We start from the raw sequence: 230,686 nt of genomic DNA, 5'->3' as shown, positions 1-230,686 counted from the left end.
CCGATGGTGCATTCGAACTGATCGGTGAGCGGACGGTGAAGAAACGCAGAGTTTATTGCGGTCTTCTGTCTGGCGCTGAATGGCTGGAAGAACCTAAGCGTATTCCGGGCGAACATATTCCTCTCATCCCGGTATATGGGCGTCGTTCATTTGTTGATAATCAGGAGCGAATCGAAGGCCACGCAGCAAAAGCGATGGATGCACAGCGTCTTGAGAACCTGATGGTTTCCATGATTGCAGATAACGCTACTCAGGCTGGCGGTGATGGCATTCCTATCGTGGATGTTGATTTCATTCCCGGTCCATTAATGAATCACTGGGCAGAGAGGAATAAGAAAAGACCTGCAGTTCTTCCCATGACCAGCAAGAAGGACAAAAACGGAACGGTCATTTCAGAGGCTCAGGTTGCTGGCTGGACACCTCCGACACAAATGCCTCCTGCTCTTGCCGGGCTATTGCAGTACACCGGAACGGCTATTCAGCAAATTACAGGTGCGTCGCAGCTTGAGAACATGCCGAGCAACGTCGCCACCGATACCGTTGATAGCATCTTTAACCGGATGGATACGCAGTCCTATATCTACATGGACAACATGGCTAAATCCATGCGTCGCGCTGGCGTTGTGTGGCTTTCTATGGCGCGTGAGGTCTATGGCAGTGATACGCCGATGCGTATCGTTAATGAGGACGGCAGCGATGACGTGGCGCTGATGACTGGTGAAGTGGTTGACCGTCAGACAGGGCAGGTTATCGCGCTTAATGACCTTTCGCAGGGTAACTATGAAGTGACTGTCGATGTTGGTCAGTCGTTCGCTACTCGCCGTGATGCAACGGTTAAGTCGTTACTTTCCATGCTGGCACTTATCCCACCAGGAACGCCGAAGCACGACCTTGTATCGTCGATGATTCTCGACAATATGGACGGCGAAGGGATGGACGACCTTAAAGAATACAACCGCAATCAGTTGCTTCTGTCTGGCGTTATCAAGCCGAGAACGCCAGAAGAACAGCAAATGGTTGAGCAGGCGAAACAACAACAGGCCAGTCAGCCAGATCCGGCTATGGTTGCTGCGCAAGGTCAGCTTCTTGCTGGTCAGGCTGAATTGCAGAAAGCGCAGAACGAACAGGCAGCCATTCAGGTTAAAGCATTCCAGGCACAGACTGATGCTCAGGTTGCAGCGGCAAATGTTGTGAAAATCCTCGCATCTGCCGATAGCCAGCAGAGATCTGATATCCGCGAGGCTCTGAAACTGCTCGGACAGTTCCAGCAACAGCAAGGAGACAATGCCCGTGCTGATGCAGAGCTTGTCCTGAAAAGTCAGGCACAGGGCCATGCGCAGCGCATGGATATCAGCAGCATCCTGCCAAAATCAACTCAGCAACAACCACAGCAGTAATTAACCCATAACGTGCAATGGCTGTCTTTATGAGGCCTGGCACCCTATTGCCTTCCGATGGGCTGAACATCGAGTAAACAGGGGTAACAAATGGACCAGATGGCAGAAAACACACCAGAAGTTGAAATCGAAACCGACGCGTCAGAGCAGGTTCCTGATGATGTCGAACTGGCTGAAGAAGTCGAAACGGAAGATGGCAGTGAGTCCTCCGGAAATGATGCAGAGGAAGCTACTGACACTGATGACGACGAATCAGAACAGGAATTCTACTTTGGTGACGAAAAGCTGGATTCGCCAACCAGCGAAGATGGCGCAGAGCATGGACTGGTAAAACACCTGCGCAAGACGATTAAAGAGAAAGACCGTGAGCTGAAAGAGCTGATGCGTCAGTCTCAGAAACCCGTCGAGCAGCAGCCGGTAATCACTCAACCACCGCGAATGCCAAAACTGGATGATGAGGACATCGGTTTCGATGAAGAAATCTATCAGCAACGTATGGCTAAGTGGGCAGAGGATAACGGCAAGTACCAGCAACAGGAGATGGCTCGCAAGCAGAAGGAGCAGGAGCTTCAGGCTGCCTATCAAGAGCGATTATCCAAATATCAGCAACGTGTTAAGGCTCTCAAGGTTCCTGGCTATCAGGAAGCAGAACAGGCCGTACTCGAGGAAATCCCCATCGAGACACAAAACGCGATCCTGTTTGAGTCAGAGAAGCCGGAAATCGTTGTTCTGGCACTCGGTCGCAACGCTGAACTGCGCAAGCAACTGGCAGAAGCTACCAACCCCGTAGCAATTGGTCGTCTGCTGGAACGTATCGAATCGAAGGCCAGAATCATGCCAAAAGCAAAAACCACGGCAGCCACAACCCCGACAGTTAAGGGGAGCAACGGCGCAGTAATCAACAACCTCGACAAACTGAAAGCCAAGGCGCTGGAAACTGGTGACTGGACGCCGTATTTCGCCGCTAAAAAGGCAAAAAAATAACCTATCGGAGCATTAAGCATGGCTAACCAATTAGCAAAAGACCTTGAAATCATGTTCGAAAACTACGTTGAAGGCTTTGAGGCCGCCTGCGTAGTTTCCCGTAACGCTAAAAAATTCCGTCCCGGTGATACAGCAATGCAGCGAGCAGGTGATGTTCTGTATCGTCCGCAGCATTACCACATGAACATTGAGGAAGGCCTCGACCTCAGCAGCAAAACGCCAACAGCACTGGTTCAGCGTCTTGTTCCTTCAGTGTTCAAGGAGCCGAAAAACATTCTGTACACTCTGGATGCGCGTGAAATGCGTGACCCTGAGCATAAAACTGAAGCTGGTCGCGCCGCAGGTATGCGCCTTGCTGCACAGATTGACTCTGACCTGATTTCCATGGTCACGCAGCGTGCTACTAACGTGATCACTATGGCTGACTCAACCACAGGTACACAGGGCCGTGATTTGTGGAACTGTGCGGCAGGTATTGATGCCACCATGACGGCGATTGGTGTACCTCAGGGTATCAACCGTCGCTCTTTCTGGAACCCCTTCAACTACAAAGACCTTGCTGGCGAGCTTGGTCACCGTGCCTATGCTCAGGGCGCAACCCTGACGGCATACGAAAAAGCGCAGATCCCTCCGGTTGCGTCCTTCGATAGCTACAAGACCGATATTTCTGGTCGTGTTCCGAAGGGTACAGCAACTTCCCTGACGCTGGCGGCTGAACCTGCGCACAAGGTTGAAGCGAAAGATGCCAACGATATGCCAGTGGATAACCGACAGGGGACCATTACGGTATCTGCATCTGGTTTGCAGGTTGGCGATGCGTTCACCATTGCTGGCGTGAATTCCGTACACCAGATCACCAAAGATACCACCGGGCAGCCGCAGGTATTCCGCGTTCTGGCAGTAAGCGGAACGACAGTAACTATCTCCCCGAAAATTCTGCCGCCTGACAACGCGGATGTCGCCAGCCGACCATATGCAAACGTTGATGCTAACGCGGCAAATGGTGCAGCAATTACCATTCTCAACAAAAATGCCGCACCGGCTAACCTGTTCTGGGCTGATGGTTCTGTTGAGCTGATGTACGGCAAACTGGCATTCCCGACTGGTCAGGGGCCACAGGTAATGACAGCAACCACCGAGCAGGGCGCTACGCTGATCATGTCTTACGCCTTCGACCACATCAAAGGCGTAACCACTGCACGTTTCACCACTCTGTACGGTTGCTCTGTACTGGTTCCTGAATATACGGGCATCGTTATTGCCGGGCAGTAATTTAGGTGGGGCTTCGGCCCCATTTTTATTGGGAGAAGACAATGGCACGAACAATGCTCTATAAGCCGGGCAACATGATCACCTGTGGTCAGTTTGCTGTCGATTACATCATTGTTGATGACGAAGAAGTTAAATCTCACCTGAAAAAAGGCTGGGTAAAAACTCCTGAAGAAACCGCAACGAAGCAAAAAGTGGCTAAGGCGGAAGAAGATGGCGAAAACGAAGGGTGATCTCGTTCTAAAGGCTTTACGAAAAGCCGGGCTGTATTCCAATGCCACGTTGACAGATGCTGACCCTCAGGCAATTGAAGATGCCATTAATGACCTCGAAGACATGATGGCAGCATGGCAGGCTAAAGGTATCGAGCTTGGGTATCAGTTTGCTGATACAGAAAACGGCATCATGCCGTTACCTGACGATGATTCAGGTATCCCTGCATGGGCAAATGATGGCGTCGCTTTGAAACTCGCTGTGCAGGTGTGCATGGATAACGTCATTCAGCCGTCAGACGCTCTCCTTACCGCTGCTGACAGTGCATATCAGACAATCTGTATCGCTTTAACCAAAATACCACCACTTGAGCGGCGAAATGACATGCCTCGCGGTAGTGGTAACAAAAGCGCGTTTACGTGGAATCGGTTTTACATCGAGAAAGATGATCCGAGTACGTGAGGTGAATAAATGCCGATTCAGCAACTTCCGCTTATGAAAGGTGTCGGCAAAGACTTTAGAAACGCCGACTATATCGACTATCTGCCAGTGAATATGCTGGCTACACCCAAAGAAATCCTCAACAGCAGCGGATATCTTCGCTCATTCCCGGGCATTGCCAAACGCTCTGATGTGAACGGCGTATCTCGCGGCGTCGAGTACAACATGGCGCAGAGTGCTGTTTATCGCGTGTGCGGGGGCAAGCTGTATAAGGGCGAAAGCGAAGTCGGTGATGTTGCCGGAAGTGGTCGTGTATCAATGGCGCATGGTCGGACATCACAGGCGGTAGGCGTTAATGGTCAACTGGTCGAGTATCGCTATGATGGCACGGTTAAAACCGTCTCAAACTGGCCTACAGACAGCGGATTCACGCAGTATGAGTTGGGATCAGTCCGCGATATTACGCGCTTACGTGGGCGTTATGCGTGGTCAAAAGACGGCACTGATTCATGGTTTATCACTGACCTTGAAGACGAATCGCATCCTGACCGTTACAGCGCACAATATCGCGCCGAGTCTCAGCCGGACGGCATCATCGGCATAGGTACATGGCGAGATTTCATCGTCTGTTTTGGTTCATCGACGATTGAATATTTCTCCCTGACTGGCGCAACCACTGTTGGTGCCGCTTTGTATGTCGCACAGCCATCGCTGATGGTGCAAAAAGGAATAGCCGGAACCTACTGCAAAACGCCGTTTGCTGATTCTTATGCGTTCATCAGCAATCCTGCAACAGGTGCGCCGTCTGTGTACATCATCGGATCCGGTCAGGTGTCACCAATCGCCAGCGCGAGCATTGAGAAAATTCTCCGCTCCTACACTGCTGATGAACTGGCTGATGGCGTGATGGAGTCTCTGCGATTTGATGCTCATGAGTTGCTGATTATCCACCTTCCGCGTCACGTCCTCGTGTACGACGCATCTTCAAGCGCCAATGGCCCACAATGGTGTGTACTGAAAACAGGCCTGTATGGCGATGTGTACCGCGCCATTGACTTCATTTACGAAGGCAATCAGATAACGTGCGGCGATAAGCTGGAATCTGTTACCGGGAAACTGCAATTCGATATCAGCAGCCAGTACGACAAGCAACAGGAACACCTGCTGTTTACTCCGTTGTTCAAAGCGGATAACGCCAGAGTTTTCGACCTTGAAGTTGAATCGTCAACTGGCGTTGCGCAGTACGCTGACCGCCTGTTCCTCTCTGCTACCACTGACGGCATAAATTACGGGCGTGAGCAGATGATTGAGCAGAATGAACCGTTCGTTTACGACAAGCGCGTTTTGTGGAAGCGAGTTGGGCGCATCAGGAAAAATGTCGGCTTCAAATTGCGCGTTATCACTAAGTCACCTGTCACTCTGTCAGGCTGCCAGATAAGGATTGAGTAATGGCTGATTCAAATCTCAACACACCTGTTATTGTACAGGCCACACGACTCGACACGTCAATTCTTCCGCGCGACATCTTCTCTCAGTCATACCTGCTGTATGTTATCGCACAGGGTACAGACGTTGGTAACGTAGCAAACAAAGCTAACGAAGCAGGTCAGGGAGCTTATGAAGCGCAGGTCAGGAACGAACAGCAGGACGATGAACTTGCAGACCATGAACTACGAATTAAACAACTGCGCATTGAAGTTGATGGTCATGAAGTAAGAATTACCGGAAATACAGCGGCAATTGCTGATTTAGGTGTGAGAATAACCACAGTTGAAGGTGAAGTTCTCAACATTCAATCTGAAATATCATCTCTTGATGGAAGAGTGACATCTGTTGAAAACGATGTTGGTAATCTCAGTTTGGACTACGTTTCCAAGGCTGAAGTAAGTCAACAATCACTATCATCGCCTCTCAATGTGACAACATCATACTCAGTTGGAGGGGTAAAGGTGGTCGGTGCAAGACAAAACGGTTGGACTGCCGGCACAGGAACCCCGCTAACAAGCGCGTTTACTGCAAATCAACCGTATCCTCTTTCAACAACCTACGTTCGGGCAGAAGTAGATGATATAGCCACTGGTTTGATTCAGGCTAGACAACGAATACTTGCCCTTGAAAACGCACTGCGAACACATGGTTTAATAAACTAATGGAAATAAAGCTCATCGATAATCCGGTGAAGCTTGCAGAATTCCTCAACAATCCAGAAAACACGGGAAATATCGTAGACAGTGGAGATAAATACTACATCAAGCCTGATGCGGTATATCTCGGTATCTACGAAGGATTAGTGCTGGCTGGCGTTCATGAAGTGCGTAACTTCTGGCATAGCGTTGTGGAATGCCATGCGGTGTACGACCCCGGATTCCGTGGAGAATATGCACTGCAAGGGCACCGATTATTCTGCAAATGGCTTCTCGAAAACTCACCATTCCTCAACAGCATCACCATGGTTCCTGATACCACAAAATACGGACGGGCAATTATCCGTTTGCTTGGCGCTACCCGTGTTGGTCACCTTGATGATGCTTATACCAGCAATGGAAAGCCTGTAGGCATCACTATTTATCAGTTACCGCGCTCAAAATACGAGGAGCTAACGAATGTTAATTTTCCAGATTGCTAATAAGCACCTCAATAAAGCTGTTTACTGCAAAGGTGGCAGTGATAGCGGAGCAAAAGCGAGTGCACGCGCAACGGAAAAAGGTATCGATCTACAGCGCGAAATGTGGCAAACGAACATGCAAAACCTTGCACCGTTCACGCCACTCGCTCAGCAGTATGTATCACAATTGCAGAATCTTTCCTCACTTCAGGGGCAAGGGCAGGCACTTAACCAGTATTACAACTCACAGCAGTACAAAGACCTGGCAGGTCAGGCGCGTTACCAGAGCCTGGCAGCAGCAGAGGCAACGGGTGGATTAGGCTCTACGGCAACCGGAAACCAGTTGGCAGCAATCGCACCTACACTCGGTCAAAACTGGCTGTCAGGTCAGATGAACAACTACAACAATCTGGCAAACATTGGCCTTGGTGCTCTTACAGGTCAGGCAAACGCCGGACAGAACTACGCCAACAACGTTAGTCAATTGTATCAACAGCAGGCGGCAGCATCTGCGGCTAATGCGAATAAACCATCAGGATTTCAGAGCGCCCTTGGTGGAGCGGCGGCAGGTGCAGCTGCAGGTACTGCAATCATGCCTGGTTGGGGGACAGCAATTGGTGCTGGCGTAGGTCTTCTTGGTTCACTGTTTTAATGGAGGTATCTCTTGGCTACATGGCAACAGGCTGGTAATTCAGGCGCGCTTCTTGCCGGGTTGGGCGGCATGAACTCCAACTCTCCAAGAGCAAGTGATGCAGACGCCACGCTTGCATACATTCGACAGAATAATGAGATGGAGCGTACAGGACGTAATAACGTTGGCTTGCAGGCTTTGCAGGGTATTTCATCTGTCATGGATATGTATAAGCAGATGGATCTGCAGAAGCGACAGCAAGAGTTTCAGCAGGCTTATGCTGATGCATATACATCTGGTGACCGCGATGCCATGCGAAAACTGGCATCACAGTATCCTGAGCAGTTCGACGCTGTAAGAAACGGCATGAAATTTGTCGATGAAGACCAGCGTTCTACTGTCGGTACACTGGCAGCAAGTGCCAGACTCGCAGGTTCATCTCCAGAAGCCATGATGTCATGGCTGCAGAACAACGCATCTGAGCTTTCTCGCGCCGGAGTAGACCCTCTGGATGTGGCGAAAATGTATCAGCAAAATCCACAAGGTTTCACAGAGTTTGTTGATCACCTTGGAATGGCTGCACTTGGTCCAGAACAATATTTTCAGGCACAAGACAGAATCGTTGGTCGTGAGATTGACCGTGGAAAACTTGCAGAGACAATCCGTAGCAATCAGGCTGGCGAAGCACTAACTGCTCGTGGTCAGAACATCACGATGCGCGGTCAGGATTTATCTGCTTCTACTGCGCGACGCGGTCAGGATTTGGCAATGCAGCGAGCGTCAACAAGAGGGGCCGCTGGTAATGATGAGCGTACAGTTCAGTTAGCAGATGGCAGAACTGTAACTGTGGACGGGAAGCTTCACGGCGCTGGGGCTAATGCGTTCTATGAAGGCATCGACAATGAGGGGAATATGGTTCGAGTTCCTGCCAGTTCAATCGCTGCGCCTGCAACATCGTCTGCATCAGCACAAAACTATGCCATGAAGAAGGATATCGACGCGATCGCAAATGCAGACGCTTCTGCTCTCGATTTCATGACAGGAATGACTGGCGGTGCAGGTAATCCAGCAATTGGTGCTGATGTTCGCAGCCGATTAACAGGAAAAGAGCAGCGCCAGTTATATAACTCAGCACAACGTATTCAGGGCAGAATGCAGAATCAGGGCGTGGCGGCAGCAAGGGACATGGGTGCCAGTGGTATTAACACCGTTGCAGAAGCGAAGATGTATTTTCAGGGGATGCCGCAGGTTGACTATTCAAGCCCGGAGGCAATGCAGCAGTCGATTCGTGAGATTCAGGAATACACCAACAATTACAACCAACAATATAACGTTAATGTTGGTAAATCTCAGCGGCAGCAATCTCAACCTGCACAGGTATCACAGCCTGCAGCCAGCAGTAACTTTTCTTCACTATGGGGTGATTAATGGCTAAAGCATGGAAAGATGTTATCGCCTCTCCACAGTATCAGGCGTTAGCACCAGAACAAAAAGCGCAGGCTCAGGAGCAATACTTCAATGAAGTCGTGGCCCCGCAAGCCGGAGAAAATGCAGAGCAGGCTAAGCAAGCTTTCTATGCTGCCTATCCATTGCCATCTGTGCAGCCAGTGGAGACACAGCAACCAGTAGCACAGCAACAACCACAGCAAAGTGGATTTATGTCTGATCTTGGAGAAGCAGTAAAAGAGACTGGTCGCGGATTGGTGCAGGCTGGCGTGAACGTGGCAAACATACCTGCATCAGTTGCCGATGCTGTAACAAGCGCGGCGGCATGGGCTGGCGGTAAACTCGGCATTGGCGATGGGACATATCAACCAGCGTCACGAGTAACAACTCAGGGGTTAGAGCAGGACTTTGGCCTTCAGCAAGGCTCGCTGACTCCACAAACGACAGAGGGTAGGGTATTTGCGGAGGCATTGCCTTACCTAACTCCTGCTGGCGTTGAGAGGGCTGCGGCACAGGCACCAACACTTGCTGGTCGAATTGCTCAGGGGGCAACACGACTTCTCGCAGAAAACGCAGTCGGATCACTTGCTGCAAATAGCGCGAAAGATGATGCGGAAGCACTCGCCACCGATTTAGGCGTTGGTGTTCTGGCTGGCGGCACTATTAACGCTGCCGGACGTGGTTTAGGTGCTGCTTATCGTGGCGTTCGTGGTGCTATTGCACCAGAAGCGCAGCAGGCTATCAGATTTGCAGAGCGTGAAGGAGTTCCTCTGCACACCACCGACCTGTTACAACCTACTTCACGCGTCGGAAAAATGGCGCAGACGACAGCAGAAAATATCCCCCTGGCTGGCACAAGCGGAATGAGAGCAACGCAACAGGAAGCGAGAAGCCAGTTGGTGCAGAGATTTGCTGATAAATTTGGTGAGTATGATCCAGCAGTTGTTATTGACAGCCTTAAAGCGAAAACATCGGGAATTCGTCGTGCCGCAGGAAACCGACTGGAGCAGGTTCAAAATGCAATGGCTGGGGTCAACATTCAACCTGCGCGAGCAATTCAACAGATTGATACTGAGATATCTAACCTGCAAAAGCTAGGTAAAGTCGCTGATAACGAGACGATTTCAAAACTTCAGTCATATCGTGATGAGCTTGTTCGCAATTCTGGTCCTGATGGTCCGGTTAATCTTGATTTGAAGCAATTAAGCGATCTTCGCAGCCAGTTCAGAATGGACGTGAAGGGGGAGCGACCAGTGTTACCAAACCGTTCCGATGCAGCCATTCAGCGCGTTTACAAGGCGATGACCGACGATATCAATGGTGCCATTGGTCAGAATCTTGGCAACGATACTCTACGTAAATATCAGCAGGCCAATGCCGTCTACGCTGACGAAGCGGCGAAACTAAAGAATACCAGGCTGAAGAATATTCTCATGAAAGGCGATCTGACGCCGGAAGTTGTGAACAACATGCTATTCAGCAAGAACAAATCGGAAATTAAGATGCTGTATAACTCAGTTGGTCGTGTTGGTAGGGCGCAAATGCGCAATGGTATCATTGGAAAAGCGATGGAGAAATCAGGCGGATCCCCTGACCAGTTCCTTCGGCAGCTTAACATCCTGCAAAACCAGACTGGCATCACATTTAAAGGTCAGGAAGCCGCTTATCTGAAAGGATTGAAAAACTACCTTCAGTCCACTCAGCAGGCAGCAAAAGCAGCAGTAACAACTCCTACAGGTCAGCAAACCATTCCGTTCATTATCGGATATGGGACAGCAATGAACCCTGCGACAACTGGCGCTGCAGTAAGCTACGGCCTTCTTGCTCGCGCCTATGAGAGTGAGCCATTCAGAAATGCAATGCTCCGAATGGCAAATACTCCACGCGGCTCAACAGCGTTTGAGAAAACCATGCAGCAAGCGCAAAAAGCGATTAACACACTGACGCAGGGCGCGAAGTCTAATGCGCTGTCAGAATAGATTAACAATAGCCAGGAATGCGTAAAAACCGAATATGTAGAATGCAATGTTCATCATATCTCTTTGCATAAATCCTCCATAACGGATGGTTAGTTGCAGTCTTTTTTATATAAATCTCTGAGCGTATCAAAGACAATTTTCTTGACCATATCGGATTGTTGGTCTGCCATACGCTCAGCATCGTCATTGTAAAAAGATGCAGTGCTTTGTTTAGCCAGAGATTCTTCAATCGCTGCAATTATCTCTGAGTTCAGTGACCTGTTATTCATTTTCGCACGCTGCTTAATTTTGGTGTGGAGTTCATGCGTAAGTCTCAAGTGAAACTGCGCTTCGTCGTATTTGCTGTACATCTATGATGCCTCACCAGTTGGGTGGAACGGCATCGTAACCTACTGGATAAATACTCAATAGTACCATTTAGGTATTCAATAATATCAAAATTGAATCATATCCTTCCTCTGGAGTTACAAAATGTCAGATATCGCCGCAAATGTTGTGGTAAGCATGCCTAGCCAATTGTTCACTATGGCTCGTTCTTTTAAAACTGTATCAAATGGCAAAATCTTTATTGGTAAAATAGATGAAGACCCAGTAAATCCTGAAAACCAGATTCAGGTTTATATTGAGAATGAAGACGGATCTTACGTTCCTGTTGCGCAGCCTATCGTGATAAATACCGCTGGATATCCGGTATACAACGGACAAATTGCGAAGTTCGTAACTGTGCAAGGCCATTCTATGGCTGTGTACGATGCGTATGGGGTACAACAGTTTTATTTTCCGAATGTACTTAAATACGACCCGGACCAATTTAAAGGTCAATTGCTCAGCGATAATCACTCTCTTGGTGATTCATTAGTTATGCACAATCCACAATTCACCGGGTCAACATCACTCCCTTTAGCCAATAAATTGACTGTTGATGTGCGAACATTATCGGATTATGGATTTAAGGCTGATAACAGCGGAGCACAAAACAAGGCTGCATTCCAGAAAGCCATTGATGATGCTACGTTGCCAACGGAGATTGTTATCCCTGAGGGGACGTTCATTATTGACCCTGGTATAACGATTAAAAATATTGTCACAATGATACGAGGTGCTGGCGCATATCAGTCCAGAATCTTCTCTACTGGAACAAACGAACCAATCATAACCCAGCAAAGCGACCCAATTACTTTCTGTGAGCTTAGAGACTTTGGCTTAGATGGTAATAATTACTCAGCTAATGGGATAAATTTTCCTAACGCCAACCATATCAAAATTGAAAATGTAGATGTAACCGGCACTACAAGTAACGCTATCTTAATTAATGGTTACTCAATAGATATAATTGGCTGCCGTTTGCTAACAAACACAGGAAATGCGCTTAACATTGGTGGGGTATGTAATAATCTTAATATCATCAATAACCGTATTTATGGTAATGGTGCTGGAGGCATCTTGCTTACTCCGGCGTATGCTGAGGGCGGTATGAGCGTCCGTGTAAACGGAAATGATATTGAGCAAAATAAGTTATACGGGGTTATGTCATTCGGGGTTAAGGGACTTAATCTGGATGATAACTATTGGGAGCGTAACGGCGAAAGTGGATATCCATATGGTACTCCGGAGTTTATAAACATTAAAGCCGATATCCATCTCATTGCTAATGAGTTTACATTAATACCTGACGTAACAAAGATTAATGATACAGTTTCGATTCGCGGAAACCAGCAAACTGCAATCGGTTACGCCAACTCCCTCCCTAATCAGGATGGTTTTATATTCACAAACTATGCTAAAAACCTGACAATCGAAAATAACCAATTATTGGATGCATCTAAAGTAAACAATTTATTGGTTATGTACCGTAATAATCTTTCGTCTAAAGTTACAGATAGGTTGTATCTGGCTAACAATACGGTCAATTCGATAGGGTATGTTGGAAGTTATGATCCAGCGACACAAAACCCTGATACCGCTCATTTAATAGATATTGCGAACAGAGAGTTAACTGCTAACTACCTTGATCGAAATATGTTGCTCTGGAACGCGGCATCTGGAACGACAGGAACATTGATAAAAACTCAAAACATCTATGCTGGTAATTATTCATTCTTAGTTACGTCAGGAGATAGAGTTTGGGGACGAACGATAGACCTCAACAAATCACCAGAACTAAAAGGAAAATTTGTATGGTTTGGTGCGTGGGTAAATGACCAGGGAGCAGCGTCAAAACTTATGTTTATAGTTAATGGTGCAGGACAAACAGACTCTACAGCACCTTTAGCTGGTAATGGGAAATGGCGCTATGTTAGTTGTGGTGTGTATATAGACGCAACGGCTACAGCTATAAATGTTGGCATAAGAAATTATGGTTCAGGAAATGTACTCATAAACTCACCTTCTCTGTGTGTATATGGAATGCCATCAAATGCGTTGCAAGTTGAAAAAACAACATTTTATCTTTCGTCAGTACCTACATCCGGTTTCTGGGATATAGGCGAACGTGTTATCAATAGCGCACCTGCTTCAGGACAACCAAAGGCATGGACATGTAATATTGCAGGTGGTCCCGGGGTTTACAGCTTCCTTTCTGAGGGAAATTATTAATAAAAAAGAGAGGGAAATATCCCTCTCTTACATTAAATTACTTTATATCTGTTTCAATTGGTTTGTTGTACACCAAGAATGTTGTGTTCTTATATGATAGGATTTCATCGGCTTTTCCTAATTGCTTCTGAGCACCATCAATACATATTTGAACGTTTGGACATGTATCACCACCTGTTTGCCCCTGAGTTATGGCAATAAACTGTCTGTTTGGTTTGCCGCTTATGAATTCCTTTGTATGCCATGAAGACAGTGTTTGTATTCTTGCAGGTTGAAAATACACAACACCAGTTTCAGGGTTAAAGAAAACAGGAGTTATATGTATTTGGTCTTTTGATAACCAATTCACTGTCATATTCATAGAATACCAAAAACTACCATAACCATAACTTAGATTATTGTTGGAAAGGAAAGTCATGTATTCATAAACTGGGTTTTTATTTTCTTCGTATTTTAATGGTGAGTTACAATACCCATAAACAGAAACACAAATAGTTATGAAAAGTGGTATTAAGAAAGCTTTATAAAATCTTATGGCTACAGAGGTTAACAAGAAAACAACGGGAGCAACATTTACATAAAAACGTTGATGCGGAAATTGATCTCCAATTATAGATGAAGAGTAAATTCCAAGAACTGAAAGGACGCAGCAAATAGAAAAGATACGTAATTCTTTACCTCTATTAAAACAAACTAAAGCAGCAGCTATGAACACGGCTACCCATATGAAAACAATAAAATATGACATAGATGCTGATGGGTTTACCCACAATGGCATCATTTTTGCTGTTAATACTATTGCATACTGTGCATTAGATATCATCTGTTCAAATGTTGTTATTTTGAACTCGCCAGTCGGTAGATCAAAAAGGTGTTGAACTAGATTCAAATAAGATGTTAAAAATGCAAGCAATAGAAAGATAAAGTATTTGTAACTTTTTCTATTGATGAATGAATTGTAAGCCTCAGATATCAATATAGGTAGTGTAAAAGATGGTAATATCCAAGGGTCAGAAGCTCCAGAAAGTACTAAGAGTATAAAAATGGAAGCGGCAGGAATGATTTTCTTGCTTGAGAGAGTTATTATGTATATTGCTAATACAACAAATCCGAATGCATTTGTTGAATTATGAGAAAAAGGATGCGAATAATAATTGCTATATAGATCTGGAGATATTAGTGTTATTGATATTAATGCTGCAAAAGCAGCAGTTTTACCAGATAAGATATCTGCGATCTTTGATGAACATAGGCAAATTGCAATTATGAAAATCGCACTGGAAAGCATTAAAGGCACAAAGCCATTTTCATTAAAAATGAAAAATAAAAGAAAATTTATAGGGTATACGGTAAAATACCAGTTATCAAATGTTGGCTTCCAGTTATTGAAAGCATTAAACCCATGTGCCAAAAACTCTTTCCACATTATAGGGCTATTTGCTGAATCAGGATCTGTGATCCATGTATAGCTAAATCTAGATGTAAGGAATATGGTTACCAAGCATGAAATTATGCATGTAAAATAAAATAATTTATTTATCGTTTCTTTTGAAAACATTAGTTATTACCTTTTTTTATAATGTAACGAGGTCTTTTTTTGGACTCTAAATAAATCCTTCCTATATATTCCCCTAGCACTCCGATTCCAATAAGTTGAACCCCCCCAAGGAAGAGTATTGATACAAGTAGAGAAGGATAACCTGGAACATTGTTTCCGTAGATTAGTTTGTCAAGAATCATTAATGCCCCATAAATAAAAGCAACTCCTGCAACTAATAGGCCAATGTATGTCCATACTCGCAAAGGGAATGTAGAAAAACTTGTAATCCCCTCGAGTGCAAGATTCCATAGTTTCCATCCATTAAACTTTGAGTTACCCGCTATACGTTCAGCGCGAGTGTATTCGACGACATCGGTTCTTCCACCAACCCAACTAAGTACCCCCTTCATAAAAAGATTTCTTTCTTGAAGCAACTTGATGTTATCTACTACTTCACGGGACATCAGGCGAAAGTCACCAACATTTTCTTCTATCTTAGGGGTGCTGATTTTGTTGTGCAGTTTATAAAACCACTCGGCAGTCTTACGTTTTAATCGACCATCTGTTGACCGATCTGTACGCTTCGCTAGCACCATATCTGCACCGGCCTGCCATTTCTCAATAAGATGAGGGATAACCTCAATAGGGTCCTGCAGGTCTACATCAATAGGGATAACGGCTTCACCTGTTGCATGGTCCAATCCTGCAAACAGAGCAGGCTCTTTACCAAAGTTTCGAGTGAATGATAGTGCCATTACCAACGGATCAGATGTGGCCAATGCATTGATAATAGATTCCGTAGCATCTTTGCTTCCATCATTGATGAATACGATTTCGATGTCATATTTCTTCAATGCGTCGAATTCACGAACTGTTTTATAGAAAATAGGTATTGCGTCTTCTTCATTGAAAACAGGAACGACCAGAGATATCTTCATTTCGCAACTCTAAAGACAATGAACTTGGAATAGATGAATCCGCTTACCAGACTGATAGCGGAGAAGGTAATAAGAGTGACGAGAGGAGGAAGGGCACATTTGTCAGCAGCCCAGCCAACAATTGCACTCAATGCTCCCATGAATGCAACATAAAGCACGTAGCGTGTCGTTGTCGTAGAGGCTTTGAACGTGAATCTGGCGTTTGCAAAGAAACTGAAACTCACGGCCAAAACGAACCCTGCGAAGTTTGCCAGTGCCTGACTTGTCTCGGCACCGTAGATACACGCCGCAAACACAACCCAGTGTATGATGGTGTTAAGTACACCTATCGATGTGTATTTCGCGAAAAGCTTAAACATCTTTATATTCAGTGAATTGAGAAAAGTCCAAAGTGTACCATCCAATTCCTAAAGGATCGATAAATAATCCTATTCCTAGATTGAGTTGAGAGATACAGAGTGTCTGCATCACTTTGCAAGGTTGTACATGTTGCGAAATCAGTAAAGGCGGATCACTCCACCTTTTCATCAAGCCAATCCGCCCACCACTGCATCATTTCTCTGCGCTTATCGAGATACTGAGCATGGTTATAAATTCCACGCACAGATCCGCCGTTGGCATGTGCCAGTTGCACTTCAATAGCGTCAGCAGGCCATTCGTGCTCGTTCATAATAGTGCTGAATTCATGCCTGAATCCGTGACCGCTTTCCAGACCTTCATAGCCGATTTGCTTGATCACAAGCAGTACCGCGTTCTCGCAGATTGGCTTCTTCTTATCGTTGCGCCCGGCAAAAACAAACTCTGATACTGGTTTGGTGATTGAGCTTAGAGTAGTGAGAAGTTCAACCACCTGGTCTGACATCGGTACCACATGAATTTTGCGTCCCTTCATCACACTGGCGTCGATGGTGATAATCCTGTTTTCAAAATCGACGTTCTTCCATAGCATGGAACGAAGCTCTTTTGTTCTTAGGGCTGTGTAGCGTAAAACTTTGGTCGCAATGAGCGATACGATACTTCCTGAAAATGTTGCAAGTGCTTTGTTGAATGCCGGGATCTGGTCGGCAGGTAAAAACGGGAAGTTCTTCTTGCGGTATCCCTTCATTGCGTCAGCAAGGTCAGGTGCCGGGTTATATTTAGCCCTACCAGTGACAATAGCGTAACGGAAAACCTCGCCGCATCTTCTGCGGGCTTTGTTGGCTCGCTCCATTGCACCGCGATCTTCAAATCTGCGGATTACTTCCAGCAGTTGCATCGGCTCAATATCCTGAATTTCAAGGCCGCCGATGATAGGTAAAATGTCGTCATCAAACATTTTTGCAAGTTCAGTCGCATACCCTACTGACCAGACTTGCTTCTTGTGCTCGTACCATTCCTTGTAAATCGCACTAAAGGAATTGTTGTTAGACGAAGCCTTTTTCGCTTTTACCGGATCGATGCCAACCGAGATGTCTTTCCTCGCAGTCCATGCTTTATCCCTTGCTTCCTGCAAAGTCATAAGCGGATATTTTCCGACAGTCAGGATTTTCTCCTTACCGTCAATTTTGTAGCGAAGCTGCCATACCTTTTTCCCGGATACAGGGACATAAAGGTACAGGCCATTACCATCGAGAAGGCGGTATGGTTTTTCTTTCGGCTTTGCTGCTTCAATCTGCTTAACGGTGAGCATGGGTAAAAATCCGGTGGGTAAAATTATTTTATCCACTTTTTACCCGTCATGGAGTGCGGCTGTCAACGATCTGACGCGAACCATTACGAACTGTGAATCTACGGAAGGCTTGATATTCAGGGGATTTTGCGGACTGGTACGGATGGGAGCGAACTGATAAATGGTGTCCCCTGCAGGAATCGAACCTGCAATTAGCCCTTAGGAGGGGCTCGTTATATCCATTTAACTAAGAGGACAGTGCGGCATGAGTATACCCGCTAATGGGCAGCGGGGTAAGTACACTGCCGTTCGATTGCTTAAAGGCTCGCCACTTATGCCGGATTTTTATCATTTTTCTTAATGTTTTCCGCACGTTCTGCTTTCTGACGCGCTTCTTCTTTTCGCTTATTGCTCATGTCGTTGCGAATTTGCGCGTGACTCATCAACGCGAAGATAAAGGTGCCGCCACAGATGTTTCCTGCCAGTGTGGGAAGCGCAAATGGCCAGATAAAATCGCTCCAGTGTAGTGTGCCGTTAAACACCAGATAGAGGATCTCCACGGAACCGACAACGATATGAGTGGTGTCTCCCAGGGCGATAAGCCAGGTCATCAAAATAATCACTACTATTTTTGCCGCACCCGCCGCCGGAAACATCCAGACCATCGTAGCTATTAGCCAGCCGGAAATGATCGCATTGGCAAACATCTCGCTGGGCGAGTTCTTCATCACATCCATGCCGATTTTGACAAACGCATCGCGGGTTTCTTCATCAAAAATAGGCATATACTCAAAAGCCCACGCCGCAATACCCGTTCCCAGAATATTACCTAACAGAACAACGCCCCAAAGTCGTAGCAATAAACCGACATTGCCCATTGTCGGTTTTTGCATTACGGGCAGTACCGCAGTAACTGTATTCTCGGTGAATAATTGCTGGCGCGCCATAATAACGATAATAAAACCAAAGGTATAACCGAGATTCTCCAGCAAGAAACTCCCCGGCACGCCCTCCAGTTCGACATGAAATATCCCTTTTGCCAGTAGCGACGCTCCCATCGACAGACCTGCTGCAATAGCTGACCACAGCAGCGCCATTGCGTCGCGTTCCAGCTCTTTTTCGCCGTCCTGACGAATATGTTCGTGGATAGCCATTGCCCGGGAAGGGAGCCTGTCTTCATCTATTTCAATTTTTTTTCCGCGCTCTTTTTCTTCACTCTCGACTTCAATTTCGTCGCTGTGTTTATCAATTTTATCGTTATCCATGGTGAGTTCTCTTGATTAGCACGTATAGCTAAAGCGTAGCGGCTTTTTTGCTCGCAACCGGCGGGAGTTACTCTGAAAATGCATAAAAGGCAACGTTTGCCTTTTTCTGTTTCTATAGAATCAAGTAGCCTACAGGGCGGTGATTACCAGGCTATGATCAAATCAGTAAAACAGGGCGTATGGACATCATTTGACGTGCTGTTACAATCGCCCACACCTAAACAGGCGGATACGGTATCGTTCCGTCATGGATGGCAAACTGCATAAGCCATAAAAAAAACAGGGAGACATTTATGAAGCTTCGCCTGTCGGCGCTTGCTCTGGGAACTACGCTTCTGGTGGGGTGTGCGAGTTCCGGAACAGATCAGCAAGGGCGTTCTGACCCGTTAGAAGGGTTCAACCGCACCATGTACAATTTTAACTTCAATGTGTTAGACCCGTATGTGGTTCGACCGGTGGCTGTCGTGTGGCGTGATTATGTTCCGCAACCGGCACGTAATGGGTTAAGCAACTTTACTGGCAACCTTGAAGAACCTGCAGTGATGGTTAACTACTTCCTGCAGGGCGACCCTTATCAGGGGATGGTCCACTTTACCCGCTTTTTCCTGAACACTATTTTGGGGATGGGCGGTTTTATTGATGTTGCTGGGATGGCGAATCCGAAACTGCAACGAACGGAACCTCACCGTTTTGGTAGCACGCTCGGTCACTATGGCGTGGGGTATGGGCCTTATGTCCAGTTACCGTTCTACGGTAGCTTCACGCTGCGTGATGACGGCGGTGATATGGCTGATGGCCTCTATCCCGTGCTTTCGTGGCTGACCTGGCCGATGTCGGTAGGTAAATGGACGCTTGAAGGTATCGAAACGCGTGCGCAACTGCTGGATTCTGATGGCCTGCTTCGTCAGTCGTCCGATCCTTACATCATGGTGCGTGAGGCGTACTTCCAGCGTCATGATTTCATCGCCAATGGCGGGGAACTCAAACCGCAGGAAAACCCGAACGCGCAAGCGATTCAGGATGATTTAAAAGATATCGATTCTGAATAAGAAACCAATAAAAAAGGTGAGTTGAAAAACTCACCTTTTTTGTTACTAAACCAACGTGTTATTAGAACGCGTAGTTAAAGTTAGTGCCGAACAGCCAGGCTTTACCTTCAGACTCGAAAGAGTAAGCCGCCGCTCCTTCACCTTCGGTGAATTTCACTTTCTGACCATGCATATAAGATGCGCCAACGTCAATGGATGCATCTTCATTAAATGCGTAGGTTAACCCAGCACTTAACCACAAGCGATCCTGGTCAGGAATGGAAATAGAACGTTTATCTGCCGGAACCGGGCTATCGTCATAGGCGATACCGGTACGGAAGGTCCAGTTTTTATCGTAATAGTAGGTTGTGCCCAACGCGATACGATATGCGTCACGGAATCCTTCATCTTTATAGAACAGAGTCTGGCCACTATCGCCTTTCGCTTTCAACTCCTGGAACTGGCTCCAACTGGTATAGGCCATGCTGTAGTGAATTGCCCACTGCGGCGCAACACGATTATAACCAGAAACCTCCCACATCTCAGGCAGGTTGAGCGTCAGGGAGCCATTTTGTGTTGCACCCATCGTGCCATACGGTAAGCCCATGTTACCCAAAATGTTGTTCAGATTTGGGTTAATGGAACTTTTGTAATCCCCTTCGAAGTCGATTTTAACTTCTGAACGATATGTCAGGCCCCAACGGTTATCTTTATCCAGTTCATAAAGAATACCCGCGTTCCAGCCGAAGCCCCATTCGTCACCTTTCAGATGTGCAATTTGAGAGTCCGGAGTATTAATACCATTGGTTAATGAAGCGGGTACACCCCGGGCAATCAACTGCTGAGACAACATAGGCCCCAGCGAACCGGCGTAACGCTCAATTTTTGCTTTGGCGTAAACCGCATCAAAACCAAGACCAAAACTCCAGCTATTGTTAAGGCGATAAGCCCCGCTAAGGTTAAGGTTGATTGTCTGCAGATCGGTTTTACCGCCATAGATACCAGCAGCGTAGTTGTCGGTAAATTCCGTAGCCAGGCCGTAGTTGGAGGTTATTGACGCTCCCCAACCAAACTGATCGTTAATAGGCGCGACAAAGTGCAGGTTAGGTACCCACGCTGTCGGTGCGATATTTTTAGCATTTGCACTCTGACCGGTTAAATCAGAATGTCCGGTAATATCTACATCCGGATCAATATAAACCGCGCCCGCTGAAAAAGTTGGGCGGTCAAACATGGTAATCAACGCGGGGTTACGGCTGACGTTACCAGCATCATCGGCAATTGCGCCTTCCCCTGAATAAGCCCGGCCCAGGCCTGAGGAAGAAAATTCGTTTAACTGAAAGCCTGCCGACCAGGCCTGGGTGGAGATAAGTGCCACTGCGACTGCGAGAGCAGACTTTGTAAACAGGGTTTTCTGGCTCATGACCATAACCTCAATAATTTATTTTTATACAAACTATGTTACGTGCTGTAACAGGAGCGCGAAGTGTAGGGTCTGATGTACATCTTAGAAATCAGACCAGTGGCGAGAGTATAGGTCGGACCAGATGGAATGTTGCAAGTATGTTTCCATATTTTTTCAAATATGATCTAAGAAACGCGATCCAGCTGGCAAAATTTGGAGGTGGCGCACTCATGGATTCGGGTGAATTTTGTTTTAGATCATTTTTAAGTGTGATTTCGGTCACTTATCCGATTTTGCAGAATTAACAACTGGAGCGGCACTTTTCAGAAGCGTAAAATATCCGCAACGTTTATCTGGCACCTTAGGTGCACATACAGAGGAAATCAACGATGAGTAAATGTAGTGCTGATGAAACCCCGGTTTGCTGCTGTATGGATGTTGGCACCATTATGGACAACTCCGACTGCACCGCGTCTTACAGCCGCGTGTTTGCAAACCGCGCAGAAGCAGAACAAACGCTGGCGGCGCTGACTGAAAAAGCCCGTAGCGTGGAATCCGAACCGTGCAAAATCACCCCGACCTTCACTGAAGAGTCTGACGGCGTGCGCCTGGATATCGATTTCACTTTTGCCTGCGAAGCTGAAATGCTGATCTTTCAGCTGGGTCTGCGTTAATTCCTCTCGGGTAAGTACGCTCCTGCCAGCAACAGGTAGGGGCGTTTTCTTTTCTTTCTCCTGTCTTCACTGTGTCATAGCTCCCAATTTCCCTTTTCTCCGCTTGGCTAAATGTAAAAAAATGGTTAAGACTATGATCAGGTCAGACCACTTTATATCTTTTTTTACAGGGGAGTGTTATGGGTCAGGTTTTACCGCTGATTACCCGTCAGGGCGATCGTATCGCCATCGTTAGCGGGTTACGTACGCCTTTTGCCCGCCAGGCGACGGCTTTTCATGGCATTCCTGCTGTTGATTTGGGGAAGATGGTCGTAGGTGAATTACTGGCACGCAGCGAAATTCCCGCAGAAGTGATTGAGCAGCTGGTCTTCGGCCAGGTTGTGCAAATGCCGGAAGCGCCCAATATTGCGCGTGAAATTGTTCTCGGTACTGGGATGAATGTGCATACCGATGCTTACAGCGTCAGCCGCGCTTGCGCTACCAGTTTCCAGGCCGTTGCAAACGTCGCAGAAAGCCTGATGGCAGGAACTATCCGAGCAGGGATTGCCGGTGGGGCAGATTCCTCTTCCGTATTGCCAATTGGCGTTAGTAAAAAACTGGCGCGCGTGTTGGTTGATGTCAACAAAGCTCGAACCATGAACCAGCGCCTGAAACTCTTTTCTCGCTTACGTTTGCGTGACTTAATGCCGGTGCCTCCGGCTGTGGCGGAATACTCCACTGGATTACGGATGGGCGACACCGCCGAACAAATGGCAAAAACCTACGGCATCACTCGTGAACAGCAAGATGCGTTAGCCCACCGTTCGCATCAGCGTGCCGCCCAGGCGTGGTCAGAAGGGAAACTCAAAGAAGAGGTGATGACTGCCTTTATCCCTCCTTATAAACAACCGCTTGCCGAAGATAATAATATTCGCGGTAATTCCTCGCTTGCTGATTACGCAAAGTTGCGTCCGGCGTTTGATCGTAAACACGGAACGGTAACGGCGGCAAACAGTACGCCGCTGACCGATGGCGCAGCGGCGGTGATCCTGATGACTGAATCCCGGGCGAAAGAATTAGGGTTAGTGCCGCTGGGATATCTGCGCAGCTACGCATTTACCGCTATTGATGTCTGGCAGGACATGCTGCTCGGCCCGGCCTGGTCAACGCCGCTGGCTCTGGAACGTGCTGGTTTGACAATGGCAGATCTGACATTGATTGATATGCACGAAGCCTTTGCCGCCCAGACGTTGGCCAATATTCAGCTACTGGGGAGCGAACGTTTTGCTCGCGACGTACTGGGGCGTGCGCATGCCACCGGTGAAGTGGACGATAGCAAATTTAACGTGCTTGGTGGCTCGATTGCATACGGGCATCCCTTTGCGGCGACCGGCGCGCGGATGATAACCCAGACATTGCATGAACTTCGCCGCCGCGGCGGTGGATTTGGTTTAGTGACCGCCTGTGCTGCCGGTGGGCTTGGCGCGGCAATGGTTGTGGAGGCGGAATAATGGAAATGGCATCAGCGTTTAACCTCAATGTCCGTCTGGACAACATTGCCATTATCACCATTGATGTTCCCGGCGAGAAAATGAATACCCTGAAGGCGGAATTTGCCTCGCAGGTGCGCGCCATTATTAAGCAACTCCGCGAAAACAGAGAGTTGCGCGGCGTGGTATTTATTTCCGCGAAACCAGACAACTTTATCGCCGGAGCTGACATCAACATGATCGGCAACTGCAAAACAGCGCAAGAAGCGGAAGCACTGGCGCGGCAGGGGCAAAAGTTAATGGCAGAGATTCATGCTTTGCCCGTTCCGGTTATCGCGGCTATTCATGGCGCTTGCCTGGGCGGCGGGCTGGAGTTGGCGCTGGCGTGCCACGGTCGCGTTTGTACTGACGATCCTAAAACGGTGCTCGGTTTGCCTGAAGTACAACTTGGATTGTTACCCGGTTCAGGCGGCACCCAGCGTTTACCGCGTCTGATAGGCGTCAGCACAGCGCTGGAAATGATCCTTACCGGAAAACAACTTCGGGCGAAACAAGCATTAAAGCTGGGGCTGGTAGATGACGTCGTTCCGCACTCCATTTTGCTGGAAGCCGCTGTTGAGCTGGCAAAGCAGGATCATCCATCTTCCCGCCCTCTACCTGTACGCGAGCGTATTCTGGCGGGGCCGTTAGGTCGTGCACTGCTGTTTAAAATGGTCGGCAAGAAAACAGAACACAAAACGCAGGGTAACTACCCGGCGACAGAACGTATTCTTGACGTTATTGAAACCGGATTAGCGCAGGGGACCAGCAGTGGCTATGACGCCGAAGCTCGTGCCTTTGGTGAACTGGCGATGACGCCGCAATCGCAGGCTTTGCGTAGTATCTTTTTTGCCAGTACTGAAGTGAAGAAAGATCCCGGCAGTGATGCGCCTCCTGCGTCATTAAACAGCGTAGGGATTTTAGGCGGTGGCTTGATGGGCGGTGGAATTGCCTACGTTACTGCCTGTAAAGCGGCTCTACCGGTAAGAATTAAAGATATCAACGCTCAGGGCATAAATCATGCGCTGAAGTACAGTTGGGATCAGCTGGATGGCAAAGTGCGCCGTCGCCATCTCAAAGCCAGCGAACGCGACAAGCAACTGGCTTTAATTTCGGGGACGACAGATTATCGCGGCTTTGCCCATCGCGATCTGATTATTGAAGCGGTGTTTGAAAATCTCGAATTAAAACAACAGATGGTGGCGGAAGTGGAGCAAAACTGCGCCGCTCATACCATCTTTGCTTCGAACACTTCATCTTTACCGATTGGCGATATTGCCGCTCACGCTACGCGACCTGAGCTGGTTATTGGCCTGCATTACTTCAGCCCGGTGGAAAAAATGCCGCTGGTGGAAATCATTCCTCATGCGGGGACATCGGCGAAAACCATTGCCACCACGGTAAAACTGGCGAAAAAACAGGGCAAAACGCCGATAGTAGTAAAGGATAAAGCCGGGTTTTATGTCAATCGCATCCTGGCGCCTTATATTAATGAAGCTATCCGCATGTTGACCGAAGGTGAACGTGTTGAGCATATTGATGCTGCGCTGGTGAAGTTTGGTTTTCCGGTAGGTCCAATCCAACTTTTGGATGAGGTAGGAATCGACACCGGGACTAAAATTATTCCTGTACTGGAAGCAACTTATGGAGAACGTTTTAGCGCGCCTGCAAATGTTGTTTCTTCAATTTTGAATGACGATCGCAAAGGCAGAAAAAATGGCCGAGGTTTCTATCTTTATAGCCAAAAAGGGCGTAAAAGCAAAAAACAGGTCGATCCCGCCATTTACCCGCTAATCGGCGCACAAGGTCAGGGGCGGCTCTCCGCACCGCAGGTTGCTGAACGGTGTGTGATGTTGATGCTGAATGAAGCAGTACGTTGTCTGGACGAGCAGGTTATCCGAAGTGTGCGTGACGGGGATATTGGCGCGGTATTTGGAATAGGTTTTCCGCCGTTTCTTGGTGGCCCATTCCGCTATATCGATGCTCTCGGCGCGGGGGAAGTGGTTGCAATAATGCAACGACTGGCCACGCAGTATGGTTCTCGTTTTACCCCTTGCGAGCGTTTATTAGAGATGAGCGAGCGCGGGGAAAGTTTTTGGAAAACAAGTGCAACTGACCCTCATTAAAAGGGTCAAAGCTATATGAATCCGCGCTGAATGGCGGAGTATTGGTCAAAACGTAAACACTGATTGACTATACTTACGCCATTGAGGTAAAAAACAGCGTTTCATTCGGTGAATGGATAAGGCACAATGCCGGCCACCGTCTTGTTTCTCTGGTTTCAGATGAAACAAGGCGGGCGAATCTGGTTAACAAAAGCGGTGCAATATGCAAGTTTTTATCATGCGTCACGGCGACGCAGCCCTCGATGCCGCCAGTGATTCGGTTCGTCCTCTGACCACTAATGGTTGTGACGAATCTCGCCTGATGGCGAACTGGCTGAAAGGTCAAAAAGTGGAAATCGAACGCGTTCTGGTGAGCCCGTTCCTGCGAGCCGAGCAAACACTGGAAGAAGTAGGGGATTGTCTGAACCTGCCTTCCAGTGCAGAAGTTCTGCCGGAGTTAACGCCCTGCGGCGATGTTGGTCTGGTCAGTGCCTATTTGCAGGCGTTGACCAATGAAGGTGTTGCTTCGGTGTTGGTTATCTCCCACTTACCGTTAGTTGGGTATCTGGTCGCCGAGTTATGTCCGGGCGAAACGCCGCCTATGTTTACCACCTCGGCCATTGCCAGCGTAACGCTTGATGAAAGCGGAAAAGGCGAGTTCAACTGGCAGATGAGCCCATGTAATTTGAAGATGGCGAAAGCTATCTGATTCGTTTGAAAAAATGCCCGATGTAAGCTGTACATCGGGCATTTGTCTTTTTGCAATAGTAGAAATTCACTCAAAACCCTTCACGGAGTTGATACGCTTCGATACAGAATTCATCGCACTCTTTCCTCTGCTTCCCTATTAATTTCTGACGAAATGAGACCAAGTTGTAATGTATTTTTACAAAACATCAAACTAATGGAACAGTTAATAATAAAAAATAAATGATATTTTTGTGTCTTGAATTAATATTATTTGTGATGTGTTAATAGTATAACTTCAAAAAAGTACAATCTCAAACTTAATCAAAGATTGTCTTTTTTGCGCAGGTTATTCATAAATTGAAATTATGTGTAAGATATTTTTTTAAGCATTTCATTTCTTTTTTATAAGAAAATCCTCAAAATATTTCTATTCTGGCTATACATTAAGCGGTCCTTAATTCGCTGTTAAGTAAATATAATTTGAAACAATAAAGACAAAATATCACCATCCGCCCACACCAAAGAATATCTTCTTATGCGACCTATTTTCTTGTTAGTTAGATCGGATAGCTTATTCAATGGCTGGGTATAAATAATTGCTATTGACTGAATCAATGTATTGCAATGTTTATATTTTTAATTATTTATGGTTTAAGGACAAATAATGAGTAAGTTTGTAAAAACAGCTATTGCTGCAACAATGGTAATGGGTGCGTTCGCTTCTACTTCAACAATCGCCGCTGGCAACAATGGTACAGCACGTTTCTACGGCACCATTGAAGATTCCCCGTGCTCCATCGTTCCTGATGATCACAAACTGGAAGTTGATATGGGTGACATTGGTTCAGGGATCCTGAAAAACAACGGGACTTCTACACCGAAAGCTTTCCAGATCCATCTGCAAGACTGTGTGTTTGACACCCAGACCACCATGACCACTACCTTCACCGGTAACGCGTCTTCTACCAACAGCGGCAATTACTACACCATTTACAATACCGATACTGGTGCGGCATTTAACAATGTCAGCCTGGCCATTGGTGACGCTCAGGGAACCTCTTATAAAAGCGGCGCGGGTATCGAACAGAAAATCGTAAACGATACGGCGACCAACAAAGGCAAAGCGAAGCAGACGCTGGACTTTAAAGCCTGGCTGGTGGGCGCTGCTGATGCGCCAGATTTAGGTAATTTTGAAGCCAACACGACCTTCCAGATTACTTATCTCTAAGTGATACCCCCATAGCTTTCGGGCTATGGGGTTTTTAAATGGAATTCGCGCAAATTATAATAATTACGGATGGATACGTGTATGCCTGACCATTCTCTTTTCCGACTGCGGGTACTTCCCTGCTGCGTTGCATTGGCAATGTCCGGGAGTTATGTCAATGCCTGGGCTGAAGATGAAATTCAGTTTGATTCCCGTTTTCTGGAGTTAAAAGGCGACACAAAAATCGATCTGAAGCGATTTTCCAGCCAGGGTTATGTCGAGCCTGGGAAATACAATTTACAGGTTCAACTAAATAAACAGCCGCTGACGGAAGAATACGATATTTACTGGTACGCCTCTGAGAACGATGCCAGTAAAACCTATGCCTGCCTGACGCCTGAACTGGTCGCGCAGTTTGGCTTAAAAGAGGATGTGGCAAAAAACCTGCAATGGATCCACGACGGCAAATGCCTGAAACCCGGTCAACTGGAAGGCATTGATATTAAAGCTGACCTGACTCAGTCAGCGTTAGTCATTTCATTACCCCAGGCTTACCTTGAATATACCGACATCAACTGGGATCCACCTTCACGCTGGGATGACGGTATATCTGGTTTAATTGCTGACTACAGTATTACCGCCCAGACACGACATGAAGAAAATGGCGGGGATGACAGCAATGAAATTAGCGGTAACGGGACGGTTGGGGTGAACCTCGGCGCATGGCGTCTTCGTGCCGACTGGCAGACTGATTATTTGCATAGTAAAAACAATGATGACGATGTTATCAACGGTGATGACACGCAAAAAAACTGGGAGTGGAGCCGCTACTACGCCTGGCGAGCCTTACCGTCGCTAAAAGCCAAACTTGGCCTTGGCGAAGACTACCTGAATTCTGATATTTTCGACGGCTTTAACTACGTGGGTGGCAGTATCAGTACCGACGATCAAATGTTGCCGCCGAATCTGCGCGGCTATGCGCCGGATATCTCCGGCGTGGCGCACACCACCGCGAAAGTGACCGTCAGCCAGATGGGCCGCGTGATTTACGAAACGCAGGTCCCGGCGGGGCCGTTCCGCATCCAGGATCTGGGCGATTCGGTCTCCGGTACGCTGCATATCCGCATTGAAGAGCAGAACGGTCAGGTGCAGGAATATGACATCAACACCGCCTCGATGCCGTTCCTGACCCGCCCCGGCCAGGTGCGCTACAAACTGATGATGGGCCGCCCGCAGGAGTGGGGGCATCATGTTGAAGGCGGTTTCTTCTCCAGCGGCGAAGCTTCATGGGGGATAGCCAACGGCTGGTCGCTGTACGGCGGAGCGCTGGCAGATGAACACTATCAGTCGGCGGCGCTTGGCGTCGGCCGCGATCTGTCTGTGTTTGGTGCGGTGGCCTTTGATGTCACCCACTCGCATACCCGCCTGGATAAAGAAACTGCCTACGGTAAAGGTTCACTGGACGGCAACTCGTTTCGCGTGAGCTATTCCAAAGACTTCGATGAACTGAACAGCCGCGTCACTTTTGCCGGATACCGCTTCTCGGAAGAGAACTTCATGACCATGAGCGAGTATCTCGATGCCAGCGACAGCGAAATGGTGCGCACCGGCAACGACAAAGAGATGTACACCGCCACCTATAACCAGAACTTCAGGGATGCTGGCGTGTCTGTTTATCTCAACTATACCCGCCATACCTACTGGGATCGCGACGAGCAGACCAACTACAACGTCATGCTCTCGCACTACTTCAACCTGGGCAGTATCCGCAATATGAGCATTTCCATGACCGGATACCGCTACGAGTATGACAACCAGGCCGATAAAGGTGTGTATATATCGCTCAGCATGCCGTGGGGTGACAGCAGCACCATCAGCTATAACGGCAACTACGGCAGCGGTTCGGACAGCAGTCAGGTGGGGTATTTCAGCCGTGTCGATGACGCAACCCACTACCAGTTGAACGTAGGCACCAGCGACAATCACTCCAGCGTTGACGGTTATTACAGCCACGATGGTTCGCTGGCGCAGGTAGACCTCAGCGCCAACTACCATGAAGGGCAGTACACCTCGGCGGGGATTTCACTCCAGGGCGGGGCGACGCTCACCGCACAGGGTGGCGCGCTCCACCGTACCCAGAATATGGGCGGCACACGTCTGCTGATTGATGCCGATGGCGTGGCCGGTGTTCCGGTGGAAGGAAACGGTGCAGCGGTTTACACCAATATGTTCGGTAAGGCCGTGGTCGCAGACGTCAACAACTACTACCGCAATCAGGCGTATATCGACCTTAACAACCTGCCGGAAAACGCCGAAGCCACTCAGTCTGTGGTGCAGGCCACGCTTACCGAAGGGGCCATTGGCTACCGTAAGTTCTCGGTGATCAGCGGGCAAAAAGCGATGGCGGTACTGCGTCTGCAAGATGGCAGCTATCCGCCGTTTGGCGCGGAAGTGAAAAACGACAGCGCGCAGAACGTCGGTCTGGTTGACGATGACGGCAACGTCTACCTCGCGGGCGTCAAACCTGGCGAGCATATGATCGTTTCATGGGGCGGTGTGGCCCACTGCGATATTCATCTGCCTGACCCGCTGCCAGCCGATCTGTTCAATGGCCTGTTATTACCATGCCAGCAAACAGGGGCGATATCTCCTTCGATGCCTCATGAAATTAAGCCGATGATCCAGGAGCAGACCCAGCAGGTGATGCCAACGGAAGCGCCAGTATCGGTATCAGCCAATTAATAACGTGATTAAGGAATGATCCATGACGAATCTATTTTGCTCTGCCAAAAAATCCACAATGTTGCTGGCATTGCTACTAACCACTGCCAGCCTGTCAGCACAGGCCTCTGTCACCCCGGACCGTACACGCCTGATTTTTAACGAAAGTGATAAATCAATCAGCGTCACGCTGCGCAATAACGACCCGAAAATGCCGTATCTGGCACAAAGCTGGATGGAAGACGAACAGGGTAACAAGATTAGCTCGCCGCTGACGGTCCTGCCGCCGGTGCAGCGCATCGATTCCATGATGAACGGTCAGGTGAAGGTACAGGGCATGCCGGATATCAACAAGCTGCCTGCCGACCGCGAGAGCGTGTTCTATTTCAACGTGCGTGAGATCCCGCCGAAATCGAACAAACCTAACACGCTACAGATAGCGCTGCAGACGCGCATTAAGTTGTTCTGGCGACCAAAGGCGCTGGAAAACGTCAGCATGAAAAACCCGTGGCAGCATAAGGTGACCTTAACCCGCAGCGGTCAGGCGTTTACCGTCAATAACCCGACGCCGTACTTCGTGGTTATCAGTAACGCCAGTGCGCAGAAAAATGGCAACCCGGCAGCGGGATTTTCCCCCATGGTGATATCGCCAAAAACCTCTGTGCCGTTAAAGGTCAAAATGGATAGCGTCCCGGTGCTGACCTACGTCAACGACTATGGCGCGCGGATGCCGCTGTATTTTAAATGTGGCGGCGATACCTGCCAGGTGGATGCAGAGCAGAGCCGCAAAGGCTGATGCCGGGAGAGCGACATGAGACAAATTTTTGTTGTGGGGGTTGGTATATTACTGCTGGGCGTTAGCGGGATATATAACATTATCCTTGCAAATTCAAAACCTGTTGATCTCATTTTACAGGTACATGTAGATCCTCCTCCGCCATGCAGCGTAACGGGGAGTGCAGTAGATTTTCAGACTGTGAATATCAACGATATCAATGGTAGTAATTATCGTAAAGATGCAGGATATACGTTGTCATGCCCTGACCGAAAAGCTGATGATTTACGTATGCAGTTGAGAGGAAACACCACCACAATTAATGGAGAAAAAGTCGTTGATGTAGGGGTTCCAGAATTTGGTATTCGAATCGAGAATGCAGATAACAACTCACTATTCTCCATTGGAGAAAACAACTGGACCCCTTTCAATATCACATCACAGCCGAAACTTAATGCAGTCCCGGTAAAACAAAGTGGTGCACAACTTTCAGGGGCCGATTTTAGTGGGAGTTTAACAATGGTGGTGGATTATCAATGAAAATACTCTTGTATTTATTGCTCTGTATGAGCAGCGGTATTGTGAATGCATCACCGGATATCACCTTCAAAGGAACTCTTGTATTGCCTCCGGCATGTACTATTAGTGATGGAAACACTATCGAGGTGGAGTTCAGGGATGTAATTATCGATAGCATTGATGGAAATAATGGGCGAGAGGTCGTGCCCTACGATATTAAATGTGATGCTGTTACACCCGGTAGTTCCTGGGATATGACATTGACATGGATAGGCACACAAACAAGTTATGATGATGCTGCAATCGAAACTGATGTAACAGGATTAGGGATTAAACTTCGGCAAAATGGTCAGCCATTTAGAGTAAATACACCGATACAAATTAACGCCGATACGAAACCACAATTAGAGGCTGTCCCCGTGAAGGCGGTAGATGCTGTATTAACAGACGGAACGTTTTCAGCTTCGGCCACATTACGGGTGGAATATCAATGAAGATGAAAACCTGGTTCGCACTCATAGTAATGCTGTTACTGGCAGGAAATAGCACAGCGCGTGCAGACAATAATTTGCACTTCTACGGAAATTTATTAAGTAAATCTTGTACCCTGGTAGTACAAGGACAAGTGCTGGCTGAAGTCCATTTCCCAAGTATCAGCAGCAGAGATTTAATGTCACGGGAACAATCTGATCGTGTGCCGGTCGTTTTTCAATTGAAAGATTGCAAAGGGCCTGTTGGTTACAAAGTTAGAGTTACGTTAACCGGTACCGAAGATAGCGATTTGCCAGGGTTTCTGGCTTTGGATGCATCATCGGGTGCGCAAGGTGTGAGCATTGGCATGGAAACAGTTGATGGGATACAGGTCCCCATCAACAATTCGGCAGGGGCAATATTTAACCTGAGTAATGGTGCTAATAATCTTAACTTTAAGGCTTGGTTGCAGGCGAAATCTGGGCGAGAAGTCTTTTCTGGTGAATTTACTGCCAGCCTGACGGCAATTTTTGAGTATATCTAAATGAAAATAAAAGTAATTTTATTTGGTATGTTATTGTTCGGGCTTAATTCTTCTGTACAAGCAGACGTTACATTTAATAATGTCCAGACTTATGGCGCATCTTATGGCAGTGGGCTAACAACATCTATCGTTTATAAAATAGATGTGTTAACCCCTGAAGGGGCATATTATGGGACATATTCACAAGGGGGGATTATGGTACAGGCAGGTGTTGTGCCTAACTTAACCTGGACTGGACCGGGTGTCCCCCCAGACATAACAATTCCGCCAGGGCGGGCACCGATAGTAGATGATTCTTATTGTCCCGGTATGACCTCTGGTTGGGTTTGTCATAGACTTCCTGTAAATGTACATGTTACGGGTACAACCCATGGTTGCCCCTGGGTGGTGACAACATCAATTTATAGCACAGCAAGGCCTCCGCAGGCGGGGCCATATTATTATCAGGGGCCGAATGCGCACCAATCAAATTGTCCAACAGAGCCAGTAGCAAGCTATGATATTTCCTGGGATGAAAACACCGTTGTTCATAATAAATCATTAAGCCTGCAATCTACGGGGGGGGTTATTGAGAAATCGTTGCCGACATTCTTAATGAAAGATGGGCGATTATGCGATGGCAGTGACTTCAGTGATGACCGTGGAGCCTATTGTCGCCTAGTATCACAATTAATGACGTTTAGTGTCCAGGGTTGTGATAACAATAAAGTGAACGTAACGGCAAACCGACATCCTGTAACTGATAAACAACTCCATGACATGCAGGTGCGTGTTGATACTAGTGAACGGCAAAGTTTTGATGCTACATGTCGCTTTCAATATATTCTTAATGAACTTTAATTAATATTATTAGCCTCGACAGTGTTCGTAGCCGGATAAGGCGTTTACGCCGCATCCGGCATTCGATACCAGCATTCAGGGCGAAATGGCAAAACGCATCCGCCCCCTAATATTCACGGCAACTCCGGCGGTAGCCACTCTTCCACTTCAATCAACACTAACAACGCTGCATCTCCGCCGTACTCTTTCGGCGCCTGGTGAAATGCCATTACATGCGGATGTTGTGCCAGCCACAGCGGCGTTTGCTGTTTCAAAATATGCTTCCCGTGCCCGTGCATTACGCAAGCGCAAAACACATGTTCACGGCGGCAGGCGGCAATTAACGCGCCCAGCTCCTGCTTGGCCTGCATTTGCGTCAAACCATGTAAATCGAGGAAAAGCTCCGGTGAATAATCGCCGCGGCGCAGCTTTTTCGCCTCAAAATGGTCTACACCAGGGCGTACATATTTCACCGGGCCATCAGCATTTAATAACGGTTGAAATTCGTCAGAGAAATAGTGACTGGCGTCAACCTGCTCCTGAATCAACCGTTTGACGGGCACTTCGCTGACTTTTTTACGCTGTGGCCGATGGACAATGGTGTCCTGCTTAATCTTGCGAGTCCCCGCCATCAATTGGCGAAACAGAGCCTGGTCCTCCTCGCTAAGTGTTGTTTTCTTTTTCATTTATGCGTCTCTATTCTTAATTTTCCTACAGTTTACCCGACTCGTAGCGCAATCGATCGTTTTAAACGTATTTTTCCTCACTCACCGCGCGTGAATGCTGATTTATCGTCATCTTCGTGGCAAACTAGCCGCCGAAATTATTGCGATCATGCCCTGGAGGAATACGTGGATAAAATTTTCGTTGATGAAGCAGTTAATGAGCTGCAAACCATTCAGGACATGTTGCGCTGGTCGGTTAGTCGCTTCAGCGCGGCAAATATCTGGTACGGTCACGGCACCGATAACCCGTGGGATGAAGCGGTACAATTGGTGTTGCCGTCGCTCTACCTGCCGCTGGATATTCCGGAAGATATGCGCACCGCGCGTCTGACCTCCAGCGAAAAACACCGTATTGTTGAGCGCGTGATCCGCCGCGTCAACGAACGCATTCCGGTGGCTTACCTGACCAATAAAGCCTGGTTCTGCGGTCATGAATTTTACGTCGATGAACGTGTGCTGGTGCCGCGCTCGCCGATTGGTGAACTGATCAACAATAAATTTGCCGGGCTAATCAGCAAGCAACCGCAGCATATTTTAGATATGTGTACCGGTAGCGGCTGCATTGCCATTGCCTGTGCTTATGCCTTCCCGGAAGCAGAAGTCGATGCGGTAGATATCTCTCCCGACGCGCTGGCGGTTGCCGAACAGAACATCGAAGAACACGGTCTGATCCACAATGTCATCCCGATTCGTTCCGATCTGTTCCGTGATTTGCCGAAAGTGCAGTACGACCTGATCGTCACTAACCCGCCGTATGTCGATGCGGAAGATATGTCCGACCTGCCAAACGAATACCGTCACGAACCGGAACTGGGCCTGGCATCTGGCACCGACGGCCTGAAACTGACGCGTCGCATTCTCGGTAACGCGGCAGATTACCTTGCTGATGATGGCGTGCTGATTTGTGAAGTCGGCAACAGCATGGTACATCTTATGGAACAATATCCCGATGTTCCGTTCACCTGGCTGGAGTTTGATAACGGCGGCGATGGTGTGTTTATGCTCACCAAAGAGCAGCTGCTGGCGGCCCGTGAACATTTCGCGATTTATAAAGATTAAGTAAACACGCAAACACAACAATAACGGAGCCGTGATGGCTGGAAACACAATTGGACAACTCTTTCGCGTAACCACCTTCGGCGAATCGCACGGGCTGGCGCTCGGCTGCATCGTCGATGGTGTTCCGCCAGGAATTCCGCTGACGGAAGCGGACCTGCAACATGACCTCGACCGTCGTCGCCCTGGGACATCGCGCTATACCACCCAGCGTCGTGAGCCGGATCAGGTCAAAATTCTCTCCGGTGTTTTTGAAGGTGTTACTACCGGCACCAGCATTGGTTTGTTGATCGAAAATACCGATCAGCGTTCTCAGGATTACAGCGCAATTAAAGACGTTTTCCGCCCAGGCCATGCTGATTACACCTACGAACAAAAATACGGTCTGCGTGATTATCGCGGCGGCGGACGCTCTTCCGCCCGTGAAACCGCCATGCGCGTTGCAGCAGGGGCGATTGCCAAAAAATATCTCGCTGAGAAATTTGGCATCGAAATTCGCGGCTGCCTGACCCAGATGGGCGACATTCCGCTGGAAATCAAAGACTGGTCGCAGGTCGAGCAAAATCCATTCTTCTGCCCGGACCCGGACAAAATCGACGCGTTAGATGAACTGATGCGCGCGCTGAAAAAAGAGGGCGACTCTATTGGCGCGAAAGTCACCGTTGTTGCCAGTGGCGTTCCTGCCGGGCTTGGTGAGCCGGTCTTTGACCGCCTGGATGCCGACATCGCCCATGCGCTAATGAGCATTAACGCGGTGAAAGGCGTGGAAATTGGTGATGGTTTTGACGTGGTGGCGCTGCGTGGCAGCCAGAACCGCGACGAAATCACCAAAGACGGTTTCCAGAGCAACCATGCGGGCGGCATTCTCGGCGGAATTAGCAGCGGGCAGCAAATCATTGCTCATATGGCGCTGAAACCGACCTCCAGTATCACCGTTCCGGGGCGTACCATTAACCGCTTTGGCGAAGAAGTTGAGATGATCACCAAAGGCCGTCACGATCCCTGTGTCGGGATCCGCGCGGTGCCGATAGCAGAAGCGATGCTGGCGATCGTATTAATGGATCACCTGTTACGGCAGCGGGCGCAAAATGCCGATGTGAAGACTGATATTCCACGCTGGTAAAAAATGAACAAAACCGCGATTGCGCTACTGGCCCTGCTTGCCAGTAGCGTCAGCCTGGCAGCGACGCCGTGGCAAAAAATAACCCAACCTGTGCCGGGAAGCGCACAATCGATAGGCAGTTTTTCCAATGGTTGTATCGTCGGCGCTGACACGCTGCCGATACAGTCCGAACATTATCAGGTCATGCGTACCGATCAGCGTCGCTATTTCGGTCACCCAGACCTGGTGATGTTTATTCAGCGTCTGAGTAGCCAGGTGAGCAATCTGGGCATGGGGACGGTGCTGATTGGCGATATGGGAATGCCTGCTGGTGGGCGCTTCAACGGCGGTCACGCCAGCCACCAGACCGGACTGGATGTTGATATTTTCCTGCAATTACCGAAAACACGCTGGACCTCTGCGCAACTCTTGCGCCCGCAAGCGTTAGATTTGGTTTCCCGGGACGGTAAACGCGTTGTCCCCACGCTGTGGAAGCCGGAAATTTTCAGCTTGATCAAACTCGCCGCACAAGACAAAGATGTGACGCGAATTTTTGTTAATCCGGCTATTAAACAACAACTTTGCCTCGATGCGGGCACCGATCGCGACTGGTTGCGCAAAGTGCGACCCTGGTTCCAGCATCGCGCACATATGCATGTACGATTACGTTGTCCTGCCGATAGTCTGGAGTGTGAAGATCAACCTTTACCGCCACCAGGCGATGGTTGCGGGGCAGAACTACAAAGCTGGTTTGAACCTCCAAAACCGGGAACAACAAAGCCTGAGAAGAAGACACCGCCTCCGTTGCCGCCTTCCTGCCAGGCGCTACTGGATGAGCACGTGATCTAATGGAAACGTTTAATAACCTGTTTATGGTTTCCCCGCTGTTGCTGGGAGTTCTCTTTTTTGTCGCCATGCTGGCGGGATTTATCGACTCGATTGCCGGTGGCGGTGGGTTACTCACCATTCCGGCGTTGATGGCGGCGGGGATGTCTCCCGCTAATGCGCTGGCAACCAATAAACTGCAAGCCTGCGGCGGCTCTATTTCCGCCACTATCTACTTTATTCGCCGCAAAGTGGTTAGTTTAAGCGATCAGAAACTCAATATCGCTATGACCTTTGTCGGCTCAATGAGTGGCGCATTGCTGGTGCAATACGTTCAGGCTGATGTCTTGAAGCAGATTTTGCCTATTCTGGTGATTTGTATCGGCCTCTATTTCTTGCTGATGCCAAAGCTGGGTGAAGAAGATCGCCAGCGCCGGATGTACGGTTTACCCTTCGCGTTAATTGCCGGTGGCTGCGTCGGTTTTTATGATGGATTCTTTGGCCCGGCTGCCGGGTCGTTTTACGCGCTGGCCTTCGTTACGCTGTGCGGATTTAATCTCGCCAAAGCCACGGCTCACGCCAAATTACTCAACGCAACGTCAAATATCGGCGGTTTGCTGCTGTTTATTCTCGGCGGCAAAGTGATTTGGGCGACAGGCTTTGTGATGCTGGTGGGGCAGTTCCTCGGCGCGCGCATGGGTTCAAGACTGGTGTTGAGCAAAGGACAAAAGCTGATCCGCCCGATGATCGTTATCGTCTCGGCGGTGATGAGTGCCAAATTACTTTATGATAGCCACGGACAGGAGATCCTCCACTGGTTGGGGATGAACTAATGAACAGTACACACCACTATGAGCAGTTGATTGAAATTTTTAATAGCTGCTTTGCCGATGAATTTAATACCCGTCTGATTAAAGGCGACGACGAACCGATCTATCTTCCCGCTGATGCGGAAGTACCGTATAACCGAATCGTCTTTGCTCATGGCTTTTATGCCAGCGCAATTCATGAGATTTCGCACTGGTGTATTGCCGGAAAAGCGCGCCGTGAGCTGGTTGATTTCGGCTACTGGTATTGCCCGGACGGTCGCGATGCCCAAACGCAAAGCCAGTTTGAAGATGTTGAAGTGAAGCCGCAGGCGCTCGACTGGTTGTTCTGCGTGGCGGCGGGATATCCGTTTAATGTCAGTTGCGACAATCTGGAAGGGGATTTCGAACCGGATCGCGTGGTGTTTCAACGGCGGGTACATGCGCAGGTGATGGATTATCTGGCAAACGGCATTCCGGAACGTCCGGCACACTTCATTAAAGCACTACAAAATTATTATCACACGCCGGAACTTACGGCGGAACAGTTCCCGTGGCCGGAAGGGCTCAACTGAAGCCAGCGCCACGTTTTACAATGAGGAAAGAAGATGATCGCGGAGTTTGAATCACGCATTCTGGCATTAATCGACGGTATGGTTGACCATGCCAGTGATGACGAGTTGTTTGCCAGTGGGTATTTGCGTGGCCACCTGACATTAGCCATCGCTGAACTGGAAAGTGGTGATGACCACTCTGCTCAGGCGGTACATACGACGGTTAGCCAGAGTCTGGAAAAAGCCATTGGCGCAGGGGAATTGTCGCCGCGTGACCAGGCGCTGGTAACCGATATGTGGGAAAACCTGTTTCAGCAGGCGTCACAGCAGTAAGTTGCGGCGTCTGGAGCACCATGCCTGATGCGACGCTTATCGCGTCTTATCAGGCCTACACGTCACACGTCGGATAAGGCGCTCACGCCGCATCCGACATTGGGAGCACCATGCCTGATGCGACGTTTATCGCGTCTTATCAGGCCTACAGGTCACACGAGGTCGGATAAGGTGTTCACGCCGCATCTGACCTTGGGAGCACCATGCCTGATGCGACGCTTATCGCGTCTTATCAGGCCTACACGTCACACGTAGGTCGGATAAGGCGTTTACGCCGCATCCGACAAACAATGCCAAAGCAGATTACCCCGCCTTAACCGCTTTACCTTTCAACAATTTCCGCACCCATAACCGATTCGGATTTAACGCCGCCAGCGTACTGGCATCCATCGGAATCGGTTCTTCACTCATCTGTGCCGCCAGAATCTCGGCGCACAGTGGGGCAGAGCACAAACCACGTGAACCCAAAGCAGCAAGCATAAAGAGATCGGCATAAATCGGCGCGCTGACTGCGTCTTCTTTCTGTTCTGCCAGCGAGGCATATTCCGCGAGTGTTGCGCCATAATCAGGCACGTTGCCCACCATTGGCAGATGATCGCGGGTGGCACAACGCACACCGCAACGCGCCTCTTTTTTACTGACATCAACCGTCTTCGCCCATTGCGCGTGTGGGAAACAATCAATCAACCGCTGGCGATTCTGCTGCTGATCGTCCTCACTGTACGCCGTCTCTTCGCTGCCGCGATGATAACTGGCACCAATACAATGGTGCTGATTCGCCGGATTCTGCGGCGTGAGATAACCGTCATAGCACAGCACCTGCTTCAGTTTTGCCAGTTCCGGTGTCGTCGGAATATGGCTGACCTGACCGGCAACCGAATATACTGGCAGAGATGATGTTTGGCTGAAACGGCTGATTTGATGCCCGTTCGCCAGTACCACCACGCTATGCGTCGCGTGCTGATCACCTGCAAAATTCAACAACCAACCGTCATCCTTACGGGATAAATCCTGTAACTGATGTTGATAACGAATCTGTAAACCTTGCTGTTGCGCCAGTTCCAGCACATTACGGGTCAGTTCTGCTGGGCACAACCAGCCACCTTGCGGATAAGTAATACCGCCGCAATTGGTTACTACACCAGTAACGCCTTCAACCTCTTTCGGCCCGACTGCAATCGCCAACTCTGCGGGTAAATCCATCGACAGCATCTGTGCGATTTTATGCTGGCTTTTCTCATCCCAGCCTAACTGCGTGACGCCGCACCAGTCATGATCAAATTTAACGGGTAATGAATCATAAAGTCGACGAGCAAAAGTAAACCCATTAGAGAAAAAGCGGTTTAGCGCCTCATCATGTTTGCTTAATAACGGATACAACGCCCCCTGACGATTGCCGGAAGCACCCAGTGCGGGGGCTTCATCCGCGCAATAAAGCGTTACCTGCCAGCCGCGACGCAATAGCGCCAGCGACAACAATGCGCTGGCAATACCGCCGCCGATAATCGCAACTTCCCGTTTGCTGCTGCCCGTACGGTTAAACCACGGCGTGGAGCAGGGGAGTGATAATGTCTGTTCCATCACCCCACAAAGCATTTCCCGTTTGCGCCCAAAGCCCTTACGTTTTTGCATGGTGAATCCGGCTTCCTGCAAACCGCGGCGGACAAAACCGGCAGAAGTAAATGTCGCCAGCGTGCCACCAGGGCGCGCTAGTCGCGCCATGGCGTTAAACAGATTTTGCGTCCACATGTCCGGGTTTTTCGCGGGCGCAAAGCCGTCCAGAAACCAGGCATCCACTTTTTGATTCAGCGAATCGTCCAGTTGACCGGTCAGTTCGTTAATATCGCCAAACCATAAATCCAGCGTTACGCGGCCTTCATCGAGCAATAAACGATGGCAACCGGGTAAGGGCAAAGGCCACTGCGCCTGAAGTTGTTCCGCCCACGGCGCAAGTTCCGGCCAGTGTTGGTGCGCTAATGCTAAATCATCACGAGTGAGGGGAAATTTCTCAAAACTAATGAAATGTAAGCGTTGTAATTGTGCCTGCGGATGCGCTTCGCGAAACTGATCAAATGCCTGCCATAGCGTCAGGAAGTTTAATCCGGTGCCGAAGCCGCTCTCTGCTACCACAAACAGAGGATGTGGATGACAGGGGAAGCGTGCCTCTAATTGGTTACCCCCAAGAAAAACATAACGCGTCTCTTCCAGTCCGTTATCGTTGGAAAAATAGACATCGTCAAAATCTCGGGAAACAGGTGTACCCTCAGCATTAAATTCAAGGTTGGCAGGTTGTATGGAGTAGTGTTTCACGTAAGTTACTCGTCTTACAGGCGGTGGCTCGATCTTAGCGATGTGTGCCAGGCTGCGCAAATTTCTCTATTAATTGGCTGATCGGACTTGTTCGGCGTACAAGTGTACGCTATTGTGCATTCGAAACTTACTCTATGTGCGACTTACAGAGGTATTGAATGAAACGTGCAGTGATTACTGGCCTGGGCATTGTTTCCAGCATCGGTAATAACCAGCAGGAAGTCCTGGCATCTCTGCGTGAAGGACGCTCAGGGATCACTTTCTCTCAGGAGCTGAAGGATTCCGGCATGCGTAGCCACGTTTGGGGCAACGTAAAACTGGATACCACTGGCCTCATTGACCGCAAAGTTGTGCGCTTTATGAGCGACGCATCCATCTATGCATTCCTTTCTATGGAGCAGGCAATTGCAGATGCTGGCCTCTCCCCGGAAGCTTACCAGAATAACCCGCGCGTTGGCCTGATTGCAGGTTCCGGCGGCGGCTCCCCGCGTTTCCAGGTGTTCGGCGCTGACGCAATGCGCGGCCCGCGCGGCCTGAAAGCGGTAGGCCCGTATGTGGTCACCAAAGCGATGGCATCTGGCGTTTCTGCCTGCCTCGCCACGCCGTTCAAAATTCACGGCGTTAACTACTCCATCAGCTCCGCGTGTGCGACTTCCGCACACTGTATCGGTAACGCAGTAGAGCAGATCCAACTGGGCAAACAAGACATCGTGTTTGCTGGCGGCGGCGAAGAGCTGTGCTGGGAAATGGCCTGCGAATTCGACGCAATGGGCGCGCTGTCTACCAAATACAACGACACCCCGGAAAAAGCCTCCCGTACTTATGACGCTAACCGTGACGGTTTCGTTATCGCTGGCGGCGGCGGTATGGTTGTGGTCGAAGAACTGGAACACGCGTTGGCACGTGGTGCTCATATCTACGCTGAAATCGTTGGCTACGGCGCAACGTCTGATGGCGCAGACATGGTTGCTCCGTCTGGCGAAGGCGCAGTGCGCTGCATGAAGATGGCGATGCACGGTGTTGATACTCCAATCGACTACCTGAACTCCCACGGTACTTCGACTCCGGTTGGTGACGTGAAAGAGCTGGCTGCTATCCGTGAAGTGTTCGGCGATAAGAGCCCGGCGATTTCTGCAACCAAAGCGATGACCGGTCACTCTCTGGGCGCTGCTGGCGTACAGGAAGCTATCTACTCTCTGCTGATGCTGGAACACGGCTTTATTGCCCCGAGCATTAACATTGAAGAGCTGGACGAGCAGGCTGCGGGTCTGAACATCGTGACCGAAACGACCGATCGCGAACTGACCACCGTTATGTCTAACAGCTTCGGTTTCGGCGGCACCAACGCCACGCTGGTAATGCGTAAGCTGAAAGATTAATTCGCAGTAGGTCGGAGTAGGTCGGAGTAGGTCGGATAAGACGCGTCAGCGTCGCATCCGACGTTACGCGCTTATCCGACACTAACGCAAAAGGGAACCTGATGGTTCCCTTTTTCACATCATTGACAATCGCCGCCTGTTCCAGGCAAACTTCCCGCTTTGTCGATATCCTGCTAAAAAGACGTACGCGTTAAATCCTGCCAACGCACCGTAACCTTGAAACCAGAGAGATAAGACGGGGGAGAATCCTCGCCTTGCGCTGCATTCTGGAGTAATGCATGACTGCTGTAAGCCAAACAAAAACACGATCTTCTGCCAATTTTTCGCTCTTCCGCATCGCTTTTGCGGTTTTTCTCACCTACATGACCGTAGGGTTGCCGTTGCCGGTTATCCCGTTGTTTGTTCATCATGAATTGGGCTATGGCAATACCATGGTCGGCATTGCCGTCGGCATTCAGTTTCTGGCTACGGTGCTGACGCGTGGTTACGCCGGGCGACTGGCCGATCAATATGGCGCAAAACGTTCGGCGCTTCAGGGGATGTTAGCTTGTGGTCTGGCGGGGGGCGCGTTGCTGCTGGCGGCGATTTTGCCCGTCTCCGCACCGTTCAAATTTGCCCTGTTGGTCGTCGGGCGTTTGATTCTTGGCTTTGGTGAAAGCCAGTTACTGACAGGCGCTCTGACCTGGGGATTAGGCATCGTAGGGCCAAAACACTCTGGCAAAGTAATGTCATGGAACGGAATGGCGATTTACGGTGCCCTCGCTGTTGGTGCACCGCTTGGCCTGTTGATTCATAGCCATTACGGTTTTGCCGCACTGGCGCTTACGACAATGGCATTGCCCCTGCTGGCGTGGGCTTGTAACGGCACTGTACGCAAAGTACCGGCAATGGCGGGAGAACGTCCATCGCTGTGGAGTGTTGTCGGGCTTATCTGGAAACCGGGGCTTGGTCTGGCGCTTCAGGGCGTTGGCTTTGCGGTTATCGGGACCTTTGTTTCGCTCTACTTTGCCAGCAAAGGATGGGCGATGGCAGGCTTTACACTCACCGCATTTGGCGGCGCATTTGTCGTGATGCGCGTGATGTTTGGCTGGATGCCAGACCGTTTTGGCGGCGTGAAAGTGGCGATTGTCTCTTTGCTTGTAGAAACGGTAGGTTTGTTGCTGCTCTGGCAAGCGCCTGGCGCGTGGGTGGCATTAGCTGGTGCGGCGTTAACCGGGGCGGGGTGTTCACTTATCTTCCCGGCGCTCGGTGTGGAAGTCGTTAAGCGCGTTCCGTCTCAGGTTCGCGGTACTGCGCTCGGCGGTTATGCGGCGTTTCAGGATATCGCCCTCGGTGTTTCAGGGCCACTGGCAGGCGTGCTGGCGACCACATTTGGCTATTCGTCGGTATTCCTTGCCGGGGCGATATCGGCGGTGCTGGGGATTATCGTGACGATACTGTCATTTCGTCGTGGTTAACTCAATAACCAGACCAACATCACGATGATGGCGGTCAACAATATCCACAGGCTGGGGCGCATGGCCATTTCTTGCATCGTGTTAATAAATGGCGTAAAGGGATTGAGCAACGGTTGAATATCTCGCGGTTCAGTCCCATTCACTCGCCGCTGATAAAGCTGGTTGAGGATATCCTCGGCCTGTGCGTATGTCAGGGCTGATTGCGTAGAAAGACCATATTTCTGCTCAACATAGGTCGATAATACTGTCAGCTCGCTGGCATCCAGTGGCTGTTTTAGCGCCATCTGAAGCGACTCCAGCGTCGGTGTATTTTGCTGACTTAACACCTGGCGTGCCTGCAACCAGGTAACCAGGTGGGTAAACATTTTTGCCGGGATCAACTCACCATTTTTTACCCCAGAAAGTTCCAGCATAGATTGCCAAATCTGTTTGCTGGGTTCTCCTGTTGCCGCCGCGAGTTTAGTGACCAGTTGCTTAAGCGTATTGTGTTCTGCCGGTAACAAAGGGCGATCGGTCGCCTGGCGCTGTTGCGGCTGTGGGATAACCATCTTCCCTTCCTGTAACAGCGTCAGGACGGTTTTTAATTGCTCTGGTGAGAGTTGATTCAGCGGCATCTGACCAAAGTTATGACGGATGTAATCTGTGACCGCCTGACGATTATTCCCCAGCCGTAAATACTCGCTCAATTGAGCCAAAAGCTGGCGGACAGAATGGCTTTCTTGCGCGGCCAGTAAACGTTGTGCAAGGTTTTGTTCTGCGGCGGGAAAGTTGCGTGAAAGTAACGGTGAATCACCCGGCAGACCGATGTCGTGCTTAATACCGGCCCACAATTCCGCACTCTGCTGTTGCGTCAGCGAAGTCACTTTGGTTATCAAACTTTCCAGCACTGTACGTTGCAAGCTGGATAAAGGCTGATTGCCTGCGCCAGACGACAGTTTATCCCCCTGGCCCGGTGGTTGCCCAGGAGGGGCGGAAATAGGTTGTATCATTACGTATCCTTATACCTGAAATCATCGCAAGTATGCCTGGCCGCGAGATTATGGCACACTTGTCCGGTTAACTCTCGTTCTCATACAGGTACCACAAACGTGAAAATCCTTGTTGATGAAAATATGCCTTATGCCCGCGAATTATTTAGTCGTCTGGGTGAGGTGAAAGCGGTTCCGGGGCGTCCAATTTCAGTTGCTGAACTGGATGATGCAGATGCTTTGATGGTGCGTTCGGTCACAAAAGTGAATGAATCTTTGCTGGCAGGAAAACCAGTAAAATTTGTTGGCACCGCGACTGCGGGGACGGACCATGTCGATGAAGCGTGGTTAAAGCAGGCGGGAATTGGTTTTTCCGCTGCACCTGGCTGCAATGCGATCGCGGTAGTGGAATATGTTTTCTCGTCACTGCTGATGCTTGCCGAACGCGATGGATTTTCACTGGACGAGCGAACCGTGGGGATCGTGGGCGTCGGCAACGTTGGGCGACGTTTACAGGCACGGCTGGAAGCGTGGGGGATCAAAACCTTACTTTGCGATCCGCCACGCGCCGATCGTGGGGATGAAGGGGATTTCCGTCCTCTTGATGAACTGGTCGCGCAGGCAGACATTCTGACTTTCCATACGCCACTCTTTAAAGATGGTCCGTACAAAACGCGGCATCTGGCGGATGAAAAACTGATTCGCAGCCTGAAGCCGGGGGCGATTCTGATTAACGCCTGCCGTGGCGCCGTTGTCGATAACACTGCGCTGTTGACCTGTCTGAATGAAGGCCAGAAGTTAAGCGTGGTGCTGGATGTCTGGGAAGGCGAGCCAGAACTCAACGTTGAGCTGCTGCAAAAAGTGGATATCGGCACGCCACATATCGCGGGCTATACCCTCGAAGGTAAAGCGCGTGGCACGACGCAAGTGTTTGAAGCCTACAGCAAGTTTATTGGTCATGAACAGCACGTGGCGTTGGATACTTTACTGCCCACGCCTGAGTTTGGCCGCATCACGCTGCATGGCCCGCTCGATCAGCCGACGCTAAAAAGGCTGGTGCATTTGGTGTATGATGTGCGCCGCGATGACGCACCGCTGCGTAAAGTCGCCGGAATACCGGGTGAGTTCGATAAACTGCGCAAAAATTACCTTGAGCGCCGCGAATGGTCGTCTCTGTATGTGATTTGTGATGATGCCAGTGCGGCATCATTACTGTGTAAACTGGGTTTTAACGCCGTTCATCATCCGGCTCGTTAATCTCTTCTTCATGCTCTCTGCTGTAACATAGGCAGGGAGCTTTGCATTTTCTGGAGTAAACCACCATGTCTGAAGGCTGGAACATTGCCGTCCTGGGCGCAACTGGCGCTGTGGGCGAAGCCCTGCTTGAAACGCTGGCTGAACGTCAGTTCCCGGTTGGGGAAATTTATGCACTGGCACGTAACGAAAGCGCAGGCGAACATCTGCGCTTTGGTGGTAAGACAATCACCGTGCAGGATGTCGCCGAATTTGACTGGACGCAGGCACAACTGGCGTTTTTTGTCGCAGGCAAAGAAGCGACCGCAACCTGGGTTGAAGAAGCAACCAACTCCGGCTGCCTGGTTATCGACAGCAGCGGATTGTTCGCTCTCGAACCAGACGTACCGTTGGTGGTGCCGGAAGTAAACCCGTTTGTACTTGCTGATTACCGTAACCGTAATGTTATCGCCGTACCGGACAGCCTGACCAGCCAACTGCTGGCTTCTTTGAAACCGTTAATCGATCAGGGCGGATTATCGCGTATTAGCGTTACCAGCCTGATTTCAGCCTCCGCTCAGGGCAAAAAAGCGGTCGATGCGTTAGCGGGGCAGAGCGCGAAATTGCTCAACGGCATTCCGATTGATGAAGAGGATTTTTTCGGGCGTCAGCTCGCGTTCAACATGCTGCCGTTACTGCCGGACAGAGAGGGTTCTGTACGTGAAGAACGCCGTATCGTCGATGAAGTGCGCAAAATCATGCAGGACGAAGGGCTGATGATTTCGGCAAGCGTCGTCCAGGCACCGGTATTTTACGGCCACGCCCAGATGGTCAACTTTGAAGCTCTGCGTCCGCTGGCGGCAGAAGAAGCGCGTGATGCCTTTACCCAGGGCGAAGATATTGTGCTCTCTGAAGAGAACGAGTTTCCGACTCAGGTGGGTGACGCTTCCGGTACGCCGCATCTTTCTGTGGGCTGCGTGCGCAATGATTACGGTATTCCGGAGCAAATCCAGTTCTGGTCGGTGGCCGATAACGTCCGTTTTGGCGGCGCACTGATGGCAGTGAAAATCGCCGAAAAACTGGTGCAGGAGTATCTGTACTAATGTCCGACCAGCAACAACCGCCAGTTTATAAAATTGCGCTGGGCATTGAGTACGACGGCAGTAAGTATTACGGCTGGCAACGGCAGAACGAAGTACGCAGTGTGCAGGAGAAGCTGGAAAAGGCGCTCTCCCAGGTGGCGAACGAACCCATCACCGTCTTCTGCGCAGGGCGTACTGACGCAGGTGTACACGGCACCGGGCAGGTAGTACATTTCGAAACCACCGCGCAGCGCAAAGACGCCGCGTGGACATTAGGCGTAAATGCGAATTTACCTGGTGACATCGCCGTGCGTTGGGTTAAAGCTGTACCTGATGATTTTCATGCCCGATTTAGCGCCACGGCTCGCCGTTATCGCTACATCATCTACAATCATCGGCTGCGCCCGGCGGTGCTGAGTAAAGGTGTGACCCACTTTTACGAACCGCTGGATGCCGAACGGATGCATCGGGCTGCGCAATGCTTGTTGGGCGAGAATGATTTCACCTCATTTCGCGCGGTGCAGTGCCAGTCCCGAACGCCGTGGCGCAACGTTATGCATATTAACGTCACGCGACATGGCCCCTATGTGGTGGTAGATATCAAAGCGAATGCCTTTGTACATCATATGGTGAGGAATATCGTCGGTAGTCTGATGGAAGTAGGCGCCCACAACCAGCCAGAGAGTTGGATAGCAGAGCTGTTAGCGGCAAAGGACAGAACGCTGGCGGCAGCAACGGCGAAAGCGGAAGGGCTGTATCTGGTTGCGGTAGATTACCCTGACCGATTTGATCTTCCAAAACCGCCAATGGGCCCGCTATTTCTGGCGGACTAATGAGAATAATGCTCTAAAAATTTCAGGCTGTAGCCAACGCAGTTGCAGCCTGAGAAATGAAGAGTACAAGGCATAGGCAATTATGGACCTGATTTATTTCCTCATCGATTTTATTTTGCACATTGATGTGCATCTGGCTGAGCTGGTCGCGGAGTACGGCGTCTGGGTTTATGCCATTCTGTTTTTGATTCTGTTCTGTGAAACCGGGCTTGTGGTAACACCGTTTTTACCAGGTGATTCCCTGCTGTTCGTCGCTGGTGCGTTGGCATCTCTGGAGACTAACGATCTCAACGTCCATATGATGGTGGTACTGATGTTGATTGCTGCAATTGTGGGTGATGCGGTCAACTACACCATTGGGCGACTGTTCGGTGAGAAGTTATTCAGTAACCCCAATTCGAAAATTTTCCGTCGCAGTTACCTCGATAAAACGCACCAGTTTTATGAGAAACATGGCGGCAAAACCATTATTCTCGCTCGTTTTGTGCCTATCGTCAGAACGTTCGCTCCGTTCGTTGCGGGTATGGGCCACATGTCGTACCGTCATTTCGCCGCTTATAACGTGATCGGCGCACTGTTATGGGTACTGCTTTTTACCTATGCAGGTTATTTCTTCGGTACAATCCCGATGGTTCAGGATAACCTTAAGCTGCTGATCGTCGGTATTATTGTGGTTTCCATTTTGCCGGGCGTCATCGAAATTATCCGTCACAAACGCGCTGCGGCACGCGCCGCAAAATAAAAAGTAACTCCGCGGTTCGACCACTTTTTTATCCAAAGTTTCGGGCTGTTATGTTTTAATGTGCAACATTCATGGTCTGTTGGGGGCAAAAATGGCATTATGCGTCCCCAAAGATAAAACTGGCATCGAACCAGGTTCAGACAGAAAGGTCCCTAATGAGCTGGATTGAACGAATTAAAAGCAACATTACTCCCACCCGCAAGGCAAGCATTCCTGAAGGTGTGTGGACTAAGTGTGATAGCTGCGGTCAGGTTTTATACCGCGCTGAACTGGAACGTAATCTTGAGGTCTGTCCGAAGTGTGACCATCACATGCGTATGTCGGCGCGTAACCGCCTGCATAGCTTGTTAGATGAAGGCAGCCTTGTGGAGCTGGGTAGCGAGCTTGAGCCGAAAGATGTGCTGAAGTTTCGTGACTCCAAGAAGTATAAAGACCGTCTGGCCTCTGCGCAGAAAGAAACCGGCGAAAAAGACGCGCTGGTGGTGATGAAAGGTACTCTGTACGGTATGCCGGTTGTCGCTGCGGCATTTGAATTCGCTTTTATGGGCGGTTCAATGGGCTCAGTGGTTGGCGCTCGTTTCGTGCGTGCTGTTGAGCAGGCGCTGGAAGATAACTGCCCGCTGATCTGCTTCTCCGCCTCTGGTGGCGCACGTATGCAGGAAGCGCTGATGTCGCTGATGCAGATGGCGAAAACATCAGCGGCACTGGCGAAAATGCAGGAGCGCGGGTTACCGTACATTTCCGTGCTGACCGACCCGACGATGGGTGGTGTTTCTGCAAGCTTCGCGATGCTGGGCGATCTCAACATTGCTGAACCGAAAGCGTTAATCGGCTTTGCCGGTCCGCGCGTTATCGAACAGACCGTTCGCGAAAAACTGCCGCCAGGATTCCAGCGCAGTGAATTCCTGATCGAGAAAGGCGCCATCGATATGATCGTCCGTCGCCCGGAAATGCGCCTGAAACTGGCTAGCATTCTGGCGAAGCTGATGAATCTGCCAGCGCCTAATCCTGATGCGCCGCGTGAAGGCGAAGTGGTGCCACCGGTGCCGGATCAGGAACCAGAGGCCTGATAACTGATAAGGGCAGGGCCACTGGCTCTGCCCTTTTGCTATTTATTCTCCCCGTAACGAATCAGCGGATACCATGATTATCAAACGCACTCCTCAAGCCGCGTCGCCTCTGGCTTCGTGGCTTTCTTATCTGGAAAACCTGCACAGTAAAACTATCGATCTCGGCCTTGAGCGCGTCAGCCAGGTTGCCGCGCGTCTTGGCGTCCTTAAACCTGCACCGTTTGTATTTACCGTTGCGGGAACTAATGGCAAAGGCACGACCTGCCGTACACTGGAGTCGATTCTGATGGCGGCAGGGTACAGGGTGGGGGTCTACAGTTCGCCGCATCTGGTGCGTTATACCGAGCGCGTTCGTATACAGGGCAAAGAACTGGCGGAGTCGGCCCATACGGCTTCTTTTGCCGAGATTGAGGCCGAGCGCGGCGATATTTCTCTGACTTATTTTGAATACGGTACGCTGTCGGCATTGTGGTTGTTCAAAGAAGCGCAACTCGATGTGGTGATTCTGGAAGTAGGTCTGGGCGGTCGTCTGGATGCGACTAACATTGTCGATGCTGATGTTGCCGTGGTAACCAGTATCGCGCTGGATCATACCGACTGGCTGGGGCCAGATCGTGAAAGCATTGGTCGTGAGAAAGCGGGGATCTTCCGCAGCGAAAAACCGGCAATCGTCGGTGAACCGGAAATGCCTTACACCATTGCCGATGTAGCACAGGAGAAAGGCGCACTGTTGCAACGTTGTGGCGTTGAGTGGAATTATTCCGTCACCGACCATGACTGGTCATTTACTGATGCTCACGGCACGTTGGCGGGGTTACCGTTGCCACTTGTCCCGCAACCGAATGCCGCAACAGCGCTGGCGGCACTGCGTGCCAGCGGCCTGGAAGTCAGTGAAAAGGCAATTCGCGACGGTATTGCCAGCGCAATTTTGCCTGGACGCTTCCAGATTGTGAGCGAGTCCCCACGCGTTATTTTTGATGTTGCCCATAATCCTCATGCGGCGGAATATCTTACCGGACGCATGAAAGCGTTACCGAAAAACGGGCGCGTGCTGGCAGTTATCGGTATGCTACATGATAAAGATATTGCCGGAACACTGGCCTGGTTGAAAAGCGTGGTTGATGACTGGTATTGTGCGCCACTAGAAGGGCCGCGCGGTGCCACGGCAGCACAACTGCTTGAGCATCTGGGGAACGGCAAACCATTCGATAGCGTTGCGCAGGCATGGGATGCCGCAATGGCGGACGCTAAACCGGAAGATACCGTGCTGGTGTGTGGTTCGTTCCATACGGTCGCACATGTCATGGAAGTGATTGACGCGAGGAGAAGCGGTGGCGAGTAAGTTTCAGAATCGGTTAGTTGGCACTATTGTGCTGGTAGCTCTGGGAGTTATTGTGCTTCCAGGATTGCTTGATGGGCAGAAAAAACATTATCAGGATGAGTTCGCAGCGATCCCGCTGGTGCCGAAAGCGGGCGATCGTGACGAGCCTGATATGATGCCAGCCGCCACTCAGGCGTTGCCGACACAGCCGCCAGAAGGCGCGGCAGAAGAGGTGCGGGCAGGTGATGCCGCAGCGCCTTCGCTCGACCCGACAACCATTGCGGCCAATAACACCGTATTTGAACCGGAGCCTGCACCGGTCGCTCCACCGAAACCGAAACCGGTGGAACCGCCTAAGCCTAAGGTTGAAGTGCCGCCTCCGCCGAAGCCAGAACCGAAGCCGGTTGTTGAAGAAAAAGCAGCGCCGACGGGTAAAGCCTATGTTGTGCAACTGGGCGCGCTGAAAAATGCCGATAAAGTGAATGAGATTGTCGGTAAGCTGCGCGGTGCCGGTTATCGGGTTTATACGTCGCCGTCGACGCCAGTACAGGGTAAAATCACCCGTATTCTGGTGGGGCCAGATGCTTCGAAAGATAAGCTGAAAGGTTCGCTTGGCGAACTGAAGCAGATCTCTGGTTTGAGCGGCGTGGTGATGGGCTACACGCCGAATTAATACGGTTTTGCCTGATACGACGCTGGCGCGTCTTATCAGGCCTGTGCTGGAGCAGACCCGTAGGTCGGATAAGGCGTTCACGCCGCATCCGACAGCCGTTGCCTGATGCGACGCTTGCGCGTCTTATCGGGCCTACGCAGGAGCAGAACCGTAGGTTGGATAAGGCATTCACGCCGCATCCGACAGCCGTTGCCTGATGCGACGCTGGCGCGTCTTATCAGGCCTACGCAGGAGCAGAACCGTAGGTCGGATAAGGCATTCACGCCGCATCCGACAGCCGTTGCCTGATGCGACGCTGACGCGTCTTATCAGGCCTACGCAGGGGTAGAACCGTAGGTCGGATAAGGCGTTCACGCGGCATCCGACAGCCGTTGCCTGATGCGACGCTGGCGCGTCTTATCGGGCCTACGCAGGAGCAGAACCGTAGGTTGGATAAGGCATTCACGCCGCATCCGACAGCCGTTGCCTGATGCGACGCTGGCGCGTCTTATCAGGCCTACGCAGGGGTAGAACCGTAGGTTGGATAAGGCGTTCACGCCGCATCCGACAGCCGTTGCCTGATGCGACGCTGGCGCGTCTTATCAGGCCTACGCAGGAGTAGAACCGTAGGTCGGATAAGGCATTCACGCGGCATCCGACAATGATTGCCCGATGCCGCGAAGGCATAAAAAGTCGATGGCGTTGAATCTTTTTTCAGCGCCATTTTTATTGATGCGGGGGAAGGAAATCCCTACGCAAACGTTTTCTTTTTCTGTTAGAATGCGCCCCGAACAGGATGACAGGGCGTAAAATCGTGGGACACATATGGTCTGGATTGATTACGCCATAATCGCGGTGATTGCTTTTTCCTCTCTGGTTAGCCTGATCCGCGGCTTTGTTCGTGAAGCGTTATCGCTGGTGACATGGGGTTGTGCTTTCTTTGTTGCCAGTCATTACTACACTTACCTGTCAGTCTGGTTTACGGGCTTTGAAGACGAACTGGTTCGAAATGGGATTGCCATCGCGGTACTGTTTATCGCTACCCTGATCGTTGGTGCTATCGTCAACTTCGTGATAGGCCAACTGGTGGAAAAAACGGGATTGTCGGGCACCGATCGGGTGCTGGGCGTCTGTTTCGGTGCATTGCGCGGTGTGTTGATTGTCGCCGCTATTCTTTTCTTTCTCGACTCCTTTACAGGTGTGTCGAAAAGCGAAGACTGGAGCAAGTCACAATTGATCCCGCAGTTCAGTTTCATCATCAGATGGTTTTTTGATTATCTGCAAAGCTCGTCAAGTTTCTTGCCCAGAGCGTAAGTGCTCTGAGATGTGGCTTAACGAGGAAAAAGACGTATGTGCGGTATTGTCGGTATCGCCGGTGTTATGCCGGTTAACCAGTCGATTTATGATGCCTTAACGGTGCTTCAGCATCGCGGTCAGGATGCCGCCGGCATCATCACCATAGATGCCAATAACTGCTTCCGTTTGCGTAAAGCGAACGGGCTGGTGAGCGATGTATTTGACGCTCGCCATATGCAGCGTTTGCAGGGCAATATGGGCATTGGTCATGTGCGTTACCCTACGGCTGGCAGCTCAAGTGCCTCTGAAGCGCAGCCGTTTTACGTTAACTCTCCGTATGGCATTACGCTTGCCCACAACGGCAATCTGACCAACGCTCATGAGTTGCGTAAAAAACTGTTTGAAGAAAAACGCCGCCACATCAATACCACTTCCGACTCGGAAATTCTGCTTAATATCTTCGCCAGCGAGCTGGACAATTTCCGCCACTACCCGCTGGAAGCCGACAACATTTTCGCCGCCATTGCTGCCACTAACCGCTTAATCCGCGGCGCGTATGCTTGTGTGGCGATGATCATCGGCCACGGTATGGTCGCCTTCCGCGATCCTAACGGGATTCGTCCGCTGGTGTTGGGGAAACGTGATATCGACGAGAATCGCACAGAATATATGGTCGCTTCCGAAAGCGTTGCGCTCGATACGCTGGGCTTTGAGTTCCTGCGTGACGTTGCCCCAGGCGAAGCGATTTACATCACTGAAGAAGGGCAGTTGTTTACCCGTCAGTGTGCTGACAATCCGGTCAGCAATCCGTGCCTTTTTGAGTATGTTTACTTTGCCCGTCCTGACTCGTTCATCGACAAAATTTCCGTTTACAGCGCGCGTGTGAATATGGGCACGAAACTGGGCGAGAAAATTGCCCGTGAATGGGAAGATCTTGATATCGACGTGGTGATCCCGATTCCGGAAACTTCCTGCGATATCGCGTTGGAAATTGCCCGAATTCTGGGCAAACCGTACCGCCAGGGCTTCGTTAAAAACCGCTATGTTGGTCGTACCTTCATCATGCCGGGTCAGCAACTGCGTCGTAAATCTGTGCGCCGTAAATTGAACGCCAACCGCGCTGAGTTCCGCGATAAAAACGTCCTGCTGGTTGATGACTCCATCGTGCGCGGCACCACCTCTGAACAAATTATCGAGATGGCACGCGAAGCCGGAGCGAAGAAAGTGTACCTCGCCTCTGCGGCACCAGAGATTCGCTTCCCGAACGTTTATGGTATTGATATGCCGAGTGCCACGGAACTGATCGCTCACGGTCGTGAAGTTGATGAAATTCGCCAGATCATCGGTGCCGACGGTTTGATTTTCCAGGACCTCAACGATCTGATCGAAGCCGTTCGCGCTGAAAATCCGGATATCCAGCAGTTTGAATGCTCGGTGTTCAACGGCGTCTATGTCACTAAAGATGTTGATCAGGGCTATCTCGATTTTCTCGATACTTTACGTAATGACGACGCCAAAGCATTGCAACGTCAGAACGAAGTGGAAAACCTGGAAATGCATAACGAAGGATGATGCCTTCACTCAGGGTGCCAGTCTGGCACCCTGACTTGCAACTCCCGCCGAAATCCTGCAAAGTCTGCCTGCAAGTCTGACAGGGCAACTCTCTATGAAACGACTCATTGTAGGCATCAGTGGTGCCAGCGGCGCGATTTATGGCGTGCGCTTATTACAGGTTCTGCGCGATGTTACAGACATCGAAACGCATCTGGTTATGAGCCAGGCGGCGCGCCAGACCTTATCCCTCGAAACGGATTTTTCCCTGCGCGAAGTGCAGGCGTTAGCCGATGTAACTCATGATGCGCGCGATATTGCTGCCAGCATCTCTTCTGGTTCTTTCCAGACGCTGGGCATGGTGATTTTACCCTGTTCAATCAAGACCCTTTCCGGCATTGTCCATAGCTATACCGATGGCCTGTTGACCCGCGCGGCAGATGTGGTGCTGAAAGAGCGTCGTCCGTTGGTGCTCTGCGTGCGTGAAACACCGTTGCACTTAGGCCATCTGCGTTTAATGACTCAGGCGGCAGAAATCGGTGCGGTGATTATGCCTCCCGTTCCGGCGTTTTATCATCGCCCGCAATCCCTTGATGATGTGATAAATCAGACGGTTAACCGTGTTCTTGACCAGTTTGCGATAAACCTTCCCGAAGATCTCTTTGCCCGCTGGCAGGGCGCATAACTTCGCTGTTGCCCTGTTTCAGGGCAATTTTGCAACCGCGATCAAATCCTCGACATTTTGTTCCTTCCATTGAATCGAAACGCTGCGATTCAACCGCCATACCTGCTATCTTCAATCTCAGGACAATAATGCAACGTCTTATTAACATATTTTACATTGAATGTTGCTGCTGTCGGCAAGATGGCATAAGACCTGCATGAACAAGCCTGCAAACACACAACACAATACACAACATAAAAAAGCCATTTCACTTGAGGGTTATGTATGAAGAAGTCGATTCTCGCTCTGTCTTTGTTAGTCGGTATTTCCGCAGCGGCTTCCAGCTATGCGGCACTGCCGGAGACGGTACGTATCGGAACGGATACCACCTATGCACCGTTCTCGTCGAAAGATGCCAAAGGTGACTTTGTCGGCTTTGATATCGATCTCGGTAACGAGATGTGCAAACGGATGCAGGTGAAATGTACCTGGGTTGCCAGTGACTTTGACGCGCTTATCCCCTCACTGAAAGCGAAAAAAATCGACGCTATTATTTCGTCGCTCTCCATTACCGATAAACGTCAGCAGGAGATTGCTTTCTCCGACAAGCTGTACGCCGCGGACTCCCGTCTGATTGCCGCCAAAGGTTCGCCGATTCAGCCAACGCTGGATTCACTGAAAGGTAAGCATGTTGGTGTGCTGCAAGGCTCCACCCAGGAAGCTTATGCTAACGAGACCTGGCGTAGCAAAGGCGTGGATGTGGTGGCCTATGCCAACCAGGATTTAGTCTATTCCGATCTTGCTGCGGGGCGTCTGGATGCTGCGTTACAAGATGAAGTCGCTGCCAGTGAAGGATTCCTTAAACAACCTGCCGGTAAAGATTTCGCCTTTGCTGGCCCTTCAGTGAAAGACAAAAAATACTTTGGTGACGGCACCGGTGTTGGGCTGCGTAAAGATGATGCCGAATTGACAGCCGCCTTTGACAAAGCGCTTGGCGAACTGCGTCAGGATGGTACTTACGACAAGATGGCGAAAAAGTACTTCGATTTTAATGTATACGGTGACTGATACGTCGCAGGGAGGCCGCACCTGATACCGTCATTATCATGGTGCATTATAGGTTTGTTGCACTATCGTGGTGCATTAAAATGCATACTTAAGCAATTTTAATGAAAAATAATACGATTAACGGGCCAGGATATTTTGCCTTGTTGGTCAATTTTATGGCACGATAAGTGTAACAAACCTGTAAATATTCCCTATTAAAAGACTGTCAGTTGAGGACATTATGAAAAAACTGGTGCTATCGCTCTCTCTGGTTCTGGCCTTCTCCAGCGCGACTGCTGCTTTTGCTGCTATACCGCAAAATATTCGCATCGGTACTGACCCGACTTATGCACCGTTTGAATCAAAAAATTCACAAGGTGAATTGGTTGGCTTTGATATCGATCTGGCGAAGGAACTGTGCAAACGCATCAATACGCAATGTACATTTGTCGAAAACCCGCTGGATGCGTTAATTCCGTCATTAAAAGCGAAGAAGATTGACGCCATCATGTCATCGCTTTCCATCACCGAAAAACGTCAGCAAGAAATAGCCTTCACCGACAAATTGTACGCCGCTGATTCTCGTCTGGTGGTGGCGAAAAACGCCGACATTCAACCGACAGTCGAGTCGCTGAAAGGCAAGCGGGTAGGCGTATTGCAGGGGACTACCCAGGAGACGTTCGGTAACGAGCACTGGGCGCCAAAAGGCATTGAAATCGTTTCTTATCAGGGACAGGACAACATTTATTCTGACCTGACCGCCGGACGTATTGATGCCGCGTTCCAGGACGAAGTTGCCGCCAGCGAAGGTTTCCTCAAACAGCCAGTCGGTAAAGATTACAAATTCGGTGGCCCGTCTGTTAAAGATGAAAAACTGTTTGGCGTAGGTACCGGCATGGGCCTGCGTAAAGAAGATAACGAACTGCGCGAAGCACTGAACAAAGCCTTTGCCGAAATGCGCGCTGACGGTACTTACGAGAAATTAGCGAAAAAGTACTTCGATTTTGATGTTTATGGTGGCTAATCGCCATCGGTGAAAGAAAGCCCGCTCCCTTCGGGTAACCGGAGGGAGACAAGAGGCGGTAATTCACCACACACGACAGGACAGGCAGCATGTTGTATGGGTTTTCAGGTGTTATTTTACAGGGGGCGCTCGTCACGCTGGAGCTGGCTATCAGTTCTGTAGTGCTCGCTGTAATCATCGGTTTAATTGGCGCTGGCGGTAAGCTCTCGCAAAATCGGCTTTCGGGGCTGATTTTCGAAGGGTACACCACGCTGATTCGAGGCGTGCCGGACTTAGTGTTAATGCTGCTGATTTTCTATGGTTTGCAGATTGCGCTAAACACGGTGACGGAGGCGATGGGCGTCGGGCAGATTGATATCGATCCGATGGTCGCTGGTATTATCACTCTTGGTTTTATCTACGGTGCTTATTTTACCGAAACGTTCCGTGGCGCGTTTATGGCAGTGCCGAAAGGGCAAATAGAGGCGGCGACGGCGTTCGGTTTTACTCGTGGGCAAGTGTTTCGGCGGATTATGTTTCCGGCGATGATGCGTTACGCTCTGCCAGGCATTGGCAACAACTGGCAGGTGATCCTCAAATCTACCGCCCTGGTTTCGTTACTCGGCCTGGAAGATGTGGTCAAAGCCACCCAACTGGCAGGCAAAAGTACCTGGGAACCGTTCTATTTCGCCATCGTCTGTGGCGTGATTTATCTGGTTTTTACCACCGTTTCCAATGGTGTGCTGCTGTTCCTTGAGCGCCGCTACTCCGTGGGTGTGAAGAGGGCTGACCTGTGATCGAAATCTTACATGAATACTGGAAACCACTGCTGTGGACTGACGGTTATCGCTTTACCGGCGTGGCAATCACCCTCTGGCTGCTGATTTTGTCGGTAGTGATAGGTGGAGTTCTGGCGCTGTTTCTGGCGATTGGTCGCGTCTCCAGTAATAAATACATCCAGTTTCCAATCTGGTTATTTACCTATATTTTTCGCGGTACGCCGCTGTATGTTCAGTTGCTGGTGTTCTATTCCGGCATGTACACGCTTGAGATTGTTAAGGGAACCGAGTTCCTTAACGCCTTTTTCCGCAGTGGCCTGAACTGTACCGTGCTGGCGCTGACGCTCAACACCTGCGCTTACACTACCGAGATTTTTGCCGGGGCAATTCGTTCAGTGCCGCATGGGGAAATTGAAGCCGCCAGAGCCTATGGCTTCTCGACCTTTAAAATGTATCGCTGCATTATTTTGCCTTCTGCGCTGCGTATTGCGTTACCGGCATACAGCAACGAAGTGATCCTGATGCTGCACTCTACTGCGCTGGCGTTTACGGCCACGGTGCCGGATCTGCTGAAAATAGCTCGCGATATCAACGCCGCCACGTATCAACCTTTTACCGCCTTCGGCATTGCCGCGGTGCTCTATTTAATCATCTCTTATGTCCTGATCAGCCTCTTTCGCAGAGCGGAAAAACGCTGGTTGCAGCATGTGAAACCTTCTTCAACGCACTGAGAATACGATGTCCGAGAATAAATTAAACGTTATCGATTTGCACAAACGCTACGGCGAACACGAAGTGCTGAAAGGGGTCTCACTGCAAGCGAATGCCGGAGATGTCATAAGCATCATCGGATCGTCGGGATCGGGGAAAAGTACCTTTCTGCGCTGCATTAACTTCCTCGAAAAACCGAGCGAAGGATCGATCGTCGTTAACGGCCAGACGATCAATCTGGTGCGCGACAAAGACGGTCAACTCAAAGTCGCCGATAAAAACCAGCTACGCTTACTGCGCACACGCCTGACGATGGTGTTTCAGCACTTCAATCTCTGGAGCCATATGACGGTGCTGGAAAACGTCATGGAAGCGCCGATTCAGGTGTTGGGCCTGAGCAAGCAGGAAGCGCGCGAGCGGGCGGTGAAGTATCTGGCGAAAGTCGGCATAGACGAACGTGCGCAGGGGAAATATCCGGTACATCTTTCCGGCGGCCAGCAACAGCGTGTTTCTATCGCGCGTGCGCTGGCAATGGAACCGGAAGTTCTGTTGTTTGATGAACCGACATCGGCCCTTGACCCAGAGCTGGTGGGCGAAGTGCTGCGCATTATGCAGCAGCTGGCGGAAGAGGGAAAAACGATGGTGGTGGTGACCCACGAAATGGAGTTTGCTCGCCATGTCTCCACACATGTTATTTTCCTCCATCAGGGGAAAATCGAAGAAGAGGGGGCGCCAGAACAATTATTTGGCAACCCGCAAAGCAGTCGTCTGCAACAGTTCCTTAAGGGATCGCTGAAATAATTGCCTCTCCGGTGGCTAATGCTGCCGGAGTATTTTCAAGGCTAATTTGCGAGTTAGCTTCCGTTGAAATGTATATATTGCAGTCCACTTAAAATAGTTCTGAATTCGCTGTCCAAATATAAAAACTGCCTGCTGCATTGCTTATAAAGGGTGTTTATTGTCTCGTCATCTTAAATTTGAGGGGTGACGGAACGCCATGACTATATCGACAACTTCCACACCGCATGATGCGGTATTTAAATCCTTTTTACGCCATCCGGACACCGCGCGGGATTTTATTGATATTCACCTTCCCGCGCCGCTACGTAAACTTTGTGATTTATCGACGTTAAAACTGGAACCCAACAGTTTTATTGATGAAAACCTGCGACAATATTACTCCGACATCTTGTGGTCAGTGAAAACTGAGGAGGGAATGGGATATATTTATGTCGTCATTGAACACCAAAGTAAGGCGGAAGAATTAATGGCTTTTCGCATGATGCGCTATTCTATCGCGGCAATGCAAAACCATCTTGATGCAGGCTATAAAGAGCTGCCTTTGGTGATCCCGATGCTGTTTTATCATGGTTGTAGGAGTCCTTATCCTTATTCTCTCTGCTGGCTTGATGAATTTGCCGAGCCTGCGATTGCCAGCAAAATTTATTCATCGGCTTTTCCGCTAGTGGATATTACCGTGGTGCCGGATGACGAGATTATGCAACACCGCAAAATGGCGTTACTGGAGTTAATGCAGAAACATATTCGCCAACGCGATCTGTTGGGATTAGTCGATCAAATTGTTTCCCTGCTTATTACAGGCAACACTAATGACAGACAGCTAAAAGCCCTGTTTAATTACGTATTACAAACAGGGGATGCCCAGCGTTTCCATGCATTTATTGGTGAGATAACAGAACGTGCACCACAAGAAAAGGAGAAACTGATGACCATTGCTGACAGATTACGTGAAGAAGGTGCAATGCAGGGCAAACACGAAGAAGCCCTGCGTATTGCTCAGGAGATGCTGGAGAGAGGTTTAGACAGAGAGTTAGTTCTGATGGTGACCCGACTTTCACCAGACGATCTTATCGCGCAAAGCCACTAATCCTGTAACACCGGGCATTAACTGGCGGATGTTTGCAGTAAACCACATCAGCGAACGACATCCGCCAGCGCCTCTTCTAAATCGTACCAGCGAAACGCAAAACCCGCTTCTTCCAGCCTTTTGGGCAAGGCCCGTTGTCCACCTAACACCAGTACTGAAGATTCGCCCATTAACAGCCGAATGGCGGTCGCGGGGACGCGCATAATCGCCGGGCGATGCAGCGCATGACCGAGCGCGTGGGCAAATTGTTCGTTGTGTACTGGGTAGGGCGAAACCATATTAAACGGCCCGCGCAGCTCGTTATCCAGCAGCCAGAGAATACCGTTGACCATATCATCGATATGAATCCAGGCCAGATACTGCCGACCAGAGCCAATCGGCCCGCCCAGGCCAAGACGAAACGGCGGCAGCATTTTACCGAGAATACCGCCATCCGGTGCCAGCACTACGCCGGTACGCAGCAGGCACACTCGCGTTTTGTCACTTTGCGCCCGACAGGCAATCTCTTCCCAGCGGGCGCAGAGTTTATGGGTAAATTCGTTATGCGGTGGTTCTTCTTCGGTAACCACTACTTCACCTAAATCACCGTAATATCCCGTCGCCGAACCGGAAATAAGGACCGACGGCGGCGTGTCGCTGGCGTTAATTAACTCCACCAGTTTTTGCGTAATATTCCAGCGACTTTGGCACAGTCGGTCTTTTTGCTCGCGAGTCCAGCGTTTGTCAGCAATCGGTTCGCCAGCCAGGTTGATTACCGCATCAATGCCGTTGAGGTTGCTTTGATCGGCAAGTCCTTGCCATAGTGTCACCTGGGGGCCGAGAACGGAACTGGCTTTCTGCGGGTTACGCGTCACTACCGTGATTTTATGGCCCAGATCCAGCAAACGCGGGATTAAATGGCGACCAATTAATCCTGTCCCTCCGGTGATCACTATATTCATGCAGCCTCCCGATATGGCGGTTAACGCTGCCAGCTCAAGGTCATTGATACCGAATCGGCGTAGCGCAGCGCGTGCAGTTTATCGATCTCCACTTCAGCATAGGTTACCCAGTGATGTTCACGTGCGATATCGAGCACATCCTGAGTTAATTTTTCCAACAAAGAGAAACGGTTATTCTCTACATGTTGAATGATGTTTTTGGTGACTGTGCGATAGTTCAGCGCGTCATTAATATCTTCACTGGTACGCGCTTTATCGGCGGGGTAGTGGATCGTGACATTGATAACAATATCCTGACGGTTGTTAATCTCTTCGTCCTTAATTCCGATAAATGTACGTAAACGAAGGTTCTTTATACGAATAATAGCGGCAGGTTGTGACATTGCAGGTTCCCTGTTGTTTTACTTAGACTGGAATAATACACGAGAACCTTTCTCAGTTAACTATCTGAGATCTCATCATTCAATTGGGCCTTTAATAGTGATTGCCCGGTGGCAGGGCGCGAACGGATCCGCTCATACCAGTTCTTCGCTGCCGGGTACATAGCAAGGTCATTCCGCTGGCGAGCATATGCATTTATCCACGGCCAACAGGCAATATCCGCAATGCTGTAATCTTCGCCGCCAAGCCAGGGGGCGTTTTCCAGGCGCTTATTGAGTACCTGATACAGACGCTGAGTTTCAACCTGATAACGTTCAATAGCGTAAGGAATAGTCTGTGGCGCAGCATGATTAAAATGATGATTCTGTCCGAGCATTGGCCCCAGGCCGCCAACCTGCCAGAATAGCCATTGTAAGGTGGTGGCGCGCTCACGCGGATCGCGACTTAAAAATAGTCCCGTTTTCTCTGCCAGATACAACAATATTGCACCTGACTCAAAGAGGCTTAACGGTTCGCCGCCATCAGTCGGTAAATGATCAACAATTGCTGGAATCTTATTGTTTGGCGAAATGCGCAAAAACTCCGGGCGAAACTGACAGCCTTTCCCCAGGTCAACCTTGATTAAACGATAATCCAGGCCAGCCTCTTCGAGAAACAGCGTAATTTTGTGGCCATTTGGGGTAGGGGCGTAATAGAGATCGATCATTGCAGCTCCGGTTGTCTAATAATCTGAACATCTCAAGTATAGAAACCCCGGTGACTTGCGTGAGTTTTCATCAAGTAACAGTGGCAAAAAGGCTCTATAGTTTGAGAGCAAGCCCCTTTATCGCCGAGGATATAATGAGTAAACCCGCTATCACGCTTTGGTCAGATGCCCATTTTTTCTCCCCCTACGTGTTATCTGCCTGGGTGGCGTTGCAGGAGAAAGGACTGCCTTTTCACATAAAGACTATCGACCTTGACAGCGGTGAACATTTACAGCCGACGTGGCAAGGTTACGGGCAGACACGCCGCGTGCCTTTGTTACAGATTGATGATTTTGAGTTGAGCGAATCCTCTGCTATAGCGGAATATCTGGAAGACCGTTTTGCGCCGCCGACCTGGGAACGCATTTATCCATTGGATCTGCAAAATCGGGCGCGTGCACGGCAGATTCAGGCATGGCTGCGAAGCGACCTGATGCCTCTGCGTGAGGAGCGTTCGACGGATGTCGTTTTTGCTGGCGCAAAAAAAGCACCGTTAACAACGGAGGGAAAAGCCAGCGCGGAGAAACTGTTCGCAATGGCAGAACATTTATTGACGCATAATCAGCCTAATTTGTTTGGCGAGTGGAGTATTGCCGATACTGATTTAGCGCTAATGATTAATCGTCTGGTGCTGCACGGCGATGAGGTGCCGGAGCGTCTGGTGGATTATGCGGCATTCCAGTGGCAGCGGGCCTCAGTTCAGCGTTTTATTGCACTTTCAGCCAAGCAATCTGGCTGATAGCAGCGACAGAATCCAGTATCATAGCTTACGTTTTTTCGACGAGGAGTGAGTGATGAAACTGATGTTTGCATCGGACATTCATGGGTCGTTACCGGCGACGGAACGTGTACTGGAGTTGTTTGCCCAAAGCGGCGCTCAGTGGCTGGTGATTCTTGGCGACGTGCTGAATCACGGCCCACGCAATGCTTTACCTGAGGGCTATGCGCCGGCAAAGGTGGCAGAACGGTTGAATGAAGTGGCGCATAAAGTTATCGCTGTACGTGGCAACTGCGACAGCGAAGTGGACCAAATGCTGCTGCATTTCCCGATGACCGCGCCATGGCAACAGGTGTTGCTGGAAAAACAGCGCCTGTTTCTGACACATGGTCATCTGTTTGGCCCGGATAATCTGCCGGCGTTAAACCAGAACGACGTGCTGGTGTATGGTCATACTCATCTGCCGGTGGCGGAGCAGCGGGGGGAGATTTTCCACTTCAACCCCGGTTCGGTTAGCATTCCGAAAGGCGGCAATCTGGCGAGCTACGGCATGCTCGAAGATGACGTACTAAGCGTAATCGCACTCAATGATCAAAGTATCATTGCGCAGATCGCGATTAATCCGTAATTTACCCAACAACTCAAAATGCGCCGTAAGAGCGCCAGAAAAAGAAGGTTTCCTGATAATGGAACAGCGTCGTTTGGCAAGTACTGAATGGGTGGATATTGTCAATGAAGATAACGAAGTCATTGCACAAGCCAGCCGGGAACAAATGCGGGCACAGTGTCTGCGTCATCGTGCAACTTACATCGTCGTGCATGATGGTATGGGCAAAATTCTGGTCCAGCGTCGTACCGAGACAAAAGACTTTTTACCCGGCATGTTAGATGCTACTGCTGGCGGTGTGGTCCAGGCTGATGAACAACTGCTGGAATCCGCACGTCGCGAAGCGGAAGAGGAGTTGGGCATTGCCGGTGTCCCCTTTGCCGAGCACGGGCAGTTCTATTTCGAAGACAAAAATTGCCGTGTCTGGGGCGCGCTGTTCAGCTGTGTTTCTCACGGCCCCTTCGCCCTTCAGGAAGATGAAGTCAGTGAGGTTTGCTGGCTGACGCCAGAAGAAATCACCGCTCGTTGCGATGAGTTCACACCAGACTCGCTAAAAGCATTGGCGTTGTGGATGAAGCGCAATGCCAACAATGAAGCCGTAGAGACAGAAACGGCAGAATGAAAAAAGAGCCGCAACCGCGGCTCTTAACTTTTTTAATGGTAGCCCATCAACTGGGCGCCTATCACCACCACGCTGGACATAATAAACAGCAGTCCAAGCAGTGTTGCGCCCACTTTTATCCAGTTACGGAAGTCCACCCTGCAAACACCGAGCGTTGCCATTAACGAAGCCGAGGTCGGGTAAATGATATGACTGAAGCCATCGCCAAACTGGAAGGCCAGCACGGTAACCTGACGGTTAACGCCAACCAGATCGCCAAGCGGTGCCAGTAACGGCATGGTTAACGCTGCCTGACCAGAACCGGATGTCACAAAGAAATTGAATACTGCCTGGAAGAGCAGCATAAACCACGCCGCGACCGCGTTATCCAGACCGCTAATGGCATTGGCAATGCTGTTAAGGATGGTATTCAGCACGCTGGCATCACCGGCTTCGCCGTTACCTACCAGCAGCAAAATCCCTTTGGCGAAGCCAACCAGCAGGGCGGGGGCTATCATCATTCGCGCGCCTTCGGTAAATGATGAAGCCATGGTGTTTACCGTCATACCATTAAGACGGAAGACAACGCCGATGATGCCAATTACCAGACCCATAGCGAAAAACTGGCTGGCAATTTCAGGAATAAACCAGGCATTGACGATAACGCCCCAAATCACCCAGATCATGACGGCGGTTAAAACAATCAATACCAGCCAGTCACCAAAGGTAAATGGACGCTGTTCTACATCCGCCTGTTTTTCGCGGAAGAAACGATCTGACTCATGCACGCGTGATAACAGCGGATTCTTTTTCACCCGCGAGGCGTACACCATGGTGAATACAAGGCCAATCAGAGTAGAGATTACCCATACCACGATGCGCAAACCGGAGCCAGAAAGCACCGGAACACCTGCGATCCCCTGGGCGACGACCACGCAGAACGGGTTCATCCACGAGCTGGCAAAACCGATTTGCGTAGCGATATAGGTTACCAGGACAGTGGTGATACTGTCGTAACCCAGCCGTACCATGAGTGGCGCGATAATGATGGCAAAGGCGACAGCCTCTTCCCCCATGCCAAATACCGCACCGCCGAGTGAAAAGAGAATAAATAACGCCGGGATGAAAAGAATTTCATTCCCTCGAGTGTGGCGGATAAGCGCCAGGATACCGTTATCAATAGTTCCTGTGCGCATCACGATGCCAAACGCGCCGCCAATCACCAGCATAAACATGATGATGCCAACGGCTGTCCCATATTTCGAGCCAGAGGTTAGCCCTTCAAATGGGAAGTTCATCAAACCGGGACGCTCATCGCCCGTCGAGAACAGTTGCACGCGGTGATACTCAGGTTCGCCCGCCTCGTTGGTCAGAATGCGAAATGAGTGTGGATCTACGACGTTGCGTGTTTTTGTTTGACCATCAACCTGATACTGCACTTCCTGACTGTCAAACATCCCCACTGGAACTACCCAGGTGGCAAGGCTGGTCAAAATGGCAACAAAAAAGATAATCACCAACGTATCGGGCATTGCCCATCTTCTGGTTGGTTTGGATTCAGTGATTGCGGACATAGCGCAAATATTCCCTTGCACAAAACAAAGTGGTAAGTATGCAAAGTGAGATGGCGCAATTCATTGATGCAGCGCAGTTAAGCAAGATAATCAGAAAGGATTAATGCAAATTAAGAGAATAAAAAACCGGAAATAGTCACTATTTCCGGTTCAGATATCCGCAGCGCAAAGCTGCGGATGATGACGAGATTACTGCTGCTGTGCAGACTGAATCGCAGTCAGCGCGATGGTGTAGACGATATCGTCAACCAGTGCGCCACGGGACAGGTCGTTAACCGGCTTGCGCATACCCTGCAGCATCGGCCCGATGGAAATCAGGTCAGCAGAACGCTGTACCGCTTTGTAGGTGGTGTTACCGGTGTTCAGATCCGGGAAGATGAACACGGTAGCGCGACCTGCAACCGGAGAGTTCGGCGCTTTAGATTTCGCAACGTCAGCCATTACCGCAGCATCGTACTGCAGCGGGCCGTCGATCATCAGGTCAGGACGTTTTTCCTGCGCCAGACGAGTTGCTTCGCGAACTTTCTCAACGTCGCTACCAGCACCAGAAGTACCGGTGGAGTAGGAGAGCATAGCTACGCGCGGTTCGATACCGAAGGCTGCAGCGGAATCAGCGGACTGAATCGCGATTTCTGCCAGCTGTTCTGCTGTCGGATCCGGGTTGATCGCACAGTCACCGTATACGTAAACCTGTTCCGGCAGCAGCATGAAGAACACGGAAGATACCAGAGAGCTGCCCGGTGCAGTTTTGATCAGCTGCAGCGGTGGACGGATGGTGTTTGCGGTGGTGTGAACAGCACCGGAAACCAGACCATCAACTTCATCCTGCTCCAGCATCAGCGTACCGAGAACCACGTTGTCTTCCAGCTGTTCGCGGGCAACGGTTTCGGTCATGCCTTTGTTCTTACGCAGTTCGACCAGGCGGCCAACATAGCTTTCGCGAACCACTTCTGGATCAACGATTTCAATGCCAGCGCCCAGCTCTACGCCCTGAGAAGCTGCAACGCGGTTGATTTCAGCCGGGTTACCCAGCAGTACGCAAGTTGCGATGCCACGTTCAGCACAGATAGCGGCGGCTTTAACAGTACGCGGTTCGTCGCCTTCCGGCAGAACGATACGTTTGCCCGCTTTGCGCGCCAGTTCGGTCAGCTGATAACGGAACGCTGGCGGAGACAGACGACGGCTGCGCTCGGAAGTGGCAGTCAGAGAGTCAATCCAGTCAGCGTTGATGTAGTTAGCAACGTATTCCTGAACTTTCTCGATACGCTCGTGATCGTCAACCGGAACTTCCAGGTTGAAGCTCTGCAGGCTCAGAGAAGTCTGCCAGGTGTTAGTGTTCACCATAAATACCGGCAGGCCGGTAGCGAAAGCGCGCTCGCACAGTTTAGAAATGCGCGCGTCCATTTCGTAGCCGCCAGTCAGCAGCAGGGCACCGATTTCTACGCCGTTCATGGCAGCCAGGCAAGCGGCAACCAGTACGTCAGGACGGTCTGCGGAAGTTACCAGCAGAGAACCTGCACGGAAGTGCTCCAGCATGTGCGGAATGCTGCGTGCGCAGAAAGTTACAGATTTCACGCGGCGAGTGTTGATGTCGCCTTCGTTGATGATGGTGGCGTTCAGGTGGCGAGCCATATCGATCGCACGGGTCGCGATCAGATCAAAGCTCCACGGCACAGCGCCGAGAACCGGCAGCGGGCTGGATTCTTGCAGCTTCGCCGGATCAACATTGTTTACTTTTGCTTTGGAAGAGTCGTCGAAAATCTCGGACAGATCCGGGCGAGTACGACCCTGTTCATCAACCGGTGCGTTCAGTTTGTTAACGATAACGCCAGTGATGTTGGTGTTTTTTGCACCACCGAAGCTGTTGCGAGTCAGTTCGATACGCTCTTTCAGCTGTTCCGGGGTGTCAGTGCCCTGAGACATAACGAAGACGATTTCCGCGTTCAGCGTTTTAGCGATTTCGTAGTTCAGAGACTGGGCAAACTGGTGCTTACGTGTCGGGACCAGACCTTCAACCAGAACGACTTCAGCGTCTTTGGTGTTGGCGTGGTAGTTCGCGACGATCTCTTCCATCAGCACATCTTTCTGATTGCTGGAAAGCAGACCTTCAACGTAGCTCATTTTCAGCGGTTCAGCGGCTGTCGTGGTGGAAGAGTTCGCACGCACGATAGTCGTTGTCTGATCGGGCGCATCGCCACCGGTACGCGGCTGAGCGATAGGTTTGAAAACGCTCAGACGAACGCCTTTGCGTTCCATTGCACGGATCACGCCAAGGCTGACGCTGGTCAGACCGACGCTGGTTCCGGTAGGGATCAGCATAATAATACGGGACACGGTTTATCCTCTTTCGTTACCGCCGGTTTGGCGGGTTACAAAACAGCACCGCCAGCTGAGCTGGCGGTGTGAAATCAGGCAGTCAGGCGGCTCGCGTCTTGCGCGATAACCAGTTCTTCGTTGGTTGGGATAACCACCGCAGGACGGGTACCTTCTTTGTTGATGAAACCAGATTTGCCGAAACGTGCAGCCAGGTTGCGTTCGTGATCAACTTCAAAGCCCAGCACGCCCAGTTTGCCCAGAGACAGTTCACGAACCATCGCGGCATTTTCACCGATACCACCGGTGAATACAACAGCGTCCAGACGACCATCCATCAGCGCGGTGTATGCACCGATGTATTTCGCCAGGCGGTGGCAGTAAACGTCCATTGCGCGCTTCGCGTCTTCTTTCGTCGCGTAGTTGTCTTCAACATAGCGGCAGTCGCTGGTCACTTCGGTCAGACCCAGCAGGCCAGACTCTTTGGTCAGCAGTTTGTTGATGGCATCAACGCTCATGCCCAGGGTGTCGTGCAGGTGGAAAATGATCGCCGGATCGATGTCACCAGAACGAGTACCCATGACCAGACCTTCCAGCGGGGTCAGGCCCATAGAGGTGTCAACGCATTTACCGTTGCGGATAGCAGAAACGGAACCACCGTTGCCCAGGTGGCAGGTGATGATGTTCAGTTCTTCTACCGGTTTGTTCAGCATTTTCGCCGCTTCCTGGGTTACATAGAAGTGGCTGGTGCCGTGCGCGCCGTAACGACGGATGCCGTGCTCTTTGTACAGGTTGTACGGCAGGGCGTAGAGGTAAGACTCTTCCGGCATAGTCTGGTGGAACGCCGTGTCGAATACAGCAACGTTTTTATCTTTCAGCTGCGGGAAAGATTTCAGTGCTTCTTCAATACCGATCAGGTGAGCCGGGTTGTGCAGCGGTGCAAAAGATGCTGCATCTTTGATACCCTGAATAACAGACTCGTCGATCACTACGGAGCTGGTATACTTCTCACCGCCGTGTACGATACGGTGACCGATAGCGGTCAGCTGCGCAGACAGTTCTGGTTTTTGTGCCAGAATAGTATTAACGATAAAGTTGAGCGCTTCGCTGTGAGCGGCGCCTGCACCTAAAGCCGCTTCTTGTTTATTGCCGTCCATTTTCCATTTGATACGTGCTTCGGGCAGGTGGAAACATTCGGCTAAACCAGAAAGGTACTCTTCACCATTCGCTGCATCGATGATTGCAAATTTCAGTGAAGAACTACCGCAGTTCAGAACCAGTACTAACTTACTCGACATGGAAGTACCTATAATTGATACGTGGCTAAAAAAACGTCAGGGAGCCATAGAGCGTAGCGCATGATGACACCGACATTTATGATTAACATCATGCACTGCAAATTTTTTTTGCATGATGGAAGAAATATCTTGAGTCTATGCCATTTTGCGTAATTTTCAGCCAATGGCATAATGTTTATGAATTTGACGACTCAATGAATATGTACTACTCGGCCATTTCAGGCTGCTAAAGGATACCTGATTGTGGGTATGGAAGACAAAATGTTTTGAACGTTGTCCCGCTGAGTTGTGAATTTGCACAAATTTTTGAATCTTTATATGTAAAGTTGAGGTGAAGCATGTCAACGCCGGATAATCGTTCTGTTAATTTTTTTAGCTTGTTTCGCCGGGGACAGCATTACTCAAAGACGTGGCCGCTGGAAAAACGCCTTGCCCCGGTCTTTGTTGAGAATCGTGTCATTAAGATGACGCGCTATGCGATTCGCTTTATGCCGCCGATCGCCGTGTTTACTCTCTGCTGGCAGATTGCGCTGGGCGGTCAGCTTGGTCCGGCAGTCGCCACTGCGTTGTTCGCCCTAAGCTTACCCATGCAGGGATTGTGGTGGCTGGGCAAGCGTTCAGTAACGCCATTACCACCTGCAATCCTCAACTGGTTTTATGAAGTTCGCGGTAAATTGCAGGAGTCTGGACAGGTACTGGCACCTGTTGAAGGCAAGCCTGATTACCAGGCATTAGCTGACACGCTTAAGCGCGCCTTCAAACAACTGGATAAAACTTTCCTTGATGATTTGTAATTGACCCCTGATTACGCATATAAAAGAAGGCATACTCAGCCTTCTTTTTTTCACCGTAGTAGAGTGATACAGGAGTCAACAATGGAAATGACCAACGCGCAACGTCTTATTTTGTCTAACCAGTACAAAATGATGACTATGCTCGATCCGGCTAATGCTGAACGTTACCGTCGCCTGCAGACAATCATTGAGCGTGGTTATGGTTTACAAATGCGCGAGCTGGATCGCGAGTTTGGCGAGCTGAAAGAAGAAACCTGCCGCACTATCATCGACATTATGGAGATGTATCATGCGCTGCATGTTTCCTGGTCTAATTTACAGGACCAGCAATCCATCGATGAACGTCGTGTCACCTTCCTCGGCTTTGACGCCGCCACCGAAGCACGTTATCTCGGTTATGTACGCTTTATGGTTAACGTTGAAGGGCGTTACACCCATTTTGATGCCGGAACTCACGGCTTTAATGCACAGACGCCAATGTGGGAGAAATATCTGCGCATGTTGAATGTCTGGCATGCCTGCCCGCGTCAGTATCACCTGAGCGCTAACGAAATTAACCAAATTATCAACGCCTGAGGAGGCCCGCGTGCGGTGTAAAGGTTTTCTGTTTGATCTGGATGGAACGCTGGTGGATTCTCTGCCCGCGGTAGAGCGGGCGTGGAGCAACTGGGCCAGACGTCATGGGTTAGCACCGGAAGATGTGCTGGCTTTCATTCATGGTAAACAGGCGATTACGTCTCTGCGCCATTTCATGGTGGGCAAATCGGAGACGGAAATTGCCGCCGAGTTTACCCGTCTGGAGCAGATCGAGGCCACGGAAACCGAAGGTATTACCGCACTCCCGGGGGCGATAGCTTTACTCAATCATTTGAATAAAGCAGGGATTCCGTGGGCCATTGTTACTTCTGGTTCCATGCCTGTTGCGCGAGCACGCCACAAAGTCGCCGGACTTCCCGCGCCGGAAGTGTTTGTTACCGCAGAGCGTGTCAAACGTGGAAAACCAGAGCCGGATGCATATCTGTTAGGTGCACAACTGTTGGGCCTTGCGCCGCAGGAATGTGTGGTGGTAGAGGATGCGCCCGCTGGCGTGCTTTCAGGCCTGGCTGCGGGGTGTCATGTCATTGCGGTTAACGCACCGGCTGATACCCCGCGCCTGAATGAGGTGGATTTGGTCCTCCATAGTCTGGAACAAATTACTGTGATCAAACAACCAAATGGTGACGTTATTATTGCGTGAAACGCCAGATCATGATTTAGCCCCGTCCCGTCGGGGCTTTTTTGTGGCAGAATCAGGCTATCCCCCTCAATTAACAAGGATACGTTGTGAACGGTGAATTGATCTGGGTTCTTTCATTATTGGCGGTTGCCATCGTCTTGTTTGCGACGGGCAGAGTGCGTATGGATGCGGTCGCTTTGTTTGTCATTGTTGCGTTTGCATTAAGCGGTACGCTGACCGTCCCTGAAGTGTTTTCCGGCTTTTCCGATCCTAACGTGGTACTGATCGCCGCCTTGTTTATTATCGGCGATGGTTTAGTTCGCACGGGTGTCGCCACCGTAATGGGGACATGGCTGGTTAAAGTGGCGGGCAACAGTGAAATCAAAATGTTGGTTTTGTTGATGCTGACCGTTGCGGGCCTTGGCGCGTTTATGAGTTCAACCGGCGTCGTCGCTATCTTTATCCCTGTGGTGTTAAGCGTCGCTATGCGCATGCAAACATCGCCGTCGCGTTTGATGATGCCGTTGAGTTTTGCCGGGCTGATCAGCGGCATGATGACGCTGGTGGCGACACCACCTAACTTGGTGATTAACAGTGAATTGCTGCGTGAAGGCTATCATGGCTTTAGTTTCTTTAGCGTAACCCCCATCGGCCTGGTCGTGCTGGTGCTGGGCATTTTGTATATGTTAGTGATGCGTTTCATGCTGAAAGGGGATACCCAGTCCCCGCAGCGCGAAGGCTGGACGCGTCGTACCTTCCGCGATCTTATCCGTGAATACCGGCTTACCGGGCGCGCGCGTCGCCTGGCCATTCGTCCCGGTTCGCCGATGATTGGCCAGCGACTGGACGATCTCAAACTACGTGAACGTTATGGCGCTAACGTCATCGGTGTTGAACGCTGGCGGCGTTTTCGTCGCGTTATAGTGAACGTGAACGGGGTTTCTGAATTCCGTGCGCGTGACGTTTTGCTTATTGATATGTCTGCGGCTGATGTCGATCTCCGTCAATTTTGTAGTGAACAATTGCTGGAGCCGATGGTGCTGCGCGGCGAGTATTTTTCCGATCAGGCCCTTGATGTTGGCATGGCGGAGATTTCTTTAATTCCTGAGTCTGAGTTGATTGGTAAATCGGTGCGCGAAATTGGCTTTCGTACCCGCTACGGACTGAATGTGGTGGGGCTAAAGCGCAATGGCGTGGCGCTGGAAGGTTCGCTGGCGGATGAGCCTCTGCTGCTGGGCGATATCATCCTGGTTGTGGGTAACTGGAAACTGATCGGTATGCTGGCCAAACAGGGCCGCGACTTCGTAGCGCTGAACTTACCGGAAGAGGTAAGTGAAGCATCGCCCGCGCACAGCCAGGCACCCCATGCCATTTTCTGTCTGGTGTTGATGGTAGCGTTAATGCTGACCGATGAAATTCCTAATCCTGTTGCGGCCATTATTGCCTGCTTGCTGATGGGGAAATTCCGCTGTATCGATGCCGAAAGCGCCTATAAATCCATTCACTGGCCGAGCATTATTTTGATCGTTGGAATGATGCCGTTCGCGGTGGCGCTACAGAAAACTGGCGGAGTCGCGCTGGCGGTAAAAGGGTTAATGGACATCGGCGGTGGTTACGGGCCACATATGATGCTTGGCTGTTTGTTTGTCTTGTCGGCGGTGATTGGTTTGTTTATTTCGAATACGGCAACGGCAGTGCTGATGGCGCCGATTGCGCTGGCGGCGGCCAAAACAATGGGCGTCTCGCCGTATCCATTTGCCATGGTGGTGGCGATGGCAGCATCCGCCGCCTTTATGACGCCAGTTTCCTCACCAGTTAACACGTTGGTTTTAGGGCCGGGAAATTACAGCTTTAGTGATTTTGTGAAGCTGGGAGTACCGTTCACCGTTATTGTGATGGCGGTTTGCGTGGTGATGATTCCGATGCTGTTTCCGTTTTGATGAGAGCCTGAAGTCGCATCTGGCGGTGCTTTTGCCTGATGCGACGCTGGCTCCGGCAACTTACAGCGGCGAATCCTGGCTAATCTCATCGAGCGATAGTTGGAAGCTGGGAACAAATACTTCCATGAAATAGTCCATTTCCTGACTGCGGCGCGCTTCAAGCGTCGCTTCCAGCCGCGTCTTTGCAAGTAAAAACTCATTATTACCTGCAGCGAGCTCTTCCAGACATTTCAGATAGGCACAAAGTGCATCAGCCTGTTTCACCAACGATTTTTCTTCGTCGCTATGTGCATGCTCATCAATGAGCGGTGCAAAGATATCCCTTAACTCTTCCGGAACCATATCGACCAGCTTTTGTTGGGCGATTTTTTCAATGGCTTTGTATTCCTGAGCGATTTGCGAGTTGAAATATTTCACTGGGGTAGGGAGATCGCCGGTGAGCACTTCAGAGGCATCGTGGTACATCGCCAGCAGAGCGATGCGTTCAGCGTTGACATTTCCGCCAAACTTGCGGTTTTTAATGGCTGCCAGCGCATGTGCGACCATCGCCACCTGCAAACTGTGCTCAGACACATTTTCTGTCCGTACGTTGCGCATTAACGGCCAGCGGTTAATGAGTTTCAGACGGGAGAGATGGGCAAAAAAATGGCTCTGCTTCATAACGACCTTGCGTGTGATGACTTCATGAGATCATTGTGGGGGGATAACACTGCCGGATGCAATCTCCGGCAGTGAATTTAAGATTACAGCTGATGATAGCCAGAAAGGAAACGAGCGAATTTACTTACTGACAGTTCAATATCATCAACGCGCGGCAGCGTAACAATGCGGAAGTGATCCGGCCACGGCCAGTTAAAAGCCGTCCCCTGAACCAGCAGAACTTTTTCCTGTAACAGGAAGTCCAGCACCATCTTCTGGTCGTCGTGAATATTAAAACGTTTGGCGTCGACTTTCGGGAACATGTACAGCGCGCCGCGTGGCTTCACGCAGGAAACGCCTGGAATGTCGTTAATCAATTCCCATGCGCGATTACGCTGCTCGTAAAGACGCCCGCCAGGTAAGATAAATTCACTGATGCTCTGATAGCCGCCCAATGCGGTCTGAATCGCGTGTTGTGCAGGAACGTTGGCGCAAAGTCGCATTGAGGCCAGCATCTCCAGACCTTCGATGTAGCCTTTGGCGTGTTTTTTCGGCCCGTTCAGCACCATCCAGCCCTGACGGAAGCCCGCCACACGATACGTTTTCGACAGACCGTTAAAGGTAATGGTCAGCAGGTCAGGCGCCATCGCCGCAATCGAGTGATGCTCGGCGTCGTCGTAGAGAATTTTGTCGTAAATTTCATCGGCGAAGATAATGAGATTATGCTGACGCGCAATCTCCACAATTTCCATTAAAAGCTCTTTGGAATAAACCGCACCAGTTGGGTTGTTCGGGTTGATAATAACGATACCGCGCGTACGAGGCGTAATTTTAGCGCGAATATCATCGAGGTCCGGGAACCAGTCAGAGGACTCGTCGCAAAGGTAGTGCACCGCTTTACCACTGGAGAGCGAAACCGCCGCGGTCCATAGTGGGTAATCAGGTGCAGGAACCAACATTTCATCCCCGCTGTTCAGCAATGCCTGCATTGCCTGGACGATAAGCTCCGAGACGCCATTGCCGATGTAAATGTCTTCCACGGTAACATCACGCATGCCTCGCGCCTGATAGTGCTGCATGATGGCCTTACGCGCAGAGTAGAGGCCTTTTGAATCACAATAGCCCTGAGCGGTCGGGAGGTTGCGTATCACATCAACCAGGATCTCATCAGGAGCGTCAAAACCGAACGGGGCTGGGTTGCCGATGTTCAGTTTCAATACCTTGTTACCTTCTTCTTCCAGGCGTTTTGCTTCTTTCAGCACCGGACCACGGATGTCATAACAGACATTCTCTAACTTGCTGGATTTTTCAATGGGTGACATGAATCTTGACCTTTTTTGCTGTTATCGCCACTCCCTGCCGTGGAAGTCAGCTTAGAACAATGTACTCCCCCGGGGCGGTGTTTTGAAGTTCTGCAGAACAAGATTTTGCGAGAGTAAAAAGAGTGAATGTGCTGTTAATAACTTAATAATCATTAAATAATGAGATGCATATGCTTAATGATTTGTGTTTTGTAGTGATTTATTCTAAGTATTAATCCAATGCATGGTTTTTTGTCTGGTAGATAAATGTGCGAATTTCCTTTGATTTAAGAAATCACGAACATAACATATTCATGATATTTTCATTATAAGTGAAACATTAACTGAGTAGCGATCGCCGAAGTGTCGTATAGGTGATGACGCGCGAAACTATTGTTAAGCGTAATTAATGAATGCAGGGTGTGCTAATTAATTATTATTTAATATTCAAAACGGTTTTGTTGTGCTTATTAATAATAGGAGATTACTTTGCCTAACATAACATAACTTTGCATCAGATAATTCGCAATGGCCCTTATAAATAAATGGGTTTTAGGGTAAAATGCTCGCTTAAATGAAGGAATCCCCACTTTTGACGCAGACAAATCATCGCCGCTTATGCGTGTTCACGCTGGGTTGGCGCCGCTTTGCTAGTAGTGGAACAAGGATCAACATTTACATTTACACAAACACTCGCATGTCATAAATAGAAAAGAGTGAGTAACTTAATAGATATGCGATTCCTGAAGATATATTCTGTGAACTACTTCAGGCATTATAACGGAACAATGTGAGTCGATCTTATTAGTGCAACTCATATGCATTTTAACTTTCATCCAGACTTCCGGATGAAACTGCCAGGGAGGCACATTACAAATGGAATTGCTTGTTTGTGTGTGCACAGCATTAACCAGCTCAGTATGAGCCGCCAGTAAGTGATAATATATGATAAGTGCAAATCGTCCGATAATTAACCTCGACCTCGATCTGCTGAGAACATTTGTTGCTGTTGCCGATCTGAACACATTTGCTGCCGCAGCTGCCGCTGTGTGTCGTACTCAGTCCGCTGTTAGTCAGCAAATGCAACGTCTTGAACAACTCGTTGGGAAAGAACTGTTCGCTCGGCACGGTCGTAACAAACTGTTAACTGAACATGGCATTCAGCTTCTTGGCTATGCCAGGAAGATCCTGCGTTTTAATGATGAAGCTTGCTCATCATTGATGTTCAGTAATCTTCAGGGCGTGTTAACAATCGGCGCTTCAGATGAATCTGCTGATACAATCTTACCTTTCCTGCTTAATCGCGTGAGTTCGGTTTACCCGAAACTTGCGCTGGATGTCCGCGTTAAGCGTAATGCCTATATGGCAGATATGCTGAAGTCCCAGGAAGTGGATTTAATGGTTACCACAAATCGTCCTGATACCTTTAAGGCGTTGAACCTGAGAACTTCTCCAACGCACTGGTATTGCGCTGCGGAATACGTATTGCAAAAAGGCGAGCCGATCCCTCTGGTGTTGCTGGATGATCCTAGTCCGTTCCGCGATATGGTTCTGGCAACACTCAATAAAGCGGATATTCCATGGCGTCTGGCTTATGTCGCCTCCACGTTGCCGGCGGTCCGTGCTGCCGTGAAAGCGGGGTTAGGTGTAACGGCAAGGCCGGTTGAGATGATGAGTCCGGACCTGCGCGTCTTGAGTGCCGTGGACGGTTTACCACCATTGCCAGATACCGAATATTTGCTGTGCTATGACCCGTCCAGCGGTAATGAACTGGCCCAGGTGATATACCAGGCAATGGAGAGTTATCAGAGCCCATGGCAGTTCAGCACGATAGGTGCCCATGAAGGGGATGATTCTCTGTTAATTGAAGGCGATTACGAATAATTGTCTGGTACTAGCTAACCACATTTGTAAAAACAAGCCACTGATGTTTTTTTGAACGTCAGTGGCTTTTTTTTACAACAAATGATGACGACCTTTCCTGATTTTGAACAAAAGTGTTCATTTTTCAATCACCCGCCATTCTCTAAACGCGCGAACAAAAAAACGCCTGATAAAAATCTCCTGCTACAATGATGTTAAAAAATACGTAAACTTGTTGCTGTATTTTTGTTATGGATTAACAAAAGCGTGTCACAGATCAAGAAAATACTCTCTTTTGGGGGGAGGAATCGACACAAATTCCTGTCAAAATAGACCCGTATTTTTTTCCATTGCTTCACAACGGACACGATTCAACAACATCTAATTTTCCTGGAGTCGTTAATGATCTGGGATGAAGAGCATTAAATGCAAAAGTTGTTGGAATTATGTAAATTAATGTGAAGAAACTTTTGTTAAAGTTGACAAAAGGTTATAGAAAGGGGTAAAAGACCACATCAATTCACTGTATAAAATTGTTACTACAGTAGTTGTAAGGTTTTTTTTATTCCTCCCCATGAATCGATGTGGCGTCCATCTGCCGTGAAGAGCAGTGAATCTGGCGCTACTTTTGATGAGTAAGCAATGAGTATGTCAACATCCACTGAAGTCATCGCTCATCACTGGGCATTCGCTATCTTTCTTATCGTTGCCATTGGCCTGTGTTGCCTGATGCTGGTAGGCGGTTGGTTTTTAGGCGGTCGCGCACGCGCGAGGTCAAAAAACGTGCCGTTTGAATCCGGTATCGACTCGGTCGGCTCCGCCCGCTTACGCCTGTCCGCCAAGTTTTATCTGGTGGCCATGTTCTTCGTTATCTTCGACGTTGAAGCGCTGTATCTGTTCGCATGGTCAACCTCTATCCGCGAAAGCGGCTGGGTAGGCTTTGTGGAAGCTGCAATTTTTATTTTTGTGTTACTGGCAGGTCTGGTTTATCTGGTGCGTATTGGCGCGCTGGACTGGACGCCCGCGCGTTCACGCCGCGAGCGTATGAACCCGGAAACGAACAGTATCGCTAATCGTCAACGCTAACCGCGAGGCATTAAGATGGATTATACGCTCACCCGCATAGATCCCAACGGTGAGAACGACCGTTACCCCCTGCAAAAGCAGGAGATCGTAACCGACCCTCTGGAGCAAGAAGTTAACAAAAACGTGTTTATGGGCAAGCTCAATGACATGGTTAACTGGGGTCGTAAAAACTCAATTTGGCCGTATAACTTCGGTCTTTCCTGCTGTTACGTTGAGATGGTGACTTCGTTTACCGCGGTGCATGACGTGGCGCGTTTTGGCGCAGAAGTATTGCGTGCTTCGCCGCGTCAGGCTGACCTGATGGTGGTTGCAGGAACCTGCTTTACCAAAATGGCACCGGTTATTCAGCGTCTCTATGACCAGATGCTGGAACCAAAATGGGTTATCTCAATGGGTGCCTGTGCCAACTCTGGCGGTATGTACGATATTTATTCCGTTGTGCAGGGCGTCGATAAATTCATCCCGGTTGATGTGTATATCCCGGGCTGCCCGCCGCGTCCTGAAGCGTACATGCAGGCACTGATGCTGTTGCAGGAATCTATCGGTAAAGAACGTCGTCCGCTCTCCTGGGTGGTTGGCGATCAGGGCGTTTATCGCGCCAATATGCAATCAGAGCGCGAACGCAAGCGCGGTGAACGCATTGCCGTAACCAACCTGCGTACACCTGACGAGATTTAATTTGCGCCTGTCGGCAAAGGGATTTTTCTTCGCTTATTCCTAAATCTATTTCGCGAAGCTTACTGCGCCGACAGTCACCACGGACCATTTGCAATGGTGAACAATATGACCGACTTAACCGCGCAAGAACCCGCCTGGCAGACCCGCGATCATCTTGATGATCCGGTAATTGGCGAACTGCGCAACCGTTTTGGGCCGGATGCCTTTACTGTTCAGGCGACTCGCACCGGGGTTCCCGTTGTGTGGATCAAGCGTGAACAATTACTGGAAGTTGGCGATTTCTTAAAGAAACTGCCGAAACCTTACGTCATGCTGTTTGACTTACACGGCATGGACGAACGTCTGCGCACACACCGCGAAGGGTTACCTGCCGCGGATTTTTCCGTTTTCTACCATCTGATTTCTATCGATCGTAACCGCGACATCATGCTGAAGGTGGCGCTGGCAGAAAACGACCTGCACGTACCGACCTTCACCAAACTGTTCCCGAACGCTAACTGGTATGAGCGTGAAACCTGGGATCTGTTTGGCATTACATTCGACGGTCACCCGAACCTGCGCCGCATCATGATGCCGCAAACCTGGAAAGGTCACCCGCTGCGTAAAGATTACCCGGCGCGCGCTACCGAATTCTCGCCGTTTGAGCTGACCAAAGCCAAACAGGATCTGGAGATGGAAGCCCTGACCTTCAAACCGGAAGAGTGGGGGATGAAGCGCGGCACCGAAAACGAGGACTTCATGTTCCTCAACCTCGGTCCGAACCACCCGTCGGCGCACGGTGCTTTCCGTATCGTTTTGCAGCTCGACGGCGAAGAGATTGTCGACTGCGTACCAGACATCGGCTACCACCACCGTGGTGCGGAGAAAATGGGCGAACGCCAGTCCTGGCACAGCTACATTCCGTATACCGACCGTATCGAATACCTCGGCGGCTGCGTTAACGAAATGCCTTACGTGCTGGCGGTAGAGAAACTGGCCGGGATCACCGTGCCGGATCGCGTTAACGTCATTCGCGTAATGCTCTCCGAACTGTTCCGCATCAACAGTCACCTGCTGTATATCTCGACCTTTATTCAGGACGTCGGCGCAATGACGCCCGTGTTCTTCGCCTTTACCGATCGTCAGAAAATTTACGATCTAGTGGAAGCGATCACGGGTTTCCGTATGCACCCGGCGTGGTTCCGTATTGGCGGCGTAGCGCACGACCTGCCGCGCGGCTGGGATCGCCTGCTGCGTGAGTTCCTCGACTGGATGCCGAAACGTCTGGCGTCTTACGAGAAAGCGGCGCTGCAAAACACCATTCTGAAAGGTCGTTCCCAGGGCGTTGCCGCCTATGGCGCGAAAGAGGCGCTGGAGTGGGGCACCACTGGCGCGGGACTGCGTGCTACCGGGATCGACTTCGACGTGCGTAAGGCGCGTCCTTATTCTGGCTATGAAAACTTCGACTTTGAAATCCCGGTTGGTGGTGGTGTTTCTGACTGCTACACCCGCGTAATGCTGAAAGTGGAAGAGCTGCGCCAGAGTCTGCGCATTCTTGAGCAGTGCCTCAACAACATGCCGGAAGGCCCGTTCAAAGCGGATCACCCGCTGACCACGCCGCCGCCGAAAGAGCGCACGCTGCAACATATCGAAACCCTGATCACCCACTTCCTGCAAGTGTCGTGGGGTCCGGTGATGCCTGCCAATGAATCCTTCCAGATGATTGAGGCGACCAAAGGGATCAACAGTTACTACCTGACCAGCGACGGCAGCACCATGAGTTACCGCACCCGTGTTCGTACCCCGAGCTTTGCGCATTTGCAGCAAATTCCGGCGGCGATCCGCGGCAGCCTGGTGTCTGACCTGATTGTTTATCTGGGCAGTATCGATTTTGTTATGTCAGATGTGGACCGCTAATTATGCACGAGAATCAACAACCACAAACCGAGGCTTTTGAGCTGAGTGCGGCAGAGCGTGAAGCGATTGAGCACGAGATGCACCACTACGAAGACCCGCGTGCGGCGTCCATTGAAGCGCTGAAAATCGTTCAGAAGCAGCGTGGCTGGGTGCCGGATGGTGCGATCCACGCGATCGCCGATGTGCTGGGTATTCCGGCAAGCGACGTCGAAGGTGTGGCAACGTTCTACAGTCAGATCTTCCGCCAGCCGGTTGGTCGCCATGTGATCCGTTATTGCGACAGCGTGGTCTGTCATATCAACGGGTATCAGGGTATTCAGGCGGCGCTCGAGAAAAAGCTGAACATCAAACCAGGGCAAACGACATTTGATGGCCGCTTTACGCTGCTGCCAACTTGCTGCCTGGGGAACTGTGATAAAGGGCCAAACATGATGATCGATGAGGACACTCACGCGCATCTGACCCCGGAAGCGATCCCTGAACTGCTGGAGCGGTATAAATGAAAAACATTATCCGTACTCCCGAAACGCATCCGCTGACCTGGCGTCTGCGCGATGACAAACAGCCAGTGTGGCTGGACGAATACCGCAGCAAAAACGGTTACGAAGGGGCGCGTAAGGCTCTGACCGGGCTGTCTCCGGACGAAATCGTTAATCAGGTAAAAGACGCTGGTCTGAAAGGGCGCGGCGGCGCGGGCTTTTCGACTGGCCTGAAGTGGAGCCTGATGCCGAAAGACGAATCCATGAACATCCGTTACCTGCTGTGTAACGCCGATGAAATGGAGCCGGGCACCTATAAAGACCGCCTGTTGATGGAGCAACTGCCGCACCTGCTGGTGGAAGGTATGCTCATCTCCGCGTTTGCGCTGAAAGCTTACCGTGGCTACATCTTCCTGCGTGGCGAATATATTGAAGCAGCAGTAAATCTGCGCCGTGCCATTGCCGAAGCGACTGAAGCGGGATTGCTTGGCAAAAACATTATGGGAACAGGTTTCGACTTCGAACTGTTCGTCCATACCGGGGCAGGGCGCTACATCTGCGGGGAAGAAACAGCGTTAATCAACTCCCTGGAAGGGCGTCGTGCTAACCCACGCTCGAAGCCACCATTCCCGGCAACTTCCGGCGTATGGGGCAAACCGACCTGTGTCAACAACGTCGAAACCCTGTGTAACGTTCCGGCGATCCTCGCTAACGGCGTGGAGTGGTATCAGAACATCTCGAAAAGTAAAGATGCTGGCACCAAGCTGATGGGCTTCTCCGGTCGGGTGAAAAATCCGGGACTGTGGGAACTGCCGTTCGGCACCACCGCACGCGAGATCCTCGAAGATTACGCCGGTGGTATGCGTGATGGACTGAAATTTAAAGCCTGGCAGCCAGGCGGTGCGGGGACTGACTTCCTGACCGAAGCGCACCTTGATCTGCCGATGGAATTCGAAAGTATCGGTAAAGCGGGAAGCCGTCTGGGTACGGCGCTGGCGATGGCGGTTGACCATGAGATCAACATGGTGTCGCTGGTGCGTAACCTGGAAGAGTTTTTCGCCCGTGAGTCCTGCGGCTGGTGTACGCCGTGCCGCGACGGTCTGCCGTGGAGCGTGAAAATTCTGCGTGCGCTGGAGCGTGGCGAAGGTCAGCCGGGCGATATCGAAACACTTGAGCAACTGTGTCGATTCTTAGGCCCGGGTAAAACTTTCTGTGCCCACGCACCTGGTGCCGTGGAGCCGTTACAGAGCGCCATCAAATATTTCCGCGAAGAATTTGAGGCGGGGATCAAACAGCCGTTCAGCAATACCCATTTGATTAATGGGATTCAGCCGAACCTGCTGAAAGAGCGCTGGTAACCGAATTTCGATTAACGCTCAGTCTCTGACTGAGAAAACTGGAAGCATGCTAATGGCTACAATTCATGTAGACGGCAAAGAATACGAGGTCAACGGAGCGGACAACCTGCTGGAAGCTTGTCTGTCTCTGGGCCTTGATATTCCTTACTTTTGCTGGCATCCGGCGCTGGGAAGCGTCGGTGCTTGCCGCCAGTGTGCGGTGAAGCAATACCAAAACGCGGAAGACACGCGTGGTCGCCTGGTGATGTCCTGTATGACACCGGCTTCCGATGGCACCTTTATTTCCATTGACGACGAAGAAGCGAAACAGTTCCGTGAAAGTGTGGTCGAGTGGTTAATGACCAACCACCCGCACGACTGTCCGGTATGTGAAGAAGGCGGTAACTGCCATCTTCAGGATATGACCGTGATGACCGGACACAGCTTCCGTCGCTACCGTTTCACCAAACGTACCCACCGTAATCAGGATTTGGGGCCGTTCATCTCTCACGAAATGAACCGCTGCATCGCCTGCTACCGCTGCGTGCGTTACTACAAAGATTACGCTGACGGTACAGATCTGGGCGTTTATGGCGCGCACGACAACGTCTACTTCGGTCGCCCGGAAGACGGCACGCTGGAAAGCGAATTTTCCGGTAACCTGGTCGAAATTTGCCCGACCGGCGTATTTACCGACAAAACGCACTCCGAGCGTTACAACCGTAAATGGGATATGCAGTTTGCGCCGAGCATCTGCCAGCAATGTTCCATCGGCTGTAACATCAGCCCCGGTGAACGTTACGGCGAACTGCGTCGTATCGAAAACCGTTACAACGGTACGGTAAACCACTACTTCCTCTGCGACCGTGGTCGTTTCGGTTACGGTTACGTCAACCTGAAAGATCGTCCGCGTCAGCCAGTACAGCGTCGTGGCGATGATTTCATTACCCTCAACGCCGAACAGGCAATGCAGGGCGCGGCAGATATTCTGCGTCAGTCGAAGAAAGTGATCGGTATTGGTTCTCCGCGTGCCAGCGTGGAAAGCAACTTTGCGCTGCGTGAACTGGTGGGCGAAGAAAACTTCTACACCGGTATCGCTCACGGTGAGCAGGAACGTCTGCAACTGGCGCTGAAAGTGCTGCGTGAAGGCGGCATTTATACTCCGGCTCTGCGCGAAATCGAATCTTACGATGCGGTACTGGTGCTGGGCGAAGACGTTACCCAGACCGGCGCGCGCGTCGCGCTGGCAGTGCGTCAGGCGGTGAAAGGTAAAGCGCGCGAAATGGCGGCAGCACAGAAAGTGGCTGACTGGCAGATTGCGGCAATCCTCAATATCGGTCAACGTGCTAAGCATCCGCTGTTTGTTACCAACGTTGATGACACCCGTCTGGATGATATCGCGGCGTGGACTTACCGCGCACCGGTTGAAGATCAGGCGCGTTTAGGTTTTGCCATCGCCCATGCGCTGGATAACTCTGCACCAGCGGTTGACGGTATCGAACCTGAGCTGCAAAGCAAAATCGACGTCATCGTGCAGGCACTGGCAGGTGCGAAGAAACCGTTGATTATCTCCGGGACGAACGCCGGTAGCGCTGAAGTGATTCAGGCTGCGGCTAACGTCGCGAAAGCCCTGAAAGGTCGTGGCGCTGACGTCGGTATCACCATGATTGCCCGTTCCGTCAACAGCATGGGGCTGGGCATTATGGGTGGCGGTTCGCTTGAAGAAGCGTTGACCGAACTGGAAACCGGACGTGCCGACGCGGTGGTGGTGCTGGAGAACGATCTGCATCGTCACGCTTCCGCTACACGCGTGAATGCTGCGCTGGCTAAAGCGCCGCTGGTGATGGTGGTTGATCATCAACGCACAGCGATCATGGAAAACGCCCATCTGGTACTTTCCGCCGCCAGCTTTGCTGAAAGCGACGGTACGGTAATTAATAATGAAGGCCGCGCCCAACGTTTCTTCCAGGTTTACGATCCGGCTTATTACGACAGCAAAACTGTCATGCTGGAAAGCTGGCGCTGGTTACACTCGCTGCACAGTACCCTGCTGAGCCGTGAAGTGGACTGGACGCAGCTCGACCATGTGATTGACGCTGTTGTGGCGAAAATCCCGGAACTGGCAGGTATCAAAGATGCTGCTCCGGATGCGACATTCCGCATTCGTGGCCAGAAGCTGGCCCGTGAACCGCACCGTTACAGTGGTCGTACCGCCATGCGCGCCAACATCAGCGTTCATGAACCGCGTCAGCCGCAGGATATTGACACCATGTTCACCTTCTCGATGGAAGGTAACAACCAGCCGACCGCGCACCGTTCGCAAGTGCCGTTTGCCTGGGCACCGGGCTGGAACTCCCCGCAGGCGTGGAACAAATTCCAGGACGAAGTGGGCGGCAAACTGCGCTTTGGCGATCCGGGCGTGCGTCTGTTTGCAACCAGCGAAAACGGTCTGGATTACTTCACCAGCGTACCGGCACGCTTCCAGCCGCAGGAAGGGAAATGGCGTATCGCGCCGTACTACCACCTGTTTGGCAGCGATGAATTGTCACAGCGTGCTCCGGTCTTCCAGAGCCGTATGCCGCAGCCGTACATCAAACTCAACCCAGCGGATGCCGCGAAGTTAGGTGTGAACGCAGGTACACGCGTCTCCTTTAGTTACGATGGCAACACGGTCACGCTGCCGGTTGAAATCGCCGAAGGACTGACGGCAGGGCAGGTGGGCTTGCCGATGGGTATGTCCGGCATTGCTCCGGTGCTGGCTGGCGCGCATCTTGAGGATCTCAAGGAGGCACAACAATGAGTTGGATATCACCGGAACTGATTGAGATCCTGCTGACCATCCTCAAAGCGGTGGTGATCCTGCTGGTGGTTGTCACCTGCGGGGCATTCATGAGCTTTGGCGAACGTCGCCTGCTGGGTCTGTTCCAGAACCGTTACGGACCTAACCGTGTTGGCTGGGGCGGTTCGCTCCAGCTGGTTGCGGACATGATCAAAATGTTCTTTAAAGAAGACTGGATCCCGAAATTCTCGGATCGCGTCATCTTTACCCTGGCACCGATGATTGCCTTTACCTCACTGCTGCTGGCCTTTGCGATTGTGCCAGTCAGCCCAGGTTGGGTGGTTGCCGACCTGAACATCGGGATTTTGTTCTTCCTGATGATGGCAGGTCTGGCGGTTTACGCGGTGCTGTTTGCGGGCTGGTCAAGTAACAACAAATACTCGCTGCTGGGTGCGATGCGTGCTTCTGCGCAGACCCTGAGCTACGAAGTGTTCCTCGGGCTTTCCCTGATGGGCGTTGTGGCGCAGGCCGGTTCATTCAACATGACCGACATCGTCAACAGCCAGGCGCATGTGTGGAACGTCATCCCGCAATTCTTTGGTTTTGTTACCTTTGCCATCGCGGGCGTGGCGGTATGTCACCGTCACCCGTTTGACCAGCCGGAAGCCGAGCAGGAACTGGCGGATGGTTACCACATTGAATACTCCGGCATGAAGTTCGGTCTGTTCTTCGTGGGTGAGTACATCGGGATTGTGACCATCTCTGCATTGATGGTGACGCTGTTCTTCGGTGGCTGGCAAGGCCCGTTGTTACCGCCATTCATCTGGTTCGCGCTGAAAACCGCGTTCTTTATGATGATGTTCATTTTGATTCGTGCGTCGTTACCGCGTCCGCGTTATGACCAGGTAATGTCCTTCGGCTGGAAAATCTGCCTGCCGCTGACGCTGATCAACTTGCTGGTAACGGCGGCTGTCATTCTCTGGCAGGCGCAATAAGGGGCAATAAGACCATGACCTTAAAAGAATTGTTAGTAGGTTTCGGCACCCAGGTTCGTAGTATCTGGATGATCGGCCTGCACGCGTTCGCCAAACGCGAAACGCGAATGTACCCGGAAGAGCCGGTCTATCTGCCGCCCCGTTATCGTGGTCGTATCGTTCTGACCCGCGACCCGGACGGCGAAGAGCGTTGCGTAGCCTGTAACCTCTGTGCGGTAGCCTGCCCGGTCGGCTGTATCTCGCTGCAAAAAGCAGAAACCAAAGACGGTCGCTGGTATCCGGAATTTTTCCGCATCAACTTCTCACGCTGCATTTTCTGTGGTTTGTGCGAAGAAGCCTGTCCGACCACGGCGATTCAGTTAACCCCGGATTTCGAAATGGGGGAATACAAGCGCCAGGATCTGGTTTACGAGAAAGAGGATCTGCTGATCTCCGGTCCGGGCAAATACCCGGAGTATAACTTCTACCGGATGGCAGGTATGGCAATCGACGGCAAAGATAAGGGCGAAGCAGAGAACGAAGCCAAGCCTATCGACGTCAAGAGCCTGTTACCGTAAGGAGAGGGGCAATGGAGTTCGCTTTTTATATCTGTGGCCTGATAGCCATACTTGCGACCTTGCGAGTGATCACCCATACCAATCCGGTACACGCACTGCTGTACCTGATTATTTCGCTGCTGGCGATTTCCGGGGTGTTCTTCTCACTGGGCGCTTACTTCGCCGGTGCGCTGGAAATTATCGTCTACGCGGGTGCCATTATGGTGCTGTTCGTGTTCGTGGTGATGATGCTCAACCTGGGCGGTTCAGAAATCGAACAAGAACGCCAGTGGCTGAAACCGCAGGTGTGGATTGGTCCGGCAATTTTGTCAGCCATCATGCTGGTGGTGATTGTTTACGCCATCCTTGGTGTTAATGATCAAGGTATCGACGGTATGCCAATCAGTGCTAAAGCAGTGGGTATTACGCTGTTCGGGCCTTACGTACTGGCGGTGGAACTGGCTTCTATGCTGCTGCTCGCGGGTCTGGTTGTGGCCTTCCACGTCGGTCGTGAAGAGCGTGCGGGTGAAGTGCTGAGCAATCGTAAAGACGACAGCGCGAAAAGAAAAACGGAGGAGCACGCATGATCCCCTTACAACATGGACTGATCCTCGCGGCAATCTTATTCGTTCTTGGCTTAACCGGTCTGGTTATCCGTCGCAATCTGCTGTTTATGCTGATTGGTCTGGAAATCATGATTAACGCCTCCGCGCTGGCCTTTGTGGTCGCCGGAAGCTACTGGGGCCAGACCGACGGTCAGGTGATGTACATTCTCGCCATCAGCCTCGCGGCGGCAGAAGCGAGTATCGGCCTTGCGCTGCTGCTGCAACTTCACCGTCGTCGCCAGAACCTGAACATCGATTCAGTAAGTGAGATGCGCGGATGAACATGCTTGCCTTAACCATTATTTTGCCATTGATTGGCTTCGTCCTGCTGGCGTTCTCCCGTGGGCGCTGGTCTGAAAACGTTTCGGCGATCGTCGGCGTTGGCTCTGTGGGCCTGGCGGCGCTGGTAACCGCCTTTATCGGCGTTGATTTCTTCGCTAACGGCGAGCAGGCATACAGCCAGCCGCTGTGGACGTGGATGTCGGTAGGCGACTTTAACATCGGTTTTAACCTGGTGTTGGACGGCCTGTCGCTGACCATGCTCTCGGTGGTCACTGGTGTGGGTTTCCTGATCCACATGTACGCCTCCTGGTACATGCGCGGTGAAGAGGGCTACTCTCGCTTCTTCGCCTACACCAACCTGTTCATCGCCAGCATGGTAGTTCTGGTGCTTGCCGACAACCTGCTGCTGATGTACCTCGGCTGGGAAGGCGTGGGCCTGTGCTCCTATCTGCTGATCGGTTTCTATTACACCGATCCGAAGAATGGCGCAGCGGCAATGAAAGCGTTCGTCGTGACCCGTGTGGGTGACGTTTTCCTCGCTTTCGCACTGTTCATTCTTTACAACGAACTGGGCACCCTGAACTTCCGCGAAATGGTGGAACTGGCACCAGCGCACTTTGCTGACGGCAATAACATGCTGATGTGGGCGACGCTGATGCTGCTGGGCGGTGCGGTCGGTAAATCTGCGCAGTTGCCGTTGCAGACATGGCTTGCCGACGCGATGGCGGGCCCGACGCCTGTCTCCGCGCTGATCCACGCCGCAACGATGGTAACTGCGGGTGTCTACCTGATCGCCCGTACCCACGGCCTGTTCCTGATGACGCCGGAAGTTCTGCATCTGGTGGGCATTGTTGGGGCGGTTACGCTGCTGCTGGCCGGTTTTGCCGCGCTGGTACAGACCGACATCAAACGTGTTCTCGCTTACTCTACCATGAGCCAGATTGGCTACATGTTCCTCGCGCTTGGCGTGCAGGCATGGGATGCGGCGATTTTCCACTTGATGACTCACGCGTTCTTTAAAGCGCTGCTGTTCCTGGCATCCGGGTCCGTCATTCTGGCCTGCCATCACGAACAGAACATCTTCAAGATGGGCGGTCTGCGTAAATCTATTCCGCTGGTTTATCTCTGCTTCCTGGTGGGCGGCGCAGCACTGTCGGCACTGCCGCTGGTCACTGCGGGCTTCTTCAGTAAGGATGAGATCCTCGCGGGTGCGATGGCGAATGGTCATATCAATCTGATGGTGGCAGGTCTGGTGGGTGCGTTTATGACCTCGCTCTACACCTTCCGTATGATTTTCATCGTCTTCCACGGAAAAGAACAAATTCACGCTCACGCCGTGAAAGGGGTAACTCACAGCCTGCCGCTGATTGTGCTGCTGATCCTTTCCACCTTCGTTGGCGCACTGATTGTACCGCCGCTGCAGGGCGTGCTTCCGCAAACGACAGAGCTGGCGCACGGCAGCATGTTGACCCTGGAAATTACCTCTGGCGTAGTCGCGGTGGTCGGCATTCTGCTGGCAGCCTGGCTGTGGCTGGGTAAACGTACTCTGGTGACCTCCATCGCCAACAGTGCGCCGGGCCGTCTGCTGGGCACCTGGTGGTACAACGCCTGGGGCTTTGACTGGCTGTACGACAAAGTGTTCGTCAAGCCGTTCCTGGGTATTGCCTGGTTGCTGAAACGCGATCCGCTGAACTCAATGATGAACATTCCGGCGGTTCTTTCCCGCTTTGCAGGTAAAGGCCTGCTGTTAAGCGAGAACGGTTATCTGCGCTGGTATGTGGCATCCATGAGCATCGGTGCGGTCGTGGTGCTGGCACTGTTGATGGTACTGCGTTGAGTTGTTGGCTGAGTGAATATACCCGGCGTTGCGCCGGGTCTGTGAACTAAGAATAAATTTTAGGTAACTGTTCCTGAAGTACAGGCGTCATCGGCGAAGTCAGACCGGATACCGCCAGCGCACAGCAACCGGAGCGTACTTAAGTACGTGAGGATTGCGAGCACTGCCGGGATTCGGGCTGGCGAGTGAGATAGCCTGAGCAGGAGTAAATATAAGGGACATACTTAGCTATGTTATTACCCTGGTTAATACTAATCCCCTTTATCGGCGGCTTCCTGTGCTGGCAGACCGAACGCTTTGGCGTCAAGGTGCCGCGCTGGATCGCGCTGATCACCATGGGATTGACGCTGGCGCTGTCGCTGCAACTGTGGTTGCAGGGCGGTTATTCACTGACGCAATCCGCCGGAATTCCGCAGTGGCAGTCTGAATTCGACATGCCGTGGATCCCGCGTTTTGGTATCTCTATCCATCTCGCCATTGACGGTCTGTCACTGCTGATGGTCGTGCTGACCGGTTTGCTCGGCGTGCTGGCGGTACTCTGCTCGTGGAATGAGATCGAAAAATATCAGGGCTTCTTCCACCTCAACCTGATGTGGATCCTGGGCGGCGTTATCGGCGTGTTCCTTGCCATCGACATGTTCCTGTTCTTCTTCTTCTGGGAAATGATGCTGGTGCCGATGTACTTCCTGATCGCACTGTGGGGGCATAAAGCCTCTGATGGTAAAACGCGTATCACGGCGGCAACCAAGTTCTTCATTTACACCCAGGCGAGTGGTCTGGTGATGTTGATCGCCATCCTGGCGCTGGTTTTTGTTCACTACAATGCGACCGGCGTCTGGACCTTCAACTATGAAGAGCTGCTGAATACGCCAATGTCCAGTGGTGTGGAATACCTGTTAATGCTGGGCTTCTTCATCGCGTTTGCGGTGAAAATGCCGGTGGTTCCGCTGCATGGCTGGCTGCCGGATGCGCACTCACAGGCTCCGACCGCCGGTTCCGTGGACCTCGCGGGGATCTTGCTGAAAACCGCCGCTTACGGTCTGCTGCGTTTCTCCCTACCGCTGTTCCCGAACGCGTCGGCAGAGTTCGCGCCAATCGCTATGTGGCTGGGTGTTATCGGCATCTTCTACGGTGCGTGGATGGCCTTCGCCCAGACCGATATCAAACGTCTGATCGCCTACACCTCGGTTTCCCACATGGGCTTCGTACTGATTGCTATCTACACCGGCAGCCAGTTGGCCTACCAGGGCGCGGTAATCCAGATGATTGCGCACGGCTTGTCAGCGGCGGGTCTGTTTATTCTTTGTGGTCAGCTCTACGAACGTATCCATACCCGCGACATGCGCATGATGGGCGGTCTGTGGAGCAAGATGAAATGGCTGCCAGCACTGTCGCTGTTCTTTGCGGTGGCAACGCTTGGGATGCCTGGCACCGGTAACTTCGTCGGCGAATTTATGATTCTGTTCGGCAGCTTCCAGGTTGTCCCGGTGATTACCGTTATTTCTACCTTTGGGCTGGTCTTTGCATCTGTTTATTCGCTGGCGATGTTGCATCGCGCTTACTTCGGTAAAGCGAAAAGCCAGATTGCCAGCCAGGAACTGCCAGGGATGTCGCTGCGTGAGCTGTTTATGATCCTGTTGCTGGTGGTGCTGCTGGTACTGCTGGGCTTCTATCCGCAGCCGATTCTGGATACCTCGCACTCCGCGATTGGCAATATCCAGCAGTGGTTTGTTAATTCCGTTACTACTACAAGGCCGTAAATCGCCATGACAATAACTCCACAAAACCTGATCGCACTGCTACCGTTGCTGATCGTCGGCTTGACGGTGGTGGTTGTGATGCTCTCCATTGCGTGGCGACGCAATCATTTCCTCAACGCTACGCTCTCGGTTATTGGGCTTAACGCGGCGCTGGTTTCGCTCTGGTTTGTTGGCCAGGCGGGCGCTATGGACGTTACGCCGCTGATGCGCGTTGATGGTTTCGCCATGCTTTACACCGGGCTGGTATTGTTGGCGAGCCTCGCCACCTGTACTTTCGCCTACCCGTGGCTTGAAGGCTATAACGACAACAAGGACGAGTTCTACCTGTTGGTGTTAATTGCTGCCCTGGGCGGGATCCTGCTGGCGAATGCCAACCATCTGGCGTCTCTGTTCCTCGGTATTGAACTGATCTCTTTGCCGCTGTTTGGCCTGGTCGGTTACGCGTTCCGCCAGAAACGTTCGCTGGAAGCCAGTATCAAATACACTATCCTTTCTGCCGCAGCGTCTTCTTTCCTGCTGTTCGGTATGGCGCTGGTGTATGCGCAGTCTGGCGACCTGTCGTTTGTCGCGCTGGGTAAAAACCTCGGCGACGGTATGCTCAACGAGCCGCTGTTGCTGGCAGGTTTCGGCCTGATGATTGTTGGCCTCGGCTTCAAACTCTCTCTGGTGCCGTTCCACCTGTGGACGCCAGACGTATACCAGGGCGCGCCTGCGCCGGTTTCCACTTTCCTGGCGACGGCGAGCAAAATCGCTATCTTCGGTGTGGTGATGCGTCTGTTCCTCTACGCACCGGTGGGTGACAGCGAAGCGATTCGCGTGGTGCTGGCGATTATCGCCTTTGCCTCCATCATCTTCGGTAACCTGATGGCGCTGAGCCAGACCAATATCAAACGTCTGCTCGGTTACTCGTCTATCTCTCACCTCGGCTATCTGCTGGTGGCGCTGATTGCGCTGCAAACCGGCGAGATGTCGATGGAAGCGGTAGGGGTTTACCTGGCCGGTTATCTGTTCAGCAGCCTCGGCGCGTTCGGCGTGGTCAGCCTGATGTCCAGCCCGTATCGTGGCCCGGATGCTGATTCCCTGTTCTCTTACCGTGGACTGTTCTGGCATCGTCCGATCCTCGCGGCGGTGATGACGGTGATGATGCTGTCTCTGGCCGGTATCCCGATGACGTTGGGCTTTATCGGTAAGTTCTACGTGCTGGCGGTCGGTGTCCAGGCACACTTGTGGTGGCTGGTGGGTGCCGTGGTTGTCGGTTCGGCAATCGGCCTCTACTACTACCTGCGCGTGGCGGTCAGCCTGTATCTTCACGCCCCGGAACAACCGGGTCGCGATGCACCATCAAACTGGCAGTACAGCGCGGGCGGTATCGTGGTGCTGATCTCCGCACTGTTGGTACTGGTGCTGGGTGTATGGCCGCAACCGCTGATTAGCATTGTGCGGTTAGCAATGCCGCTTATGTAAGCTGTTAGTTCGTAAGTCAGAAAGCCGCCGACATGTTCGGCGGTTTTTTTGGTGCCCTGACACCATTACCCAACAATAACCGTCAGCGCATGATTCCCTTGCCGTAGCGTACGTCGATACGCGCTAATCAACTTCTCCATATCAAGCATGATCGAAGCAAAGAGTTGCCCCTCTAACTCTTCTGAAAAGGTCACTCCCGGATAAATCTCCATTTCATTGAGTCGCTTAATGGAAAACTGTTTACGCAGCTCACTTCGATCCAGTGATTCCAGTCGGTCGATTGTCGTGGCTAACTCCTGATTCCAGGTCAATCCCAGGAAGCCATCTATGCCATCTTCGAGGCTGTGTTCACCAAGCACGGCACGACTCAGCGGATCATTCTTCGCGGGGTCAAATGCAGATGTACCCGTCAGGCCAAAATGTAAAAAATCCCAGCGTTTATCAATATCCAGTCGCCGTAAACCTGAAAGCGTGTCATGTATATTATCCATCAAAGGTTTTTCTGTAGATTCAAGCAGTTGGTTAACCTTTTCTGAATTAATTTCCGCAAAATAACCAATCATTCCCATCTTCTTTCTCCCGTCAGATTTCATTTTGCGCATCTTAAAACAGACGCGGAAAAATAAAATAATCATGCCGCTTTTTCTGGATCCGCCTCGAGAAATTTTTATTATTTACTGTTTTGCAACAAGGTAATAACTCCATCCACGACCTGAGCCATTTTCTGATAATTGAGTCTGCCTGCGGTATCGCCAGGCAAATGATATTGTTTATTACGGTAAAACGCTGTATCTGTAATCATTACCGAGGGAATATCGTGCTGCCAATAATTTAGGTGGTCGGAGAAATCGATACCGGGAATAAAACCTGGCGCATTAATAGAATAAACAGGCAACTCTGTTGCTGATAACAACGCAGATTTTACCTGACGCACATCGCTGATATCCTGCACTCTGCCGACGACAGCAATAAAATCACCACGCTCGGGATAAAGCCAGGACATTGCAGAGTAAGGGTAATTCTGACTCCATGGTGCGGAGTCGTAATAACCAATCATCTCCAGCGCTATCATTAATTTCACCGAGCGCTCAAGCGAAGCGGCGTGTACCGCGCTCCCCATTTCATCGCTACGAAAGAAGGGCGGCTCTTCCGACGCATAGGCGACCAGCTGCACGCCTATTTTCGGCGCTTGCTGCTGTAACAAGCGTGCCAGTTCGAGTAATCCTGCCACGCCGCTGGCGTTATCATCCGCGCCCGGCGTATAGATTAATTGATCATTTTCATAATAGGAGGCGGAATCATAGTGCGCGCCAATAATAATCAGCGGTCCATCTTGTGGGCCATAATCAGCAATAATATTTTTGTACGGCCCATCAGCAATGGGGACCGGTTGTTCAATAACTTTTGCACCACTTTTCACAAAAACATCTTTAATATAGCTACCCGACCTGTTCAGATTATCAAGATGATCAGCGCTTCGAGGATGCACAGTTTGTGTAAGATAACGAACTGTTTTTTCTAATTGGTCAGGGCTTGCATGTTGGGAAGATGACGGTAATGCGCTGACCCAGGGTTGATAAAATATAATTAAAGGAAGTGATAGTAGTAGCAATATAAAACAAAGAGGTATTATTTTTTTCATATGTAAATTATCAATAAAATACGTTATTCCATCATTATTTATAATGAGTCCTGAACGCTTATTTTATTAAGGTTGGCAGAGATATACAAAGAGTATATTTTACAGTTGGTGCGTGATTTTTTAAAAAAGGAATTTATATGAGAAACAAAAATATAATCATGTTGCTTATTGGTAGCTTGATTTTGACAGGGTGTGGACAGGAATCTGAGGATAAAGAAAGTCAGCAACAACAATCCACTGCATCAACAGACCACCAAGTGCGTGCCGCGCAACAAGAAGCAATAAAAGTGGCCGAGCAAAGAGCCGCCGCAGCTAAAGCCGCTGCAAAAGCGAAAGAAAAACCCTTAATACAGCAAGAAGCACAACAATATTCCGATAAACACGCTTTACAGGGGCGCTTACAGGCGGCTCCAGCACATAGAAGTACGGTCACCGCAAGCGCTGCTCCTCGAAGTTCAGCTCCTGGAACCGCTCGCTACCAGAAGTTCGATGACAATTCGGTGAAACAAGTAACGCAAGAGCCACTCGCGACGTTTAGCCTTGACGTCGACACCGGCAGTTATGCGAATGTGCGGCGTTTCCTCAATCAAGGGCAGTTGCCTCCGCCAGACGCCGTGCGAGTGGAAGAGATGGTCAATTATTTCCCGTCTGACTGGGATATTAATGACAAACAAGCTATTCCGGCTTCTAAGCCAATACCTTTCGCTATGCGCTACGAACTGGCGCCTGCGCCATGGAATGAACAGCGAACATTGCTGAAAGTTGATATCCTGGCGAAAGATCTCAAAAGCGAAGAGTTACCGGCTTCTAATCTGGTCTTTCTTATCGACACTTCTGGGTCAATGATTTCTGATGAACGTTTGCCACTTATTCAGTCTTCGTTGAAATTATTGGTCAAAGAACTTCGTGAGCAGGACAACATTGCCATCGTGACCTACGCTGGCGATTCCCATATTGCGTTGCCTTCTACCTCTGGGAGTCACAAGGCGGAAATTAATGTCGCAATTGATGCGCTGGATGCAGAAGGCAGTACCAATGGCTGTGCCGGGCTGGAGATGGCTTATCAGCAGGCAGCGAAGGGGTTTATTAAAGGTGGCATCAATCGCATTTTATTGGCCACTGACGGTGACTTTAACGTTGGCATTGACGATCCAAAATCGATTGAATCAATGGTCAAAAAACAGCGCGAGTCTGGTGTTACTCTTTCGACGCTTGGCGTGGGGGATGACAATTACAACGAGGCAATGATGGTGCGAATTGCCGATGTTGGTAACGGTAACTACAGCTACATTGATACCCTCTCAGAAGCGCAGAAGGTATTGAACAGCGAAATGCGTCAGACGTTGGTTACCGTGGCAAAAGATGTTAAAGCGCAAATTGAGTTTAACCCCGCGTGGGTGACGGAATACCGTCAGATTGGTTATGAAAAGCGCCAGTTACGGGCTGAGGATTTTAATAACGATACCGTCGATGCAGGCGATATTGGCGCAGGTAAACATATAACGTTGTTATTCGAATTAACGCTGAACGGGCAAAAAGCATCAATTGATAAGTTACGCTATGTCCCGGATAACAAATCAGCGAAATCGGATAAATCGAAAGAACTGGCCTGGCTAAAGATACGCTGGAAATACCCGCAGGGAAAAGAAAGTCAGTTAGTTGAATTCCCGCTGGCACCCACAATAAAAGCACCTTCAGAAGATATGCGCTTTCGCGCAGCAGTGGCTGCGTTTGGGCAAAAATTGCGCGGCTCTGAATATCTGAATAATACATCCTGGCAGCAGATCGAACAGTGGGCGCGGCAAGCGAAAGGACAGGATCCACAAGGCTACAGAGCGGAATTTATTCGCCTGATTGGGCTGGCGAAAGGTCTGGACAATTCACAAAACTAAAAATGATAAATCTGTTTGCCGGATATCGACATCAAGCGTATTCGGCAAACAGATGAAAAATAAGTGCGTTGGTATCATTAAATTAATCTGCCAACTAACCACCGCTTTCGACTTAAATGCTAAAAACCGCGAAATCGCTCGCCAGCTCAGTTGCCGGGAAAATCGACCGGCATTCGTGTAACAAGTGCTGACAGCCTTTGTCATCATAGCGCGAACTAACATGGGTAATGATTAGCTTACCGACACCAGCCTCACGGGCTAGTGCCGCCGCCTGGCGTGTGGAGCTGTGGCCGCGACTGTTGGCTTTGGCCTCCATCGCCAAATCCAGAGTCGCTTCGTGAACCATTACGTCGACACCCTTAGCCAGCGCCAGCGCGGCATCGCAAGGGCCAGTATCGCCGAAAATGGCGATCGCTTTTCCTGGTGTAGGCGCGGCTAAGTAATCAGCGCCGTTAATCTGCCGACCGTCTTCCAATGTGACAGTTTTTCCGGCTTTCAAATCCTGAAACAATGGGCCAGGCGGTACGCCCGCGGCCTTTAATGCCTGGGCATTCAGCGCACCAGGCTTATCATGTTCTTCTACGCGATAGCCGTAACATTCCAGCGGATGTTCCATCGGATAAGCTGTCACTTTACGCAAGCCATCATCAAGAATTTCGCCTGCGCTAATTTCAATAATCTCCAGTGGATAATCGGTCCACGAGCCACTAATGCGTAACGCTGTCTCAACAAATTCACGGATACCTTTCGGACCATAAATGGTTAAGGGTTGCACAATGCCTGACATGGAACGACTGCACAGCAAACCGGGCAGACCGAAAAGATGATCGCCATGAAGATGGCTAATAAAAATCCTGTCCAGTTTGCCGGGATTAAACACCGTGTGTAGCATTTGGTGTTGAGTACCTTCGCCACAGTCAAATAACCAAAGTCCGGCCTGGGTCGGATGTTGCAGATTGAGCAATATCGCCGTGACATTACGCGCCCGGGTTGGAACTCCCGCCGAAGTACCTAAGAAAATTAATTCCATAAGACCATCACATTTCTGAAAATAATCCGGCTAGTATAAGGCATACAACCAAAAGGAGCGCATCATGATCGACTGGCAGGATCTTCATCACTCTGAATTATCGGTTCCTCAGCTTTATGCCTTATTACAACTGCGTTGTGCGGTATTCGTCGTCGAACAAAACTGTCCTTATCAGGATGTCGATGGTGACGATCTGGTAGGTGAAAATCGTCATATTCTCGGCTGGCAAAACGGGAAACTGGTAGCGTATGCGAGGATTCTGAAAAGTGATGATGATCTCGAACCGGTGGTGATTGGTCGGGTGATTGTCAGCGAAGCTTTGCGGGGCGAAAAAGTGGGGCAGCAACTGATGCGTCAAACGCTCGATTCATGTGCGAGTCGTTGGCCTGATAAGCCTGTTTACCTTGGCGCGCAGGCACATTTGCAAAACTTTTACCGCAGTTTTGGCTTTATCCCCGTAACGGATATTTACGAGGAAGATGGTATTCCCCACATTGGGATGGCGCGCGAAGTCATTCAGGCGTAATTGATAACCGTTGTCTATAGTTAGTGGCAGGTTTTAAGCAAATGGAGAACGAGAATGTCTAATCAATTTGGTGATACACGCATCGATGACGACCTGACGTTGCTGAGTGAAACACTGGAAGAAGTGCTGCGCTCCTCTGGCGATCCCGCCGATCAGAAATATGTTGAGCTGAAGGCGCGAGCAGAGAAGGCGCTGGATGATGTGAAAAAAAGAGTCAGCCAGGCTTCGGACAGCTATTACTATCGGGCGAAACAAGCGGTTTATCGCGCCGACGACTACGTACATGAAAAACCGTGGCAGGGGATTGGCGTTGGCGCTGCGGTTGGTTTGGTATTAGGACTGTTGCTGGCACGCCGTTAAAACCTCCCTACACTGGGGTACTGCATTTTTTTTGCAGTACCCCGTATAATGTGAGGCTTTTAACAGGGAGAGGTCCGCGTGCAATCACTCACTACGGCGCTGGAAAATCTATTGCGCCATCTGTCGCGAGAGTTTCCAGCGACGCCCGGCATTCGGGTTTTTGATATTCCTTTCCCATTAAATGACGCCTTTGATGCCTTAAGCTGGCTGGCCAGCCAGAAAATGTATCCGCAATTTTACTGGCAACAACGCAATGGTGATGAAGAGGCTGCCGTGCTGGGTACAATAGTCAGCTTTTCGTCGCTGGCGCAGGCGCAGCGTTTTCTCCGACAACACCCGGATCACACCGACTTACGTATCTGGGGGCTGAATGCGTTTGACCCGTCCCAGGGCAATTTACTCCTCCCTCGGTTGGAATGGCGACGCTGTGCAGGCAAAGCGACCCTTCGTCTGACCCTTTTCAGCGAAAACTCCCTTCAGCAAGACGCACATCGGGCAAAGGAATTTATTGTTGCTCTGGCAAACATTAAACCGTTGCCAGCCCTGCATTTAACCATCACCCAAGAAAATCACTGGCCGGATAAACCAGGTTGGACGCGGTTAATTAAACTGGCGACCGATACCATTGCTGAAGGCGAACTGGATAAAGTGGTGTTGGCGCGGGCGACCGACCTGCATTTCTCCGATTCAATTAACGCAGCGGCAATGATGGCTGCCAGCCGTCGGTTGAACCTGAACTGCTACCATTTCTACATGGCCTTTGATGGCGAAACCGCGTTCCTGGGGTCATCTCCTGAGCGGCTTTGGCGGCGGCGTGACAAAGCGTTGCGTACTGAAGCACTGGCGGGAACGGTAGCGAATCATCCTGATGATAAACAGGCGCAGCAACTGGGCGAGTGGCTGATGGCGGATGATAAAAACCAGCGCGAGAACATGCTGGTGGTGGAAGATATCTGCCAACGATTACAGGCCGATACCCAGACGCTGGATGTTTTACCGCCGCAGGTGCTTCGTCTGCGTAAAGTGCAGCATCTGCGTCGCTGTATCTGGACTTCGCTTAATACGGCAGACGATGTGGTTTGTCTGCATCAGTTGCAGCCAACGGCAGCTGTGGCTGGCTTACCGCGCGATTTAGCGCGGCAGTTCATCGCCCAGAACGAACCGTTTACCCGTGAATGGTATGCGGGGTCTGCGGGCTATCTCTCATTACAACAAAGCGAATTCTGCGTTTCCCTGCGCTCGGCGAAAATCAGTGGCAATGTCGTGCGATTGTATGCCGGAGCGGGTATTGTCCGAGGATCAGACCCCGAACTGGAGTGGCAGGAAATCGACAACAAAGCGGCAGGGCTGCGCACTTTATTACAATTGGAATAGTAATGAGTCGCATCATTACCGATTCATATCAATAATCTATTTTTGTAGCTCCTTATACTTAGCCGCAATATTGATACCGGACAAACTCATGTCAGTAAGCGCATTTAACCGACGCTGGGCGGCGGTCATTCTGGAAGCATTAACACGTCATGGCGTCAGACACGTCTGCATCGCCCCTGGCTCTCGTTCTACGCCATTAACTCTGGCGGCGGCGGAAAATTCCGCATTCATTCATCACACTCATTTTGATGAGCGTGGGCTGGGGCATTTGGCGCTGGGGCTGGCGAAGGTCAGCAAACAGCCGGTGGCGGTGATAGTGACTTCCGGCACGGCGGTAGCGAATCTCTATCCGGCACTGATTGAAGCCGGGTTAACCGGAGAAAAACTGATCCTGTTAACCGCCGATCGTCCTCCGGAACTGATTGACTGCGGCGCAAATCAGGCAATTCGTCAGCCGGGTATGTTCGCGTCTCATCCTACGCATAGCATTTCACTGCCGCGCCCGACGCAGGATATTCCCGCTCGTTGGCTGGTTTCTACTATCGACCACGCTTTAGGCACGCTGCATGCGGGCGGAGTTCATATCAACTGCCCGTTTGCCGAACCGTTATATGGCGAGATGGACGATACAGGGCTTGCGTGGCAACAACGTCTTGGCGACTGGTGGCAGGGTGACAAGCCGTGGCTGCGTGAAGCGCCTCGTCTTGAGAGCGAAAAACAGCGCGACTGGTTCTTCTGGCGGCAAAAGCGTGGCGTGGTGGTTGCCGGGCGCATGAGTGCGGAAGAGGGCAAAAAAGTTGCCCTGTGGGCGCAAACTCTTGGCTGGCCGCTGATTGGCGACGTGCTGTCGCAAACCGGGCAGCCGCTGCCGTGTGCCGATCTCTGGTTAAGCAATGCCAAAGCGGTGAGTGAGTTGCAGCAGGCGCAGATTGTCGTGCAACTTGGGAGCAGCCTGACAGGCAAACGGTTACTGCAATGGCAGGCGAGCTGTGAGCCTGAAGAGTACTGGATTGTTGATAACATCGAAGGGCAGCTTGACCCGGCACACCATCGTGGACGTCGCCTGATTGCCAATATTGCCGACTGGCTGGAGCAGCATCCGGCTGAAAAACGCCAGCCCTGGTGCATGGAGATCCCGCGTCTCGCTGAACAGGCAATGCAGGCGGTTGTTGCCTGTCGCGATGCATTTGGCGAAGCGCAACTGGCGCATCGCATCAGCAGCTATCTGCCTGAACAAGGGCAACTGTTCGTCGGTAACAGCCTGGTGGTACGTCTGATTGATGCGCTTTCGCAACTTCCGGCAGGTTACCCGGTGTACAGCAACCGAGGGGCCAGCGGTATCGACGGGCTGATTTCTACCGCCGCAGGCGTACAGCGAGCGAGCGGCAAACCGACGCTGGCGATAGTGGGCGATCTCTCTGCTCTTTACGATATCAACGCGCTGGCGTTATTGCGTCAGGTTTCCGCACCGCTGGTATTAATTGTGGTGAACAACAACGGCGGGCAAATTTTCTCGCTGCTGCCGACGCCGAAAAGCGAGCGCGAGCGTTTCTATCTGATGCCGCAAAACGTCCATTTTGAGCACGCTGCCGCGATGTTTGAGCTGAAATATCATCGCCCGCAAAACTGGGATGAATTTGAATCGGCGCTGGCAGGCGCGTGGCGCATCCCAACCACCACAGTGATTGAAATGGTGGTTAACGATACCGATGGCGCGCAAACGCTCCAGCAACTGCTGGCGCAGGTAAGCCATTTATGATCCTGCACGCGCAGGCAAAACACGGCAAGCCCGGTTTACCCTGGCTGGTGTTTTTGCACGGTTTTTCCGGCGATTGCCACGAATGGCAGGAAGTCGGCGAGGCGTTTGCTGATTATTCGCGTTTATATATTGATCTCCCCGGACATGGTGGTTCGGCGGCAATTCGTGTCAGTGGTTTTGCTGATGTCGTCGATTTACTGCGTAACACCCTTTTTAGTTACAACATACTAAACCACTGGTTGGTGGGGTATTCGCTTGGCGGACGGGTGGCGATGATGGCGGCTTGTCAGGGGATGACGGGGCTTTGTGGCGTGATTGTCGAAGGTGGGCATCCTGGGCTGCAAAGTGCTGAACAACGTGCGGAACGCCAGCTTTCCGATCACCGCTGGGCGCAGCGTTTTCGCTCAGAACCGTTAACGGCGGTGTTTACCGACTGGTATCAACAGCCTGTTTTTGCCTCGCTCAATGATGATCAACGCAGGGAGCTGGTGGCGCTGCGCAGCAACAATAACGGTGCAACCCTTGCCGCCATGCTGGAGGCCACTTCTCTCGCCGTCCAGCCCGATTTACGTGCTAACCTTAGCGCCCGCACATTTGCGTTTTATTATTTATGTGGTGAACGTGACAGCAAATTCCGCGCTCTGGCGGCGGAACTGGCTGCCGACTGCCATGTCATTCCTCGCGCCGGACATAACGCGCACCGGGAAAATCCCGCTGGCGTAATTGCAAGTCTGGCGCAGATCTTGCGTTTCTGACTAAAGGACACAATATGATTTATCCTGATGAAGCAATGCTTTACGCACCGGTTGAATGGCACGACTGCTCCGAAGGTTTCGAGGACATTCGTTATGAAAAATCTACCGACGGTATCGCAAAAATCACCATTAATCGTCCGCAGGTGCGCAATGCCTTCCGTCCTCTGACGGTAAAAGAGATGATCCAGGCGCTGGCGGATGCGCGCTATGACGACAACATCGGCGTGATCATTCTGACTGGCGCAGGCGATAAAGCGTTCTGCTCTGGCGGTGACCAGAAAGTACGTGGCGATTACGGCGGCTATAAAGATGATTCCGGCGTACATCACCTGAACGTGCTGGACTTCCAGCGTCAGATCCGTACCTGCCCGAAACCGGTTGTTGCAATGGTCGCTGGCTACTCTATCGGCGGCGGTCACGTTCTGCACATGATGTGCGACCTGACCATTGCGGCAGAAAATGCCATCTTCGGTCAGACGGGGCCGAAGGTCGGTTCCTTCGACGGCGGCTGGGGCGCGTCTTACATGGCTCGCATCGTCGGACAGAAAAAAGCGCGTGAAATCTGGTTCCTGTGCCGTCAGTACGACGCAAAACAGGCGCTGGATATGGGCCTTGTAAACACCGTTGTACCGCTGGCCGATCTGGAAAAAGAAACCGTGCGTTGGTGCCGTGAAATGCTGCAAAACAGCCCAATGGCGCTGCGTTGCCTGAAAGCTGCACTGAACGCCGACTGTGACGGTCAGGCAGGTCTGCAGGAGCTGGCGGGTAACGCCACCATGCTGTTCTACATGACGGAAGAAGGTCAGGAAGGTCGCAACGCCTTCAACCAGAAACGTCAGCCTGACTTCAGCAAATTCAAACGGAATCCGTAATGCGTAGCGCGCAGGTATACCGCTGGCAGATCCCCATGGACGCGGGGGTGGTTCTGCGCGACAGGCGGTTAAAAACCCGCGACGGGCTATACGTTTGCCTGCGTGAAGGCGAGCGCGAAGGGTGGGGGGAGATCTCCCCACTGCCGGGATTCAGTCAGGAAACCTGGGAAGAGGCGCAAAGCGTGCTGCTTGCCTGGGTAAATAACTGGCTGGCAGGCGTTTGCGAGCTACCGCAGATGCCTTCCGTGGCCTTTGGCGTAAGCTGTGCATTGGCAGAACTGACCGATACGTTGCCGCAAGCAGCCAACTACCGTGCTGCGCCGCTGTGTAATGGCGATCCTGACGATCTGATCCTCAAACTTGCCGATATGCCTGGCGAGAAAGTGGCGAAGGTCAAAGTGGGATTGTACGAAGCAGTACGCGACGGCATGGTGGTCAATCTGTTGCTGGAGGCAATTCCGGATCTGCATTTGCGTCTTGACGCGAATCGCGCCTGGACGCCGCTGAAAGGCCAGCAGTTTGCCAAATACGTTAACCCGGATTATCGCCACCGCATCTCATTTCTCGAAGAGCCGTGCAAAACCCGCGATGATTCGCGAGCGTTTGCCCGTGAAACCGGCATTGCCATTGCCTGGGATGAAAGCCTGCGCGAGCCGGATTTTGCCTTTATGGCGGAAGAAGGCGTACGTGCGGTAGTTATCAAACCCACGCTCACGGGCAGCCTGGAGAAAGTGCGCGAGCAGGTAGATGCGGCGCATGCGCTGGGGCTGACGGCAGTGATCAGTTCTTCCATTGAATCGAGCTTAGGCTTAACGCAACTGGCGCGGATTGCCGCCTGGTTAACACCAGATACCATTCCGGGGCTGGACACGCTGGATCTGATGCAGGCGCAGCAGGTACGTCGCTGGCCGGGTAGCCCTTTGCCGTTAGTGGACGTTGATGCACTGGAGCGGTTGTTATGACTTTCTCTGACTGGCCGTGGCGTCACTGGCGGCAAGTGCGGGGAGAAGCCACCGCCTTACGTCTCAATGACGAGCAACTCAACTGGCGCGAGCTTTGTGCTCGCGTCGATGAGTTAGCTGCGGGCTTTGCGGCGCAGGGCGTTGTTGAGGGCAGCGGTGTGATGTTGCGGGCGTGGAATACGCCCCAAACTCTGCTGGCCTGGCTGGCGTTACTGCAATGTGGTGCGCGAGTGCTGCCCGTGAATCCACAACTGCCGCAACCGTTGCTTGAGGAATTGCTGCCAAATCTTACGTTGCAATTTGCGCTGGTGCCGGAAGGGGAAAACACGTTTCCGGCGTTAACGTCGCTGTACATTCAGTTGGTTGAAGGCGCACATGCCGCTGTGTGGCAGCCGACGCGTCTGTGCTCAATGACGTTGACCTCCGGCTCCACTGGTTTGCCAAAAGCCGCTGTTCATACTTATCAGGCCCATATTGCCAGTGCCGAAGGGGTGTTATCGCTGATTCCGTTTAGCGAGCATGATGACTGGCTGCTCTCTTTGCCGCTGTTTCACGTCTCTGGTCAGGGAATTATGTGGCGCTGGTTATACGCTGGTGCGCGGATGACGGTACGCGATAAACAACCGCTGGAGCAAATGCTGGCAGGTTGTACGCACGCCTCGCTGGTGCCGACGCAGCTCTGGCGTTTGCTGGTTAACCGCAGTTCCGTTTCCCTGAAAGCGGTGTTACTTGGCGGCGCGGCTATCCCGATCGAGTTGACGGAACAGGCGCGCGAGCAGGGGATTCGTTGCTTTTGCGGCTATGGTCTGACCGAGTTTGCCTCCACGGTGTGTGCGAAAGAAGCCGACGGCCTGGCTGACGTCGGCTCGCCGCTGCCCGGTCGGGAAGTGAAAATCGTTAACGATGAAGTGTGGCTGCGGGCTGCCAGTATGGCAGAAGGCTACTGGCGTAACGGGCAACTGGTGCCGCTGGTGAATGACGAAGGCTGGTACGCCACGCGCGATCGCGGTGAGATGCATAATGGCAAGCTGACCATTGTCGGACGTTTAGACAATCTGTTCTTCAGTGGTGGCGAAGGCATTCAGCCGGAAGAAGTCGAACGTGTGATTGCCGCGCATCCTGCGGTTTTGCAGGTGTTTATTGTCCCTGTCGCAGACAACGAGTTTGGTCATCGGCCGGTAGCAGTTGTGGAGTATGATCAGGAAAGCGTTGATCTCAGCGAATGGGTGAAAGATAAACTGGCCCGTTTTCAGCAACCGATACATTGGCTGACGTTGCCGCCAGAGTTAAAAAACGGCGGCATTAAGATTTCACGTCAGGCGCTAAAAGAGTGGGTGCAACGCCAGCAATAATTAACCATCCGTTTCACTTCTCATTTTAACCATTCCATTGCCATTGATAATGGGTTTACATGTTAATCTGTAAATTAATGTGAAAGTTCTTATCCTACAGGGAGGTGCAATGGAGTGGTTAGTAAAAAAGACGTGTTGCGGCGCGGCGAAAAATCGCCATGTATTGGTCCTTAGTGATACCAGTGGTGCTCTCAAAATGATTGCCGAAGTGTGCAATGATGTTATTGTGCAGCCAGGTGATTTACTCTCACCGCTACAGGATGCGATGTACTGTATTAACCGGGATACACAACACACAATTAAAGTTATTGATGCCCGAAGCTACAGTGGCGAAGAGTGGGAGAATGTACGCAAAATGGCCAGAAATCGTCAGTGATTTTTATTTCGAACTGGCAGGAAAATCAGCGTTAATCCGCCCATAATACAGGCAACTCCAAGCAGTGCCTTCACGGAAAAAGTCCCTTCCCAACCGGGAAGTACCATTGATGCAATCCATACCAGTACATAACTCACACTCAGCAAAGTATAGGCTTTGCTGAGTGTGAGTTGATGAAGTGTTTTATACCAACAAAAAACGGAAAGCAGATAACCCAGTAGCCCTACCACCAGCATCCGGGCATCCAAGCCAAAAGCCAAAAGCGCAGCGATAAAATCCCATAATTGCGTCATCGGTGGCAGATGACTCGCCGCATAACCCAGGCTTAATTGCGCAGCGGAGGCAATAATAACGCTGAATAATCCCCACATCAGGCCCATTACGCCGTACTCCCGAGAATCACAATGCCACCAATAATGAACGCCACCCCACACCAGTGCCGAAAAGACACCGGTTCGTGCCAGAGTTTTGTTGCCGCCAGCGTCACCCAGACAAAATTCAGACTCAACATTGGGTAAGCAATGCCTACCGGTACGCTCTGCAATACCAGCAGCCAGAGCAGCATTGCCAGCCCAAGACAAACCAATGCCAGCCCCAGCCACAGCGCGATATGTTTGCGCCGTTTATTTATCGCCACAAAGCAGGTTGCCTGTTTTTGACAGAGTTGCCCGGCAACACTAAGCAAGCTGGCAAAGACTAATATCAGCCAGATCATTTAGGCCGATACTGAAAGAGCACCAGACGTCCCTGGTGATCGGTGGCGTCTGCAGGTGGAATGGGGAGACTGTTAATGTCTTCATCGTGGTCAACCGAAAGTACGAGAGTAATAATCCCCTCCTGACGATGATTATTAAGCCAGTTGGCGAAATTATCACCGCTGACAAACCTGCCTTTCGCATCCGGGTAATTAAGGCCGTATTTCAACTCACCCGTCTGACGATACATGATGATGTCATCGCGTTGCAGGCTCCATGCCAGACCTGTGGCAACGCCGACACTGTCAGTAAGAATATAGCGGCTCGGCTGAAGTGACTCTTGCGTCATCTCGACAAAAAATTGCGGATGTTTTGCTTCCATAATTCTGTCAGGAATCGCAAATCCCACGAGCAACGCCAGCCCCAACGGGCAAAGCGCCGCAAAAGGCCAGTTTTTTTCCACGTTCGTTAATGTGTACCAGCCGAAAAATGCCCACAGCGAAAAAATCGACCATGCGCAAAAGACTTTATAGATTTCGAAAGTTTGCCAGACTGGCGTGCTCATTGGTCCCCAGGGGGAGACAACAAACGTGGCAATAATGCCAGTAACGCCAAATGCGATGTTAATCCAGCCATTAATTCGCAATGCCAGAGGATTATTTTTTGCTGCCTGTACCGCGTAATACGCCAACAACATCGCTAAAGGCGCAAAGCAGGAGAGAATATAGGTGGGCAATTTGCCTTTAGCGACGGAGAAAAACAGCAGTGGCATCACTGTCCAGCTCAACAAATAGACGGTTGCGGAATGATTGCGGTTTTTCCAGCCAGTACACAGCGCGCCGGGGAGTAATCCCAGCCACGGCAGGCTACCGGCAATGATGACAGGCAAGTAATACCAGAACGGGGCTTTATGTTGGGCATCATCCATCGCAAAGCGTTGAATATGCTCAACCCAGAAAAAATAGTGCCAGAAGTCATGCTCCCGTTGCGCTATTGCTAATCCCCAGGGGAGAACCGTCAGTACGCAACTGATGATTGCCAGCCAGCCGTAAATAAAAAGATCTTTCCAGCGTTTTTGCGTCGCCACCCACGGCAGCACGCTTAATACCGGCACGGCGAGGGCGAGAAAACCTTTGGTCATTACCCCCATCCCGCAGGTGATTCCCAGCAGTAAAAATCCTGCGCTTTTGCCTTTCCACGTGTGCGCATCCATTGCCAACCAGAAGCTGCACATTCCCGCCACCAGCCAGAATGCGATGAATGGATCGAGCACCGCATAAGTACCGATGGCGTAGACAAGAAATAACGACAGATAAACCACGGTAGTGAGTAGTGCCAGACGTTTATCGCGCCATAAACGCAGAGTAAACCAGGCCACCAGTGCGGCGGTTAACAGGGTCGCAAAGATAACACCAGCCCGCACACCAAAGTTATTCGCGCCAAACAGCCATTGTCCAATACTGTTAATCCAGTATCCGGCAATCGGTTTTTCGAAATAACGTAGCCCTAACAGATGGGGCACAATCCAGTCGCCGGAGGCCAGCATTTCCCGACTGATTTCTGCATAACGCGTTTCATCAGGTTGCCAAAGCAGACGATAATTAATCGGCAAGAGATAATAGACGGTAATAAACGCAAAGAATGCTGCGTAATAGCGAATGGATTTCATGGACGAGTTCCCGCAGCTTGCTGGCAACCCAGCCAGCCTTCACGTCCGGCAATAGTACCGCGAACAACTTGTCCGACAGGCAATGTCTCTGTTAACAGCTCGCTTAATGGGTAAAACGTAATGCCTTCGCGAGCGGCGCGTTTCAGGAGATCCACAAAATTATGCTGATAAGCGCCGCCTTCAACTTCTGCATGGATGGTATAAACCGGCGTGCCTTTATCTCGCAGGATGCGGTTGAGTAGCCAGCCATTAAAATCTTCCGCTTTCACATCCCGGCCAATCACTTCATCCCAGGTAGGTAAGGTCACCGGAATTTGCGCAGTGCCGGGTTTACCTGATTCGAGCAATGGACGAAACGGCATCGCCCCACGACAATCGCTGTTGTAGCGCAAATGGAACACTTCTTTTGCTTCGATCACCTGTTGGTCGGCACGCCAGCCCGCAGCGGCAGAACAGGTTACTGGTTGGCCGATAATCTCTTCCAGTGTGCGAAGGCCGCGTGCAATATCGTCGACCATCGTTTGCCGACTCCAGTTACCGCTATGGGCTTGCCAGGCGTGGTGATCCCAGGCGTGCAGGCCGACTTCGTGATATTTAGCCGCTTCACGAATGATATCGGCATTGGCATGACCAATCTCTTTACCGGGCCATGCCGTACCTGCCAGTAAAATATCCCAGCCATAAAGCGATGCCGCGTTTGAGCGTAGCATCTTCCACAAAAACTGTGGTTTCACCAGACGCCAGAGATGGCGGCCCATATTGTCCGGGCCGACGCTGAAAAAAATGCTGGCCTGAATATTATGTTTACTCAAAATTTCCAGCAGACGCGGCACGCCTTCACGGGTGCCACGAAAGGTATCGACATCAATGCGTAAGCCTACTTTGGTCATGATGGTTTATCCGTAAGATCGACAGTGCGCAGGAAGAAATCCAGCGTTTCATCGATGGTTTCCTGCATATCAATTTTCGGTTCCCAGCTCAGGCAGCGACGGGCATTGCGGATGCTCGGTTTACGGTGCGCCACGTCCTGATATCCCTTGCCGTAGTAGCTACTGCTTTCTACTACGCGAAAGCCTGCAAACGGCGGGAAATGGTGGCGCAGCGGATGTTTTTCAAAGCTCGCCAGCAGCATCTCGCCCAGTTCTTCAATACTCGCTTCGTTATCAGGATTGCCAATGTTGATAATTTCGCCGTCACAGCGATTTCCCACATTCTCGATAATGCGGAACAACGCTTCGATACCATCCCGAATATCAGTAAAGCAGCGTTTTTGTTTTCCGCCATCAATAAGCTTGATGGGTGAACCTTCCACCAGGTTGAGAATGAGTTGGGTAATAGCGCGCGAGCTGCCAATTCGCGCTGCATTAAGGTTATCCAGCCTTGGTCCCATCCAGTTAAACGGGCGGAAGAGGGTGAACTGCAATCCCTCTTTTTCGCCATACGCCCAGATCACCCGATCAAGTAATTGTTTTGACACCGAATAAATCCAGCGCGGTTTATTCACCGGACCGACAATCAAATTAGAATGATCTTCATCGAAGTATTTATCGCTACACATCCCGTAAACTTCTGACGTCGACGGGAAGATGATTCGCTTACGGTACTTCACGCAGTAGCGGATAATGCGCAGATTCTCTTCAAAATCGAGTTCAAATACGCGCAGCGGGTTGCGGGTATATTCAATCGGCGTGGCTATCGCCACCAGCGGCAACACGACATCACATTTTTTGACGTGATACTCAATCCATTCGGAATGAATACTGATATCGCCTTCAACAAAATGAAAATGCGGATGATTCAGAAAACGACTTATCGCGTCGCTGCCAATATCCAGACCGTAAACTTCATAGTGATCTTCGCGCAGCAGGCGTTCTGTCAAATGGTTACCGATAAAACCATTTACCCCGAGGATGAGCACCCGGGTACGGCGTCGGGTGGCGCAGGCAGGCTGGCTATTCAACCGTGAACCTTGTACCAGCCCCAGCGTCTGGGCTAATTGCGAGCCTTGCATGGTAATGCCGTTCCCCGCCTGTCCAGTGACGATTTCCAGCGCGCCATCGCCACAGGAAACCAGCAGTGGCGCAACAGAAATCACGCTTCCCGGTTGTGCTGCGGACGCATGAGAATGCACGCGTGACGACCAGACGGTGAATTTCTGGTTACCAACATAGCTGAAGGCACCAGGCCACGGATCGGCGACGGCGCGCACCATGTTATGCAATACGGCTGCCGGTCTGTGCCACTCGAGGAAGCTGTCTTCTGGTGTTCTGCGACCAAAACAGGTGGCTTCGTTCTCGCGTTGGGCGATTTCCAGAATATTACCGTGTTTAATGGCGGGTAACGTCTGTTCCAGCAACTGACGTGCGGCCTGGCACAATTTATGATGCAGCGTAATGGCGATATCATCTGGCGCAATGGCGACACGCAGTTGGGCCACAATGGCCCCGGCATCGGCACGTTTCACCATTCGGTGCAATGTAACGCCCGTTTCCGTTTCACCATTCACCAGCACCCAGTTCAGCGGCGCGCGACCACGATATTTCGGTAACAGCGAACCATGCAGATTAAATGCACCTGCGGGAGCAAGCTGCAAAATCCCGTCGCTGATCAGATGGCGATAATAAAAAGAGAAAATGATATCTGGCGACAGTTGGCTAATGCGTTCCACCCACAACGGATGATTAACGTTATCCGGCGCGTAGACCGGAATGCCTCGTTCCGCCGCCAGGCGAGCCACCGAACCATAAAAGGCTTTTTCACCGGGATTATCGGTATGGGTAAAAATGGCGCTAATTTCGTAACCGGCAGCCAGAAGGGCTTCAATACCGAGGCATCCCATATCGTGGTAGGCAAAAACGACGGTTTTCATTATTCATTTTCCTTGCGGGATGGACGGATAACTTGCTGAACAAAATAGCGGGGGCGGGCGCGGACATCGGTGTAGATCCTGCCGATATATTCACCGAGCAATCCCATGCCGATAAACTGAGCGCCAATAAAAGTAAACAGCACGGCAAATAGCATAAAGACGCCTTCTGCCGCCCATTGTGGTCCGAAGGTCAGGCGTAAAATCACCAGCAGTACCGCAATGCTGAACCCCCCAATCGCAATCACGCTGCCGAGAAGACTCAGCATACGTAGCGGCGTAGTGGTCAGGCAGGTCACCAGGTCGTACATCAAATTAATCAGGCGCATAAAGCTGTATTTAGATTCGCCAAATTCACGCTCGGCATGATGCACTGGAATTTCAATGGCGCGGCGAGCGAAGATATTCGCCAGAATCGGAATAAAGGTGCTGCGTTCATGGCAGTGCAACATGGCATCGATAATATGACGGCGATAGGCGCGTAACATACAGCCATAGTCGCCCATCGCTTTGCCGGTGGTGCGCTGAATAAGTCGGTTAATCATCTTCGATGCAGTTTTACGAAACCAGGTATCCTTGCGATTCTGTCGCACAGTACCCACCACGTCGTAACCTTCATCGGCTTTTTCTACCAGACGGGGGATCTCCTCTGGCGGGTTCTGGAGATCGGCATCAAGGGTAATAATTAAGTCGCCGGTAACGTGGCTGAAACCTGCCATGATCGCCGAATGCTGTCCGTAATTACGATTAAGCAAAATAGACACAATGTGGCTGCCCTCCGCTTGCGAGGCATCGACGAGCATTTGTGCGGAATTATCGCTACTGCCGTCATCAATCAGCAGGATCTCATACTCTTTCCCTAGCGTTTCGCAGGCTGCGGTGGTGCGCCTGATTAATTCCGGTAAGCTTTCCTGCTCGTTATAAACGGGAATAACCACCGAGACTTTCTTAACAGGGTGGATTTCAAACATGGCTTATTGTCCTGCGAGTTGCTGAAGAGCTGTGATGACGCGGTCGACATCGGCGGTGGTCATATCCGGGAACAGCGGCAACGAACAGATGCGTTCGCTATTCCATTCGGTATTCGGTAACGACAGCGTGGGAAAACGCTCGCGATAATATTTTTGCGTGTGGGCAGCGCGGAAATGTAACCCGGTGCCAATGCCTTGTTCTTTTAATGCTTCCATCAACGCATCGCGACTGAAACCACAACGTTGTTCATCAACACGAATAATAAACAGATGCCAGGCATGAACATGCGTCCATACGGGAAGGCTTAAAGGCTGGAACGGGAGGGCTGCCAGTGCTTGTTGATATTGCAGGGCAATTTCCCGACGACGGGTGTTGAGTTGCTCTAATTTATTTAACTGTGTCAGGGCTATAGCGGCGTTAATATCGGTCAGATTGTACTTGTAGCCCGGTGTTAATACTTCTGCCTGTGGTGCGCGGCCCCAGGTTTGTCTGTCATATGCATCGACGCCCAGACCATGAAATTTCAGCATACGTAGCTGGCGGGCGAGGTTTTCATCATCGGTAACAATCAGGCCACCTTCCGCACAGGTAATATTTTTGATGGCGTGAAACGAAAAAATAGCGGTACCTTTCGCGCCGATATGTCGGCCTTTGTAATACGTACCGACGGCATGGGCAGCATCTTCGATAACCGCGATCCCGTAGCGTTCGCCAATGGTGCGAATGGCGTCGATATCTGCTGGCGCACCGGCATAATGCACTGGAATGATGGCTTTAGTGCGTGGCGTAATGGCTGATTCGATCGCTTCAGGCGTGACCATCAGCGTATCGCAGTCGACATCCACCATTACCGGCGTTGCACCCAACAAGGAGATCATATTGAGGGTTGAAACCCAGGTCAGAGAAGGCGTGATCACTTCATCGCCAGCACCTACCTCCAGCGCCATTAGCGTGATATGCATTCCGGCAGTGGCTGAGCTGACTGCGATGGCATGTTGATTTCCCGTCAACTGGCAAAAGGCTTGTTCAAGTGCCTGATTCTTCGGACCGGTGGTGATCCACCCAGATTCGAGAACCTCTTTAACCGCAGCGAGTTCTTCCACACCCATTGCCGGACGTGAAAAAGGTAAAAAGTCTGACATTGTTTTTCTTTCAGCCATTGAATACCTTTCCCAGCTATTCGCTAATATTTGCCATAGGGCGTTATATATATTTTCCCATTTGGAATAAGATGCTAAAGATAGAATGTTAACTTAACCTTAAGAAAATAATCTGATACTTAAATATTATTTTTGGTTTGCATTTTGCAAAACTTTAAGGCATTTTGCGCACATCGTAATGTTTTAATATTTTCCCAGTCACTCTTTATTGATGAAAATACCGTTGGTTTTCACGGGTATTTAGTCAGTTGTGCTTGTCTACAGGTGGAGTTTACGTGTTAGCTTTTTGCTGGGCTTCGTTGAAGTCTAAAAAATATGCCTTCATTTTACTGGCGCTTGCTGCGATTGCCGCGTTGGGTACACATGCAGCCTGGAGTAGTAATGGTTTGCCGCGTATCGACAACAAAACGTTGGCCAGATTGTCGCAACAGCACCCGGTGGTGGTTTTGTTTCGCCATGGAGAACGCTGCGATCGCTCCTCCAATCAATGCTTGTCAGACAAAACAGGTATTACGGTTAATGGCTCTCAGGATGCGCGTGAACTGGGCAAAGCCTTCAGCGCAGATATCCCTGATTTCGATCTTTATTCCAGTAATACCATTCGAACCATTCAATCGGCGACCTGGTTTTCTGCGGGTAAAAAACTGACGGTAGATAAGCGCTTTCTACATTGTGGGAACGAGATTTATAGCGCAATTAAGGATTTGCAAACAACATCACCGGGTAAGAATATTGTTATTTTTACCCATAACCATTGCCTGACGTATATTGCCAAAGACAAACGTAATGCGACATTTAAACCAGATTATCTGGATGGATTGGTAATGCATGTGGAAAAAGGCAAAGTATTTCTGGACGGTGAGTTTGTTAATCGGTGATATTGTTAATATGACAGCCAGTTATGGCTGTCGTTTCTATCACAGCAGCCCTTTCAAACGTAACGTTTTGCGGGTTGCAACATTCAAATCGTATTGCGCCAGATCTTCGGGTTTTACCCACGCGTATTCCTGAAACTCTTCGTTTATTTTCACTTCACGGTTGGCAGAAACGCAGTCAAAGATCAGGTAAATCATATAAATCTCTTCCTTGCGACCATCTCCATACGTTTTAGTGCGAATGTCATCGCTGAAAGTCCACGGAGTGATGTCAGTAAGAATCAGTTGCTCGCCTAACTCTTCTCTGATTTCACGGCGTAATGCTTCTTCAATACGCTCGCCAGGTTCCACGCCACCACCCGAAAGCGCCCATTGACCCGGAAAAACGCCGCGATCGTCAGCCATTTTACATAACAGGTAAGCGCCATCATTTTGAATTAAAGGGCAAACAATAGTCCGTTGTCGCACAGGGATGTTCCTTAATAATCGAAAATAAACCAAGAGAATACGGCAACTCATAAATATGCGAAAGTGACATTAGTCTCTTTTGCGATGATAACTGCGCTGATTATTATTTTGGTTTGTAACGTTAAATCATGTTTGTTTTTTCGGCGTTAAATTATTTGAGAAGTATTTAGTTACAATAAGTTAGCAGATCACTTTTTTCGCGCATTGAATCCTCTGTGTCAGGCAGTACAATCCCGCAGCTTTGGGGAATTTTGATCATCTTCTTGCGGGAAAAGGTAAAAATGAAAAAATTTGCGCTACCAGTTCTGGCTGGAATGCTGTTGGTTTCTGCATCGGTCAATGCGATGAGTATCAGCGGCCAGGCAGGTAAGGAATATACCAATATTGGCGTCGGCTTCGGGACCGAGTCTACGGGGCTGGCGTTAAGCGGTAACTGGACACATAACGACGACGACGGTGATGTCGCGGGCGTGGGGCTGGGTCTGAATCTTCCGTTGGGGCCGTTAATGGCAACTGTAGGTGGGAAAGGTGTTTATACCAACCCGAATTACGGCGATGAAGGTTACGCGGCAGCAGTCGGTGGTGGTTTGCAGTGGCAAATTGGCGACAGCTTCCGTCTATTTGGCGAGTATTATTACTCTCCAGATTCGCTCTCCAGCGGTATTCAAAGTTATGAAGAAGCGAATGCTGGCGCGCGTTACACCATTATGCGTCCAGTCAGCATTGAGGCAGGCTACCGTTATCTGAACCTGTCGGGGAAAGACGGCAATCGTGATAATGCCGTGGCCGACGGCCCTTATGTCGGGGTTAACGCCAGCTTCTGATACCTTCCGGCGCGGCGTTCTGTCGCGCCATTCAGTTTCTTACTATGCCTTATCTCCCTTTGCGTTATAGTGATTCGATAACAAAAGCAGGAGATAACCATGTTAAAAGTGGAAATGCTATCCACCGGGGATGAGGTGTTACACGGGCAAATCGTTGACACGAATGCTGCCTGGCTGGCCGACTTTTTCTTTCATCAGGGCTTGCCGCTATCTCGCCGTAATACCGTAGGCGATAACCTTGAAGATTTAGTCAACATTCTACGTGAGCGCAGTCAGCACGCCGATGTGCTGATCGTCAACGGTGGGCTGGGGCCAACCAGCGATGATTTAAGCGCGCTCGCGGCTGCGACAGCAAAGGGTGAAGGTCTGGTGCTACATGACGCCTGGCTTAAAGAGATGGAACGTTATTTCCACGAACGTGGTCGCGTGATGGCGCCGAGCAACCGTAAACAGGCAGAACTGCCAGCGAGTGCCGAGTTCATCAATAACCCCGTAGGCACTGCCTGTGGTTTTGCCGTGCAGCTTAACCGTTGCCTGATGTTCTTTACCCCTGGCGTGCCGTCGGAATTTAAAGTGATGGTCGAGCATGAAATCCTGCCGCGCCTGCGTGAGCGATTTGCATTGTCGCAACCGCCGGTTTGCCTGCGTTTGACTACCTTTGGTCGTTCGGAAAGCGATTTGGCGCAAAGCCTGGACTCCCTGCAATTACCGCCGGGCGTAACGATGGGCTATCGCTCCTCAATGCCGATAATTGAACTTAAGCTGACCGGACCGGCAAGCGAGAAACAGGCGATGGAAAAACTGTGGTTGGATGTTAAACGTGTTGCCGGACAGAGCCTGATTTTCGAAGGCACCGAAGGACTGCCTGCGCAGATCAGCCGCGAATTGCAAAACCGCCAGTTCAGCCTGACGTTGAGCGAGCAATTCACCGGTGGTTTATTGGCTTTGCAACTTTCTCGCGCAGGTGCGCCGCTGCTGGCTTGCGAAGTCGTACCATCGCAAGAAGAGACACTGGCACAAACCGCCCACTGGATTACAGAACGGCGGGCCAACCATTTTGCCGGGTTGGCGCTGGCTGTTTCTGGTTTCGAGAACGAACATCTCAACTTTGCGCTAGCCACGCCAAACGGCACTTTTGCTCTGCGTGTGCGTTTCAGCACTACGCGCTACAGCCTGGCTATCCGTCAGGAAGTGTGCGCAATGATGGCGCTTAATATGCTGCGCCGTTGGCTGAACGGTCAGGATATCGCCAGCGAGCATGGCTGGATTGAGGTTGTTGAGTCCATGACCTTATCCGTCTGATCAGCCATTCTGTGCCGGTTTACTGCACCGGCACATTCTCCTCCCGCAAATTTGTCCAACCTATTGTACTCAATAAGAAAAAATCCGTGCGCTGATTCACAAATTTGTACGTAATTTCTCCAGTCCGCAGGACGAGAAACGGGATTTGATGCGCTTCACAATTTTACTCACCCTGAGCGACGAGACTGATTCCAGTATCTAAGACTGGAATCCAGTATGTTGGAATCAAGCAAAGTACCCGCCCTGACACGGGCTATTGATATTCTCAATCTGATTACCCGCATTGGTCCCTGTAGTGCGGCGACAATCATCGACAGATTGGGGATCCCGAAAAGTACGGCCTATCTGTTGCTTAACGAACTTAAGCATCCGGCGGATCCGCGCTGCGGGTAAAGCGGCAGGTTTTCTGGCTGTTGACCCTGATATGGCGCAGCAATGCCTGGCGTGGGGAGCGAACTTTGTCGCCGTTGGCGTTGACACCATGCTCTATAGTCATGCCCTGGATCAGCGACTGGCAATGTTTAAATCAGGCAAAAATGGGCCACGCATAACAGGAAGTTATTAATATCACAGGCCCACAGGGATTACCTGTGGGCCTGTGTTAATTAGTGGTTATTCGCTGCCAGATCGGCTTCGCTTAGTTGGGTGGCTGCGAGCACCAGGTCACGATCAATGCCCTGTTCCAGCATGCGCAAAGCAATTTTAATGGCTTGTTCATGCATGCCTTGCTGCAAACCTTCCAATTTACCCTGCTGCCAGCCAATTTGATGCCCTTCCTGCCGTAGTCGTTCAGCAATCGTCATTAATCTCTCCTTTTGTAGTGGTGAACGTTCGGCAATCTCCTCGATAAAATGGCTGAAACGGGAGGTATCGCCGCATTGCAGCAGATAATTAAACAGAGTTTGTAATTGGCTGTCATTAGTGAAGCCCCTAACCAAGAGCGTGGTGATCCTGTCGACCAGACCTATTAAATCGCGCTCGCGAATGTGCTTTTGAATCAGTTCCAGCAGAGCTATACGCCGATGTTGCATGATCTCATCGTCAGGTACGATGGTGATATCCACCAACGGAAATGCCTCGGTGTAGAGCTGCCGGGCAAGTTGCGGGTCGTCAAATTCATCCAGCCAGTTAAGTGAATATGGGTAGGGTGAGGTTTCGCCGTGATAAAACAGCATTGGCACGACCAGCGGGACTCTGTCATAGCCTTTGTCCAGATGGCGCTGCATGGCGGCAGTGGCATAACGCATCAATCGAAAGGCCATGTTTTTTTCCGCAGTACTCTGATGCTCAATTACGCAGTAGATATAACCTTCGCCGTCGCTGGTTTCTACTGACCACAAAACATCCGAGTAGTAAGCGCGTAAACTTTTTTCAATAAAACTGGTGGGTTCCAGCCTTAAAGTTTGCAGATTGCAAAGTTTTCTCAGCGGTTCCGGCAGATGTATTTCCAGAAAATCCCGTGCGGTTTCGGGCGAGAACATAAACGTTTTAAACACCGCATCATGCGGGGAGGATGTTGTTGATTCAGTCATGGTTGTCCGTCACCTGATTTTTATGATGACGGGACATTACGGGGATCGCAGGCCGATGGCATCTGGCAGTTTTAGCCTTTGCGAGACGTTTTCAGAAGTATTTTTACTGCGATGCAACGCATACATTGGGTACGGAACCGTGCACGCAAAAATGCCCGATAAGCCATGAACTCATCGGGCATCAGAAGGGCGCTTAAGCCAGCGCTTTTGCCAGCAGTGTGATCGGGTGTTCGCAGCGAAGGCTTGTGGACATCTCAATCTGCCATTTGCAGGTTTCGCAGTCGGTAACGACAAGATCTGCGCCGCTCTCTTCTATCTGGCGGAACAGTGGCGCACCAATGGCTTGTGAAGTGGGGTAGTTCTCTTTTTTGAAGCCGTATGTTCCGGCAATACCGCAGCACTGGGAATCCAGCACTGTCAGCTCAAGCCCTGGGATCTTACGCAACAACTCCAGGGTGTAGAGGGTCCAGCCCATTTTTTCCATATGGCATGGGGTGTGGTAAACCACTTTTAGCGGCAGCGGTTTCAGCGGTAACGTTTTGCCTTCGTCCAATTTGCGCCACAGCCAGCGGGTCGCTAGTTCAATATGATCGCGCAAACCTTTGTTGTCGACATTCAGCACTTCCGGGTACTCGTCGCGCAGGGCGAAAGTACAGGTGGAGGAGGTGGCAATCACCGGAATACCTTTTCCCCCCACCGCTTCGCGGATCGACTCCACGTTAGTGATCGCCTGTTTACGCGCTTTATCGGTAAAGCCGTTGGCGATTAGCGGCACACCGCAGCATTTTTCTTTGCTGAGTAATTGCACGCCCGTTCCCATCGCATTGAGCACTTTAATTAAATCTTTACCCAGTTGCGGATGGTTGTAGTTGACGAAGCAGCCGTGGAAAAAGGCGACCTGGTCTTTATACTGCGCCTGCTGGGCCGCCACGCTGCGATACCAGCGACGGAACGTACCGAAGGAGTATTTTGGTAGCGTGCGGCGATGATCGATTTTTAATGCCGCATCAAGCAGTTGCCGCACCGGTTTCAGTGAAGTCGCGGTATTGACGATTGGCGCGAATGGCGTGGAAACGCTGCCCATCAGGTCGGTATGGCTTAAAACGAAGTTACGCAGCGAGGGGCGCGAGGTATCATATTTCGCCCGTGCGCGCTGGATGATATCGCCAATTTTCACATCGGACGGGCAGGCGACTTCACAACGTTTACAGTTAATGCAATATTTCAGCGCCTCGTCATACAGTGCACCATCTTTCAGGCGCAGACGTTCGCCATCCGGCCCGGCCTGTTTTGGCCCCGGATAACCTGGATTCACCCGGCTCACCGGGCAGGCGGTGGTGCAAACGGTGCACTTAATGCAGTTTTCGAAGCTGGTGTCGTTCATTGTTGGCCTCCTGCGCGTTGGGCAATCTGTTGAGCGGCATGTAAAGCACTGACGGCACAAACGCCGCCGCCGCATCCCTGGGCGATGGGATCGAATCCGCCCAGCACCGAACCGATGGCAAACAGGTTTTCAATGGTTTGCCCTGCTTGCGACGGACGTAACGCTTCGTCAGTGGTCACACCGAACTGTTGCCACGGTTGGGCGGCAAAAAAGTCACTTCTATACCACTCACCCCGTGTGGCGGTTTGCAGCACATCAAGGCCGAGAATTGGCTCGCGAATGCCGTTGCGTTCCGCCACCAGTCCACCGCTAAAGAAACTGCCGCTGGCAAGCACCGCAAAACGCGGACGCAGCGGGATATCGGCGTGATTGCGGGTCCAGATCTCACTCACCACACCATTTTTGCAGGTCACTTTTTTCACTTCATCGCCCGGCATCCACACGCCGCCCTGGCGCACAAACTGACGTTGAAGCTGATTTTGCAGACGAATACCCAGCACTGAAGGCGGCAGTGTTGGTAGCAGCATTAATGAACAGGGCAATTGCTCATTCAGCCACCGCCACAGTTTGTCATCAGCCAGTCCAAAGCAGGCGGGCATCAGGATCATTTCACAGGTATTGGCGACTGGGATAAGTGCGTCAATTAACAGCGGCCAGTTTTCTTCATTATCAAGGAAGCGGGCGATATTCACCGCGCGAAACTCGGTGGCGTTATTGCGTAGCACATCCAGTTCCGGCAGTTCAATTTCAGCAGTTTCAACCGAAAGATCCAGTTCGCGCAACGAAGCTGCCGCAAGATGTGCCTGGAAATCCATCAGCCCGCTTATCCCTACTACACATATCTTCTTCGCGGGTAGCGGCCAGACGGGAACTTCTGGCGAACTTAACCAGGTCGAACGCAAAGTGCCGAGCGGGGTAACGCGCTGATGGGCCAGTTCCACGCTGCCCTGCAATTGCGCGCCGCTTTCCGCAATTAATGCCTGCGCCTGGCAAGCGAGGTCCAGTACGCGTTGTGGGCCGAGAAGACTGTAAGGGTGGGCAGGAGCCTGATGGCACAAAGACTCCAGCCCATTATGAATGTCTGTCACCGGTTGACCATCCGGCAGGTGGCTCAGTAAGTCCAGCGATCCGGATGAGAAATGCAGAGCGCTCTGTCCACGGGTGACAATGGCACAGCGCAGGCCGTGTTTTTGCAATTGCAGGCCGCAGAGTAATCCGGCAAGACCGCCGCCCATAATGACAGTATCAAATCGCATCTTTCTGCTCCTTCTCCAGACCACACAGTCCCTGATAAACCCAGCGGGTAAACTCGCTTTCGCGCAATGCGTCCCCCCATGCAATGGGCTGCACACCTTTCCAGCGTTCGTTAAGGAAGGTGGAAAGTTGTTCGATAGATTGCGCGGATGTGGTGACGTTAAAGCGTTGCAACAGTCCGGCAGCGCGGCAGGCACAGAGTTCTCCCTGGCAGGTTCCCATCCCCACTCGGGTGCGTCGACGTAAATCCAGCAGGCTGTTGACGTTTAAATTTTCTACTGCGTACTGAACTTCGCCAGCGGTAACGGCTTCACATTCACACACCAGGCTGCGATGCAAACGACCTTCACTTAACCAGGCGGGTGTGCGATCGCCATGGCGATAAACCGCAGAACCGCGCAGCGGGGCAGGAAGGGAGATCACTTTGCGCAGTGTGACTTCTGCCGGTTCTTGTGAGCCAGGCAGCGCCAGGTCAGCGGTCGTACAGGGGCGCGTGTTGCCAAGTTTGCGGCAGACGGCATCTGTAGCCCATTCCGCCATCAGGCGGTAAGTCATTAGTTTACCGCCTGTGATAGTAATAAATCCGTCCAGGCCGTCGCGCTCGGCATGGTCGAGCAGCACGATGCCGCGGCTGACGTTACGACCGCTCGGATCGTCATCGCTGGCAACCAACGGGCGCACGCCAGAGTAGGCCCGCAAAATGCGCGTTTTCGCCATCACTGGGGCCAGTTTTTCCCCTTCACGCAGCAGAATATCCACTTCTTCTGCCGTCACTCGATTATCGTCAATCTCGTCGTAATCAATACGTAATGAGGTGGTGCCAATCAGCGAAATGGTATCCCCAGGCACCAGAATATCGGCGTCGGAAGGTTTACGGCAGCGGTTGATCACATGCTGGTTAATGCGGTGATCCATGATCAGCAACGATCCCTTAGCCGGGAACATACGAATGCGCAGATCGGCATATTCGGCAATATGTTGCCCCCAGATCCCGGCGGCGTTTACCACTACAGGCGCATGAAGTGCCTGAGTTTCGCCGGTGAGATGGTTACGTACACGAACACCGCACACCGTCGCGCCTTCACGAATCAGCCCCGTGACTTCATGAGCAGTAAGGATAATGGCACCGTGTTCTTTCGCATCGAGCATGTTTGCTGCGGTCAGGCGAAATGGGTCAACGGTGCCATCCGGAACTTTTACCGCGCCAATCAATGCCGGGTTAACCGACGGTTCGATAATGCGTGCTTGCTGCGGGTCTATAGCTTCTGCGCTGATCCCTGCTTCTTCGCAGGCGCGAATAAAAGTCGCCTGGAAGGAGAGATCATCCTCCGGCAGGGTGATAAACAGGCCGTTGGTTGGTTCGACACAGTGACGCGCAATGCGTTTTAAAATCTGGTTTTCACTAATACATTCGCGGGCCGATTCTGCATCGGTAACCGCATAGCGTGCGCCGCTGTGCAGCAGACCGTGGTTACGCCCGGTGGCTCCCGTTGCGATGTCGTGGCGTTCAACCAAAATCACTTTCAGCCCGCGCAGGGCACAGTCGCGGGCAATCCCGGCTCCCGTTGCGCCGCCGCCAATGATAATCACGTCACTTGATTGCGAGTCGCGAGTTTTCATTGTTATCCCTCTGAAGTTCGTTTTTTACCATTTAGCCATAGTAAAAACATGAATTGTTTGATTTCGCGCATATTCGCTCATAATTCGAAAATGAAACGTGATTTCATGCGTCATTCTGAACATTTTGTAAATCTTATTTAATAATGTGTGCGGTAATTCACATTCATGGAATGAATGATTAATTAACATCGCGGCAACTCAAGAAACGGCAGGTTCTTCTATTGAATCAGGCTGTTAATCATAAATAAGACCACGGCCACGGAGGCTATAAATGTTGAGTATTTTTAAACCAGCGCCACACAAGGCGCGCTTACCTGCTGCGGAGATCGACCCGACTTACCGTCGATTGCGCTGGCAAATTTTCCTGGGGATATTCTTTGGTTATGCCGCTTACTATTTGGTTCGTAAGAACTTTGCTCTCGCGATGCCCTACCTGGTGGAGCAGGGGTTCTCACGCGGTGATTTAGGTTTTGCCCTTTCAGGGATCTCAATTGCCTACGGATTTTCGAAATTCATCATGGGCTCGGTGTCGGACCGCTCGAATCCGCGCGTTTTCCTGCCGGCAGGTCTGATTCTTGCTGCGGCAGTCATGCTTTTTATGGGCTTTGTACCGTGGGCGACATCGAGCATTGCGGTAATGTTTGTGCTGCTATTCCTTTGCGGTTGGTTCCAGGGGATGGGGTGGCCGCCGTGCGGTCGTACTATGGTGCACTGGTGGTCGCAGAAAGAACGTGGCGGCATTGTGTCGGTGTGGAACTGTGCGCATAACGTCGGTGGTGGTATTCCGCCGCTGCTGTTCCTGCTGGGGATGGCCTGGTTCAATGACTGGCACGCGGCGCTCTATATGCCCGCTTTCTGCGCCATTCTGGTGGCATTATTCGCCTTTGCGATGATGCGCGATACTCCGCAATCCTGTGGCCTGCCGCCGATCGAAGAGTACAAAAATGATTACCCGGACGACTATAACGAAAAAGCGGAACAGGAACTGACCGCGAAGCAGATTTTCATGCAGTACGTGCTGCCCAATAAACTGCTCTGGTACATCGCCATCGCCAACGTGTTCGTCTATCTGCTGCGCTACGGTATCCTCGACTGGTCACCGACTTACCTGAAAGAGGTAAAACACTTCGCGCTGGATAAATCCTCCTGGGCCTACTTCTTCTATGAGTATGCTGGCATTCCGGGCACTCTGCTGTGTGGCTGGATGTCGGATAAAGTTTTCCGTGGTAACCGTGGGGCAACTGGCGTCTTCTTTATGACTCTGGTGACTATCGCCACCATCGTTTACTGGATGAACCCGGCAGGTAACCCAACTGTCGATATGATTTGTATGATTGTTATCGGCTTCCTGATCTACGGCCCAGTCATGCTGATTGGTCTGCACGCGCTGGAACTGGCGCCGAAGAAAGCGGCAGGTACAGCGGCGGGCTTTACCGGGCTGTTTGGTTATCTTGGAGGCTCCGTAGCGGCGAGCGCGATTGTCGGCTACACCGTTGACTACTTCGGCTGGGATGGCGGCTTCATGGTGATGATTGGCGGTAGCATCCTGGCGGTTATCTTGTTAATTGTCGTGATGATTGGCGAAAAACGTCGCCATCAGGAATTACAGCAAAAACGCAACGGAGGCTAATGGCATGAAATTGACGCTGAAAAACCTTAGCATGGCTATCATGATGAGTGGAATGATCATGGGAAGCAGTGCAATGGCGGCGGATAACAGTGAGAAAATAGTGATTGCCCATCGTGGCGCCAGCGGTTATTTGCCGGAGCATACGCTGCCTGCAAAGGCGATGGCGTATGCGCAGGGGGCAGATTATCTTGAACAGGATTTGGTGATGACGAAGGACGACCATCTGGTCGTTCTGCATGACCACTATCTTGACCGGGTAACCGATGTTGCCGATCGTTTCCCGGATCGGGCGCGTAAAGATGGCCGTTACTACGCGATAGATTTTACGCTGGATGAAATTAAGTCTTTAAAATTCACTGAAGGCTTCGATATTGAAAACGGAAAAAAAGTGCAGACTTTCCCCGGACGTTTCCCGATGGGTAAATCTGACTTCCGTGTGCACACTTTCGAAGAGGAAATTGAATTTGTTCAGGGGCTAAACCATTCGACCGGGAAAAATATTGGTATCTATCCAGAGATTAAAGCGCCGTGGTTCCATCATCAGGAAGGGAAGGATATTGCGGCAAAAACCCTGGAAGTGCTGAAGAAATATGGCTACACCGGTAAGGATGATAAGGTTTATTTGCAGTGCTTTGATGCTGATGAACTGAAGCGTATTAAGAATGAGCTGGAACCCAAAATGGGCATGGACCTCAACCTGGTACAGCTGATTGCCTATACCGACTGGAACGAAACTCAGCAGAAACAACCGGACGGAAGCTGGGTTAATTACAGCTATGACTGGATGTTCAAGCCGGGCGCCATGAAACAGGTCGCGGAATATGCTGATGGCATTGGTCCGGATTACCATATGGTGATTGATGAGAAATCGCAGCCGGGTAATATCAAGCTTACCGGAATGGTAAAAGATGCACAGCAGAATAAGCTGGTGGTGCATCCCTATACCGTGCGGGCCGACAAGCTACCGGAATATGCTACCGATGTGAATCAGCTGTATGACATTCTGTACAATAAAGCCGGTGTTAATGGGTTATTTACCGACTTCCCTGACAAGGCGGTAAAATTCCTCAACAAAGAGTAACGTTATTACAGGATGGCGTTTTAAACGCCATCCTGTCTTACTTCAAATTTTACCACTCACCACTAAGCTCTCCATGCACATCTGCAGTAAAAACAGCGGGCTACCTTCTACTGGAGTTTCTTTCGCCAGTAATGAAATCTGTCGATAGAAGGTCGGCTGCAGAGGAACGGAACACAATTCACCGGCAATGGTTTTAAGTGTTAATTCCGGTAATAAAGCAATGCCTAATCCCTGACGAATAAAACTGATTGCTGTATCCGGATGGTTAAATTCATATTTTATCTGCGGTGTGATATTTTTTTCTTTAAATAACGCCATAATACTTAATTCATAGCGTCCTTTACTGATAATTAATGGCTCACCCATCAGCTCTTCTACCGTAATGGTGCTATTGTTTGCCAGTGGATGGTCGGGCGGCAATACTACAGTAAATTTATCCTGATATATCGGTACGGAGTACATTCCACTAACGGGAAAATGAACAAAACCAGCATCAATGGTTTCATTCTGGACTGAATCAATAATTTCCGTGCTATTTTCCTCAAAAGGAATGATTTTTACATTCGGATGATGAATTTCAAAGTAGCGAATAACCACTGGTAAAATGCAGGCGCATACACTGGGGAAACAGCCGAGCCTCAGCGTCCTTTGCGGGTTCTGTTTTTCCTGTTCGGCTATCTCTTTCACGGCGTTAACTTCTCGAGTAATGGCGCGCAGGTGATGCACAATTCGGTCACCAGCTGCGGTCAACTGCAAAGCTTTACGGCGATCGCGCAGCAGTATATTCACGCCAAGTTCTTGTTCCAGTGTGGCAATCGCCTGACTTACCGCTGATTGCGTCATGAACAACCGCTTGCTGGCTTCGGTAAAGCCGCCGTAATCCAGCACGGCGAGTAAAGAATGTATTTGAGTCAGTGTCATTAGTGTTTGCTTATTAATAATATTAAAACGATTAATTTCTCTAATAGAATGCCGCCATTTATACTCTTATTCTGCAAAGTACATCACAATTTGACGCAACCGCAGTAACGGGAATGTTGTCTGTGTGCGTCATCCTGACAGGCGGTAGGGTATGAAAGAAAAGTTATGGACGAAGGATTTTTGGGCAATCACTATCATCAGTTTTATTATCTTCTTCGTTTTTTATGTTTTATTAACGTTGTTGCCAATTTACATCTCTGACCGTTTACATGCCTCGCCTGATAAAGCTGGTTTATTGGTGACTTTATTTTTAATTGCCGCCATTATTATTCGCCCCTTTGCCGGGCAATGGGTGGGTAAATATTCGAATAAAACTATTCTGGTGCTCTCTTCTCTGGCCTTTTTGTTGGTCACTGCGTTGTATCCTTTTTGTCAGTCGATTGAATCACTGCTTTTTATTCGGGTGCTTCATGGTATTACCTTCGGGGTTATCACTACGGTAAAAGGTACGATTTCCGCGCGGTTGATCCCGGCCTCCCGACGTGGGGAGGGCATCAGTTTTTTCTCTCTGGCAATGGGGTTGGCGATGGTGGTTGGGCCGTGGATTGGCCTGAATATGGCGCGCTGGGAAGCCTTTGCCCCCGCATTCTGGTTATGCACAGCGGTTGCCGCGTTAGGCATCGTATTATCGTTGATGATGACCGTTCCATCGGTACTGCGCCATGCTGATGGGGCGAAAGCAAAAATGGGCTTCGCGGCAATGTTTGACCGTGCCGCGATACCGTTTGCGATGGTTACCTTTTTTATGACTTTTTCTTACGCAGGGGTTTCTGCTTTTCTGGCGCTCTACGCTCGCGAACTTAACCTGATGTCGGCTGCCAGTAACTTCCTGCTTTGTTACGCCGTATTCCTGATGATTTGCCGAACCTTTACTGGCAACATTTGCGATAAAAAAGGGCCCAATTATGTGGTTTACCCTTGTCTGTTGGCATTTACCATTGGTCTGGTTGCGCTGGGTTTTAGTCAGGGAAGCGTGATGATGATCGTCTCTGGCGCGCTGATTGGTATTGGTTATGGATCTGTCACGCCAGTATTCCAGACACAAATCATCAGTTCGGTAGAACCACATAAAATTGGTGTCGCAAACTCGTTATTCTTCAATGCGATGGATGCTGGGTTGGCGCTGGGGGCGTTTGTGATGGGGATGATGGTTGCGCATACCGGCTACCGGACGATATATCTACTGGGCGCGCTGTTAGTGGTAGTGGCTGGCGGAATCTATGCTCTACAAATGAAGGGAAGAAGTGGCGTGACGCTAGTCTCGGCAAAAGAAACCCATTAATAAACATTTTTTATTAAGTTTTTCTTAAGGTGAACACCTATAGTCATTGTCGTTAACAATAACAACAGGCGACAGGGTATGGTTGTTTCAGCAAAACACGACGAATTTAATCACTGGTGGGCAACGGAAGGTGACTGGGTTGAAGAGCCTAATTTCCGCCGCAACGGCATGAGCGGAGTGCAATGCGTTGAACGAGACGGGCAAAAACTTTATGTGAAGCGTATGACTCAGCACCTGTTTCATTCTCTCCGCTATCCGTTTGGTCGCCCGACGATTGTGCGCGAGGTTGCGGTGATAAAGGATCTGGAACGCGCCGGTGTGATTGTGCCGAAAATCGTTTTTGGTGAAGCGGTGAAAATTGATGGCGAATGGCGCGCATTGCTGGTCACCGAAGATATGGCGGGGTTTGTCAGCATTGCTGACTGGTATGCGCAACATGCAATTACGCCTTTTGCTGATGATGCCCGCGAAGGGATGCTAAAAGCGATGGCGCTGGCGTTTAAAAAAATGCATAGCGTTAATCGTCAGCATGGTTGCTGTTATGTCCGCCATATCTATGTGAAAACAGAAGGTAAGGCAGAAGCGGGTTTTCTTGACCTGGAGAAAAGCCGCCGTCGTTTACGGCGCCATAAAGCGATCAATCATGACTTCCGCCAACTGGAAAAATATCTGGAGCCGATTCCCAAAGCCGACTGGGAGCAGGTGAAAGCGTATTACTACGCCATGTAATCGTTGTAGGCCAGATAAGACGCGTAAGCGTCGCATCTGGCGCTAGTGCGAGATCACATCTCTATTTCGATATCGCCTTTTGCCCGGCAACAACAGGGCAAAATCTCCCCAGGCTGAATAAAGGCTAATGGTTCGGCAATCCAGTCCACCTGACCTGCAACCAGGCGTGTGCGACAGGATCCGCAATAGCCTTCGCGGCACTGATACTCAACCGCCACATTGTGGGATTCCAGCGCCGCCAGAAGGGAAGGGTGTTCATCCTGGCACAGCAGTTGTGTGCCAGTAATGCTCAAGGTAACGCGGGTCATCAGAGCTGGAAGTTACTCAAATCGTCGGTGTCCACTTCCGAGTCAATTTGACCGACCAGATAAGAACTCACCTCAACTTCCTGTGGGGCAACCTGTACGTTATCAGACACCAGCCAGGTGTTGATCCACGGGATCGGGTTGGAACGTGTCTGGAACGGCAGATCCAAACCGACAGCTTGCATACGGATATTGGTGATGTATTCCACGTACTGGCAGAGAATGTCTTTATTCAGACCAATCATCGAACCGTCACGGAACAGATAATCCGCCCAGTCTTTCTCCTGTTGTGCCGCCTGAACAAACAGGTCATAGCACTCTTGCTTACACTCTTCGGCTATTTCCGCCATTTCCGGATCATCCGCGCCGCTGCGCAGTAGATTCAGCATATGTTGAGTACCGGTCAGGTGCAGTGCTTCGTCGCGGGCAATCAGGCGAATGATTTTGGCGTTACCTTCCATCAGTTCGCGTTCAGCAAATGCGAAGGAACAAGCAAAGCTGACGTAGAAACGAATCGCTTCCAGCGCGTTAACGCTCATCAGACAGAGATACAGTTTTTTCTTCAGCTCGCGCAGGCTAACGGTCACAGTTTTACCGTTTACGGTGTGGGTGCCTTCGCCCAGCAAATGCCAGTAACTGGTCATCTCGATCAGTTCATCGTAATAGCGGGAAATGCCTTCCGCGCGTTTCTGGATCTGCTCGTTAGTGACGATATCGTCGAATACAACAGACGGATCGTTAACGATATTACGAATGATATGGGTATAGGAACGAGAGTGAATCGTTTCTGAAAATGCCCAGGTTTCGACCCAGGTTTCCAGTTCCGGAATAGAAATTAGCGGCAGCAGTGCCACGTTCGGGCTACGACCCTGAATTGAATCGAGCAACGTCTGGTATTTCAGGTTGCTGATAAAAATGTGTTTTTCGTGTTCAGGCAACGCCTGATAATCGATACGGTCGCGGGAGACGTCAACTTCTTCCGGACGCCAGAAGAAAGAGAGCTGCTTTTCGATCAGCTTTTCGAAGATTTCATATTTTTGCTGATCGTAGCGGGCCACGTTGACCGGCTGACCAAAGAACATCGGCTCTTTGAGCTGATCATTTTTCGTCTGTGAAAAGGTGGTATATGCCATGACTGTGTCCTGTGGTTTTAATGCCGGATAAGGCGTTCACGCCGCATCCGGCATCTCAATATCAGATCTTACATGCGCCGCTTTCGCAGCCATCGTCCTGGATTGACGGTACCAGATCGTCCTGCGCATCTTCTGCGCCGTCACGGGTGTTCTGATAATACAGCGTTTTGACCCCGAATTTGTAGGCGGTGAGCAGGTCTTTCAGCAACTGCTGCATCGGCACTTTTCCTGACGGGAATCGTGACGGATCGTAGTTAGTATTCGCAGAAATCGACTGATCGATAAATTTCTGCATGATACCAACCAGTTGCAGGTAGCCGTCGTTACCCGGCATTTCCCACAGCAACTCGTAGGCGTCGTGCAGATGTTCATAGTCCGGCACGACCTGGCGCAGAATACCGTCTTTCGAGGCTTTGATGCTAACGTAACCGCGCGGCGGTTCAATACCGTTAGTGGCGTTAGAGATCTGTGAAGACGTCTCCGACGGCATCAGGGCTGAAAGCGTAGAGTTACGCAGGCCGTGCGTTTTGATTGACTCACGCAGTGCTTCCCAGTCGTAATGCAGCGGCTCATTAGCGATGGCATCCAGATCTTTCTTATAGGTATCGATCGGCAGGATCCCTTTCGCGTAGGTGGTTTCGTTAAACCACGGACATGCGCCTTGCTCTTTCGCCAGCTCGTTAGAGGCTTTCAGCAGATAATACTGAATCGCTTCGAAGGTTTTGTGCGTCAGGTTGTTGGCGCTGCCGTCGGAGTAGCGTTTACCGTGCTTCGCCAGATAGTACGCGAAGTTGATCACACCAATACCCAGCGTACGACGACCCATCGCCCCGCGTTTGGCTGCCGGGATCGGGTAATCTTGATAATCCAGCAGCGCGTCGAGTGCGCGTACCGCCAGAACGGCCAACTCTTCCAGTTCATCCAGGCTGTTAATTGCCCCCAGGTTGAAAGCAGAAAGCGTACACAGCGCGATTTCGCCGTTTTCGTCGTTAACGTCATTCAGCGGTTTGGTCGGCAGAGCGATTTCCAGACACAGGTTAGACTGGCGAACTGGCGCAATAGCCGGATCAAACGGGCTGTGGGTGTTGCAGTGGTCAACGTTCTGAATATAAATACGACCAGTAGACGCACGTTCCTGCATCATCAGCGAGAACAGCTCAACCGCTTTCACGCGCTGTTTGCGGATGCTGTCGTCTTTCTCATATTTGGTGTACAGGCGCTCAAACTCTTCCTGATCGGCGAAGAACGCATCGTACAGCCCCGGTACGTCAGAGGGGCTGAACAGCGTGATATCTTCACCTTTCAGCAGACGGGTATACATCAGTTTGTTGATCTGCACCCCGTAGTCCATATGACGCACGCGGTTGCCTTCTACACCACGGTTGTTTTTCAGCACCAGCAGACTTTCAACTTCCAGATGCCATATTGGGTAGAACAGCGTTGCCGCACCGCCGCGCACGCCGCCCTGAGAGCAGGATTTCACCGCAGTCTGGAAATGTTTGTAGAACGGAATGCAGCCGGTATGGAACGCTTCACCGCCACGAATCGGGCTACCCAGCGCACGAATACGTCCGGCGTTGATGCCGATACCTGCACGCTGGGAAACGTATTTCACAATCGCGCTGGAGGTGGCGTTGATGGAATCCAGGCTGTCGCCGCATTCGATCAGCACACAGGAGCTGAACTGGCGAGTCGGAGTACGCACGCCGGACATGATTGGCGTCGGCAGCGAAATTTTAAATGTGGAAACTGCGTCGTAAAAACGCTTCACATATTGCAGGCGCGTTTCACGCGGGTAGTTCGAGAACAGGCACGCGGCAACCAGAATATAAAGGAACTGGGCGCTCTCGTAGATTTCGCCGGTCACACGGTTCTGTACCAGATATTTGCCTTCCAGCTGTTTAACAGCAGCATAAGAGAAGGTCATATCACGGTCGTGAACGATAAACGTGTCCATCTGCTTGAACTCTTCTTCCGTGTAGTCTTCCAGCAGATGATTATCGTATTTGCCCATCTCGACCATTTTCACCACGTGGTCGTACAGCGCAGGCGGCTCAAATTGTCCGTAGGCTTTTTTACGCAGGTGGAAAATTGCCAGGCGCGCGGCGAGATACTGATAGTCCGGTGCGTCACGGGAGATCAGGTCAGCGGCAGCCTTGATAATGGTTTCGTGGATGTCGGAGGTCTTGATACCGTCATAAAACTGAATATGGGAGCGCAGCTCGACCTGTGAAATCGAAACGTTATGCAGTCCTTCTGCCGCCCAGTCCAGAACGCGATGGATTTTGTCGAGATTGATGCGCTCTGTGCTACCGTCGCGCTTTGTCACCAGCAGATTCTGATTCATGTATGTCGTACCTGTTTTTGGAATTCTTTCCGCAATAGTTTCGCACCAACTACCTGTAGTAAGGAAAGCTGCAACGAACACTATATATAGGGGGTATGTTTGGGATTCACTGCAAGATAGTGTGAAAATGGCCCTGTTGCAAGTGCATAACTTTGTGGATAACTCAGGAAGGAAAAAGTGACTTCCGCGTACCTTAGGTCAGACAAGGTGTTCGGGAAAGTCAATGGGAAGAGAAAAATTTGTTAAAAATAACCGTTCGGTGATTTCTTGAACGTTCAATTTAAGATAATTATTGATCCAGGTTATTTGTTGTGCTTAATTCAATTCGGCAAAAATTGATTTTGCTGCAACAGCATCTGGAGCAATCATTTATTTCATTGTTCACAATATGAGCATTTGTAACCTGCTGTAAGGGTGGTAACGGTGTTTTTTTATTCAGTTAATGTTAAATAATTACTCTCAATGTTGATTTTTCTTATGGTTGATAAATGATTTAATTAAATTAATGTCATTTAAGTATTGTTAATTAAAGAATTAATGTGATTTTAAGAAAACTTTCACATCTATTTATTATCATTAACTGCCATGTCATACAGTTAATTTATTTGCGATTTACAATTAATTTTTATTTAAAGGCATAACCTGTTTTTTAATAGACCAATGTTATTTAAGTGGTAACCAGGTCATGCAAAGTAAAAAATGGATTCTTTTTTCTGCTAAAGGGATTATATGGGGTATCCCTGCCATGATGGCGGGTTCATTTACAGCCGCAAATGCCTCATCGCAGGCTTTTGAATCATGCCAGGGAAACAACGTAACCAGCAGTTGCCAGGCCAGCAGGCAAAGTCTTTCAGGCATTACACAAGACTGGAGTGTTGCTGATGGACAATGGCTGGTTTTTGCGGATATGACAAATAGCTCTAGCGGAGGGGCTGTATTTTTGCAACAGGGGGCGGGACTTTTATTATCGCCAGAAAATGAAAGCGGTATGACCTTGTTTGCGAATAATACCGTAAATGGCGAATATAATAATGGTGGGGCAATATTTGCCAAAGAAAACTCAACGCTGAATCTTGATAGTGTTATTTTTGTGGATAACGTGGCCGGAGGATATGGTGGCGCTATTTATTCCTCTGGGACCAATGACTCCGGTGCTGTAGATATAATCGTCGCTAATGCCGTGTTCAGCAAAAACATTGCCAATGACGGCAAAGGTGGTGCAATTTATACTATCAATAATGACGTCTATTTAAGTGATGATATATTTGATAATAACCAGGCACATACATCAACAAGTTACAGCGATGGCGATGGCGGTGCGATCGATGTTACCGATAATAATAGCGATATTACGCATCCCTCTGGTTATACGATAATAAATAACACAGCCTTTATAAATAACACTGCCGAAGGCTATGGCGGGGCGATTTATACCAATAGCGTGGCGGCTTCCTATCTTATTGATATTTCTGTTGATGACAGCTACAGCCAGAACGGCGGCGTGTTAGTGGATGAGAACAACAGCGCAGCAGGTTATGGCGATGCTCTTTCTCCAGCGGCGGGCGGCTTTATGTACGTCGATTCAAGCCAGGTAAGGTTTGATATCGCTGCCAATAAAACCCTGGTTATCGGTGACGTAAGTAACGATGGTGCGATCGATTCCATTGCCGGAACCGGGAGTATCAGCAAAACCGGAGCGGGCGAACTGGTGCTCAATGCGGATAATAATAATTTTACCGGCGAGATGCGGATCGAAAACGGTGAAGTGACGCTGGGGCGTAGCAATTCGCTGATGAATGTCGGCGATGACTATTGCCAGACTAATGCGCAAAATTGCTATGGCCTGATGGTCGGCAGTATCAGCCATCGGGATGACCAGGCGGAATTGAACGTTGGCGCTACACAGCAGACTTTTGTTCATTCACTGACGGGTTTTCAGAATGGCACCTTAAATATTGATGCTGGCGGTAATGTTACCGTTAATGCAGGCGGTTTTAGTGGAACCATCGAAGGTGAAGGGCAACTCACGGTTGCTGAAAACGGTAGCTATGTGCTGGTGGGGGCGCAGTCGATGATGCTGACCGGAGATATTTTAGTGGAAGATGGCGCAATCCTCTCGCTTGCGGGTAACGCCACGGACCTGGCGGCGATGCAGGACGATCCGCAGTCAATCGTATTAAACGGCGGCGTATTGGATCTCTCCGATTTCACTACCTGGCAGGGCGGTACGTCAGAGAACGATGGTCTGGAAATCAGTGGCAGCGGCGGTACGGTGATTGGTCGGCAGGATGTTGTCGATCTCTACGGCGGCGACGATCTGCATATTGGCGATGACGGGAATAATGGCGTCTACGTGGTAGTGGATGCGGGTGACGGGCAGGTCAGCCTGGCAAATGACAATCAATACCTCGGCACAACGCAAATTGCCTCCGGTACGCTGGAGGTGAGCGACAACTCTCAGCTTGGAGATACCCACTATAACCGCCAGGTTATCTTTACTGATAATCAACAAGATAGCACGATGGAGATTACCGCCGACGTTGACACGTGTTCAGAGGCGGCAGGCCACGGGCGTGATATCGAAATGCGCGCTGACGGTGAGGTGGCGGTTGATGCGGGCGTAGAGACGCAGTGGGGCGCGCTGATGGCTGACAGCAGCGGGCAGCATCAGGATGTGGGAAGCACATTGACTAAAACAGGCGCAGGTACGCTGGAACTGACCGCCAGCGGTACGACGCAGTCAGCGGTGAGAGTAGAAGAAGGCACGCTGCAAGGCGATGCTGCGAATATCTTTCCTTATGCTTCTTCGCTGTGGGTCGGTGACGGCGCAACGTTCGAGACTGGTGCGGACCAGGATATTCAGTCTATTGATGCTACTTCCAGTGGCACGATCGACATCAGTGATGGCACGGTTTTGTGCCTGACTAGTCAGGATACTTCCGCCGCACTGGATGCCTCGCTGTTTAACGGCGACGGTACGTTGGTGAATGCCACCGATGGCGTGATGTTGACAGGTGTTCTTAATACCAACCTGGAAACCGACAGCCTGACTTATCTTTCAGGCGTGACGGTCAATGGTGAACTAACCAATACTTCCGGTGCGGTCAGTCTGCAAAATGGCATCGCTGGCGATACACTGACGGTAAACGGTGATTACACTGGCGGCGGTACGTTATTGCTCGACAGCGAATTAAACGGCGATGATTCCATAAGCGATCTGCTGGTGCTTAACGGCAATACATCCGGCAATACCACGGTAGTGATTAACCCGATTACAGGCATTGACCAACCGACATCTACTGGGATAAAAGTGGTTGATTTTACGGCCGATCCTACGCAATTCCAGAACAATGCGCAGTTTAGTCTGGCGGGTAGTGGCTACGTCAATATGGGCGCTTACGACTATACGTTGGTGGAAGATGATAATGACTGGTATTTGCGATCGCAAAATGTCACTCCTACGCCACCGCCCGATCCGGACCCAACTCCCGATCCCACGCCTGATCCCTACCCAACACCCGCTTACCAGCCTGTGCTGAATGCCAAAGTTGGGGGATATCTTAATAATCTGCGGGTGGCAAATCAGGCATTTGTGATGGAGCGGCGCGATCACGCTGGTGGCGATGGTCAGACACTGCATTTGCGCGTTGTCGGCGGTCATTATCAATACACCGCCGCGGGGCAGCTGGCGGAGCACGAAGACACTTCTACGGTACAGCTTAGCGGCAACCTGTTAAGCGGACGCTGGAGCGATGATGGTCAGTGGATGCTAGGGGCAGTGGGGGGCTACAGCGATAATCAGGGTGACAGTCGCTCAAACATGACTGGAACCCGCGCTGATAACCAGAATCACGGTTATGCCGTTGGGCTGACCTCAAGCTGGTTTCAGCACGGTAGCCAAAAACAAGGGGCATGGCTGGATAGCTGGTTGCAGTACGCCTGGTTTACGAATGATGTTAGCGAACAAAGCGACGGCGCGGACCATTACCACTCATCAGGGATCGTTGCTTCGCTGGAAGCCGGTTATCAGTGGTTACCGGGAAGTCGTGTGTTAATTGAACCTCAGGCGCAGGTGATTTATCAGGGCGTGTAGCAACGTGATTTTACCGCCGCTAACCGTGCACAGGTGTCACAATCACAGGATGATGATATTCAGATGCGGCTTGGATTACACAGCGAATGGCAAACTGCGCTTCATATCACGCCAACGTTGGATTTGAATTATTATCACGATCCCCATTCGGCGAAAATTGACGAAGATGGCAGCAATATCAGCGATGATGTGGCGAAGCAATGTGGTGAATTAAAGATGGGGATCACAGGAAATATCAGTCAACGAGTTTCCTTGCGCGGCAGCGTGGCGTGGCAGAAAGGGAGTGATGATTTTGCCCAGACGACCGGGTTTTTATCGATGACGGTGAAATGGTAATCGCTGTCTGACCAGCACCATTGCCGCCTGATGCGGCGTAAACGCCTTATCTGGCCTACGGGGAGCATTTGTAGGCCTGATAAGACGCGGCAAGCGGCGCATCAGGCATTGGCACGGTTGCCGGATGTATCCGGCCAACCATCTCACTTATTCTGCGTGTGCAGCATATAGTTCACATCCACGCCGGGGCCGAGCTTAAAGGAGTTAGTGATCGGGTTGTAATGCAGCCCGGTCATATGACGTTCTTTAAGACTGGTCTGATCCACCCAGCCCAGCAGTTCTGCCGGTTTTATAAATTTCTTCACGTCGTGCGTACCTTTAGGCACCATGCGCAAAATATATTCAGCGCCAACCACCGCCATCAGCCAGGACTTGCCGTTGCGGTTAAGCGTCGAGAAAAAGACATCGCCGCCCGGTTTCACCAGTTGTGCACAGGCTCTGACCACTGACTGCGGATCGGGAACGTGCTCCAGCATCTCCATGCAGGTCACCACATCATACTGCCCGGCATGTTTTGCCGCGTGTTCTTCAACGGTTTCCTGTACGTACTCTACCTGAATACCGCTTTCCAGCGCATGCAGCTTTGCCACCTGCAATGGCTCAAAGCCCATATCCAGACCGGTCACCGTCGCGCCTTCGCGCGCCATACTCTCGGCCAGAATGCCGCCACCGCAACCAACATCGAGCACCTTTTTGCCAAATAAACCGCCAGCACGCTCGGAAATATAGCCCAGACGCAGCGGGTTAATACGGTGCAGTGGTTTGAACTCACCTTCAAGATCCCACCAGCGGGAGGCAACAGCTTCAAATTTAGCGATCTCTTCGTGGTCTACGTTATGGTTGACCGGCGATTTTTCGGCATTCATTGGTACTTCTACTCCGTAATTGGCAAGACAATCGAGTATATCAGGCATTGGATGTGAATAAAGCGTATTGGTTTACCTCAATCTGCGCGGCTGTGTTATAATTTCCGACCTTTGAATCCGGGATACAGTAGAGGGATAGCGGTTAGATGAGCGACCTTGCGAGAGAAATTACACCGGTCAACATTGAGGAAGAGCTGAAGAGCTCCTATCTGGATTATGCGATGTCGGTCATTGTTGGCCGTGCGCTGCCGGATGTCCGAGATGGCCTGAAGCCGGTACACCGTCGCGTACTTTACGCCATGAACGTACTAGGCAATGACTGGAACAAAGCCTATAAAAAATCTGCCCGTGTCGTTGGTGACGTAATCGGTAAATACCATCCCCATGGTGACTCGGCGGTCTATGACACGATCGTCCGCATGGCGCAGCCATTCTCGCTGCGTTATATGCTGGTAGACGGTCAGGGTAACTTCGGTTCTATCGACGGCGACTCTGCGGCGGCAATGCGTTATACGGAAATCCGTCTGGCGAAAATTGCCCATGAACTGATGGCCGATCTCGAAAAAGAGACGGTCGATTTCGTTGATAACTATGACGGCACGGAAAAAATTCCGGACGTCATGCCAACCAAAATTCCTAACCTGTTGGTGAACGGTTCTTCCGGTATCGCCGTAGGTATGGCAACCAACATCCCGCCGCACAACCTGACGGAAGTTATCAACGGTTGTCTGGCGTATATCGATGATGAAGACATCAGCATTGAAGGGCTGATGGAACACATCCCGGGTCCGGACTTCCCGACAGCCGCTATCATTAACGGCCGTCGCGGTATTGAAGAAGCTTACCGTACCGGTCGTGGCAAGGTGTACATCCGCGCCCGTGCCGAAGTGGAAGTCGACGCCAAAACCGGGCGTGAAACCATTATCGTTCACGAAATTCCGTATCAGGTGAACAAAGCGCGCCTGATCGAGAAGATTGCGGAACTGGTAAAAGAAAAACGCGTGGAAGGCATCAGCGCGCTGCGTGACGAGTCAGACAAAGACGGTATGCGCATCGTGATTGAAGTTAAACGCGATGCGGTCGGTGAAGTGGTGCTCAACAACCTCTACTCCCAGACCCAGTTGCAGGTTTCTTTCGGTATCAACATGGTGGCATTGCACCATGGTCAGCCGAAGATCATGAACCTGAAAGACATCATCGCGGCGTTTGTTCGTCACCGCCGCGAAGTAGTGACCCGTCGTACTATTTTCGAACTGCGTAAAGCTCGCGATCGTGCTCATATCCTTGAAGCATTAGCCGTGGCGCTGGCGAACATCGACCCGATCATCGAACTGATCCGTCATGCGCCGACGCCTGCAGAAGCGAAAACCGCGCTGGTTGCTAATCCGTGGCAGCTGGGCAACGTTGCCGCGATGCTGGAACGTGCTGGCGACGATGCTGCGCGTCCGGAATGGCTGGAGCCAGAGTTCGGCGTGCGTGATGGTCTGTACTATCTGACCGAACAGCAAGCCCAGGCGATTCTGGATCTGCGTTTGCAGAAACTGACCGGCCTTGAGCATGAAAAACTGCTCGACGAATACAAAGAGCTGCTGGATCAGATCGCGGAACTGCTGCGTATTCTGGGTAGCGCCGATCGTCTGATGGAAGTGATCCGTGAAGAGCTGGAACTGGTTCGTGAACAGTTCGGTGATAAACGCCGCACTGAAATCACGGCTAACAGCGCAGACATCAACCTGGAAGATCTGATCACTCAGGAAGATGTAGTAGTGACGCTCTCTCACCAGGGCTACGTGAAGTACCAGCCGCTTTCTGAATACGAAGCGCAGCGTCGTGGCGGGAAAGGTAAATCTGCCGCACGTATTAAAGAAGAAGACTTTATCGACCGACTGCTGGTGGCGAATACCCACGATCATATCCTGTGCTTCTCCAGCCGTGGTCGCGTCTATTCGATGAAAGTTTACCAGTTGCCGGAAGCCACTCGTGGCGCGCGCGGTCGTCCGATCGTCAACCTGCTGCCGCTGGAGCAAGACGAACGTATCACCGCGATCCTGCCGGTGACTGAGTTTGAAGAAGGCGTGAAAGTCTTCATGGCGACCGCTAACGGGACTGTGAAGAAAACTGTCCTGACCGAATTCAACCGTCTGCGTACCGCCGGTAAAGTGGCGATCAAACTGGTTGAAGGCGATGAACTGATCGGCGTTGATCTGACCAGCGGTGAAGACGAAGTGATGCTGTTCTCCGCAGAAGGTAAAGTGGTGCGCTTTAAAGAGTCTTCTGTCCGCGCAATGGGCTGCAACACCACCGGTGTTCGCGGTATCCGTTTAGGCGAAGGCGATAAAGTCGTCTCTCTGATCGTACCGCGTGGCGATGGCGCAATCCTCACTGCAACGCAAAACGGTTACGGTAAACGTACCGCGGTGGCGGAATACCCAACTAAGTCGCGTGCGACGAAAGGGGTTATCTCCATTAAGGTTACCGAACGTAACGGTTTAGTGGTTGGCGCGGTGCAGGTAGATGACTGCGACCAGATCATGATGATCACCGATGCCGGTACGCTGGTACGTACTCGCGTATCAGAAATCAGCATCGTGGGCCGTAACACCCAGGGCGTAATCCTCATCCGTACTTCGGAAGATGAAAACGTGGTGGGTCTGCAACGTGTTGCTGAACCGGTTGACGATGAAGATCTGGATACTATCGACGGCAGTGCTGCGGAAGGAGACGATGAAATCGCTCCGGAAGTGGACGTTGACGACGAGCCAGAAGAAGAATAATTTCATCGCTTCATGACAGAAGGGAGTAAATATCCCTTCTTCGGAATGAAAAGTCCAGGCTGCAAAGTCTGGGCTTTTGTCGTATTAGGGCGCGCTAAAGGGCGGGTTCGTTCGTCAAAAATGACGGTTATACACAAGGAATGTGGCAATGAGCGGTGAAAAAAAGGCGAAAGGCTGGCAGTTTTATGGCCTTGTAGGTGTCGGTGTTGTTGCGCTCCTTTCCGCGGGCGTCTGGGCATTGCAATACACTGGCAGCGGTCCAGAAAAAACGTTGTCGCCGCTGGTGGTGCACAATAATTTGCAAATTGATCTCAATGAGCCGGACCTCTTTCTCGACAGCGATTCTCTAAGCCAGCTTCCCAAAGATCTCCTTACCATTCCTTTTCTCCACGATGTTCTAAGCGAAGATTTCGTTTTCTATTATCAGAATCATGCTGACCGTCTGGGCATTGAAGGCAGTATTCGCCGCATTGTGTACGAACATGATTTAACGCTGAAAGATAAACTCTTTGCCTCACTCTTAGACCAGCCCGCGCAGGCGGCACTGTGGCACGATAAACAAGGCCATCTTTCACATTATATGGTGCTTATCCAGCGTAGTGGCTTAAGCAAGCTGCTGGAGCCATTGCTGTTTGCCGCTACCAGCGACAGCCAGTTAAGCAAAACGGAAATCAGTAGCATCAAGCTAAATAATGAAACCATCCCTGTTTATCAGTTGCGCTATAACGGTAATAACGCCCTGATGTTCGCGGCTTATCAGGACAAGATGGTGGTCTTTTCCAGTACGGATATGCTGTTTAAAGATGACCAGCAGGATACCGAAGCCACGGCAATCGCAAGTGATTTGTTAAGTGGTAAGAAACGCTGGGAAACCAGTTTTGGCCTTGAAGAGCGTACTGCCGGAAAAACACCAGTACGCCAGCGCATCGTGGTCAGTGCAAATTTGCTGGGTTTTGGCTACCAGCGATTAATGCCTTCTTTTGCTGGTGTGCGCTTCGAAATGAGCAACGACGGTTGGCATAGCTTTCTGGCGTTAAATGATGAATCCGATAGTGTGGATGCCAGTTTCGATTTTACGCCGGTATGGAGCAGTATGCCTGCCGGGGCCAGCTTCTGCGTGGCTGTGCCTTATTCACACGGTATCGCTGAAGAGATGCTCTCACAAATCGGTCAGGAAAAAGATAAGTTGAATGGGGCATTAGATGGCGCAGCCGGGTTGTGTTGGTATGAGGATTCAAAACTGCAAACCCCGCTATTTGTTGGCCAGTTTGATGGCACTGCCGAACAGGCGCAATTGCCTGGGAAGCTGTTTACCCAAAATATTGGTGCTCGTGAAAGCAAAGCGCCAGAAGGCGTATTACCGGTAACTCAAACTCAGCAGGGCGAAGCGCAAATCTGGCGTCGCGAAGTCAGTTCCCGATACGGTCAGTATCCGAAAGCGCAGGCGGCGCAACCGGGTCAATTAATGTCGGATTATTTTTTCCGCGTGTCGCTGGCGATGCAAAACAAAACGCTGCTTTTCTCCCTCGATGACAGGCTGGTTAATAACGCCCTGCAAACACTAAATAAAACCCGCCCGGCAATGGTGGATGTAATACCCACTGATGGCGTCGTTCCGGTCTATATCAATCCACAAGGCGTAGCAAAACTTCTGCGTAATGAAACACTGGCCAGCCTGCCGAAGAATCTCGAACCGGTTTTTTATAACGCCGCACAAACTTTATTAATGCCGAAACTGGACGCTTTATCGCAACAGCCTCGTTATGTTATCAAGCTGGACCAGATGAAACCGGGCGCTGCCTGGCAATGGTTACCAATCAACTGGCAGCCATTATGAGGCGTGGACTGCTGGCACTGATTTGCTGGCTGTGTTGTTTTGTTGCTCATAGCGAAATGCTGAATGTAGAACAATCGGGACTGTTTCGCGCCTGGTTTGTGCGCATTGCACAGGAACAACTCCGTCAGGGGCCAAGTCCACGTTGGTATCAGCAGGATTGCGCTGGCCTGGTGCGCTTTGCCGCGAACGAGGCGCTGAAAGTTCACGATAGCAAATGGCTAAAAAGTAACGGTCTGTCAAACCAGTATTTACCGCCAGAGATGACGCTAACACCTGAGCAACGACAACTGGCACAAAACTGGAACCAGGGGAACGCTAAAACCGGACCCTATGTGACCGCGATTAATTTGATTCAGTACAACAGCCATTTTATTGGCCAGGACATAAACCAGGCGCGGCCTGGCGATATGATTTTTTTCGATCAGGGCGATGCCCAGCACTTAATGGTCTGGATGGGGCGTTACGTCATCTATCACACCGGAAGCGCTACGAAAACTGACAACGGAATGCGCGCAGTCAGTCTGCAACAACTTATGACATGGAAGGACACCCGATGGATACCCAACGATTCCAATCCCAATTTCATTGGCATTTATCGTTTAAATTTTCTGGCGCAATAGCGGCCTACCTGAGCCTGTCTCTTGTGGGGACGGGGCTTGCTAATGCTGACGATTTGCTTCCTTCCAGCAACTATGCGCCGCCAGCCGGGGGAACGTTCTTTTTGCTCGCTGACAGCAGTTTTAGCAGCAACGAAGAAGCGAAAGTGCGGCTGGAAGCGCCGGGGCGCGATTATCAACGTTATCAGATGGAAGAGTACGGCGGTGTGGATGTTCGCCTGTATCGTATCCCTGATCCGATGGCATTTCTGCGTCAGCAGAAAAACCTGCACCGCATTGTAGTACAACCGCAGTATCTGGGCGACGGTCTGAACAATACGCTGACCTGGCTGTGGGATAACTGGTACGGCAAATCTCGCCGCGTAATGCAACGTACTTTCTCTTCTCAGTCTCGGCAGAATGTGACTCAGGCGTTACCCGAATTACAGCTTGGCAATGCCATTATCAAACCTTCCGGTTATGTACAAAACAGCCAGTTTTCACCGCTGAAAAAATATCCACTGGTGGAACAGTTCCGTTACCCATTATGGCAGGCTAAACCGGTTGAGCCGCAGCAAGGCGTAAGACTGGAAGGTGAATCCAGTAACTTCATCTCGCCGCAGTCGGGCAACATCTATATCCCCCTCGGCAAACAAGAGCCGGGGCTGTATCTTGTCGAAGCGATGGTCGGCGGTTATCGGGCAACGACGGTGGTGTTTGTCTCCAATACCGTGGCGTTGAGTAAAGTGTCGGGTAACGAACTTCTGGTGTGGACCGCAGGCAAAAAGCTGGGGGAAGCGAAGCCGGGATCAGAAATTCTGTGGACTGACGGTCTTGGCGTGATGACCCGAGGCATCACCGATGACAGCGGCACCTTACAGTTACAACATATATCGCCTGAACGTTCATACATTCTGGGTAAAGATGCTGAAGGCGGCGTTTTTGTATCCGAGAACTTCTTCTACGAAAGCGAAATCTACAACACCCGCTTGTATATCTTTACCGATCGCCCTCTATACCGTGCTGGCGACCGTGTTGATGTCAAAGTGATGGGCCGCGAGTTCCACGATCCGCTGCATTCATCCCCCATCGTCAGCGCCCCGGCGAAACTCTCGGTGCTGGACGCCAACGGCAGCCTGTTGCAAACCGTCGATGTCACACTTGATGCGCGTAATGGCGGGCAGGGGAGTTTCCGCCTGCCAGAGAATGCCGTTGCCGGAGGTTATGAGTTACGTCTTGCTTACCGCAATCAGGTCTATAGCAGTAGTTTTCGCGTAGCCAACTATATCAAGCCACATTTCGAGATTGGTTTAGCTCTCGACAAAAAAGATTTCAAAACTGGCGAAGCGGTCAGCGGCAAACTGCAACTGCTCTACCCGGATGGCGAGCCGGTAAAAAATGCCCGCGTGCAGTTAAGTTTGCGCGCCCAACAACTTTCGATGGTCGGTAACGATTTGCGCTATGCCGGGCGTTTCCCGGTGTCGCTGGAAGGCAGTGAAACAGTTTCAGACGCCAGCGGTCATGTGGAGTTAAATCTTCCCGCAGCAGATAAACCGAGCCGCTATTTACTGACCGTCTCCGCCAGCGATGGTGCGGCGTATCGTGTTACCACCACCAAAGAAATCCTCATTGAGCGTGGCCTGGCGCATTACTCTTTAAGCACCGCTGCACAATACAGCAATAGCGGTGAATCGGTTGTTTTCCGTTATGCCGCGCTGGAATCTTCAAAACAGGTTCCTGTTACGTATGAGTGGTTGCGTCTGGAAGACCGCACGAGCCACAGCGGAGATCTACCGTCAGGTGGCAAATCCTTCACCGTTAATTTCGATAAACCCGGTAACTACAATCTGACGTTACGCGATAAAGACGGCTTAATTCTCGCAGGGTTAAGCCATGCGGTCAGTGGTAAGGGCACCACGGCGCATGCGGGTACGGTAGATATTGTGGCAGATAAAACGCTGTACCAGCCTGGTGAAACTGCGAAGATGTTGATTACCTTTCCAGAACCAATTGATGAAGCCTTGCTGACGCTGGAACGCGATCGCGTGGAACAGCAGTCGCTGCTTTCGCACCCGGCAAACTGGCTAACGCTACAACGCTTAAACGATACCCAGTATGAAGCCCGCGTTCCAGTGAGCAGTACCTTTGCGCCCAACATCACTTTTTCGGTGCTGTACACCCGTAACGGGCAGTACAGTTTTCAGAACGCTGGGATCAAAGTCGCCGTTCCCCAGTTAGATATTCGGGTGAAAACGGATAAAACCCACTACCAGCCGGGCGAACTGGTCAACGTCGAATTAACCTCGTTGCTGAAAGGTAAACCGGTTTCTGCGCAGCTAACGGTTGGTGTGGTCGATGAAATGATCTACGCGCTACAACCGGAAATCGCGCCGAATATCGGCAAATTTTTCTATCCCCTGGGGCGAAACAATGTGCGCACCAGTTCCAGCCTGTCATTTATCAGCTATGACCAGGCGCTCTCCAGCGAGCCTGTTGCGCCAGGCGCGACTAACCGCAGCGAGCGGCGAGTAAAAATGCTGGAACGTCCGCGGCGTGAAGAGGTGGATACCGCGGCATGGATGCCGTCGCTAACAACGGATAAACAAGGCAAAGCGTACTTTACGTTCCTGATGCCGGATTCGTTAACGCGCTGGCGCATTACCGCTCGAGGGATGAACGGCGAAGGACTGGTCGGGCAGGGGCGTGCTTATCTGCGTTCGGAAAAAAATCTCTACATGAAGTGGAGTATGCCAACGGTGTATCGCATGGGCGACAAACCAGCGGCAGGGCTGTTTATCTTCAGTCAGCAGGATAACGAACCGGTAGAGCTGGTGAGTAAATTCGCAAGCGACGAGACGCGCCAGACGCTGACGCTGCACAAAGGGGCGAATTATATTTCGCTGACGCAGAACATTCAGCAATCTGGCTTGTTAAGCGCAGAACTGCAACAAAATGGGCAAGTTCAGGACAGCATTAGCACAAAGCTGTCTTTTGTGGATAACACATGGCCTGTTGAGCAACAGAAAAACGTCATGCTCGGCGGTGGCGATAACGCGCTGATGTTGCCAGAGCAGGCGAGCAACATCCGACTACTAAGTAGCGAAACGCCGCAGGAGATTTTCCGCAATAACCTTGACGCGTTAGTTGATGAACCATGGGGGGGAGTGATCAACACCGGTAGCCGTTTGATCCCGCTAAGCCTCGCCTGGCGTTCGCTTGCCGATCATCAGAGTGCCGCCGCTAACGACATTCGTCAGATGATTCAGGATAACCGTCTACGGCTGATGCAACTGGCGGGGCCTGGTGCGCGCTTTACCTGGTGGGGTGAAGATGACAATGGCGACGCATTCCTCACGGCATGGGCATGGTACGCCGACTGGCAGGCCAGCCAGGTGCTCGGGGTAACGCAACAACCGGAATACTGGCAGCATATGCTCGACAGTTACGCGGAGCAGGCGGACAACATGCCGTTATTGCATCGGGCGTTGGTACTGGCGTGGGCGCAGGAGATGAATCTGCCGTGCAAAACATTGCTAAAAGGGTTGGATGAAGCTATCGCCCGGCGCGGAACTAAAACTGAAGATTTCTCTGAGGAAGACACCAGCGATATCAATGACAGCATGATCCTCGATACACCGGAATCTCCACTGGCAGATGCGGTGGCAAACGTCTTAACCATGACGTTACTGAAAAAAGCGCAGTTGAAGTCCACTGTGATGCCACAGGTTCAGCAATATGCGTGGGATAAAGCGGCAAACAGCAATCAGCCGCTGGCGCACACGGTTGTGCTGCTCAATAGCGGTGGCGACACCACCCAGGCGGCCGCTATTTTAAGTGGTTTGACCGCTGAGCAATCCACTATTGAACGCGCACTGGCCATGAATTGGCTGGCGAAATATATGGCGACGATGCCTCCGGTTGTGTTACCTGCGCCTGCGGGCGCATGGGCCAAACATAAATTAACCGGAGGGGGCGAATACTGGCGTTGGGTTGGTCAGGGAGTGCCTGAAATTCTCTCTTTTGGTGACGAATTATCGCCGCAAAATGTGCAGGTCCGCTGGCGTGAACCGGCAAAAACGGCTCAACAAAGTAACATTCCGGTGACCGTTGAACGCCAGTTGTATCGGCTTATCCCCGGTGAAGAAGAGATGAGCTTTACTCTGCAGCCGGTGACCAGCAATGAGATTGACAGCGATGCGCTGTATCTCGATGAAATTACGCTTACCAGCGAGCAGGATGCAGTTCTGCGCTACGGTCAGGTGGAAGTACCGCTCCCGCCGGGAGCCGACGTTGAACGGACAACGTGGGGCATTTCGGTCAATAAACCTAACGCCGCGAAACAGCAGGGGCAATTGCTGGAAAAAGCGCGTAATGAAATGGGCGAACTGGCCTATATGGTGCCGGTGAAAGAGCTGACGGGAACGGTCACTTTCCGCCATCTACTGCGCTTCTCGCAAAAAGGGCAATTCGTTCTACCACCTGCTCGCTATGTGCGTTCCTATGCACCTGCACAGCAAAGTGTTGCGGCAGGGAGCGAATGGACCGGGATGCAGGTGAAATAAGTGAACTGGCGCAGAATCGTCTGGCTATTGGCGTTGGTTACTCTGCCAACGCTTGCGGAGGAGACGCCGTTACAACTGGCACTGCGTGGTGCGCAGCACGATCAACTGTATCAGCTGTCGTCATCAGGCGTGACCAAAGCCTCGACATTACCTGACTCGCTCACCACGCCGTTAGGGAGTTTGTGGAAACTGTATGTTTACGCCTGGCTGGAGGATACCCATCAACCGGAGCAGCCCTACCAGTGTCGCGGAAACTCCCCGGAAGAGGTTTATTGTTGTCAGGCTGGGGAGAGCATAACGCGCGATACCGCGCTGGTACGTTCCTGTGGGCTCTATTTTGCGCCGCAGCGGTTGCATATTGGCGCAGATGTGTGGGGGCAATACTGGCAACAGCGTCAGGCACCTGCGTGGTTAGCGTCTCTTACTACGTTGAAGCCAGAAACCTCGGTAACGGTTAAATCGCTGCTTGATTCATTAGCGACGTTACCTGCGCAAAACAAAGCTCAGGAAGTCTTACTGGATGTGGTGCTGGACGAGGCGAAAATCGGTGTCGCATCCATGCTCGGTAGTCGAGTTCGGGTGAAAACCTGGAGCTGGTTTGCCGATGATAAACAGGAAATCCGTCAGGGTGGTTTTGCTGGTTGGTTAACCGATGGTACACCGCTGTGGGTTACTGGCAGTGGCACCAGCAAAACGGTACTGACCCGTTATGCGACGGTGCTTAATCGGGTTTTGCCAGTGCCGACGCAAGTTGCCAGTGGGCAATGTGTCGAGGTGGAGCTGTTTGCGCGCTATCCGCTGAAGAAAATCACAGCGGAAAAGAGTACGACGGCAGTAAAACCCGGCGTACTTAATGGGCGCTATCGTGTGACGTTCGCCAATGGTAACCACATCACGTTTGTTAGCCACGGTGAGACGACGTTACTGACGGAGCAGGGCAAACTGAAATTACAATCGCATCTCGATCGTGAAGAGTATGTTGCCAGAGTCCTGGATCGCGAGGCGAAAAGCACGCCTCCTGAAGCAGCGAAAGCCATGACCGTGGCGATTCGCACTTTTTTACAGCAAAACGCCAATCGGGAAGGCGATTGCCTGATCATTCCCGACAGCAGCGCCACCCAGCGTGTTTCTGCTTCGCCAGCCACCACGGGCGCGCGGACGATGACCGCCTGGACGCAGGATCTCATCTATGCGGGCGATCCAGTTCATTATCACGGCAGTCGCGCTACCGAAGGGACGCTTTCCTGGCGGCAAGCCACGGCCCAGGCGGGGCAGGGAGAGCGTTACGACCAGATACTTGCGTTTGCTTATCCCGACAACAGCCTTAGCCGCTGGGGAGCGCCACGTTCAACCTGCCAGTTATTACCCAAAGCGAAAGCCTGGCTGGCGAAAAAAATGCCGCAGTGGCGGCGTATATTACAAGGCGAGACGGGGTACAACGAACCAGACGTGTTTGCGGTCTGTCGTTTAGTCTCAGGTTTCCCCTATACCGATCGGCAGCAGAAACGGTTGTTTATTCGTAACTTCTTTACGCTTCAGGATCGGCTGGATTTAACCCATGAGTATCTGCACCTGGCCTTTGATGGTTATCCCACCGGGCTTGATGAGAACTATATCGAAACGCTGACCCGACAATTATTAATGGACTAATGCTATGCGAAAGATTTTTCTTCCGTTGTTACTGGTGGCGCTTTCACCGGTTGCCCACAGCGAAGGTGTGCAGGAAGTCGAGATTGATGCGCCGCTCTCTGGCTGGCATCCGGCAGATGGCGAAGATGCCAGTTTTTCACAGTCGATCAATTACCCCGCGTCATCCGTCAACATGGCAGATGATCAAAATATCTCAGCGCAAATCCGCGGCAAAATAAAAAATTATGCTGCGGCGGGCAAAGTCCAGCAGGGGCGACTGGTGGTCAACGGGGCCAGTATGCCGCAGAGAATTGAATCCGATGGTTCTTTTGCGCGCCCTTATATTTTTACGGAAGGCAGTAACAGTGTGCAGGTCATCAGCCCCGATGGGCAAAGCAGACAAAAAATGCAGTTTTACTCTACGCCGGGGGCCGGAGCGATTCGCGCGCGTTTACGGCTGGTTCTCTCGTGGGATACGGACAATACCGACCTCGATCTTCATGTTGTTACGCCTGACGGTGAACATGCCTGGTACGGTAACACGGTGCTGAAAAACAGTGGCGCACTGGATATGGACGTCACGACGGGGTACGGACCAGAGATTTTCGCCATGCCAGCGCCGATTCACGGGCGCTATCAGGTGTATATCAACTACTACGGCGGGCGCAGCGAAACGGAATTAACCACCGCCCAACTGACGCTGATCACCGATGAAGGATCGGTCAATGAGAAACAGGAAACATTTATTGTACCGATGCGTAATGCTGGCGAGCTGACGCTGGTGAAAAGTTTTGACTGGTGATTAATGGGGTTACCTTCGCTGTCGTTGTTCAAGAAAACGCCCGATAACTTTCGCTATCGGACGTTTTTGTTCGTTAATTCAACCGTTCAATCACCATCGCAATTCCCTGGCCGCCACCAATGCACAGTGTTGCCAGCCCCAGCGTTTTATCGCGTGCCTGCATGGCATGTAATAGTGTGACCAGAATACGAGCACCACTGGCACCGATAGGATGCCCGAGCGCGATGGCCCCGCCGTTGACATTCACTTTCTCAGAATCAAAGCCCAGGGTTTTCCCAACGGCAAGGAACTGTGCAGCAAATGCTTCATTAGCCTCAATGAGATCAATATCCGCCAGTTGCAGCCCCGCCAGTTGTAACGCTTTTTGCGTGGCAGGTACTGGACCCATACCCATCAATGCGGGGGGCACGCCACCGCTGGCATAACTTTTAATGCGAGCCAGGGGGGTAAGGCCTGCTGCCAGCGCCGCAGATTCTTCCATAATCACCAGAGCGGCAGCACCGTCGTTAATACCAGACGCGTTCCCGGCGGTGACTGTTCCTACTTTATCGAAGGCCGGGCGCAATGCGCCTAACGCTTCAGCCGTAGAATCCACTTTCGGGAATTCGTCTTGACTGAAGACGAAGGTTTTCTTCCGGGTGACAATATTTACCGGGACGATTTCGGCTGTAAAAGCACCGGACTCAATTGCGGCTGCAGCTTTACGCTGTGAATGTAGCGCCAGTTCATCCTGCATTTCACGGGTAATTCCGTACTCTTTAGCCACGTTTTCGGCGGTAATTCCCATATGATAACCATGGGTGGCGCACATCAGGCCATCGCGCAGGATTACGTCATAAACCTGTCCATCTCCAAGACGATAACCAGAGCGTGCTTTTGCATCGAGTAAGTAGGGCGCTAAACTCATATTTTCCATACCCCCCGCCACAATGCTCTGTGCCTGACCTGCCTGAATCGCCTGTGCAGCAAGCGCCACGCTTTTCAGACCTGAACCGCACACTTTGTTGACCGTGAATCCGCACACCGTTTCAGCTAGTCCGCTTTTTAGCAGCGCCTGACGTGCCGGATTTTGCCCCAGCCCGGCTTGCAACACGTTACCCATAATCACTTCATCAACGTGTTGTGAATCGATTTTTGCGCGTTCTATAGCGGCCTGGATCACCGTTGCCCCCAGGTCGATGGCGCTGGTGGAGGCGAGTGAACCGTTAAAGCTACCGATGGCAGTACGTACCGCACTGACGATGACACAATTTTTCATTTTTCTTCCTTTTATAAAGTTGCCGTCAGAACAGCGTTAAACCAATAACGAAAATGACGCCGGAGAAGAGCAGGGCAGTGATGCAATAGCCCATGATGTCGCGGACACCGAGTCCGGCTATTGCCAGTGCAGGTAGCGCCCAGAACGGTTGTGCCATGTTCATCCACTGTTCACCGTAAGCTATCGCCATTACTGATTTACCCAGATCGGCCCCTAGCGCCTGCGCGGCAGGAAGGACGAATGGCCCCTGAATAACCCAGTGTCCACCGCCAGAAGGCACGGCGAAGTTAATTAGCGCAGAGCTAAAAAAGGTCATCAGCGGGAAGGTATCTTTGTTGGCGACATTGATGAAAAATTCGGTGATCAGGCCACCGAGGCCGGAGTGTTCCATCATTAACTGGATCCCGGCATAGAAGGGGAATTGCACCAGAATCCCGGCGGTACTGCGCGCAGCCGCACTTACCGCCCGCATATAGGCCATCGGCGTTTTATGCAACAACAGACCGGCAATCATAAACATCAGGTTGACGGTGTTGATGGTGATGTTGAATCCCTTCTCGGAGAAGTACAGCACCAGATAAGCAATGCCCAGAGCACCAATAATCAACGCCAGGATGCGACTTTCTTCCAGTTTCTCTGAAGGTGGGGCGTCTGCAGGGAGCTTCTTCTGGAAATCCGCTTCTTCCAACAACAGCTTCGGATCGATACTCACCACGTCGGAAGGCTTAGGCGTCATCATGCGGGTGATAAACGGCATCACCACAATCAGGGCCAGGGTGATAAAGATGTTGTAGCCAGTAAACAGGGTATCGCTGACCGGAATTAACCCTGCGACGTGCTCAACGGGATTCCCCGGTGTTGCTGCCAGTAGCGGCATTGAGCCGGAAAAACCACCGCCCCAGGTGAGAAAGCCGATATAGGCGCAAGCGATCAACAACGGATAGTCGGAGCCTGGTACCCGACGTGCAACTTCGCGAGCAAACATTGCGCCAACCACCAGACCGAATCCCCAGTTGATTACACAGGCGACGGAACCAAAAAAGGTGACTAACATGACCCCTTGGGTAGGCGTTTTGGCTGCTGACGCCGCAGTACGTAACAAACTTTTCACCGGACCAGAACTGGCGAGTGCATGCCCGGTCACGATGATGAGCGCCATCTGCATCCCGAATGCCAGCAGATTCCAGAAGCCGTCACCCCATAGTTTCACCATGCTGAAAGGGGTTTGTGGCGTTAACCAGAGAGCTACGGCAAAGGTGATTAATGTCAGTAGCATGGCGAAGATCAGGGGATCGGGAAGCCAGCGACTGACAAAGCGCGTCATAAAACGCGAGATGCGACCGATCATAGCGCCCCCTGTGGGAGCAAAAGATCATCAGCGACGGCGAACTGCGCTTCAGTTTTGGCACGCACAGTTTCTAAATCACAACCTTCGGCAATTTCAGTGAGCCACATCTTGCCATCGATAAAGCGGAACACCGCCAGTTCTGTCACCAGCATATGAACTGCGTGAAGCGCGGTTAGCGGCATGGTGCATTGACGTAAAATTTTTGCTGAACCATCTTTGGCGCAATGTTCCATGGCAATGATCACTTTGCGCGACCCGGTCACCAGATCCATCGCACCACCCATACCAGGCACCATTTTTCCTGGCACGACCCAGTTGGCGAGATTGCCTTGTTCATCGACCTGTAAGCCACCGAGTACACAGGCATCAATATGACCACCACGAATCAGCGCAAATGACATCGCGCTATCGAACATCGCCGCGCCGGGTAAAACACCGCACGGTTGCCCGCCAGCGTTCACCAGATCGGGATGCGCTGTCGTGACCGGGCCTAAACCGAGGAAGCCGTTTTCCGATTGCAGAGTGATATGAATACCCTCCGGTAAATAATTGGCGACCATTGTGGGTAAACCGATCCCTAAGTTAACGATGTCACCATCACAAAGTTCCTGCGCCACGCGGCGCGCAATACGTTGTTTCGCGTCCATTATTTGCTCTCCTGTGGAATGATGATGTGGTCGATAACAGCGCCGGGGGTGACGATGTGGTCGGGGTGCAATTCGCCGGTGTCGACCAGTTCGTCGGGTTCCACCAGCGTGATGTCTGCTGCGAGAGCAATCAGGGGGTTAAAGTTGCGGGCGCTGAGTTGGTAGGTGAGGTTTCCGAGTGCGTCGCAACGGTGGGCGCGGATCAACGCCAGGTCTGCCCGCAATGGACGTTCAAGCAACCAGGTTTTGCCATCGAGGGTGAGCGTTTGTTTGCCTTCTTCGACGACGGTGCCGACACCGGTTGGGGTGAGAAAACCACCAAGTCCGGCACCGCCACAGCGAATTTGCTCAATCAATGTACCTTGCGGTACGAGAACGACCTCCATTTCGCCAGAAATCATGCGCCGTCCGGTTTCCGGGTTAGTGCCAATATGTGAAGCGATGACTTTGCTGACCCGACCGTTGACAATCAGCGGGCCAGTACCAGTATCAATAAATGCCGTGTCATTGGCGATTAAGGTCAGATCCCTGACACCGGATTCCAGTAATGCCTCAACGAGGCGGGGAGGCGTGCCAATTCCCATAAAACCGCCAACCATAATGGTCATGCCATCACGAAAGAAGCTGGCGGCGTCCTCTATGCTCATCAATTTTGTTTTCATTTTTTATCCCTCTTGAATACACCGTTGTGGGTACACAGAAGGCATAGCAAGGGGAGTGCCAGAATGAAATTATGCGAAATAATTTCTAATAGATTGAAAATATTGAAATAAAAAGGAGGGTGGTGGTGAGGGGATATTGCACTGCTATGCAGGATTTTGCGCACTGTGCAAATTTCTGCATAGCAGTTTTTGTCTTACGCACCGGCTGGATCAATGCCGTATTCTTGCAGTTTGTACATTAACGCACGGCGACTGATACCGAGCATCAGCGCGGTGCGAGTACGGTTTCCTTCCTGTTGCTCCAGCACTTCAATAATGATCCGTTTCTCTTCGCGCTTAATTTCTTCTTTGAGATTGCGCTCGCCCGGTGGCGTGCTTTTCACATCGTGATTCATACAGACAGGCTGGCGAAATTGTGGTGGTAGATCTTCTGCAAAAATTACCGGTCCCGAGTTCATTACCACCGCGCGCTCAATGACGTTAGAAAGCTCACGGATATTGCCAGGCCACGACCAGGCGGTAAGCAATGACATTGCGCTGGGGTCGATTTCGATAATATCGCGTTGGTTTTCGCTACTGAATTTTTGCAAAAAATGATTGGCTAAGAGGGAAATGTCTTCTCGTCTCTCGCGAAGTGGCGGCAACATTAAATGAATCACATTGAGTCGATAAAAGAGATCTTCACGGAAAGTACCTTCTTTTACCATCGCGTCCAGGTTGCGATTGGTAGCGGCAATGATGCGAATATCGACTTTGATGGTTTGATGGCCGCCTATGCGTTCAAATTCCCTCTCCTGCAAAATGCGCAACAATTTAGCCTGCAATACCAACGGCATTTCACCAATTTCATCAAGGAATAATGTGCCGCTGTCGGCACGCTCAAACAGTCCCTGGCGCAGGGTCAGTGCACCGGTAAATGCGCCTTTTTCATGACCAAAAAGTTCGCTTTCCAGCAGGGATTCTGGTAGCGCGGCACAGTTAATTTTAATAAATGGCCCATTGGCGCGGCGGGAGTTGTAATGGATCGCCCGGGCAATCAGCTCCTTACCAGTACCGCTTTCGCCACTGACTAACACGCTGGCCTGCGAGAGGGCAATTTTTGCCGTGTCTTTGCAGATCGCCTTCATGACCGGGCTACTGGTTAATATATGGCCCCACTGCCAACTGGCACTTAGCGCTTGATGTAGCTGGCGAATCTCTTTTTTCATTGACTGCAACTGCAATGCGCGCTGCACGACCAGGTTCAGCTCATCCAGATCAAACGGTTTGATGACGTAATCAAACGCACCACTGCGTAAGGCTTCTACTGCCGTTTCGACTTCGGCATATGCGGTCATCAGGACAATGGGCGTGCGTGGATTATGACCACGCATCGCTTTTAACGCACTGATACCATCCATTTCCGGCATACGGATATCCATCAGCACCACGTCCGGTTGCACACGGGTGAACAGTGGCAATGCTTCATTGCCGTTACAGGCGCAATGAGTGTCATACCCCTGCAAAGAAAAAGCGGTGGATAGCATGCGACGCACATTCTCTTCGTCGTCAACAATCAGGATTCGGTAAACAGCATTCATAAGGGCAAATTTTCCTGCGGATCAATCGGTAAGATAAGGGTGAATGTGGCACCGCAGCCGGGCAGGCTGGCGACGCGAATATCGCCTTGGTGCGCATTAATAATTCGTTGGCTTAAGGCAAGGCCAAGTCCTGTGCCGGACGCTTTAGTGGTAAAGAAGGGATCAAAGATTTTTCTCTGTAGAGACAGCTCGATGCCGCAGCCGTTGTCTTCAATCGTGATCGCCTGCTGGTTAGCCGTATACATCCATGTGCGAATGCGGATTTCCCCGCGCGCGGTGATAGCTTGCACGGCATTGATCAACATATTCAGGATTACCTGCTTGAGTAGTTCCCGATCAGCCACGATCGCTGTGAGTGACGGGTCAAGTTCTGTAATAAAGTCGAGCCGTGCCTGTACGCCGGAGGTTTGGGCAAGAATCAGCGTCTCTTCGATCAAGGCATTGAGATACACTTGTTGCCACTGGCTTTTACGTGGGCGGGAAAAATCCAAAAGCTGCTGAATAACTTTATTAATGGAATCAATCTCATTCTGTACAATTGACAGATATTCCTGATGTTCTGGCTGAGGTGTCTGCTGGCGAATGATTTGCACGTAACCCCTGATGGCGGTGAGAGGATTGCGTACTTCATGGGCTACGCCTGCCATCAGTTCCCCAAGGGTGGCGAGTCTTTCTGTCTGCGCCAGTCGCCGTTGGCTTTCTTTACGTGCCGTCAGATCGGAGAAAATCACTAAAGCGCCAATCATTTCACCATGTCCGTCATGGATTCGGCTGGTGGTGGCGCTGATTTCAATGGTTCGGTCGCGTCCGGGATAGCTGATTTCCAGCGCCATATGTTCGATACCATGCGCCAGCGTATCAAGAACCGGACTATAAAAATGGGTGTTGGCAAAGAGGGTGGCGTAAGGCTGGCCTACCAGTTCCTGACGTTTGTATCCGGTGATGGCTTCCGCTGCAGGATTCATGGTGATCACATCGCCTTGTCGGTCAATGGCAATCACTGCATCGGCGGCATTTTCAATAATCAGGTCATTGAGTGTTTTCGATTCACGAAGCGCGTCGGCAAGGTTATTCACACAACGGCTGATTTGCCCTAGTTCGCCAGGTAGCGGTGGCAATTGCGTCGGATTATTCTGCGCCAGCGTCGACAGACCCGCAGTGATGATATCGATGTTGGCGCTTAAACGGCGAGAAAAAAGCACAATCAACAGCAGGCTAATCAGCAGACCGGCAGAAAGGACAATGATTATCCGCACGTCCATTTTCCATGCCTGACGACGAATATCCTCCGTTAATTCATTCGCCCAGATATAACCAAGCACGATGCCCTGGCGTTCTATTGGGATCATGGAATTCATAATATCGCCGCGGACTTGCCTGCCGGAAAAGAGTTGTGGCGTGTTGGTTTGCATGACGATATTGCCGGGATGATCCGGGGTGATACTAATACCTACATTGCTTTGATAGAGTGCCGATGGGGCATAAGTGATAATTGCGTCCAGTTCTTTGTGGTAATAGCCAGCCCCGACACCGGGAAAAGCTTGGGTAATACGTTCGGTAATAGGAGCCAACTCATGATTCAGCGCCCGGATGCGTGCCTCACGAGGCAGATGTTGGTAAAGCGCAAAGCGTTCTTCCAGTGCGGCGTTCAGCAACTGCACAACCGCCGCTAATTTTTTCTCTTTTTCAGATAAGACCGCTGACCGACCCTCAGTTTCTACGATATAACCAATAGATAGCGTCGGAATGATGACCATCAGGATTGCCATCATAATGAGCTGGTTGCGCAGACGACGTGGGTACAACCACTTCAGAGAGTGCATGCTGGGTATCCGGGTTGTTTTTCAGGCAAACGACGATTATCAGGGGTTAAGGTAATGATTTCTCGGCGGTGTATCATATTCCAGAGAAGAGAGAACATTGCGGTGGCACGCTTTTACCGCTACCTTAACCACACTCCATCGTTCACCTGAGGCGGAGCTTCGCCCCTTTGAAATACCTTGCTTCTTTTCGCACAACCCTGAAAGTCTCGCGCTACATGTTCAGAGCGCTGGCGTTATTGATCTGGCTGTTGATTGCTTTTTCATCAGTGTTTTACATCGTCAACGCTTTACATCAACGAGAATCTGAGATTCGTCAGGAATTTAATCTGAGCTCCGATCAGGCTCAGCGGTTTATTCAGCGCACCTCTGATGTCATGAAAGAGCTGAAGTACATTGCTGAAAATCGCTTATCCGTGGAAAACGGCGTGCTTTCTCCGCGTGGGCGTGAAACGCAAGCGGATGTGCCGGTTTTCGAACCGCTGTTTGCTGATTCCGATTGTTCCGCAATGAGCAACACATGGCGAGGCTCCCTGGAGTCACTGGCGTGGTTTATGCGCTACTGGCGCGATAACTTCTCTGCGGCTTACGATCTCAACCGCGTGTTTTTAATCGGCAGCGATAATCTCTGTATGGCTAACTTTGGCCTGCGTGATATGCCCGTCGAACGCGACACCGCTCTGAAAGCCCTGCATGAACGCATTAACAAATATCGTAATGCGCCACAGGATGACAGTGGCAGTAACCTTTTCTGGATCAGTGAAGGGCCGCGTCCTGGGGTGGGGTATTTCTACGCGCTGACACCAGTTTATCTGGCAAACCGTTTGCAAGCGCTTTTAGGCGTAGAACAGACAATTCGGATGGAGAACTTCTTCCTGCCGGGTACGTTGCCAATGGGCGTCACCATTCTTGATGAAAATGGCCATACCCTGATTTCGCTGACCGGACCGGAAAGTAAGATCAAAGCTGAACCACGTTGGATGCAGGAGCGATCCTGGTTTGGCTATACGCCAGGTTTCCGTGAGCTGGTGCTGAAGAAAAATTTACCGCCGTCTTCGCTAAGTATTGTCTATTCAGTGCCTGTTGATCAGGTGCTGGAACGTATTCGCATGTTGATACTTAACGCGATTTTGCTGAACGTGATTGCGGGTGCTGCATTGTTTACTCTCGCACGGATGTATGAGCGACGTATTTTTATTCCGGCGGAAAGTGACGCCCAGCGACTGGAAGAGCATGAGCAGTTTAACCGCAAGATAGTCGCCTCTGCGCCTGTGGGCATCTGCATTTTGCGAACTGTCGATGGCGTCAATATTTTGAGTAACGAACTGGCGCACACCTATCTCAACATGCTTACGCATGAGGATCGTCAACGGCTGACGCAAATTATTTGTGGCCAGCAGGTCAATTTTGTCGATGTCCTTACCAGTAACAATACCAATCTACAGATCAGCTTTGTTCATTCGCGCTATCGTAATGAAAACGTGGCAATTTGCGTACTGGTAGATGTGTCTTCACGTGTGAAGATGGAAGAGTCGCTGCAGGAAATGGCGCAGGCAGCAGAACAGGCGAGCCAGTCAAAATCGATGTTCCTTGCTACCGTCAGCCACGAACTGCGAACGCCGCTGTATGGCATTATTGGTAACCTGGATCTATTACAAACCAAAGAGTTACCAAAAGGTGTTGACCGTCTGGTGACGGCAATGAATAACTCTTCCAGCCTGTTATTGAAAATTATTAGCGACATTCTCGATTTCTCGAAGATTGAATCGGAACAGTTGAAAATCGAACCACGCGAGTTTTCACCGCGCGAAGTCATGAACCACATCACCGCCAACTATTTGCCGCTGGTGGTACGCAAGCAACTTGGTTTGTACTGTTTTATTGAGCCAGATGTACCGATGGCGCTCAATGGCGACCCAATGCGCTTACAGCAGGTGATCTCCAACCTTTTAAGTAATGCTATTAAATTTACTGATACCGGCTGCATTGTTCTGCATGTTCGCGTTGATGGCGATTATCTTTCTATTCGCGTACGCGATACCGGAGTGGGTATTCCGGCGAAAGAGGTGGTGCGGTTATTTGATCCGTTCTTTCAGGTAGGGACGGGCGTACAGCGTAACTTCCAGGGGACTGGTCTGGGACTGGCGATTTGTGAAAAACTGATCAGCATGATGGACGGTGACATCTCGGTGGATTCTGAACCGGGAATGGGTAGCCAGTTTGCGGTGCGTATTCCACTGTATGGCGCGCAGTATCCGCAGAAAAAAGGTGTCGAAGGATTAACGGGTAAACGTTGCTGGCTGGCGGTACGCAATGCGTCGCTCTGTCAGTTCCTTGAAACCAGTTTGCAACGTAGCGGTATAGTTGTTGCAACATATGAAGGGCAGGAACCGACTTCCGAAGATGTGTTGATCACCGATGATGTGGTGAGTAAAAAATGGCAGGGCAGGGCGGTTGTGACTTTCTGTCGTCGCCATATCGGCATCCCTCTGGAGAAAGCCCCTGGTGAATGGGTACATAGTGTGGCAGCCCCGCACGAGTTACCGGCATTGCTGGCGCGCATCTATCTGATAGAGATGGAGAGTGACGATCCTGCTAACTCTCTGCCGTTGACCGACAAAGTGGTCAGCAATAACGACGATATGATGATTCTGGTCGTGGACGATCATCCGATTAACCGTCGCCTGTTGGCCGATCAGCTTGGATCTTTAGGCTATCAGTGTAAGACGGCGAATGATGGTGTTGATGCGCTTAATGTTCTTAGTAAGAATCACATTGATATTGTGTTAAGTGATGTCAACATGCCGAATATGGATGGTTACCGGTTAACGCAACGTATCCGCCAGCTGGGACTGACGCTGCCGGTAATAGGGGTAACGGCCAATGCGTTGGCTGAAGAGAAACAGCGGTGTCTGGAGTCCGGTATGGATAGCTGTCTGTCTAAGCCAGTGACGTTGGATGTCATAAAACAGACGTTGACGATTTATGCCGAAAGGGTCAGGAAAGCGCGGGAATCGTAGGTGCGTTCGGTGCAAATGCCAGATGCGACGCTGGCGCGTCTTATCTGGCCTACAAAGTTGTAATATATTGAAATATTAGAATTTGTAGGCCGGATAAGGCGTTTACGCTGCATCCGGCAATCGGAGCTTATCTGGACTGCGGGAAATTACTCTTTATCCGCCGGACTTAACGTCACAGAAGAGAGATAATTCAACAGAGCGATATCGTTCTCGACACCCAGCTTCATCATTGCGGATTTTTTCTGGCTACTGATGGTTTTAATACTCCGGTTCAGCTTTTTAGCAATCTCGGTAACCAGGAAGCCTTCTGCAAACAGGCGCAGAACTTCACTCTCTTTTGGTGAGAGGCGCTTGTCACCGTAACCGCCAGCGCTGATTTTCTCTAACAGCCGAGAAACGCTTTCCGGAGTAAATTTCTTACCTTTTTGTAGCGCTGCCAGCGCTTTCGGCAGGTCGGTCGGCGCACCTTGTTTCAGAACGATCCCTTCGATATCCAGGTCCAGTACCGCGCTAAGAATAGCCGGGTTGTTGTTCATGGTCAGAACAATAATCGACAGACTTGGGAAGTGGCGCTTGATGTACTTGATTAAGGTAATGCCATCGCCGTATTTATCGCCAGGCATGGAGAGATCGGTAATCAAAACATGCGCATCCAGCTTCGGCAGGTTATTGATCAGTGCTGTAGAGTCCTCAAATTCGCCGACAACATTCACCCACTCGATTTGCTCAAGTGATTTGCGAATACCGAACAAGACTATCGGATGGTCATCAGCAATAATTACGTTCATATTGTTCATGTAATAGGCTACCTTGCTACAGCAAGCTCTTGACATAGCTGTCAATGTCGCTGATGTATTTTTCTATTCCTGGGACATCCTTCTCGCGAATAAGATGTTCCAGCGTTTCACATAACTGCTTGCCGGGTACCAGATTAAGCATGGCAAACACGCCTTTCAGACGATGAGCCGTTTGGGCTAACGCAGCAAAGTCACTGGTTGCTGCCTCAGTATATAGCCTCTTAACATCATCCGGTACTGTGTCTACAAAGAGCGCATAATAGCCGCTGGCATGGAGTTGTGCATTTTCATCTCCGCCCAGAGGCGATTCTGTCACCTCTTCCTGCGCCAGTTGCACTTCGATTAATTGTAAGACCGCTTCCTGCATAGCGTTGCTCATATTGAAGTTGACGCACAATTGACCAGGCCCAATTTCCCGTACGCCAGACTCATCATCGCTTAAAAGCAAGCCAGAGGCAGTAAGATTAGACGGATTATCCGTTAAAAAGATATCATAATCTTGACTAATTAATCTTTCATCCGGTGTGATGCAGGTTGCCCCCCAATTTTCTAACTGGCGAGTGACAATATTCCGAATTTCTGCGGAAGTTATGTCCATCATCACGCTAACATCATCCAGTAAACGCTCTTCTTCCTCTTCGACTTCCGGTTCCGCAGTGGGCATTTTGATATGCACGGAGTAACGTGTACCAAGCTCGTCGCGCGTTTTGATGTTTAAATGACCGCCTAGCTTGCGCGCCAACTGGTCGCTCAACCAGAATGCCAACGGGTCCGCCTTGCCGTAGCGATCTCTTTGGGTCTGGTTGATAAACGGGAAGTGTAAATTATCCATTTCATGAATGCTTATGCCATCTCCGGTGTCAAGAATGCGGAAAGTCAGACGTTCTTCAGAAGATTCGTCCTGATCAACCTCAAGGGTAATTTTCCCCATTTGCGTTGAGGTGACAGCATATTGCATCAGTAACAGCAAAATACGGCGTAGGGCCTCGCGATCTCCGCAGCGCATATCGTGAGCTTTTAGATGATTGTTAATCAGTAACTGCAGACCTTTACGCTTGATGGCTGGCAACACGGAAGGCACGACTTCATCAATTAAATCCTGCACGGAGAAAAGCTCGCTCTCGCTTTTCCAGCTATCGTCGGCAAGCATATTCGCTAACTGGATTTCGTCGACCAGGTGCACCAGCACATCAGCTTGATTCGCCAGTTGTTTGCTTTCAGGTGTGTTGAGTTTGGCTGCGCTTTCCGCCAGGGTGTGTGCAGGTTCTTTTAGTGCGTCGCCAATATTTTTCATAAAGGCCATCCGGCCTTGCTGATTCTTCTCGTACAGACGCTGCGCCTGCTTGAGTTTCTTGTTCACCAGTACTTCGCGATCTTGATCGCGAATGATGAAGATTTGTGTACGCGGCGCGACCTGGCTGCGAAACATACGGATCTCATACAGTTCGTTGTTAATCGTCGCCTGAATGATGCCCTGGTGCTGTTCTGCCATCGTGGTGATGTTTTGCAGATTCAAATGCGGCAGCAGGTGATCGGCAATTTTGTTGCTTATGACTGTTCGATTCGATTCCTGATCGTGAACCAGCAGGCCGAGCGGCAGCAGTGACACGATCTCTTCATTGATAGCCCGCAAAATGCGCAGTTCATTGTTCACTGCCGTGCTGGGTATGCTTTCAGTGGTGCGGCCAGAGAAATGGCGGAAGGTTGTATAGCCAAACAGCGCCAGCGCCAGCAAACCGATGTTCAGCAGCAGCGGCAGGAGAATGTTTTGCAACGTATCCAGCAGCAATGTGCCATAAGGAACCTGCCAAACCAGACGCATATCCGTGGAGTTGAGCGCCGAAGATATTTCAATCTTCGAACTATTAAAGTGGATACTGACGCTATCCGTCGCTTCTTTTTCATTATTATTGGTTCCCGCTGCTGCCGCGTCTGGCTCCAGACGGAAGCTATCCAGCGGCATCCCCGGCGGGATCAAATCATTAATAGGCAGATCAAAAGCTACTACCGTCGCCAGATGTCCCGGCTGGTTAAAGGTGGTGCGCAGGGTAAAATAATGACCGTTCTGCCATGCCAGGCGGCGCAGGTTAGAAAAACTTTCGCGTTCATCCAGGGCGTTGGCCTGTTGCAACATCTCTGCTCGACGAGAATCAACAATGTCACTGACGGTCGACTCTTTAAATCCCGAGGTGAGATCTTTGAGCGGTAGGGTAGAGATCAAAACCAGGCTGTTATCCTGGCCGTTCAGATAGTACATTGACCAGGGAACATTCTCTGCGCCCCACAATGTGTCCAGATAAGTGGACATCCTTTGGGTCATTTCAAGCGTTGAGTTGTCGTGAGAACCAAAGATCAGGGCTTCCGTTTTGCGGCGCGGTTTTTCCAGATAATAAACATCCTGTTTCAGGCGCGTCTCCTGCAAACCTTCGCTGGAGGAGGTAGAGGCCGTTGCGGCAATGTTGTCGTAGATCTGCCAGGTCACATAACGCCAGGTATCGACGCGCTTTTGTATGGCATGGGTAATATCAACAATCTGGTAGCTTTTATCTTTCAGCCAGGCGTTAACGGCGCTTTGCACCATTACACCCATCGTCACCAGTAACACAATGATCAACAGTAAAAAGAAGCGGGTAATGCTCCCCGGTAGGAGTGAAAAGCGGGTCGTGGCCGTTGTCTCTTTCTGACGCATTAGTGTTTATGACCTGTTAAAACTTCGCAAAGTGATAGGGCAGTATAAAGGGTACAGTGTGAAATTCCAGACTCTTACCTGATTGATGTTAAGGCATTCGCCGACGATATTTCACATTTTGCGCTGCGGTAAATAAATGTACAAATGCGTTGGTAATGTACAAATAACTCACAGGCGTGGAAAAAATTATCAGGAAAATAGCGCAGATAGATTTTGTCGGTAATTGTTGTCGTTTTTTACGAAATAGTTAACGATTGTTATAATTTTGCTACAGTAGCACAAGAAAATAAAAGATGTGTAAAGAAGGGTAAAAAAAACCGGATGCGATGCATCCGGCCGAAATAGGGGTAAACAGACATTCAGAAATGAATGACGGTAATAAATAAAGTTAATGATGATAGCGAGAGATATTTTAGTTGCGAGTGAAGAATTTGTTTTAACATTCAGTGCGGTCAAAGACTTAAGATTAAGTTATTGTTTTAAAGGTCGAAATAATCTTACTTGATGTTTAGTGCGTTATTTGCTCAACCATTAGGATCTGAAAAAGTTCCATCATATTTACATTTTGAAATATCTATGTGGATATTTGAAACATCTTAAAAGTTTTAGTATCATATTCGTGTTGGATTATTCTGCATTTTTGGGGAGAATGGACCTGCCGACTGATTAATGAGGGTTAATCAGTATGCAGTGGCATAAAAAAGCAAATAAAGGCATATAACAGAGGGTTAATAACATGAAAGTTAAAGTACTGTCCCTCCTGGTCCCAGCTCTGCTGGTAGCAGGCGCAGCAAATGCTGCTGAAGTTTACAACAAAGACGGCAACAAATTAGATCTGTACGGTAAAGTAGACGGCCTGCACTATTTCTCCGACAACGACAATGTTGATGGCGACCAGACCTACATGCGTCTTGGCTTCAAAGGCGAAACTCAGGTTACTGACCAGCTGACCGGTTACGGCCAGTGGGAATATCAGATCCAGGGCAACGCTCCGGAAAGCGAAAACAACTCCTGGACCCGTGTGGCATTTGCTGGTCTGAAATTCCAGGACATCGGTTCTTTCGACTACGGTCGTAACTACGGCGTTGTTTACGACGTAACTTCCTGGACCGACGTACTGCCAGAATTCGGTGGCGACACCTACGGTTCTGACAACTTCATGCAGCAGCGTGGTAACGGCTTCGCGACTTACCGTAACACCGACTTCTTCGGTCTGGTTGATGGCCTGAACTTTGCAGTTCAGTACCAGGGCAAAAACGGTAGTGTAAGCGGCGAAGGCATGACCAACAACGGTCGTGGCGCTCTGCGTCAGAACGGCGACGGTGTCGGCGGTTCTATCACTTATGATTACGAAGGCTTCGGTATCGGTGCTGCAGTTTCCAGCTCCAAACGTACTGATGATCAGAACAGCGTTGCTTACATCGGTAACGGCGACCGTGCTGAAACCTACACTGGTGGTCTGAAATACGACGCTAACAACATCTACCTGGCTGCTCAGTACACCCAGACCTACAACGCAACTCGCGTAGGTTCCCTGGGTTGGGCGAACAAAGCACAGAACTTCGAAGCTGTTGCTCAGTACCAGTTCGACTTCGGTCTGCGTCCGTCTGTAGCATACCTGCAGTCTAAAGGTAAAAACTTGGGTACCATCGCTGGTCGTAACTACGACGACGAAGATATCCTGAAATATGTTGATGTTGGTGCTACCTACTACTTCAACAAAAACATGTCCACCTACGTTGACTACAAAATCAACCTGCTGGACGACAACCGTTTCACCCGTGACGCTGGCATCAACACTGATGACATCGTAGCTCTGGGTCTGGTTTACCAGTTCTAATCTCGATTTATATCGAACAAAGGGCCTGCGGGCCCTTTTTTCATTGTTTTCAGCGTACAAACGCGTTTTTTTGGTGTACTCTTGCGATCGTTCGCATGAGGATAATCACGTATGGAAATAAGCTTTACCCGCGTGGCATTGCTGGCTGCCACGCTCTTCTTTGTCGGTTGCGATCAAAAACCACAACCCGCCAACCCCCACGCTACTGAAGTTACTGTTCTTGAAGGCAAAACCATGGGAACCTTCTGGCGTGCCAGTATCCCGGGCATTGACACCAAACGTAGCGCCGAGCTCAAAGAGAAGATTCAGACCCAGCTGGACGCTGACGATCAGCTGCTTTCGACCTATAAAAAAGACTCCGCGCTGATGCGCTTTAACGACTCGCAAAGCCTGACACCGTGGCCGGTAAATGAAGCCATGGCGGATATCGTCACCACCTCGCTGCGTATTGGCGCAAAGACCGATGGCGCAATGGATATTACCGTCGGGCCGCTGGTGAATCTGTGGGGCTTTGGCCCGGAACAACAACCGGTACAAATTCCGAGCCAGGAACAGATCGACGCGATGAAAGCCAAAACCGGCTTACAGCACCTGACGGTCATCAATCAGTATCATCAGCAGTACCTGCAAAAAGATCTTCCGGATTTATATGTCGACCTTTCGACCGTAGGCGAAGGTTATGCGGCCGATCATTTGGCACGCTTGATGGAGCAGGAAGGTATTTCCCGCTACCTGGTGTCGGTGGGCGGGGCGCTGAACAGCCGCGGTATGAACGGCGAGGGCCAGCCGTGGCGAGTGGCGATTCAAAAACCAACCGATAAAGAAAACGCGGTTCAGGCGGTAGTGGATATCAACGGTCACGGTATCAGCACCTCCGGCAGCTATCGCAATTATTACGAACTGGACGGCAAACGCCTTTCTCATGTTATTGATCCGCAAACCGGACGACCTATCGAACATAATCTGGTGTCCGTGACGGTGATTGCACCGACGGCGCTGGAAGCCGACGCCTGGGATACAGGTTTGATGGTGCTCGGGCCAGAGAAAGCCAAAGAAGTCGTCCGCCGGGAAGGGCTGGCGGTTTATATGATCACCAAAGAAGGCGATAGCTTTAAAACCTGGATGTCGCCGCAGTTTAAAAGCTTCCTGGTGAGCGAAAAAAATTAAAGCGCAAGATTGTTGGTTTTTGCGTGATGGTGACCGGGCAGACTAAAGGCTATCCTTAACCAGGGAGCTGATTATGAAAAACGCCACACGCTTAACTGACGATCAACGCTGGCAATCGGTCCTAGCCCGCGACCCGCACGCCGACGGCGAATTTGTTTTCGCCGTGCGTACCACGGGTATCTTTTGCCGTCCGTCTTGCCGCGCCAGACATGCCTTGCGGGAAAACGTTTCTTTCTATGCTGATGCCAGCGAGGCGCTTGCCGCTGGCTTTCGTCCCTGCAAACGCTGCCAACCTGATAAAGCCAACGCCCAGCAACATCGGCTGGATAAAATCACCCGCGCTTGTCGACTGCTGGAACAGGAAATGCCTGTAACGCTGGAGGCCTTAGCTGACCAGGTGGCGATGAGTCCGTTCCATCTGCATCGTTTATTTAAAGCCACGACCGGAATGACGCCAAAAGCCTGGCAACAGGCCTGGCGCGCTCGACGTTTGCGCGCATCGCTGGCGAAAGGTGAGAGCGTCACCCAGGCGATTCTGAACGCTGGATTTCCCGACGGCAGTAGTTATTACCGCAAAGCCGACGAAACGCTGGGAATGACGGCTAAACAGTTTCGTCACGGCGGCGAAAACCTGGCTGTGCGTTATGCGCTGGCTGATTGTGAGTTGGGCCGTTGCCTGGTGGCAGAAAGCGAGCGGGGGATTTGCGCGATTCTGCTGGGCGACGATGACGGGATGTTGATTAACGAACTCCGTCAAATGTTTCCTGCCGCCGACAACGCGCCTGCTGACCTGATGTTTCAGCAACATGTGTGTGAAGTGATTGCCAGCCTCAATCAGCGCGATACGCCGCTGATGTTACCGCTGGATATTCGGGGAACCGCTTTTCAACAACAAGTCTGGCAGGCGCTACGCACTATACCTTGTGGTGAAACGGTGAGTTACCAGCAACTGGCGAACGCGATTGGCAAACCTAAAGCCGTTCGCGCGGTAGCCAGTGCCTGCGCCGCCAATAGATTAGCTATTATTATCCCTTGTCATCGGGTAGTACGCGGTGATGGCGCACTTTCTGGTTACCGCTGGGGCGTGTCGCGCAAAGCGCACTTGCTGCGCCGCGAAGCTGAACATGAGGAGAGGTAATGTTGGATCTGTTTGCTGATGCTGAACCGTGGCAAGAATCGCTGGCTCCCGGCGCGGTTATTTTGCGCCGTTTTGCTTTTAACGCTGCGGAACAACTGATGCACGATATCAGTGACATTGCCAGCCAGTCGCCGTTTCGCCAGATGGTCACCCCCGGGGGATATACCATGTCGGTAGCGATGACCAACTGTGGGCATCTGGGCTGGACTACCCATCGGCAAGGCTATCTCTATTCGCCCATTGATCCGCAAACAAATAAACCGTGGCCCGCCATGCCGCAGAGTTTTAATGATTTATGTCAGCACGCGGCCACGGCGGCGGGTTATCCAGATTTCCAGCCTGACGCTTGCCTAATCAACCGCTACGCCCCTGGTGCGAAACTGTCGCTGCATCAGGATAAAGACGAACCGGATCTGCGCGCGCCAATTGTTTCTGTTTCTCTGGGCTTACCCGCGATTTTTCAATTTGGCGGCCTGAAACGAAATGATCCGCTAAAACGTTTGTTGTTGGAACATGGCGATGTGGTGGTGTGGGGCGGTGAGTCGCGGCTGTTTTATCACGGCATTCAACCGCTCAAAGCGGGGTTTCATCCACTCACCGCCGACTGCCGCTACAACCTGACATTCCGTCAGGCAGGTAAAAAAGAATAAAAATAAGAATTATTATTGCTGTGCGCGCGGAGATGTTTAAACTGCGGGCTGTAATTCATTGTCCGGGTTTTCTGCATGGAACTTCTTGTACTTGTCTGGCGGCAGTATCGCTGGCCATTTATCAGTGTGATGGCGCTAAGCCTCGCCAGTGCGGCATTAGGCATTGGCTTAATTGCTTTTATCAATCAGCGCCTTATTGAAACGGCGGATACCAGTCTGCTGGTGTTGCCGGAGTTTCTGGGTTTATTGCTGCTGTTAATGGCGGTCACACTGGGATCGCAACTGGCACTTACTACGCTGGGGCATCGCTTTGTTTACCGACTGCGTAGCGAATTTATTAAGCGGATTCTGGATACTCACGTCGAGCGTATCGAACAACTCGGTAGCGCCTCGTTGCTGGCGGGGTTAACCAGCGATGTGCGCAATATCACTATTGCGTTTGTTCGTCTGCCGGAACTGGTGCAGGGGATCATTCTCACAATCGGCTCAGCGGCGTATCTGTGGATGTTGTCCGGCAAAATGTTGCTGGTAACGGCTATCTGGATGGCGATCACCATCTGGGGCGGTTTTGTGCTGGTGGCGCGGGTGTACAAACATATGGCGACCCTGCGTGAAACCGAAGACAAGCTGTACACGGATTTTCAAACCGTGCTGGAAGGGCGCAAAGAGCTGACGCTTAATCGCGAGCGCGCCGAGTACGTGTTTAACAATCTCTACATCCCTGATGCGCAAGAGTATCGCCATCATATTATCCGCGCAGACACCTTCCATCTTAGTGCCGTGAACTGGTCGAACATTATGATGCTGGGCGCTATCGGCCTGGTGTTCTGGATGGCAAACAGTCTCGGTTGGGCTGATACCAACGTTGCCGCGACCTATTCGCTGACGTTGTTGTTCTTGCGTACGCCGCTGCTTTCGGCGGTTGGTGCGTTGCCGACGCTACTGACTGCGCAGGTGGCGTTTAACAAGTTAAACAAATTCGCGCTCGCACCTTTCAAAGCGGAGTTTCCGCGCCCGCAGGCGTTTCCCAACTGGCAAACGCTGGAGCTGCGTAATGTTACGTTTGCTTATCAGGATAACGCGTTTTCCGTTGGGCCGATTAACCTCACCATTAAACGTGGCGAACTGCTGTTTCTGATAGGTGGCAATGGTAGCGGCAAATCGACGCTGGCGATGTTGCTGACAGGTTTATATCAGCCGCAAAGTGGCAAAATTTTGCTGGATGGTAACCCCATCAGCGGCGAAAAACCGGAAGATTATCGCAAACTGTTTTCGGCAGTGTTTACCGATGTCTGGTTGTTTGATCAACTGCTGGGGCCGGAGGGGAAACCTGCTAACCCACAACTGGTTGAGAAGTGGCTGGCGCAGCTGAAAATGGGTCATAAGCTTGAGTTAAGTAACGGGCGTATTGTTAACCTGAAGTTATCGAAAGGGCAGAAAAAACGCGTGGCGCTGTTGCTGGCTTTGGCAGAAGAACGCGATATTATTCTGCTGGATGAATGGGCGGCGGATCAGGATCCACATTTCCGCCGTGAGTTTTATCAGGTGCTGCTGCCGTTGATGCAGGAAATGGGTAAAACAATTTTCGCTATCAGCCATGATGATCACTACTTCATCCACGCCGACCGTCTGCTGGAGATGCGTAATGGGCAACTTAGCGAACTGACCGGCGAAGAGCGCGACGCTGCTTCGCGTGATGCCGTTGCCCGGACGGCATAATATTTTGACGCTGACCTGGCGGGCTACTGTCGCCAGGTCAATATTCTAAAAATCCCTGCATTTCTAATAACCCTATAATTAATCAACGAAATTATAATGTTTATAAAATTAGAAGATAATTTATAAACATTATTTAAATGTTGTTACTTAAGTGTTACCGTTGATGCCGCGCAAATCTCACCTGCAATAAAGCGACTAAAAGTAAGGCATTAACAAGATGAAAAAAGTGACTGCCATGCTCTTCTCGATGGCCGTGGGGCTTAATGCCGTTTCGATGGCGGCAAAAGCGAAAGCGTCCGAGGAGCAGGAAACTGATGTACTGTTGATTGGCGGCGGCATTATGAGCGCCACGTTGGGGACCTATTTACGCGAGCTGGAACCGGAATGGTCGATGACAATGGTGGAGCGCCTGGAGGGGGTTGCGCAGGAGAGTTCGAACGGCTGGAACAACGCCGGAACCGGGCATTCTGCACTGATGGAACTGAACTACACCCCGCAAAACGCCGATGGCAGCATCAGTATTGAAAAAGCAGTCGCCATTAACGAAGCATTTCAGATTTCCCGCCAGTTCTGGGCGCACCAGGTCGAGCGCGGCGTGCTGCGTACTCCGCGTTCATTTATCAATACCGTTCCGCATATGAGCTTTGTCTGGGGCGAGGATAACGTCAATTTCCTGCGCGCCCGTTACGCGGCCTTGCAACAAAGTTCGCTGTTTCGCGGTATGCGTTACTCTGAAGATCACGCACAGATCAAAGAGTGGGCGCCGCTCGTGATGGAAGGACGCGATCCGCAGCAGAAAGTGGCAGCGACACGTACAGAAATCGGCACCGATGTAAACTATGGTGAAATCACTCGCCAGTTAATTGCTTCCTTGCAGAAGAAATCTAACTTCTCGCTGCGACTGAGTAGCGAAGTCCGCGCCCTCAAACGTAATGGCGATAACACCTGGACCGTCACCATTGCCGATCTGAAAAATGGCACTGTACAGAACATCCGTGCAAAATTTGTCTTTATCGGCGCGGGCGGTGCGGCGCTGAAACTGTTGCAAGAATCCGGTATCCCGGAAGCGAAAGACTACGCCGGTTTCCCGGTGGGCGGACAGTTCCTGGTTTCGGAAAACCCGAATGTGGTTAATCACCATCTGGCGAAGGTTTACGGTAAGGCATCCGTTGGTGCGCCGCCGATGTCAGTTCCGCATATCGATACCCGTGTGCTGGACGGCAAACGTGTGGTGCTGTTCGGGCCATTTGCCACCTTCTCAACCAAATTCCTCAAAAACGGTTCGTTGTGGGATCTGATGAGTTCCACCACCACCTCTAACGTGATGCCGATGATGCATGTCGGGCTGGATAATTTCGATCTGGTGAAATACCTGATTAGTCAGGTGATGTTGAGTGAAGAGGATCGTTTTGAAGCGCTGAAAGAGTACTATCCACAGGCGAAAAAAGAGGACTGGCGTTTGTGGCAAGCGGGGCAGCGCGTACAAATTATCAAGCGTGATGCCGACAAAGGAGGCGTACTGCGTCTGGGTACTGAAGTGGTCAGCGACCAGCAAGGGACTATTGCCGCGCTTCTGGGGGCATCACCGGGGGCGTCAACCGCCGCACCAATTATGTTGAATCTACTGGAAAAAGTGTTTGGTGATCGTGTTTCCAGCCCGCAATGGCAGGCCACGCTGAAAGCGATCGTTCCGTCTTATGGCAGCAAGTTGAACGGTGATGTGGCGGCAACAGAACGTGAATTGCAGTACACCAGCGAAGTGCTGGGGCTGAAATACGACAAGCCGCAGGCAGCAGACAGTACGCCGAAACCGCAGTTGAAACCGCAACCCGTTCAAAAAGAAGTGGCGGATATTGCGTTGTAATGATGTGCCACATCCGGCAGGGTATGCCGGATGTGGCGTAGGCCTGATAAGACGCGCCAGCGTCGCATCAGGCAACCGGCCAGGGCGTTAGATGTCGGATGCGGCGTAACCGCCTTATCCGACCTACGGGGTGGAGCACTTCACAGCGGTGTAGGCCTGATAAGACGCGTCAGCGTCGCATCAGGCAACCGGCTCGGGCGTTAGATGTCGGATGCGGCGTAACCGCCTTATCCGACCTGGCGGTTGCAGCACTTAACCGCGGTGTAGGCCTGATAAGACGCGTCAGCGTCGCATCAGGCAACCGGCTCGGACGTTGGATGTCGGATGCGGCGTAACCGCCTTATCCGACCTGGCGGTTGCAGCACTTCACAGCAGTTTAGCGAACTACCGCGTTCTCAATCTTCTCTTCCGCCTTCCAGATACGGTACTTCACATCCACATTGTCTGGCGTATACACCACGATCGGCAGCTTGCTGTTGTAACGCAGCATTCCGGTATCGCCGAGATATGCAGTGACAAACTTCTTCTCTTTTTTGCCATCCGGGCAGGCCATCATCGTCGAAACCGGGGAGCTAACTTTATCAAAGACATAATAATCATAGCCCCAGCCTTCCAGCGTTTTGCTTTCCAGTTTCCCGCCGAGACGATGCAAATTGCAGTCGACTTCCAGCGTCTGACCGATTAACAGTTCTACTTTCAGGGTAGATTCATCTTCTTGCGGGTTTAACTGAATCACCTGACGCTTCATCCCTTTTTCAGCTTGCGGATAAGGGGCGATTTTTTCCAGTGGCTGGACGCTTTCTGCCGCCCAGGCTGAAGTTGTGGCGAAAGCGGCAAACAACACTGCAGGTAGAATGGTCTTCATTTTTGCTTTCCTTCTTCATTTATAGGTTTTCACCGATGATGTCGCTGAAGGTTAACATATTCATCAGATTTATTAATTTGCTTTATGAATAATGCATAGAATATTCAGACAACTTTACCTTCTCTTTTGGAGTTATATGCTGATGGATGGGGAAGCCTGGAGGAATATCTTTGGTGAATTTATCGCTATGTAAAATTGTTTATAACCGGTTGAAATGTGAATAAAAGCCCATTTTTGCCAGCCTTCCCGCCACTCTTTTGATCCTGCTACAGGTTTTACCCCGATCGGGGTATGCATCTTTGACACATCCTTTAATATCTTAGCGCCTATAAAAATGGCTTATTAATTACGCGGTTTCTTTGGTCGCTCCAGCTTTGTGGAGCGCGTTAATGATGGAAGGTCAATGTGAAGATTGATGCATCCCGTCGGGGCATACTCACTGGTCGCTGGCGCAAAGCCAGTAACGGTATCCGTCCGCCCTGGTCCGGTGATGAATCTCATTTTCTGACCCATTGCACCCGCTGCGATGCCTGTATTAATGCTTGTGAAAACAACATTCTGCAACGCGGCGCGGGCGGCTATCCGAGCGTTAATTTCAAAAACAACGAGTGCAGCTTCTGTTACGCCTGCGCGCAGGCTTGCCCCGAATCGCTATTTTCTCCGCGCCACACCAGGGCCTGGGATTTGCAGTTCACCATTGGGGACGCGTGCCTGGCGTATCAGTCAGTTGAATGCCGCCGCTGTCAGGATAGCTGTGAACCAATGGCAATTATCTTTCGCCCGACGCTCTCCGGGATCTACCAGCCGCAACTTAATAGCCAACTTTGCAACGGATGTGGAGCATGTGCAGCCAGCTGTCCGGTATCAGCCATAACTGCGGAGTATCTCCATGCACACTAACTGGCAAGTTTGCAGCCTGGTCGTGCAGGCCAAAAGCGAACGAATTTCAGACATCAGCACCCAACTGAACGCCTTTCCCGGCTGTGAAGTTGCTGTCAGCGACGCGCCGAGCGGTCAGTTGATTGTGGTGGTGGAAGCAGAAGACAGCGAAACGCTGATCCAAACCATTGAGTCAGTACGCAACGTAGAGGGCGTGCTGGCGGTGTCGCTGGTTTATCACCAGCAGGAAGAGCAAGGTGAGGAAACACCATGAAACTCAGTCGTCGTAGCTTTATGAAAGCTAACGCCGTTGCGGCCGCTGCGGCGGCTGCCGGTCTCAGCGTGCCGGGCGTTGCCCGCGCCGTTGTTGGTCAGCAGGAAGCCATTAAATGGGATAAAGCGCCGTGCCGTTTCTGCGGTACTGGTTGCGGCGTTCTGGTCGGAACGCAGCAGGGGCGTGTGGTAGCCTGTCAGGGCGACCCGGACGCACCGGTTAACCGTGGTCTGAACTGCATTAAGGGCTATTTCCTGCCCAAAATCATGTACGGTAAAGACCGTTTGACGCAGCCGCTGCTGCGTATGAAAAACGGTAAATATGACAAAGAAGGCGAGTTCACCCCAATCACCTGGGATCAAGCCTTTGATGTGATGGAAGAGAAATTCAAAACCGCCCTGAAAGAAAAAGGGCCGGAGTCGATCGGTATGTTCGGTTCTGGTCAGTGGACTATCTGGGAAGGTTATGCCGCCTCCAAGCTGTTCAAAGCGGGCTTCCGTTCGAACAACATCGACCCGAACGCGCGTCACTGTATGGCGTCGGCAGTAGTTGGCTTTATGCGTACCTTTGGTATGGATGAGCCGATGGGCTGCTATGACGACATCGAGCAGGCTGACGCGTTTGTGCTGTGGGGCGCAAACATGGCGGAGATGCACCCGATCCTCTGGTCGCGCATCACCAACCGTCGTCTCTCTAACCAGAACGTCACTGTGGCGGTGCTTTCAACCTACCAGCATCGTAGCTTCGAGCTGGCGGATAACGGCATCATCTTTACGCCGCAATCTGACCTGGTGATCCTGAACTACATCGCCAACTATATCATTCAAAACAATGCGATAAATCAGGACTTCTTCAGCAAGCACGTTAACCTGCGCAAAGGGGCGACGGACATCGGCTACGGTTTACGTCCGACCCATCCGCTGGAAAAAGCAGCGAAGAATCCGGGTTCTGACGCCTCCGAACCGATGAGCTTTGAAGATTACAAAGCCTTCGTTGCCGAGTATACGCTGGAAAAAACCGCCGAAATGACTGGCGTACCAAAAGATCAGCTGGAACAACTGGCGCAGCTGTATGCCGATCCGAACAAGAAAGTCATCTCCTACTGGACGATGGGCTTCAACCAGCATACTCGTGGCGTGTGGGCCAACAACCTGGTCTACAACCTGCACCTGCTGACCGGCAAAATTTCCCAGCCGGGTTGCGGTCCGTTCTCCCTGACCGGGCAGCCTTCCGCGTGTGGTACTGCGCGTGAAGTGGGCACCTTTGCTCACCGTCTGCCTGCGGACATGGTGGTGACCAACGAGAAACATCGTGATATCTGCGAGAAGAAGTGGAATATCCCGAGCGGTACCATTCCGGCAAAAATCGGTCTGCACGCGGTGGCACAAGACCGTGCGCTGAAAGACGGCAAGCTGAATGTTTACTGGACCATGTGTACCAACAACATGCAGGCCGGGCCGAACATTAATGAAGAGCGTATGCCGGGCTGGCGCGATCCGCGCAACTTCATCATTGTCTCCGATCCGTATCCGACAGTCAGTGCGCTGGCCGCCGACTTGATCCTGCCGACCGCAATGTGGGTAGAGAAAGAGGGCGCTTACGGTAACGCCGAACGCCGTACTCAGTTCTGGCGTCAGCAGGTACAGGCACCGGGCGAAGCGAAATCGGATCTCTGGCAGTTAGTCCAGTTCTCCCGCCGCTTCAAAACCGAAGAAGTATGGCCGGAAGAGCTGCTGGCGAAGAAACCGGAACTGCGTGGCAAAACGCTGTACGAAGTTCTGTATGCCACCCCCGAAGTGAGCAAATTCCCGGTATCCGAACTGGCGGAAGATCAGCTGAACGATGAATCCCGCGAGCTGGGCTTCTATCTGCAAAAAGGGCTGTTCGAAGAGTACGCATGGTTTGGTCGCGGTCACGGTCACGATCTCGCGCCGTTCGATGACTACCACAAAGCGCGCGGTCTGCGCTGGCCGGTGGTGAACGGTAAAGAAACGCAGTGGCGTTACAGCGAAGGTAACGACCCGTACGTGAAAGCGGGCGAAGGCTATAAGTTCTACGGTAAACCGGATGGTAAAGCGGTGATCTTCGCGCTGCCGTTCGAACCGGCGGCGGAAGCACCGGATGAAGAGTACGACCTGTGGCTCTCTACCGGACGCGTCCTGGAGCACTGGCACACCGGCAGTATGACTCGCCGTGTGCCGGAACTGCACCGCGCCTTCCCGGAAGCGGTCCTGTTTATTCACCCGCTGGATGCGAAAGCGCGCGATCTGCGCCGTGGCGACAAAGTGAAAGTGGTTTCTCGCCGTGGCGAAGTCATCTCGATTGTTGAAACGCGCGGTCGTAACCGTCCGCCACAGGGCCTGGTGTACATGCCGTTCTTCGACGCCGCACAGCTGGTTAACAAACTGACGCTGGATGCGACCGATCCGCTCTCGAAAGAGACGGACTTCAAGAAGTGCGCGGTCAAACTGGAGAAGGTGTAAGCCATTATGTCCCGGTCAGCGAAACCTCAAAATGGTCGCCGCCGCTTTCTGCGCGATGTCGTTCGCACAGCAGGCGGGCTGGCTGCCGTGGGTGTGGCGCTGGGGTTACAACAGCAAACCGCACGCGCATCTGGCGTGCGGTTGCGCCCGCCCGGAGCCATAAACGAGAACGCCTTTGCCAGTGCCTGTGTGCGTTGCGGTCAGTGTGTTCAGGCTTGCCCTTACGACACCTTAAAACTGGCGACGCTGGCCTCTGGTCTGTCGGCGGGCACGCCATATTTTGTCGCACGGGATATTCCTTGCGAAATGTGTGAGGACATTCCGTGCGCCAAAGTGTGCCCGAGCGGTGCGCTGGATCGTGAGATCGAATCGATCGACGACGCGCGGATGGGGCTGGCGGTACTGGTGGACCAGGAAAACTGTCTCAACTTTCAGGGGCTGCGCTGCGATGTTTGTTATCGCGAATGCCCGAAAATTGATGAGGCCATCACCCTGGAGCTGGAGCGCAACACGCGTACCGGTAAACACGCCCGCTTTCTGCCGACGGTTCACAGCGACGCCTGTACCGGTTGCGGTAAGTGCGAAAAAGTATGCGTGCTGGAACAACCGGCAATCAAAGTGTTACCGCTGTCACTGGCGAAAGGGGAGTTAGGTCACCATTACCGCTTCGGCTGGCTGGAGGGGAACAATGGCAAATCGTAAACGTGACGCCGGGCGTGAGGCACTGGCGAAGAAAGGCTGGTGGCGTAGTCACCGTTGGCTGGTGTTGCGTCGCCTTTGTCAGTTCTTCGTGCTGGGAATGTTTTTGAGCGGCCCGTGGTTTGGTGTGTGGATCTTGCACGGCAACTACAGCAGTAGCTTGTTGTTCGACACCGTTCCGCTGACCGATCCGTTAATGACGCTGCAAAGCCTTGCCAGCGGTCATCTGCCGGCCTCGGTGGCGCTGACTGGTGCGGTGATTATCACCGTGCTCTACGCCCTGGCAGGAAAGCGATTATTTTGCAGCTGGGTCTGCCCGCTGAATCCGATTACCGATTTAGCAAACTGGTTACGCAGACGATTTGACCTTAATCAGTCTGCGACGATCCCTCGCCACATTCGCTACGTGCTGTTGGTGGTCATTCTGCTGGGATCGGCCTTAACTGGCACGCTCATCTGGGAATGGATCAACCCCGTTTCCCTGATGGGGCGCAGCCTGGTAATGGGCTTCGGCAGCGGCGCGCTGCTTATTCTCGCGCTGTTTTTATTTGATCTACTGGTCGTGGAACACGGCTGGTGCGGCCATATTTGTCCGGTCGGCGCGCTGTATGGCGTGCTGGGTAGCAAAGGTGTGATTACCGTTGCGGCCAGCGATCGGCAGAAATGTAACCGCTGTATGGATTGTTTTCATGTTTGCCCGGAACCGCATGTACTACGTGCCCCGGTGCTGGATGAACAAAGCCCGGTGCAGGTCACCAGCCGCGATTGCATGACGTGCGGTCGCTGCGTGGATGTCTGTTCTGAGGATGTATTTACAATAACTACACGATGGAGTTCGGGAGCGAAATCATGAAAAGCCATGACCTGAAGAAAGCGCTGTGTCAATGGACGGCGATGCTGGCCCTGGTGGTAAGCGGCGCGGTTTGGGCGGCTAATGGCGTCGATTTTAGCCAGTCGCCGGAAGTATCCGGGACGCAGGAAGGGGCCATTCGGATGCCAAAAGAGCAGGATCGGATGCCGCTGAACTATGTGAATCAGCCGCCAATGATCCCGCATAGCGTTGAAGGTTATCAGGTAACGACCAATACCAACCGCTGCTTGCAGTGCCACGGTGTCGAAAGCTATCGCACCACTGGCGCGCCGCGTATCAGTCCTACTCACTTTATGGACAGCGACGGCAAAGTGGGCGCGGAAGTGGCTCCGCGTCGTTATTTCTGTCTGCAATGTCACGTACCGCAGGCCGATACCGCGCCAATCGTGGGGAATACCTTTACCCCATCAAAAGGTTACGGGAAATAAGAGGTTATTATGGGAAATTCTGACCGTAAGCCTGGTCTGATTAAGCGCCTGTGGAAATGGTGGCGTACCCCCAGCCGTCTGGCGCTGGGGACGCTGCTGTTGATCGGTTTTGTCGGCGGCATCGTCTTCTGGGGCGGCTTTAACACCGGGATGGAAAAAGCCAATACCGAAGAGTTCTGCATTAGCTGCCACGAAATGCGTAACACGGTGTATCAGGAATACATGGATTCCGTGCACTACAACAACCGTAGCGGCGTCCGTGCGACCTGTCCGGATTGTCACGTTCCGCACGAGTTTGTGCCGAAGATGATACGCAAGCTCAAAGCAAGTAAAGAGCTGTATGGTAAAATTTTTGGCGTTATTGACACGCCGCAGAAATTTGAAGCTCATCGCCTGACGATGGCACAGAATGAGTGGCGGCGCATGAAGGACAATAACTCGCAGGAGTGCCGTAACTGTCACAACTTCGAGTATATGGATACAACCGCCCAGAAATCGGTTGCCGCGAAGATGCATGACCAGGCAGTGAAAGATGGGCAAACCTGTATTGATTGCCATAAAGGGATAGCGCACAAGCTGCCCGATATGCGTGAAGTCGAGCCAGGTTTTTAACAGGGTTATTGCTTGGGTATGCTTGAAGTCAGAGAGTTACTTTGTGAGCGGGATGAACGAACCTTATTTAGTGGCTTGTCATTTACGCTGAACGCAGGAGAGTGGGTACAAATCACCGGTAGCAACGGCGCGGGGAAGACAACGCTTCTCCGTTTGCTGACGGGGTTGTCTCGCCCTGACGCAGGCGAGGTTCTCTGGCAAGGGCAGCCCTTGCATCAGGTACGCGACAGCTACCATCAAAACCTGTTATGGATAGGCCATCAGCCGGGGATCAAAACCCGGCTGACGGCGTTAGAAAATCTGCACTTTTATCATCGCGATGGCGATACCGCACAATGTCTGGAAGCCCTGGCGCAGGCCGGGCTTGCCGGATTCGAAGATATTCCGGTAAATCAACTTTCTGCCGGGCAACAACGCCGCGTCGCTTTAGCGCGTCTGTGGCTGACCCGTGCCACGTTATGGATCCTCGACGAGCCTTTTACCGCGATTGACGTTAACGGCGTCGATCGTCTGACCCAGCGTATGGCGCAGCATACGGAGCAGGGGGGGATTGTGATTCTGACTACCCACCAGCCGCTCAACGTTGCTGAAAGTAAAATTCGCCGCATTTCACTGACGCAAACGAGGGCCGCATGATGTTCTGGCGCATTTTCCGTCTTGAGCTGCGCGTGGCGTTTCGCCATAGCGCCGAAATCGCCAACCCGCTGTGGTTCTTCCTGATTGTTATTACCCTTTTTCCACTCAGTATCGGTCCGGAGCCGCAACTGCTGGCGCGTATTGCGCCGGGCATTATCTGGGTTGCTGCGCTGCTTTCATCCTTGCTGGCACTGGAGCGACTGTTCCGTGACGATTTGCAGGACGGCAGTCTTGAACAATTGATGTTGTTGCCGTTACCCTTGCCCGCCGTTGTGCTGGCGAAGGTGATGGCGCACTGGATGGTAACCGGTCTGCCGTTACTCATCCTTTCGCCCCTGGTAGCAATGCTACTGGGAATGGATATTTATGGCTGGCAAGTGATGGCGTTAACGCTACTGCTGGGAACGCCTACGCTTGGCTTTCTCGGTGCACCGGGCGTGGCGCTGACAGTGGGGCTTAAGCGCGGTGGTGTGCTGCTCAGCATACTGGTGTTACCGCTGACTATCCCATTACTCATCTTTGCCACCGCCGCGATGGACGCGGCTTCTATGCATTTGCCCGTTGACGGGTATCTGGCAATTTTAGGCGCGTTGCTGGCAGGCACCGCGACATTAAGTCCTTTTGCGACGGCGGCAGCGTTACGAATCAGCATTCAATAACGCTGGATTACTGATTTTTGTTCGAGTCTGGTATCGAAACTATGTGGAAAACACTGCATCAACTGGCGATCCCACCACGGCTGTATCAAATCTGTGGCTGGTTTATACCGTGGCTGGCAATTGCCAGTGTGGTCGTGCTTACCGTTGGCTGGATCTGGGGATTCGGCTTTGCTCCGGCTGATTATCAGCAGGGAAATAGCTACCGCATTATCTACTTGCATGTACCTGCGGCGATCTGGTCGATGGGCATTTATGCATCAATGGCGGTGGCAGCGTTTATTGGCCTTGTCTGGCAGATGAAAATGGCCAACCTGGCGGTGGCGGCGATGGCCCCCATTGGTGCCGTGTTTACCTTTATTGCCCTGGTTACCGGCTCTGCATGGGGAAAACCGATGTGGGGCACCTGGTGGGTATGGGATGCACGCCTGACTTCTGAACTGGTGCTGCTGTTTCTGTATGTGGGTGTGATTGCCCTGTGGCACGCCTTCGACGACCGCCGTCTGGCGGGCCGTGCGGCAGGTATCCTGGTGCTGATTGGCGTGGTGAATCTGCCGATTATTCATTACTCCGTGGAGTGGTGGAACACCCTGCATCAGGGATCAACGCGGATGCAGCAAAGTATCGATCCGGCGATGCGTTCGCCGCTGCGCTGGTCGATTTTTGGCTTCCTGCTCCTGTCTGCCACGCTGACGCTGATGCGGATGCGTAATTTGATTTTGCTGATGGAAAAACGCCGTCCGTGGGTGAGTGAACTGATACTGAAAAGAGGCCGTAAATGACCCCTGCATTTGCTTCCTGGAATGAATTTTTCGCAATGGGCGGTTACGCCTTTTTTGTCTGGCTGGCGGTGGTGATGACCGTTATTCCGCTGGTGGTTTTGGTCGTGCACTCGGTGATGCAACATCGCGCAATTCTGCGTGGCGTGGCGCAACAGCGGGCGCGTGAGGCGCGTTTACGTGCTGCGCAACAGCAGGAGGCTGCATGAATATTCGCCGTAAAAACCGCTTGTGGATTGCCTGTGCCGTGTTGGCAGGGCTGGCGCTGACTATCGGTCTGGTGCTATATGCGCTGCGCTCGAATATCGATCTCTTTTATACGCCGGGGGAAATTCTCTACGGCAAGCGTGAAACTCAGCAAATGCCGGAAGTCGGTCAGCGTCTGCGCGTTGGCGGGATGGTGATGCCGGGTAGTGTGCAGCGCGATCCCAATTCGCTGAAAGTGACCTTCACCATTTACGACGCTGAAGGCTCAGTGGATGTCTCTTACGAAGGCATTTTGCCGGATCTGTTCCGTGAAGGGCAGGGCGTTGTGGTGCAGGGCGAGCTGGAAAAAGGCAATCATATCCTCGCAAAAGAAGTGCTGGCGAAACACGACGAAAACTACACGCCGCCTGAAGTTGAGAAAGCGATGGAAGCTAACCACCGTCGCCCGGCGAGTGTTTATAAGGACCCAGCATCATGATGCCGGAAATTGGAAACGGGCTGCTGTGCCTGGCGTTAGGGATTGCGCTGCTGCTGTCCGTGTATCCGCTATGGGGCGTGGCGCGCGGAGATGCGCGCATGATGGCGTCTTCCCGCTTGTTTGCCTGGCTGCTGTTTATGTCTGTGGCTGGCGCGTTTCTGGTGCTGGTCAACGCTTTCGTGGTCAACGACTTTACCGTCACCTATGTTGCCAGCAACTCCAATACCCAGCTTCCGGTGTGGTATCGCGTGGCGGCTACCTGGGGCGCGCATGAAGGCTCGCTACTGCTGTGGGTGCTGCTGATGAGCGGCTGGACCTTTGCGGTGGCGATTTTTAGTCAGCGTATTCCGCTGGATATTGTGGCCCGCGTACTGGCGATAATGGGGATGGTCAGCGTCGGCTTTTTGCTGTTCATTCTCTTTACCTCTAACCCATTCTCACGCACGCTGCCGAACTTCCCGATTGAAGGGCGCGATCTTAACCCGTTGTTACAGGATCCGGGGCTGATCTTCCATCCGCCTCTGCTTTATATGGGGTACGTGGGTTTCTCGGTGGCGTTTGCTTTTGCCATTGCTTCTTTGCTGAGCGGGCGTCTGGACAGCACTTATGCGCGTTTTACTCGCCCGTGGACGCTGGCGGCGTGGATTTTCCTGACGCTCGGCATTGTGCTCGGTTCCGCATGGGCCTATTACGAACTCGGCTGGGGTGGCTGGTGGTTCTGGGATCCGGTAGAAAACGCCTCGTTTATGCCGTGGCTGGTGGGGACTGCGTTGATGCACTCGCTGGCGGCGACTGAACAGCGTGCCAGCTTCAAAGCGTGGACATTACTGCTGGCAATCAGTGCCTTCTCGTTGTGTCTGCTGGGGACTTTCCTGGTGCGTTCCGGCGTGCTGGTATCGGTACACGCGTTTGCGTCTGATCCGGCGCGCGGCATGTTTATCCTCGCCTTTATGGTATTGGTGATTGGCGGTTCGCTGCTGCTGTTTGCCGCGCGTGGACACAAAGTTCGCTCACGCGTAAACAATGCGCTGTGGTCGCGGGAATCTTTGCTGTTAGCGAACAACGTTTTGCTGGTCGCCGCGATGCTGGTGGTGTTGCTGGGGACGCTGCTGCCGCTGGTGCACAAGCAACTGGGACTGGGCAGCATTTCGATTGGCGAACCGTTCTTCAACACCATGTTTACCTGGCTGATGGTGCCGTTTGCACTACTGCTTGGTGTCGGTCCTCTGGTGCGCTGGGGACGCGATCGACCGCGTAAAATCCGCAATTTATTGATTTTCGCCTTTATCTCTACGCTGGTGCTGTCGCTGCTGTTGCCGTGGCTGTTCGAAAGCAAAGTGGTGGCGATGACGGTGCTCGGCCTGGCAATGGCCTGCTGGATTGCGGTGCTGGCAATTGCAGAAGCGGCGCTGCGTATTTCACGCGGCACGAAAACCACCTTCAGTTATTGGGGGATGGTGGCGGCTCACCTGGGGCTGGCAGTGACAATTGTTGGTATTGCTTTCAGTCAGAACTACAGCGTTGAGCGTGATGTGCGCATGAAGTCCGGCGATAGCGTCGATATTCATGAATATCGCTTCACCTTCCGTGATGTTAAAGAGGTGACTGGTCCGAACTGGCGCGGCGGTGTGGCGACTATCGGCGTAACGCGAGATGGCAAGCCGGAAACGGTGCTGTATGCGGAAAAACGTTATTACAACACTGCCGGGTCGATGATGACCGAAGCGGCGATTGACGGCGGCATCACCCGTGACCTGTACGCCGCGCTCGGTGAAGAACTGGAAAACGGTTCCTGGGCTGTTCGTCTCTACTACAAACCTTTTGTTCGCTGGATCTGGGTGGGCGGGCTGATGATGGCGCTGGGCGGGCTGCTGTGCCTGTTTGATCCTCGCTATCGTAAGCGCGTGAACCCGCAGAAAACTGCGCCGGAGGCTGTATGAAGCGCAAAGTATTGTTAATTCCTTTGATTATCTTCCTGGCGATTGCCGCGGCGCTGCTGTGGCAGTTGGCGCGCAATGCCGAAGGGGATGATCCGACCAATCTGGAATCTGCGCTCATTGGCAAGCCGGTGCCGAAGTTTCGCCTCGAATCACTGGACAATCCGGGGCAGTTTTATCAGGCGGATGTGCTGACTCAGGGCAAACCAGTGCTGCTTAACGTCTGGGCGACCTGGTGTCCGACCTGCCGTGCGGAACATCAATATCTGAATCAGCTTTCTGCGCAGGGTATCCGCGTGGTTGGCATGAACTATAAAGACGATCGCCAGAAAGCGATTAGCTGGCTGAAAGAGCTGGGTAATCCTTATGCGTTAAGCCTGTTTGACGGTGACGGCATGTTAGGGCTGGATCTGGGTGTCTATGGCGCGCCAGAAACGTTCCTTATTGACGGCAACGGCATCATTCGCTATCGCCATGCGGGCGATCTGAATCCTCGCGTCTGGGAAGAAGAGATCAAGCCGCTGTGGGAGAAATACAGTAAGGAGGCCGCACAATGAGGTTTTTATTGGGCGTGCTGATGCTGATGATCTCCGGCTCAGCGCTGGCGACCATCGACGTGTTGCAGTTTAAAGATGAAGCACAGGAACAACAGTTCCGTCAGCTCACTGAAGAGCTGCGCTGCCCGAAATGCCAGAACAACAGCATTGCTGATTCCAACTCGATGATTGCCACCGACCTGCGCCAGAAAGTGTATGAACTGATGCAGGAAGGTAAAAGTAAGAAAGAGATTGTCGATTATATGGTGGCGCGTTACGGCAACTTCGTCACTTACGATCCGCCGTTAACGCCGCTGACCGTGCTGCTGTGGGTGCTTCCGGTAGTGGCTATTGGCATTGGCGGTTGGGTCATTTACGCCCGCTCGCGGCGGCGTGTACGGCTGGCGGTGGAGGAGTTTCCTGAACAAAGCGTGCCGGAAGGTAAGCGTGCCGGATTTGCTGTTTACCTGCCGGGTATTGTGGTGGCGTTGATTGTAGCAGGCGTCAGCTACTACCAGACCGGCAATTATCAGCAGGTGAAAATATGGCAGCAGGCCACGGCACAGGCTCCGGCGTTGCTGGACAGGGCGCTGGATCCGAAAGCCGATCCGCTCAACGAAGAAGAGATGTCGCGCCTTGCGCTGGGGATGCGTACTCAACTGCAAAAAAATCCGGGAGATATAGAAGGCTGGATTATGCTTGGCCGCATTGGCATGGCGCTGGGGAATGCCAGTATCGCGACTGATGCATACGCTACTGCATATCGCCTCGATCCGAAAAACAGTGATGCCGCACTGGGATACGCTGAAGCGTTGACACGTTCATCTGATCCCAACGACAACCGCCTGGGTGGTGAACTGCTACGTCAGTTGGTAAGAAGCGACCACAGCAATATTCGTGTGTTAAGCATGTATGCGTTTAATGCCTTTGAGCAGCAGCGATTTGGCGAAGCCGTTGCCGCGTGGGAGATGATGTTGAAACTCTTACCTGCCAACGATACTCGCCGTGCGGTGATTGAACGTAGTATTGCGCAGGCGATGCAACATTTGTCGCCGCAGGAGAGTAAATAAAAAGAGGCCCAATGGTGATGCCATCGGGCCAGACTGATGACAAAGTGCGCTTAGTTTATGCCGGATGCGGCGTGAACGCCTTATCCGGCCTACAAAATCGTGTAAATTCACTAAATTGATCGATCCGCGTAGGCCTGATAAGCGTAGCGCATCAGGCAGTTTTGCGTTTGTCATAAATCTCAGCCCGATGGTGATGCCATCGGGCTATTTTTATTGTGCCCCGCGTTGTTGCAGGAACAGAATGGTGGCCGCCACGCGTGAGCGGACATTGAGTTTACGCAGCAGATTGCGAATATGTACTTTTACTGTCTGCTCGGAAATATTCAACACCGAGGCAATCTGTTTATTTGACAGCCCCTGTGCCAGTTCGTGCAGAACATCTAATTCACGCTCCGTTAGCACGCTGAAGGGGTCTTCTTCAGCGCCAAACATTTCGCGCTCGCGTAAGTACTGACTGACGCGTTCACTAAAGACTTTGCTGCCTTTTGCTCCGGCGCGAATCGCTTCCAGCAATACTTCCGGGTCGCTATCTTTCAACAGATAACCGTCTGCGCCAGCGTCTATCAGTGCAAAGATATCGCTGGAGGCATCAGACACTGTCAGGATTATAATCTGCGCGGTAACGCCATCCCTGCGCAAGGCATTGAGGGTATCCAGACCACTCATACCTTTCATATTGAGATCCAACAAGATCACGTCGATATCCAGTCTATTTGCCAGATCGATAGCACTAGCGCCGTCGCCTGCTTCGGCGACCACTTCAAAGCCAGGGTCAAGCTCCAGTAACTGACGAACACCGCGTCGCATAAGTGGATGATCATCCACAATCAGCACCTGAAAAGGCGTTGCTTCAGGCATAGTAGTCTCCTGAGGTTTTATTAGAATCATTATGTTTGAGCGTAGCGTTGGTAACGCTACCAGGCGCGTGAATGTTACCCCATTTTATGTATGGGCATGTAGTGAAAACTGTAAGTGTGGGTAGAGGGGCATTGACGTAGATATAAAAAAACCAACCTTTGCGGTTGGTTTTCTTGGGATTTTTGGTCGGCACGAGAGGATTTGAACCTCCGACCCCCGACACCCCATGACGGTGCGCTACCAGGCTGCGCTACGTGCCGACTCGTGGCTGCTTATACTACCGTTTTCCACAACGATTGCAAGTAAGATATTTTGCTAACTGATTTATAATTAATCAGTTAGCGATAAAACGCTTCTCGTCTGTCAGCACTTGCAATAACAAACTTAACTGTGGTTTTTCGTCTTTCACTCTTTCACCACGTAAGTTGTAAGTGCGGTATTTACCGTTATTGTTCAGCACCAGCGTCATTTTCGGTGTGGTAATTGCCAGCGTATCGTTATCCGCGGCTGTTACCCAGTAATGACGGCGTTCTGGGTTGAACAAGTCCTGACCTTGTGAATATTCGCTGGCAGGCGTGCTGACGTGCAGCAGGCGTTGCATCAGCGTCGTCATCAGGTCGGTATGATCGGTCAGGGCATTAATACGCTGTGCCGGTGTACCTGGCCAGTGAATGACTAATGGCACCTGAAGATGGCCACGTGACCAGTCAAAGGTTTCTTCATCTTCGCTCAGCGGAACGCCGTGACCAGCAGTGATAATCACCACCGTGTTGTCCAGTTTCCCGGACTCACGTAACGCATTCAGGACGCGATTGATTTGGTCATCGACATTACCAGCCGCGCGGCTATATTTCCGGGTAAATGCTTGCTGGTTGCTGTCGTCAATATTGGTGCCATTGAAAGATACCCACGAGAACCAGCGGTTATCTTCTTGCGCGTAGCGGCCAAGCCAGTTGATCCACTGCGTGGCGGTCTGTTCATCGGATTGTGTATGTACGCTCGGCATAGAGAAGTCTGACAACAATGCCTGACGATAAAGCGGACTGGTAAAGCCATCTGACGAGAATAGGCCCAACTGATAGCCTTGCTGGTTGAGCGCGGTAATTAACGCCGCAGGCGTACGGGTCGACAGAATACCGTCCATATAGCTTGGCGAGATGCCATAGAACAAGCCAAAGATACCGTTGTCGGTAGTGTTGCCGGAACTCATATGACGCGTGAACGAAATATTTTGCTCAGCAAAACCTGCCAGTGAAGGCATCTGCTTCTCGTAGCGTGAGTAGTTCAGCCCATCGACAGTAATCAACAGCACATTCTGCCCGGTGCCCATATCGCGGTAGCGCAATTCGCTTAACGGATACTGTACGGAAACAGCGTCTGGATTTCCTTGCTCGATCAGACGGCGTTGATACTCCTGTGCATCAAGCAGACCATGCTTCTCAAGAAAACGTCGCGCCGTCATCGGGTACGAAAGCGGCAGGTTGGCGCGCTGCATAGTGATAGGGCGATAGAAGTTAGCATCGGCCCAGATATACACTACGTGTGAGGCGATAAAGGCGATAAATAAGAATGCAGCCAGCGGACGGGCGAAGCGCCGACGACGCGTCAGACTGCGCAATTTTTGCCAGCTCCACGTCGCAAACACCAGTTCAATCAATAAAATAACTGGCACGCTGATAAACATTAGCTGCCAGTCGCGCGCCATCTCATTTTCGTCTGGGTTGATAACCAATTGCCAGACGATGGGATTAAGATGGAGATGGAAACGAGTAAAGACTTCGCTGTCGATCAGTAACAGCGTCATTCCCACAGTGGCCAGAATGACGGACAAAAACCTCATTAGCCTCTGTGAGCCGACGATAAAGGTCAGCGGGAAGAGGATCAGCAAGTAGGTGGCGAACACCAGAAAGCTGAAGTGGCCGATAATACTTACGTAGGAATAAATACGACCCGCAAGCGTTGTCGGCCAGTCGGCGATAAACAGGTAACGGCTGCCAATGACTAGTGAGAGCAGAATGTTGAACAGTGCAAACCAGTGCCCCCAGCTGACCATCTGGGAGACTTTTTCACGGTAGCGCTGACGATGAGTTACCATAACCTGTTATCTGTTTCCCTTAGTGCGCTTTGTCTTCGTTGATTGAGGACTGCAAAGCGCGGGCAAAAGAGTTGGCAATCGCCTGGCGTTGAGCCGGGGCAATGCTGGTATTGATAAGGTTAGTGACCATGTTGCCTAACACCATCAGGGAAAGGTCGGTCGGAGCCTTATGTTTTTCCAGTACGTTGAGCAGCTCTGCGAGCAATTGTTCAACCTGTTCATCACTGTAGCGGGAAATTTGTGGCATAAATCGAAATCAGTTAGTTGATGAAAGGGCAACATATTACCGTAGCAACGGTTTTTTTTCTGCTTTTTTATGCTTTCAATCATTCTCCTTACGCAGCCTTCTGTAAAATGGCCGCCAACTTTTATTGCGTCGCTTTACCGGTGGTGGTTGAATACCGCCCGGTCTTAAAGGAGAGTTTATCATGAGTCTGGATATCAACCAGATTGCTCTGCACCAGCTTATCAAGCGTGATGAGCAGAACCTTGAGCTGGTGTTGCGCGATTCATTGCTGGAACCGACGGAAACCGTCGTTGAGATGGTGGCAGAATTACATCGGGTCTATAGCGCCAAGAACAAAGCCTACGGTTTGTTCAGTGAAGAGAGTGAACTGGCGCAGACGCTGCGCTTGCAACGTCAGGGCGAAGAGGACTTTCTGGCATTTAGCCGCGCGGCAACTGGACGCCTGCGTGACGAACTGGCGAAATATCCTTTTGCTGACGGCGGTTTCGTACTGTTTTGTCACTACCGTTATCTGGCAGTGGAATATCTGTTGGTGGCAGTACTAAGCAACCTGAGCAGTATGCGCGTAAACGAAAATCTCGATATTAACCCGACCCATTATCTCGATATCAATCATGCGGATATCGTGGCGCGTATCGATTTAACCGAGTGGGAAACCAATCCGGAATCGACCCGCTATCTGACTTTCCTGAAAGGGCGAGTCGGACGCAAAGTCGCCGATTTCTTTATGGACTTCCTCGGTGCCAGCGAGGGGTTGAACGCGAAAGCGCAAAACCGCGGTCTGTTGCAAGCGGTCGACGACTTCACCGCAGAAGCACAACTGGATAAAGCAGAGCGACAGAACGTGCGCCAGCAGGTTTATAGCTACTGTAATGAGCAGCTGCAGGCAGGCGAGGAGATCGAACTGGAGTCGCTGTCGAAAGAGTTGGCGGGCGTCAGCGAAGTGAGCTTCACGGAGTTTGCTGCTGAAAAAGGGTATGAACTGGAAGAGAGCTTCCCGGCAGACCGCAGCACGCTGCGTCAGTTGACGAAGTTTGCCGGTAGCGGCGGTGGCTTGACCATTAACTTTGATGCGATGCTGTTAGGTGAACGCATCTTCTGGGATCCGGCAACCGATACGCTGACCATTAAGGGTACGCCGCCAAACCTGCGTGATCAATTGCAGCGCCGGACGTCTGGCGGCAATTAATCGGTTTTGTGTTCTGAATGCCAGATGCGGTGTGAACGCCTTATCTGGCCTGCAAAAAATAGCAATACCGTAATCAGGTATAATCTGCAGATACAAAAAACCCCGCCGGAGCGGGGTTTTTTACAACTTATTCAGCAATTAAGCGCGAACGAAGTCGATGTGCTGCAGCTTCGGTTTGTACGGGTGACGCTGTACGTCCTGAGCTTTAACTTTGATTTCTTTACCGTCAACAACGATGGTCAGAACTTCGCTGTAGAATTCAGCTTTAGCTTGCATGTTCATGACTTTGTCGTGATCCAGCTCGATAGCCAGCGGCGCTTCTTTGCCACCGTAGATGATTGCCGGGAATTTGTTAGCGGCACGCAGGCGGCGGCTCGCACCCTTACCCTGCTCTTTACGTACTTCTGCGTTGATAGTAAACATTTCTTTCTCTCTTAAATTAATCCTGCTACAGGCGACCCAGCAACAGGTAAGTGATCTGCTTTGCGTATGCAAAAGCGGGCGAGATTCTATACTCAATCGCCTTATACATCAATCAAAACTACCATTAACTGCGTAATTCGTGCGCCCGACGAAAACGACCTTCGTAATCGAACACTTTTTCACGCACTTGCCAGTACTGACCTTTCATGCGGGCGACGACAAAATCCGGGTGTCGCAGTAAGGCTTGCTGGGCGAGGATATCGGCGGCGGTGATCCAGCGCAGAGGGATGCCCGGTGTGCGCGTATGCGGGCGGATAAAAAGCTGCTCGAAGGCGGTACGCTGGGCGGGCGTTTGCAGACGGAAACGCTCACTCACATCCGCGCCGTCTTCATCGTAATAGGTGATTTTCAACCATTCGCCTTTCTCGTCGTGCCCATGCTGCAAAGACATGCCGCTACAGCGTAATACCAGCGCGTCTTTCAGTCGTAGCGCCGCTTTTAACATATCATCTGGATCAACCAGTACGGTGTCACATTCGCGGCAGCGGCGGGCGGCAATATCGTTTTCCGCGTTACATTGCGGGCAATTTTTAAAACGGAAACGGAAGTCACACTGTTCGCGATGACCGTCGTCATCTTCAAACCATCCCTGACAGCGGCGACCAAAGTGTTCAATCAATGTTCCGTCAGCGGTCGTTTTCCCCCAAAAAGTGTTGGCAAAACCGCAGGCAGGGCAGAAGACCTGTACCGGAACGTTGTCACTTTTGCCTTTCGGTGTACCGACCTCCGGCGCGTAGAGATCGTGAGGGTTACCCGCATAATCAAGAATTAAGCAATCAGTTTTGCCAGGAGCCAGACGCAGACCGCGCCCGACAATTTGTTGGTAAAGACTCACTGATTCGGTAGGGCGCAGAATGGCGATAAGATCGACGTGCGGGGCATCAAATCCGGTGGTCAGTACTGCGACGTTGACCAGATAGCGAAAACGCTGGGCTTTAAAATCTTCAATTAACACATCGCGCTCAGCGCCGGGGGTGTCGCCAGTAATCAGTGCAGCATCTTCGGCGGGTAGTAATCCCACAATCTCTTTTGCGTGTTCGACTGTCGCGGCGAAAATCATCACCCCTTTGCGCGTTGCAGCAAACTCCATAATCTGGCTGATGATGTGCGGGGTAATACGTTGTTGTTTTTTTAGCTCGCGGTTGAGATCGGCTTCGCTGAACAGCCCGTTGCTCTGCGCCTGCAAGCGGCTGAAATCATATTGCACTACCGGCATATCCAGCCGTTCCGGTGGCGTCAGATAGCCATGTTTAATCATATAGCGCAGCGGCAGCTCATAAATGCAGTCACGGAAAAGAGCTTTCTCGTCGCCGCGTACCATACCGTGATAATGAAACTGATAAATCCAGCCTTTACCCAGCCGAAAGGGCGTGGCAGTCAGCCCCAGCAGGCGTAAGTGGGGATTCACTTTTGTCAGGTGAGTCAGGATTTGCTGATACTGGCTCTCTTCGTCGTCACCAATACGGTGGCATTCATCGACAATCAACAGCGAAAACTCACCCTGAAAGGCTTCAAGATTACGGGCGACTGATTGCACGCTGCCAAAGACCACTTTACCGTGGCTCTCCTTGCGCTTTAGCCCAGCGGCAAAAATATCGGCTTCCAGCCCCAGCGCCTGATATTTTGCATGGTTTTGCGCCACCAGTTCTTTAACGTGTGCCAGCACCAGCACACGACCACGCGCCAGCCGTGCCAGTTCGGCAATCACCAGGCTTTTACCTGCACCGGTGGGCAGCACGATAACGGCAGGGGTTTTATGACGACGAAAATGGTTGAGCGTGGCATCCACGGCTTCTTGCTGGTATGGACGAAGTGTAAAAATCATGGTTTAGCGTAGGTAGATTAATCCGCTAATAGTATGCCACGGATCTTTTTCCCTTGAGGGAAGTTATTAGACCGCTATACTGGGCAGACAACAGTTCTGATTTTCGGGTCTATGCCCGACCTCCGTTTTTTACAGGCAAAATCACACACATGCGACTTGATAAATTTATCGCACAGCAACTCGGCGTTAGTCGTGCTATTGCCGGGCGTGAAATCCGCGGCAATCGTGTCACCGTCGATGGCGAAATCGTCCGCAATGCAGCGTTCAAACTGCTCCCTGAACACGATGTAGCTTATGATGGCAATCCGCTGGCGCAGCAACACGGCCCGCGTTATTTCATGCTCAACAAGCCCCAGGGCTATGTTTGCTCAACTGATGACCCGGATCACCCAACGGTGCTCTATTTTCTGGATGAACCTGTGGCGTGGAAACTGCACGCGGCAGGGCGGCTGGATATTGATACCACCGGTCTGGTGCTGATGACTGACGACGGTCAGTGGTCGCATCGCATTACTTCTCCGCGTCATCATTGTGAGAAGACCTATCTGGTGACGCTGGAGTCTCCGGTAGCGGACGATACGGCAGAACAATTTGCCAAAGGCGTGCAGTTACATAACGAAAAAGATCTCACTAAGCCAGCTGTGCTGGAAGTGATTACCCCTACGCAGGTCCGTCTGACCATCAGTGAAGGGCGTTATCATCAGGTGAAACGCATGTTTGCCGCCGTGGGTAACCACGTGGTGGAATTGCACCGTGAACGCATTGGCGGTATTACACTGGATGCAGATTTAGCGCCCGGTGAATATCGTCCATTAACTGCAGAAGAAATTGCCAGCGTCGGTTAACACTTTCATTTTATTCAGGAGCCCGTTGTGACCACTCGACAGCATTCGTCGTTTGCTATTGTCTTTATCCTTGGCCTTTTGGCCATGTTAATGCCGCTGTCGATTGATATGTATCTGCCCGCTCTGCCAGTGATTTCAGCGCAGTTTGGTGTGCCAGCGGGCAGCACACAGATGACCCTGAGTACCTATATTCTGGGTTTTGCGTTGGGGCAGTTAATCTACGGGCCGATGGCGGATAGCTTCGGGCGCAAGCCGGTTGTTCTCGGTGGTACGCTGGTGTTCGCGGCAGCAGCGGCGGCGTGCGCGCTGGCGCAAACCATCGATCAACTGATTGTGATGCGTTTCTTCCACGGTCTGGCGGCGGCTGCGGCCAGCGTGGTTATCAACGCTTTGATGCGCGATATCTACCCGAAAGAAGAGTTCTCGCGGATGATGTCGTTTGTCATGCTGGTGACGACCATTGCACCGCTGATGGCTCCGATAGTTGGCGGCTGGGTGCTGGTGTGGTTGAGCTGGCATTACATCTTCTGGATCCTCGCTGTGGCGGCAATTCTGGCTTCGGCAATGATCTTCTTCCTGATTAAAGAAACGTTGCCGCCAGAGCGTCGCCAACCGTTCCACATTCGTACCACTATTGGTAACTTTGCTGCGCTGTTCCGCCATAAGCGTGTCCTGAGTTATATGCTGGCCAGCGGTTTCAGCTTTGCCGGGATGTTCTCATTCTTAAGCGCCGGGCCGTTTGTCTACATTGAAATTAACCACGTCGCGCCGGAAAACTTTGGTTATTACTTTGCGCTAAACATTGTTTTCCTGTTCGTGATGACCATCTTTAACAGCCGTTTTGTCCGCCGCATTGGCGCGTTAAATATGTTCCGTTCTGGGCTGTGGATCCAGTTCATTATGGCGGCATGGATGGTCATCAGTGCGCTGCTGGGGCTGGGTTTCTGGTCGCTGGTGGTTGGCGTTGCGGCGTTTGTGGGCTGCGTATCGATGGTGTCATCCAATGCGATGGCGGTCATTCTGGATGAATTCCCCCATATGGCGGGAACGGCGTCGTCGTTGGCTGGAACTTTCCGTTTTGGTATTGGCGCAGTTGTTGGTGCTTTGCTTTCTTTGGCTACCTTCAATTCCGCATGGCCGATGATCTGGTCCATTGCTTTCTGTGCGACCAGTTCCATTCTCTTCTGTCTTTACGCCAGCCGACCGAAAAAACGGTGATCTATTGCACAACGGGGAAGCTAAAAGGCTTCCTTTGTTGATGCATGTCAACCGCAAATCTATCATTCCCCCGATATATGTTTATTTTATGTAAACTCAATTTATGTAAAAAGTCACATCATTGTAGTTAAAAAGGTTGAGTTAGATCGCAGAAACGGGTACATATAGCCCCGCAAACGTGACCACGTCCGCAGATATCATTTAAATCAGAACCATAGCGGCCACGCTGGCGAGGCATCAATCTTTACGATCTGTTGAAGGACAGATTGTTGATGATGTGTTAAAATTAATGTAAATAAATTGTGAAGTAAATGTGCTTCCGGGGAAAATAAGTGACTTCATTACAACTCTCAATCGTCCATCGACTGCCGCAGAACTATCGTTGGTCTGCTGGTTTCGCAGGTTCGAAAGTTGAACCGATTCCGCAAAATGGACAGTGCGGCGACAACAGCCTGGTGGCGCTTAAATTACTTAGCCCGGATGGCGATAACGCATGGTCGGTGATGTACAAACTAAGCCAGGCATTAAGCGATATTGAAGTTCCGTGCTCTGTTCTCGAGTGCGAAGGTGAGCCATGTCTGTTTGTGAATCGTCAGGACGAGTTTGCGGCGACGTGTCGACTGAAAAATTTTGGTGTGGCCATTGCCGAACCTTTCTCAAACTACAATCCATTTTAAGCGTCAGCTCAACGCCAGTAGCTGACGCGTATACTCCTGCTGCGGTGTGGCAAACACGCGCGCACACGGTCCTTGTTCCACCACTTCTCCCTGTCGCAGCACGATAACCTGATGACATAACGCGCGGACAACGTGCAAATCATGGCTGATAAACAAATAGGCCAGTTGATGCTTTTGTTGCAATGATTTCAATAGCGTCAATATCTGCGCCTGTACCGTTTTGTCGAGCGATGATGTTGGTTCATCAAGAATGATCAGCGAAGGCTTAAGAATTAATGCCCTGGCAATTGCAATACGTTGTCTCTGACCACCAGAGAACTCCGCCGGATAACGGTGGCGCGTTTCAGGATCTAACCCCACTTCATGCATTACGGCTTTCACTTGTTCTTCGCGTTGCACGGCAGAGAGCGTCGGTTGGTGAACCCGTAACCCTTCTTCAATAATCTGCAACACGTTGAGCCGCGGATTGAGCGAGGAGTTCGGATCCTGGAATACAACCTGAATGCGATGGCGGATTGGTAATAGCTGGCGACGATTTAAATTTTGCAATGGCTGACCGTCAAAGACGATGCTGCCCTGAGAGTTAATCAACCGCAGCAGCGCCAGCCCCGTTGTACTTTTGCCGGAACCGGACTCGCCCACTAAACCCAGCGTTTCACCCGCCCGTAGCGTAAAACTGACGTTTTTCACCACCACGTTATGATCGACGACGCGCTTCAGGATCCCTTTGCGAATGGGGAAGGCGACCTGAAGTTGTTCAACATCAAGCAACGTTGAGGCTGGTTGTGGCAACGGCACTGGATCGCCTGACGGTTCGCTGTTGAGTAACTTTTGCGTGTAAGGATGCGCAGGCGAGGCAAATAGCGTAACGGCGTTATTTTGCTCCACACAGCGACCGTTTTGCATTACCGCCACACGGTGGGCCAGTTTTCTGACAATGCTGAGGTTATGAGTAATAAACAGCATGCCCATATTCAGCTCGCCTTGCAGTTCGCGCAAAAGCTGCAAAATCTGCGCCTGGACAGAGACATCCAGCGCGGTGGTTGGCTCATCAGCAATCAATAACTCCGGCCGTGTGAGAAGAGCCATTGCGATCATCACCCGCTGGCGTTCACCGCCGGAGAGTTGATGCGGGTAATCCGTCAGCCGTTTTGCCGCCTGGCGGATACCGACGCGATCGAGGCAATTAAGGATTTCGCCACGTGCCGCTTCCCGACGCATCCCGCGGTGGAGTGAAAGTACTTCATAAAGCTGTTTTTCCAGGGTATGCAATGGGTTTAACGACACCATCGGTTCCTGAAAAATCATGGCAATCTTATTTCCCCGTACACCACGCAATGTTTGCTCGCTGGCATGAAGCAGCGATTCGCCATGAAAACGAATATCACCAGAGAGATATTCAACCGGCGGGGAAGGGAGTAGACGTAAAATCGACAGCGCGGTAACGCTCTTACCAGAACCAGACTCGCCCACCAGTGCCAGCGTTTCGCCAGCCTCAATGTGTAGTGAAACATCATTTACTACGGTACGTACGGTTTGCTGATGGCGGAAACCCACCGACAAATTTTCAATCGCTAACAGAGTTTGCGTCATACTACACCGCCTTATTAGGATCAAATGCGTCGCGGACTGCTTCACCAATAAAGATCAGCAAAGACAATAATATTGCCACCGACAGGAAGGCGGTGATCCCAAGCCACGGGGCCTGAAGGTTATTTTTCCCTTGTAATAGCAGTTCGCCGAGCGACGGTGAACCGAGCGGCAACCCGAAACCGAGGAAATCGAGCGAGGTCAGGGTGGTTATCGAACTACATAAAATAAACGGTAAAAAGGTTAGGGTAGCGACCATTGCATTCGGCAACATATGACGCAGAATAATACTGCGATCGCTGACGCCAAGCGCCTGCGCCGCGCGGATGTAGTCGAAATTGCGGGTACGTAAAAACTCCGCCCGCACCACGCCGACCAGACTCATCCAGCCAAATAAGACAGTAATTGCCAGCAGCCACCAGAAGTTAGGTTGCACAACGCTGGAAAGTAAAATAATCAAAAACAGTGTCGGCATCCCCGACCATACTTCAATAAAGCGTTGCCCCCAGAGATCGACTTTACCACCGTAATAACCTTGCAGCGCCCCCGCCAGTACGCCCATTACACTGGAGCAGAGTGTCAACATCAGACCAAACAGAACCGAGATCCTCGTGCCATACAGAATGCGCGCCAGCACATCGCCGCCATTGGCATCCGTTCCCAGCCAGTTTTGTCGGGAAGGCGGGGAGGGGAAGGGCTTGTCGGTGGAAAAGTTGATACTGGTAGCGCCAAAGCGAATCGGCGCCCACAGAACCCAGCCTTTATCTTCCAGCCGTTGTTTCAGCCACGGGTCCTGATAATCAGCCTGACTTGCCAGCGGGCCGCCAAAATCGCTTTCACTGTAGTTTTTCAGTAACGGGAAATACCAACTGCCGTCATAACGCACCAGCAACGGTTTATCGTTGGCGATAAGTTCAGAACACAAACTCAAACCAAACAAGACGAGGAAAATCCATAACGACCAGTAGCCGCGACGGTTATGGCGAAAACGCGCCCAACGGGCCTGATTGACGGGGCTGAGTCGCGACATTAACGTCCCTCAAAATCTATACGCGGATCGACCAGCGTATAGCTGATATCACTGACAATATTCAGCAGCAGGCCAATCAGGGTGAAAATATACAAGGTACCAAACATTACAGGATAATCGCGCGAGACGGTCGCTTCGTAGCCCAGTAAGCCAAGACCATTGAGCGAAAACATCACCTCAATCAGCAGCGAGCCGGTGAAAAACATGCTGATAAACGTCGCCGGAAAACCGGCAATCACCAGCAGCATGGCGTTGCGGAACACATGTTTCCAGAGAATATTTTTCTCACTTACCCCTTTCGCACGCGCGGTCACCACGTATTGCTTGCGTACTTCATCAAGGAATGAGTTTTTTGTCAGCATGGTGAGCGCCGCAAAGCCACCAATCACTGTCGCCAGCACTGGCAGCGTGATATGCCACAGATAATCGGTGATTTTCTTATACCACGGCAGCGAATCAAAGTTCGCGGATACCAGGCCGCGCAGAGGGAACAGGTCGAAATAGCTGCCGCCTGCGAAGAAGACTATCAGCAGGATGGCAAACAAAAAGGCAGGAATGGCGTAGCCGATGATGATAAACGCGCTACTCCAGACGTCAAAGCGGCTACCGTTATAAACAGCTTTGCGAATGCCTAACGGAATCGACACCAGATAGATAATCAGCGTGCTCCACAATCCGAGTGTGATGGAAACCGGCAGGCTGTCTTTAATCAGCGTCAGCACCGAGGCGCTGCGAAACAGGCTGTCACCAAAATCAAAGCGAATGTAGTCCCAAAGCATTTTGAAGTAACGTTCGTGGATCGGCTTATCGAAACCGTAGCGATGGGTGATCTCAGCGATCACTTCTGGATCTAACCCGCGTCCGCCACGGTAATTACTGTCGCTGATATTGCCGACGCCCGTTTGCGCATGGCTGGCACGAACGCCTTCGCCGCCTGCGCCGGGTAATACTCCTGCATTACCAAACTCAATGGCGGCGATGGCCTGGTCGACGGGACCGCCAGGCGCAATTTGCACGATGAAAAAGTTGATGGTGATAATCGCCCATAATGTTGGGATCACCAGCAACAGACGGCGAATCAGGTAAGCGCCCATCTACTCTCCCTGTTTGCTGGCGGACGGCAGTTTGGCCGCTTTATTGACGTCATACCACCAGGTATCGATACCGAGGCTATAGATGGGGCGCACGGCCGGGTGGGAGAATTTATCCCACCAGGCGAGACGGTCTTCCGCCATGTACCACATCGGCAACATGTAATAATTCCACGTTAATACGCGATCCAGGGCGCGCCCCAGAGGCAGTAATTTTTCTTTATTTCCCTGCGCGGCAATAATTTGGTTAATTAGCGAGTCGATAACCGGGCTTTGCACGCCAGGGGCATTATAAGTGGAGTTGATATATTCCGATGACCAGGAAATCTGTAAATCGGAACTGGGCCACGGCATCGCCCGCCACACGCGCGGCATCATGTCATAGTCGCGGCTGCGCATTCGGTTGGTGATTTGCGAGTTATCCACCTTGCGAATGTCCATGTTGATACCCAGCCGTTGCAGGCTATGTTGGAACGGCAATACCCACTGACTATTGCTGCTTGCAGGAAGCAATAATTCAAAGCTGAGTGGCTGGCCTGTGGTGGCATTAACGCGTTGCTGACCTTTCAGCACCCAGCCTGCATCGTTGAGAAGTTTGTCGGCTTTTAACAGGTTGTCACGGTCGTAGCCATCGCCTTTGGACACTGGTGGCTGGTAGATTTGCGTGAACACTTCTGGCGGTAGATCTTTTTTCATTGGCGCCAGAAGCACCAGCTCAGCGGCGTCGGGGTAATTTCTGGCCGCGTATTCGGTATTCTGAAAATAACTGTTCGTGCGACTCCAGGCATTGTAAAACAGCGCCTTATTCATCCATTCAAAGTCAAAGGCGAGGGTGATGGCTTCCCGGACCCGGCGATCGCTGAATACCGGTCGTTGAATATTAAACGCCAGCCAGCGCGTATCCTGGGCTGATTCATTCTTTTGTTCATCTTTGATAATGTATTTTTTATCGAAATTCTTACCGGTATAGCGCGTGGCCCAGTTTTTGGCGTCGTTTTCCATGCGTAAATCAAAGGCGCCAGCTTTAAACGCTTCGAAGGCAACATTATCGTCGAGATAATAATCGTAGCGAATGGTATCGAAATTCCAGCGACCACGATTTACCGGTAAATCGGCCGCCCAGTAATCTTTTACGCGAGAATAGACAATATTCTGTCCCATTTTCCAGGATGTAATGCGGTACGGACCACTGGCCAGCGGAGGTGTAGATAGCGGGTCGCTAAGTTTATGCTCCTTCCAGTATTTCTCAGGAAACACGGGGAGTGAAAACAGACTCAGCATATCTTCTTTGCCGGGTTTGGCTAATTCAATACGCACGGTTAATGGCGCTATGGCTTTGACCGTTGTGCCTTTGTATACCAGGCGAAACTGCGGCACGCCTTCGGTCATGAATTTTTGAAAAGTAAACTCAACGTCGCGTGCGGTAATCGGCGAACCATCATGAAAACGGGCGCGCGGATTGATAGCGACTTCTACCCAGGAATAATCGTCAGCATAGCGCGCGCTTTCGGCAATCAGCGGGTAATAACTGCCGGGTTCGTCATCGGAAGTGGTAAATAGCGTGTCGTACAGTTGCTCGGTGCGGGCGCCGGGGTTTCCGCGTAGTGCATAGCGGTTGAAATTATCGAAGGTGCCAATGGAGGATAACGTTATCTGCCCGCCCTTTGGCGCAGCGGGATTCACATAATCAAAATGGTTGAAATTAAAAGCATACCGGGGTTCTCCCAGCACCGCAAAGGCATAGCTTTCCTTGATAGCTTGCGCCTGTGCACCGAAGGTGAACAGGGTGATAAACAGCAGCAGTATGCGCACAATCATCTGCAACAGATTTCCTTTTACTCATCATTAGCCGCAATCCGGCATGCTTCAACTATGAATAATAAGGGACACAAGCACACCTTACCACTGCGGCGTATGCGGTTTCTCCAGCCAGCGGACAAAATCATCCATCGGTAAGGGGCGGCTAATCCAATAGCCTTGCAGGAAATTAACGCCGCGCTCACGTAGCCAGCGCGCCTGTTCCGGTGTTTCGACCCCTTCAGCAACCGTCAGCATATTGAGACGTTTCGCCAGCGTGAGCACTGCGTCAAGCACCGGAGATGTGACCGTTTCCGTACCTATAGCATTGATAAACCCACGGTCAATTTTCAGATATTCGAGTGTGAAGCGTTCCAGATAGATAAGCGCGCTGTGTCCGGTGCCGAAGTCATCAATAGCAATTTCCACGCCGACAGAGTGCAGCCAGGCGAACAGTTGTGTGGCCTCATGCTCTTTCAGCATATCGCGCTCGGTTATTTCCAGTACAATCTGGAAATGGTGTGCGGGCAGGGAAGTGAGCAGTTTTTGGATATCAGCTTTAAAGCTTTCGCTGTGCAGATGGTCCGGCGCAATGTTAATGCCAAATTTGACGCCTACCGGCAGTACTTTTTCTAATTCTACGGCATCGCGGGCAATCAACTCAAACAGGTGCTGAGTCAGCGGCACGATCATCTTTTGCGATTCGGCATATTGAATGAAGGCATCCGGCGGGATTTCACCTGCTACTGGGTGACGCCAGCGTAGCAGCACTTCCAGGCCCGTGACCTGCAGCGTTTGTGTATCAACCACCGGCTGATACACCAGGTAAAATTGCTCACGTTTGATGGCAGCCATAATTTCTCTGCCAGGGCGCATACGCACACTCATAAGGTAATAGCAGAGCAGGCCAACGACCGTCCCACTCATACCGCCCAGTAAAAACGCATACCACACATCGTTCCATGTCCAGTCATCAGCATAAAGACGCACGGTCAGCGGAATGCCTGCTATTTTGGTTTCGCGTACTGGTTTGCCGGATAACTCACTGACGTTCATCAAATGCGACGCAAATGTCGAGAGCACGGTATCGCCAATAATGAGCGCGATTCCGTCGAAATCTTGCTGACGAGAGCTATAGAGAAGATACGGCGTCAGGTGCAGATTTAATGCTGCAAAAACGCCGCTATTTTTCAGTAAAGGGTTGCGATACCAGATGACGATAGCGGGTTTGTTGGGCACCATTGGCGTGCCAGGCAACATCGCCATATCGACGTCTTTGTTAATATCGAGCGCCGGGATCAACTCATTGAGCGGTATATCCATCTCCCCTGTTGCTGATGAACAAAAGCTCTTTTTATCCTTCACCAGCACAAATGTGCGAACATTCATGCTAAACGCCGCGCGGGCAGTCAGCTCAGGGTTAGCTTGCTGACAGGTATCTAAGGTGAGCGGCTGTAGGCGGTCAGTGGTTGATTTCAGGTCGGCGAAATAGGTATCGAGATACTTTTGTACGTCGGTAATCAGTGTGTCGTATTTGACTTCGTGTTTATGCCAGGCGACCAAAAACTGAAGACAGCTGACCAGTATTGCAATCATCACGCCCGCAATAATGCAGGTAAGCAGGATCTTACGTCCGGAAGAGGGAGCGCGTATGAACATGGTTCCGTTAATATTCCTGAGATTACGACAACGCTGAAGTGGAAGAGAATGACGGGACTATAGCCTGGTTCAAGGCTCGGAGACATCATTTTCTATGATGAATGAAAACAAAAAAGCACTGCTTAAGCAGTGCCTTCAGTTAACTCGTCAGGATAGCCAAGGGATTGCATCCAAACGGTTTATTAGCTGCGGCTAAGAACCCGACGTGCTTCGTTGTAACGCTTTTTCCAGTACGGCTCATTCATGCTGGAAATAATAACACCACTGCTGGTGGAAGCATGAACGAACTGATTGTTGCCGATATAAATACCGACATGGCGTCCAGTTGAACCGGCACGGAACAGAACTAAGTCACCTGTACGCAAATTACTGCGGGAAACTGACTTGCCCATTTCCTGCTGTTCATAAGTTGAACGAGGAAGTTCTAAGCCAAATTGTTCGCGGAATGTACGCTGTACGAAACCAGAACAATCGATACCTTTTTTAGTGCTGCCACCCAGACGATAACGTACGCCTTTCCAGTCAGCATACTGATCCATAATTCGCGATTTTACGTCGACATTACGAACCAGGTTTTCAAATTCATCCTGAGAAGCTTGCAGTGATGATGTTTCACTACCCACTGCACGTGTCTCAGGATGCATATTCTTTGCGGTGTTATTTGCACTACATGCAGAAAGCAGAACCGCTACTGCAATCGCGGGAATCCCGCGCAAGATATATCTCAAAATCGGTTGAGATTTGACCATGTTGTTTGTTTTCCCTTGAAGTCCTTAACGACAAATATCGTTATAAAAAAATGCCAAGCGAGACGAGACTAATTACCTGGGCACGTTGAAACAATTCCTTAAGGCCAAATCTGTGGACTAACGCACAAAATTATATGCTGTGAGGATAATCTACCGCCGAGGCAAAACGTGTCCGAGATTACCCGATTGGCGCGGTCTTGGCGAGCGGTTTTACATGATTTTTTATAAGAAAAAGTGATACAGAAAGTTAATAAACGGGATTGGTCAATTTAAGTACGATTGCCTAAAAGATGTGCAATCCATTCATTTGCTTAGAGAATGATTATTTCACTTAATGAACGAGAGGAAAGTCGCGCATCATCAGGATTATCTTCTCTATGAAAATAAACCTGACAATGTTAATTACTGTGAGTTATTTGTTTTATGAATGTTTATTGTTTCCGGGGAGTGATTTGTCAAAAAAGGCGATTAATCGATCACTTAAAGGCGTCATTAGCCACCAGGGCAAACCAATCAATATCACCGTCATGGAACCGACAATGATATCGGTAAACCAATGTGCGCCAATCATCACTCTGGGAAATGCAAAAACCACAAATATAATAAGGGCGATTGCTCCTGCGATTTTTCCGAAATATCGCCACATAAAAGCTGAAAAAATAAGCAGCATCATGCCATGATCGCCGGGAAAACTATCTCGTGATGCATCTTTCGTTGGAACAGAGAGCAGTTCGCTGACGCGGTTAATATCTGTAAAGGTCAATGTCGGGCTGGCCCGTTTTACCGGAATCAATGCCTGACCCAACTGGTTTAATACCACTGCGGTTAACAGCATGACCAGGCCAATAATCACAATACGCCGTCTGCCGGGAGCGTTTTCTTTCAGCCAGAAACTCAGCATCAGTATTCCCATCGCCAGCAGTGAACAACCGTCGAAGGCGCGATTATTAGTCAACGCAACCAGCCATAAAAAAGTCTTGCTTTCGACCAGTTTCTGATTAAAAAAATAAAAAATATCCGCATCAATCGGCAACCAGAATCCATGATTGACGGGAATGTACCAGGAAAGAAACAGCACGAGGCCGACAATATTTAACAGCACTATTTGCGGCAAATTTTTGATCATATTTTCTCTAATTATCTTACTGAAAAACGCAGGCAACCTTACGCGTTGGTCGCTAAACGAAGCTTCAACAGCGCGCTCTGTAAGACGTTCCAGTCAGTTTCACTGCTGGAAATTAGCTCAATGCGGCTATCTGGTGGTGCAACGTTTTGCGTTTCAATGTGCAGGTCATCGCCCTGACGGTTGATGCGCACAAGACCTTCTGGTATCCGCATCACGCCTTTTACGCGTTCGACCGGCGCAAGTCGCGCCCATTCCAGAATGCCAATGGTGTCGAACACTGTATCGGCGTCGAATATCCAACCGCAGGCCTGGTGTCCTTGTCCGCTATTCAGACTGCGACGCCAGCGTTGATGCTCTGGCAGACTTAATGCCGCTAATCCTTTTTTCTCGTTATGCTGATGCGAATGGGCTGCGCTGGCGGGCAACTCAGTTAAGTTGCGACGAGGTAAATCCAGAAGATGACCTTCAATTTGCCCATGATCGCTGTGAATTAATTGCCGTTCGCCACCGTTTTGTTGCCACCAGCGTTGTAACGCTTGCTCGCTTTCAGGCGTAGCGCGATCGGATTTATTGGCGACAATAATGTCGGCGGCAGCCAGCTGGTCACGGAAGTTTTCATTGCTGACGCTTTTTTCGTCCAGCAGCAGGCGAGGATCGAGAATGCACAAGGTGGCGCGCAGATCGATCCACGGTTCATAGACCGGCGCGGTTAACAGATCGAGGATCTGTTTCGGATGACCCAGTCCGGTCGGCTCTATCAGCAAGCGGTCAGGTTTTCCCTGGCGCAGGAGGGTATTCAGCCCCACCTGCATCGGTAAACCATTGACGCAACACATGCAGCCGCCGGGGATCTCCTTTAGCAAAGCGCCACTATCTGCGAGCAAAGCGCCATCTATTCCGACTTCACCAAATTCATTAACCAGAACCGCCCATTTTTCGTTTGGATCTTTGTGGGCTAGCAGATGAAGGATAGAGGTTGTTTTCCCGCTGCCGAGAAAACCGGTGATGAGGTTGGTCCTGGTCACAACGGCTCCGCAATAATCAGATGAGTTAACTGTGCGTTAATCCTGGCTAAAAAAGCCGGAAAAGAGAAGAGAGAGGGCGGACGAAGCGATGCTCCATCCGCTTTAACCGCAGAAATCGTTAAATTTTGAGGGTGTTTAATAGCGCCTGATGCGCGCCGAACTGCGCGATTTGTTGCCAGGCTTGTTCGATTGCCTGCACAAAATGCGGGTTATCTGGCAGGTCATCACCGAATACTTCACGCAAAGAAAGCAGGGCGGTGACGCGTTGTTCACTGCTGCTGCCCGCAACAAGTTCGCGAATTTTATCGCTAAGCGGATCGCGGACATCGATAGCTTTTCCGGCATCATCTACGCCGCTCACATAGCGCATCCAGCCTGCGACGCCTAATGCCAGTAACGGCCAGTTTGTTTCGCGAGCCAGATGAAGGCGAATCCCTGCCAACATGCGCTGCGGTAATTTCTGACTGCCATCCATCGCGATTTGCCAGGTCTTATGTTTTAGCGCCGGATTGGCAAAACGTTCAATTAACGTATCCGCATAAGATGTTAAATCGACATCTTTAATCCGTAGCGTTGGCGCTTGCTCTTCCAGCATTAACGTTCTGGCGGCATGGCGAAACGCGCGGTCCTGCATGCAATCACTGATGTGGGCGAATCCTGCCAGGTAGCCCAGATAAGCGAGAAAAGAGTGGCTGCCATTCAGCATGCGCAGTTTCATCTCTTCCCACGGCAGGACATCATTCACCATTTGTACACCGGCGACTTCCCAGGCTGGACGCCCTGCCACGAAGTTATCTTCCACTACCCACTGGATAAACGGCTCGCAGCTAATTGCACAGGGATCATTCACGCCCAGATATTGGCTAATTTCTGCCAGTGATTCTTCTGTTGCCGCCGGGACGATACGATCGACCATGGTTCCCGGGAAGCTGACGTGCTCTTTAATCCACTCGGCAAGTTCTGGAGAGCGTTTTTCAGCCATTCCCAGCACTGCATTTTTCACCACATGACCATTATCGGGAATATTATCGCAGGAAAGTACGGTAAATGGCGCAAGGCCACGTTCACGACGGCGTTTCAGCGCTTCCACAAGAATGCCTGGCGCAGAGTGAGGTTCTTCCGGGCTTTGTAAATCGTTAATAATCCGCGAATTGTTGGTGTCGAGCGCACCGGTGGCCGGGTCGATACAATAACCTTTTTCGGTAATGGTCAGGGACACAATTGCCACCTGCGGTTCGCAAAACTTCTCAATAATCGCCGCTAAGGAATCCAGTTTGGCATTCAGGCATTCATGAACGGCCCCAACAATAATCGCCTGATTGCCGTCTGCGCCTTTCTCCAACACGGTATATAAATGGTCCTGTTCGCGAAGTTGGCTCATTAGCCGATCGCCGCTGAACACGCTGATTTCACAGATCCCCCAATCGCCGCCCTGGGCATTCAGCACACGGTCGGTTAGTAACGCCTGATGTGCGCGGTGAAAGGCGCCAAAGCCAAAATGAACGATACGGGATTTCAATTGCTGGCGATCATAGCGTGGAGTGTGAATGTGAGGCGGGAACGTAGTGGAGGCAATTGTGTTCATAGAAGTCACGTCTTAGTAACGATTGATTAACAACGCTAGTGTAAAGTTATATGACAGCAATTGAAATTGGTCTGGATTATTAATGCGATGAAGTGTGAGGGCGATCAATTTACAAGTGAATATTGCGAGCGAAAGGTGTTCAGGAAGCGCAAAATAAAGGATTGGTATAATAAATTAAAAAAGGGACAGCCTTAGCAGTCCCTTTGAGATTGATGACAAACGTAAAGCTGCCTGATGCGCTACACTTATCAGGCCTACATGGATTATGCAATGCATTGAATTTACGCGATTTTGTAGGCTGGATAAGGCGTTTACGCCGCATCCGGCATGAGCAAAGCGCACTTTGTCATGAGTTTGAAAGGGACAGCCTGAGCCATCCCTTTTCTGAATGTGGCTGAAGTTAGTCAGCACGTCCCATATAACGGCGTTCTTCGATATGGATACGAATTTTTTCGCCCGGGCTTAAGTATTCGGGGACCTGAATCACCAGGCCGGTGCTCAATGTCGCCGGTTTGTTACGGGCGCTGGCAGAAGCGCCTTTGATGCCAGGGGCGGTTTCAACGATTTCCAGATCAACGGTCTGCGGCAGTTCAAGCGCCAGCAGTTGACCGTCCCAGGTCAGAACCTGCATGTCTGGCATGCCGCCTTCCGGCATAAACAGCAGTTCTTCTTCAATCTGATCTTTAGTGAAGGTATACGGGGTATAGTCTTCTTTATCCATAAAGACATATTCGTTGCCATCGACGTAGGAGAAGTCAACGTAGCGGCGGGTCAGCGTCACGGTATCAACGATATCATCGCCTTTAAAGCGTTCTTCTACTTTCAGCCCGGTACGGACATCTGAAAAACGCATTTTGTACAGCGTAGCGGCACCGCGGGCGGTAGGTGACTGAATATCAATGTCCTTAACCAGCAGCAGTTTGCCGTTGTAATTCAGTACCATACCTTTTTTAATTTCGTTCGCTCTTGGCATCGAAAAATTCCTGTTGTCGAAAATGTCAAAAATATCGCGACAAACTACTCGCGACGGGCCTTTCAGGCAAGTGGTATTCGCACTTTTGCTGGTGCCAAAAAGGTGGTAATGTGCGCGCTCCTCAATCCGGTGGTTAACCTTAAGAGAAGAACGTATGGAATGCCGTCCGGGTTGCGGGGCGTGTTGCACCGCCCCCTCAATCTCCAGTCCTATTCCCGGTATGCCAGATGGCAAGCCCGCCAATACGCCCTGCATTCAGCTTGATGAACAGCAACGCTGTAAAATTTTCACATCTCCATTACGACCGAAAGTTTGTGCAGGCTTACAGGCCAGTGCTGAAATGTGCGGTAATACGCGTCAGCAGGCCATGACCTGGCTTATCGATCTGGAAATGCTGACCGCGCCTTAAACATCTTTAATCCGCAGCAAGCAAAACAGGGTGGCGATAATCATCACCATCGCAAACCAGAACACCGCGTGATAATTCCAGATCTCGGCGACTATGCCCGCCACTGAACCCGCGATGATCCAGCCCACGCGCGACGTATTGGTATAGAGCGTGGTTGCTGAACCTGCCTGACCGGGCATCAGGTCCTGGAAATAGAGCATCCCAATACCGCCCAGAATGCCAATAAAAATAGCATTCAGCAGCTGTAAGCCCAACAGAATGACAGGGGAATGCGCCATCAGCATACCTGCGTAAAAGCAGACGCCACCCACGGCGGCAACGCGCATTAAGAAGCGCTTACCCAGACGTTTGGCAAAATATCCGGCAATCAACATAGTCGGGATTTCCAGCCCGGCGGCGGTCCCCATCATCACGCCCGCCAGTTTCTCAGGAAGATGCAGTTCGTTGATAATAAACAGCGGCATGTTGATGATGTACAGGCTGTTCGAGCCCCACATCAATGTACAAATCGCAAACAGCAGCAGTGTATCGCGACGGTTACGTCGAGGCGCTTCAACCGTGCCGGTTGCCAGCGGCACCTCTTTTTGCATCGACGGTAAAAACAACCACACCATCACGCCGCAGACAATAAACGCCACCGCCGCGCTGAGATACATCACCGTAAAGCTGAATCCCATCGCTAAGGCATAAGCCAGCGGCGGGCCAATGACCCATGCTAACGAAACCTGTGCGCGTAAAAAAGAGCTGAACATCACCGCTTCACGCCCGGTTTTGTCGGCATGTTCACGGGCAAGAGCAAACATTTGCGGGTTGGCGGTAGAGCCAAAGCTGCTTAAAAAAACGCCGACAAATAACAAAACAAAGTAGTTGCGATTCCAGGCAAAAAGGGTACAGGCCAGCACGCCTAACAGGCAGCAAAAGACAATCAGCGATTTACGATCGCCGCGTTTATCAGAGCGTCCGGCGAGAAACTGACTGACCAGAATTCCGATAACGGCGCTGCCAGTAAAGAAGAATCCCACCATCGCCGGGCGCGCGTGCACTTCATCAGTGAGGAAAATACTTAGCGTCGGGGTTTGCAGAGCACCTGCAATACCGGTGAGAAAGGCAACAATTAAAAACGCTGCTGACGTCAGGTCAAACGATTTCGCGCTGGAAACTGCGGGGGAGTTATGCATGCTGGTCGATCTGTGAAAGATGAAGAGGCGGAGTTTACGCTGCCTGTCAGAAAATAAACAGTCAGTGAAATCAAACTCGCCACGAATAATCAAAATGGCATTTCACTCTTGCTGATCCTCTGCTGACGCCGCTGAAAGGCTAATACTGATGGCTAATTTTGCTGTCAGCATTTCGGATTATTGGCAAAAAAATGTGCAGCACATCAAACTTTTGGACATAATTTAGCGGCTTCCCTTGCGTGCTGAAGAAGAAGTATTATTCTTTATTGAAACGTTTCAGCGCGATCTTGTCTTTAATCCTAAGCCAGGTTGGCGCTTTTTTTCTCATAGAAGCTGAATCGTTTCAATTCAGCAAGAGAGGAGAACTATGTTCCAGTTATCCGTACAGGACATCCATCCGGGCGAGAAGGCCGGAGACAAAGAAGAGGCGATTCGCCAGGTCGCTGCGGCGCTGGTGCAGGCCGGTAATGTAGCTGAAGGCTACGTCAATGGCATGCTGGCGCGCGAACAGCAAACCTCAACATTCCTCGGCAATGGTATTGCTATTCCACACGGTACTACCGACACCCGTGACCAGGTGCTGAAAACCGGCGTTCAGGTATTTCAGTTCCCGGAAGGCGTTACCTGGGGTGAAGGTCAGGTCGCGTACGTGGCTATCGGTATTGCCGCCAGTTCCGATGAACATCTGGGCTTGCTGCGCCAACTAACCCATGTACTGAGCGATGATTCCGTTGCTGAACAATTAAAGTCAGCTACCACCGCAGAAGAACTGCGCGCATTGCTGATGGGGGAAAAGCAGAGTGAGCAGCTGAAGCTCGATAACGAAATGCTGACGCTGGATATCGTCGCCAGTGATTTGCTGACCCTGCAAGCGTTAAACGCCGCTCGTCTGAAAGAAGCGGGCGCAGTTGACGCTACCTTCGTCACCAATGTTATCAACGAGCAGCCATTAAATCTCGGGCAAGGCATCTGGCTGAACGATAGTACCGAAGGCAACCTGCGCAGTGCTATTGCGGTAAGCCGTGCGGTAAAGGCTTTTGATATTGAAGGCGAAACGGCAGCCATGCTGGTGAGTGTGGCGATGAATGACGATCAGCCTCTCGCGGTACTTAAGCGCCTGAGCGATCTGTTACTCGACAATAAAGCTGACCGCTTGCTGAAAGCGGATGCGGCAACGTTGCTGGCGCTGCTGACCAGCGATGATGCGCCGACCGACGACGTGTTAAGCGCGGAGTTTGTGGTGCGCAATGAACACGGCCTGCATGCCCGTCCAGGCACCATGCTGGTCAATACCATTAAACAATTTAACAGTGATATTACCGTGACAAACCTTGATGGCACCGGCAAACCGGCAAACGGACGTAGTCTGATGAAAGTTGTAGCACTTGGCGTTAAGAAAGGTCATCGCCTACGCTTTACCGCCCAGGGACCAGACGCTGAACAGGCGCTGAACGCCATTGGCGACGCCATCGCCGCAGGTCTTGGGGAGGGCGCGTAATGAGCAGACGTGTTGCTACGATCACCCTTAATCCGGCTTATGACCTTGTTGGTTTTTGCCCGGAAATTGAACGCGGCGAAGTGAACCTGGTGAAAACCACCGGTCTGCATGCGGCGGGTAAAGGTATCAACGTTGCCAAAGTTCTGAAAGATCTGGGGATTGATGTCACTGTTGGCGGCTTCCTCGGTAAAGATAACCAGGACGGATTTCAGCAGTTGTTCAGTGAGCTGGGCATTGCCAACCGTTTCCAGGTTGTACAGGGGCGTACCCGCATTAATGTCAAGTTGACGGAAAAAGACGGCGAAGTGACCGACTTCAACTTCTCGGGTTTTGAAGTTACTCCAGCCGACTGGGAACGCTTTGTGACGGATTCTCTGAGCTGGCTTGGTCAGTTCGATATGGTCTGTGTCAGCGGCAGTTTGCCTTCAGGTGTCAGCCCGGAAGCTTTCACCGACTGGATGACTCGCCTGCGTAGTCAGTGTCCTTGCATTATCTTTGATAGTAGCCGTGAAGCGTTAGTGGCAGGTTTGAAAGCAGCACCGTGGCTGGTGAAACCTAACCGCCGCGAGCTGGAAATCTGGGCAGGCCGTAAACTGCCTGAAATGAAAGATGTGATTGAAGCTGCGCATGCGCTGCGTGAACAAGGTATTGCGCATGTCGTCATTTCACTGGGTGCCGAAGGCGCGCTTTGGGTTAATGCCTCCGGCGAATGGATCGCCAAACCACCGTCAGTCGATGTCGTAAGTACCGTTGGCGCTGGGGATTCTATGGTTGGTGGGCTGATTTATGGCTTGCTGATGCGTGAATCCAGTGAGCACACACTGCGTCTGGCGACAGCTGTTGCTGCCCTGGCGGTAAGTCAAAGCAATGTAGGTATTACCGATCGTCCGCAGTTGGCCGCAATGATGGCGCGCGTCGACTTACAACCTTTTAACTGACAGCAGGAGAGGCATAATGAAAACGCTGCTGATTATTGACGCTAATCTCGGTCAGGCACGCGCCTATATGGCGAAGACCCTGCTGGGCGCGGCGGCGCGAAAAGCAAAACTGGAAATCATCGACAATCCTAACGACGCTGAAATGGCGATTGTGCTCGGTGATTCCATCCCGAACGACAGCGCGCTGAACGGTAAAAATGTTTGGCTGGGCGACATCTCCCGGGCCGTTGCGCATCCTGAGCTGTTCCTGAGCGAAGCCAAAGGCCATGCGAAACCTTACACTGCGCCGGTTGCGGCTAAAGTGCCGGTTGCTGTCAGCGGGCCGAAACGCGTGGTTGCGGTGACTGCTTGCCCAACTGGCGTAGCACACACCTTTATGGCGGCTGAAGCCATTGAAACCGAAGCGAAAAAACGTGGCTGGTGGGTGAAAGTTGAAACTCGTGGTTCTGTAGGCGCGGGTAATGCAATCACCCCCGAAGAAGTCGCAGCAGCGGATCTGGTGATTGTGGCGGCAGATATCGAAGTGGATCTGGCGAAATTTGCTGGTAAACCGATGTATCGCACCTCTACCGGTCTGGCGCTGAAGAAAACCGCGCAGGAACTGGATAAAGCGGTTGCTGAAGCAACGCCGTATGAACCGGCGGGCAAAGCTCAAACAGCGACCACTGAAGGTAAGAAAGAGAGTGCAGGCGCTTATCGTCACTTGCTGACGGGCGTCTCTTACATGCTGCCGATGGTCGTTGCTGGCGGTCTGTGTATCGCGCTTTCTTTTGCTTTTGGTATCGAAGCGTTTAAAGAGCCGGGTACGCTGGCAGCGGCGCTGATGCAGATTGGTGGTGGTTCAGCCTTTGCGCTGATGGTGCCGGTACTGGCAGGTTATATTGCCTTCTCCATTGCCGATCGTCCGGGCCTCACACCGGGTCTGATTGGCGGTATGCTGGCGGTCAGCACCGGTTCTGGCTTCATTGGCGGTATTATTGCGGGCTTCCTGGCTGGTTACATTGCGAAGTTAATCAGTACGCAACTGAAACTGCCACAGAGTATGGAGGCGCTGAAACCGATTTTGATCATTCCGCTGATTTCCAGTCTGGTGGTTGGTCTGGCGATGATCTACCTGATCGGTAAACCAGTTGCTGGCATCCTCGAAGCTCTGACCCACTGGCTGCAAACCATGGGTACTGCGAATGCGGTTCTGCTGGGCGCGATCCTTGGCGGCATGATGTGTACTGATATGGGCGGCCCGGTTAACAAAGCGGCATACGCGTTCGGTGTGGGTCTGCTGAGTACCCAAACCTATGGCCCAATGGCAGCGATTATGGCGGCAGGTATGGTGCCACCGCTGGCAATGGGCCTGGCAACAATGGTGGCGCGTCGCAAATTCGATAAAGCGCAGCAGGAAGGCGGCAAAGCAGCTCTGGTTCTGGGACTGTGCTTTATTTCTGAAGGTGCAATTCCGTTTGCTGCCCGTGATCCGATGCGTGTGCTGCCGTGCTGTATCGTTGGTGGGGCATTGACTGGGGCAATCTCTATGGCGATTGGTGCGAAACTGATGGCACCACACGGTGGGCTGTTTGTGCTGCTGATCCCGGGTGCAATTACGCCAGTACTGGGTTATCTGGTGGCAATTATTGCCGGTACGCTGGTGGCTGGTTTGGCCTATGCCTTCCTGAAACGTCCGGAAGTGGACGCGGTAGCGAAAGCAGCATAATAAAATGTGAACAACAGGGCAGAAATCTCCTGCCCTGTATCATTTGATGATCGTAAGGTGATTGACCAGTTATTGAAGATAACTATATGAATTTATATGTTTTATCTTTAAGTTGAAACCTGAAATCTTCATCAAACATTAACGTTATTTCCTCAAGGGCGGATTAATTTCTGCCCTTTTTTATTGCTCTTGTTCTGTGCATCTCGTCACAAATTCTCCGTTTTTTTAATCCGTGCATTTAATAGCGTTTTGTGAGCCTGTTCAAATCTGCTCATTTTGCCCATCTGGCGGCAATTTACTTTAAGTAAAACATGCATACTATGAGCACATGTTTAAATATGAACACATGTTTAAACGTTATTTTCGGTGCCTATATTCTTGTGGATTGACAGAGTTGGTAATTTTTTACCAGGGGACGTGCTATGCGCGAAAGGGAATATGTCGTAATTATAGGTTCGGCGAATATTGATGTCGCCGGATATTCACATGAATCATTAAATTATGCGGATTCAAATCCAGGCAAAATAAAATTTACACCTGGTGGAGTAGGGCGCAATATCGCGCAAAATCTGGCGTTGCTGGGGAACAAAGTCTGGCTACTGAGCGCTGTAGGCAGCGATTTTTATGGTCAATCGCTCCTGACGCAAACCAATCAATCCGGTGTTTATGTCGATAAATGCCTGATTGTGCCAGGGGAAAATACGTCGAGCTATTTATCATTGCTCGATAATACCGGTGAAATGCTGGTTGCTATAAATGACATGAATATTAGTAACTGTATTTCTGCGGAATATCTTGCACAGCACCGTGAATTTATCCAGGGGGCAAAGGTTATTGTCGCTGACTGTAATATCAGTGAAGAGGCGTTGGTCTGGATTTTGGATAATGCCACCGACGTACCTGTATTTGTCGATCCGGTTTCGGCATGGAAATGTGTCAAAGTGCGCGACCGTCTAAGTCAGATCCACACCCTGAAGCCAAACCGCCTTGAAGCGGAAACCCTGAGTGGGATTGCGCTGTCAGGGCGTGAAGATGTGGCAAAAGTTGCTGCCTGGTTCCATCAACATGGCCTGAACCGACTGGTATTGAGTATGGGCGGCGACGGCGTTTATTACAGTGAAATCGGCGGTGAAAGCGGCTGGTCTGCACCGATTAAAACCAATGTCATTAATGTTACCGGAGCGGGCGATGCCATGATGGCTGGTCTTGCTTCGTGTTGGGTCGACGGAATGCCGTTTGCCGAATCTGTTCGTTTTGCACAGGGATGTTCGTCAATGGCGCTCTCCTGTGAATACACCAATAACCCCAATTTATCGATTGCCAACGTTATATCGTTAGTGGAGAACGCAGAATGTCTGAATTAAAAATTTCCCCTGAATTATTACAAATTTCCCCGGAAGTTCAGGATGCTTTAAAAAGCAAAAAACCAGTAGTTGCGCTGGAATCGACCATTATCTCTCACGGTATGCCGTTTCCACAAAATGCCCAGACGGCAATTGAAGTAGAAGAAACTATTCGTAAGCAGGGGGCTGTTCCTGCCACTATCGCCATTATTGGCGGCGTAATGAAAGTCGGTTTAAGCAAAGAAGAAATTGAATTACTGGGACGTGAAGGGCACAACGTAACTAAAGTTAGCCGTCGCGATTTACCTTTTGTTGTCGCGGCTGGGAAAAATGGCGCAACCACCGTCGCATCAACCATGATTATTGCGGCGCTTGCCGGAATTAAAGTATTTGCAACCGGTGGTATTGGCGGTGTGCATCGCGGTGCGGAACATACATTCGATATTTCTGCCGATTTACAGGAACTGGCAAATACCAATGTCACCGTAGTGTGTGCCGGGGCGAAATCTATTCTCGATTTAGGCTTAACAACCGAATATTTAGAAACTTTCGGTGTACCGCTAATTGGCTATCAGACCAAAGCGCTGCCTGCGTTTTTCTGCCGTACCAGCCCGTTTGACGTCAGCATTCGTCTCGAAAGTGCCACAGAAATTGCCCGCGCGATGGCAGTGAAATGGCAAAGCGGGCTGAACGGTGGCCTGGTGGTAGCGAATCCGATCCCGGAACAGTTTGCTATGCCGGAACAGACCATCAATGCGGCGATCGATCAGGCGGTGGCTGAAGCTGAAGCGCAGGGCGTTATTGGTAAAGAAAGTACGCCGTTCCTGCTGGCGCGCGTTGCTGAACTGACCGGCGGTGACAGCCTGAAATCCAACATCCAGCTGGTGTTCAACAACGCCATTCTGGCGAGTGAAATTGCCAAAGAATACCAGCGTCTCGCAGGTTAATTTCTGACGGGCAGAAAGCCGTCGCCCGTACTGATCATACATACCGAAACCTGGCTCTGGCGCCGGGTTTACTGGCATGAAGGGAAAATCCTTATGGATATAATGAGAAGTTTGGTAGGGATGATGGTATTGCTGGCAATTGCATTTGTATTGTCGGTAAATAAAAAAAGCATCAGTTTGCGCACGGTTGGGGCCGCGCTGCTGCTGCAAATCGCCATTGGCGGCATCATGCTCTATTTTCCACCGGGAAAATGGGCGGTAGAGCAGGCGGCATTAGGCGTTCATAAAGTGATGTCCTACAGTGACGCCGGAAGTGCCTTTATTTTTGGCTCGCTGGTGGGGCCGAAAATGGATGTCTTGTTCGACGGTGCGGGCTTTATCTTCGCCTTTCGCGTACTCCCGGCGATTATCTTCGTCACTGCGCTTATCAGCCTGCTGTACTACATTGGCGTAATGGGACTGCTAATTCGTATTCTTGGCAGCATTTTCCAGAAAGCTCTTAACATCAGCAAAATCGAGTCTTTTGTTGCGGTTACCACTATTTTCCTCGGGCAGAACGAGATCCCGGCGATCGTTAAACCGTTTATCGATCGCATGAATCGCAACGAGCTGTTTACCGCAATTTGTAGCGGGATGGCATCCATTGCCGGTTCGATGATGATTGGTTACGCCGGAATGGGCGTGCCGATTGACTACCTGTTAGCGGCATCGCTGATGGCGATCCCCGGCGGTATTTTGTTTGCACGTATTCTTAGTCCGGCAACCGAGCCTTCGCAGGTCACATTTGAAAATCTGTCGTTCAGTGAAACGCCGCCAAAAAGCTTTATCGAAGCAGCGGCGAGCGGTGCGATGACCGGGTTGAAAATCGCCGCCGGTGTGGCGACGGTGGTGATGGCGTTTGTCGCAATTATTGCGCTGATTAACGGCATTATCGGTGGAATTGGCGGCTGGTTTGGTATTGCCAATGCTTCTCTGGAAAGTATTTTTGGCTATGTGCTGGCACCGTTGGCATGGATCATGGGGGTAGACTGGAGCGATGCTAACCTTGCGGGTAGCCTGATTGGGCAGAAACTGGCGATTAACGAATTCGTCGCTTACCTGAGTTTCTCCCCATACCTGCAAACGGGCGGTACGCTGGAAGTGAAAACCGTGGCGATTATCTCCTTTGCGCTATGTGGTTTTGCTAACTTTGGTTCTATCGGCGTTGTCGTTGGGGCGTTCTCGGCTATTTCGCCGAAACGCGCACCAGAAATCGCCCAGCTTGGTTTACGGGCGCTGGCAGCAGCGACGCTTTCCAACCTGATGAGTGCGACTATTGCCGGTTTCTTTCTTGGGCTGGCGTAATGCTCGATTTTTATGCCGGATAAGACGCAGCCGGAAATCGCACTACTGCAAATAATTTTTACTGCATCATCCCGGAGAATTTATTCTCCGGGTCCATTTCCAGCGCCAGCCCTAACAGCTGCTTTCTGTTTTTAATTAAATACCCTTTCTGTCTTTTAATTAATAAACCGTCGTGAATGAATTGTGCGAGAACATATAACAGGTGTCGATAAGAAACACCCAAATACTCTGCCGCTTGTGTGTGTTTTTCGTGATAAAGATCACCTTCCTGCGAGAGTAATATAAAAGCTGCCAGGCGATTCACTAACGGAAATGATTGATTCTGAGTTAAAGAAACAATATTACGATAATTTTTATGACTTAAGGTGACGCAGAGTTTTCGTAAAAATAGCGTGTCGTTTAATAACAGCGGGCGGTAATGTTTCATAGGGAGCGCAAGGCACCAACACTCTTCAATAGCCTGCACCGCACGCGGTTCATGGTCTTTATCGATTAACTCAATCTCGCCAATAAAACAGGGCGCGCCAAAGAAATCAATCAGCGACACGCGACCATTAGCTAGCGTCGCGTAAAGCCTGGCGCGGCCTCGCGTCAGGTAAAACAGCCAGGACGGCTGTTGCCCTTCCTGCACAATGTAGTCACGCGCTAAAAAATGAAACAGCCGCGTATCGGCTGAAACATCTGTTGAAAAGCAATCCTTAAACGCGGATTCACTCATCAATTGCTGCTTAAGATCATTATTGTGGATTTCTTTCACGATGTTTATCCGCTATGAGATTTCTCATATTTAGCATACGTACGCTGTTGTTAAGATTCAATCATCGGCCGGTAGAAATTTCTTTGCTGTAGCAAAAAATAACGCAACTGGAAACAGAGGAAATAAACAATGGAAAAGAGAAAAATTATTCTGGATTGTGATCCGGGTCATGATGATGCTATTGCTATAATGATGGCGGCGAAACATCCGGCGATTGATTTATTAGGTATCACCATTGTGGCGGGTAATCAAACCCTCGATAAAACATTAATTAATGGCCTGAATGTTTGCCAGAAATTGGAGATTAATGTTCCGGTTTATGCGGGGATGCCGCAGCCAATTATGCGTAAACAAATCGTTGCCGATAATATTCACGGAGAAACCGGACTGGATGGCCCGGTATTCGAGCCACTGACCCGTAAAGCTGAAAGCACCCATGCGGTGAAATACATCATCGATACTCTGATGGCAAGCGATGGTGATATCACTCTGGTACCGGTTGGTCCACTTTCAAACATCGCGGTGGCAATGCGGATGCAGCCTGCAATTCTGCCGAAAATCCGTGAAATAGTGCTGATGGGCGGCGCTTACGGTACAGGTAACTTCACGCCGTCTGCCGAGTTCAACATCTTTGCCGACCCGGAAGCTGCACGCGTGGTGTTCACCTCCGGCGTTCCATTAGTGATGATGGGCCTCGATCTCACCAACCAGACCGTTTGCACCCCGGATGTGATTGCACGGATGGAAAGGGCAGGAGGCCCTGCCGGAGAGTTGTTCAGCGACATCATGAACTTCACTCTGAAAACGCAGTTCGAAAACTACGGTCTGGCTGGCGGCCCGGTGCATGACGCCACCTGCATTGGTTATCTGATCAACCCTGATGGCATTAAAACCCAGGAGATGTACGTCGAAGTGGACGTCAACAGCGGCCCTTGCTACGGGCGCACGGTCTGCGACGAACTGGGCGTTCTTGGCAAGCCCGCTAATACCAAAGTCGGCATCACCATTGATACCGACTGGTTCTGGGGCTTAGTCGAAGAGTGCGTTCGCGGCTACATCAAAAACCATTAAGTGTTGATAACAAGCCGGGCCAGTATCGCAAGATGCAAGCCTGGCTATTTCTGATGGGCAGAAAGCCGTCGCCCAAAATGACATGAAGAGATAATAACTATGGATGTCATGAGAAGTGTTCTGGGAATGGTGGTACTGCTGACGATTGCGTTTTTGCTGTCAGTGAATAAGAAGAAGATCAGCCTGCGTACCGTTGGCGCGGCATTGGTGTTACAGGTCGTGATTGGCGGCATTATGCTGTGGCTACCGCCAGGGCGTTGGGTCGCAGAAAAAGTCGCTTTTGGCGTCCATAAAGTGATGGCGTACAGCGATGCAGGTAGTGCTTTTATCTTCGGTTCGCTGGTCGGGCCGAAAATGGACACCCTGTTTGATGGCGCAGGATTTATCTTCGGCTTCAGAGTATTACCGGCAATTATCTTCGTCACCGCGCTGGTGAGTATTCTCTACTACATCGGTGTGATGGGGATCTTGATTCGCATTCTTGGCGGTATCTTCCAGAAAGCGTTAAATATCAGCAAGATTGAGTCATTCGTCGCGGTCACCACCATTTTCCTCGGGCAAAACGAAATTCCGGCGATCGTGAAACCTTTTATCGATCGTCTTAATCGCAATGAGCTGTTTACGGCTATTTGCAGTGGCATGGCCTCAATTGCTGGTTCGACAATGATTGGTTACGCCGCACTGGGCGTGCCTGTGGAATATCTGCTGGCGGCATCGTTAATGGCGATCCCAGGCGGGATCTTGTTTGCCCGCCTGTTAAGCCCGGCTACGGAATCTTCTCAGGTTTCCTTTAATAATCTTTCTTTCACCGAAACACCGCCAAAAAGCATTATTGAAGCCGCCGCTACAGGGGCAATGACCGGGCTGAAAATCGCCGCAGGTGTGGCGACAGTAGTGATGGCATTTGTTGCAATAATTGCGTTGATTAACGGTATTATCGGCGGCGTTGGCGGCTGGTTTGGTTTTGAACATGCCTCGCTGGAGTCCATTTTAGGTTACCTGTTGGCCCCGCTGGCGTGGGTGATGGGTGTCGACTGGAGCGACGCGAATCTGGCAGGGAGTTTGATTGGACAGAAGCTGGCAATAAATGAATTTGTCGCTTATCTCAATTTCTCGCCATATCTGCAAACTAGTGGCACTCTGGATGCAAAAACCGTGGCGATTATTTCTTTTGCGCTGTGCGGTTTCGCTAACTTTGGTTCTATCGGGGTAGTGGTTGGGGCATTTTCTGCGGTTGCGCCACACCGCGCGCCGGAAATCGCCCAGCTTGGTTTACGGGCGCTGGCGGCGGCGACGCTTTCCAACCTGATGAGTGCCACCATTGCAGGATTCTTTATTGGTTTAGCGTAGTGCGCAATTTATGAGCCGGATAAGATGCGGTCAAGCGTCGAATCCGGCAACATTGTTACACCATTGGTACTAATGAAAGCGCGTTATCGGCAGACAGGGTTGGGTTGTTTATGCTGCTGCTGGCGCGCGAAATTGCCGCACAAGCCATCGCAAAACGGGCGCTATCAAGGAAACTGCTTCCTTCCAGAAAGCTATACACCAGGCCCGCCATAAAACCATCGTCAGCACCAAAACTGTCTACTTTCGTATGCGTTGGCGCAGTCAGCAAAAATTGTTCGCCATCCTTTTGACTGCAATAAACAGACTCATCGGGCAAATAAACAAACAGATGCTGAACACCTTGCTGATGCAACGCGTTCACTGCGGCATTACGATCAGCATCGCTGGTTATCGGCTGGCCCCATAAAATTTCCAGCTCCGGCAAAGTGGGTTTCAGCGTGTGAATATGCGCCAGCCAGTGTTTGATTTTGCCCGCTTTGAATTCTGAAACGGTATCGACAAACACCGGGATCTCACCAGCGAGGGTAAAGACCCATTCCAGCGCCTCGGCTGTCAGGTTGCAATCAGCCAGTACCACGCCCGCATGACGAAGTAAATCGCGCGACCCGTTCAATAATTGCGGCGTTAACTGTTCCAGCAGATGGGTATCGTTAATCGCCAACACGGTTTGATCGTCTCGATTGGCAATTGCCAGATATGTTGACGTACTTTGGCCGTGTAAACGAACGCAGCCGGAGACATTCACTCCGGCGCGGCGCGTCTCTTCCAGAAGCATTTCGCCATAAAAGTCATCGCCAATCACCGAGAGTAAATGGACGTCGCGGCCTAACAGCGCCAGATTGTGGGCAATGTTGCGCCCAACGCCGCCCGCCGAGCAATGAATCGTACCGGGATTAGAGGCCGCTTGCGGATAACGGATATCCGCCATCCCGCGAATATCCATATTGATTGTCCCCACCACTACGCAGTATTCCTGCTCGGTGAGGATGTAACCTTTGCCTTTAATCCGCCCTTTGCGCATTAAATCCATAATATGCGCCGCAACGCGCGAACGACTGATTTGTAGCATGTCCGCAATTTCGTTCTGCTGAATCAGCGGGTTACGCCGTAAAATTGCAAGGATTTCCTTCTCCCGGTTGTTCATCTTCAGGCTACCGCTTGTTCAGTTTGTTGCGCTTTCAGCCAGGCGATCTCTTCTGCCCAGATATCCGGGTTGATGGTTTCGAGGATCAGCGGAATGCCATCGAAGCGGTCGTCCTGCATGATCCAGCGGAACGCATCATGACCGATATTGCCTTCGCCAAGGCTATGATGGCGGTCAACGCGGCTGCCAAAGGTACTTTTCGCATCGTTGAGGTGCATCCCGCGCAGATACTTAAAGCCAACAATACGGGCAAAATCAGCGAACGTTTTCTCGCATTCGGCTGGAGTACGCAAATCATACCCGGCAGCGAAAGCATGGCAGGTATCAATGCAGACGCCGACGCGGGATTTATCTTCCACGCCGTCGATAATCGCCGCGAGATGTTCGAATTTAAACCCTAAGTTACTGCCCTGACCGGCGGTGTTTTCAATCACTGCGGTCACACCTTTTGTTTTATCCAGCGCAATGTTGATAGATTCGGCAATGCGCGCCAGGCAATCCTCTTCTGAAATCTGCATCAGATGACTGCCAGGGTGGAAGTTGAGTAAAGAAAGACCCAGTTGCTCGCAACGCTGCATTTCATCAATAAACGCATCGCGCGACTTTTCCAGGGCTTCTGCAACCGGATGTCCGAGGTTAATCAGATAACTGTCGTGGGGAAGAATTTGCGCCGACGTGTAGTGATACTTTTCACAGGCGGCTTTGAATTCATCGATGGTTTGCGTCGTGAGCGGTGCGGCACGCCACTGACGTTGGTTTTTGGTGAACAAGGCAAACGCGGTTGCGTCGATTTCGGCGGCGCGAATTGCGGCATTTGCCAGACCGCCAGCAGCACTAACGTGCGCTCCAATGTATTTCATGCGAGGACTCCTGTTAAACCCGCTGGAGGAAAACGATAATGATAGCGGGTTAACAGGAGCAAGATGTAGTGGTTTATGCGATGACGCTTTGAATCACATAGTTAATTACACCACCACCAACAATCAGCCAGGCAAACAGCATCAGTGCCATCAGCAGAGGTTTCGCCCCGGCTTTTTTCAGCGCGCTGACGTGAGTGGTCAGACCCAGCGCCGCCATTGCCATTGCCAGCAGGAAGGTATCCAGCGTTACCAGCATGTTCACCACGCTCTGCGGTAACAGGTGGAACGAGTTAAAGATGGCAACTACGATGAACAAGATGGCAAACCACGGAATAGTGATTTTGCTTTTCTCGCCGCTGTTCGCCCCTGACAGCTGTTTAACACGCGCCGCCAGCAGAATGAGGAACGGAGCCAGCATCATCACGCGCAGCATTTTGGAAATAACTGCTGCGTTTTCTGCATCCGGGCTGATGGCATGACCTGCCGCCACCACCTGCGCCACTTCGTGCACAGTAGAACCAATGTAGATACCGAAAGTTTCCGGGCTAAACCATTGAGACATCAGCGGATATATCGCCGGGTAGAGGAAAATCGCGACGGTCCCGAAGATAACAACGGTTGCAACAGCCACGGTTACTTTACTGGCTTCAGCTTTCACTACCGGCTCAGTCGCCAGTACCGCGGCAGCACCACAGATACTGCTACCGGCACCGATCAACCAGCTGGTGTGCTTATCCAGACCAAACACTTTCTGCCCCAGGAAGCAAGCCAGCAGGAAGGTACTGGACAGCGTCAGCACGTCAATGATGATCCCACTGATACCGACATCGGCAATTTGCGAGAACGTCAGACGGAAGCCATAAAGAATGATACCCAGACGTAATAAATATTGCTTGGCAAACAGCACACCACCGTCACAGCTTTTCCAGATGTGCGGATAGATGGTGTTGCCTAAAACCATCCCCAACAAGATTGCGAGGGTGAGGGCACTAAACCCGGCACCCGCAACCGCGGAAATGGAACCACCCCACAGGGCGACCCCGGTGATAACTGCACTCAGGGCTAACCCCGGAATAAAATGCCACAGTGTTCGATGTTGTTTCTGTAAGGTGATATTCGTCATAACCCTCTCCTTTATCCGGGCATAAGGTTACGACTAACTGGTTTAAAAATAAAATTGATTATATATTTATAATCAATCTTTATAAGTGGTAAGCGACTATGCACATCACCCTCCGGCAGTTGGAAGTTTTTGCAGAAGTATTGAAAAGTGGATCAACCACCCAGGCGTCGGTGATGCTGGCGTTGTCGCAATCAGCAGTGAGCGCAGCCTTGACCGATCTGGAAGGGCAGCTTGGCGTGCAACTGTTTGATCGCGTGGGGAAAAGGCTGGTTGTTAATGAACACGGGCGACTGCTGTATCCGCGTGCGTTGGCACTGCTCGAACAGGCGGTTGAAATCGAACAACTGTTTCGCGAAGACAACGGCGCGATTCGTGTCTATGCCAGTAGCACCATCGGCAATTACATTTTGCCTGCGGTGATTGCGCGTTATCGCCTTGACTACCCGCAGTTGCCGATTGAACTTAGCGTTGGTAACAGTCAGGACGTGGTTCAGGCGGTGCTGGATTTCCGCGTTGATATTGGCTTTATTGAAGGACCGTGCCACAGCACAGAAATCATTTCTGAACCGTGGCTGGAAGACGAGCTGGTGGTTTTTGCCGCACCAACCTCGCCGCTTGCTAAGGGGCCGGTTACCCTGGAACAGTTGGCTGCTGCGCCGTGGATCTTACGTGAACACGGTTCTGGTACGAGGGAAATTGTCGATTATCTGTTACTGTCGCATTTGCCGAAATTTGAGATGGCGATGGAGTTAGGTAACTCCGAGGCGATTAAGCATGCGGTGCGTCACGGACTGGGGATTAGCTGCCTTTCACGTCGGGTGATTGAAGAGCAATTACAGGCAGGCACTTTACGCGAAGTTGCCGTTCCGCTACCGCGCCTGATGCGCACGCTTTGGCGTATTCACCATCGGCAGAAACACCTTTCTAACGCGTTACGACGCTTTCTGGAGTACTGCGATTCCTCCACTTTGCCGCGTTAATCCGTTGTACAGAAACCAGTGGGTGCTGTGTTGATTTCGTGACGCAGCACCATCGGTATGCATTCGCCAGAAAAGAGATTGGCTGCTTTACTTATAATCCCTGGGCTATCATGAAGGTGTCTTATAAAAGCGTATTTCTACCGGAAGGATTGCAAATCGTCTGCTACAATCGCGCCTCATTTTTAAGATGGATAGCATTTTCGTATGGTTTCCGAAACTAAAACCACAGAAGCGCCGGGCTTACGCCGTGAATTAAAGGCGCGTCACCTGACGATGATTGCCATTGGTGGCTCCATCGGTACGGGTCTTTTTGTTGCCTCTGGCGCAACGATCTCTCAGGCAGGTCCGGGCGGGGCGCTGCTCTCGTATATGCTGATTGGCCTGATGGTTTACTTCCTGATGACCAGTCTCGGTGAACTGGCGGCATATATGCCGGTTTCCGGTTCGTTTGCCACTTACGGTCAGAACTATGTTGAAGAAGGCTTTGGCTTCGCGCTGGGCTGGAACTACTGGTACAACTGGGCGGTGACTATCGCCGTTGACCTGGTGGCCGCACAGTTGGTCATGAGCTGGTGGTTCCCGGACACCCCGGGTTGGATCTGGAGTGCGCTGTTCCTCGGCGTTATCTTCCTCCTGAACTACATTTCAGTTCGTGGCTTTGGCGAGGCGGAATACTGGTTCTCACTGATCAAAGTCACCACGGTCATTGTCTTTATCATCGTCGGCGTGATGATGATTATCGGTATCTTCAAAGGCGCACAGCCTGCGGGCTGGAGCAACTGGACGATTGGCGAAGCACCATTTGCAGGTGGTTTTGCGGCGATGATCGGCGTAGCTATGATTGTCGGCTTCTCTTTTCAGGGAACCGAGCTGATCGGTATTGCTGCAGGCGAGTCCGAAGATCCGGCGAAAAACATTCCACGTGCGGTACGTCAGGTGTTCTGGCGAATCCTGCTGTTCTATGTGTTCGCAATCCTGATCATCAGCCTGATTATTCCGTATACCGATCCGAGCCTGCTGCGTAACGATGTTAAAGACATCAGCGTCAGTCCGTTCACCCTGGTGTTCCAGCACGCGGGTCTGCTCTCTGCGGCGGCGGTGATGAACGCAGTTATTCTGACGGCGGTGCTGTCAGCCGGTAACTCCGGTATGTATGCGTCTACTCGTATGCTGTACACCCTGGCGTGTGACGGTAAAGCGCCGCGCATTTTCGCTAAACTGTCACGTGGCGGCGTACCGCGTAACGCACTGTATGCGACCACGGTAATTGCAGGTCTGTGCTTCCTGACCTCCATGTTTGGTAATCAGACGGTATATCTGTGGCTGCTGAACACCTCCGGGATGACAGGCTTTATCGCCTGGCTGGGAATTGCGATCAGCCATTATCGTTTCCGTCGCGGTTATGTGCTGCAGGGGCATGATGTTAACGATCTGCCGTACCGTTCAGGCTTCTTCCCGCTGGGACCGATCTTCGCTTTTGTGCTGTGCCTGATTATCACTCTGGGCCAGAACTACGAAGCGTTCCTGAAAGACACTATCGACTGGGGCGGCGTAGCGGCAACCTATATTGGCATCCCGCTGTTCCTTATGATCTGGTTTGGCTATAAGTTGATTAAAGGAACCCACTTCGTACGCTACAGCGAAATGAAGTTCCCGCAGAACGAAAAGAAATAAGTTTTACCCCTTCCTTAATAAAGCCCTCTCAACCGAGAGGGCTTTTTCTTTTCCTTGGTATTCATGCGGATATAAAATTTAACATTTGGATTGATAATTGTTATCGTTTGCATTATCGTTACGCCGAAATCAAAAAAGGCTGACAAATCAGAGGCTGTTCAGGCTTTTGGGATGATCACCTGCCTACAAAAAAGTCTACCGCGATGCTGCCGTACGCAAGGGGACATGAAGAAGATGTGAGCGATAACCCATTTTATTTTCGTAGTTACCTCATGGAGATATGGAATGTTTAGGTTGAACCCTTTCGTACGGGTCGGGCTGTGTTTGTCCGCAATTTCATGTGCATGGCCTGTGTTAGCGGTTGATGATGATGGCGAAACGATGGTAGTCACGGCATCTTCCGTTGAACAAAACCTCAAAGATGCGCCCGCCAGTATCAGTGTCATTACCCAGCAAGATTTGCAACGTAAACCAGTGCAAAATTTGAAGGATGTCCTCAAAGAAGTACCGGGCGTGCAACTGACTAACGAAGGGGACAACCGTAAGGGCGTCAGTATTCGTGGTCTGGATAGCAGCTACACCCTGATTCTTGTCGATGGTAAACGTGTTAACTCGCGTAATGCCGTCTTCCGCCATAATGACTTTGACCTGAACTGGATCCCGGTCGATTCCATCGAACGTATCGAAGTGGTACGTGGCCCGATGTCTTCACTGTATGGTTCTGATGCGCTCGGCGGCGTGGTGAACATCATCACTAAAAAAATCGGCCAGAAATGGTCAGGCACTGTAACGGTCGATACCACCATTCAGGAACATCGCGATCGCGGTGACACCTACAACGGCCAGTTCTTCACGAGTGGACCGCTGATTGATGGCGTACTGGGGATGAAAGCTTACGGCAGTCTGGCAAAACGTGAAAAGGATGACCCGCAGAGTTCCTCTACCACTGATACCGGAGAAACGCCGCGTATTGAAGGATTCTCCAGCCGCGATGGCAATGTCGAATTTGCCTGGACGCCGAATCAAAATCACGATTTTACCGCTGGTTACGGTTTCGACCGCCAGGATCGCGATTCTGACTCGCTGGACAAAAACCGCCTCGAACGCCAGAACTACTCCATAAGCCATAATGGGCGCTGGGATTACGGCACCAGCGAACTGAAATACTACGGTGAGAAAGTTGAGAACAAAAACCCAGGCAACAGTAGCCCGATTACTTCCGAAAGTAACACGGTCGATGGCAAATACACGCTGCCGCTGACGGCTATCAATCAGTTTGTCACGGTTGGTGGTGAATGGCGCCACGACAAACTTAGCGATGCGGTGAACCTGACCGGTGGGACCAGCACTAAAACGTCCGCCAGCCAGTACGCGCTGTTTGTGGAAGATGAATGGCGGATCTTCGAGCCGCTGGCGCTGACGACCGGCGTGCGTATGGACGATCACGAAACCTACGGCGAACACTGGAGTCCGCGTGCCTATTTGGTCTACAACGCCACCGATACTGTAACGGTGAAAGGGGGCTGGGCGACGGCTTTTAAAGCGCCTTCTCTGTTGCAACTTAGCCCTGACTGGACGAGCAATTCCTGCCGTGGGGCATGTAAGATTGTGGGTAGCCCGGACCTGAAACCAGAAACCAGCGAAAGTTGGGAGCTGGGGCTTTACTACATGGGCGAAGAAGGTTGGCTGGAAGGGGTTGAATCCAGCGTGACCGTCTTCCGCAATGATGTGAAAGATCGTATTAGCATCAGCCGTACGTCTGACGTCAATGCTGCGCCGGGTTACCAAAACTTTGTTGGTTTTGAGACGGGGGCTAACGGTCGACGTATACCGGTGTTCAGCTACTACAACGTCAATAAAGCACGTATCCAGGGCGTGGAAACCGAGTTGAAAATCCCGTTCAACGATGAATGGAAGCTGTCACTCAACTACACCTACAACGATGGACGCGATGTCAGCAACGGAGAAAACAAGCCACTATCCGATCTGCCATTCCATACCGCTAACGGTACGCTGGACTGGAAACCGCTGGCGCTGGAAGACTGGTCGTTCTATGTTTCTGGTCACTACACCGGTCAGAAACGTGCCGACAGCGCGACGGCTAAAACACCGGGCGGTTATACCATCTGGAATACCGGCGCGGCCTGGCAGGTGACTAAAGACGTCAAACTGCGCGCAGGCGTGCTGAACCTGGGCGACAAAGATCTGAGTCGTGATGACTACAGCTATAACGAAGACGGACGTCGTTACTTTATGGCAGTGGATTATCGCTTCTGATGAAGAGATGCCCGGCGAACCGGGCGGACATTCACTTCAGTAAATACTGCGCATGGAAGCGCAGATGATCCTCTATAAAAGAGGCAATGAAGTAATAGCTGTGATCATAACCAGGTTGAATACGTAGCGTCATCGGCCACGCTTTTTGGCGTGCGGCTTCTGCAAGTACCGCAGGTTGAAGCTGGTCGGCAAGAAACTGATCATTATCGCCCTGATCGATAAGCGTCGGAATCGCATCTTGCGCATTGCTGGCGTACATCAGCGCACAACTGTCCCATTCCACCCAGCTATTTTTATCCTCGCCCAGGTAGGCGCTAAATGCTTTGATTCCCCAGGGAACACAACACGGATTCACAATCGGCGCAAAGGCGGAAACACTGGTGTATTTGCCAGGATTTTTCAGTGCCATAATCAATGCGCCATGACCACCCATCGAATGACCGCTAATAGCGCAGCGATCGCTGACGTAAAATTGCGATTGAATCAGCGGCGGTAATTCATCGCGCAGATAATCATACATCCGGTAATGCGTCGCCCACGGCGGTTGTGTGGCGTTGAGATAAAACCCCGCGCCCTGGCCCAAATCGTAGCCATCATCGTTAGCAATCTGTTCGCCACGCGGGCTGGTGTCTGGCATGACTAGCACAATCCCCAGTTCTGCCGCTACGCGTTGGGCACCCGCTTTGGTAGTGAAGTTCTCGTCATTACAGGTTAAACCCGAAAGCCAGTACAGCACAGGTGGAGGGGCGCTGTTGCGGGGCGGTGGGAGAAAAATGCTGAACGTCATCGGGCAATTTAAGGTACTGGAGTCGTGCCGCCAGCGTTGCTGCCAGCCTTCAAAACAGCGGTGCTCTTCGAGCATTTCCATGCGTGGCTCCTTGTTGTGTTGTTTGCATTTTAGTCATCATACCGTTTATTCAATGCGCTGTGAGTAACTTTCACTTCCGCATATGCATAACGATGTTTTAACATCTACTGCTGAAAGGCAGCGGCAATAACAATAATTATCGCTGTGAATACTGGATTATGTGCGCCACCTCACGCACAATAATCGGGCTGCTAATCAGCTTAATAACTTTGCCCCCACGCAGGGCGGAGGCGTCACACCTGCAGGAGAAAACATAAATGCCATCACTCAGTAAAGAAGCGGCCCTGGTTCATGACGCGTTAGTTGCGCGAGGACTGGAAACACCGCTGCGCCCGCCCGTGCATGAAATGGATAACGAAACGCGCAAAAGCCTTATCGCCGGTCATATGACCGAAATCATGCAGTTATTGAATCTCGACCTGGCTGATGACAGTTTGATGGAAACGCCGCATCGCATCGCCAAGATGTATGTCGATGAAATTTTCTCCGGTCTGGATTACGCCAACTTCCCGAAAATCACCCTCATTGAAAATAAAATGAAGGTCGATGAAATGGTCACCGTGCGCGATATCACCCTGACCAGCACCTGCGAGCACCATTTTGTCACTATTGATGGCAAAGCGACGGTAGCCTATATCCCGAAAGATTCGGTGATCGGCCTGTCGAAAATTAATCGCATCGTGCAGTTCTTTGCCCAGCGTCCGCAGGTGCAGGAACGTCTGACTCAGCAAATCCTGATTGCGCTACAAACGCTGTTGGGCACCAATAACGTGGCCGTCTCCATCGACGCGGTGCATTACTGTGTGAAAGCGCGTGGCATCCGCGATGCAACCAGCGCCACGACAACAACCTCCCTCGGTGGCTTGTTCAAATCCAGTCAGAATACGCGGCACGAGTTTCTGCGTGCTGTGCGTCATCACAACTGATTAAAAGGCAGGAACCATGGAGCGCAACGTCACGCTCGATTTTGTTCGCGGCGTCGCCATTCTGGGGATCCTGCTATTAAACATCAGCGCCTTTGGGCTACCAAAGGCGGCTTATCTCAATCCCGCCTGGTACGGCACTATTACTCCGTCCGACGCCTGGACCTGGGCGTTTTTGGATCTCATCGGTCAGGTAAAATTCCTCACGCTTTTTGCGCTGCTGTTTGGCGCGGGCCTGCAAATGTTGCTGCCGCGCGGCAGACGCTGGATCCAGTCGCGGTTAACACTGTTAGTCTTGCTGGGCTTTATTCACGGTTTATTGTTCTGGGACGGCGATATCCTGCTGGCTTACGGGCTGGTGGGCTTAATCAGTTGGCGACTGGTGCGCGATGCGCCGTCGGTAAAAAGTTTATTTAATACAGGCGTCATGTTGTATCTGGTGGGGATTGGCGTTTTGCTGTTGCTGGGGTTGATTTCAGACAGCCAGACCAGTCGCGCCTGGACGCCAGATGCATCGGCCATTTTGTATGAAAAATACTGGAAACTTCACGGCGGCGTTGAAGCGATCAGTAACCGCGCCGATGGCGTAGGCAACAGTTTACTGGCGCTGGGTGCGCAGTACGGCTGGCAGCTGGCGGGGATGATGTTA

201 protein-coding genes, 2 tRNA genes and 3 pseudogenes (2 of these 206 only partly in view) are annotated in these 230,686 nt (G+C 51.1%); 135 read left to right on the top strand and 71 right to left on the bottom strand.

What is annotated here, in order from left to right:
- The 11 genes from D9742_RS11355 to D9742_RS11305 all read left to right on the top strand — a co-directional run.
- Window positions 1-1,397, top strand: partial view of a portal protein gene (locus D9742_RS11355; protein WP_130236975.1) — the 3' portion only. 802 nt of this gene lie to the left of the window's left edge; 1,397 of the gene's 2,199 nt are visible here — the last part of the coding sequence; the start codon falls outside the window, past its left edge; it ends in the stop codon at window positions 1,395-1,397.
- A gap of 90 nt (window positions 1,398-1,487) precedes the next feature.
- Window positions 1,488-2,381, top strand: coding sequence for a scaffolding protein (locus tag D9742_RS11350; RefSeq protein ID WP_130236974.1), 894 nt, complete (start codon window positions 1,488-1,490; stop codon window positions 2,379-2,381).
- 18 nt (window positions 2,382-2,399) lie between these two features.
- Window positions 2,400-3,653: a P22 phage major capsid protein family protein gene (locus tag D9742_RS11345; RefSeq protein WP_049595047.1), complete on the top strand. Its 1,254-nt coding sequence runs from the start codon at window positions 2,400-2,402 to the stop codon at window positions 3,651-3,653.
- Window positions 3,654-3,694: 41 nt separating this feature from the next.
- On the top strand, window positions 3,695-3,883 hold the full coding sequence (locus tag D9742_RS11340) for a hypothetical protein (RefSeq protein ID WP_001389518.1): 189 nt from the start codon (window positions 3,695-3,697) through the stop codon (window positions 3,881-3,883).
- Window positions 3,864-4,325 carry a packaged DNA stabilization gp4 family protein gene (locus D9742_RS11335; RefSeq protein WP_001140510.1) on the top strand — a complete coding sequence of 154 codons (462 nt, stop codon included), beginning with the start codon at window positions 3,864-3,866 and terminating at the stop codon, window positions 4,323-4,325. Before D9742_RS11340 ends, D9742_RS11335 begins: the two co-directional genes overlap by 20 nt.
- A 9-nt stretch (window positions 4,326-4,334) precedes the next feature.
- The gene (locus D9742_RS11330) at window positions 4,335-5,753 is read left to right on the top strand and encodes a packaged DNA stabilization protein gp10 (RefSeq protein ID WP_130236973.1); all 1,419 of its coding nucleotides are present in this window, start codon (window positions 4,335-4,337) and stop codon (window positions 5,751-5,753) included.
- Window positions 5,753-6,454 (top strand): phage tail protein, encoded by a 702-nt coding sequence (locus D9742_RS11325; protein WP_130236972.1) that lies wholly within the window; start codon window positions 5,753-5,755, stop codon window positions 6,452-6,454. Before D9742_RS11330 ends, D9742_RS11325 begins: the two co-directional genes overlap by 1 nt.
- Window positions 6,454-6,930, top strand: coding sequence for a DUF2824 family protein (locus D9742_RS11320; RefSeq protein WP_130236971.1), 477 nt, complete (start codon window positions 6,454-6,456; stop codon window positions 6,928-6,930). The genes D9742_RS11325 and D9742_RS11320 overlap by 1 nt, the downstream gene beginning before the upstream one ends.
- Complete coding sequence (locus D9742_RS11315) at window positions 6,908-7,561, top strand: DNA transfer protein (protein ID WP_130236970.1); 654 nt, start codon at window positions 6,908-6,910, stop codon at window positions 7,559-7,561. The genes D9742_RS11320 and D9742_RS11315 overlap by 23 nt, the downstream gene beginning before the upstream one ends.
- 12 nt (window positions 7,562-7,573) lie before the next feature.
- The gene (locus D9742_RS11310) at window positions 7,574-8,968 is read left to right on the top strand and encodes a phage DNA ejection protein (RefSeq protein WP_130236969.1); all 1,395 of its coding nucleotides are present in this window, start codon (window positions 7,574-7,576) and stop codon (window positions 8,966-8,968) included.
- Complete coding sequence (locus D9742_RS11305; protein WP_130236968.1) at window positions 8,968-10,965, top strand: lytic transglycosylase domain-containing protein; 1,998 nt, start codon at window positions 8,968-8,970, stop codon at window positions 10,963-10,965. Before D9742_RS11310 ends, D9742_RS11305 begins: the two co-directional genes overlap by 1 nt.
- 89 nt (window positions 10,966-11,054) lie before the next feature.
- Here D9742_RS11305 and D9742_RS11300 read toward each other — a convergent pair whose 3' ends face one another.
- The gene (locus D9742_RS11300; RefSeq protein WP_130236967.1) at window positions 11,055-11,315 is read right to left on the bottom strand and encodes an Arc family DNA-binding protein; all 261 of its coding nucleotides are present in this window, start codon (window positions 11,313-11,315) and stop codon (window positions 11,055-11,057) included.
- A gap of 121 nt (window positions 11,316-11,436) precedes the next feature.
- Here D9742_RS11300 and D9742_RS11295 point away from each other — a divergent pair, with 121 nt between their 5' ends.
- Window positions 11,437-13,560 carry a phage tailspike protein gene (locus D9742_RS11295; RefSeq protein ID WP_130236966.1) on the top strand — a complete coding sequence of 708 codons (2,124 nt, stop codon included), beginning with the start codon at window positions 11,437-11,439 and terminating at the stop codon, window positions 13,558-13,560.
- 37 nt (window positions 13,561-13,597) lie between these two features.
- Here the strand turns inward: D9742_RS11295 and D9742_RS11290 are convergent, their stop codons facing one another.
- From D9742_RS11290 to D9742_RS11265, 6 genes are all read right to left on the bottom strand, one after another.
- Window positions 13,598-15,118 (bottom strand): hypothetical protein, encoded by a 1,521-nt coding sequence (locus tag D9742_RS11290; protein ID WP_130236965.1) that lies wholly within the window; start codon window positions 15,116-15,118, stop codon window positions 13,598-13,600.
- The gene (locus D9742_RS11285; protein ID WP_130236964.1) at window positions 15,118-16,038 is read right to left on the bottom strand and encodes a glycosyltransferase family 2 protein; all 921 of its coding nucleotides are present in this window, start codon (window positions 16,036-16,038) and stop codon (window positions 15,118-15,120) included. The genes D9742_RS11290 and D9742_RS11285 overlap by 1 nt, the downstream gene beginning before the upstream one ends.
- Entirely contained in the window at window positions 16,035-16,397 is a 363-nt protein-coding gene (locus D9742_RS11280) for a GtrA family protein (RefSeq protein WP_130236963.1), read from the bottom strand. Before D9742_RS11280 ends, D9742_RS11285 begins: the two co-directional genes overlap by 4 nt.
- Before the next feature lie 152 nt (window positions 16,398-16,549).
- On the bottom strand, window positions 16,550-17,707 hold the full coding sequence (gene intS / locus D9742_RS11275) for a prophage integrase IntS (protein ID WP_000958671.1): 1,158 nt from the start codon (window positions 17,705-17,707) through the stop codon (window positions 16,550-16,552).
- Window positions 17,708-17,868: 161 nt separating this feature from the next.
- Window positions 17,869-17,943: transfer RNA gene (locus tag D9742_RS11270), tRNA-Arg, on the bottom strand.
- A 75-nt stretch (window positions 17,944-18,018) separates the two neighbouring features.
- Window positions 18,019-18,951, bottom strand: coding sequence for a formate/nitrite transporter family protein (locus tag D9742_RS11265; protein WP_130236962.1), 933 nt, complete (start codon window positions 18,949-18,951; stop codon window positions 18,019-18,021).
- Window positions 18,952-19,244: 293 nt separating this feature from the next.
- On the opposite strand from D9742_RS11265, the gene mlaA reads away from it, so the two are divergent.
- Window positions 19,245-20,000 (top strand): phospholipid-binding lipoprotein MlaA, encoded by a 756-nt coding sequence (gene mlaA / locus D9742_RS11260; protein ID WP_130236961.1) that lies wholly within the window; start codon window positions 19,245-19,247, stop codon window positions 19,998-20,000.
- A 61-nt stretch (window positions 20,001-20,061) separates the two neighbouring features.
- Here the strand turns inward: mlaA and fadL are convergent, their stop codons facing one another.
- Window positions 20,062-21,402 carry a long-chain fatty acid transporter FadL gene (gene fadL / locus D9742_RS11255; RefSeq protein WP_130236960.1) on the bottom strand — a complete coding sequence of 447 codons (1,341 nt, stop codon included), beginning with the start codon at window positions 21,400-21,402 and terminating at the stop codon, window positions 20,062-20,064.
- Window positions 21,403-21,773: 371 nt separating this feature from the next.
- Between fadL and D9742_RS11250 the strand changes: the two genes are divergently transcribed.
- The 11 genes from D9742_RS11250 (at window position 21,774) to D9742_RS11200 (ending at window position 33,438) form a co-directional block, all read left to right on the top strand.
- Window positions 21,774-22,058, top strand: a complete 285-nt coding sequence (locus D9742_RS11250) for a YfcZ/YiiS family protein (protein WP_001296261.1) — start codon at window positions 21,774-21,776, stop codon at window positions 22,056-22,058.
- Window positions 22,059-22,237: 179 nt separating this feature from the next.
- On the top strand, window positions 22,238-23,548 hold the full coding sequence (gene fadI, locus D9742_RS11245) for an acetyl-CoA C-acyltransferase FadI (RefSeq protein ID WP_130236959.1): 1,311 nt from the start codon (window positions 22,238-22,240) through the stop codon (window positions 23,546-23,548).
- A complete protein-coding gene (gene fadJ, locus D9742_RS11240; RefSeq protein ID WP_130236958.1) occupies window positions 23,548-25,692 on the top strand; it encodes a fatty acid oxidation complex subunit alpha FadJ in 2,145 nt (714 codons plus the stop codon). The genes fadI and fadJ overlap by 1 nt, the downstream gene beginning before the upstream one ends.
- A gap of 202 nt (window positions 25,693-25,894) precedes the next feature.
- On the top strand, window positions 25,895-26,380 hold the full coding sequence (gene sixA / locus D9742_RS11235; protein ID WP_001195817.1) for a phosphohistidine phosphatase SixA: 486 nt from the start codon (window positions 25,895-25,897) through the stop codon (window positions 26,378-26,380).
- Window positions 26,381-27,025: 645 nt separating this feature from the next.
- The gene (locus tag D9742_RS11230) at window positions 27,026-27,589 is read left to right on the top strand and encodes a fimbrial protein (RefSeq protein WP_000033336.1); all 564 of its coding nucleotides are present in this window, start codon (window positions 27,026-27,028) and stop codon (window positions 27,587-27,589) included.
- A gap of 81 nt (window positions 27,590-27,670) precedes the next feature.
- Entirely contained in the window at window positions 27,671-30,310 is a 2,640-nt protein-coding gene (locus tag D9742_RS11225) for a fimbrial biogenesis outer membrane usher protein (protein ID WP_130236957.1), read from the top strand.
- Window positions 30,311-30,332: 22 nt separating this feature from the next.
- The gene (locus tag D9742_RS11220; protein ID WP_130236956.1) at window positions 30,333-31,085 is read left to right on the top strand and encodes a fimbria/pilus periplasmic chaperone; all 753 of its coding nucleotides are present in this window, start codon (window positions 30,333-30,335) and stop codon (window positions 31,083-31,085) included.
- 15 nt (window positions 31,086-31,100) lie between these two features.
- Window positions 31,101-31,604, top strand: a complete 504-nt coding sequence (locus tag D9742_RS11215; protein ID WP_130236955.1) for a fimbrial protein — start codon at window positions 31,101-31,103, stop codon at window positions 31,602-31,604.
- On the top strand, window positions 31,601-32,077 hold the full coding sequence (locus D9742_RS11210; RefSeq protein ID WP_000698462.1) for a fimbrial protein: 477 nt from the start codon (window positions 31,601-31,603) through the stop codon (window positions 32,075-32,077). The genes D9742_RS11215 and D9742_RS11210 overlap by 4 nt, the downstream gene beginning before the upstream one ends.
- Before the next feature lie 2 nt (window positions 32,078-32,079).
- A complete protein-coding gene (locus D9742_RS11205; protein ID WP_240780470.1) occupies window positions 32,080-32,598 on the top strand; it encodes a fimbrial protein in 519 nt (172 codons plus the stop codon).
- A complete protein-coding gene (locus D9742_RS11200; RefSeq protein ID WP_001383353.1) occupies window positions 32,599-33,438 on the top strand; it encodes a StfH/YfcO family fimbrial adhesin in 840 nt (279 codons plus the stop codon).
- 113 nt (window positions 33,439-33,551) lie between these two features.
- On the opposite strand, the gene smrB is transcribed toward D9742_RS11200, so the two are convergent.
- The gene (smrB, locus tag D9742_RS11195) at window positions 33,552-34,103 is read right to left on the bottom strand and encodes an endonuclease SmrB (protein ID WP_023308129.1); all 552 of its coding nucleotides are present in this window, start codon (window positions 34,101-34,103) and stop codon (window positions 33,552-33,554) included.
- Window positions 34,104-34,268: 165 nt separating this feature from the next.
- On the opposite strand from smrB, the gene prmB reads away from it, so the two are divergent.
- The 6 genes from prmB to D9742_RS11165 are packed head-to-tail and all read left to right on the top strand — an operon-like array spanning window position 34,269 to window position 38,818.
- Window positions 34,269-35,201: a 50S ribosomal protein L3 N(5)-glutamine methyltransferase gene (prmB, locus tag D9742_RS11190; RefSeq protein ID WP_001306448.1), complete on the top strand. Its 933-nt coding sequence runs from the start codon at window positions 34,269-34,271 to the stop codon at window positions 35,199-35,201.
- A 34-nt stretch (window positions 35,202-35,235) separates the two neighbouring features.
- A complete protein-coding gene (gene aroC, locus D9742_RS11185; RefSeq protein WP_001297933.1) occupies window positions 35,236-36,321 on the top strand; it encodes a chorismate synthase in 1,086 nt (361 codons plus the stop codon).
- Between the two features lie 3 nt (window positions 36,322-36,324).
- Entirely contained in the window at window positions 36,325-37,149 is an 825-nt protein-coding gene (gene mepA / locus D9742_RS11180; protein WP_001625576.1) for a penicillin-insensitive murein endopeptidase, read from the top strand.
- Window positions 37,149-37,958, top strand: a complete 810-nt coding sequence (locus D9742_RS11175; protein WP_130236953.1) for a sulfite exporter TauE/SafE family protein — start codon at window positions 37,149-37,151, stop codon at window positions 37,956-37,958. The genes mepA and D9742_RS11175 overlap by 1 nt, the downstream gene beginning before the upstream one ends.
- On the top strand, window positions 37,958-38,506 hold the full coding sequence (gene epmC / locus D9742_RS11170; protein ID WP_130236952.1) for an elongation factor P hydroxylase: 549 nt from the start codon (window positions 37,958-37,960) through the stop codon (window positions 38,504-38,506). The genes D9742_RS11175 and epmC overlap by 1 nt, the downstream gene beginning before the upstream one ends.
- Before the next feature lie 33 nt (window positions 38,507-38,539).
- Entirely contained in the window at window positions 38,540-38,818 is a 279-nt protein-coding gene (locus D9742_RS11165; RefSeq protein WP_000559764.1) for a YfcL family protein, read from the top strand.
- Window positions 38,819-39,121: 303 nt separating this feature from the next.
- On the opposite strand, the gene mnmC is transcribed toward D9742_RS11165, so the two are convergent.
- Entirely contained in the window at window positions 39,122-41,128 is a 2,007-nt protein-coding gene (gene mnmC, locus D9742_RS11160) for a bifunctional tRNA (5-methylaminomethyl-2-thiouridine)(34)-methyltransferase MnmD/FAD-dependent 5-carboxymethylaminomethyl-2-thiouridine(34) oxidoreductase MnmC (RefSeq protein WP_130236951.1), read from the bottom strand.
- 158 nt (window positions 41,129-41,286) lie between these two features.
- Between mnmC and fabB the strand changes: the two genes are divergently transcribed.
- Entirely contained in the window at window positions 41,287-42,507 is a 1,221-nt protein-coding gene (fabB, locus tag D9742_RS11155; RefSeq protein WP_130236950.1) for a beta-ketoacyl-ACP synthase I, read from the top strand.
- Between the two features lie 278 nt (window positions 42,508-42,785).
- A complete protein-coding gene (locus tag D9742_RS11150) occupies window positions 42,786-43,964 on the top strand; it encodes an MFS transporter (protein ID WP_130236949.1) in 1,179 nt (392 codons plus the stop codon).
- Here D9742_RS11150 and flk read toward each other — a convergent pair.
- The gene (flk, locus tag D9742_RS11145) at window positions 43,961-44,953 is read right to left on the bottom strand and encodes a flagella biosynthesis regulator Flk (RefSeq protein WP_130236948.1); all 993 of its coding nucleotides are present in this window, start codon (window positions 44,951-44,953) and stop codon (window positions 43,961-43,963) included. The genes D9742_RS11150 and flk overlap by 4 nt on opposite strands.
- A gap of 99 nt (window positions 44,954-45,052) precedes the next feature.
- Between flk and pdxB the strand changes: the two genes are divergently transcribed.
- The 16 genes from pdxB (at window position 45,053) to rpnB (ending at window position 60,804) form a co-directional block, all read left to right on the top strand.
- Entirely contained in the window at window positions 45,053-46,189 is a 1,137-nt protein-coding gene (pdxB, locus tag D9742_RS11140; protein WP_130236947.1) for a 4-phosphoerythronate dehydrogenase PdxB, read from the top strand.
- 65 nt (window positions 46,190-46,254) lie between these two features.
- Window positions 46,255-47,268: an aspartate-semialdehyde dehydrogenase gene (locus D9742_RS11135; protein ID WP_130236946.1), complete on the top strand. Its 1,014-nt coding sequence runs from the start codon at window positions 46,255-46,257 to the stop codon at window positions 47,266-47,268.
- The gene (gene truA / locus D9742_RS11130) at window positions 47,268-48,080 is read left to right on the top strand and encodes a tRNA pseudouridine(38-40) synthase TruA (RefSeq protein WP_001283589.1); all 813 of its coding nucleotides are present in this window, start codon (window positions 47,268-47,270) and stop codon (window positions 48,078-48,080) included. The genes D9742_RS11135 and truA overlap by 1 nt, the downstream gene beginning before the upstream one ends.
- Before the next feature lie 82 nt (window positions 48,081-48,162).
- Complete coding sequence (locus D9742_RS11125) at window positions 48,163-48,822, top strand: DedA family protein (protein WP_000364335.1); 660 nt, start codon at window positions 48,163-48,165, stop codon at window positions 48,820-48,822.
- A gap of 155 nt (window positions 48,823-48,977) precedes the next feature.
- Window positions 48,978-49,892 carry an acetyl-CoA carboxylase, carboxyltransferase subunit beta gene (accD, locus tag D9742_RS11120; RefSeq protein WP_064526523.1) on the top strand — a complete coding sequence of 305 codons (915 nt, stop codon included), beginning with the start codon at window positions 48,978-48,980 and terminating at the stop codon, window positions 49,890-49,892.
- 73 nt (window positions 49,893-49,965) lie between these two features.
- A complete protein-coding gene (gene folC / locus D9742_RS11115; protein ID WP_130236945.1) occupies window positions 49,966-51,234 on the top strand; it encodes a bifunctional tetrahydrofolate synthase/dihydrofolate synthase in 1,269 nt (422 codons plus the stop codon).
- On the top strand, window positions 51,224-51,886 hold the full coding sequence (gene dedD / locus D9742_RS11110) for a cell division protein DedD (RefSeq protein ID WP_130236944.1): 663 nt from the start codon (window positions 51,224-51,226) through the stop codon (window positions 51,884-51,886). The genes folC and dedD overlap by 11 nt, the downstream gene beginning before the upstream one ends.
- Before the next feature lie 804 nt (window positions 51,887-52,690).
- Entirely contained in the window at window positions 52,691-53,179 is a 489-nt protein-coding gene (gene cvpA / locus D9742_RS11105) for a colicin V production protein (RefSeq protein ID WP_000262113.1), read from the top strand.
- A gap of 36 nt (window positions 53,180-53,215) precedes the next feature.
- On the top strand, window positions 53,216-54,733 hold the full coding sequence (purF, locus tag D9742_RS11100; protein WP_130236943.1) for an amidophosphoribosyltransferase: 1,518 nt from the start codon (window positions 53,216-53,218) through the stop codon (window positions 54,731-54,733).
- Window positions 54,734-54,827: 94 nt separating this feature from the next.
- Entirely contained in the window at window positions 54,828-55,397 is a 570-nt protein-coding gene (gene ubiX, locus D9742_RS11095) for a flavin prenyltransferase UbiX (protein ID WP_130236942.1), read from the top strand.
- A 264-nt stretch (window positions 55,398-55,661) separates the two neighbouring features.
- Complete coding sequence (gene argT / locus D9742_RS11090; RefSeq protein WP_130236941.1) at window positions 55,662-56,444, top strand: lysine/arginine/ornithine ABC transporter substrate-binding protein ArgT; 783 nt, start codon at window positions 55,662-55,664, stop codon at window positions 56,442-56,444.
- Between the two features lie 220 nt (window positions 56,445-56,664).
- Window positions 56,665-57,447, top strand: coding sequence for a histidine ABC transporter substrate-binding protein HisJ (gene hisJ, locus D9742_RS11085; protein WP_064526543.1), 783 nt, complete (start codon window positions 56,665-56,667; stop codon window positions 57,445-57,447).
- Between the two features lie 89 nt (window positions 57,448-57,536).
- Window positions 57,537-58,223 (top strand): histidine ABC transporter permease HisQ, encoded by a 687-nt coding sequence (gene hisQ / locus D9742_RS11080; protein ID WP_064526547.1) that lies wholly within the window; start codon window positions 57,537-57,539, stop codon window positions 58,221-58,223.
- Complete coding sequence (locus tag D9742_RS11075; RefSeq protein WP_000569958.1) at window positions 58,220-58,936, top strand: ABC transporter permease; 717 nt, start codon at window positions 58,220-58,222, stop codon at window positions 58,934-58,936. Before hisQ ends, D9742_RS11075 begins: the two co-directional genes overlap by 4 nt.
- A gap of 7 nt (window positions 58,937-58,943) precedes the next feature.
- On the top strand, window positions 58,944-59,717 hold the full coding sequence (gene hisP / locus D9742_RS11070; protein WP_130236940.1) for a histidine ABC transporter ATP-binding protein HisP: 774 nt from the start codon (window positions 58,944-58,946) through the stop codon (window positions 59,715-59,717).
- Window positions 59,718-59,913: 196 nt separating this feature from the next.
- Entirely contained in the window at window positions 59,914-60,804 is an 891-nt protein-coding gene (gene rpnB / locus D9742_RS11065) for a recombination-promoting nuclease RpnB (RefSeq protein ID WP_130236939.1), read from the top strand.
- A 47-nt stretch (window positions 60,805-60,851) separates the two neighbouring features.
- Here rpnB and D9742_RS11060 read toward each other — a convergent pair whose 3' ends face one another.
- The 3 genes from D9742_RS11060 to yfcG are packed head-to-tail and all read right to left on the bottom strand — an operon-like array spanning window position 60,852 to window position 62,832.
- Window positions 60,852-61,745, bottom strand: coding sequence for a TIGR01777 family oxidoreductase (locus tag D9742_RS11060; RefSeq protein ID WP_130236938.1), 894 nt, complete (start codon window positions 61,743-61,745; stop codon window positions 60,852-60,854).
- A 20-nt stretch (window positions 61,746-61,765) separates the two neighbouring features.
- Window positions 61,766-62,128, bottom strand: coding sequence for a dihydroneopterin triphosphate 2'-epimerase (gene folX / locus D9742_RS11055; protein WP_130207240.1), 363 nt, complete (start codon window positions 62,126-62,128; stop codon window positions 61,766-61,768).
- Between the two features lie 56 nt (window positions 62,129-62,184).
- A complete protein-coding gene (gene yfcG / locus D9742_RS11050; RefSeq protein ID WP_130236937.1) occupies window positions 62,185-62,832 on the bottom strand; it encodes a GSH-dependent disulfide bond oxidoreductase in 648 nt (215 codons plus the stop codon).
- A gap of 134 nt (window positions 62,833-62,966) precedes the next feature.
- On the opposite strand from yfcG, the gene yfcF reads away from it, so the two are divergent.
- From yfcF to yfcD, 3 genes are read left to right on the top strand one after another with little or no spacing between them, the layout of a single operon-like run.
- Window positions 62,967-63,611 carry a glutathione transferase gene (gene yfcF, locus D9742_RS11045; protein WP_130236936.1) on the top strand — a complete coding sequence of 215 codons (645 nt, stop codon included), beginning with the start codon at window positions 62,967-62,969 and terminating at the stop codon, window positions 63,609-63,611.
- 55 nt (window positions 63,612-63,666) lie between these two features.
- Window positions 63,667-64,218 carry a phosphodiesterase gene (yfcE, locus tag D9742_RS11040; protein WP_130236935.1) on the top strand — a complete coding sequence of 184 codons (552 nt, stop codon included), beginning with the start codon at window positions 63,667-63,669 and terminating at the stop codon, window positions 64,216-64,218.
- Window positions 64,219-64,276: 58 nt separating this feature from the next.
- On the top strand, window positions 64,277-64,819 hold the full coding sequence (yfcD, locus tag D9742_RS11035) for an NUDIX hydrolase YfcD (protein WP_130207234.1): 543 nt from the start codon (window positions 64,277-64,279) through the stop codon (window positions 64,817-64,819).
- A gap of 32 nt (window positions 64,820-64,851) precedes the next feature.
- Here the strand turns inward: yfcD and yfcC are convergent, their stop codons facing one another.
- From yfcC to ackA, 3 genes are all read right to left on the bottom strand, one after another.
- On the bottom strand, window positions 64,852-66,372 hold the full coding sequence (gene yfcC, locus D9742_RS11030) for a putative basic amino acid antiporter YfcC (RefSeq protein WP_130236934.1): 1,521 nt from the start codon (window positions 66,370-66,372) through the stop codon (window positions 64,852-64,854).
- Between the two features lie 189 nt (window positions 66,373-66,561).
- Window positions 66,562-68,706 carry a phosphate acetyltransferase gene (gene pta, locus D9742_RS11025; protein WP_000086716.1) on the bottom strand — a complete coding sequence of 715 codons (2,145 nt, stop codon included), beginning with the start codon at window positions 68,704-68,706 and terminating at the stop codon, window positions 66,562-66,564.
- A gap of 74 nt (window positions 68,707-68,780) precedes the next feature.
- Window positions 68,781-69,983, bottom strand: a complete 1,203-nt coding sequence (gene ackA, locus D9742_RS11020; protein ID WP_130236933.1) for an acetate kinase — start codon at window positions 69,981-69,983, stop codon at window positions 68,781-68,783.
- Window positions 69,984-70,321: 338 nt separating this feature from the next.
- Between ackA and yfbV the strand changes: the two genes are divergently transcribed.
- The 4 genes from yfbV (at window position 70,322) to D9742_RS10995 (ending at window position 73,933) form a co-directional block, all read left to right on the top strand.
- On the top strand, window positions 70,322-70,777 hold the full coding sequence (gene yfbV / locus D9742_RS11010) for a terminus macrodomain insulation protein YfbV (RefSeq protein WP_000106627.1): 456 nt from the start codon (window positions 70,322-70,324) through the stop codon (window positions 70,775-70,777).
- Between the two features lie 81 nt (window positions 70,778-70,858).
- Window positions 70,859-71,353, top strand: a complete 495-nt coding sequence (locus D9742_RS11005; RefSeq protein ID WP_064526599.1) for a YfbU family protein — start codon at window positions 70,859-70,861, stop codon at window positions 71,351-71,353.
- Between the two features lie 10 nt (window positions 71,354-71,363).
- A complete protein-coding gene (gene hxpA, locus D9742_RS11000; protein WP_130236931.1) occupies window positions 71,364-72,014 on the top strand; it encodes a hexitol phosphatase HxpA in 651 nt (216 codons plus the stop codon).
- A gap of 86 nt (window positions 72,015-72,100) precedes the next feature.
- A complete protein-coding gene (locus D9742_RS10995) occupies window positions 72,101-73,933 on the top strand; it encodes an SLC13 family permease (protein WP_130236930.1) in 1,833 nt (610 codons plus the stop codon).
- 60 nt (window positions 73,934-73,993) lie between these two features.
- On the opposite strand, the gene yfbR is transcribed toward D9742_RS10995, so the two are convergent.
- On the bottom strand, window positions 73,994-74,593 hold the full coding sequence (gene yfbR / locus D9742_RS10990; protein WP_130236929.1) for a 5'-deoxynucleotidase: 600 nt from the start codon (window positions 74,591-74,593) through the stop codon (window positions 73,994-73,996).
- A gap of 83 nt (window positions 74,594-74,676) precedes the next feature.
- Window positions 74,677-75,894, bottom strand: coding sequence for an alanine transaminase AlaA (gene alaA, locus D9742_RS10985; RefSeq protein ID WP_130236928.1), 1,218 nt, complete (start codon window positions 75,892-75,894; stop codon window positions 74,677-74,679).
- Window positions 75,895-76,818: 924 nt separating this feature from the next.
- On the opposite strand from alaA, the gene lrhA reads away from it, so the two are divergent.
- The 14 genes from lrhA (at window position 76,819) to nuoN (ending at window position 93,470) form a co-directional block, all read left to right on the top strand.
- Entirely contained in the window at window positions 76,819-77,757 is a 939-nt protein-coding gene (gene lrhA, locus D9742_RS10980) for a transcriptional regulator LrhA (protein ID WP_130236927.1), read from the top strand.
- 621 nt (window positions 77,758-78,378) lie between these two features.
- Window positions 78,379-78,822: an NADH-quinone oxidoreductase subunit NuoA gene (nuoA, locus tag D9742_RS10975; RefSeq protein WP_000062997.1), complete on the top strand. Its 444-nt coding sequence runs from the start codon at window positions 78,379-78,381 to the stop codon at window positions 78,820-78,822.
- Window positions 78,823-78,837: 15 nt separating this feature from the next.
- A complete protein-coding gene (gene nuoB, locus D9742_RS10970) occupies window positions 78,838-79,500 on the top strand; it encodes an NADH-quinone oxidoreductase subunit NuoB (protein ID WP_000386733.1) in 663 nt (220 codons plus the stop codon).
- Between the two features lie 93 nt (window positions 79,501-79,593).
- Window positions 79,594-81,396 (top strand): NADH-quinone oxidoreductase subunit C/D, encoded by a 1,803-nt coding sequence (gene nuoC, locus D9742_RS10965; protein WP_000247879.1) that lies wholly within the window; start codon window positions 79,594-79,596, stop codon window positions 81,394-81,396.
- Window positions 81,397-81,398: 2 nt separating this feature from the next.
- Entirely contained in the window at window positions 81,399-81,899 is a 501-nt protein-coding gene (gene nuoE, locus D9742_RS10960) for an NADH-quinone oxidoreductase subunit NuoE (RefSeq protein ID WP_000545042.1), read from the top strand.
- On the top strand, window positions 81,896-83,233 hold the full coding sequence (gene nuoF, locus D9742_RS10955; RefSeq protein WP_000789502.1) for an NADH-quinone oxidoreductase subunit NuoF: 1,338 nt from the start codon (window positions 81,896-81,898) through the stop codon (window positions 83,231-83,233). Before nuoE ends, nuoF begins: the two co-directional genes overlap by 4 nt.
- Before the next feature lie 52 nt (window positions 83,234-83,285).
- Window positions 83,286-86,012 (top strand): NADH-quinone oxidoreductase subunit NuoG, encoded by a 2,727-nt coding sequence (nuoG, locus tag D9742_RS10950; protein ID WP_130236926.1) that lies wholly within the window; start codon window positions 83,286-83,288, stop codon window positions 86,010-86,012.
- Window positions 86,009-86,986 carry an NADH-quinone oxidoreductase subunit NuoH gene (gene nuoH, locus D9742_RS10945; protein WP_130236925.1) on the top strand — a complete coding sequence of 326 codons (978 nt, stop codon included), beginning with the start codon at window positions 86,009-86,011 and terminating at the stop codon, window positions 86,984-86,986. The genes nuoG and nuoH overlap by 4 nt, the downstream gene beginning before the upstream one ends.
- 14 nt (window positions 86,987-87,000) lie before the next feature.
- Entirely contained in the window at window positions 87,001-87,543 is a 543-nt protein-coding gene (gene nuoI, locus D9742_RS10940; protein ID WP_000172749.1) for an NADH-quinone oxidoreductase subunit NuoI, read from the top strand.
- A gap of 11 nt (window positions 87,544-87,554) precedes the next feature.
- Complete coding sequence (gene nuoJ / locus D9742_RS10935; protein ID WP_094322201.1) at window positions 87,555-88,109, top strand: NADH-quinone oxidoreductase subunit J; 555 nt, start codon at window positions 87,555-87,557, stop codon at window positions 88,107-88,109.
- Entirely contained in the window at window positions 88,106-88,408 is a 303-nt protein-coding gene (nuoK, locus tag D9742_RS10930; RefSeq protein ID WP_000612644.1) for an NADH-quinone oxidoreductase subunit NuoK, read from the top strand. Before nuoJ ends, nuoK begins: the two co-directional genes overlap by 4 nt.
- Window positions 88,405-90,246 carry an NADH-quinone oxidoreductase subunit L gene (nuoL, locus tag D9742_RS10925; protein ID WP_001056618.1) on the top strand — a complete coding sequence of 614 codons (1,842 nt, stop codon included), beginning with the start codon at window positions 88,405-88,407 and terminating at the stop codon, window positions 90,244-90,246. Before nuoK ends, nuoL begins: the two co-directional genes overlap by 4 nt.
- 230 nt (window positions 90,247-90,476) lie before the next feature.
- Window positions 90,477-92,006 carry an NADH-quinone oxidoreductase subunit M gene (gene nuoM / locus D9742_RS10920; RefSeq protein WP_000926452.1) on the top strand — a complete coding sequence of 510 codons (1,530 nt, stop codon included), beginning with the start codon at window positions 90,477-90,479 and terminating at the stop codon, window positions 92,004-92,006.
- A 6-nt stretch (window positions 92,007-92,012) separates the two neighbouring features.
- Window positions 92,013-93,470 (top strand): NADH-quinone oxidoreductase subunit NuoN, encoded by a 1,458-nt coding sequence (nuoN, locus tag D9742_RS10915; protein WP_000156701.1) that lies wholly within the window; start codon window positions 92,013-92,015, stop codon window positions 93,468-93,470.
- Window positions 93,471-93,535: 65 nt separating this feature from the next.
- Here nuoN and D9742_RS10910 read toward each other — a convergent pair whose 3' ends face one another.
- Window positions 93,536-94,039, bottom strand: a complete 504-nt coding sequence (locus D9742_RS10910) for a YfbM family protein (protein WP_130236924.1) — start codon at window positions 94,037-94,039, stop codon at window positions 93,536-93,538.
- 101 nt (window positions 94,040-94,140) lie between these two features.
- A complete protein-coding gene (locus tag D9742_RS10905; RefSeq protein ID WP_130236923.1) occupies window positions 94,141-95,112 on the bottom strand; it encodes a M28 family metallopeptidase in 972 nt (323 codons plus the stop codon).
- Window positions 95,113-95,249: 137 nt separating this feature from the next.
- Here D9742_RS10905 and D9742_RS10900 point away from each other — a divergent pair, with 137 nt between their 5' ends.
- Complete coding sequence (locus D9742_RS10900) at window positions 95,250-97,004, top strand: VWA domain-containing protein (RefSeq protein WP_130236922.1); 1,755 nt, start codon at window positions 95,250-95,252, stop codon at window positions 97,002-97,004.
- Between the two features lie 112 nt (window positions 97,005-97,116).
- Here the strand turns inward: D9742_RS10900 and rbn are convergent, their stop codons facing one another.
- The gene (gene rbn / locus D9742_RS10895) at window positions 97,117-98,034 is read right to left on the bottom strand and encodes a ribonuclease BN (RefSeq protein WP_130236921.1); all 918 of its coding nucleotides are present in this window, start codon (window positions 98,032-98,034) and stop codon (window positions 97,117-97,119) included.
- A 64-nt stretch (window positions 98,035-98,098) separates the two neighbouring features.
- Between rbn and D9742_RS10890 the strand changes: the two genes are divergently transcribed.
- The 9 genes from D9742_RS10890 to pmrD all read left to right on the top strand — a co-directional run bounded on the left by D9742_RS10890 (window position 98,099) and on the right by pmrD (window position 106,370).
- Window positions 98,099-98,560 carry a GNAT family N-acetyltransferase gene (locus D9742_RS10890; RefSeq protein ID WP_130236920.1) on the top strand — a complete coding sequence of 154 codons (462 nt, stop codon included), beginning with the start codon at window positions 98,099-98,101 and terminating at the stop codon, window positions 98,558-98,560.
- A 54-nt stretch (window positions 98,561-98,614) separates the two neighbouring features.
- Entirely contained in the window at window positions 98,615-98,920 is a 306-nt protein-coding gene (elaB, locus tag D9742_RS10885) for a stress response protein ElaB (protein ID WP_000070621.1), read from the top strand.
- 78 nt (window positions 98,921-98,998) lie between these two features.
- Complete coding sequence (gene menF / locus D9742_RS10880) at window positions 98,999-100,294, top strand: isochorismate synthase MenF (protein WP_130236919.1); 1,296 nt, start codon at window positions 98,999-99,001, stop codon at window positions 100,292-100,294.
- Window positions 100,295-100,382: 88 nt separating this feature from the next.
- A complete protein-coding gene (gene menD, locus D9742_RS10875) occupies window positions 100,383-102,053 on the top strand; it encodes a 2-succinyl-5-enolpyruvyl-6-hydroxy-3-cyclohexene-1-carboxylic-acid synthase (protein WP_130236918.1) in 1,671 nt (556 codons plus the stop codon).
- Window positions 102,050-102,808 (top strand): 2-succinyl-6-hydroxy-2,4-cyclohexadiene-1-carboxylate synthase, encoded by a 759-nt coding sequence (menH, locus tag D9742_RS10870; RefSeq protein ID WP_130236917.1) that lies wholly within the window; start codon window positions 102,050-102,052, stop codon window positions 102,806-102,808. The genes menD and menH overlap by 4 nt, the downstream gene beginning before the upstream one ends.
- Before the next feature lie 14 nt (window positions 102,809-102,822).
- On the top strand, window positions 102,823-103,680 hold the full coding sequence (gene menB, locus D9742_RS10865; protein WP_000640000.1) for a 1,4-dihydroxy-2-naphthoyl-CoA synthase: 858 nt from the start codon (window positions 102,823-102,825) through the stop codon (window positions 103,678-103,680).
- Window positions 103,680-104,642: an o-succinylbenzoate synthase gene (gene menC, locus D9742_RS10860; protein WP_130236916.1), complete on the top strand. Its 963-nt coding sequence runs from the start codon at window positions 103,680-103,682 to the stop codon at window positions 104,640-104,642. Before menB ends, menC begins: the two co-directional genes overlap by 1 nt.
- A complete protein-coding gene (gene menE, locus D9742_RS10855; protein WP_130236915.1) occupies window positions 104,639-105,994 on the top strand; it encodes an o-succinylbenzoate--CoA ligase in 1,356 nt (451 codons plus the stop codon). The genes menC and menE overlap by 4 nt, the downstream gene beginning before the upstream one ends.
- A gap of 109 nt (window positions 105,995-106,103) precedes the next feature.
- A complete protein-coding gene (pmrD, locus tag D9742_RS10850; protein WP_130236914.1) occupies window positions 106,104-106,370 on the top strand; it encodes a signal transduction protein PmrD in 267 nt (88 codons plus the stop codon).
- On the opposite strand, the gene arnF is transcribed toward pmrD, so the two are convergent.
- Genes arnF through arnB form a run of 7 tightly spaced genes read right to left on the bottom strand, consistent with a single transcriptional unit; the run spans window position 106,364 to window position 113,714 of the window.
- On the bottom strand, window positions 106,364-106,750 hold the full coding sequence (arnF, locus tag D9742_RS10845; RefSeq protein ID WP_130236913.1) for a 4-amino-4-deoxy-L-arabinose-phosphoundecaprenol flippase subunit ArnF: 387 nt from the start codon (window positions 106,748-106,750) through the stop codon (window positions 106,364-106,366). The two genes, pmrD and arnF, sit on opposite strands and share 7 nt — an antisense overlap.
- On the bottom strand, window positions 106,750-107,085 hold the full coding sequence (arnE, locus tag D9742_RS10840) for a 4-amino-4-deoxy-L-arabinose-phosphoundecaprenol flippase subunit ArnE (RefSeq protein WP_130236912.1): 336 nt from the start codon (window positions 107,083-107,085) through the stop codon (window positions 106,750-106,752). The genes arnF and arnE overlap by 1 nt, the downstream gene beginning before the upstream one ends.
- Window positions 107,082-108,734 carry a lipid IV(A) 4-amino-4-deoxy-L-arabinosyltransferase gene (gene arnT / locus D9742_RS10835; protein ID WP_130236911.1) on the bottom strand — a complete coding sequence of 551 codons (1,653 nt, stop codon included), beginning with the start codon at window positions 108,732-108,734 and terminating at the stop codon, window positions 107,082-107,084. The genes arnE and arnT overlap by 4 nt, the downstream gene beginning before the upstream one ends.
- Window positions 108,731-109,624: a 4-deoxy-4-formamido-L-arabinose-phosphoundecaprenol deformylase gene (gene arnD, locus D9742_RS10830; protein ID WP_130236910.1), complete on the bottom strand. Its 894-nt coding sequence runs from the start codon at window positions 109,622-109,624 to the stop codon at window positions 108,731-108,733. Before arnD ends, arnT begins: the two co-directional genes overlap by 4 nt.
- On the bottom strand, window positions 109,621-111,603 hold the full coding sequence (gene arnA, locus D9742_RS10825; RefSeq protein WP_130236909.1) for a bifunctional UDP-4-amino-4-deoxy-L-arabinose formyltransferase/UDP-glucuronic acid oxidase ArnA: 1,983 nt from the start codon (window positions 111,601-111,603) through the stop codon (window positions 109,621-109,623). Before arnA ends, arnD begins: the two co-directional genes overlap by 4 nt.
- A complete protein-coding gene (arnC, locus tag D9742_RS10820) occupies window positions 111,603-112,571 on the bottom strand; it encodes an undecaprenyl-phosphate 4-deoxy-4-formamido-L-arabinose transferase (RefSeq protein ID WP_130236908.1) in 969 nt (322 codons plus the stop codon). Before arnC ends, arnA begins: the two co-directional genes overlap by 1 nt.
- Before the next feature lie 3 nt (window positions 112,572-112,574).
- The gene (gene arnB, locus D9742_RS10815; RefSeq protein ID WP_130236993.1) at window positions 112,575-113,714 is read right to left on the bottom strand and encodes a UDP-4-amino-4-deoxy-L-arabinose aminotransferase; all 1,140 of its coding nucleotides are present in this window, start codon (window positions 113,712-113,714) and stop codon (window positions 112,575-112,577) included.
- A 293-nt stretch (window positions 113,715-114,007) separates the two neighbouring features.
- Between arnB and ais the strand changes: the two genes are divergently transcribed.
- Window positions 114,008-114,610, top strand: coding sequence for a lipopolysaccharide core heptose(II)-phosphate phosphatase Ais (gene ais, locus D9742_RS10810; RefSeq protein ID WP_130236907.1), 603 nt, complete (start codon window positions 114,008-114,010; stop codon window positions 114,608-114,610).
- Between the two features lie 39 nt (window positions 114,611-114,649).
- Here the strand turns inward: ais and nudI are convergent, their stop codons facing one another.
- Complete coding sequence (gene nudI / locus D9742_RS10805; RefSeq protein WP_130236906.1) at window positions 114,650-115,075, bottom strand: nucleoside triphosphatase NudI; 426 nt, start codon at window positions 115,073-115,075, stop codon at window positions 114,650-114,652.
- A gap of 281 nt (window positions 115,076-115,356) precedes the next feature.
- Here nudI and D9742_RS10800 point away from each other — a divergent pair, with 281 nt between their 5' ends.
- The 4 genes and pseudogenes from D9742_RS10800 to D9742_RS23245 form a co-directional block, all read left to right on the top strand.
- The gene (locus D9742_RS10800) at window positions 115,357-115,899 is read left to right on the top strand and encodes a YfaZ family outer membrane protein (RefSeq protein ID WP_064526689.1); all 543 of its coding nucleotides are present in this window, start codon (window positions 115,357-115,359) and stop codon (window positions 115,897-115,899) included.
- A gap of 99 nt (window positions 115,900-115,998) precedes the next feature.
- A complete protein-coding gene (locus tag D9742_RS10795; RefSeq protein WP_130236905.1) occupies window positions 115,999-117,201 on the top strand; it encodes a nicotinamide mononucleotide deamidase-related protein YfaY in 1,203 nt (400 codons plus the stop codon).
- Window positions 117,202-117,417: 216 nt separating this feature from the next.
- Window positions 117,418-117,567 (top strand): annotated as a pseudogene (locus tag D9742_RS23250) (helix-turn-helix domain-containing protein); the annotation flags it as partial.
- Window positions 117,566-117,766, top strand: a pseudogene (locus tag D9742_RS23245) (aldolase/citrate lyase family protein); the annotation flags it as partial. The pseudogenes D9742_RS23250 and D9742_RS23245, both read left to right, overlap by 2 nt.
- 40 nt (window positions 117,767-117,806) lie before the next feature.
- Here D9742_RS23245 and D9742_RS10780 read toward each other — a convergent pair.
- The 4 genes from D9742_RS10780 to glpA form a co-directional block, all read right to left on the bottom strand.
- The gene (locus D9742_RS10780) at window positions 117,807-118,733 is read right to left on the bottom strand and encodes an ISNCY family transposase (RefSeq protein ID WP_130236904.1); all 927 of its coding nucleotides are present in this window, start codon (window positions 118,731-118,733) and stop codon (window positions 117,807-117,809) included.
- A 193-nt stretch (window positions 118,734-118,926) separates the two neighbouring features.
- Window positions 118,927-120,117: an anaerobic glycerol-3-phosphate dehydrogenase subunit GlpC gene (gene glpC, locus D9742_RS10775; RefSeq protein WP_130236903.1), complete on the bottom strand. Its 1,191-nt coding sequence runs from the start codon at window positions 120,115-120,117 to the stop codon at window positions 118,927-118,929.
- Window positions 120,114-121,373 carry a glycerol-3-phosphate dehydrogenase subunit GlpB gene (gene glpB, locus D9742_RS10770; protein WP_130236902.1) on the bottom strand — a complete coding sequence of 420 codons (1,260 nt, stop codon included), beginning with the start codon at window positions 121,371-121,373 and terminating at the stop codon, window positions 120,114-120,116. The genes glpC and glpB overlap by 4 nt, the downstream gene beginning before the upstream one ends.
- A complete protein-coding gene (gene glpA / locus D9742_RS10765; protein ID WP_130236901.1) occupies window positions 121,363-122,991 on the bottom strand; it encodes an anaerobic glycerol-3-phosphate dehydrogenase subunit A in 1,629 nt (542 codons plus the stop codon). Before glpA ends, glpB begins: the two co-directional genes overlap by 11 nt.
- 271 nt (window positions 122,992-123,262) lie before the next feature.
- Between glpA and glpT the strand changes: the two genes are divergently transcribed.
- Window positions 123,263-124,621 (top strand): glycerol-3-phosphate transporter, encoded by a 1,359-nt coding sequence (gene glpT, locus D9742_RS10760; protein WP_064526704.1) that lies wholly within the window; start codon window positions 123,263-123,265, stop codon window positions 124,619-124,621.
- Window positions 124,622-124,625: 4 nt separating this feature from the next.
- On the top strand, window positions 124,626-125,702 hold the full coding sequence (glpQ, locus tag D9742_RS10755) for a glycerophosphodiester phosphodiesterase (protein ID WP_130236900.1): 1,077 nt from the start codon (window positions 124,626-124,628) through the stop codon (window positions 125,700-125,702).
- Window positions 125,703-125,744: 42 nt separating this feature from the next.
- On the opposite strand, the gene D9742_RS10750 is transcribed toward glpQ, so the two are convergent.
- Window positions 125,745-126,623 (bottom strand): LysR family transcriptional regulator, encoded by an 879-nt coding sequence (locus D9742_RS10750; RefSeq protein ID WP_130236899.1) that lies wholly within the window; start codon window positions 126,621-126,623, stop codon window positions 125,745-125,747.
- Between the two features lie 151 nt (window positions 126,624-126,774).
- On the opposite strand from D9742_RS10750, the gene D9742_RS10745 reads away from it, so the two are divergent.
- Together D9742_RS10745 and inaA are read left to right on the top strand one after the other, a co-directional pair.
- Window positions 126,775-127,965: an MFS transporter gene (locus D9742_RS10745; protein WP_130236898.1), complete on the top strand. Its 1,191-nt coding sequence runs from the start codon at window positions 126,775-126,777 to the stop codon at window positions 127,963-127,965.
- Window positions 127,966-128,043: 78 nt separating this feature from the next.
- Window positions 128,044-128,694: a lipopolysaccharide kinase InaA gene (gene inaA / locus D9742_RS10740; protein ID WP_130236897.1), complete on the top strand. Its 651-nt coding sequence runs from the start codon at window positions 128,044-128,046 to the stop codon at window positions 128,692-128,694.
- 53 nt (window positions 128,695-128,747) lie between these two features.
- Here the strand turns inward: inaA and yfaE are convergent, their stop codons facing one another.
- From yfaE to nrdA, 3 genes are all read right to left on the bottom strand, one after another.
- Window positions 128,748-129,002 (bottom strand): ferredoxin-like diferric-tyrosyl radical cofactor maintenance protein YfaE, encoded by a 255-nt coding sequence (gene yfaE / locus D9742_RS10735; protein WP_130236896.1) that lies wholly within the window; start codon window positions 129,000-129,002, stop codon window positions 128,748-128,750.
- On the bottom strand, window positions 129,002-130,132 hold the full coding sequence (gene nrdB / locus D9742_RS10730) for a class Ia ribonucleoside-diphosphate reductase subunit beta (protein WP_064526718.1): 1,131 nt from the start codon (window positions 130,130-130,132) through the stop codon (window positions 129,002-129,004). Before nrdB ends, yfaE begins: the two co-directional genes overlap by 1 nt.
- Before the next feature lie 61 nt (window positions 130,133-130,193).
- Window positions 130,194-132,479 carry a class 1a ribonucleoside-diphosphate reductase subunit alpha gene (nrdA, locus tag D9742_RS10725; RefSeq protein ID WP_130236895.1) on the bottom strand — a complete coding sequence of 762 codons (2,286 nt, stop codon included), beginning with the start codon at window positions 132,477-132,479 and terminating at the stop codon, window positions 130,194-130,196.
- 685 nt (window positions 132,480-133,164) lie between these two features.
- Here nrdA and yfaL point away from each other — a divergent pair.
- A pseudogene (gene yfaL, locus D9742_RS10720) lies at window positions 133,165-136,908 on the top strand (AIDA-I family autotransporter adhesin YfaL/EhaC).
- Between the two features lie 143 nt (window positions 136,909-137,051).
- On the opposite strand, the gene ubiG reads toward yfaL, so the two are convergent.
- Complete coding sequence (gene ubiG, locus D9742_RS10715; RefSeq protein ID WP_130236894.1) at window positions 137,052-137,774, bottom strand: bifunctional 2-polyprenyl-6-hydroxyphenol methylase/3-demethylubiquinol 3-O-methyltransferase UbiG; 723 nt, start codon at window positions 137,772-137,774, stop codon at window positions 137,052-137,054.
- Window positions 137,775-137,920: 146 nt separating this feature from the next.
- Between ubiG and gyrA the strand changes: the two genes are divergently transcribed.
- The 6 genes from gyrA to D9742_RS10685 all read left to right on the top strand — a co-directional run bounded on the left by gyrA (window position 137,921) and on the right by D9742_RS10685 (window position 149,974).
- Window positions 137,921-140,548, top strand: coding sequence for a DNA topoisomerase (ATP-hydrolyzing) subunit A (gene gyrA, locus D9742_RS10710; RefSeq protein ID WP_130236893.1), 2,628 nt, complete (start codon window positions 137,921-137,923; stop codon window positions 140,546-140,548).
- A 148-nt stretch (window positions 140,549-140,696) separates the two neighbouring features.
- Complete coding sequence (locus tag D9742_RS10705) at window positions 140,697-142,385, top strand: DUF2138 domain-containing protein (protein ID WP_130236892.1); 1,689 nt, start codon at window positions 140,697-140,699, stop codon at window positions 142,383-142,385.
- Complete coding sequence (locus D9742_RS10700; protein ID WP_130236891.1) at window positions 142,382-143,005, top strand: DUF1175 domain-containing protein; 624 nt, start codon at window positions 142,382-142,384, stop codon at window positions 143,003-143,005. The genes D9742_RS10705 and D9742_RS10700 overlap by 4 nt, the downstream gene beginning before the upstream one ends.
- A 23-nt stretch (window positions 143,006-143,028) precedes the next feature.
- The gene (locus D9742_RS10695) at window positions 143,029-147,543 is read left to right on the top strand and encodes an alpha-2-macroglobulin (protein WP_205712873.1); all 4,515 of its coding nucleotides are present in this window, start codon (window positions 143,029-143,031) and stop codon (window positions 147,541-147,543) included.
- Window positions 147,544-149,193 carry a YfaQ family protein gene (locus D9742_RS10690; RefSeq protein WP_130236890.1) on the top strand — a complete coding sequence of 550 codons (1,650 nt, stop codon included), beginning with the start codon at window positions 147,544-147,546 and terminating at the stop codon, window positions 149,191-149,193. It begins immediately after the preceding gene.
- A 4-nt stretch (window positions 149,194-149,197) separates the two neighbouring features.
- Window positions 149,198-149,974: a YfaP family protein gene (locus tag D9742_RS10685; RefSeq protein ID WP_130236889.1), complete on the top strand. Its 777-nt coding sequence runs from the start codon at window positions 149,198-149,200 to the stop codon at window positions 149,972-149,974.
- Window positions 149,975-150,047: 73 nt separating this feature from the next.
- Here D9742_RS10685 and atoB read toward each other — a convergent pair whose 3' ends face one another.
- From atoB to atoS, 6 genes are all read right to left on the bottom strand, one after another.
- Window positions 150,048-151,232: an acetyl-CoA acetyltransferase gene (atoB, locus tag D9742_RS10680; protein ID WP_130236888.1), complete on the bottom strand. Its 1,185-nt coding sequence runs from the start codon at window positions 151,230-151,232 to the stop codon at window positions 150,048-150,050.
- A 25-nt stretch (window positions 151,233-151,257) separates the two neighbouring features.
- Window positions 151,258-152,580 (bottom strand): TIGR00366 family protein, encoded by a 1,323-nt coding sequence (locus D9742_RS10675; RefSeq protein WP_130236887.1) that lies wholly within the window; start codon window positions 152,578-152,580, stop codon window positions 151,258-151,260.
- A complete protein-coding gene (locus D9742_RS10670) occupies window positions 152,577-153,227 on the bottom strand; it encodes a 3-oxoacid CoA-transferase subunit B (protein ID WP_130217054.1) in 651 nt (216 codons plus the stop codon). Before D9742_RS10670 ends, D9742_RS10675 begins: the two co-directional genes overlap by 4 nt.
- The gene (atoD, locus tag D9742_RS10665) at window positions 153,227-153,889 is read right to left on the bottom strand and encodes an acetate CoA-transferase subunit alpha (protein WP_130236886.1); all 663 of its coding nucleotides are present in this window, start codon (window positions 153,887-153,889) and stop codon (window positions 153,227-153,229) included. The genes D9742_RS10670 and atoD overlap by 1 nt, the downstream gene beginning before the upstream one ends.
- Window positions 153,890-154,083: 194 nt before the next feature.
- Window positions 154,084-155,469 carry an acetoacetate metabolism transcriptional regulator AtoC gene (gene atoC / locus D9742_RS10660; RefSeq protein ID WP_130236885.1) on the bottom strand — a complete coding sequence of 462 codons (1,386 nt, stop codon included), beginning with the start codon at window positions 155,467-155,469 and terminating at the stop codon, window positions 154,084-154,086.
- On the bottom strand, window positions 155,466-157,292 hold the full coding sequence (atoS, locus tag D9742_RS10655) for a two-component system sensor histidine kinase AtoS (RefSeq protein ID WP_130236884.1): 1,827 nt from the start codon (window positions 157,290-157,292) through the stop codon (window positions 155,466-155,468). The genes atoC and atoS overlap by 4 nt, the downstream gene beginning before the upstream one ends.
- A 167-nt stretch (window positions 157,293-157,459) precedes the next feature.
- On the opposite strand from atoS, the gene rcsC reads away from it, so the two are divergent.
- Window positions 157,460-160,309: a two-component system sensor histidine kinase RcsC gene (gene rcsC, locus D9742_RS10650; protein ID WP_130236883.1), complete on the top strand. Its 2,850-nt coding sequence runs from the start codon at window positions 157,460-157,462 to the stop codon at window positions 160,307-160,309.
- A 146-nt stretch (window positions 160,310-160,455) separates the two neighbouring features.
- Here rcsC and rcsB read toward each other — a convergent pair whose 3' ends face one another.
- Both rcsB and rcsD read right to left on the bottom strand, forming a co-directional pair.
- Window positions 160,456-161,106 (bottom strand): response regulator transcription factor RcsB, encoded by a 651-nt coding sequence (gene rcsB / locus D9742_RS10645; RefSeq protein ID WP_042290573.1) that lies wholly within the window; start codon window positions 161,104-161,106, stop codon window positions 160,456-160,458.
- 16 nt (window positions 161,107-161,122) lie between these two features.
- Window positions 161,123-163,795: a phosphotransferase RcsD gene (gene rcsD / locus D9742_RS10640; RefSeq protein ID WP_130236882.1), complete on the bottom strand. Its 2,673-nt coding sequence runs from the start codon at window positions 163,793-163,795 to the stop codon at window positions 161,123-161,125.
- Window positions 163,796-164,531: 736 nt separating this feature from the next.
- Between rcsD and ompC the strand changes: the two genes are divergently transcribed.
- The 6 genes from ompC (at window position 164,532) to mqo (ending at window position 172,173) form a co-directional block, all read left to right on the top strand.
- On the top strand, window positions 164,532-165,635 hold the full coding sequence (ompC, locus tag D9742_RS10635; RefSeq protein WP_130236881.1) for a porin OmpC: 1,104 nt from the start codon (window positions 164,532-164,534) through the stop codon (window positions 165,633-165,635).
- 111 nt (window positions 165,636-165,746) lie between these two features.
- On the top strand, window positions 165,747-166,802 hold the full coding sequence (gene apbE, locus D9742_RS10630; protein ID WP_130236880.1) for an FAD:protein FMN transferase ApbE: 1,056 nt from the start codon (window positions 165,747-165,749) through the stop codon (window positions 166,800-166,802).
- Window positions 166,803-166,875: 73 nt separating this feature from the next.
- Entirely contained in the window at window positions 166,876-167,940 is a 1,065-nt protein-coding gene (ada, locus tag D9742_RS10625; RefSeq protein ID WP_130236879.1) for a bifunctional DNA-binding transcriptional regulator/O6-methylguanine-DNA methyltransferase Ada, read from the top strand.
- Window positions 167,940-168,590, top strand: a complete 651-nt coding sequence (gene alkB / locus D9742_RS10620) for a DNA oxidative demethylase AlkB (protein ID WP_130236878.1) — start codon at window positions 167,940-167,942, stop codon at window positions 168,588-168,590. The genes ada and alkB overlap by 1 nt, the downstream gene beginning before the upstream one ends.
- 75 nt (window positions 168,591-168,665) lie before the next feature.
- On the top strand, window positions 168,666-170,309 hold the full coding sequence (gene yojI, locus D9742_RS10615; RefSeq protein ID WP_130236877.1) for a microcin J25 efflux ABC transporter YojI: 1,644 nt from the start codon (window positions 168,666-168,668) through the stop codon (window positions 170,307-170,309).
- Between the two features lie 217 nt (window positions 170,310-170,526).
- A complete protein-coding gene (mqo, locus tag D9742_RS10610) occupies window positions 170,527-172,173 on the top strand; it encodes a malate dehydrogenase (quinone) (protein ID WP_130236876.1) in 1,647 nt (548 codons plus the stop codon).
- 376 nt (window positions 172,174-172,549) lie between these two features.
- On the opposite strand, the gene eco is transcribed toward mqo, so the two are convergent.
- Together eco and D9742_RS23665 are read right to left on the bottom strand one after the other, a co-directional pair.
- Window positions 172,550-173,038, bottom strand: coding sequence for a serine protease inhibitor ecotin (gene eco / locus D9742_RS10605; protein ID WP_130236875.1), 489 nt, complete (start codon window positions 173,036-173,038; stop codon window positions 172,550-172,552).
- A 132-nt stretch (window positions 173,039-173,170) separates the two neighbouring features.
- Entirely contained in the window at window positions 173,171-173,335 is a 165-nt protein-coding gene (locus D9742_RS23665; protein WP_276319676.1) for a hypothetical protein, read from the bottom strand.
- A 108-nt stretch (window positions 173,336-173,443) separates the two neighbouring features.
- On the opposite strand from D9742_RS23665, the gene napF reads away from it, so the two are divergent.
- The 15 genes from napF to ccmH are packed head-to-tail and all read left to right on the top strand — an operon-like array spanning window position 173,444 to window position 185,583.
- The gene (napF, locus tag D9742_RS10600; protein ID WP_000686723.1) at window positions 173,444-173,938 is read left to right on the top strand and encodes a ferredoxin-type protein NapF; all 495 of its coding nucleotides are present in this window, start codon (window positions 173,444-173,446) and stop codon (window positions 173,936-173,938) included.
- Complete coding sequence (napD, locus tag D9742_RS10595; RefSeq protein WP_000557378.1) at window positions 173,928-174,191, top strand: chaperone NapD; 264 nt, start codon at window positions 173,928-173,930, stop codon at window positions 174,189-174,191. The genes napF and napD overlap by 11 nt, the downstream gene beginning before the upstream one ends.
- A complete protein-coding gene (gene napA / locus D9742_RS10590; protein ID WP_000778067.1) occupies window positions 174,188-176,674 on the top strand; it encodes a periplasmic nitrate reductase subunit alpha in 2,487 nt (828 codons plus the stop codon). The genes napD and napA overlap by 4 nt, the downstream gene beginning before the upstream one ends.
- Before the next feature lie 6 nt (window positions 176,675-176,680).
- Entirely contained in the window at window positions 176,681-177,376 is a 696-nt protein-coding gene (gene napG / locus D9742_RS10585) for a ferredoxin-type protein NapG (protein WP_000091291.1), read from the top strand.
- Window positions 177,363-178,226: a quinol dehydrogenase ferredoxin subunit NapH gene (napH, locus tag D9742_RS10580; protein WP_130236874.1), complete on the top strand. Its 864-nt coding sequence runs from the start codon at window positions 177,363-177,365 to the stop codon at window positions 178,224-178,226. The genes napG and napH overlap by 14 nt, the downstream gene beginning before the upstream one ends.
- Window positions 178,223-178,672 (top strand): nitrate reductase cytochrome c-type subunit, encoded by a 450-nt coding sequence (gene napB / locus D9742_RS10575; RefSeq protein WP_000835174.1) that lies wholly within the window; start codon window positions 178,223-178,225, stop codon window positions 178,670-178,672. Before napH ends, napB begins: the two co-directional genes overlap by 4 nt.
- A 9-nt stretch (window positions 178,673-178,681) precedes the next feature.
- A complete protein-coding gene (napC, locus tag D9742_RS10570) occupies window positions 178,682-179,284 on the top strand; it encodes a cytochrome c-type protein NapC (protein ID WP_000528376.1) in 603 nt (200 codons plus the stop codon).
- 12 nt (window positions 179,285-179,296) lie between these two features.
- Entirely contained in the window at window positions 179,297-179,920 is a 624-nt protein-coding gene (gene ccmA, locus D9742_RS10565; RefSeq protein WP_000525609.1) for a cytochrome c biogenesis heme-transporting ATPase CcmA, read from the top strand.
- Entirely contained in the window at window positions 179,917-180,579 is a 663-nt protein-coding gene (ccmB, locus tag D9742_RS10560; protein ID WP_024044128.1) for a heme exporter protein CcmB, read from the top strand. Before ccmA ends, ccmB begins: the two co-directional genes overlap by 4 nt.
- Before the next feature lie 41 nt (window positions 180,580-180,620).
- A complete protein-coding gene (gene ccmC, locus D9742_RS10555) occupies window positions 180,621-181,358 on the top strand; it encodes a heme exporter protein CcmC (RefSeq protein ID WP_001295447.1) in 738 nt (245 codons plus the stop codon).
- Window positions 181,355-181,564, top strand: a complete 210-nt coding sequence (ccmD, locus tag D9742_RS10550) for a heme exporter protein CcmD (protein WP_000186540.1) — start codon at window positions 181,355-181,357, stop codon at window positions 181,562-181,564. The genes ccmC and ccmD overlap by 4 nt, the downstream gene beginning before the upstream one ends.
- Window positions 181,561-182,040 (top strand): cytochrome c maturation protein CcmE, encoded by a 480-nt coding sequence (gene ccmE, locus D9742_RS10545; RefSeq protein ID WP_001026418.1) that lies wholly within the window; start codon window positions 181,561-181,563, stop codon window positions 182,038-182,040. Before ccmD ends, ccmE begins: the two co-directional genes overlap by 4 nt.
- Window positions 182,037-183,980, top strand: a complete 1,944-nt coding sequence (gene ccmF, locus D9742_RS10540; RefSeq protein WP_130236873.1) for a cytochrome c-type biogenesis heme lyase CcmF — start codon at window positions 182,037-182,039, stop codon at window positions 183,978-183,980. The genes ccmE and ccmF overlap by 4 nt, the downstream gene beginning before the upstream one ends.
- Window positions 183,977-184,534, top strand: coding sequence for a thiol:disulfide interchange protein DsbE (gene dsbE, locus D9742_RS10535; protein ID WP_000824439.1), 558 nt, complete (start codon window positions 183,977-183,979; stop codon window positions 184,532-184,534). Before ccmF ends, dsbE begins: the two co-directional genes overlap by 4 nt.
- Complete coding sequence (gene ccmH, locus D9742_RS10530; RefSeq protein WP_130236872.1) at window positions 184,531-185,583, top strand: cytochrome c-type biogenesis thiol:disulfide oxidoreductase CcmH; 1,053 nt, start codon at window positions 184,531-184,533, stop codon at window positions 185,581-185,583. The genes dsbE and ccmH overlap by 4 nt, the downstream gene beginning before the upstream one ends.
- Window positions 185,584-185,793: 210 nt before the next feature.
- Here ccmH and narP read toward each other — a convergent pair whose 3' ends face one another.
- From narP to D9742_RS10510, 4 genes are all read right to left on the bottom strand, one after another.
- On the bottom strand, window positions 185,794-186,441 hold the full coding sequence (gene narP / locus D9742_RS10525) for a nitrate/nitrite response regulator protein NarP (protein WP_064526779.1): 648 nt from the start codon (window positions 186,439-186,441) through the stop codon (window positions 185,794-185,796).
- Window positions 186,442-186,624: 183 nt separating this feature from the next.
- A tRNA-Pro gene (locus D9742_RS10520) sits at window positions 186,625-186,701 on the bottom strand.
- Window positions 186,702-186,775: 74 nt separating this feature from the next.
- The gene (yejM, locus tag D9742_RS10515; RefSeq protein ID WP_130236871.1) at window positions 186,776-188,536 is read right to left on the bottom strand and encodes an LPS biosynthesis-modulating metalloenzyme YejM; all 1,761 of its coding nucleotides are present in this window, start codon (window positions 188,534-188,536) and stop codon (window positions 186,776-186,778) included.
- Between the two features lie 19 nt (window positions 188,537-188,555).
- Complete coding sequence (locus D9742_RS10510) at window positions 188,556-188,783, bottom strand: YejL family protein (RefSeq protein WP_001135667.1); 228 nt, start codon at window positions 188,781-188,783, stop codon at window positions 188,556-188,558.
- Window positions 188,784-188,964: 181 nt separating this feature from the next.
- Between D9742_RS10510 and yejK the strand changes: the two genes are divergently transcribed.
- Window positions 188,965-189,972 (top strand): nucleoid-associated protein YejK, encoded by a 1,008-nt coding sequence (gene yejK / locus D9742_RS10505; protein ID WP_000050789.1) that lies wholly within the window; start codon window positions 188,965-188,967, stop codon window positions 189,970-189,972.
- A gap of 138 nt (window positions 189,973-190,110) precedes the next feature.
- On the opposite strand, the gene rplY is transcribed toward yejK, so the two are convergent.
- Both rplY and D9742_RS10495 read right to left on the bottom strand, forming a co-directional pair.
- Complete coding sequence (gene rplY / locus D9742_RS10500; protein WP_000494183.1) at window positions 190,111-190,395, bottom strand: 50S ribosomal protein L25; 285 nt, start codon at window positions 190,393-190,395, stop codon at window positions 190,111-190,113.
- Window positions 190,396-190,519: 124 nt separating this feature from the next.
- Window positions 190,520-192,280 carry a DEAD/DEAH box helicase gene (locus D9742_RS10495; protein ID WP_130236870.1) on the bottom strand — a complete coding sequence of 587 codons (1,761 nt, stop codon included), beginning with the start codon at window positions 192,278-192,280 and terminating at the stop codon, window positions 190,520-190,522.
- 149 nt (window positions 192,281-192,429) lie between these two features.
- On the opposite strand from D9742_RS10495, the gene rsuA reads away from it, so the two are divergent.
- The 3 genes from rsuA to D9742_RS10475 all read left to right on the top strand — a co-directional run bounded on the left by rsuA (window position 192,430) and on the right by D9742_RS10475 (window position 195,020).
- Window positions 192,430-193,125: a 16S rRNA pseudouridine(516) synthase RsuA gene (gene rsuA / locus D9742_RS10490; RefSeq protein ID WP_064526785.1), complete on the top strand. Its 696-nt coding sequence runs from the start codon at window positions 192,430-192,432 to the stop codon at window positions 193,123-193,125.
- A gap of 27 nt (window positions 193,126-193,152) precedes the next feature.
- On the top strand, window positions 193,153-194,343 hold the full coding sequence (gene bcr, locus D9742_RS10485; RefSeq protein WP_130236869.1) for a multidrug efflux MFS transporter Bcr: 1,191 nt from the start codon (window positions 193,153-193,155) through the stop codon (window positions 194,341-194,343).
- A 332-nt stretch (window positions 194,344-194,675) separates the two neighbouring features.
- Window positions 194,676-195,020, top strand: a complete 345-nt coding sequence (locus tag D9742_RS10475; protein WP_064526789.1) for a YejG family protein — start codon at window positions 194,676-194,678, stop codon at window positions 195,018-195,020.
- Window positions 195,021-195,023: 3 nt separating this feature from the next.
- On the opposite strand, the gene yejF is transcribed toward D9742_RS10475, so the two are convergent.
- The 10 genes from yejF to yeiP all read right to left on the bottom strand — a co-directional run bounded on the left by yejF (window position 195,024) and on the right by yeiP (window position 207,645).
- Window positions 195,024-196,613 (bottom strand): microcin C ABC transporter ATP-binding protein YejF, encoded by a 1,590-nt coding sequence (gene yejF, locus D9742_RS10470; protein WP_130236868.1) that lies wholly within the window; start codon window positions 196,611-196,613, stop codon window positions 195,024-195,026.
- Between the two features lies 1 nt (window position 196,614).
- Entirely contained in the window at window positions 196,615-197,640 is a 1,026-nt protein-coding gene (locus tag D9742_RS10465; protein WP_000088901.1) for an ABC transporter permease, read from the bottom strand.
- Window positions 197,640-198,734: a microcin C ABC transporter permease YejB gene (locus D9742_RS10460; RefSeq protein WP_130236867.1), complete on the bottom strand. Its 1,095-nt coding sequence runs from the start codon at window positions 198,732-198,734 to the stop codon at window positions 197,640-197,642. The genes D9742_RS10465 and D9742_RS10460 overlap by 1 nt, the downstream gene beginning before the upstream one ends.
- Window positions 198,735-200,549: an extracellular solute-binding protein gene (locus D9742_RS10455; protein WP_130236866.1), complete on the bottom strand. Its 1,815-nt coding sequence runs from the start codon at window positions 200,547-200,549 to the stop codon at window positions 198,735-198,737.
- Window positions 200,550-200,630: 81 nt separating this feature from the next.
- Window positions 200,631-202,187, bottom strand: coding sequence for a cyclic di-GMP phosphodiesterase (locus tag D9742_RS10450; RefSeq protein ID WP_130236865.1), 1,557 nt, complete (start codon window positions 202,185-202,187; stop codon window positions 200,631-200,633).
- A gap of 182 nt (window positions 202,188-202,369) precedes the next feature.
- Complete coding sequence (mepS, locus tag D9742_RS10445) at window positions 202,370-202,936, bottom strand: bifunctional murein DD-endopeptidase/murein LD-carboxypeptidase (RefSeq protein WP_000241011.1); 567 nt, start codon at window positions 202,934-202,936, stop codon at window positions 202,370-202,372.
- Window positions 202,937-203,357: 421 nt separating this feature from the next.
- Window positions 203,358-204,062, bottom strand: a complete 705-nt coding sequence (gene lpxT / locus D9742_RS10440; RefSeq protein ID WP_130236864.1) for a Kdo(2)-lipid A phosphotransferase — start codon at window positions 204,060-204,062, stop codon at window positions 203,358-203,360.
- A 38-nt stretch (window positions 204,063-204,100) separates the two neighbouring features.
- Window positions 204,101-205,087 carry a zinc-binding GTPase YeiR gene (yeiR, locus tag D9742_RS10435; RefSeq protein WP_130236863.1) on the bottom strand — a complete coding sequence of 329 codons (987 nt, stop codon included), beginning with the start codon at window positions 205,085-205,087 and terminating at the stop codon, window positions 204,101-204,103.
- A 118-nt stretch (window positions 205,088-205,205) separates the two neighbouring features.
- Complete coding sequence (locus D9742_RS10430) at window positions 205,206-206,672, bottom strand: mannitol dehydrogenase family protein (RefSeq protein WP_130236862.1); 1,467 nt, start codon at window positions 206,670-206,672, stop codon at window positions 205,206-205,208.
- Window positions 206,673-207,072: 400 nt separating this feature from the next.
- On the bottom strand, window positions 207,073-207,645 hold the full coding sequence (yeiP, locus tag D9742_RS10425; RefSeq protein ID WP_001136827.1) for an elongation factor P-like protein YeiP: 573 nt from the start codon (window positions 207,643-207,645) through the stop codon (window positions 207,073-207,075).
- A 154-nt stretch (window positions 207,646-207,799) separates the two neighbouring features.
- Here yeiP and D9742_RS10420 point away from each other — a divergent pair, with 154 nt between their 5' ends.
- Complete coding sequence (locus D9742_RS10420) at window positions 207,800-208,054, top strand: YkgJ family cysteine cluster protein (protein WP_064526801.1); 255 nt, start codon at window positions 207,800-207,802, stop codon at window positions 208,052-208,054.
- Here the strand turns inward: D9742_RS10420 and setB are convergent.
- Window positions 208,051-209,232, bottom strand: a complete 1,182-nt coding sequence (gene setB, locus D9742_RS10415) for a sugar efflux transporter SetB (protein WP_130236861.1) — start codon at window positions 209,230-209,232, stop codon at window positions 208,051-208,053. The two genes, D9742_RS10420 and setB, sit on opposite strands and share 4 nt — an antisense overlap.
- A gap of 367 nt (window positions 209,233-209,599) precedes the next feature.
- On the opposite strand from setB, the gene fruB reads away from it, so the two are divergent.
- The 6 genes from fruB to D9742_RS10385 all read left to right on the top strand — a co-directional run bounded on the left by fruB (window position 209,600) and on the right by D9742_RS10385 (window position 217,010).
- Window positions 209,600-210,730, top strand: a complete 1,131-nt coding sequence (gene fruB / locus D9742_RS10410; RefSeq protein ID WP_130236860.1) for a fused PTS fructose transporter subunit IIA/HPr protein — start codon at window positions 209,600-209,602, stop codon at window positions 210,728-210,730.
- Entirely contained in the window at window positions 210,730-211,668 is a 939-nt protein-coding gene (gene fruK, locus D9742_RS10405) for a 1-phosphofructokinase (protein ID WP_000091263.1), read from the top strand. Before fruB ends, fruK begins: the two co-directional genes overlap by 1 nt.
- Window positions 211,669-211,684: 16 nt before the next feature.
- Window positions 211,685-213,376: a PTS fructose transporter subunit IIBC gene (gene fruA / locus D9742_RS10400; protein ID WP_130236859.1), complete on the top strand. Its 1,692-nt coding sequence runs from the start codon at window positions 211,685-211,687 to the stop codon at window positions 213,374-213,376.
- A gap of 422 nt (window positions 213,377-213,798) precedes the next feature.
- On the top strand, window positions 213,799-214,740 hold the full coding sequence (locus tag D9742_RS10395) for a pseudouridine kinase (protein ID WP_130236858.1): 942 nt from the start codon (window positions 213,799-213,801) through the stop codon (window positions 214,738-214,740).
- A complete protein-coding gene (gene psuG, locus D9742_RS10390; protein ID WP_130236857.1) occupies window positions 214,728-215,666 on the top strand; it encodes a pseudouridine-5'-phosphate glycosidase in 939 nt (312 codons plus the stop codon). Before D9742_RS10395 ends, psuG begins: the two co-directional genes overlap by 13 nt.
- A gap of 93 nt (window positions 215,667-215,759) precedes the next feature.
- Window positions 215,760-217,010 carry a NupC/NupG family nucleoside CNT transporter gene (locus tag D9742_RS10385; protein WP_130236856.1) on the top strand — a complete coding sequence of 417 codons (1,251 nt, stop codon included), beginning with the start codon at window positions 215,760-215,762 and terminating at the stop codon, window positions 217,008-217,010.
- A 58-nt stretch (window positions 217,011-217,068) separates the two neighbouring features.
- Here D9742_RS10385 and D9742_RS10380 read toward each other — a convergent pair whose 3' ends face one another.
- Window positions 217,069-217,767: a transcriptional regulator YeiL gene (locus tag D9742_RS10380; RefSeq protein ID WP_130236855.1), complete on the bottom strand. Its 699-nt coding sequence runs from the start codon at window positions 217,765-217,767 to the stop codon at window positions 217,069-217,071.
- 129 nt (window positions 217,768-217,896) lie between these two features.
- On the opposite strand from D9742_RS10380, the gene rihB reads away from it, so the two are divergent.
- Both rihB and D9742_RS10370 read left to right on the top strand, forming a co-directional pair.
- On the top strand, window positions 217,897-218,838 hold the full coding sequence (rihB, locus tag D9742_RS10375; protein ID WP_130236854.1) for a ribosylpyrimidine nucleosidase: 942 nt from the start codon (window positions 217,897-217,899) through the stop codon (window positions 218,836-218,838).
- Between the two features lie 99 nt (window positions 218,839-218,937).
- On the top strand, window positions 218,938-220,188 hold the full coding sequence (locus D9742_RS10370; protein ID WP_130236853.1) for a NupC/NupG family nucleoside CNT transporter: 1,251 nt from the start codon (window positions 218,938-218,940) through the stop codon (window positions 220,186-220,188).
- Window positions 220,189-220,243: 55 nt separating this feature from the next.
- On the opposite strand, the gene D9742_RS10365 is transcribed toward D9742_RS10370, so the two are convergent.
- From D9742_RS10365 to D9742_RS10355, 3 genes are all read right to left on the bottom strand, one after another.
- Window positions 220,244-221,332 carry a sugar kinase gene (locus tag D9742_RS10365; RefSeq protein WP_130236852.1) on the bottom strand — a complete coding sequence of 363 codons (1,089 nt, stop codon included), beginning with the start codon at window positions 221,330-221,332 and terminating at the stop codon, window positions 220,244-220,246.
- Between the two features lie 2 nt (window positions 221,333-221,334).
- A complete protein-coding gene (nfo, locus tag D9742_RS10360; RefSeq protein ID WP_130236851.1) occupies window positions 221,335-222,192 on the bottom strand; it encodes a deoxyribonuclease IV in 858 nt (285 codons plus the stop codon).
- Window positions 222,193-222,265: 73 nt separating this feature from the next.
- Window positions 222,266-223,315 (bottom strand): YeiH family protein, encoded by a 1,050-nt coding sequence (locus tag D9742_RS10355; RefSeq protein ID WP_130236850.1) that lies wholly within the window; start codon window positions 223,313-223,315, stop codon window positions 222,266-222,268.
- Window positions 223,316-223,413: 98 nt separating this feature from the next.
- Here D9742_RS10355 and yieE point away from each other — a divergent pair, with 98 nt between their 5' ends.
- The 3 genes from yieE (at window position 223,414) to cirA (ending at window position 228,246) form a co-directional block, all read left to right on the top strand.
- Window positions 223,414-224,295, top strand: a complete 882-nt coding sequence (yieE, locus tag D9742_RS10350) for a DNA-binding transcriptional regulator YeiE (RefSeq protein WP_130236849.1) — start codon at window positions 223,414-223,416, stop codon at window positions 224,293-224,295.
- Window positions 224,296-224,499: 204 nt separating this feature from the next.
- Window positions 224,500-225,969 carry a lysine-specific permease gene (gene lysP / locus D9742_RS10345; RefSeq protein WP_130236848.1) on the top strand — a complete coding sequence of 490 codons (1,470 nt, stop codon included), beginning with the start codon at window positions 224,500-224,502 and terminating at the stop codon, window positions 225,967-225,969.
- 285 nt (window positions 225,970-226,254) lie between these two features.
- Window positions 226,255-228,246, top strand: a complete 1,992-nt coding sequence (gene cirA / locus D9742_RS10335) for a catecholate siderophore receptor CirA (protein WP_130236847.1) — start codon at window positions 226,255-226,257, stop codon at window positions 228,244-228,246.
- 31 nt (window positions 228,247-228,277) lie between these two features.
- Here the strand turns inward: cirA and yeiG are convergent, their stop codons facing one another.
- Window positions 228,278-229,114 carry an S-formylglutathione hydrolase gene (gene yeiG, locus D9742_RS10330; RefSeq protein ID WP_130236846.1) on the bottom strand — a complete coding sequence of 279 codons (837 nt, stop codon included), beginning with the start codon at window positions 229,112-229,114 and terminating at the stop codon, window positions 228,278-228,280.
- Window positions 229,115-229,371: 257 nt separating this feature from the next.
- Here yeiG and folE point away from each other — a divergent pair, with 257 nt between their 5' ends.
- Both folE and yeiB read left to right on the top strand, forming a co-directional pair.
- Entirely contained in the window at window positions 229,372-230,040 is a 669-nt protein-coding gene (gene folE / locus D9742_RS10325) for a GTP cyclohydrolase I FolE (RefSeq protein ID WP_097472744.1), read from the top strand.
- Between the two features lie 16 nt (window positions 230,041-230,056).
- Window positions 230,057-230,686, top strand: partial view of a DUF418 domain-containing protein YeiB gene (yeiB, locus tag D9742_RS10320; RefSeq protein WP_130236845.1) — the 5' portion only. It continues 528 nt past the right edge of the window; only the first 630 of its 1,158 coding nucleotides appear in the window; the start codon lies at window positions 230,057-230,059; the stop codon falls past the right edge of the window.

The sequence above is a fragment of the Escherichia sp. E1V33 genome (assembly GCF_004211955.1).
In the GTDB taxonomy this organism is placed as follows: domain Bacteria; phylum Pseudomonadota; class Gammaproteobacteria; order Enterobacterales; family Enterobacteriaceae; genus Escherichia.
Note: the sequence above shows the minus strand (reverse complement) of the source record. Positions and strands in the feature narration are given on the sequence as shown.

Bases quoted from the DNA above. Each gene is read 5' to 3' on its own strand.
- nuoL (WP_001056618.1), top strand. From the start codon at position 88,405: ATGAACATGCTTGCCTTAACCATTATTTTGCCATTGATTGGCTTCGTC.
- nuoF (WP_000789502.1), top strand. From the start codon at position 81,896: ATGAAAAACATTATCCGTACTCCCGAAACGCATCCGCTGACCTGGCGT.
- yeiP (WP_001136827.1), bottom strand. From the start codon at position 207,645: ATGCCAAGAGCGAACGAAATTAAAAAAGGTATGGTACTGAATTACAAC.
- D9742_RS10705 (WP_130236892.1), top strand. From the start codon at position 140,697: ATGAGCGGTGAAAAAAAGGCGAAAGGCTGGCAGTTTTATGGCCTTGTA.
- nuoK (WP_000612644.1), top strand. From the start codon at position 88,106: ATGATCCCCTTACAACATGGACTGATCCTCGCGGCAATCTTATTCGTT.
- fadJ (WP_130236958.1), top strand. From the start codon at position 23,548: ATGGAAATGGCATCAGCGTTTAACCTCAATGTCCGTCTGGACAACATT.
- D9742_RS11285 (WP_130236964.1), bottom strand. From the start codon at position 16,038: ATGAAGATATCTCTGGTCGTTCCTGTTTTCAATGAAGAAGACGCAATA.
- D9742_RS10890 (WP_130236920.1), top strand. From the start codon at position 98,099: ATGATCGACTGGCAGGATCTTCATCACTCTGAATTATCGGTTCCTCAG.
- D9742_RS11210 (WP_000698462.1), top strand. From the start codon at position 31,601: ATGAAAATACTCTTGTATTTATTGCTCTGTATGAGCAGCGGTATTGTG.
- napD (WP_000557378.1), top strand. From the start codon at position 173,928: ATGCACACTAACTGGCAAGTTTGCAGCCTGGTCGTGCAGGCCAAAAGC.
- cvpA (WP_000262113.1), top strand. From the start codon at position 52,691: ATGGTCTGGATTGATTACGCCATAATCGCGGTGATTGCTTTTTCCTCT.
- nuoM (WP_000926452.1), top strand. From the start codon at position 90,477: ATGTTATTACCCTGGTTAATACTAATCCCCTTTATCGGCGGCTTCCTG.
- D9742_RS10700 (WP_130236891.1), top strand. From the start codon at position 142,382: ATGAGGCGTGGACTGCTGGCACTGATTTGCTGGCTGTGTTGTTTTGTT.
- napB (WP_000835174.1), top strand. From the start codon at position 178,223: ATGAAAAGCCATGACCTGAAGAAAGCGCTGTGTCAATGGACGGCGATG.
- D9742_RS10800 (WP_064526689.1), top strand. From the start codon at position 115,357: ATGAAAAAATTTGCGCTACCAGTTCTGGCTGGAATGCTGTTGGTTTCT.
- D9742_RS10395 (WP_130236858.1), top strand. From the start codon at position 213,799: ATGCGCGAAAGGGAATATGTCGTAATTATAGGTTCGGCGAATATTGAT.
- arnA (WP_130236909.1), bottom strand. From the start codon at position 111,603: ATGAAAACCGTCGTTTTTGCCTACCACGATATGGGATGCCTCGGTATT.
- alaA (WP_130236928.1), bottom strand. From the start codon at position 75,894: ATGTCACCCATTGAAAAATCCAGCAAGTTAGAGAATGTCTGTTATGAC.
- glpC (WP_130236903.1), bottom strand. From the start codon at position 120,117: ATGAACGACACCAGCTTCGAAAACTGCATTAAGTGCACCGTTTGCACC.
- rpnB (WP_130236939.1), top strand. From the start codon at position 59,914: ATGACTATATCGACAACTTCCACACCGCATGATGCGGTATTTAAATCC.
- intS (WP_000958671.1), bottom strand. From the start codon at position 17,707: ATGCTCACCGTTAAGCAGATTGAAGCAGCAAAGCCGAAAGAAAAACCA.
- yejK (WP_000050789.1), top strand. From the start codon at position 188,965: ATGAGTCTGGATATCAACCAGATTGCTCTGCACCAGCTTATCAAGCGT.
- D9742_RS11165 (WP_000559764.1), top strand. From the start codon at position 38,540: ATGATCGCGGAGTTTGAATCACGCATTCTGGCATTAATCGACGGTATG.
- sixA (WP_001195817.1), top strand. From the start codon at position 25,895: ATGCAAGTTTTTATCATGCGTCACGGCGACGCAGCCCTCGATGCCGCC.
- arnC (WP_130236908.1), bottom strand. From the start codon at position 112,571: ATGTTTGAAATCCACCCTGTTAAGAAAGTCTCGGTGGTTATTCCCGTT.
- pmrD (WP_130236914.1), top strand. From the start codon at position 106,104: ATGGAGTGGTTAGTAAAAAAGACGTGTTGCGGCGCGGCGAAAAATCGC.
- nrdA (WP_130236895.1), bottom strand. From the start codon at position 132,479: ATGAATCAGAATCTGCTGGTGACAAAGCGCGACGGTAGCACAGAGCGC.
- D9742_RS10385 (WP_130236856.1), top strand. From the start codon at position 215,760: ATGGATATAATGAGAAGTTTGGTAGGGATGATGGTATTGCTGGCAATT.
- D9742_RS10685 (WP_130236889.1), top strand. From the start codon at position 149,198: ATGCGAAAGATTTTTCTTCCGTTGTTACTGGTGGCGCTTTCACCGGTT.
- D9742_RS11300 (WP_130236967.1), bottom strand. From the start codon at position 11,315: ATGTACAGCAAATACGACGAAGCGCAGTTTCACTTGAGACTTACGCAT.
- arnT (WP_130236911.1), bottom strand. From the start codon at position 108,734: ATGAAATCCATTCGCTATTACGCAGCATTCTTTGCGTTTATTACCGTC.
- elaB (WP_000070621.1), top strand. From the start codon at position 98,615: ATGTCTAATCAATTTGGTGATACACGCATCGATGACGACCTGACGTTG.
- mlaA (WP_130236961.1), top strand. From the start codon at position 19,245: ATGAAGCTTCGCCTGTCGGCGCTTGCTCTGGGAACTACGCTTCTGGTG.
- D9742_RS10900 (WP_130236922.1), top strand. From the start codon at position 95,250: ATGAGAAACAAAAATATAATCATGTTGCTTATTGGTAGCTTGATTTTG.
- D9742_RS11320 (WP_130236971.1), top strand. From the start codon at position 6,454: ATGGAAATAAAGCTCATCGATAATCCGGTGAAGCTTGCAGAATTCCTC.
- psuG (WP_130236857.1), top strand. From the start codon at position 214,728: ATGTCTGAATTAAAAATTTCCCCTGAATTATTACAAATTTCCCCGGAA.
- argT (WP_130236941.1), top strand. From the start codon at position 55,662: ATGAAGAAGTCGATTCTCGCTCTGTCTTTGTTAGTCGGTATTTCCGCA.
- D9742_RS10675 (WP_130236887.1), bottom strand. From the start codon at position 152,580: ATGATCGGTCGCATCTCGCGTTTTATGACGCGCTTTGTCAGTCGCTGG.
- yojI (WP_130236877.1), top strand. From the start codon at position 168,666: ATGGAACTTCTTGTACTTGTCTGGCGGCAGTATCGCTGGCCATTTATC.
- ada (WP_130236879.1), top strand. From the start codon at position 166,876: ATGAAAAACGCCACACGCTTAACTGACGATCAACGCTGGCAATCGGTC.
- yejM (WP_130236871.1), bottom strand. From the start codon at position 188,536: ATGGTAACTCATCGTCAGCGCTACCGTGAAAAAGTCTCCCAGATGGTC.
- D9742_RS11150 (WP_130236949.1), top strand. From the start codon at position 42,786: ATGACTGCTGTAAGCCAAACAAAAACACGATCTTCTGCCAATTTTTCG.
- inaA (WP_130236897.1), top strand. From the start codon at position 128,044: ATGGTTGTTTCAGCAAAACACGACGAATTTAATCACTGGTGGGCAACG.
- yfcG (WP_130236937.1), bottom strand. From the start codon at position 62,832: ATGATCGATCTCTATTACGCCCCTACCCCAAATGGCCACAAAATTACG.
- nuoI (WP_000172749.1), top strand. From the start codon at position 87,001: ATGACCTTAAAAGAATTGTTAGTAGGTTTCGGCACCCAGGTTCGTAGT.
- fruK (WP_000091263.1), top strand. From the start codon at position 210,730: ATGAGCAGACGTGTTGCTACGATCACCCTTAATCCGGCTTATGACCTT.
- D9742_RS10795 (WP_130236905.1), top strand. From the start codon at position 115,999: ATGTTAAAAGTGGAAATGCTATCCACCGGGGATGAGGTGTTACACGGG.
- lpxT (WP_130236864.1), bottom strand. From the start codon at position 204,062: ATGATCAAAAATTTGCCGCAAATAGTGCTGTTAAATATTGTCGGCCTC.
- menB (WP_000640000.1), top strand. From the start codon at position 102,823: ATGATTTATCCTGATGAAGCAATGCTTTACGCACCGGTTGAATGGCAC.
- nuoC (WP_000247879.1), top strand. From the start codon at position 79,594: ATGGTGAACAATATGACCGACTTAACCGCGCAAGAACCCGCCTGGCAG.
- mepS (WP_000241011.1), bottom strand. From the start codon at position 202,936: ATGGTCAAATCTCAACCGATTTTGAGATATATCTTGCGCGGGATTCCC.
- nuoJ (WP_094322201.1), top strand. From the start codon at position 87,555: ATGGAGTTCGCTTTTTATATCTGTGGCCTGATAGCCATACTTGCGACC.
- rplY (WP_000494183.1), bottom strand. From the start codon at position 190,395: ATGTTTACTATCAACGCAGAAGTACGTAAAGAGCAGGGTAAGGGTGCG.
- hisJ (WP_064526543.1), top strand. From the start codon at position 56,665: ATGAAAAAACTGGTGCTATCGCTCTCTCTGGTTCTGGCCTTCTCCAGC.
- ccmE (WP_001026418.1), top strand. From the start codon at position 181,561: ATGAATATTCGCCGTAAAAACCGCTTGTGGATTGCCTGTGCCGTGTTG.
- purF (WP_130236943.1), top strand. From the start codon at position 53,216: ATGTGCGGTATTGTCGGTATCGCCGGTGTTATGCCGGTTAACCAGTCG.
- yfcC (WP_130236934.1), bottom strand. From the start codon at position 66,372: ATGTCCGCAATCACTGAATCCAAACCAACCAGAAGATGGGCAATGCCC.
- dsbE (WP_000824439.1), top strand. From the start codon at position 183,977: ATGAAGCGCAAAGTATTGTTAATTCCTTTGATTATCTTCCTGGCGATT.
- D9742_RS11340 (WP_001389518.1), top strand. From the start codon at position 3,695: ATGGCACGAACAATGCTCTATAAGCCGGGCAACATGATCACCTGTGGT.
- napH (WP_130236874.1), top strand. From the start codon at position 177,363: ATGGCAAATCGTAAACGTGACGCCGGGCGTGAGGCACTGGCGAAGAAA.
- D9742_RS11135 (WP_130236946.1), top strand. From the start codon at position 46,255: ATGTCTGAAGGCTGGAACATTGCCGTCCTGGGCGCAACTGGCGCTGTG.
- D9742_RS10455 (WP_130236866.1), bottom strand. From the start codon at position 200,549: ATGATTGTGCGCATACTGCTGCTGTTTATCACCCTGTTCACCTTCGGT.
- nuoE (WP_000545042.1), top strand. From the start codon at position 81,399: ATGCACGAGAATCAACAACCACAAACCGAGGCTTTTGAGCTGAGTGCG.
- D9742_RS10365 (WP_130236852.1), bottom strand. From the start codon at position 221,332: ATGAACAACCGGGAGAAGGAAATCCTTGCAATTTTACGGCGTAACCCG.
- menD (WP_130236918.1), top strand. From the start codon at position 100,383: ATGTCAGTAAGCGCATTTAACCGACGCTGGGCGGCGGTCATTCTGGAA.
- atoS (WP_130236884.1), bottom strand. From the start codon at position 157,292: ATGCACTCTCTGAAGTGGTTGTACCCACGTCGTCTGCGCAACCAGCTC.
- nfo (WP_130236851.1), bottom strand. From the start codon at position 222,192: ATGAAATACATTGGAGCGCACGTTAGTGCTGCTGGCGGTCTGGCAAAT.
- nuoA (WP_000062997.1), top strand. From the start codon at position 78,379: ATGAGTATGTCAACATCCACTGAAGTCATCGCTCATCACTGGGCATTC.
- ompC (WP_130236881.1), top strand. From the start codon at position 164,532: ATGAAAGTTAAAGTACTGTCCCTCCTGGTCCCAGCTCTGCTGGTAGCA.
- ubiX (WP_130236942.1), top strand. From the start codon at position 54,828: ATGAAACGACTCATTGTAGGCATCAGTGGTGCCAGCGGCGCGATTTAT.
- D9742_RS11335 (WP_001140510.1), top strand. From the start codon at position 3,864: ATGGCGAAAACGAAGGGTGATCTCGTTCTAAAGGCTTTACGAAAAGCC.
- D9742_RS11200 (WP_001383353.1), top strand. From the start codon at position 32,599: ATGAAAATAAAAGTAATTTTATTTGGTATGTTATTGTTCGGGCTTAAT.
- ccmH (WP_130236872.1), top strand. From the start codon at position 184,531: ATGAGGTTTTTATTGGGCGTGCTGATGCTGATGATCTCCGGCTCAGCG.
- epmC (WP_130236952.1), top strand. From the start codon at position 37,958: ATGAACAGTACACACCACTATGAGCAGTTGATTGAAATTTTTAATAGC.
- yfbR (WP_130236929.1), bottom strand. From the start codon at position 74,593: ATGAAGCAGAGCCATTTTTTTGCCCATCTCTCCCGTCTGAAACTCATT.
- D9742_RS11350 (WP_130236974.1), top strand. From the start codon at position 1,488: ATGGACCAGATGGCAGAAAACACACCAGAAGTTGAAATCGAAACCGAC.
- atoC (WP_130236885.1), bottom strand. From the start codon at position 155,469: ATGAATGCTGTTTACCGAATCCTGATTGTTGACGACGAAGAGAATGTG.
- D9742_RS11325 (WP_130236972.1), top strand. From the start codon at position 5,753: ATGGCTGATTCAAATCTCAACACACCTGTTATTGTACAGGCCACACGA.
- ackA (WP_130236933.1), bottom strand. From the start codon at position 69,983: ATGTCGAGTAAGTTAGTACTGGTTCTGAACTGCGGTAGTTCTTCACTG.
- D9742_RS11290 (WP_130236965.1), bottom strand. From the start codon at position 15,118: ATGTTTTCAAAAGAAACGATAAATAAATTATTTTATTTTACATGCATA.
- D9742_RS10750 (WP_130236899.1), bottom strand. From the start codon at position 126,623: ATGACACTGACTCAAATACATTCTTTACTCGCCGTGCTGGATTACGGC.
- ccmC (WP_001295447.1), top strand. From the start codon at position 180,621: ATGTGGAAAACACTGCATCAACTGGCGATCCCACCACGGCTGTATCAA.
- glpT (WP_064526704.1), top strand. From the start codon at position 123,263: ATGTTGAGTATTTTTAAACCAGCGCCACACAAGGCGCGCTTACCTGCT.
- glpA (WP_130236901.1), bottom strand. From the start codon at position 122,991: ATGAAAACTCGCGACTCGCAATCAAGTGACGTGATTATCATTGGCGGC.
- hisP (WP_130236940.1), top strand. From the start codon at position 58,944: ATGTCCGAGAATAAATTAAACGTTATCGATTTGCACAAACGCTACGGC.
- truA (WP_001283589.1), top strand. From the start codon at position 47,268: ATGTCCGACCAGCAACAACCGCCAGTTTATAAAATTGCGCTGGGCATT.
- D9742_RS11005 (WP_064526599.1), top strand. From the start codon at position 70,859: ATGGAAATGACCAACGCGCAACGTCTTATTTTGTCTAACCAGTACAAA.
- D9742_RS10430 (WP_130236862.1), bottom strand. From the start codon at position 206,672: ATGAACACAATTGCCTCCACTACGTTCCCGCCTCACATTCACACTCCA.
- narP (WP_064526779.1), bottom strand. From the start codon at position 186,441: ATGCCTGAAGCAACGCCTTTTCAGGTGCTGATTGTGGATGATCATCCA.
- fruA (WP_130236859.1), top strand. From the start codon at position 211,685: ATGAAAACGCTGCTGATTATTGACGCTAATCTCGGTCAGGCACGCGCC.
- D9742_RS10905 (WP_130236923.1), bottom strand. From the start codon at position 95,112: ATGAAAAAAATAATACCTCTTTGTTTTATATTGCTACTACTATCACTT.
- menC (WP_130236916.1), top strand. From the start codon at position 103,680: ATGCGTAGCGCGCAGGTATACCGCTGGCAGATCCCCATGGACGCGGGG.
- flk (WP_130236948.1), bottom strand. From the start codon at position 44,953: ATGATACAACCTATTTCCGCCCCTCCTGGGCAACCACCGGGCCAGGGG.
- D9742_RS10355 (WP_130236850.1), bottom strand. From the start codon at position 223,315: ATGACGAATATCACCTTACAGAAACAACATCGAACACTGTGGCATTTT.
- yfaE (WP_130236896.1), bottom strand. From the start codon at position 129,002: ATGACCCGCGTTACCTTGAGCATTACTGGCACACAACTGCTGTGCCAG.
- mqo (WP_130236876.1), top strand. From the start codon at position 170,527: ATGAAAAAAGTGACTGCCATGCTCTTCTCGATGGCCGTGGGGCTTAAT.
- menH (WP_130236917.1), top strand. From the start codon at position 102,050: ATGATCCTGCACGCGCAGGCAAAACACGGCAAGCCCGGTTTACCCTGG.
- arnD (WP_130236910.1), bottom strand. From the start codon at position 109,624: ATGACCAAAGTAGGCTTACGCATTGATGTCGATACCTTTCGTGGCACC.
- apbE (WP_130236880.1), top strand. From the start codon at position 165,747: ATGGAAATAAGCTTTACCCGCGTGGCATTGCTGGCTGCCACGCTCTTC.
- D9742_RS11225 (WP_130236957.1), top strand. From the start codon at position 27,671: ATGCCTGACCATTCTCTTTTCCGACTGCGGGTACTTCCCTGCTGCGTT.
- D9742_RS11060 (WP_130236938.1), bottom strand. From the start codon at position 61,745: ATGAATATAGTGATCACCGGAGGGACAGGATTAATTGGTCGCCATTTA.
- gyrA (WP_130236893.1), top strand. From the start codon at position 137,921: ATGAGCGACCTTGCGAGAGAAATTACACCGGTCAACATTGAGGAAGAG.
- arnF (WP_130236913.1), bottom strand. From the start codon at position 106,750: ATGGGCCTGATGTGGGGATTATTCAGCGTTATTATTGCCTCCGCTGCG.
- fadI (WP_130236959.1), top strand. From the start codon at position 22,238: ATGGGTCAGGTTTTACCGCTGATTACCCGTCAGGGCGATCGTATCGCC.
- ccmF (WP_130236873.1), top strand. From the start codon at position 182,037: ATGATGCCGGAAATTGGAAACGGGCTGCTGTGCCTGGCGTTAGGGATT.
- D9742_RS11315 (WP_130236970.1), top strand. From the start codon at position 6,908: ATGTTAATTTTCCAGATTGCTAATAAGCACCTCAATAAAGCTGTTTAC.
- glpB (WP_130236902.1), bottom strand. From the start codon at position 121,373: ATGCGATTTGATACTGTCATTATGGGCGGCGGTCTTGCCGGATTACTC.
- D9742_RS11265 (WP_130236962.1), bottom strand. From the start codon at position 18,951: ATGGATAACGATAAAATTGATAAACACAGCGACGAAATTGAAGTCGAG.
- folX (WP_130207240.1), bottom strand. From the start codon at position 62,128: ATGTCACAACCTGCCGCTATTATTCGTATAAAGAACCTTCGTTTACGT.
- ccmD (WP_000186540.1), top strand. From the start codon at position 181,355: ATGACCCCTGCATTTGCTTCCTGGAATGAATTTTTCGCAATGGGCGGT.
- setB (WP_130236861.1), bottom strand. From the start codon at position 209,232: ATGCATAACTCCCCCGCAGTTTCCAGCGCGAAATCGTTTGACCTGACG.
- lrhA (WP_130236927.1), top strand. From the start codon at position 76,819: ATGATAAGTGCAAATCGTCCGATAATTAACCTCGACCTCGATCTGCTG.
- nuoB (WP_000386733.1), top strand. From the start codon at position 78,838: ATGGATTATACGCTCACCCGCATAGATCCCAACGGTGAGAACGACCGT.
- D9742_RS10495 (WP_130236870.1), bottom strand. From the start codon at position 192,280: ATGATTTTTACACTTCGTCCATACCAGCAAGAAGCCGTGGATGCCACG.
- menE (WP_130236915.1), top strand. From the start codon at position 104,639: ATGACTTTCTCTGACTGGCCGTGGCGTCACTGGCGGCAAGTGCGGGGA.
- fruB (WP_130236860.1), top strand. From the start codon at position 209,600: ATGTTCCAGTTATCCGTACAGGACATCCATCCGGGCGAGAAGGCCGGA.
- D9742_RS10460 (WP_130236867.1), bottom strand. From the start codon at position 198,734: ATGGGCGCTTACCTGATTCGCCGTCTGTTGCTGGTGATCCCAACATTA.
- D9742_RS23665 (WP_276319676.1), bottom strand. From the start codon at position 173,335: ATGCATACCCCGATCGGGGTAAAACCTGTAGCAGGATCAAAAGAGTGG.
- D9742_RS11175 (WP_130236953.1), top strand. From the start codon at position 37,149: ATGGAAACGTTTAATAACCTGTTTATGGTTTCCCCGCTGTTGCTGGGA.
- mepA (WP_001625576.1), top strand. From the start codon at position 36,325: ATGAACAAAACCGCGATTGCGCTACTGGCCCTGCTTGCCAGTAGCGTC.
- smrB (WP_023308129.1), bottom strand. From the start codon at position 34,103: ATGAAAAAGAAAACAACACTTAGCGAGGAGGACCAGGCTCTGTTTCGC.
- D9742_RS10670 (WP_130217054.1), bottom strand. From the start codon at position 153,227: ATGGACGCGAAACAACGTATTGCGCGCCGCGTGGCGCAGGAACTTTGT.
- accD (WP_064526523.1), top strand. From the start codon at position 48,978: ATGAGCTGGATTGAACGAATTAAAAGCAACATTACTCCCACCCGCAAG.
- rbn (WP_130236921.1), bottom strand. From the start codon at position 98,034: ATGGAATTAATTTTCTTAGGTACTTCGGCGGGAGTTCCAACCCGGGCG.
- folE (WP_097472744.1), top strand. From the start codon at position 229,372: ATGCCATCACTCAGTAAAGAAGCGGCCCTGGTTCATGACGCGTTAGTT.
- alkB (WP_130236878.1), top strand. From the start codon at position 167,940: ATGTTGGATCTGTTTGCTGATGCTGAACCGTGGCAAGAATCGCTGGCT.
- fabB (WP_130236950.1), top strand. From the start codon at position 41,287: ATGAAACGTGCAGTGATTACTGGCCTGGGCATTGTTTCCAGCATCGGT.
- yfcD (WP_130207234.1), top strand. From the start codon at position 64,277: ATGGAACAGCGTCGTTTGGCAAGTACTGAATGGGTGGATATTGTCAAT.
- D9742_RS10780 (WP_130236904.1), bottom strand. From the start codon at position 118,733: ATGACTGAATCAACAACATCCTCCCCGCATGATGCGGTGTTTAAAACG.
- yejF (WP_130236868.1), bottom strand. From the start codon at position 196,613: ATGACGCAAACTCTGTTAGCGATTGAAAATTTGTCGGTGGGTTTCCGC.
- yfcE (WP_130236935.1), top strand. From the start codon at position 63,667: ATGAAACTGATGTTTGCATCGGACATTCATGGGTCGTTACCGGCGACG.
- D9742_RS10450 (WP_130236865.1), bottom strand. From the start codon at position 202,187: ATGTTCATACGCGCTCCCTCTTCCGGACGTAAGATCCTGCTTACCTGC.
- D9742_RS11205 (WP_240780470.1), top strand. From the start codon at position 32,080: ATGAAAACCTGGTTCGCACTCATAGTAATGCTGTTACTGGCAGGAAAT.
- D9742_RS11230 (WP_000033336.1), top strand. From the start codon at position 27,026: ATGAGTAAGTTTGTAAAAACAGCTATTGCTGCAACAATGGTAATGGGT.
- arnB (WP_130236993.1), bottom strand. From the start codon at position 113,714: ATGTCAGACTTTTTACCTTTTTCACGTCCGGCAATGGGTGTGGAAGAA.
- fadL (WP_130236960.1), bottom strand. From the start codon at position 21,402: ATGAGCCAGAAAACCCTGTTTACAAAGTCTGCTCTCGCAGTCGCAGTG.
- D9742_RS11305 (WP_130236968.1), top strand. From the start codon at position 8,968: ATGGCTAAAGCATGGAAAGATGTTATCGCCTCTCCACAGTATCAGGCG.
- ccmB (WP_024044128.1), top strand. From the start codon at position 179,917: ATGATGTTCTGGCGCATTTTCCGTCTTGAGCTGCGCGTGGCGTTTCGC.
- napG (WP_000091291.1), top strand. From the start codon at position 176,681: ATGTCCCGGTCAGCGAAACCTCAAAATGGTCGCCGCCGCTTTCTGCGC.
- D9742_RS11330 (WP_130236973.1), top strand. From the start codon at position 4,335: ATGCCGATTCAGCAACTTCCGCTTATGAAAGGTGTCGGCAAAGACTTT.
- rihB (WP_130236854.1), top strand. From the start codon at position 217,897: ATGGAAAAGAGAAAAATTATTCTGGATTGTGATCCGGGTCATGATGAT.
- rcsB (WP_042290573.1), bottom strand. From the start codon at position 161,106: ATGAACAATATGAACGTAATTATTGCTGATGACCATCCGATAGTCTTG.
- cirA (WP_130236847.1), top strand. From the start codon at position 226,255: ATGTTTAGGTTGAACCCTTTCGTACGGGTCGGGCTGTGTTTGTCCGCA.
- arnE (WP_130236912.1), bottom strand. From the start codon at position 107,085: ATGATCTGGCTGATATTAGTCTTTGCCAGCTTGCTTAGTGTTGCCGGG.
- D9742_RS11220 (WP_130236956.1), top strand. From the start codon at position 30,333: ATGACGAATCTATTTTGCTCTGCCAAAAAATCCACAATGTTGCTGGCA.
- D9742_RS10745 (WP_130236898.1), top strand. From the start codon at position 126,775: ATGAAAGAAAAGTTATGGACGAAGGATTTTTGGGCAATCACTATCATC.
- ubiG (WP_130236894.1), bottom strand. From the start codon at position 137,774: ATGAATGCCGAAAAATCGCCGGTCAACCATAACGTAGACCACGAAGAG.
- folC (WP_130236945.1), top strand. From the start codon at position 49,966: ATGATTATCAAACGCACTCCTCAAGCCGCGTCGCCTCTGGCTTCGTGG.
- D9742_RS11295 (WP_130236966.1), top strand. From the start codon at position 11,437: ATGTCAGATATCGCCGCAAATGTTGTGGTAAGCATGCCTAGCCAATTG.
- yieE (WP_130236849.1), top strand. From the start codon at position 223,414: ATGCACATCACCCTCCGGCAGTTGGAAGTTTTTGCAGAAGTATTGAAA.
- nuoG (WP_130236926.1), top strand. From the start codon at position 83,286: ATGGCTACAATTCATGTAGACGGCAAAGAATACGAGGTCAACGGAGCG.
- aroC (WP_001297933.1), top strand. From the start codon at position 35,236: ATGGCTGGAAACACAATTGGACAACTCTTTCGCGTAACCACCTTCGGC.
- glpQ (WP_130236900.1), top strand. From the start codon at position 124,626: ATGAAATTGACGCTGAAAAACCTTAGCATGGCTATCATGATGAGTGGA.
- D9742_RS11345 (WP_049595047.1), top strand. From the start codon at position 2,400: ATGGCTAACCAATTAGCAAAAGACCTTGAAATCATGTTCGAAAACTAC.
- D9742_RS10370 (WP_130236853.1), top strand. From the start codon at position 218,938: ATGGATGTCATGAGAAGTGTTCTGGGAATGGTGGTACTGCTGACGATT.
- D9742_RS11280 (WP_130236963.1), bottom strand. From the start codon at position 16,397: ATGTTTAAGCTTTTCGCGAAATACACATCGATAGGTGTACTTAACACC.
- D9742_RS10465 (WP_000088901.1), bottom strand. From the start codon at position 197,640: ATGTCGCGACTCAGCCCCGTCAATCAGGCCCGTTGGGCGCGTTTTCGC.
- D9742_RS10510 (WP_001135667.1), bottom strand. From the start codon at position 188,783: ATGCCACAAATTTCCCGCTACAGTGATGAACAGGTTGAACAATTGCTC.
- nuoN (WP_000156701.1), top strand. From the start codon at position 92,013: ATGACAATAACTCCACAAAACCTGATCGCACTGCTACCGTTGCTGATC.
- nuoH (WP_130236925.1), top strand. From the start codon at position 86,009: ATGAGTTGGATATCACCGGAACTGATTGAGATCCTGCTGACCATCCTC.
- D9742_RS11125 (WP_000364335.1), top strand. From the start codon at position 48,163: ATGGACCTGATTTATTTCCTCATCGATTTTATTTTGCACATTGATGTG.
- rcsD (WP_130236882.1), bottom strand. From the start codon at position 163,795: ATGCGTCAGAAAGAGACAACGGCCACGACCCGCTTTTCACTCCTACCG.
- atoB (WP_130236888.1), bottom strand. From the start codon at position 151,232: ATGAAAAATTGTGTCATCGTCAGTGCGGTACGTACTGCCATCGGTAGC.
- yfcF (WP_130236936.1), top strand. From the start codon at position 62,967: ATGAGTAAACCCGCTATCACGCTTTGGTCAGATGCCCATTTTTTCTCC.
- napA (WP_000778067.1), top strand. From the start codon at position 174,188: ATGAAACTCAGTCGTCGTAGCTTTATGAAAGCTAACGCCGTTGCGGCC.
- nrdB (WP_064526718.1), bottom strand. From the start codon at position 130,132: ATGGCATATACCACCTTTTCACAGACGAAAAATGATCAGCTCAAAGAG.
- D9742_RS10910 (WP_130236924.1), bottom strand. From the start codon at position 94,039: ATGGGAATGATTGGTTATTTTGCGGAAATTAATTCAGAAAAGGTTAAC.
- D9742_RS10420 (WP_064526801.1), top strand. From the start codon at position 207,800: ATGGAATGCCGTCCGGGTTGCGGGGCGTGTTGCACCGCCCCCTCAATC.
- hisQ (WP_064526547.1), top strand. From the start codon at position 57,537: ATGTTGTATGGGTTTTCAGGTGTTATTTTACAGGGGGCGCTCGTCACG.
- atoD (WP_130236886.1), bottom strand. From the start codon at position 153,889: ATGAAAACAAAATTGATGAGCATAGAGGACGCCGCCAGCTTCTTTCGT.
- napC (WP_000528376.1), top strand. From the start codon at position 178,682: ATGGGAAATTCTGACCGTAAGCCTGGTCTGATTAAGCGCCTGTGGAAA.
- yeiG (WP_130236846.1), bottom strand. From the start codon at position 229,114: ATGGAAATGCTCGAAGAGCACCGCTGTTTTGAAGGCTGGCAGCAACGC.
- eco (WP_130236875.1), bottom strand. From the start codon at position 173,038: ATGAAGACCATTCTACCTGCAGTGTTGTTTGCCGCTTTCGCCACAACT.
- D9742_RS11250 (WP_001296261.1), top strand. From the start codon at position 21,774: ATGAGTAAATGTAGTGCTGATGAAACCCCGGTTTGCTGCTGTATGGAT.
- yfbV (WP_000106627.1), top strand. From the start codon at position 70,322: ATGTCAACGCCGGATAATCGTTCTGTTAATTTTTTTAGCTTGTTTCGC.
- D9742_RS11215 (WP_130236955.1), top strand. From the start codon at position 31,101: ATGAGACAAATTTTTGTTGTGGGGGTTGGTATATTACTGCTGGGCGTT.
- lysP (WP_130236848.1), top strand. From the start codon at position 224,500: ATGGTTTCCGAAACTAAAACCACAGAAGCGCCGGGCTTACGCCGTGAA.
- rsuA (WP_064526785.1), top strand. From the start codon at position 192,430: ATGCGACTTGATAAATTTATCGCACAGCAACTCGGCGTTAGTCGTGCT.